Here is a 230,686-nt window from a genome sequence, read left to right as displayed (position 1 = left end):
GTATTCCCCGTTCAGAAATCACAGCAGAAGAAATCCGTTTATTGGAACTGCTTTTTGTTCCTTCCATAAACCCAAATAACCTCAATGCACATCCAGGCTCATCATGGAAAAATTTTTTAGCCGAACCGAATGCACCATTGCCTTTAACGAGCTGGGAGAATGTTCGATTCCTTCATTTCAAGTTGACTCATGCTGATTTTTCCAACTCCGATTTTGAAGGGGCCTTCCTCGCTTTCGTTCCATCTGACGCAGCTATTATTTGGGAAAATGAAACGGCAGGCGTCTTAATTGAACCGGACAAGGATGAACCATTATCAAATAAAGAACTGATCGCCATTACTTCCACACTTGAAAGTGACTTTTATGTAAAGACCCGTATGTTCACCGGGCGATTTCACCCTGTAGATCAAGACCTTCGCCATCACTGGACTCAGGAGAAAAAGTGTTTTGAAGTGGCACAGGTGCATCTCCCGGATATAAAAGTGACTGATTTGGCAGACATCATCCCATACTCATTAATAAATGATCCATCCTTTAAGAATGCAAATTGGTTTATCAATGAAATTCTTGGCAAGACCAAGCAGGATACTGAACTTATCAAAACGGTTAAAACGTATATCGAATGTAACTCCAATGCCACATATGCCGCCAAACAGCTTTATATACATCGGAACAGCTTACAATACCGAATCGATAGATTCTCTGAAAAAACTGGTCTCGATATTAGAAACTTCCGTCATGCCCTTACTGCATACTTGATACTTTTACTCAATGATTAATTTCCAATGTAAACACATTTTTGTGCAATATGCCCATACTTTTTTCAAAACCCATAGCTTAGACTATAGCTAATTGGTACAAGTAATCTAAGAGTTTAAAAGGGGGATTTTTCATGGCAGAGTTAGTGTTAGATCATATATTCAAGATTTATGATAAAAAGGTGACGGCTGTTAAAGACTTCAACCTTCGTGTTGCCGATAAGGAATTCATCGTTTTTGTGGGACCTTCAGGTTGCGGGAAATCAACGACATTAAGGATGATTGCCGGACTGGAAGACATCTCCCAAGGGGATTTATACATAGACGGCAAGCGAGTCAATGATGTCCCCCCTAAAGATCGCGATATTGCGATGGTTTTCCAGAACTATGCCTTATATCCTCATATGTCTGTATTTGACAATATGGCATTCGGATTAAAGCTCAGGAAAACGCCAAAAGCTGAAATCAGGCAAAGAGTAAATGAAGCGGCAAGGATTCTCGGACTTGAAGAGCTGCTAAACAGGAAACCTAAAGCGCTTTCAGGTGGTCAGCGCCAGCGTGTTGCACTTGGCCGTGCAATTGTAAGGGACGCAAAAGTTTTCTTGATGGATGAGCCATTATCCAATCTCGATGCAAAACTGCGGGTTCAAATGCGCGCGGAAATAGCTAAACTGCATAAACGGCTCGACACCACAACGATATATGTCACACATGACCAAACAGAGGCAATGACCATGGCGACACGTCTTGTTGTAATGAAAGATGGTATCATCCAACAGGTCGGTGCTCCAAAGGATGTTTATGAGAAACCAATAAACGTGTTTGTCGGCGGCTTTATCGGATCGCCTGCCATGAACTTCTTTTCCGGAACATTAAAAGAAGGCACAATCAAAATAGGCGAACAAACCCTTGAAATACCTGAATTTAAGATGAAAATGCTACGTGATCAAGGATATGTCGGAAAAGAAGTAATCCTTGGAATCCGTCCGGAAGATTTCCATAATGAAGGAGCTTATTTCACGGAGTCCTCTAACACTACATTCACGACCCAAATTGATGTAGCCGAACTCATGGGCGCGGAGATCATGCTCTACTCCACTTTAGAGGGGCAGGACTTCGTTGCAAGGGTCGATGCCAATAACATTATCCAGGCAGGCGAAAAGATCGAACTTGCCCTCGACATGAATAAAGCGCACTTTTTTGATAAAGGGACCGAACATCGCATTTTAGTTGAAGAAGATGAACAGATGCAGGAAAGCATGAAGTTATCTGCCAATTAAACATGAAAAGACCCATTCATTATGGGTCTTTTTACGTTTATTAAAATAAAGGGCGATTCATTCCTGGACCAATACCACTTCATCATGTCCGCATTCAGGGCATTTCATGAGATGGGGGCATTGCCCTTTTTGAAGGGATTGAGGGTATCCGTCGTTTTCTTTAAGTATGTCGATATCCATATAAGCACTGTAATCATCAGCATAATCCATGAATTTCCCTTTATCCTCAAGTTCGCTGCCGCATTCCGGGCAATCCACATGAATTTTTCTTAGACCGTTGCAAAGCGGGCATATAGACATTGTTTTTCCTCCTGTTCCAGATACTTATGATTTCAGTATTTGTCGATTCCAGTATTTTAACACATGGAAACACCCTCCCTAATGCTAGAGGGAGGGTGTTTCCATCCAATTATTTATTAACCATGTTAGCAGGATCGACCCATGCTTTGAATTCATCTTCCGTCAGGAACTCCAGTTTCAATGCCGCTTCTTTTAACGTGGAGTTGTCCTTGAAGGCAGTTTTGGCGATCTTGGCTGCTTTTTCATAACCGATATGCGGGTTCAATGCTGTTACCAGCATAAGGGAACGCTCTACATTTTCTTTGATCTTATCTTCATTTGCAGTGATGCCAACCGCACAATTATCGTTGAAGGAATGAATGCCTTCCGTCAATAATTTGACCGTTTGCAGGAAGTTATAGATGATGACTGGTTTGAATACATTCAATTCAAAGTTACCTTGGCTTGCTGCAAAGCCAATTGTAGCATCGTTACCCACGATTTGTGTCGCAATCATGGTAAGCGCTTCACTTTGGGTCGGATTGACTTTACCTGGCATGATGGAGCTGCCTGGCTCGTTTTCCGGAATGGCAATTTCTCCGATTCCGCTTCTCGGTCCACTTGCAAGCCATCTGACATCGTTCGCAATTTTCATTAAATCTGCCGCCAATGCTTTCAAAGCACCGTGTGCGTAGACGATTTCGTTATGGCTAGTCAATGCATGGAATTTATTATCAGATGTGACAAAAGGATATCCTGTATCCGCTGCAATTTGTTTGGCAGAAAGTCCCGGGAATTCTTTCTTTGTATTGATTCCGGTTCCTACAGCCGTTCCGCCTAGAGCAAGGTTCAATAGTTTTTGGCTGCTTTCCTCAATCATCGCCAAGTCTTTATCGAGCATCGCTTTCCAACCGGAAATTTCTTGTCCTAATGTTAAGGGTGTAGCATCTTGAAGATGTGTCCGGCCGATTTTCACGACATCCCAAAATTCTTTTTCTTTTGTATCGAATGTATCACGAAGTGCTTTGATGGCAGGAACCAATTTTTCTGCGACTTCCATAAAGGCTGCAATATGCATGGCAGTCGGGAAAGTATCATTTGAGCTTTGTGCCTTGTTAACATCATCATTCGGGTGAAGGATTTCCGATTCACCATTTTCTTTTAACCATTCATTCCCTTTGTTAGCGACCACTTCATTCACATTCATATTACTTTGCGTACCGCTTCCCGTTTGCCAAACTACAAGCGGGAAATGTTCATCAAGCGTACCTTCAAGGATTTCGCCGCAAATCTTGACGATGGCGTTCTTTTTAACTTCGGAAAGATCGCCAAGATCATAGTTCACCTTTGCAGCAGCTTGTTTAACGTATGCAAATGCACGAACCAATTCAATCGGCATTTTTTCGTTACCGATTTTGAAATTGTTACGGCTTCTCTCAGTTTGTGCTCCCCAATATTTATCAGCAGGAACTTTCACTTCACCCATCGTATCACGTTCGATTCTGTATTCCATGTGTTCTCCTCCTAAGTTTGCACTATTCATTGAAAAATTTTTGCATATGAAATGAATAATGTCGGATTATTCTTTCTCTCCATACATTGTACAAACTTTATTATTTTAAAGCAAAAATATCCCGCTGACCCTTTCCATATTTCTGAAAAATCCTAGGCCATTCATATTTAGATGAAAATTTGGATATTCTTTTTTGACACATAAAGTGTAGGCACCGCTAGGCTTCAATTGACCTGGCCATGAACACCAACACATCATCACCCCCAAAATGTCCTTGACAGTGTTTTGTATATATAGTAAATTCAAAAGAAATTGAATAATCTAAACTCTTATCGAGAGAGGTAGAGGGAATGGCCCGATGACACCTCAGCAACCTTCATTTGTTTCAAACCAATGAAAAGGTGCTAATTCCACAAGTTTATGAACTTGGAAGATAAGAAGAATGACTCGTCCCTACTTAATCAAAGTCTTCTTCTTAAAGAAGACTTTTTTTTATTTTATTTAACTCAAAGGAGCAGTGAAAACCATGTATAAACCTGAAACATATCTTGCTCAATTAGGAAATCGCAGTGAAACGGCGACAGGAACAGTCAATCCGCCGGTATACTTTTCAACAGCTTTTCGCCACGAAGGAATCGGTCAATCGACGGGATTCGACTATACAAGGACAGGTAACCCTACCCGCCAGCTATTGGAGCGATCCATCGCCGATCTGGAAAAAGGAGACCAAGGCTATGCCTGCAGTTCAGGAATGGCCGCCATCTCCACTATACTCGCCCTTTTTAAATCCGGGGATGCGTGGATTGTCAGTGAAGATCTTTATGGCGGTACATATCGGCTGTTAGAACAAGGTTTTAAAAAATGGGGATTGCAGTGTGACTATGTAAACACTTGTTGTTTGGAGGATATCGAAAAAGCCATCACTCCTCACACGAAAGCCATCTTCATCGAAACTCCCACTAACCCTCTTATGCAGCAAACGGATATTAGCGCCGTTGCCGCATTGGCTAAACGATATAATTTATTGCTAATCGTTGATAACACTTTTTACACGCCTCTTATTCAACAACCCATCTTGCTTGGAGCTGATATTGTGATCCACAGTGCAACCAAGTATCTCGGTGGTCATAATGATGTGCTCGCCGGACTGATCGTTGCTAGCGGCGCTGAATTATGTGATGCACTTGCCTTCCATCATAATGGCACTGGAGCTGTCTTGAGCCCATTTGATTCTTGGCTGTTGATGCGCGGAATGAAAACCCTGGCATTGCGGATGGAGCGGCATGAAAAGAATGCCAAGATACTTGTAGATTACTTATCGGAGCATGATTGTGTTACGGACGTATTGTATCCAGGCCGAGGCGGCATGATTTCTTTCCGCATCATTGATGAAGCGGCGGTCAACCCATTTTTACAATCGCTCTCATTAATTTCCTTTGCAGAAAGCCTGGGAGGGGTTGAAAGCTTCATCACCTATCCTGCCACACAAACACATGCCGATATACCGCTTGAGGTCAGAACGGCAAACGGTGTTTGTAATCGACTGCTCCGCTTCTCCGTTGGCATCGAGGATAGCGACGATTTGATTGGTGACTTGCAGCAAGCATTCGCACATGTAAAAAGGGAGGCACTACGATGACAGATCATGATTTTAGCTTTGAAACAAAATTACTTCATAATCAACATAAATTCGATCCGGCAACGGGCGGTGTGAGCGTCCCCATCCAGCATGCATCGACTTTCCATCAATCCGATGTCGATCAATTCGGCAAATATGACTACAGCAGAAGCGGGAACCCAACCCGCGAGGCACTTGAAGACATCATTGCCGAACTTGAGGAAGGCACTCACGGCTTTGCCTTTTCATCAGGTATGGCTGCCATTTCAACAGCCTTCCTGCTATTGTCTGCCGGGGATCATATCGTCATTTCCGAAGATGTGTATGGCGGAACGTTCAGGATGGTCACAAGCGTTTTGAACCGTTTCAATATTGAGCATACCTTCGTTGACATGACGGACCTTGAAAGTGTCAAAGCGGCGGTTCAGCCAAATACCAGGGCCATATACATTGAAACGCCTTCAAATCCTTTACTTAAAGTGACCGATATTCAAGCTATATGTGATATCGCAAAAAAAGCCGGTGCCTTAAGCTTTGTTGATAATACATTCTTGACGCCCGCATTGCAAAAACCGCTGAATTTGGGCGCTGATGTTGTCCTTCATAGCGCGACGAAGTTTTTATCCGGACATAGTGATGTGGTAGCTGGGCTTGCGGTCGTGAAAGATCCGGAATTGGCGGCAAGACTCGGTTCGCTTCAAAACTCCTTTGGAGCGGTCCTTGGTGTTCAGGATGCCTGGCTCGTAATGAGAGGCTTGAAAACCTTGTCAGTTAGAATGGAACATTCACAAAAAGGGGCCGAAAAGATTGCAGCCTACTTAAAGGAGCAGCCCTTGGTGAAAAAAGTGTATTATCCCGGCCTAGCCGATCATCCACAGCACGCCATCCAGAAAGGCCAGTCACTCGGAGCAGGGGCGGTCCTTTCATTTGAATTGGAAAGTGAGGAAATCTTCCGTTCCTTCGTGAACACTGTCGAGCTCCCTGTTTTTGCCGTAAGCCTGGGAGCGGTAGAATCCATATTATCCTACCCGGCCAAAATGTCCCATGCGGCCATGCCTGCTGATGAAAGGGAAAAGCGAGGCATCACGAATAGCTTGCTCCGCCTCTCTGTCGGACTGGAAAATCCGGACGATTTAATCAAGGACTTCGAAGCTGCCCTCGTCAATATTGCCAAAGGGGAAGCAATTGCTGCAAAATGATTAAAGTAGTGGGTGCCTCATATTTATGGGCACCTTTTTTATTCCATCAATAAAAGAAGACCATCGATTTCCCGATGGCCTAACTCTCATTTCTTCATATTATATTTATCCAGGAAGCGATCCACCCGTCCGCCTTTTTCAGCAAACTTCTGCTTTCCTGTATAATAAGGGTGCGTATCCGAGCTGATTTCCACTTTTAATAAAGGATATGTTTGGCCGTCTTCCCAAACGATTGTTTCATTGGATGTCTTAGTGGAGCCTGTCAAAAATTTATACCCACTGTTGGTATCCATAAATACCACTTGTTGATAATCGGGATGAATTTCTTGTTTCACTATTATCACCTCATCGTCAGTATAGGTATATCTTAAACGTAATGATTACTATTATCAGCCATTATACTTGAAGGTACCAAAAGTCGGTACCTTCATTATAGTTTAATCTAGATGATCTACCCTTATTCCATTGTGTTCAGCCAGCCATGCCTTTATGCGGACCTGCCTGCAGTTCATACATTTGATAGTACTTCCCTTTCAGTTCCATTAATTCTTCATGTGTACCTTGCTCTGCAATCCGCCCTTTTTCCAGTACAAGAATTTGGTCGGCATTTTTTATCGTGGAAAGCCTATGGGCAATGATGAAGGTCGTTCTCCCTTTTTTCAGCACTTCCATACCCTCCTGGATAATTGCCTCGGTTTCGGTGTCGATGCTTGCTGTCGCTTCATCCAAGATCAATATGGCCGGATTGAATGCAAGGGCACGGGCAAAAGAGATTAGCTGACGCTGTCCGGAAGACAGCGTTCCGCCTTTTTCGATCACGGGCTCGTCAAGCCCTAAAGGAAGATGCTTCAGCACTTTGTCCCCCCCGACATCTCTTAATGCTTTTTCAACCATTTCCCTTGTGATGCCTTTATGATTAAGACTGATATTCGAGGCGATGGTGCCAGTAAATAAATAGGGGTCCTGAAGGACGATCCCCATATGCTCCCTAAGCGTCTGATGGGGGATATCCAATATATTTCTGCCATCGATTTTGATCTGTCCTTCACTACTGTCATAAAAGCGGAATAATAAATTCATTATGGAGCTTTTTCCTGAACCGGTGTGGCCAACTAAAGCAACCGTTTCCCCCTGTTTAGCGGAGAAGGAAATGTCCCTTAACACATATTCTTTATCCTTATAACCAAAAGAAACATTTTCGAATTGTACGTTTCCTTTGTATCTGGATATGTTTTCATCGCTGACTGCCAATCCCTTCTCATCCAATAAGCTGAACGTCCTCTCCCCTGCAACAAGCGCCTGTTCAAGATTAGCGAACTGATTGACGATTCCGTGAAGCGGATGTAGCAGGCGGCTGATCAAATCAACAATTGCATACATCATCCCTAAGGAAATGGCCGAACCCGCTGTAAGGGAAATCCCGCCGAAATACCAGACGAAGGCCATCAGCGCCAAAAGCTTAATGACGCCAATCAAGTTTCCACCCGTCAACGAATTCAAATGGAGCATTTTATTTTGATAGGAAAAATGCTCCCGGTTCAGATTTTCAAAAGATTGCTTCGTCTCCTTTTCACGTCCAAATGCCTGAATGATGCTCATACCAGAAATGGATTCATTAATCATTCCATTAATATCGCTGACCCGTTCCCGAATGATGTGATTATATTTCGAGGCGAATTTACGGTATACCATCGTCCAGATAACGATGATCGGAATAAGTAGAAGGCCAATGGTACCGACTCGTGGATCCAGAATAAACAAAGCAATTAGAACGCCGAAAATATTAATGGTACTCGAGAAGAAGTTGGCGAGCACGGTTACATATAATTCCCGGATCGCTTCCGTATCATTAGTGACCCTGGCTACAATTTTACCCGCTGGCATATTATCAAAATAACGTATCGGCAGACGGGAAATATGCCTAAAAATATCATTTCGCATCTTCTGTATGATTCGGTTCGCCGCTTTCTGTAAATAAAAACTCTGGCCATATTGAAAAATGGAGGAAAGGATGACAAGGCTAAAATAAAAAGCCACAAGCTTAATGATCCGCGGGATTTCCGGTTGATAAAATCCCATCACTTCCTGACTCGTCAATTTCACTGCTTGCGCACGTTGCTCTTTCCCGTCTTTCTTGATGATCAATGATTGGTTCTCCAAGGTTCTGCGCCCATCGATAGGGACAGCTTCATCTACGAAGACAAATTGATTGCCAACCTGCAGAACATGGACTTCCCTGCCTTTCTTCTCACCTTTTGAAAAGTAATCAGCCCGTTTATACCAATTTCCATCATACTTAACTGCATCTTTTCCTTTACCTGCTTCATGCCAGGAAGATTCGATGCCAAGTATATGTGAATCGATGATTTTCTTGGCAACGAAAGGACCCGTTAAATCGGCCGCTACCGAAAGAGCAAGCATGATCAGGGCGCCAATGATCAATTTTTTATAAAGGGCAGCATAATTAAAAAGTTTCTTTACGACCTTCATGCCTTCACCTCCGTTCCTTCGTCAACCTGCTGTCGTTCATATTGCTCGCTATACCAGCCATCATTCAGCAGTAAATCCGCATGAGTCCCCTCTTCGATGATCTTTCCGCTGTCCAATACGATAATCCTGTCCGCGTGCTGAACGGCTGATAAGCGGTGGGTTGTGATGATGGTCGTTTTCCCTGCCCGTTCATTCTGGATATTTTCGATGATCGTCGTTTCCGTTTTTGCATCGACAGCGGATAAGGAATCATCCAATATAAGGATTTCCGGATTTTTGATCAATGCCCTGGCAATCGAGATCCTCTGCTTTTGCCCACCGGACAGAGCGACACCCTTCTCACCGACGAGTGTCTCTAGCCGGTTTGGCAGCATCATTAAATCCTTCTCAAAATCCGCAAGCCGGATGGCTTCAGCCAGTTCACCTTCCGTTGCATCCATTTTACCGAATAAGATATTTTCCCTAACAGTCTTCGAGAATAAAAAATGGTCCTGTGGAACATATCCGATCCATTTACGGATATCTTCAAGGTGCAGTTCCTCCAGCGGCATGCCTGCAAAAGCGATTTCACCTGTTCCTAAAGGATATTCCCGCAGCAATTGCTTCACGAATGTCGTTTTTCCACTACCTGTTTTCCCCACTATCCCCAATGTTTGACCGCGCTCAAGCTGAACGGAAATATCGGATAGATTCACAACCGTTGAGGAAGGGTATGTAAAATGCACGGAATTGAATTGGATATTCCCCGGGTTCGTAATACTCTCCATCCCCATTGAATTCTTCACATCCGCTTCATACGAAAGGGTATCCTGAACACGGTCTAACGAAGCATTTCCCCTTTGCATGACATTGATCAGTTCACCCACCGCGATCATCGGCCAGATTAACATGCCTAGGTACACATTGAACGAAACAAGCCCGCCAAGCGTTATGGCCTGTTGAAACACAAGATAAGCCCCATAGCCCAACCCGATTAAATAGCTGATGCCGATGATAATGCTGATTGTCGGATCAAAGAGGGCGTCGATCCTTGCCACGGCTAGGTTTTTGCCATATACATCCTCGGTCATTTCCTCAAATCGCTTTTCATCTTCCCGTTCCTGGACATAGGCCCGGATAACACGGACACCGGAAATGGATTCCAGGACCTTGTCATTTAAAGTGCCAAAGGCTGCTTGTGCATCCGTAAAACGTTTGTAAATTTTCTTCACGTAAATTTGCATCAGCACTGCCATGATCGGAAGCGGCAGCACCGCCGCAATCGTCAACTGCCAGCTGATCGTGGCTCCCATCATGACCACTACCGTGATGGTGAACAGCACCGCGTCTACGAGGGTCAATATCCCGAAACCAGCTGTGAGGGATATTGCCTTTAAATCATTAGTTGCCCTTGCCATTAAATCTCCTGTACGGTTTTTTTCATAAAAACTTGGCGTCATTTTAAGCAAATGGCCCATAAACCCTGACCTTAGTTTCCGTTCGACCAAGTTTCCGCCGCCGAATAACAGATAACTCCATAAGTAACCAAATAGATAACTGCCGATCAGTACCATGAGCAAATAAATAACGTATTTCATGACCCCTTCCTGCGTCATGCGGCCATTGTTCATATCATCGATGGCATTCCCGACAAGTTTTGGCGGGATAACCTCCAAGATATTCACTAGACATAGAAATAAAATCGCCAAGGTGTAACGCTGCCACTGTTCTTTAAAGAACCAGGACAGTTTTTTAAAAATCGCAAACATGAATTCCCCTCCCTTTTGGTCAAACCTTTCACTCGCTAACCGCTTTCTGGATCTCCCGGCTGCAATAAGATTTCCAATGTCTTTTGTCTCATTTATAGTTCCTCCTATCCTTTATATGGAACGGGTGCTAATGCACCTGGATCCAAAATGCCAAAAAGCCCCCGCCAATTAGCGGAAGCTTTTTTAGATGCGTAATAACACATATAAAAGCGCAGGCCGCGAAAATTCCACAACCTGCGCTTTAAAATCATGAATGGAAGCGAGGAATCCTATGTCTGGAAAGACAAGGTACCAGGGCAGGCGGACGTATGATATTCAATTGTGACATCACTGTGCTTAACTGATTTAGTCATGACGTTCGCCTCCTTTCCCATTGATTAATGGTAATTTTTAACTTATTTTTAAAGATTACTACGTTTGCATATTTTTGTCAATTATGACTTTTCTAGATTATTGATGGATAATCCTTTATTCTAATAAGAATGACGCAACCTAAGGAGGTTCAGCATATGCAATGGAGAAAATATATACTCCTGGCGGTTCCCTTTTTATTATCTGCCATTTTCATCTTATTTGCCGTACCGGTCCAATATAGATTTTTATCCTTCATTCCTGTGTTTCTTTTCTGGATAGTTTATTATATTTTATTGTACCGGGAAAAGAAGAAAAAAAGATGACATCACCTTGGGGGGTTGCAAATGCAACGCCCCTTTCTTGATGGCTATGCATATAATGATCTAAAACATTCGTGGTGAAATGTATGCTTTCCCAATATTTTCAAAAGCTGTTGGGTAAACACCCTGCCAAAACAAAACCCATCATCGATGCTGAAAGATTTGACACGCTAAAATCCCGTTTACAAAAAGAGATCTTTCAGCCTGTTGATGAGTCAAAAGCTTTTTTCCCCGAGGAAGCCGCCCTGATAAAAAGCATTCGAACCGAAACGGCTGCCTTGAACCGGAACAATATCACAAGAACTCAAGCCTATCTTGCCTTTTACAATCGCAATCCAGAGGTTCACTGGGCCTTTTTAGCACATATGGTTTCGAGGAATGGAGGATACCATATGACTGACTTGAAAAGTTCAAACATGACCCATCTACTTGACAGAGCGGAACGGCAGAAATTTTTCCTTTTCCTTGAGCGTGCCAATTCAGCCATATTTGCAGATGCCTTCCCCCAGCTTCTTTTATATGAACATTCTAAACAAAAAGAACTTCCGCTAAGAAGGTATTTACCAGTATTCCGCATTTCAAGATTCATGGCCCCGATTTGGGAATCTTTCATCGAAGAGCCCCATTCACCCCTTTTGACAACGGCCCTTATCATTAATGAACAAAGAATGCTTCAGGAAAGGATATTAAAACGCACCCGTCATGGTGAGATCCTCCGCAGGCTTGATTTTCAGCTTCAGGAATACTTAGGCTTCATGAAAGTGATCTTCCCCTATGCAAACAAGCAAAAAGGACTTCATTCCTTGACAGGACTTACCGTCGAACGCTTTGCCGACCCGAAACAGCGCATTGAAACGGGGAAATTATTATATGGGCTTCTTTTTCAGCATCCAGTGGTTTTTCGCGGAGTCGGCCATTTTACAAAAGAGATTCCCCACACGGGTTCCAGAGAGGATTATTGGGCAAGCATATATACCTCTGATGGATCCACATCAAAAGATGATAAAATCTACAGCCCCACTCTTCATGATGCATGGAAAGATCAACTATTCTTTCCTCCCCATTCCTTTGATTGGTTCACGAATGAAAGCTACATGGAAGATTTACGAAGTTTACCAATCATTAAAAAGGAGGACCTGACCAACGAGGTGCTCGAAAATGTCAAGCAGCTCAAAACCCTTAACGGAATGAAAGCCATTTTCTAGCATGATGCCTCTTACTTTGAATATCCCATCCCCCATTTGGCAAGAATGGTTAGCAAAAAGAATGGGTGAATCAAATGAGGGGCATTGTACTATTGAATCCAAATTACAAAATCGGGGATCTACATACGGAGGAAAGCTTTGCAATCCAAAAGATCGTGACGGACAAGTATATGGAAGAGAATAATATTTCCCCGGTCATACTCAATCCGTATCAAATCCACCCTTATTACACCATCCCGCATGAGCTTCTATCCAATTTACAAAGTAAAAAAACGGGGCAAATCGATTGCCTTGTGCTTCACTCCCTGGAAACCATTGAACGTTTCAACTATATTTATCCTGAAAAATGGCTTGAGCTATGCGGATACTTCAATGGGATTATCACTGTCACGACTCAAACTCCCGTTAGGAAACATGAAGCAAAATAAAATCATGGTACTTAAGTCGCTGTAGTGAATTAGGGTTATAGTCATTAATCGTTCATGTAAAAGAGCTCTTTCCAAGTACCTTGGTTTATGTTCCCCTTTTTTTATGGAGCCCCCCAACCACGCATCCCTACTAATAATTGCCGCTGTACCGCTTCTTCCTCTATTTATCTATTATATCAATTTTCCTAATTATAAGATTACTAGGAATTATATAACTCCAAAACATTCTTTTGGAAATATAGATAAATTTACGGATAAAGCATAGAAAAATAAGTTAATTTTATATATCATTGGAGATAGGAATTTTCTTATTTTTTACTTTTACTAGAAAGGAATGTTAATGATGGCCAAAGAAAAAAAGAAAAAAACCCCAATTCCTTTCCGACTGAACTTTATGTTCTTTTTAATATTCATTTTATTTTCAAGCTTAATAATCCGACTTGGCATCGTCCAAATCGTGTATGGGGACGATTACCTCCGCGAAGTCGACAGAACGGAAAACGATGTGGCCAATACCCCCGTTCCCCGTGGTAAGATGTATGACCGGAACTTGAATCCGGTCGTTGATAATGAGCCGCGTAATGCCATCACCTATACGAAATACCCGAATACGAAAACGGCAGATATGGTGAAGACGGCAGAGGTCCTTGCCACCTTGATAGAAAAAGATACCAAAAAGGTAACCCTGCCGGATAAAAAGGATTTTTGGATTTTAAAACATCCGAAAGAAGCCGAAGCCTTGATCACCAAGGCCGAGAAGAAGAAAGTCATCGAAAAGAAACTGGAGCAAAAAGATTTATACAAACTTCAAATGGAGCGGGTAACCGATGAGAATATCAAGGAATTCTCCAAAGATGAATTGGAAGTGATCGCCATCTTCCGGGAATTCAATAGCGGCTATGCCCTCGCACCGTCGATTGTGAAGAATAAAGATGTCACCACTAAGGAATTCGCCAGGGTCAGCGAACATTTGGATGAAATGCCAGGTGTGGATGTAACGACGGATTGGGAAAGGACCTATAAGTATGACGAGACCCTCCGCTCGGTTCTTGGCAAGGTCTCTTCTTCCGAAGAAGGCATTCCCAGTGAAAATATCGACTATTACCTGGCACGCGACTATACCAGGAATGACCGGGTCGGAAAAAGTTATATTGAAAAACAATATGAAGATGTCCTGCGCGGTCAAAAGACGCGGATTGAAAATGTGCTGAGCAAAGGGGAAGTCATCAAAACGAATACCCTCACTGAAGGGCAAAGCGGAAAGGACTTGGTCCTTACAATTGATATGGAGCTGCAACAGCAGGTTGAAAAAATCCTCGAGAACGAATTGCGTAAAACCAAGGCTAAGGGAAATACCTACTTATTGGATCGTGCCTTCGTCGTTTTAATGGACCCGAATACAGGCGAGGTGCTCACGATGGCAGGCAGGCAATACGGCCGCAACAGTAAAACCGGGTTGACCGAAATGAACGATTTTGCCCTTGGAAACATTACGACCTCGTATACGATGGGATCATCTGTTAAAGGAGCCACTGTCTATACAGGCTTTCAGACAGGAGCCATCGCACCAGGGTCAGCTTTCTTTGACAGAAAACTCCTTTTAGCAGGGGCTAATCCCAAAGGATCTTATAGTGATTTGGGTTATGTAACCGATGTCTCTGCGTTAAAGAAATCGTCGAATGTCTATATGTTCATGACGGCAATCAAAATTGCCGGCGGTCATTATATCCCTCACCGGCCGTTAGGAATCAACCGGGAAGCTTATTCCATCATGCGGAATCATTATGCCCAATTCGGATTGGGTGTCCGTACAGGCATCGACCTGCCAAATGAATCCGTAGGGTTTAAAGGAGTCGATATGTCAACAGACGGATTGCTGCTGGATTTATCGATTGGCCAGTATGATACATATACCCCTATGCAATTGGCACAGTATGTATCGACGATTGCAAATGGCGGAAAAAGGCTTGAGCCCCATATGGTCAGGGAAATCAGGAATCCATCCAACGAACACAATGAATTGGGCAGCGTCTTTAAAACGATGAGTCCTAAAGTGTTAAACGACTTAGGCGGAAAAGACGTTTGGATGCAGCGTGTCCAGGAAGGATTCAGGCAGGTCGCACAGGAGCCAGGCGGGACGGCATATAAATATTTCGGCGGGAAGTCTTACCGTGCGGCAGCAAAAACGGGTACTGCCGAGGCCTTTTATGACGGACCGCGGAGGAATCAATATAGCGCGCCAGTCCCGACTATCAATTTGACGCTTGTAGGTTATGCACCTCACAATAATCCGGAAGTGGCATTTTCTGTCGTCGTGCCATGGGTGTATCAAGGCAAGCCCTCTGATGATATTAACAAACGGATCGGGCGGGACGTAATGGACGCCTACTTTAAATTGAAGGAAAAAAGAGCAAAAGGTGAATCTGATGCAGATAAAGCAGAAGAAAGCACTCAATGATGAATACAAAAAAGGCCTGCTCGTAATCGAGCAGGCCTTTTTATGATGCCCATTTATTCCAGCTTTTGAACGAATTCCTTATAAAGGGCCCTAAGGGCATCTCCCCTGCTGATAATGCCGACGACTTTATCATTTTTGTCCACGACGGGGATTTTCTTGAAATGATGCTTGGAAAGGACCTTTATCAATTCATCTAGCGGATCTTCGGGAGATAGCTTTGTAATCCTTTTATTTTTAATGATTTGTGAGACTTTATCATTCATTTTGGATGTAACCTTTTCATCCAACTCTTCACCGGGAAGAACCGTAATGTAGGTGAAATACCCCATGATGGCTTCCTCTGCAGGTGTCAAGTAACGAAGGATATCCCCGTCCGTCACCATTCCCAATAGCTTATCCTGTTCATCCACAACGGGGACCCCGCCCACTTTATTTTCGATCAAGATCCGCAGAACTTCCTTTAATGTAAAATCAGGACGGGCTACAAAGACTTCCCTTATCATGAAATCCTTAACTAACATAATACCACCCCTTTTTTAAGTTTGTACGTTCTGTATTCATCTCTCCCTATTAATACCCTTACTTACTCTATTTAAAAACCCTTGCCGCCTGAACTGCCTTTTTCCAGCCATTATATAAATCCTTCCGTTCCTGTTCTTCCATCTCGGGTTCGAATTTCTTATCGACCGCCCATAGCTTTGAAATCTCTTCCTGACTTTCCCAATATCCGACAGCGAGCCCAGCCAAATACGCCGCTCCTAACGCTGTCGTTTCACTAATAACAGGTCTTTCGACTGGTACATTCAGGAGGCCGCTTTGGAATTCCATCAAGAAGTTGTTTTTGACAACCCCGCCATCGACCCTTAATGCCTTTAGGTTAATCCCTGAATCACTCTCCATGGCGCTAAGGACATCTTTTGTCTGGTAGGCCAATGCTTCCAATGTTGCCCGGACGAAATGCTCCTTCGATGTCCCCCTTGTCAGTCCGAATACAGCTCCCCTGACATCACTATCCCAATAAGGGGTGCCTAATCCTACAAATGCGGGAACTACATAGACACCATCGGCTGAGGTGACCCGCAAAGCATACTTTTCACTGTCTTTCGGATCATGTAAGAGTTTCAGTCCATCCCTTAACCATTGTATGGCCGAACCTGCGACAAAAATACTTCCTTCCAAGGCATATTCGACTTTTCCATTCAGCCCCCATGCAATCGTGGTCAACAGGCCATGCTCTGATTTCACTGCCTTTTCTCCTGTGTTCATCAGCATGAAGCATCCGGTGCCATACGTATTCTTAGCCATTCCTTTTTCAAAGCATTCTTGGCCGAACAATGCGGCCTGTTGATCTCCCGCCGCTCCGGCAATCGGGATTTCATGCCCAAAGAAATGGTGTGGCGCTGTTTTCCCGTATATCTCCGATGAAGAACGAACGTCAGGGAGCATCGATTGCGGCACTTGCAGGATTTCCAGCAGCTCTTCGTCCCACTTCAGGTCATGAATGTTATACATCAGCGTCCTTGAAGCATTCGAATAGTCTGTTACATGTGATTTACCACCCGAAAGTTTCCATATCAGCCACGTATCGATCGTACCAAACAATAAGTCTCCGTTTTCAGCCTTTTCCCGTGCCCCATCTACATGGTCGAGAATCCATTTCACCTTTGTACCGGAAAAATATGCATCAATCAATAATCCGGTTTTCTGCAAGAATAAGCCATCGAGGCCTTCATCCTTCAATTGCGTACAAATTTCGCTTGTCTGCCGGGATTGCCAGACGATGGCATGATGAATCGGCTGACCTGTTTCCTTGTCCCATACCACGGTCGTCTCCCGTTGATTCGTTATGCCAATTCCAGCGATCTGTTCAGGCCTTACATTCATTTCCGATAGACAGGAAGCGATTACCGATAAGATGGAGCCCCAAATTTCATTGGCGTTATGCTCCACCCATCCTGGATTCGGGAAGTGCTGGGTGAATTCCTTTTGGGCAATATGCAAAACTTCCCCGCTTTTATTAAATAAAATGGCCCTGGAACTTGTCGTTCCCTGGTCCAATGATAGTATGTAAGTCTCCACGGCTGTCTCCTCCTGCACTTAAGAAAAGGTTCATTTCAGCTTAAGTGTCATGCTGTTTTTTCTTTCTACATTTTACTAGATATACCCGTGAAAACAAAAAATATATAAACTACAGCAGAAAACTGAATAATATTGGCAGGTTAAGAGTTTATCTTTTACAATGAAAATAAGAGGATAGGAGGAATGGAAATTGAATAATCATGAAATAGATTTTAAGGTATATGGAGATGACATGCAGTTTGTTGAAGTGGAATTGGACCCTCAGGAAACGGTGATTGCCGAGGCTGGAAGCTTAATGATGATGGAAGATCAAATCAAGATGGAAACCATCTTTGGTGATGGGTCTTCAAATGGTGACAGCGGAATGATGGGTAAGCTATTCGGGGCCGGGAAACGGCTACTTACTGGTGAGAGTCTTTTCATGACGGCTTTTACGAATGAAGGACGAGATAAAAAACACGTTTCATTCGCATCGCCATATCCAGGAAAAATCATCCCGATGGATTTAAGCGAGCTGGGCGGGAAAATCATATGTCAAAAAGACGCATTCCTGGCGGCCGCAAAAGGCGTTTCGGTCGGAATTGAGTTTCAGAGAAAAATAGGGGCAGGCTTCTTTGGCGGTGAAGGCTTCATCATGCAAAAACTAGAAGGAGATGGAATGACCTTCGTTCATGCCGGTGGCACGATCCATAAAAAGGAATTGGCAGCAGGGGAGATTTTACGCGTCGATACAGGATGTTTAGTGGCAATGACTAGCGGGGTAGATTATAATATTGAAACTGTAAAGGGTGTGAAAACCGCTTTGTTCGGCGGCGAAGGTTTATTCTTTGCAACATTAAAAGGACCCGGAACAGTCTGGGTGCAATCTTTGCCATTCAGCCGGCTTGCCAGCCGTGTATTTGCTGCAGCGCCGCAAAATGGAGGATCATCCGAAGAAGGCAGCGTAGCTAGAGGCTTATTCAATTTATTCAACGATAAATAAGAACCGGACCAATGGCTGCCATCCTGGCAGTCATTGATCTCTTTTGAAAAGGATGGGTAGCTACATGCAGCTTGTTAAGTGGTCCTACATGAGACGCTATAATATCAGGGCAATTTTTGATCAATTCCCGAATTCGCCTGTAATTTTCCGAAAAATAAGAGATTACTATTTTGTTTATACCGTTCACTGGACAGCTGCCGATGCCCCTATCGGCATAAAAGAGCTTGAAGAAATGGAACAGCTGCTCAACCGTGAGCTCGGGACTGAACTGCAATATCTCTACCGAAAAAAATGAGTTACTCCTCGTACATCATTTTTCTTGTCATGCCTCCATCGACGATAAGATCCTCACCCGTAACGAAATTATTTTCCGTTGCCGTCAAATAAAGACAGGCCCTTGCAATATCGTCCGGTTTGCCAACCCGATTGGAAAAATGCTGCAGGTGATCTTCATCCCTCAGCGATTCATAATCTCCCGTTTCAATCCACCCCGGTGAAATCGAATTGACCGTAATTTTCTCTTTGCCCAAAGAAGCGGCAAGTGCATGTGTCAGTGCTTTGATCCCTCCTTTGGTTGCTGCATAGGATTCCGAATCAGGCTCAGACATCATCGCTCTGGTTGATGCTATATTGATGATCGCACCTCCCATTTCATTTTTCCGCATCGAATCTGCCGCGGCCCGGGAACAAAGGAAAACACTGCGCAAATTCGTATTCATCATATCGTCCCATTCCTCTATCGTCAGATCGTAAAGCGATTTGAATAATGCCTTTCCTGCATTATTGATTAATATATCAATGGTCTTATATGTTTTTAGAGTTACATCCATCAATTGTTGAATGTCAGCTTCCTTGCGTACATCCGTTTGAACGAACATGGCTTCATGACCCTTACTTTTGAGCTCTTCCACACACAGAAGCCCTTCCCGCTCGTCCAAATCTGCGAGAACGACTGAAGCGCCGCTTTCTGCATATCCCTTTGCCACGCCTCTCCCTATCCCATTCGAAGCACCTGTTACAATCACCGTTTTATTTTTGAAACCCATTATTCCAACCTCACTTTCACAGCCGCTTTTCCCTATCATAATATCCAATCCGCTCCACTTCAAACAATTTTGAGCTATCTAAAAATCCTTTTCTTCATCATCAATAATCGCAGGACCCTTATATTTTTGTAGCTGCCCTAAAGTGATGTATGATAGATGGTAACAACAAGAATGAACCAGAGTGAAAGGCATCCGCTATTATCTTTCTTACAGTGTAAAAATTTATATTGGAGGAATGTAAAAATGGACTTATTAAAAAATGTGTTTTCTTTAGGATTAGGTGCAGCCTCTGCTACAAAAGAGCAAATTGAAAAAGCGGTGGACTCTCTTGTCAAAAAAGGCGATATCAGCAAAGAAGACTCCAAGATCCTTATTAAGCAATGGGTCGAAAAAGGGGAGCAAGCCCAAAAGCAGCTGGACGATTCCGTCAAGGCCAAAGTCAATCAAGCGCTCAATGGCCTAAACTTGGCAACTAAAGAAGAAGTCGAGGAATTGGAGCGCCGTATCGTAATTTTGGAGAAACAGAACCAAAACTTACAACCGTGACAGGAGGTACTTGAATGTTTCGCAAGCGACTGAAACACGCACATCGTTACCAAGAAATCATTAATGCCTTTTTGAAAAATGGGTTTGGTTACTTCATCTATCGCCTGGGATTATCCGAGAGTAAAGCGGGATCGAAACTCCAACCCGATGAAAACCTGAACCTCCGCTCAATCGGAGAGCGGCTGCATACGATATTACAAAGCTTGGGACCTACATTCATTAAACTTGGTCAAATTGCAAGTACGAGGCGTGATTTCGTTCCTGAAGAAATCGTCCGCGAGCTTGAAAAGTTACAGGACCAGGTCACCCCCTTTCCATTTGATAGGGTCCGTAAAATTGTCGAGGCCGAATTGGGTGATTCTTTGGAAAACATTTTCCTTGAATTTAATGAAACCCCACTGGCAACCGCTTCGATTGGACAGGTCCATACTGCTCGGCTTCCATCACTGGAAGTCGTAGCAATCAAAGTGCAGCGGCCAGATATTCTTCCGACTGTGGAAACGGATTTGGAAATTCTCGATGATTTGGCAAGACTTATGGAAGCACGCATATCTTGGGCAAGACGCTACCAAATCAGAAAAATGATTGATGAGTTCGCTAAATCACTCCGCGCAGAACTTGATTATAACTCCGAGGGTCGAAACGGGGAAAGAATAGCCAAGCAATTCATCGATGATCAAGGGTTTAAGGTACCAAGGATTCATTGGGAGTTTTCCACAAAAAGGGTCCTGACAATGGATTTCATTCAGGGAATTAAGATCAATCATTATAAACAGCTTGATGATGAAGGTTATGATCGCCGGCAAATCGCGGAAAGATTAGCGAACTCCATGCTTCATCAAATATTGATCGATGGCTTTTACCACGGTGATCCCCACCCAGGCAATATCATCATATTGCCTGGGAATGTTGTCGCACTCATGGATTTTGGAATGGTGGGACGTCTGGAGGAAGAAACGAAATATCAGTTCGCCTCGCTTGTCATCAATCTGAAACGCGGAAGCACCAATGGATTGATCAAGACGCTTTCAGATATGGGTCTCTTGACGGACGAAATCGATATGGCCCCATTAAGGGGGGATATTGATGAACTGCGAAATAAATATTATGATATCCCATTGAGCCAACTCAGCTTAGGCGGAGCAGTCAATGACCTGTTCACGGTTGCCAATCGTCACCAGGTCCAAATCCCACCCGAATTCACGATGCTCGGCAAGGCTCTGCTTACCATGGAGGCCATTGTCGAAGGATTAGATCCGAATTTCAGCATCATGAAGGCAGCTGAACCTTTTGGAGAAAGGCTTTTTAAAGAGCGCTACAACCCAAAAAACATTGCGAAGAACGCCTGGAATCAATTCATCGAGTCTGCTGAAGCCATTGCCGAACTGCCCAAGGATATCAGGGAAGTGACAGGTATCATTAAAAAAGGGAAATTGCGGCTCGATATCAACATCCCCGAACTTCAAGTTTTTTTACATAAGCTTGATCAAATCTCGAACCGGCTGTCGTTCAGTATCATCCTGCTTGCATTCAGCATAATCATGGTCGGTCTCATTATCGGGTCTGCAATAGGCGGGGAAACCTTGATCCTTTGGAAGATACCGGTTATCGAAATTGGTTTTGTCGTTGCAACCCTGATGTTCTTACTCATGCTCTACACTATTTTCAGATCCGGAAAAATGTAACTCACTTAAAAAGGGATTCAGATTGGTCTCATCCCGAACGTGGAGTAGGAGGCACTGGAAACCATAGCCTAAGAACCAACGGTAAGCCATATTTGTTTCAACATCTTCAATTGTTTTACGCATTGAACGAATTCCGAAGCCATATTGAATGAAAGTCAGTTTAACTAATATAACTGAATCAATACTTGGGTCTTCTACCTTTGAATACATGCCTCCAAATCATAAATGGAAGAGAAGTCAATGGCAGGCTCCATCTTAAGAACTAAGTTGCGCTGGCACCAGTTGATCTAGAGTAATCATTTCAAGTTGATTTCGCTGAATAGAATCATGTTTAGAAAGCATCCTCATCAAGGTTTTAATACTTCTATTTTAAAACAAAAATGACTCTAGGGAAAAGTGATCTACCTAAAAGGTAAGACACAGTTAATTGAAACGGAAGGTATGAGACTCCTGCTTAGAAAAGCCCGTCTAGGGGAGACCCCGCAGGCGAAAGCCGAGGGCCGACCGCCCGCGGAAAAGCGAGTGCCCTACGTTCCAATCAACGTCCAAATTATACAAGCCGTAAAAATAGACAAACTCGATTTTCATCGAGTTTGTCTACATTCAAGGGAATCCCTTTGGAATAGGGGGCTTTTCTTAATTTGATTCATTGGTTATTTATCCGACGTTCATATGAAACGGCATACGCACTATGGCGAAAATGCAAAATCCGGTCTTCCGAGCACTCGATTCCTTCAGGAATATTGGTTGGATCAAACAATAAAGTATCTTTACACACTTCCGATTTTTTGGAGATCATTAAATGCCCTATCGTGATTACCTGTTTATCTTCCGACCAAGCTATAGTCGGATCGTCAGTCGGGTCATTTTCCCCTCCTATTTGGATGTTCAATTTAAAGCCCACCGGTCCTTCTTTAAGCCTCTTTTCCATTTCTTCATCCAGATACTCCGGCGAATGCTCGGCAACCTCCCCTTTTTCTAACATACTACGGCCGGCATCTGGCACCCACTCATACTTGATTGCCTGCCGCCTTCCTTCCTTGTTAATGAAATAGAATGCGTGAATGGAGTAATATTGGCACGTTGAAAAACTGGCTGGAGAACGCATTTCTTTAAGCATTTGCAAGCTTGCCTTGCTTTCAGGGTATTTCCACAGGATTTTTGCAAGCTCTTTCAGAATGGGGAAACCTTCCTTTACAGATTGGAAAAAGCCAGCAATATCAACAAACGCTTGCGGTGTTTTCGCAAAGAATAACGGAATGGTCACAGTAATAAGATCTGACACCTTTCCATTCGGCAAATGAAATTTGACTGCCATGCCCTTTACAGGGGAAATGGCATCAGGATGGCTTGGAATCGGTGAGCTATTTGAAAACCGAATGATCACCGGCACGGCTTCATCCTGAAGATGCGAAGCCACCGTTAATGGGGACGCTTTTCCGTTTGGGGTAAAAACCCCCTCATAAACATATCCCCTTGCATGCACACGACGATAACCAGGATGTGTTCCTGCTACATTTTCAATCACATTTACTGCTTCCCTGGCCAGTTCAGGTTTGTAGTCGTCGGTTCCTTCCATGATACTCACCCCACCTTTTCAGATTATTATCCATTATTACATGTACCCCTTATTCCATTAGCTTATTCTTTCTTGAATCACCGAAAGCATTGATTGCAAAAAAACACCTGGCGCTGCAAACATATGTCATATCTTTATGGACACGTGATTTTATCCTTTAATTCTAGAACCATTCAAAATGACCGGGATCTCTTTTTCTTCCACTATAAAAATACTCATTCCTGTTCCGGCTCCACCTGTGAAAGGATCACATGGGTAACCGTTGCTGCAAAAGGAATGGTCCGATTGATGAATTCCTCCACTTCTTCAAGGCTCCGAGTGTGGATTTTCAGCATAAAGCAAGCCTGCCCGGCAATGCGATAACAAAAGTCAACATTCGGCACCTTGGAGATATACTTTTTGAATTTCTCATATTCCCCATTTTTTATCGTAGCTTCCACGATACACTCAATTGGAAAACCGATCTTTTTATGATCAATCTCGGCAACATACCCTTTAATGATTCCGAACGACTCCATTTGCCGAATCCGATCGGCAACGGTGGGGGCCGAGAGGTTTACTTTCTTTGCCAATTCCCTCATGGAGATTCGGCTATTTAACGTTAATTCGGCAAGGATGCTCTGGTCTTTCTCATCTATTTTCATTTTTAAATTTTTTCCCTTCTTCTCTTTACATTCGTTCATTATTGAATCACATTTCTTTACAAATGGAATTAAAATTCCTGGATTTTTATATTAGGATTATCTCAAAGGAGAGATGTTCATGACAAGAATAAAAAAATCATCACAGGGCTCCAGTCCATTTCAAAGATTATTTCACTCTGAAGAGATTTCGCATAAATGGTCGGATCTCTCAGATTGTATATCTGCAGATGGGAAACTTTCGGAGAAATTGAAGGAAAACGTCAGAAGGGTGCTGGCATACGGTAATGGCTGCTCATACTGCCAGGCAAAAGGGACTCCGCTAAAGCCGGAAGATATGAAAGAAAGCTATGCAATTGCCTTTGCGGAAGTATTTCTCCTGCAACGTGAAAAAACGGAGGAAAAGTTTTTCCAAGTATTGAAGGAAGTGTTCAGTGATGAAGAAATTTCTGAACTATTGGTATTCATTTGTTTTACAACCGCCCAGCAATATTTCGGGGCTTTGATGGATTTAAAATAACACAAAAAAGGAACAGGCCTTCCGCCTCGTTCCTTTCTGTAAAAAACCTACATTCTACCCTTCATTAGTTTGAACGATACCGAACCCCTTTACCAGCATCAGTTGAATGACCGCCTAGGATTTCGCACCATGATCCTCCATTTCATTGATCCTTGGAAGAATGGAGCGGGAAGGCACCGGGGATGTCAAAACCACAGATGTATTCAGATGTCCATAGGGTATTAATCGATCTATCAGTAATCTCATGCTGTCCATATCAGCTAAAGCCGCTTTCAAAAAATATCCAACTGTTCCTGTTACACGGTGGCACTCGATAATGTCTAAATCATTTTTCACTAATTGCTCAAAATCGGAAACAGGAACCTTAAGTTCACTCACCTGAATGAACACAAGTACACCCCTTCCTATTGCCAAAGGGGAAACCCTTGCGCTGAACCCCTCAATGATCCCCTTTTCTTGCAGGCGGTACATTCGTTCGGAGATGCTAGGTCGACTGAGAGCCAATTTCTTCGATAGTTCACTAATCGTAATGCGTCCATCTTTTTGTAAAAGTTCCAGTAAACTGACATCTATTTCATCCATGAAGCAACCGCCTTTCATAATGAAGGAATATAAGCATATATTTCTTTAAAATGTTGTATGGATAGCGAAAAATACGTTCTTTTTTGTATGTAATTTTAACAGTTAATATTCTATCATTAAAATAATCAAATAGAAAAAGAAAATTCAGAACTTTACCAAAGGGAGGAACCTGCATTGACCTTTACGAAAATCCCGGTTCGACAAAACATCGAAAGCATTAGCCCATATGTTTCCGGCAAACCAATTGAAGAAGTGCAACGTGAACTTGGTCTTGAAACGATCGTTAAATTGGCATCCAATGAGAACCCATTCGGTTACTCACCTCTAGCAAAAGAAGCCATGCTTAACGAAATGGAGCAAACCTCCTTTTATCCTGAAGGCATGGCGCCTGCATTAGCTGAAAAACTGGCAAGAAACTTGAATATCAATAAAGATCATATCATTTTGGGCAATGGATCTGATGAAGTGATACGTTTGTTGACACGAACCTATATCCAACAAAATGATGAAGTCATCATGGCTGATGTGACATTTCCACGCTATGAAACGAATGTATTGATTGACGGCGGCACACCTGTAAAGATTCCTCTTTCCAATGGTGTACATGACCTTCAGGGTATGTATGAAGCCATAACAGAAAAAACGAGAATGATATTCGTCTGTAATCCCAATAATCCGACAGGAACGATCGTTCAAAAAGAAAAGTTACGCTCTTTCATCGAGAAGGTGCCGAAGCATATTTTACTGATCGTTGATGAAGCATACTATGAATATGTCGATGATGCAGAATATTTAGAAACCTTACCGCTTCTCAATATGCATTCAAATCTGGTTATCTTACGCACTTTTTCAAAGATTTATGGACTGGCTGCTTTAAGGATTGGATACGGTTTAATGGATGCTTCCATCATACAAGAGCTAGTTAAAGTGAAGGAACCCTTCAATACCAATCGTTTGGCACAGGCTGCGGCATTCGCTTCCCTCGACGACCATCCATTTGTTGAGAATTGTGTTCGTAAGAATGAGGAAGGACGAAGATATTTAGAAAATGAACTAAGCAAAATGGGTTTGACATTCTTCCCTTCACATGCCAACTTCTTGATGGTTAAATTGAACCAGCCAGGCAAGGACATTTTTGAGAAGTTATTAATTCAGGGTGTCATCATCCGTTCAGGTCATTTGCTAGGCTATGAAAATACCATCCGCGTGACAATCGGCACTCCGCTTGAGAACGAGAGATTCATAGCATCCTTACAACATATAATCAAGAAAACATCTGGAGATGACCAATCGAAATGAAGTTGCAGAATATCAGTGATCAGTAATGAAAGATACGACATGGACGCCTTTGCCCATGTCGTATCTTTTATGCAGATTTATTTAGCGATATTTTTTTCTATTATAGGTGTTTCCTGTTTGTCCACTCTTTTAAATTTAAAAATTGAAATCAAGATTAAGGCAGCCAACACAATCAGGCAAGTAATGATACTGATTCGATTCTGATCACTGAATACGAACGTGACACAAATGATGCTTAACGTGATTACGGTAAACAAGGTTATATATGGAAATCCCCACAACTTAAAACTGGGAGCTTTGGGATATGAATTGCGAAGTTTAAGCTGCGCTAAACAGATGCTGATCCATACAAGTGATACTACAAAACCCGGGAATGCCATTAATAGAGTAAATGCCTTGTCCTGTGCAACGAAAGTAATCATGGAGCCGACGACCAATACACCTGCACTTAATAGCAAACTGTACAAGGGAACGCCATTTTTTGATACATAAGAGAACGACTTGGGAGCTTCCCCTTCTGCAGCTAAAGAATGCAGCATTCGGGTACACCCATATATTCCAGAGTTAGCGGCAGATAAGACGGCCGTAATCAAAATGAAATTCATGATATGTGCAGATCCCTGAAAACCTGACATTGACAAAACCTGTACAAACGGACTTGCCTGGTCGCCAATTTCATTCCACGGAATCAAACCGCAGATTACAAGTATCGGTAAGGTGAAGAATAATACAACTCTCCAAATATAGTTTTTAATGACCTTAGGTAAAATGCGTTCTGCATCCTTTGCTTCCGTTACCGTCACCCCTATTAACTCGGAACCGCCATAGGAGAACATGACGATCAGTAATGCCGAAAAGATAGACATCCACCCATTCGGGAAAAATCCTCCATGCCCTGTGAAGTTTTGCAGATAATTAGATCCGCCGCTTGGGATCACACCAAATAAAATACATGCTCCCAATATAATGAATAAGATGATCATTGTAATTTTAATGCCGGCAAACCAAAATTCGAATTCACCATAATTTTTGACATTCATCATGTTAATCCCAATGATGAAGGCCGCACACCCTAAACTTAATATCCATAGCGGGATTGCCGGGAGCCAATACTGCAAAAAGCTTCCTGCCACCACTACCTCAATGACACAAACGGACAGCCACATAAAACAATACATCCAGCCTACGATGAAGGAAAGGCGCTTACCGAATGCTTTCTGAACGAAGCCTTTCATATTCGTATTTGGATAGACAATTGCCATTTCCGCTATGGCACCCATGACTACTAGCAATAACAATCCTGCAAAAATATAAGTGAATATGACTCCTGGCCCTGCTAACGATATGGTTTCGGCACTTCCTTTAAAAATCCCAGTACCTATTGCCCCTCCCATTGCCATCATGCTAATATGCCTCGGCAATAATTTCTTTTGCAATGACCCACCATTTGACTCCATTACATTTGCCTCCTTCATTCCATAATTTTCTCGTATAAATTAAACCCATTTAATCGTTGAATGGCGAATAGATTTGTTATCTCATCAACCGTTATGGTTTAGGAGTGGAAGGATCCAAAGCTTATTGAAAACTCTATACTTCCCAAAGTAAAAATGATATCAATATGCCGATGGTTTTACAAGAGGGAATCATTGCAGGCCAATACGGCCCCTGTTTGGTCAAACGCCGGGACATAATTCCAAATGGAGTGAATTTACTGATAGCCTTGCCTTTCGGGTCTTTGACTCCATTAAGATAAAACATTCTAATCGGGGACTACATTGGTAATCCCCATGAATTTACCTTTTCCTATTTATTTACGATGTGAATTGCATGTCCCAAAACTGCTTCAGCCGCTTCCAGCCACCCCTCGGTCAAGGTCGGATGAGGATGCATGCTGAGGGCTATATCTTCGACCCGAGCCGCCAGCTCAAGGGCAAGGACCCCTTCACCTATAAGGTTGGAAGCATCAGCACCTACCATATGCATCCCAAGCAATATATGACTATTGGCATCCACGATGACTTCTGCAAACCCCTCCGTTTCATTCGTTGCAAGCGCCCTTCCGTTGGCACTGAACGGAAATTTGCCAACCTTTACGCTGTATCCCTGTTGTTCAGCTTCTTCACGGCTTAAACCAACACCAGCTATTTGTGGTTCCGAGAAGATTACATAGGGAACATAAGGCGAGTCAACGGCACTTGGCAGCCCCGCTATCACTTCAGCTGCCACGATTCCCTGTTTGGACGCTCGATGGGCAAGTGCCGGACCAGGCGTAGTATCACCGATGGCAAAGATGTGCGGCACATTTGTACGGCATTCCATATCCACTGCTATATGGCCTTTCTCACCAACCGTCACTCCAGCCCGATTCAGGCCAATTTCTTCCGTGTTAGGAATCCTTCCAATTGTAACCAGTGTCTTTTCGCTCACGACCGCTTCCGTACCCTGTTCTTCCGAGGAAACAAGAAGATGCACTTGACCATCCACTACACTCGCTTTCTCTACCCTCGAGGATGTTTTGATATTGATCCCGAGCTTCTTGGCATTCCGGGTGACGTCCTTTACCAGGTTTTCAGCAACTTGAGGGAGTATGCGATTGGCCATCTCAATGATGGTCACTTTAGTCCCTAACTTTGCAAATGCCATACCCAGCTCGATTCCAATATATCCTCCGCCAATGATCGACAAGCTCGCTGGAACTTCATTCAGCTGCAAAGATGATGTTGAATCCAATATATATTCTCCATCGACTTTTATGAAGGATGGAATGAAAGGCCTGGACCCTGTCGCAATAATTGCCTGTTCAAACTTGTAGGTTTCAAAATCGCCACCGGTTTCAACTCCAATGCGGTCATCAGATAAAAAAGTTGCTTGGCCTTTAACCACCGTCACTCCGTTTTCCTTACACAAATGGGCAATACCATGCCCCAACTGGGATGTGATGCCCCCTTTCCAATCCTGCCAAACCCCCAAGTCCATAGTGGTTCTTTCCTGAGGCAGCCGGATTCCCATTTTCCCTAAATCGTTAAGCCCATGGTATTGATCAGCTGCGTGAATCAATGCTTTTGAAGGTATACAGCCCCGATTAAGGCAGACCCCGCCCAACTTATCCTTTTCAACCAGCACGACCGATTTACCTAACTGGCCGAGACGGATAGCCGCAGCATATCCTCCCGGACCTCCTCCCATGATGACAACATCCGTCTCAACAGCAACTTCCCCTACTACCATTTATCTCATCTCCACAACTAAACGAATTGGATTTTCCAGCAATTCCTTGATTTTATTGGTAAAGTGCACCGCTGTTACCCCATCAATCAAACGATGATCGAAAGAAAGAGACATATTCATCATTAAACGGATAACACCTTCCAAATCGCGAACGACCATGCGATGTTCCATTTTATGCAAGGCTAATATGGCAGCTTCCGGATAGTTAATGATCGGGGTAGCGTGCATCCCTCCGATCGGTCCTACATTGCTGATGGTAAATGTACTGCCTGTGATTTGGTTTATACTCAGCTTCCCTTCACGGGCTTGGGTTGCCAATTGCCTGATTTCATCAGCCAGTTGGAAAATGGTTTTTTGATCGGCATGTTTGATCACAGGAACAATGAGACCCTCTTTTGTATTCGTCGCAATCCCAATATGATAATAATTTTTCAGGATGATTTCATTGGTTCCTTCATCAATTGAAGCATTTAATGTTTTGAACTCCTTTAAAGCGATGACAATGGCTTTAACGAAAAACGGCAAAAAAGTCAATTTTATATCCTTATCATCTGAGTACTCCTTTAATTGACTTTTAAATTCCTTCAATCGGTCCATTTCCAATTCATCTACATGCGTTACATGAGGAATGGTCGAAACGGACTTTACCATATGTTCAGCGATTTTTTTACGAATGCCTTTAAGCGGAATCCGCTCTTCCCGCTCATTTTCCAAACCATTTGCCAGTACCGCATCCTTCATCGGGGCCATCTCTTGACCAGTCTTGTCATCATGCTGTTTGGCATCTTCCCGTGTAATCGAATCATTTTCTTTAAACTGCTTCAGGTCACTTTCGGTAATTCGCCCAGCCGGACCGGAACCTTTAACCTTCTCGATATCAATCTTCATTTCCCTGGCCATTTGACGCACGAATGGGGTTGCCAACGCACGCACTGCCTGATGGTGCTGTTTAGTCGTAATATGCTCCGCATTTACTTTTACATCACAGGATTGCCCGACTTGGTTTTCTTCTTCACTAATGTTTGTATCCGGAACTGGCACATCGTTCTCTTCCTGAATTGTGAATATAGTGGTTCCCACTTCCACGATATCCCCAACGGAAAAAAATATTTCCTTGACCACTCCCGCTGCCGGGGCTGTCAATTCCGCATTAACTTTATCCGTTTGCACCTCAACAATGGGTTGGTCCTGTTTTACCGCATCCCCTTCTTTGATGAGCCATTGGATAATTTCCCCTTCATGCATCCCTTCCCCTACATCAGGAAGTTTAAATTCCATCATGCGTCATCCTCCTTCTCTTTCTCCCTAAATCAATTAAAATGATAACGTTTCGACAATTCCTTGTTTTACACGGTCAACAGTCGGTAAATAATGATCTTCTATTGTAAACGGCGGAACCGGTACATCAAATCCTGTTACACGCTTAATCGGCGCTTTCAGGTAAATAAGAGCTTCATCATTAATGATGGAGATAATTTCCGCACCTAATCCGGCCGTCTTATGGGCTTCATGGACGATCAATGCACGACCTGTCTTTTTAATGGATTGCACGATCGCATCCCTATCTAAAGGGTATAAAGTTCTAAGATCGACCACTTCACACTTCCAGCCTTTTTCTGCTTCAATCTTTTTCGCGGCATTCAATGCCTCCCTTAACATGGCCCCCCATGCAAAAATGGTCAGGTCGCTTCCCTCCTGGACCACTTTTGCCTGACCGATTGGTATTCGGTACATTTCATCGGGAACTTCTTCCTTGAAGGCCCGATACAATTTAGTCGGTTCCAAAAAAATCACTGGATCTGGATCTTCGAGCGCTGAAATGAGCAGCCCTTTTGCGTCATATGGATTACTGGGTGCAACCACCTTTAAACCCGGAGTATGGGCAAAGAAGGTTTCGACACTTTCGGAATGAAGTTCAGGACCCCTGATTCCGGCACCATATGGCGTACGGATTACGAGGGGCACCCCAAATTGCCCACGAGTACGATACCTCATACGGGCAGCATGGGAAATGAGTTGCTCGAACCCCGGATAAATAAAGGCGAGAAACTGGATCTCCACTATGGGCAGCATTCCGTTAAGAGCCAAACCAATGGCAGAGCCGATGATTCCGGATTCAGCTAATGGCGTATCCACAACTCGATCTTTTCCATACTTCTCATAAAGTCCTTCCGTCGCTCGAAAAACCCCGCCATTCACACCAATATCCTCACCCAAGATCATCACGCGATCATCATGATCCAGCATTTGATCCAGCGCTTCCGTAATAGCCTGGAGCATCGTTAAATTTTTGCCCATCATTTCCTCCCGCCTTTCCTTAAGATTTGGTTCAATTCCTGCTTCTGTTCCTTAAGATGCCATGTCTCCTCAGCATATACATGGTTAAACATTTCGAGCGGGTCGGATTTCGGATACGCTTCGGCCCTTTTAAGGTGAGCCTCGATCAGTTCGTTGAATCGCTTTAACACCAATTCTTCCTGCTCTTCATTCCAATGACCCTCTTTATTCAAATACTTTCTAAGGCGTGTAATAGGATCGCGGTTTTCCCTCCAGAACGTTGCAATTTCGTCCTGATCGCGATATATGTTCGGATTGTCTGCAGTAGTATGGGCGCCATAGCGAAAGGTAATGGCTTCGATTAATGTAGGCCCTTCCCCTTTAAGCGCTCTTTCGACAGCCTCCTTTACAGTCATCCATACGGCAAAAATATCATTTCCATCCACCCGCACCCCATGGATGTCATAAGCAGCAGCACGCTGTGATATTGTTTTTGATGCCGATTGCCTTTCAAAAGGGACACTGATTGCGTAGCCATTATTTTGGCAGAAAAAGATTGTCGGGGTTTTATAAACGCCGGCAAAATTCAGTGCTTCATGAAAGTCCCCTTCAGAAGTCGCTCCATCGCCAAAATAGGCGATGCTAACAGTCTTTTCGCCTTTAAGCTTACTTGCCCAAGCCGTTCCAACTGCATGAACCATTTGAGTGGCAATTGGAACACTTGGAGGCAATATCCTTTTTCCTTCTGGACAAATCGAACCATCAAAATGCGCCATCCAGTATAGGAAAACACGGTATAATTCCTGTCCATGAATGATTGCCGCTCCATGATCACGGTATGTGGGAAACATCCAGTCCCCTGCCGACAATGCTAAAGCGCTTCCTGCTTGGGACGCTTCCTGCCCTTCGAAAGGTGCATAAGTCCCTATCCTGCCTTGGCGCTGGAGATTTATTGATTTTCGGTCAAATGTTCTGAGCAGGAGCATGCTCTCATACATCTTTAACATAAGTGATTTATCGATTTTTCCATCAATCGCTTCAATTATTTCCCCTTCAGGAGTCAATACACGAAACATTTCCGGCTCAACTCCGCTTGAATGCGCTTTCATTATTGGGTTTCCCGTCTTTTCCATTTCATTTCTCCCCTTAAGATAGATTTGTTTCGCAAACTTACCTAGGTTTTGAACAGTCATGAAATAACAGCCCAAAATGTTTTTATTGGTCTTTCTTTCTGTGATTAAATGCTGTTTCATAAACTTCATTTCCTTATATAAAAGGATAATACATCCATGTTTTTAATAATATGTTAAATAGAATGAATTTTTTACATATTACCTTTATTTAGAAGATGTTTTCTGATACTTCGCCTTCATTTTGAAAATGAGAACCTTTAATGGGGAATTTCATAATGATTACCTTCAAAATGTGATATGCTCCCGACAGATTTAGAACCTTCATCAAAAAAAAATCCAGCACAAAAAAGACCCATTATATTAAAATATGGGTCTTAGACTGTATAAAAACTCCAAGAAATCAGTTGCCTACGTTTTTTCAACCGACAGTTGATTTCAGAAATCCGCATCCCTTTGCGCCGACTGCCTGCCAAGCGTCTGCGGGGTCTCGGCTAGCCAGTTTTTCGGCAAGAGTGTCGCATATTTTTTCCATCCATTAAGGAGTACAGGGAAAAACATGAAAGATAAACTAGTCTTAAATAGGGTTCGGTATAAGACGAAACTGCAGTTTTTTCAATAACACAAAGTTGATTGGAACGACAGGCGCGAGACTCCTGCGGGAAAAGCGTGGCATGGGAGACCCCGCAGGCGCGCCGAGGAGGCTCCCGTCCGCCCGCGGAAAGCGAGTGCCTGGAGTGGAAATCAACGTTCCCATTTTACAAACCCACAAAAAAGCTGTCGGCAAACAATTATTATCTAGTTTGTAAACAAAAGGGCTCTATCTACAAAGGTGATTGGAACGGAAGGTAAGAGACTCCTGCCTGCGGGAAAAGCGCGTCAAGGGAGAACCTGCGGAAAGCGAGTGCATGAAGTTGAAATCATTACACATACCCTCTTTCAGAAATCCAAAATTAGATCAATGTTACCCTTTTTGCATTTCAGGATGGGGTAGGACCCGCAACGGGAATTGCACCCAAAGGTAGAAAAGGTCTATTTTTCAAATGTTCCTTTAACGACAGCATGGCCATCTTTGACCATCATCTGCCCCATCGCGATAACACTATTTATTTCTAAAGTTCGTTGATTCATCATGATGATATCGGCGTCCTTACCTACCGAAAGCTTTCCCTTTGCAGAAAGCTTTAAAATGTTTGCCGGGTTTTCCGTCACAACTCGTAGGGCATCGGCAATTGCCACTCCCTCCTCGAGGACCGCATCGACAACACAATCATATAACGACATGCATGTACCAATGTTCAAACCGCGCAGGTTACCGCTTCCATCGAAGTCAGGCAGGCTGGCTTGCCCATCTGAAGTTATGGTGATCTGCCCGATTTCAACGCCTTCTTCTAGTGCCATTTTAATTGCTGTACTTGCTTTGACCTCGCCTTCTTCAAGGAATTTCTGGATTGTACTTGTCGTAAAATCTATATACCCCCCTTTTTTTGCATATTCCACCCCTGCATTGAATAAATGCGGATTTCGGTTTATATGTGTAGGGTAGAACTGAGTGATCGGAATTTCCGTTGTCTCGACAACTTCTTCAATTACGTGCAAATGATCTAGACTGTCGCCGACATGAATATTGATGATACCGCTTTTCCCGGATAACAAACCTCCATTACGTGCCTGCGAGGCCAGTTTAGCGAGTTCGGCTGCAGTCGGCTGCGAAGAACGATGATCAGCAATGGCTATTTCGCCAACACCGATAATTTTATCCACAAGAATCAAATCATCCTCGATCTTGCCGGTTAACGTCTTGACTGGAACTTGATATGAACCAGTCTGAACGAAGCAGCTAATTCCTTCTTCTTCAAGCGCTCTCGCTTTAGCGAGCAGTGCAGGCATTGTCCTTGTCGTACCATCTGTGCCGATGACCCCTACCAAAGTCGTTATACCGGCTAAAGTGGCATCTGTTAATTGGATTTCAGGTGTCCTCGTTTTAAAACCCCCTTCCCCGCCTCCGCCGATAATATGTACGTGGGCATCTATAAAACCCGGAGCCACAATTTGACCACTCGCATCAATCACTTTCATTTCAACGAAATTGGCAGGTACATCAATCTGGTCCTCAATGAAGCCAATTTGCTTTCCAACCAAAAGGATATCTTTTTGGCCCATATATTCCGGTCCATAAAGCTCCCCATTTTTAATAAGCGTGAGCATTGTTCATTCCCCCTCCAAAAATTGAAATTTTCAAATAGGTTTCAAAATCTTTCACGCGGGTAAATATACAACATGACCCGCTAACAATTACATAAAAAAGTCCAAAACATACTTGTTCATTTTTAAACGTTGTAGCTGAATTGACATCTTGATTATGCTTTTCCAAAAGTATAAAAACAAAAGGAGTAAACGACATGAATAAAGTGATTTCTTCTGACATTCAAACAAATAAAAGATTATCCATGCGACAAATCATGAACCTATATCAAGTTACAAAAGAATTTAAAGGGAATATATATTTTATCTGCAACCATAAATTGGTCGATGCCAAGAAACTTTCGACTTTCGTATCCTTCGTGCTCATTCTTCAAGAGTGTGCAACGATGAAAGTCATACTTGAAGGCGAGAATGTACACGCCATGCTTGAAAAAGTACAGGCTATTTGTAAAGAAAATGATGAAAGTGCATTTCGTTTCCAATCGAACCAAACCGTAAATATTTAAATGATTCCAACTACGTTTAAAGAGGGTGTATTTATATGAGAACCATTTTAATGGTGATAGGCGCTATCGTCGTAATCGGCATAATAGCAAATCTCATTTTTTAAGAATGATGAAAGACTGTCAATGATTGACAGTCTTTTTTTGTTGATTTGATTTAGAAAGGCTTGATCATGCTCCCGGACCTGGGAATCACCACGGAACCTCCCAGTCCCTCCATTTATTCAAGCCTTCACGTATTTCATTTCCTTTTTCAATCCAATATTGTCTCCTCTTCTCCTCTTCTTCCTTCTCCTGTTGCTCAGCTATAAGTGCCTGTTGTTCTGCTATAAGCGGACCGATATCTTGAGCTTTAAAAGATTGAGCAGCTTGATTCTGTAAGGCTTTCGACATTATTTTTTGAAAGATGAGTGCACTTCCCTGACTGCTGTGTGTCGTTAGATAATGTTTTGCGTCCGTCTTATCATATCCCGCCCAAACAGCACCGACCAGCGAAGGTGAATAACCGATGAACCATTGATCTTTAACCCCTGATACTCCTTCAATGGGAACTTGTGTAGATCCTGTTTTACCTGCTATTTCATAACCGGAAACAGCCGCGTTTTTCGCTGTGCCATATTCCACTGTTCCAAGCAGCATGGCATTCATTTTGTCGACGGCGGCTACAGAGGTCACTTTGGTGCTTTTCTCTTTCCAGGCGGCAACCTCTTTTCCATCGGCATTTTCTATCCTTACAATGGCGTGGGTTTCCATCCGTTCCCCTTCGTTGGCGAAAGCAGAAAAGGCTCCTGCCATCTGCAGCGGGGACACACCTTTTTTCATCCCTCCTAAAGCGATAGACAGGTTTCGATCATCCTTGTCATATGGAATCCCAAACCGCTTAAGTGAATCAAGCCCCCTATCGATGCCAATCTCATTCAATAGCCAAACCGTCGGTACATTCAAGGAATTCATCACCGCTTCATACATGGGGACTTCTCCTTTATATTGACCACTCAGGTTTGTTGGCTCATATTCACCGAAGCTCATTTTTTCATCCTTTAAAGGGTCAGTGATATCATATCCCTCTTCAACAGCCGGCGTGTAAACGACAAGCGGTTTAATGGATGAACCAGGAGACCTTGTCAGTTGGGTTGCCCGGTTATATCCCATGAATTGGTGTTCACCCCTCCCGCCGACAAGTGCTTTTATGCCGCCTGTTTCAGGATCAAGAAGGACAGACCCGCTTTGAACCAGTTCCTCTGTACTCGTTCCAACCGGAAAATTGGCTGCATTCTCATACACGCTTTCTGTAGCCTGCTGCATGGACTGGTCCAGGGTCGTGTAAATTTTATACCCCTTTGAAAGCAGCTCCTCAAGCTTAATTCCATATTTACTCGATGCTTCCGATAAAACATGATCGACATAATAAGGATACTTACCTCTTAATGGATCGGTTTCCTTCTCCCCCATAAGAAGTGTCACCGAATCTTTTTTTGCGGCCGCTTCTTCATCTTTCGTCAAATAACCATGTTCCGCCATTCGCGAAAGAACCAAATCACGCCGCTTCACTGCACCGTCCAAATTCTTGTATGGATCAAGTTTGGATGGCAAGTTAATGACTCCCGCCAGCAAAGCTGCCTCGGCAACGGTCAATTCAGAGACCTCTTTGGAAAAATAAATATTTGCAGCCTTTTTGATTCCCCATGCCCCATGGCCAAAATAAACTTGATTCAGGTACATTTCCAGGATTTCATCTTTTGTATATTGATTTTCAACTTCCTGGGCTAGAAAAAACTCTTCTATCTTCCTCTTCAATGTTCGTTCCGATTCCAGCATCGTGATTTTCACAAGCTGCTGGGTGAGCGTGCTCCCGCCTTCAACGACACTTCCAGCCTTCGCATTTTTAACCAAAGCCCGCATGATCCCTTGATAATCTATGCCGTGATGTTCATAAAAACGGTGATCCTCAATGGAAACCACCGCTTGTTTCATATGTTCCGGTATTTCATCTATCGCGACGCCCTCGGATTTATTTGCCGTGATCGTACTGGCTAGATTCCCATCCAGATCATAGATCCCTGTCGGTTGCTGAAGACTATTTTCAAGATGACTTATATCAGCACCCTGCCTGAAATACAATAGTGAACCGGCGCCTACAACTGCAATCGCCAATATTATAATTAGACCTAATTTCACTAACCCTCTCATTTGTACCCCCAATTTCCCATCTGCGACATGTTTCATTAAAAATATTTTACCCTTTTTGTTAAAGAAAACTCGTCGATTGAATAAAAGGCGCTCTTTTCTTGTAGCACTTTACACGTGAATCGGCATCCTTACCGATGATATCCCTTCATCGTCTGTGCCTGCCAATTAACTTAAGGACCAGTTTTCATCCTACCATTTTAACTATGCTCGTATCTATCCTTTACCCGTAAAAGGCAATCTATATACCGATTAAAGGCGTGAAGCCATTTAAAAGCGGGTATAACACTATTAAGGTCTTATACAGGGGAGAGATGATAGTAATGAAAGACTTAAAACATATTGTCGTCGCTTTTGATGGAAATGAAGAAAGTAAACGGGCCGTCGAATATGGAGCAACATTGAAAAAGGCCTTTCCAAAAGCTGAGTTGACCGTCGTTCATGTCCTAAATGATAAGGTTGAACAGCGTATCATGGGTAACGCCTCCGCGCCGGGGTTCGTGCCCTCTGCCGGATTTTATGTGGATCCAGTCCAGGCACATCCTGTTGTTGAGGTTGACCAGCCAAGAAATCAAAAGGTAAATGACACCCCCTCCGCCCTTGAGAATAGTATTCAGAACGCAGAAAGTAATACGTTGAGATTGTTAAGTGAATGTCAAGTGACGGGAAAATTCGAACTATTGGAAGGATATGCGCCAGATAGCGTATGTGACTTTGCAGCGAGAAATTCAGCTGATCTTATCGTTGTCGGCAATAGCGATAAAAGCGGTTTGGAAAAATTCTTCCTTGGCAGTACAAGTAGTTCCATTGCGAAAAACGCACCATGTTCGGTATTCATTGCAAAATGAAGAATGAACGGTTTCTACCTGAATGGTTCGAGTCATACATTCTCCGAAAAAGGCAGGATTCATATAGAATCCTGCCTTTTTGTTAATAGGATTTTTTCAGTATTACATTTGCAGCAGCCGAAAAACACCGGGTTGCTAATTGCTGCCCAAAACCACATCCTGCTGACTATCAGGTTCAAAATGGCTGAAGCAGAACCGTTCACTCTCAGCCTTTAGGCTCCCCTTGTGGAAGTATTTAATTTTCGATCATCGGTTAGAATATCTATTAGTTTCTTTAAATGCCAATTCAAGAAAAACTGTACATGTCATCGAAACCCACCTTTTTACCATTTCATGTAAACGTTTATCCAACTTCTTTACAGACTTTCAATACACCTGCCGATAACCAAGTTAGAATACGACAATTTTTCTATAGACTCACTAAGGTTTGATTTTATTAAGCCTAATTTACATTGGGGAGGAAATGGACATGGATAAACATTCGATATCAGCTGAAAAAGGCGCCTACATAAGCATTGCCGCTTACATATTCTTGTCTGCTCTTAAATTGTCATTTGGTTATTTCGGTGATTCTAAAGGGCTTTGGGCTGATGGTTTAAATAATACGACCGACATCATCGCTTCCATAGCCGTTTTGATTGGTTTGAAAATTTCAAAGAGACCTCCTGATGATAATCATTCATATGGTCATTTACGGGCGGAAACCGTAGCGTCATTGGTAGCTGCCTTCATCATGATCACTGTGGGCCTTCAGGTTGTATACAGTGCCATTGAATCCTTCTTTCACCAAGATTCAACAACCGTACCCAGTATGCTGACCGGTTATGTCGCTCTATTCTCTGCAATCTTCATGTACGGAATCTACCGTTATAACCTTACATTAAGTAAAAAAATCAACAGCTCTTCCATCTATGCCGTTGCTCAGGATAATCGTTCCGATGCCCTTGTCAGTGTTGGTGCTTTCATTGGAATCATCGGTACTAAGTTGGGAATCCCTTGGCTGGATGCGATAGCTGCAGCAGTCGTTGGGATCATCATATGCAAAACGGCCTGGGATATCTTTCGTGATGCGTCCATCTCTTTAACCGATGGTTTCGACGAGCAGCTCCTGCAAAAGATCGGACAAACCATTATATTGACAGAGGGTGTTAAAGACATGAGTGAAATTAAAGCACGGATGCACGGAAGTGAAATCCTGCTCGAAACTACCGTTCATGTCAACCCTCTTTTGACCGTCATTCAAGGTCATGATATTACAGTTAGAATCGAAGAAAATCTTTTGAAGGAATATAATATCCAGCATGTGATCGTACACATCGAACCATATGCATTTCATAAAAAAGGTAACCGTCATTAACTTTACGTATACCTTTTTTTGTTATTTATTCCTGTAATTACTGTAATAAAACTGTGTCAAAAAAAGGTATTTATTGATTGATTGCCGAATATTTATCCAATTGACACATGTTAAAGGAACAGTAATCTGTTATCATGAAAACAAGTTGTAATTATTTTGATATTTTGTAATTTTATTCAAATAAAGCACTTTCTGGGTCAAAAGTAAATTCATTTTCCTACAGTATGGAGGGCAAAATGGTATCTAATCGAGAAATGACCATTCACTTTTTATCTTCTCAAAAAAACAGTATCATTTCCAAATGGAAAGATGAGTTGCTGCATTTACCGGACGGATATCTGGGGTATTTTAGAGAAGTGGAAAATATTTTTAATTTGCTAATGGAGCAGGTTGCAAAATCGGATACTGACATAGACGATGTACTGAAGGTCGTAGGGGAAAAAATTGCGGCTGATCGCGTTACTAAGCAATTGGATATGGAAAATTTCTTTTCCACTGCAACCATCGGGAGATCCGTCATCATAGAGCACATTTTGAATTCCGGAGCACACAAAGAGGAAATATCGGCTCTAATAAAACGGGTAAACGTTTACTTCGATAAACTCATTCATTTTGCATTATCCCATTATACCGAATTGAAAACGATGGAACTTGAAGAACGCTATCAATTCATAAGCCCAAACCATAAAGACCGTTTGACGCTCCTTGGCCAAATGACCTCAAGCTTTGTCCATGAATTCAGAAATCCACTGACTTCCATCATGGGATTCATACAATTATTACAGGCAGAACAACCTGAGATAAAGTACCTTGATATCATTTCAAAGGAATTGGATCAGCTCAATTACCGGATCACGCAATTTCTTAATATTTCCAAAAAGGAGACTTCAACAACACAACCTGATCTATTTTCCATTGCTCAGCTTGTGAATGAGGTGATCGAATTTTTATATCCCAGCATTTTGGAAGTTAATGCTTCCATTACATGCAATATTGCCGAGGATGCCGTAATTTCGGGTTCTAAAGAAGAATTCCGTCAAGTTTTATTAAATATTATATTAAATGCTCTTGATGTGGTTGCAGGGATGCCTTCCCCATCCATTTACATTTCAGGCTCTGAATCGCCACCAGGCATTCTTACTTTAAATATATCGAATAATGGGCCGAAGATACCTGACGACGTCCTGCCGAATATTTTTGAGCCATTCATCACCACAAAAAAAAGGGGAACGGGATTGGGATTATTCGTCTGTAAAGAAATCGTTTTAAAGCATCAAGGAACATTATCCTGTCACTCTACCGATTTCCTAACGACCTTTTCCATACAATTAAAAACTAAATAATGGATAAATATCCTTTTTTCCTTAGGGTTTTAGTGTGAAATTTTTGACTGATTGACGTCCAGTTACTTATACTAATAGGAAGGTTCCACTACTGATCGAGGTGAATGATCCTATAGATTGAAAATAAAAACCAGATTTCATACAAGATAGCGAATTATTTTTCCATCTAACATTTTATATACTATTTCATTCATTATTGGTTTTGGGAGGTGACTGGGATAATTAAATCGTTCGGCACATCTGGCGATTCAATAAAGTCCCACACTAATTGGACATATTAAGTTTTTTATTTGTCATTATTTTAATTGCTTTAACAGCCTTTTTTGTAGCTTCGGAATTTTCGATCATAAGGGTTCGCAGCTCCAGGATCGATCAACTGATTGAACAAGGAAACAAAAAAGCCATTGCGGCAAAGAAGGTTACATCCGATCTTGATGAATACCTATCCGCGACACAGCTAGGAATTACCGTTACTGCCCTTGGACTGGGGTGGCTAGGACAACCGACCGTCCTCAAATTGGTTGGGCCCTTATTCAATGCCTTGAATATCCCACAAGAAGTTACAAGCATTCTGACATTTGTCATTTCATTTTCCCTGATTACGTTCCTGAATGTGGTTGTAGGTGAATTGGCTCCAAAGACGGTTGCCATCCAAAAGGCTGAGCAAGTGACCTTGGCAATTGCCGGCCCGCTGATTTTTTTCCATAAGATAGCTTTTCCCTTCATCTGGGCCTTGAATCATTCTTCCCGATTCGTTGTCGGATTATTTGGCTTTAAGCCAGCATCCGAAAGCGAAATAGCCCATACTGAAGAAGAATTGCGTTTCATCCTGTCAGATAGCTATAAAAGCGGGGAGATTAACCAGTCGGAATTTAAATATGTAAATAACATCTTTGAATTCGATGATCGAGTTGCCAAGGAAATCATGGTTCCACGGACAGAAATCATGACCATATCCAAGGATGAAACGGTACAGGAATTCGTCGATGTGGCCAAATTGGAAAAATACACTAGATATCCTGTTGTCGAAGGTGATAAAGACCATGTCATCGGCCTAGTGAACTTAAAGGAAGTTTTCTCGGATCTAATCAAGAACCGGGAAATCCATATCAAAGCGATTGAAAATTACGCTCGTCCGATCATTCGGGTAATGGAAAATATACCAATTCACGATTTGCTGTTAAAAATGCAAAAAGAACGCATTCATATGGCTATTTTGATGGATGAATACGGCGGAACTTCCGGACTTGTCACAGTCGAGGATATCCTCGAGGAAATCGTTGGGGAAATTCGTGATGAATTCGATATCGATGAAGTTGCCTCAATCAGGAAAATTAAAGAAGGACATTATATTTTGGACTCTAAACTTCTTGTAAAGGAAGTGAATGATCTCCTTGGCATTCACTTGGAAGAAGATGATGTCGATACTATAGGCGGATGGGTCCTTACTGAAAACTATGATGTGAAGGTAGGGGACATCATGGAAAAAGACGGATTCTGCTTTAAAGTGATTGAAATGGAAGATCACGCCATCCGTTCCATCGAGGTCACAAAAAAGGTCGTACATCTTCCTCTTGAAGAGGATCTTACCCAAGGTTAATGATCAAAAACAGCCACGTAAAAGGTTATTTTACGTGGCTGTTTTTTAACGATTTGTTCATTTATCGGGAAACCGTCCCATTTTTTTGACAGTTACGATTGGAGGTGTGCTCTTTTTTTTCCATAAGATATACAGCATGATGAGGATAAAGGAAAAACCAGCAGCCGGTATTAGATAAGGTTCAGTTATTTCCCGGATTTGCTGCCAATTCTCGCCGAGGATCCTTCCTAAGGTCAGGAACAATATGGTCCAAGGTATGACAGCCGCAACCGTATAAAATATAAACTTCCATACTGACATCCTCGCAATTCCGGCAGGGATGGAAATGGCATGGCGAACAACCGGAATGAATCGAGCCGTAAAAACCACGCCCACGCCATACCGCTTAAACCACTCTTCAGCATGTACAATATGATTTTCTTTAATTAGAATATATTTTCCATATTTCAAGAGAAAGGGCCTTCCTCCATAATACCCCGCCCAATAGAGAAATAATTGTGCCATCGTCCCGCCTGCCACACCGGCAAGAACAGCTCCCCAAAAATTCATTTTCCCCAGGCCGACCACATAACCACCGTATCCAAGAACAAGCTCACTCGGGATGATTTCAACCATCAGCCCCAATAAAATCCCCATATAGCCCATTTCCGCAAACCAATTCAATATCGTCATAATAAGCTGTGATATCATGCTATCGGACTCCCCTTACCGCTAATTTCAAATTGTTTGTCCTTCTATCCTATTCAGCTCATAACGTTCTATTCGATTTTTCATATCCGGTTTCACAATGCACCACATTCAGGATTGCACAAAAAAAGACCAGCTGCTATGTACTCCGGTCTCTTTACATCAATATTCTTTTAGCTCCCCTTTTTGGGAAATTTGAGAAAAAACAGCGGTAGTGAGTAAGGATGAATCATTTTGTGAAACATTAGTGAAAATCTCCTGCCGTGATTTCGTTTTTTCAATATGAATCCCGAGATCTTTATACTTGTTGATTATTTGATTATTCATGCTTACCCTCCTTTTCTGCTGTACCGTTATCCTTTAACTTCCCATTTAACGAAGTAATAAAACCTGTTTAAACGATTCGATCCAAAAAACAATCAATTGACATGAATGGTTTGCAGTTGGTGTTCATGCACTTCGTCTTTTTCAACATGGACCTGGACCTTATAGGTTCCCGCTTCTTCGAAAGATACCTTATTTAGATATGTCCCATTCCCATCTTCTTCAGCTTTGGTGAAATGACTCTCTTCGCTGCCTTCCTTCCACACCTCGAAATTCACATCTGCATTTGTCAGCGGCTTCCCATTCAATTCAACCGTCGCTTCAAAATTCGAACTGTTTCCTGCCTTTACAGGGTTACTTTGAAACCCGATAGATACATCCGTACTAGGATGAACCGATGCACCTTCACTTTCATGTCCTGGAACGACAACTTCCTTTTCAGGCATTATATGAAGGCCTTTAGACGTTACATGGGACACTACAATATATTTGCCTTGTTCCTCAAAAGTATGCATCACTTGATACATGCCACTTCCAGTATTCTTTGCTTCAAGCATTTCCCGTTTATCCTGTCCGGACTTTCTCACTTCAAACAGCACCTCATCAGCTTCATTCACCAACTGGCTTCCCTGTTTCACTGTCGTTTCAAGAATGACTTCTTTTCCAGGCTCCACTTTCCCTTTAATGACAATTGATGCATCCATCGACTCTGGAACAGCACTGTTCACTTCCTTATCCTCAGGCATTTCAGACTCTTGACACCCTGCCAGCATAACTAACAACGCAGTACACATATAAAGTTTTTTCATATGAACTTCCCTTTACTATTTATTAGACTAAAAATCTGTCCTCTTCATATTGCCCATCCTTTCCTTTTTTTAGATTTTTATACATAATTTTACATCAAATGGTTCGCATTACAGTGACTGAAGTCAGCATGCCTACCGCGATGATCGTTAAAAATGAATATAAAAAGATTGAAGTCCCCACAACGCTCAATCCGCAAAGCAGTACACACCCATCAATGAAAAAAATCAGCAGACCTACATTGAGTCCACTTTTCCTGGAAAGGATCTGTGCCAACATATCGGTTCCGCCTGTAGAGGTCCCATACCGAAGCATTAAACCGATTCCAAGTCCAATCAACCCTCCCCCGATTATCGCACTTACATAAATGGGGAGGTTCCATCCTGTGACAGCGTCGGAAAAAATATCGATGCATAAAGAGGAAAAAAGCAAGCCATGCAAGCTGTTCAGGAATAATTTTTTTTCAAAGTACCAAGCATATATATATAATGGAATGCTGCTCAAAATCACACCCAGTCCTGTCGGAAGTCCTATATAGTAATGAAAAATCAGCCCAATCCCTATCATGCCGCCATCCAATAAATGATAAGGTATCAGAAAAAAATTGATTCCCACACCTACAAGCATGCTGCCGGCAATGATCGCTGCCATCCGTTCCATGATTTTCATGGCTGCCACCCCCTTTAATTCTTGCATTTAAAACTTGTCTTGGTTTCTATAGAATATGTTTGTACCATCAAAAAAATAATGAAACTGATCAATTTTTATGAAACGGCCCTTAGTTTTCTGAATATTCTATAATATGTTACAATAAAGTAGAGAAAACAGTCAAAAACAGCTAATTATTAGCTCAAACTGATCCTTTACAAGCAATTTACCGGATTTAAGGTGCCGTAAGCTGTTTGACTGAATGATTAACTCTTTCTATAATGAAAGTATTTAAATTAATTAGATTGAGGTGATTTGATGGGGCATTAAAGAATGTTCGTTGTGACGGACAGGCGCTGCTTTGCGTAACGGATATGTGCATCCTTTTGGAAAATGGCTATACTCCTTCAGACAGAAATTCTTCTATTTCCCGTCTACGCATCGCTAATCGGCATATACTATTATTCTCTTCATCACTAAAAGAAATGGGAGTTCAAGCGGCTGAACATCTATGGCCACAGGCCTTTTTGAAGCAATCCCGGAAATATTCAGCACGGCAAAAAAAATATACTTGTATATTTTAAAAATGTAGGAGGTGTACTCCTTATTCGTCTCGAAGGCGAGTTAAGGGAGACTATTTGGACATAATAAACTTGGTTCTTATTGCCATTTTAATTGCTTTAACAGCATTTTTTGTAGCTACGGAGTTTGCGATTGTTAAAGTGAGAAGCACGAGGGTCGATCAATTAATTGAAGAAGGAACGAGGAATGCCATTTCAGCAAAGAAGGTCATCTCCAACCTGGATGAATACCTCTCAACTTGTCAGCTCGGAATTACAGTTACAGCTCTAGGGCTTGGATTCCTTGGGGAACCGACAGTTGAAAGCATTTTGCACCCACTCTTGAATCAATTGAATCTTCCAAATTCAGCTTCACATGCACTCTCGGTTGCAATTGCCTTTTCTTTCATTACGTTCATACATGTCGTTGTTGGAGAATTGGCACCGAAAACATTGGCGATTCAAAAAGCGGAGCAAGTAACATTATTGGTTTCGAAACCTTTAATTGCCTTTAACAAAGTCATGTATCCATTCATCTGGGTACTGAATGGCTCTGCAAGGACGCTTACAAGAATGCTAGGATTAAAAGCGGTTTCCGAACATGATTTGGCTCATACAGAAGAAGAGCTTCGAATCATTGTTTCCGAAAGCTACAAAAGTGGCGAAATTAACCAATCAGAGTTTAAATATGTGAATAAGATTTTTGAATTCGATGATCGGATCGCAAAAGAAATCATGGTTCCACGTACAGAAATTGCAACGGTATCCAAAGATGATACGATCCAGCAGTTTTTCACCGTAATGGCGGAAGAGAATTTTACGCGATATCCTGTCATTGATGGTGATAAGGATCATGTTATCGGAATGGTCAATATCAAAGAGCTATTCACTGAAATGATAGACAGAAACAATCAGGCAGCGTCAACGATCGACCGATATGTTCGTCCGATCATCCGTGTCATTGACAGTATCCCGATTCACGATTTACTTTTAAAAATGCAAAAGGAACGGATCCACATGGCCATCCTCATGGATGAATACGGCGGTACGTCAGGTTTGGTTACCGTTGAAGATATCCTTGAAGAAATCGTTGGCGATATCCGCGATGAATTCGACCTGGATGAAGTTCCCGATGTCCGCAAATTAAAAGAAGATCACTACATCATCGATGCCAAGGTATTAGTAAGTGAAGTGAATGATTTACTCGGATTGGATATCAATGATGAAGATATTGATACGATGGGCGGATGGATCCTTACAGAGGATTATGAGGCCAAACAAGGTGATATCCTGACTTATGGTCCCTATAACTTCAGGATAAAGGAAATGGAAGATCACCATATTCGTTATATTGAAATATATAAACAAGCAAAAGTCGTAAACGAAGTGAAAGAATTCCCGATCATATCACAAACCGAAATCGTTTCATGATAATAACCCCCGTTCCTAATACAATAGGAGCGGGGGTTATTTTTTTTCAACTGGTACATGAAATAAAATAAATACATATTATATAAAACCTGCTTCATTTAACATTGGATGATTACATGAAGTATAGTTCTACCTTTATTGTTTCATACTGTTAAAAAAGCGATACTTTTTGAAGGAGTGAAGAATCATGAAACTCATAACCATTTGCCAGCACTGCAAAGGGAAAGGGAAAACCCGTTATCTTCAATTCTTTTCCCGGGACTGCAATCATTGCAACGGTCAAGGTAAAGCGGTAAAAGATATGTCAAATTTAAGAAATCAGGCCAAAAACATCTAATAATCTTTCATATTTTGAAGTTGGTTTTAATGACACCTGCCCTCTTTAGCGTATCATAAACAATCAGTATCGAAGGTCCAAGGAAAAGCCCAAGGAAACCAAGCATCTTAAACCCTAAATAAAGACTGACCAACGATGCCAATGGGCTCAACCCCATATTTGCTGAATAGATTTTTGGTTCGATGGTCCTTCTTATGATGGTAATGACCAGGAATAGAATGATGAGGCCAACACCAAGATGATGATTTCCTTGAGCCCAAACGATCGCTGCCCAAGGAACCAGCACAGATCCCGTCCCCAAGATAGGAAGAATGTCCACCACCACTATTAACATTGCCAATGGAATCATATACTTCACATTTAATAACCATAGTCCTCCATAAGCCATGATGAACGTTATTAAACTTAACAGGATTTGTGCCTTTATGAAGCCTACGGCTGCCATACTTAAATCTTGATAAACTAGCGAAATTTTTTGATAGGTGGATGTCTTTAAATAAAGGACTGCCTTTTTTCTTAATTTAGGCAATTCAAGACTGAATAAGAATAAAGCGATTAAGTAAATTAAAAAGTCAATGAAAAATCCAGGAATGAGTGTCACGAACTGGACCATATCCTGAACAAAGCCCTCTGTGAACCCCTCCAGAGCCATGACTCCCTTTTCCATCGTCTGTTCTACCGATTGAATGAGGTTTGTCGGCAAAGTTTGCGAATACCGTTCCCATTGCCTAATGACTGGCAATATAGCCGTCAAATACACTTCACGTATGAAACCGGGAAATTCTTCCGAATAGACAATGACCTTCTTGATTAATACCGAAAAAGAATAATAAGTGATGCTCATAAGCCCGCCTACATATAAAACAAATGAAATCAATACTGCCCAAAAACGATGCAGCTTTGCCATTTCACCAATCATGCGGACCAATCCATCCAAAAGAATGGCGGTGAGCAGCGCTAAAATCAACGCCCATGAATACGGAATGACGATTAATATGACTAGAAGGAGTATTCCCCTCCAAAACCAGCGAAAAAAGACGGCGACATTCACTGAACAAACCCTCCTTGCACCTTCCTGTTCTCCTTATATTTATGAAACGGGGACACATATATTTCGCTTATACGTTTTATTTTCTCAATAAGGGGAAAAAGAGATACAAAGAGATGGAGGGATTCACATTGGATAATAAAGATAAAGAAAAGTATCTTGAGGAGCGTAATGATAAATCCAAGGCCTTCAAGAAAAATCAGGAGAAACAGCTGGAACGTGATCAAGTGGTCATGCCCATTGATGATTTACCAATTGATGAAATTAAATATGAACATCAAGAAGAACGAAATAAAAAAGAAACAAAGCACCGCTCCACCAGCGAGAAGTTTTAAACAAAAACCAGCCACTTTTTAGAGGCTGGTTTTTGTTTGCAGGATATACTGCATTCAGCGCGTTTTATACTTTTACCAATTTCGTCGGCACTTATGGACCATTTCAAAGAGTAATATATTCTTCCCATCATATATTACAAGAAGTAGACTTAAAGGGGGCCGGAAAGTGTATCTATCTTTAATTGATGTACCGGCAGCACCTTCAACTCCTCAGGTATGGTTTCTAACTAAATCTTATAACAAAGTTGATTGGAGCGGGTGTTCGAGACTCCTGCGGAAAAAGCGCGTCCAAGGGAGACCCTGCAGGTGCAAGCCGAGGAGGCTCCCCGGACCGCCCGCGGAAAGCGAGTGCCTGGAACGGAAATAAACGCCCAAATGGACAAACCACAAAAAAACTGTAGATAAACATGAATTCTCGACTTTGTCTCTAGGCTGAAATATATTCCATCATGATTGATGTTCTTCTTGTGATTGTGCAGATGCTTCCCCCTTTGTTGTTTGAGATTTGGGAAGACTGAGCTTTCCCTCAATTCATTCATATTGCCAGAATTTTACCCTTCCCCGCTTTGCTTCCAAAAATAAACATTGACTGAAATAAATGATTCTTTACAATAGACTTTTAAGAATTAAAGAATATAATGGACTGGTCGACCATTATAAAGGAGAATCATATGACGAACCCTACTCAATTATTTCATCAATATTTACAAGTATCGAGATCATTAGTCAGCAAAATGAATGAACAAATTACAGCCCTTGAAATTTACCATAATCAGTGGACAATCCTGAATTACTTAAAGAACTGTGGCTATTCCACAATCCCCGATATTTGCAGTTACCTGGATGTAGACAGTGTGATCATCACACGTTCGGTCAACAGCATGGAACAGAATAATATGATTAAACAAGTTCCTGGTAAAGATGAACAGGAAAAACGAATCGAACTGACCCCCCGGGGCAAAGAGGTACATACAAAATGTCTTAAGATTGCAGAAAAAATCGAAGGAAAGGCCTTGGAAGGCATTACTGAAGAAGAACAGGAAGTATTTTTCCAGACGGTCCTTAAAATCCTCAATAATATAAGAAACTAAAATGGGTAGCTTGTATCATTTTAGAATAAGTGTGAAGCAAGGAGTTTCCTTACTTTCACACCAAGCTATAGCCATGCCTTTTTTAAAAGCCGGATTCCAGCTTCGATTTCCCTTTCGGTTAAACCACCGTACCCAATCAAAATAGTCGGATCTTTCACTTTCTTTGAATGATAAACCGATGTTGGGTGGACTTTAACCCCCACACTGGCAGCCCTTTGGATGAGCTCTGCCTCACTGCTGCCGTTTTTTACGTTTAAAAGAACGTGCAATCCTGACTTTTCACCGATTATGGCTACACGATCATGGAAGCTCGCTTCCATTGCGTTCAGCAGCACCTTATTCTTTTTACGATAAATCGTTCTCATTTTATTCAGATGGCGTTCCCAATGTCCATTTTTCATAAAAAGACAGAGCGTTTCCTGAATCAGTCTGGAAACGGTCTGTTTATATCCGATTAACTTCTGCTGAAATCGGCAAGACAACTCCTTGGGTAACACCATAAATCCCACCCTGATCGATGGGATGAACGACTTTGAAAACGTGCCTAGGTAGACGACCCTTCCATTTGTGTCCAACCCCTGCAACGACGGAATCGGTTTGCCTGCATGTCGGAATTCCCCGTCATAATCATCCTCAATAATATAACCTTTTTTTTCCACCGCCCAATTCAATAATTCCACCCGTCTAGTTATCGGCATGATCATACCGGAAGGAAATTGATGGGAAGGTGTGACATAGGCTACATCCGCTGTACTCTCTTTCAATGAGTCCACACTCATTCCACTTTCATCCAAAGGTATGAATTCCGTAACCGCCCCCTCCAGCCTCAGTACCTCCCTTACCCGATGAAAGCCAGGATCTTCTAACCCAAATACCCGCTCATTTCCAAGTAGTAACCGCAGAAGATGGATGAAATACTGGGTACCTGCCCCAATGATGATTTGATCAGCCCCGCAGCGAACTCCTCTTGATTGGAATAGATAGGATGAAATCTCAGCCCTAAGCCCCCATTCCCCTTGTGGATCACCGCTCATGAACATTTCCCTTTCCTGTAGATACAACGTATTATTCAAGCACTTTTTCCATACGGCATGCGGGAAAGAATCCACGTCCACCCGGCCATGATTGTAATCTATTTCATTTCTTTCATTCACAGGGTCCATTATCCCTTCTGTTACAGGCAATGGCTCATTCAAAGCTGAAATCGGTTCTAAATCGGCTACGTAGTACCCTTTCCTTAATTGACTTTCCACATATCCTTCTGCCATCAACTGCTGATAAGCCGTATCAACTGTATTCAGGCCTATCCCTAAATGCAAGGCCAGTTTTCGTTTAGAAGGCAGTTTCATTCCGGCCTTTATTTCTCCATTCTGGATTTCCTTTATAAAGTATTTATACAATTGCACATATAAAGCTTCTTTGTTCGTTTTATCTAGGGTTAAAGTGATTTCAAACATTTGGTCCTCCTTCAAACTGGTTCCATAAATTATATCAGCATTGGTCCTTATTGCAGAACCAGAATATTTTTATAATGAAGATATCAATCAAGAGGAGGAAACTATGGAGCATTTCGAATTATACCGTAAACACGTGATACTCACCCCGATGATGGAACATCATATCGAACCGCTTTACGCCGCTTCCCTGCCATCTGAAATATGGAAATGGAGTGCAACAAAGATTTTGTCATATGAAGAGGCGATCTCCTATGTAAAGGAAGGCATTCGAGCAAGGGAACAGGAACTTCATCATCCATTTGTCGTTATCGATCGGACAGATGATTCGGTAGTTGGCAGCACGAGCTTAAGGAATATTCACTTTCATAATCAATCGCTGGAAATCGGCGCGACTTGGTATCATCCCGACAAATGGCGAACAGCCATTAACACTGAATGTAAGTACTTGTTATTGCAGCATGCTTTTGAAAAGTGGCAAATGAAACGGGTTGAATTCAGGACGGACGAATGCAACAAAAGATCACGTGCCGCAATAACCAGGCTCGGCGCCCTTGAAGAAGGGATTTTGAGGATGGAGAAAAAGCTGCAAGATGGGAGGATCAGGAATACGGTGGTCTATAGTATTCTCAAGCATGAATGGCCCAGTGTGAAAAGGAATTTGGAAGCTTTTTTAGAAAGGTGAAAATGAGAAAAAGAGTGCCATTGTTTTGCACTCTTTTCTCTTGCTGCTATTTTTCATGTGAGTCTTTACGAATTTCCGATAAAGAATCCTTTTGCCTTTTCGTTGATCGAATGAATATGAAAACACCAATCGCAAATAAAAATGGCATTAGTAAAGCAAAAAGAAGATAAATCATATCACCAAAGAACAAGTTCATTACCCCCTAAGCAATTCGACGCACCCTTTTGTCTGTAAAGCTTTTCCGTCAGACTTGAATGATCCCTGCTTAGTCCAAGCTTTGTGACAAGCGAATCATATCCTGGCACTGAATCCCATTTTCATAAATGGCCTCGGAATAGTTTCTAGTAAAAAAATCCCGATCGACTCCAGTTATTCTAAAACTGCATTTTTGGTAAAGGGCAAGCTGCCCTATCCCCGAATTGCCCGTTCCGATTTCAATCATTTTATATCCCTGTTCCCTTGCATGGCCTATCGCATGTTCAATCAATTGCCTGCCGATTCCTCTTCCATGGTACTGTTCATCGACCGCGATGTTCATTATCTCTATCAGTTCCGGGCCATTTTGCAGTAAAACACAAACGCCGATCATCCGGTTATCACCCATGGCAACAAAGCACTTTCCGCTTCCCAAATATTCCTCGACCAATTTCCTTGAAGGATCTGCCAAAAGCAATAAATGCATCGGGGGTGGCTCATCTAAGAATAATTCTCTTATCTCCATCAGCATCCAAACCCTCCTCAGTTTAATTCATCCATAAGCAGTTCAACCAATTCCGATGCAGGAAGTTCCCTGCTCAACTTATAACCCTGTCCTGCCCACAAAGCCATCAATTCAGGATTGTTCTTTTGTCCGGCTGCTTTTCGCATTTGTTTGGTCATGTGATGGACATAAGGATAGGCGACCGGTGCGACGCTATCATATTCCGTTAAAAAGTGATTCACCAACCCGCGTGCCCTCCGGCCGCTGAAGGCTCGGGTAACAGCAGTCTTAGTAAATCGGGGATTTCCCAGCGCCGCCTTATGAACTGGACTTGCCCCGCTTTCGGGACAGCGAAGGAAAGCGGTACCCAATTGCGCCGCTGTTGCTCCCGCTTCGAGCACGGCTGCGATATCCTTTCCATGCATCAGTCCGCCCGCGGCAATGATCGGTAAGTCCAGCTCAGCCCCTATCATCCGAATCAATACTAAAAGGCCGTAATCATCTTCTGTGCGGTCATCAAAACTGGCCCGGTGCCCCCCTGCTTCAAACCCCTGCACACATAGAACGTCCGCGCCTGCTCCCGCCGCCTTTTTTGCTTCCTGAAGGTTGGTTACCGTCACTGCTATAAGGGAACCGACATCTTGGAGCTCCCTTATTACATCTTCCGTTGGACATCCAAACGTAAAACTGACGACCGCGACCCCAGCCTCCTTCAATACATCTAGTTTATTTCCCCAATCATCGTCATCACTATCGGCTTTTCCAATCTCAGCCCCAACGCTCTCGGCCTCTTTTTCAATCTTTTCACGATAGCCAGATAATATATTTTCATCCGCCGGCTCGTTGCCTGGCACAAATACATTCACGCCAAAAGGGCGTTCAGTCAACTGACGGGTCTGCCCTATCTCGTCCATCATCTCTTCCGCAGTCTTATAGCCAGCTGCGAGAAAGCCCAATCCTCCTGCATTGGATACAGAAGCCGCAAGCTTCGGAGTGGAAGCTCCTCCTGCCATCGGTGCCTGAATGATTGGGTATCTCATTAACTCTTTCAACATTCGATACAACTCCTCTTGATTTTTCTTCATGCCCTTATCATTTTTACGTTTTCTTGGTATAATGATTATCTGTAAGAGAAAAGTGTCTAAATGATCACCCTTTATATCTTGCAAATATAAAACATAGGTGGTAAATAAAAAATGGAAACAAAACCATATAGAGTATTACTTTATTATTTGTATGTACCTATCGAGAATCACGAAGTATTCGCGGCCGAGCATCTTGCGGCATGTAAAGCCCTTGAATTGAAAGGCCGTATCTTGGTGGCTTCAGAAGGTATCAACGGAACGGTTTCAGGTACGATCGAACAAACCGACAAATATATGGACATGATGAAAAGCGATCCCCGCTTTGCCGATATCGTGTTTAAAATAGATGAAGCTGAAGGCCATGCTTTCAAAAAAATGCATGTTCGTCCACGCAATGAGCTTGTAACGCTTCGCTTGGAAGACGACATCAACCCGAACCAGACGACAGGCAAATACTTGAGCCCGAAGGAATTCTTCGAGCAAATGCAAGATGAAAACACCATCGTCCTTGATGCCAGAAATGACTATGAATTTGATTTAGGACATTTCAGGGGAGCAATCAAGCCAGAAATCACGAATTTCCGTGAACTTCCGGAATGGGTACGGGAAAATAAAGAAATGTTCGAAGGCAAAAAAATCCTAACGTATTGCACTGGCGGAATCCGCTGTGAGAAATTCTCCGGCTGGCTTGTCGAAGAAGGCTTTGAAGATGTAAGCCAGCTGCACGGCGGCATCGCAACATACGGGAAGGATCCCGAAGTCCAAGGTGAGCTATGGGATGGCCAAATGTATGTTTTCGATGAAAGGATTGCCGTACCTATCAATCAAAAGGAACATGTAATCGTCGGACGCGATATTTATTCTGGCGAACCTTGTGAACGCTATGTCAATTGCGCTAATCCTGAATGCAACAAGAAAATCCTTTGCAGCGAAGAGAATGAACACAAACATATGCGCAGCTGTACCCATGAATGCCGAGTGCATCCGCGTAATCGCTATGTAGTCGAGCATAACCTTTCTGAAGAAGAAGTGGCTGAGAGATTACAGCTAATCGAAGATTCCATTACGGCAAAATGATTTTAGCAAACCCGAATCAGTGGACATGATCCCTGTTCGGGTTTTTTTATCGATTAAACCTAATCTTATTTTTCTATATTAAACTTATGCCTTGGATTTCATTCCACTGTAAGAATTAACTTTGATCTTTAATGCCATCTGCTTTTACTGCAATATTACTTCCATTCTTACTTCTATATTACAATAGAAAAAACCTTCTTAATACGTAAAAAGAATGGTTTCCGCTTTTAGATTTTAGCGGTCATCAGTCTTACCTACATGAAAAGAGCGATTCCTTTTTAGGGGAATCGCTCTTCATTCATGTTATTTTGCATCTGCACTTACAACAATCCCGCAAGCTTGTCTATCGCCTGCATCACCGGTTTTCAAAGTATCTGCATCCGGTCCTTTTTCTCCATTGGCTTCATAGCGGTCAGGAATATTGGCAAAGTTGTCTGGGTTAGCATGAACGATTACAGCCAGCTCTTCTTTCTTCAGTTGGTCTATTGTCATGTTATCCAATGTTGCCGTATATTTTGCTGTCCCATCTTCTTTTACATATAAAGGGGGCATATCACCTGCGTGTTTAGAATGCGTTTCATCAGTTGGGTTGAAGTGTCCTCCCGCTGTAGTGAAAGGGCCATCCTTGGCATCCGGCTCACATGCTGCGTTCTCGTGAACATGGAATCCATGGTAGCCTGGCTCAAGACCTTCCAAAGCGGTCTCGATCACTACAGAATTCTCTTCAGCGGTAAAGTTCACCGTTCCAAGTGTTTTACCTTCTACATCTTTAACTTCCGCTTTCACCTGCGGATCAACCTCTGTATCTGTTCCTTGTCCCACTGTAGTCATGTCCTCGGCATTATTATCGGCCTGATTTGAATCATCCGCTGAATTGCATCCATACAGTAAAAAGGCAGCACACATAGGCAGTATAAGCTTTTGTTTATAGTTCATGATAACTTCCCTCCACTCTCTTATATGTATCTTCCTCTTATTACTTTCCACTATTATGGAAGAATAAACAGATAGCGGCATAAATAGGAAAATAGATTACACCAATGAGAGTGAACACCTTACTAAATTCACAGACAAGGATATTACACTATAGCTTAATGGGCTCACATTTTTACAAAGTGATGACCCCGAAAGTAATGGCTGCGATCGTCATGATGATGGTTGTCCCAAACGCCCATTTAAACAGGAATTTTTGATGATCCCCAAAATCCACGCCTACAAGGCCAATCAATATGAATGTTGCAGGCACCAATGGCGATAAGGGGAACCCTGCGGTCGAATGACCTAATAATGCCGCCCTTCCGATTTCTACAGGGGCAATGCCGAAGTTCGATGCCGTTTCACTTATGATTGGCAGAATGCCAAAATAATAGGCATCAGGTGAAAAAATGAACCCCATCGGTATGCTCGTCAGCGCTACCACCAGTGGCAAATGTGCCCCGAGCCACTCCGGAATGACAGTTACGATTGAAGCAGCCATCGAGTCCATCATCTTTGTTTCCGTGAATACACCCGTAAAAATCCCAGCTGCGAAAATGAGTGTACAAATCATCACGAAACTATTGGCATGACTTAAAATCCTTTCCTGCTGTTCTTTTGGGTTCGGAAAGTTAACGAATAGTGCAATCGCAAAAGCGGAGGCAAATAAGATTTGGATCGGCAGCACTTCCATCACCAGCAAAACCATCAGTAAAATCGTCAAGAACCAATTAAACCAAAAAAGCCTGGATGTTCCTTGAGGTGCGGTTTCAGCAGCTGCAGCCTGTTCACCCATATCAGGTTGGATGTTCGTCTCCAAGGAGCCGACTCCCAATCTCTCCCTTTCCTTTTTGCCAAGTACGTATGCCGAAAAAAGCGTCCATAAAAGACCGCAAACCATGACCGGAATAAGAGGAATGAATAACTCCGAAACTTCAACCTGAAGGCTCGCGGCCGCCCTGACCAAAGGCCCGCCCCATGGAATCATGTTCATGACGCCAGCGGCCAAACCAACGACACAGGCCAATACGAGCCTGTTCATCCCTAATTTGATATAAAGCGGCAGCATGGCCGAAACAGTGATCATGAATGTAGAAGAACCGTCTCCGTCCAAACCTACCAATATGGTTATAATGGCGGTTGCCATGACAACCTTTAGCGGATCTCCTTTTACAAAACTCAGTATTTTAGCGATCATGGGCTCGAATAAACCAACGTCAATCATTAAACCAAAATACAGAATAGCAAAAACGATCATGACTGCTGTCGGTGTCACCTTTAAAATACCCGCAACCATCATATCTCCCATTTCCGAGGCAAACCCACCAATCAGACCAAAAGCTATTGCCGTGAAGATAAAAGCGACAACCACTGATAACCGCTTCGTGATGACCAAGACCAGAAACGTTAAAATCATACAAAACCCTAAAATCGTCAACATGTTTAAAACTCCTTTAATTGGAAAAATGAATACCTTTTGTTTATTTAATTTTTCTGAAAAATCAGTATTTTCACATTATACCATTTGCCCATTCATTAAAAAACCTGTTAAACAAATTCGTTTAATAAATTAGTTAATTTCTGTATACTATTATTTAGGAACCCGAAGTTTTTTTCGGAGGAAAGAAGTGTTGTATGTAAAATGAACGCTCATAAAATAGCTAAACGGAACCTTTTCATCATGTGGTTCGCCAATTTCTTCATAGGCGGGAGCATGACGATGGTTCTCCCATTCATATCCTTATACATTGGTACATTCGGAGATTATTCGACTCAATATATCCAGCATTGGTCCGGATGGACTTTTGGAATCACTTTCGTGACAGCCTTTTTATTTTCCCCCATTTGGGGACGGATTGGTGACCGGTATGGCAGAAAGAAAATCTTGATTGCCTGCGCCTTTGGGATGGGCCTGTCCATCTTCCTGATGGGATTCGTCGAAAATGTTTGGCAGCTATTCGTCCTAAGGATGTTCACAGGAATATTCACTGGCTTCATTTCCATTTCCCAGGCCTTCATATCAACGCAAACACCAAAAGAAATTGCCGGACGTGTACTGGGAACCTTACAAACGGGAAATATAACCGGTTCCCTTTTCGGACCATTGCTTGGCGGCGTCCTTGCAGACACACTCGGCTATTCAACCGCCTTTAAATTCACCTCCATCACCATTTTCATCTCTGGTCTTCTTGTTTTTGCAACCAAGGAGTACCGAATGGAGCGGCAGGAGGGAACGAAGTCGAGCTATACAAGCAGGGAGGTTCTCTCACATATCTTAAGGAATCCCATCCTGGTGAATGTCATGCTCATCTCCACGCTTGTCCAAGTTGCCCACTTCAGCATCCAGCCCATTCTTTCTTTATACGTTGGTGAGCTGCATGGAACTTCCAATCTTGGTTTTTATTCAGGAATCGCCTTTTCTGCAGCAGGCCTGGGGAATTTATTGATGGCGCGTCACTGGGGCAAGATAGGTGATCGGCATGGACATGTGAAGATACTTGTGCTGCTTCTTTTTCTGACAGCTCTTGTCTACTTGCCCGGTGCCTTCATCAATCATTTTTGGCAGCTTGTCTTTGTACGTTTCATACTAGGCATGGCAATAGGCGGCATCATCCCTGTAAGGATTGCCTACATTCGCCAAGAAGCGCCTGTCGCAATGCAGGGGGAAGTGCTTGGGTATAATACGAGCCTGCGCTTTTTAGGCAATATCATCGGACCCGCAATGGGCGGAATGGTTGCTGGTTTCTACGGATTCTCTGCCGTCTTCATCACGACCAGCACGTTACTCCTCATAGCCGGACTTGTCCTCTATTTCGCGATGTACCGCAATCCGGAGTTGGCCAGATCACATTAATCACATTTTTGGCAAGGAAGCCTGCTTCCATCTGGAAGCAGGCTTTCTCATGTTTAATGCTCATACAGCTGTAGTGCTCGATACTTCTGGAGCCTTTTTATATGGGGAATGATAGAAGAGAAATCAAGGAAAAGAGATTTGAAGGGGTCACGTTCATGCCTATCCGTAAAGTCCACCAACCCTTATGACACACCCACAAACTGATAAGTATTTTTCCAGCACTTCATAACACATCGAACTTTATGTTAAGATTTATTCAGGCAAATTTTATGAAAGTAAAAGACGCAAAGTCACGGGCCTAAACCAACAACTTAGTTGTCACGGCAGCCGGGTTGCCAAGATTTTTCTTGAATGGATCACTTTATAATTAATTTTCTTGCCCCTTTTTAATTTGCCTAAAATTAAAACAAGGAGGGTTATATATGTTCTTTCCAACCATTTATTCAGCTACTACGGATGAGAGACACATAGTTAAAGATAAAAATACTTGTGCATGCGGCACTAGATATAATGCATTCGCAATGTTATCCAGAAGCGACCTTCGAAAGATCAGGTTCAAGCATTATAAAGAAGTAACATGTCCTTTATGTAAATCCAGTATGATTGATGAGGAATTGCCTCTTAACACAAGGACGGTTCATACTCCCAAACTTTGATAGAGCTGGCTTTTCATCCTCACCACTTCCATATATGGTAAAACGGGAAAATATCATTCCGGTAAAAAAACTCTCTTACTTCCTGCCCACATATTTACACAGTTAGAGCACGATCTTTTTTTCATTATATGAATGGTAAAGGTACGGTCACCCTATAGGGCTCGATAAGATATAAATCAAGTAAGCGTAGAATGTCATGAATCGGTTCCAATCGGTGGCGTAAAGCTAGTAGGAAAGGGAAATCCATGTTTTTGATTTTTATTTATGAAATAGATCTCTACCGTTTTACTCCACTCCCCCTTAGCGGGAATTTTACAAAAGCCTATAGGGCCCCTTACGTAAAAATGGACAAGTCATTAACGGAAATCAAATTCGACTGACTTTATTACAAGCATGACCTGTATGCTTTCGCCTACCTCCTTATAATTGACTTCCCTCACATGATAGCTCAATCAACTATTGCACCAATTCTTCTCTCTTAAAGCATTTTTCCTTCGTAAGATAAGAAATGAATAGCCCTCGATTTGTCGTTTATATTATCCATATAGATAGAACAAAGGACTCATGCTATAATTTAGTGCGTTAAAAAAGAAATGAACACACATATATATAAAAAGAAGGAGTGTTTCTTTGAATACATCTGCATACAAAACGGAATGGTTCGGCAACGTTAGAGGAGATGTTCTTTCGGGAATTGTCGTTGCCTTGGCATTGATTCCAGAGGCGATTGCCTTTTCGATCATTGCTGGCGTTGACCCAATGGTTGGTCTATATGCCTCATTCTGCATTGCCATCGTCATATCCTTTGTCGGCGGAAGGCCGGGAATGATATCGGCTGCCACTGGCGCAATGGCACTCGTCATGGTCGACCTTGTTAAAGATCATGGCTTGAACTATTTACTTGCTGCAACCATATTGACTGGTTTGCTGCAAATTTTACTAGGGGTTTTAAAAATCGGGAAATTAATGAAGTTCATTCCGAAGCCAGTCATGACTGGTTTTGTGAATTCTTTAGCCATCTTGATTTTCACGGCACAGCTCACCCATTTCGTGGGCGAAACATGGATCATGTATGTCATGACAGCCGTTTCATTAGCTATCATTTATCTTTTTCCGCTGATCACGAAAGTCATACCTTCACCACTTGTCGCCATCATATTCATGACGATCGTTGCAGTTACCACGGGGGCTACGGTGCGGACGGTTGGGGATATGGGGCAATTGACCGAAGCGCTTCCGATGTTCATGCTTCCAGACATCCCTTTGACCTTCGAAACTTTGGCGATCATTTTCCCTTATTCCATTGCCCTTGCGTTTGTTGGACTGCTTGAATCGTTATTGACGGCTCAAATTGTCGATGAGATGACTGACACGGACAGTAATAAGAATAAGGAAGCCAAAGGCCAGGGGATTGCGAATATCATCGCCGGATGTTTTGGCGGCATGGCAGGATGTGCGATGATCGGCCAATCCGGTATCAACATTAAATCTGGTGGAAGGGGCAGGCTCTCGACATTTGTAGCGGGCGCATTCCTTATGGTATTAATCGTGGTATTGAATGATGTACTTATCAAAATACCGATGGCTGCACTTGTCGCAGTCATGATCATGGTTTCAATCGGGACATTTGACTGGTCTTCCCTAAAGAGGCTCACTAGAGCTCCTAAGTCGGATGCAACCGTGATGATCGTGACGGTCCTCATTGTCCTTTATACACATGACTTATCAAAAGGCGTATTTGCCGGAGTGCTTTTAAGCATGATTTTCTTCTCGGCTAAAATTTCTAAAGTGGCAGTAGAGAAAACGGCAGACATCCAGGCTAAGAAAATCACTTATCGTATCAGCGGACAAATATTTTTCGCTTCTGTCCAGGACTTTGTTTCAAAGTTCGACTTCAAGGAAAAAGCCGATGCAATCATCATCGACTTCTCCCATTCCAAGATCTGGGATGCTTCAGCAGTCGGTGCTGTCGATACGGTTATTCTTAAATATCAGCTCTTGGGAATACCTGTCCAAGTCCAAGGACTCGATGAAGAAAGTTCTACATTGCTTGAAAAACTCGCCACCTCAGAAAGTAAAATATCTTAAAGAAGTAAAATTCTGCTGAATAGAAACTTTTCAAACCGACAAAATAGATAACATGAATCATTTCCTTTTGAAAGGAGCGAAAAGCATGACACCCGAGCAGGATTATACGGCAGCAAATCTGTCACCGGATTTATTGAAGGAACTGAAAAGCTTTGAAAGCAAACTTGGCGAGGAAGCCAATAAAGAATTGATTGTCATCGCCTATGAAAAAGAAAAGGAATCTTTAAATTAAGAAAAAAGACTCAAACACCCTTAATGGGATGGTTGAGTCTTTTTTTGAATGTACAGAAAAAGGGTGCCCAAGTTTTTAACGAGCAACCCTTTTCCTGTATTATTTGCTGAATACGTCGGTTAAGACCGGCACGATTTGTTTTTTACGCGATACAACGCCTTCCAAGACGGCGATGTTATTGTTTAATGAAACGTCATATGCCTTTTCAACCGCATATGCCGCTTTACCAAGAGCCAAGGCAACGGAATCATTAGTCAGGATATCCGTTACGACGAATAGGAACAAGTCCAATTCCTTCACTGCGATGACCGCTTCAATCGCTGCTTCCAATTCTGCTTGCTTAGCAAGGACTTCGTTCGGATCAACGGCATTGACCTGTGCTATTTCCACTTTAGCCATTCCCATGGAGAATTCCTTGGCATCAAGAGTGATGAGCTGGGCAATCGTTTTGTCGCTTAAGTCAGCTCCCGCTTTCAACATTTCCAAGCCATATTTTTCAGCGTCGACTCCTGCAATGGCAGCCAGTTCCATTGCTGCTGCAACGTCCTGCTCCGTGCAAGTCGGGGATTTGAACAATAAAGAATCGGAAATGATGGCAGACAGCATAAGACCTGCGATTGCTTTAGGGACTTCAATGCCGTTTTCTTTATAAATTTTATTTAAGATGGTTGCCGTACAGCCAACTGGTTCTGCACGGTAATATAATGGATCGCTTGTTTCAAAGTTAGCGATACGGTGATGGTCGATAACTTCCAACACACGGACTTGGTCAATATCTTCAGCACTTTGCTGGCGTTCGTTATGATCGACCAGGATTACGCCATCAGCTTCCCCTGCAACTTTTTCCACAAGACGGGGAGCATCGAATTTGAATTGGTCCAATGCATATTGAGTTTCACCATTCACTTCACCCAGACGAACTGGTTCAGCGTTGATACCTAGCTGTTTTTTAAGATCTGCATAAGCGATTGCTGAACAGATTGTGTCTGTATCCGGGTTTTTATGTCCAAAAACTAATACTTTTTCCAAGATTTTATCCCCTTTTTCATAAATATTTTTCCGCGAATCCCCTCAGTGCAATAACGGAGAGCCACCTTTACTAGACACTTTATTTTAACACAAAATCCCGTAAAATCAGCGCTTGATTTATCCATTCCCCCATAAAATCTTTCATTCCCCCACCCTCTTCCATCACTTTGTCAATAGATAAGGGTTGGTTTTTTTCAAATATATTAGTTGAATTATCATCGTATATGGCTTACGATAATATAAGCAGAAATACTAGATATTGATTACATAAACAATTCCAATAACTATATATAGAATTTTTATAATCCAAGGTGCCAGTGATGGCTGAAAAGGGAATCCGGTGTAAACCCGGAACTGTCCCCGCAACTGTAAATGTGACGAAATGAGAAAACCACTGTATAGCTCTCTATACGGGAAGGACTCAAAGTAGGATGATCATGAGTCAGGAGACCTGCCTTGAATTTTTCACGTTTCTTATTCTTCGGGGATTGAGATGATGAAACGATAGTATAACGGCTATTTTTTCATGCCTCATTTATTCTATCGTTTGATCCGCTCAATTCTTTGGGCGGTTTTTTTATTTTAGCGGAAGTTAACAAGGAGGATTATTAATGACTCAAACATATAACTCTACCATAAGTGAAAATGACACAGAAGCGAAATCCATCCAGCTTGAGATGTTATCGAAGGAATTCGAAGGCCGTCTCGATATGGAAAAGTTCAAAAAGCGTTTTACAAAATGGCTTGATCGCAAAAGTGACTCAACCGAAGAACAGGCATCAAAAAAACTGATTCAGCTCGCTCTTGAAGGCGTGGATATCGATGCCCCGGATTGGACTTTCGTTGCTGCAGCAGAACTGTTGAATACAATGTATAGGGATGCACAAGCCAATCGAGGTTATGAAGGCAAGAGTTATGGCCCGTTCTATGAGCTGATCACAGAACTATCCCAGCTATCGGAAGGTCAGCGTTATCCCATTTATAAACCAGAACTGCTATCTTCATATACAAAAGCGGAAATTGAGGAATTGGGATCGGTGATCGACCCGGAAAAAGATAAATTATTCTCTTACATAGGCATCTACTTATTGAATGACCGTTATCTGGCCCGCCCAAAAAAGGACAAGGTCTTCGAACTGCCGCAAGAACGTTTCATGATCATCGCGATGGAAATCATGCGAATGGAAAAAACGGAGCACCGCCTGCAACTGATAAAAGAAGCATACTGGGCCATGTCCAACCTTTATATGACCGTTGCGACTCCTACACTCTCCAATGCAGGTAAAACACATGGACAGTTAAGCTCCTGCTTTATCGACGCAATTGAAGATTCCATCGACGGAATTTACCTATCAAACTACGATGCGGCAAAAGTATCTAAATTCGGCGGCGGTGTCGGTCTTTACGTCGGTAAGGTTCGCTCGCTTGGTTCCGATATCCGCGGTTTCTCTGGAAACAGTTCCGGCACGACGCCCTGGATTCGACTATTCAACCAGACAGCTGTAAGTGTCGATCAATTGGGGCAACGTAAAGGTGCCATCGCGATTTACTTGGATGCCTGGCATAAAGATATCATGAGCTTCCTCGATTTGAAGACTCAAAACGGGGATGACAGATTAAAAGCACATGATATTTTTACAGGTGTATGCATACCGGATTTATTCATGGAGGCTGTACGCGACAGAAAAGAATGGTATCTTTTCGATCCGCATACCGTTAAGCAAACCCTTGGATTTTCACTTGAAGATCTTTATGACGAAAAGAAAGGCGAAGGAAGCTTCAGGAATCATTATGCACTTGCTGTCGAGGCCGCAGAAAATGGCACGCTTCCAAACTATAGCTTTGAAAAAATCAATGCGATGGACATCATGAAAAGCATCATGATTTCTCAATTAGAAGAAGGCGTACCGTATATGTTCTACCGCGATGAAGTGAATCGGAAGAATCCGAATAAACATAAAGGTATGATTTATTGTTCTAACCTTTGCACGGAGATTGCCCAAAACCTAAGCCCTTCGACGATCACGGATGAATATGAAACAGAAGATGGAGATGTTGTTGTGGTTCGTAAAAGCGGCGATTTCGTTGTCTGCAACCTTTCATCCATTAACTTGCCCCGAGCGGTGGGCAGCGATGTTCTGGAAAGATTGATTCCCATTCAGATCCGTATGCTGGACAATGTCATTGATGTGAATAATCTTCCTGTCAAACAAGCATCCATCTCGAACAAACGGTACCGGGCAATTGGTTTAGGAACGTTTGGATGGCATCATTTACTTGCCACACAGAATATTTATTGGGAATCCGATGAGGCTGTTCGCTTTGCAGATGCTTTATACGAAAAGATCGCTTACTTAACTATCAAGGCATCCAACGAACTGGCCAAGGAAAAAGGATCTTACCCATACTTTGAAGGTTCTGATTGGCATACAGGGGACTATTTCGAACTGCGTGACTATACAGATCAAAAATGGCTGGATTTAAAAGCAGACGTGCAGGAGCACGGAACCCGTAATGGCTATTTAATGGCGATTGCCCCCAATTCATCGACAGCCAAAATCGGTAATTCCACGGATGGAATCGATCCTTTGTATGAAATTGAATTTTACGAAGAAAAGAAAAACTTCAAATTCAAGGTGACCGCACCAGGCTTGACGCCAAATACGTATGAATATTATAAAAAGACGCGATTCAATTTGGATCAACTGGAAAGCATCAGGCAAAATGCAGCCCGCCAACGCCATATTGACCAAGCAATCAGCTTTAATCTGTATGTACACAATACAATCAAAGCGAAGGTCCTTTTGGATATCCATTTAACGGCATGGGAAAGCGGGTTGAAATCAACGTATTATGTTCGTTCGACGTCTTCCGAATATGACAATGCCTGCGAAAGCTGTTCAAGTTAACGTCAATCATGACCCAGTAATCTATTCTTAAAGGAGTTTTCACGAATGACCAATCATATAAAAAAAATTCGGATGCTCGAACCGACGCATCCAACAAAGGCAACCGGTGTTTTCAAAGGAGAAGCTTCAGGCTTCCTCCTTTGGAACGATATACAGTATGAAAAATTCTATGATACCTATACACAGCTCATCAATAACTTTTGGAAGCCTTCGAGCGTGAACATGATTCAGGATAAAAAGCAGTGGGGCGAATTGGATGAAGATATCCAGGACGCTTTTCTCGATATCCTTACGATGATTGCTGGAATGGACAGTCTTCAAACGCCAACTTTAGTAGAGATCCTTCGGTACATAAAAGATCCGGCGGCAAAAGCTATCCTGGCCAACATGGCCCAGCAGGAATCGATCCATAATGAGTCTTATTCCTATATCCTTGCTTCCTTGATTCCGGTAGGCAAGCAAAAACAGCTTTTCGACCGCATCAAAGAACATCCTGAAGTGATTAAGCGTAACCAACCGATCGTTGATGCTTATCAAACGTTCGTGGACGATCCCAGCCCTCAGCATTTATTCGAGGCACTGATCCATTCAACGAACCTTGAAGGGATTTATTTCTATTTGGCTTTCGCCTTTTATTATAATCTAGGACGCCAAAATCTAATGACCGGTTCAGCTACGATGATATCCTATATTCATCGCGATGAAATGGTCCATTTCGATTTCATTGGCATGCTCGTTCAAATCTTGATGTATGAATATCCTGAGTTAAATAATGAAGAAAACACGAAGTTCATCTATACAACGATTGAAAAAGCAGTCGAACTCGAAAAGGAATGGTCTGAATATATGCTCGAAGATATCCAAACGAAAGCCGATCTCGATTTGGAAGAATTCAATGAGTACATCGAATATATCGCCAACAAACGGTTACGTATGCTAGGCCTTGAAAATTTGTATAAAGAGTATGGCGAGAACCCGATGCCATGGATCAAAACGTTCGATGATGAATCCATCGGCCTTACCAAAACCGATTTCTTCGAACAGAAGTCAAGGACATACAGTCAAGTAAATGCCAGCAATGGGTTCGATGAGCTGTAAAATCGCCATTGTCTATCATTCTGCCGGCGGCAATACAAAAGCGCTTGCCGAAGCCCTCGCTGCCCTTTTACCTGAGGCTTTCTTATATCGAATGAATGAATTCGATTTACGTACATTGCCGGATTACGATGCCTTGATCGTCGGCACCTATACATGGGGCAATGGGGAGCTTCCCGCTAAATCAGCAGCCTTTTATAAAGAACTGGAACAGTTGCCTATTGCTCGCCTGAAAACGGGAGTCTTCGGCACTGGCGAAACCAATTATAATCATTTTTGTGGGGCGGTCGATCATTTCCGGGATATGTTATTTGCCAAGAGCCAGTTATTGGTGACATTGAAGATAGAACAGATGTATCAAGAATCAGACCTGCACAGACTTCAAAAGTTCGCTTCGCTATTCCAGAACTGACTGAAAGGGGATTGCGTTTTCGCATATCCCCTTTCAGTGTTTTTTTTAAAACTTGGCTCCCTCAATCATAGCAACGGTAAGCATGAAGTATAATGGAGAAAAAAGGAGATGATATCCAATGACTGAGAATATAACCCAGTTCCTTCCTATCCTTTTTATGCTAGTGCTTGTCGCATTCGTTATATTCATCGTGTTTTTCCTGTCAGGGCATTTTAATCGTACTAAACGGATCGAAGAAAAATTGGACAAAGCATTAAAGGAAATCGCCGAAAAAAAGGAAAAATAAAAAGACTCCAAAATCGGAGTCTTTTTTTTATATGCGTTCAATTATTTTTGAACGTTAGCAGCTTGTGGTCCACGAGCGCCTTGCTCGATTTCGAAAGAAACTTCTTGGCCTTCTTCAAGCGTTTTGAAGCCTTCACCTTGGATAGCTGAGAAATGTACGAATACATCGTCTTGGCCTTCAACTTCGATGAAACCGAAACCTTTTTCTGCGTTAAACCATTTTACTTTACCTTGTACCATGATAGTTCCTCCTGTGTTTGGAAAAATCCATTTTATTACTATTTTTGGTTCTGGATAATGTTTCAAGAGGAATCCTATTACAGTAAATCCTTCTATCAAACTTTTCCGAACAAAAATAATTACTCATATTATATCATGGAAAATCCTAAAAAAACAAGATTATCGCCGTAAATCAACCGACAAATTATCCTAAAATTCTACATATTCCTCTTCTTGCTTTGTCGGAAGCCTTCGTCCAATAAGTAGCGCTCCGCCTCAACCGGACTTTCGAAACATTCCTCAAGATTCGACCCTGAATAAACATTCCAAAGCAGGTCTTCCTTTTGAAGTGTAAGCTCTTGCTTTTCAGGGCCAATCCATGCCCCTTCCAACCTAGCGAACTCGTTTTCCTCTTCTTCAATTTCAGCCGGAGGTTCAGATAGGTAATCCACGCTTCTTTGGATCAATTCTTTTAATTCGGCTTCATTATAGTCACGTATATTGATAAACCCTTTACGGTCAGTGTCTTTTTTTCTCATTTGCCCTGCGTAAACGAACCCATTTCCATTGGGATGCAAGTGCTGAACGACGATCTTTTTCTCCTGGACGCTATCTGGATAATGGAAGTTCACACGTCCCAATGAAACGTCTTTTCGCTGTAATTCCGGAAAAGTTTCAATAATGCTCAATTTTTCTTCAAATGTTAACAAATTTCTTCCTCATTTCATTAGTTCATATTGTTTGTCGATTATAACACAGACTGATTAGAAACAATAATCCCCCTCTTCCATTATAATGTAATGAAAAGGAGTGATAGGATTTGATCATGAGAATTCGGGACCTGGAATCAGACTATGGCCAGCAGCTATTTAAACTGCAGAAAGAATCCTATAAGGTGGAAGCAGAAATGATCGGTTTTGCCGATATACCTCCTCTATTGGAAACATATGAACAATTCATACATTGCCATGAAACGTTTTTATGCTATTTAAAGGGTGATGCCTTAGCTGGTGCCATATCTTATACAAAAGAGAATGGCCAATTGCTGATTTGCCGAATGGTCGTCCATCCTGATTATTTTCGGCAGGGTATTGCGGACGCATTGTTGCATGCTCTCCAATTACACGTCGACTGGGAAAAGATATCCGTTTCGACCGGTAAAATGAACCTTCCCGCACGAAACCTTTACGAAAAAAACGGATTCACCCATAAAGAGGACGTAGAAGCGGCACCTCGCTTATTCATAAGCATATACGAAAAACAGCATTCATTTTATGTATGTCACGATAAAAAGCATAATGAATGAAATGACAATGATTACGGCAACCCATAGCCAGGCCAATGTCATATTCCCGGAGTCCATGGCGATATAAATCGCGGTCGGTATGGTTTGTGTCTGTCCGGGAATGTTACCGGCAAACATGAGTGTGGCCCCGAATTCCCCCAACGCACGCGCTGAACTTAAGATGGCACCTGTGACGATCGATTTGACCGCCAATGGGAGGCTTACAAACAGGAATAACCTCCACTCCCCGGCCCCGTCAACCCTTGCTGCATTTTCAATTTCTTCATCTATACCTTCAAAGCCCGTTTTAGCGGATTGGTACATTAGCGGAAAAGCTACCACGGTAGATGCAATGACCGCAGCCCACCACGTGAACATCAGGGGCTGGTCAAAAACCATTTCAATGAATTGTCCCGGCAGTCCATTCTTGCCAAAAATCACGATCAATAAAAACCCAACGACGGACGGCGGCAAAACAAGCGGCAATAATAACGCTGTTTCCAGCAGGACTCTTCCCCTGAATTGCTTTTTAGCCATCATTCGCGCCAGGAAAATTCCTAAAATGAAAACAAGGATACCCGATAGTCCCGCTACTTGTATCGATAGCCTGACTGGTGACCAAAAATCCCCTGTCATGATACTTCTCTCACACCACTATTAAATATCGGCATATGCAGGTCCTTATTCGGTTTCATTACCCAAACCGTTTCTTTTTCATTAAAGGCAGATTCCATTTCATTTTCTCCCTTTCTTTTTAAAATAACATTTAAGTTTATTTTTCTTGACATCTTGCTGACACAAAGGAACGTTAAAGTAAGAGTATCACAAATATAAAAATATTTTCATTCCAATAAACTTGAAAACTTTGAAGGAGTCGATTTTAATGGTAACAATTTATACTACCCCAAGCAGTTTAGCATGTCGTAAAGCAAAAGCTTGGCTTAAGAAGAACGAAATTTCCTTTAATGAACGTAACCTATATTCCCAACCTCTTTCTATAGAAGAAATAAAAGAAATTTTACGTAAAACGGAAGGCGGGACAGATGAAATCATCTCAACCCGTTCCAAAAAATTCAAAAGCCTGAATATCGATATAAATAATATACCACTTAATGATCTTTGCAAGCTTATTCAAGATAACCCGGATTTACTTCGCCGGCCAATCATTTTCGACCATAAGAACTTGCATGCGGGCTATAACGAAGAAGAAATGGGACGCTTCCTTCCAAGGAAGGTCCGTCATGTACAATTATGGCGGGCAATCAGCCAATTAGCTTAATCAGTTAACATTCTGCATAATAAGAGGTTGTCCATTAAATCGGACAACCTCTTATTATATCTTATCCGCTTTCTCTATGATAATCGTGAAGGTGGTGCCTTGTTCATCGCTATCCTTAAGCACAAGATCTCCCTTTTGCGCTTTTGCGAGCATCTTACTGAATGGCAGTCCCAAACCTAGCCCACGTACCTTCAGCTTTTTGTTTTCGCCTCGATAAAATGGTTCGAACACATATAGCTGTTCATGTTTCGGAATCCCCCTCCCGCTGTCCAGAACATCAATGCAGATTCGTTCTTCATCCTTTTCATAAAGATGAATCGCTATTTTCCCTTTGCCGTCAAGTGCATGTCTGGCATTATTCAAAAGGTTAATGACGATTTGCTGCATCCGCAATGAATCAATTTGACCAAAGACCGGTTCATCAGGAACTTTTATCTCCAAAGCGAACGCTTGATCATTATCTTGGGTCACCTGCCAGCGATAGGCGATTTCCTTGATGAATATATTGATATTCTCTTTTTGCACCTGGATTTTAAAAGCGCCTGCCGATATGGCATTATAATTGAGTAAATCCTCTATCATACCTTGTAAACGCTGAGTTTCCTTTAAGGAAATATCGAGGAATTCCTTACTTTGCTCTCCCTTGACGACATCATCCTTAACCGCTTGTATCAGTCCGCTAATGGAAGTGACTGGCGTTTTCAAATCATGGGTTACGCCCGCGAGCAATTCCGCCCGCAACTTCTCCATGACCTTCAATCGATTGGTCATTTCCTTAAATGATTCTATCAGTTCATAAATTTCTTCTTCCTTGATTTCCTCTTCCTCTTTGAAATGGATATCATAGTTGCCTTCACGAACCTGGACAGCGGCGTTAGCTACGTCTTGGATGGGGCGTGAAATCTGCCTGGAAAGAAAATAAATGACTCCCGTACCCAGAATCAGAAGTCCTCCAATCATGATCGCCAACAAGCCATGATCTTGGTTGATTTCCTTCAATGCCCCTTCTTCCTGGGCAATGACCACCCAACCTCTCGTCTCATCATTGAACGTAATGGGGGATTTGACGACATATACTTTGTTATCGGAAATCTTGACCTTCTGGACTAACTCCTTATTTTTCATGATGACGTCCGGGAGTTTATTTTCATCCGGATCGATATACAACTGTGGCATCGTATATATGATGGTGGCATCGGGATCGACGATATAGATGATTGGCTGTTGATTAAGATGGAGGATTTTCTCCCGTTCCTCAACAATTTCCGAAAGGATCGGGCCAACGACAATCTGGCCATTTTCCTTAATAGCGCGATCGGCTGTTTCATCAGCTAAGTATTTAAGAAGGCTGAGCCTATACTCCAAAGCCGTTTTTTCCATCCACCATAAGGAAAAAACAGACAATAATATCAAACCGGAAATCAAGGTCAATACGTATCTCTTTGTCCAATAGCGTTGTAAAGTGGTTCTTTTTTTAGTTTTCATAGACACTCAATTGATACCCCAATCCACGCAATGTTTTTATTTCCCCCTCAGTTACCGGCCATGCATCTATCGCCTTCCTGATACGTTTGATCGCCAGGTCCACCGCACGGTCACTGCCGTCATAATCCATGCCCCACACCTGGTCGAGCAGCTGTTCCCTCGTGAAAATTTGATTAGGGTGCTTAGCGAAAAAAACGAGAAGAGACAAATCACGCGGCGTCAAGTTTATCTCTTTCCCATTCAAATGCACCATATATGACAGATCATCGATGATTAAACTCCCAAACTCGTGTATATGACCATCTTCCGTAATAACCGATGATGATCTTCTTAAAACGGCATGCACCCGGGCCACGACTTCTTCAGCAACGAAGGGTTTGGAGATGTAATCATCCGCACCTGACTTAAATCCCGATAATCTGTAATCGACATCTGTCAGTGCAGTCAACATGATAACCGGACATGTATCGTCCTCCCGAATTTCCTTCAATATATCCCAGCCTTCCTTACCCGGCAGCATGACATCCAGCAGGACAAGGTCTGGCTTCGTTTCTTCAAACACTGGAATGGCCTTTAGCCCATCGTAAACTTGGACTACATCAAAACCTTCCCGCTCCAAATATGCTTTCAATACCATCGATATGGCAATTTCATCTTCTACTACAAGAATTTTCTTCATATATGGATTCCTCCTTCCTGAATTATAGTGGAATTATTTTGTATATGCTAATTATAAAAAAACACCAAGCCTTTTCCCTCAATTTTACCCTTTTAATGTGTCAGGATTATGTTCGCAGTAAAATTAACCGGTGTTTTCACTTCGTAACTTTGTGTAAGTGATCTCGATTCATTTTAACAGGAATGCCGCTATGTGATCGTAAAAATCATACAAAAAACCATGAGCTCCTCATTACACTCTAAAGAGGCTGGCTCTAAACTGAGCCAGCCTTTTCAATTACATGTCTCGTGTGGATTGGGACAGCCCGCTTCCTGCCTTTCCACTTGGATCGTACTATGTTCAATTCCAAACTGATCATGAAGTAGTTTTTGCGCTTCTGCTAAAACTGAATCGTGATTACCGTTCTCATCTATGACAACATGGCAGCTCATTGTCAAAAAACCAGAAGTGATCGTCCAAATATGGAGATCATGGACATCGGATACACCGTCCAATTTTACCAAGGATGCTTTCACTTCATCCATATCGACTTGATCTGGTGTGCCCTCCATCAAGATATGGAAAGAATCCCTCACTACCCTAAAACCGCTGATAATAATTAAAATCGCGACCATGACGCTCGCAATTGGATCTGCAATTCCCCAATCGAAAAAATAAATCAAGAGTGCGGCCGCAATGGCACCCACAGATCCAAGCATATCACCAATGACATGTAAAAAAGCACTTCGCACATTCAGATTGTCTTCCTTATCTCCGCTCATTAAAATCCAGGCGGCAATGACATTAACAAGTAAGCCAATAATTGAAATCATTAGCATTCCCATGCTTTGAACCTCAGGAGGATCCAGGAACCTCTTAATTGCCTCAAAGAAAATGAATACGGATATGACGATCAATGTCAATCCATTCAAGCAAGCAGCAATGATCTCAAACCGTTTATACCCAAACGATTTGGACGATGTCGCTTTCCTTTCCCCCAACCTTATCGCTGTATAACTAAGCCCTAATGCTGCCGCATCGCTAAGCATGTGACCTGCATCCGACAATAAAGCCAGACTATTTGTCAAAAATCCCCCAATGACCTCTACTATCATAAATGTGGAGATTAATAAGAAAGATGCCAACAATGCTTTTTTATTGTTAGAATGGTGGTGTCCGTGCCCATGATCATGGGAGTGACCATGATGATGTCCCATGCCATCCCTCCTCTCGATTTGAAACTTATATATAGTATGGGATAAATCCAGAATGGTTTCAAATGATTCACTTCAGGGATTCACTGGCTGCAAAAAGAGCGATCAAACGGGCAGGAATTGATTTTTTACTAAAAATAAAAATCGGACTTCAACCAATTCAAAGTAAAAAATAAACGCTACAGACATTTCCTGCAGCGTTTTCCCCGTTTATTTTTCCTCTTGCATCGTATCATCGACAATGGCATACAGATCCTTATTAAACAATTCATCATTACAGACAAGACTATGCCGTTCCATCTCTTCCTGCTCTTGAATTACCTGTTCATTTTCCTTCATGACCTACCTCCAGCTTCATATTGTTTGCCTATTAGCGTACCCGCAGGCATGTACCTTTATGCTCAACATTTCCCCAACCTTCATCTTTTATAAACGTCTTAGGCCTGCTGCCCGCCATGGAAGGCACGTATAATGAATTCATGCTCTGGAACTTGTAAGCTTTGGTACGATGACAGGAACGATGTATTATCATAGGCCACTTTTTCAAGCTTTACCTGAATACCCGCATTTTCAATTGAAACAATGGCATAAGGAGCAACTGGTTCACCATTACAGCCAAGAGAACCAGGGTTCAGGAATATCGTTCGGTCATTTTTATAAAAGTGGATAGGATGATGATGTCCGAATCCTATTAAATCGTGATGCTGATCTTTGAAAAGCATTTCCAAGTTATTTAAACTCGGTTCAACGATTTTACTATATGGATTTTGGCTTATGTGCTCATCCAATTTCTTCGGTTCCATGTGATAATGGGTGAAGTAAACGGAGTGATCATTAATGATATGATGTATGGTTCGAGGCAATTTCTCCAATTCATTTATGAATTTCCGCTGCATCCTTTCAGCTATCCATTCATGATGCTCCTTAACATGAATATGTCCGTCCGGATGCGGCTCCCCGTTAATGATGGCCAGGACAGCTTCATCATGATTTCCAGTTATCATCGATAAATCATTTCTTGAAAATAAAAGTTCAAGGACTTCATTTGTATCCGGGCCAATCCCAACCATATCTCCCAAACAATAGACACGATCTATTTCTTCCCTTTGATCAATATCCCTAAGGACGGCTTTTAACGCTGAAGCATTACCATGCACATCCGTTATAATGGCAACTTTCATGACTTAATTCAGCTCCCTTCCTCCACAATCCACATGGTATATTATAACATTCAAAACGAAATCAAAAAAATATTCGGGCTTAATCCCTTGGTTTGCCCACGCCCATTTTTTATGAATAAGCAAACACTTCGGCCTAGAATACATAGTATGAAGTATTCCCGGTAAAGATGTTTTGCTAGGTATGTAATTCATAATATATATGAGGAGGAAATCAAATGGGTGGAAATGGTAACGAATGTTGTGGCGGCGGTTTCGATAACGGATTCGCATTGCTGATCGTATTATTCATCTTGCTGATCATCATTGGATGCAGTTGGGGATTCGGCGGCGGCTTCGGCGGATGCTGCTAATAATGACATAAATCAAAAAGGCGCCTGTTCATGGCGCCTTTTTTGTTATGGATTGACTTTTTAGTTTTTTGTTTTTACTATTCCAAAGAGGTTTTCCCTCTTCAAACTTTTATTACATAATATTAGGAAGGATCTATAAATTTTTAGATGTTTCTTCTAGACATGAACGTTTGGCAAATTAGGTACCTTCCGCACTCAAATCATAAAAGGGGCAGAGAGCCTGCTCAATCCATCCTCCATATGTTTTTTCGCATCTTTCATCATGCCATCAAGTAATTCCTTTACCGTAGGTATATCGTCAATCAATCCGGCAACCTGGCCGCTGTTCATAAAACCATTGGTAACATCCCCGTTCATCGCTCCATTTATATGATGGACTTCAGAGGTCATTTCACGATAATTCACAGGAGACAGACCCTGCTTCTCCAGATCCAGCACTTTCTCGGTATATGGGTCCTTCAATACCCTTCTGACCTGTCCAAATGATCTGCCCAAAATTACTGTATCATTGCCCATCGCTTCAATTAGTTTCTGCTTATATGACGGATGGAACGGTGCTTCTTGTGTAGCAATCAGCCTGGTTCCCAATTGGACGCCTGAAGCTCCCAGCATCAATGCAGCTGCCAACCCCTGCCCATTGCCTATTCCGCCAGCGGCCAAAACGGGAAGCGTCACATGCTTGCTGATTTGCGGAATGAGTGTAAACGTCGTCATTTCCAGGTTCGAGTTGATGCCGGCGGCTTCAAACCCTTCTGCGACCAGCACATCTGCCCCTGCTTCTTGCGCTTTTTGTGCGTGCTTGACCGACGCAACGATGGCAATCACTTTTATATTCTTTTTTTGCAATAGGGGAATGAAAGGGGCAGGATTCCCTGCAGATAAGGAAACTACAGGTATATCATGCTTCAGGACAAGATTCACTAACTCATCTGTATATGGACTAACGTTTATTGGAATGTTCAACGCAAAATTGTTATTGGTTTTATCTTTGGTTTCGAGAATGATGGCTTCTACCTGTTCAGGAGTCATGGTACCGCACCCTATTGTTCCCAGGCCCCCTGCATTGGATACTGCAGCCGCAAGACTTGCATTGCTTATATTCCCCATGCCGCCTTGAATAATTGGATATTTTATCTCAAAAAGTTCACAAATACATTTCACTTTCATCCCTCCCAGTCAATTTAATGTTATACTATATTCATTAGAAAAACAATTCTGACTTTTTAAAAAAGGAGCGAGACTATGATTATTCCGTACAATAATAAAAAACCATCCATTGATGATACCGTTTTCGTGGCACCCGGCGCTCATTTAATCGGTGATGTTTCGATTGGGAAAGACTCGACCATTTGGTTTAATTCCGTACTGCGCGGTGATGAAGATTCAATTACAATAGGAGAAAAATGCAGTATTCAAGATAACTCCACCATTCATTTATTTGAAGGATGCCCGGTTGTCATTGAAGATGAAGTGACGGTCGGTCACAATGTCATCCTGCATGGTTGTAAAATAGGCAAACGATCCATTATTGGTATGGGATCAACGATATTGGATAATGTAGAGATCGGCGAAGAATGCATCGTCGGAGCTAACACATTGATTTCCTCTGGCAAAATCATACCTCCACGTTCACTGGTCATTGGTTCCCCGGGGAAAGTGGTTCGCCGATTGAATGATAAAGATCTTGAATTGATCCAACTTTCCATCGATACATATGTTCAAAAAGGGAAAGACTTCAAGGTGATACTTGATTAATTATTGTAAGGAATTTGAAAAGAGCTTCGGCAAGTCGTCGTTAACGACTGGCCGAAGCTCTTTTTCACTTAATGATGAGTGGATGGTCCTTGGCATCATAGGTTTCATCTTTCCGGCATAAATCATTGTTTTCCTGAAATACGCTTTCAAAGAAACGGCTTGCTGGTTCAGCCAAGACTTGATAATACTGGCTAAATAAAAGAGCAGCATGATTCCCATTCCACTTAGTAGGCAGAAGTTCCTTTGGCAGGCCCGGATCGATGAATAAAAATTTACGGTATTCATGCACCAAGTTCGTTCGTTCCACAAAACAATCTGCATCGGACATTTCACCCCTGCTAATGATGCTTTGATGAACGATGAATTGTTTACTGTATTTCTCGATGAATTCTTCATATTTATTTTCAATCTCTTCTAATTGCCAGCTCTTCTCTACAAGCGATTGGTTTTCTTTTGGACCTTTGTACTCCGAGATGAAAAAATCAACATATTCATCTATGTCATATTTCTCGATCAAGCGATTGATTTGCTTCTCCAAATCATTGGGGGAAATCCAGCAACCACTTGAAAAACTGCCAAACCCGCTCCATAATAATTCTTTGCGGAGATCATCCCGTAATTGCCGCTTATCTTCAGGGATCGTGTACATTAAGATGCGCCATTTACCATCCCATTCATTCGGTTTCATCTTATATATGCGATTGGCCGCTTCATCCATTCTCTGCACACCGCGATCAGTCAAAAAATAATAGCTTTTATTTCCCTGCTTCTCTGACTGAATCCACCCTTGCTTGACCATTCGTGAAACGGCTACACGAACGCCCTGCTCATTATGGCCGAATTCCTTTAACAAACGAATTAAACTGCCTATCCAGATTTTACTTCCATAGTTACGGATATAATCGCCGTATATCGTAAAAATCATGGATTGTGTATTAGTACCTATCTTTCTCACCTCGTCCTAACATTGTTACTATTTTCACACGGGAGACATAATAATTATTATATCTTTTTAAAATGAAAGCGCAATATTATTCACCAGTAAATCGCGCTTTTCTCCGTTCACTAAATGCCTGGAGCGCTTCCGATCTATCTTGAGTCGGAATGGTCAATTCATAGGCTTTTCCTTCTATGGCCATTCCCGTTTGCAAGTCCGTATTCATTCCTTGGTCAATCGCATATTTGGCTTGTTTGACTGCAATCGGCCCATTCTTCATGATATTGGCTGCCAATTCCTCACAGGCTGACATTAGACGATCCCTTGGTACGACCTTCAAAAGGATCCCTAATTGACATGCTTCTTCCGCAGTCAATTTTTTAGCGGTGAAGATCAATTCCTTGGCCTTCATTTCCCCAATCAATCTCGGCAGCCGCTGTGTTCCGCCTGCTCCCGGAATAATGGCCCAACTAGTTTCAGTGAGCCCCAAAGAAACACCTTCCGCAGCAATTGCAAAGTCACATGAAAGCAGCCATTCAAATCCTCCCCCCAATGCATATCCATTGACGGCAGCCATTGTCGGCTGCGGAAGCCCTGCGATACTATTAAAAACATCGCGAATCGCTTTAACGTTCCTTCTCACGTCGGCATCATTCAAAGACTTCCTTTCTTTCAAATCCGCTCCCGCGCTGAATGCTTTTTCCCCTGCACCGGTGAAAATGACGACACGGATATCGCCGTCATAATAAACGGCATCGATGACTTGCTGCAGTTCACAAAGTGTCTCATAGTCGAAGCAGTTCAATACGTCGGGCCGATTCACTGTTATATAGCCGATTTGATTTATCACTTTATAAATAACCTTGGACATGAGTCTCCTCCCTTTTTTGAAAAAATGACCCTTATGCAGATAAAATTAATAAGGGCCATACGCTTAATCATTCTTTATCGATATTTTCTATAATGGCGGATATGCCTTGGCCGACGCCTACACACATCGTCGCAAGGCCATAGCGTACTTTCCGCTTTTTCATTTCGTGGACGAGTGTTGTTAAAATACGCGCCCCGCTTGCACCGAGCGGATGGCCAAAAGCTATTGCCCCGCCGTTGACATTCACTTTCTCCTGATCCAATTTCAATTGGCGGATGCACTCCAAGGATTGGGAAGCGAATGCTTCATTCAATTCCACCAGCCCGATGTCTTCAATCGTCAAACTTGCCCTCTCCAATGCTTTTTTAGTGGCATGAATCGGGCCAAGGCCCATAATGGACGGTTCCAAGCCCGCTACCGCCCCTACAACATATTTGGCCAGAGGCTTCAATCCAAGCTCCCGTGCTTTTTCTGCACTCATCAAAAGCAGTGCCGAGGCTCCATCATTTACACCTGAAGCATTACCGGCGGTTACAGTGCCGCCTTTAAAGATCGGTTTGAGTTTTTCCAGCTTTTCGATGGTCGTGTCAGGACGAGGGTGTTCATCCTTCTCGATAATGACCTCATTCCCTTTTCGATCCGTATATCGAACAGGTACGATTTCATTAATGAAACGCTCATTTTCCACCGCGTTTTTCGCCCTTTTCTGGCTTTGATAAGCGAATTGATCTTGGTCCTCCCTTGAAACAGAAAAACGCAGGGCGACGTTTTCAGCCGTTTGAGGCATGGAATCCGCACCATACATTTCTTTAAGTTTCTCATTCGTGAAACGCCATCCGATCGTTGTATCCTGAAGCTCCATTGAACCCCGCGGAAATTCACTCTCAGGTTTGGCCATGACGTACGGCGCCCTTGTCATGCTTTCAGTACCCCCTGCGATATAAATATCGCCTTCACCGACTGCAATGGAGCGTGCAGCATACATGACGGCATCCAATCCGGATCCACATAAACGATTTATTGTCGTTCCAGCTACATTTACCGGAAGACCAGCTAAGAGGGCGGACATCCGGGCCACGTCGCGATTATCCTCTCCCGCTTGATTTGCATTCCCGAAGATGACATCCTCAATTTGATCAGGCGGCAGCTCTGGATTGCGATCTATCAGCGCCTTGATTACAATTGCGCCGAGGTCATCCGGGCGAACGCTTTTCAATGCGCCTTTATACCTTCCGATTGGTGTTCTCACAGCATCAATGATCACAACATCCTTCATTTCCTCACCAGCTCGCCGTCTTTTGTATAATCGTACACACCTTTACCAGACTTACGGCCGAGCCTGCCAGCTTTAACATACTGTTCAAGGAGGGGAGCCGGGCGGTATTTCTCACCCAGTTTACTATGTAAATATTTTAAATTATTCAAGCGGGCATCCAATCCCACCAAATCACCTAGCTCAAATGGTCCCATTGGGTAATTCAGCCCTAACTTTATTGCCTTATCGATTTCTTCTGGTGTTCCTAAGCCTTCTTGAAGCATAAAGAACGCTTCATTACCTACCAAACAGCTGATCCTGCTTGTAACAAACCCAGGGAATTCATTTATGACCACGGTCTCTTTCCCCATTTTTTCGGCTACCTCTTTTATTATGGCTGCCGTTTCATCGCTTGTTTCAAGACCACGTACAATTTCAACGAGCGGCATTTTTTGTACAGGATTGAAAAAATGCATGGCAATCGTTTTTTCGGGACGCTTTCCATAAGAACCAATTTCCGTCGGACTCATCGTGGAAGTATTGGTTGCAAAGTAACAATCTGCTTTTGCATGGATTTCAATCGTTTCGAAGACTGCCCTCTTGATTTCCGCCTTTTCCGGAACTGCCTCTATGATCAAGTCGGCATATGCCGCTGATTCTTTCAGATTGGCAGAATAGGTAAATCTGCTTTTTGCAGCTGCCGCTTCTTCCTCGGTAATCTTTTGGTAGCGCAAACCCTTTTCAAAAATGGAATCGATTTCGTTTCTAGCACTTTCCAAAGCATCCTGATTTACATCCACTAATACTACATTAAAGCCCCCTATTGCTCCTACATAAGCTATTCCCCTGCCCATGACACCAGATCCGACGACCACTAGATTACTAATCATTCATTCATTCCTCCTTCAAAAATAAATAGGGCTGGCTGTGGGTGAATCAGATAAGCATTCAACCATACCTGAATTACTTTTCCGACATACCGTTCAGCCAGCCGTCTATTTTTTTGTTTTATTGAATTCCAAATGGATTTAAGGGACGGCTTCCATGATAGGAAATGATGCTTTTCGTTTCTGTATAAAGATCAAGTGTCTCAATGCAAAGTTCCCGGCCGAATCCTGACTGTTTATACCCTCCGAAAGGTGTTCCAGGAAATGCGGAGAATGGGCAATTCACCATGACGATTCCCGCTTCTATTTGATTGGCCACTCTAGTCGCACGCCCGCCATCTTTTGTCCAAAGGGCTGAACCCAAACCGAATTCCGTATCATTCGCGAGCCTCACAGCTTCTTTTTCATCTTTGAATTTCATTATGACAACGACCGGCCCGAATATTTCCTCTTTCACTACATCCATTTCATGATTGACATTCGCTATGACCGTCGGCTCATACCAATAACCGTTTTCGAAACCTTCAATGACCGCTGGCTTTCCTCCCGTCAGGATCTTCGCTCCATCAGTAATGGCAGATTGGACATAATTGTCGATGACATCCAATTGCCCTTGATCTATGACTGCACCGATGTGTGTTTCTTTGTCGAGCGGATTGCCCAATTTCAATTTTTTCGTCTTTTCTACGAATCTGGCAACAAACTCATCGTATATGTCTTCGTGAACGTATAAACGGGATCTAGCTTCGCAAGACTGCCCAGTATTATAGAAAATTCCATATAATGATCCATCGATGGCTGCTTCAAGGTCTGCATCTTCAAAAACAATATTAGGGGACTTGCCGCCAAGCTCCAATGTGACCCTTTTTAATGTCTGTGAAGCCTTGCCCATAAGATCTCTGCCGATTGGCGTAGAACCCGTGAAGGCCACCTTATTCACTTTCGGATGCTGAACAAGGTAATTTCCTACGTCCGATCCAGGACCTGGAATGATATTGACCACGCCTGAAGGAACACCTGCTTCTAAACAGATTTCCCCTAAAACAATGGCCGTCAGCGGCGTTAACGAGGCTGGCTTAACGATCACTGAACAGCCGACCGCGATTGCAGGTGCAATTTTCCACGCAGCCATCATCATAGGGTAATTCCATGGGATGATTTGGGCACAAACGCCTACTGGCTCTTTTTCCGTATAGTTATGGAATTGACCAGGCACATTATTCACAGATCCGCGGTGTGCAACTAACGCTCCTGCATAAAACTCGAAATCTTCAATTGCCTGCATGACTTGGCCTTGCGCTGCAGAAATGGATTTGCCGCTGTTCAGGACTTCCAATTCAACCAATTCATTAAAGCGTGAACGCATGATCGCTGCAATTTTGTTCAAAACACGAGACCGTTTGTTAATCGGAGTCCTCTTCCATTTCCCGTTATCAAATGCTTCACGTGCAGCTTGAACAGCCTTTTCTGCATCTTCCTTGGTCGCCTTTGCAACCTTGGCAATGATTTCACCAGTCGCAGGATTGTACGCATCAATCGTGGAACCATCCGTGCTTTCCACTCTTTCTCCATTAATGATCAGATGATAATAATCACGCTTCATTTCCGCTTTTTCAAATGCCGCCTCTTGTACTCTAACCATGTAATCCCACTCCCTTTTCTATATTACTTGCCTATGAATTGAGCTTTCCTTTTTTCAGTGAATGCTGTCACACCTTCTGCATAATCCTTCGTTAAGCCAGCAATGCGCTGACCCTCCGCTTCTTCTTTTAAGTATTCTTCCAATGAAAGATGATAGGACGCCTCTAAGTATCTTTTGATTAATCCGATTGCCTTCGTTGGTTTGTTTGCGATATTCTCTGCAAAGGCTTTCAATTGCTCGTTCCACTCATCCACACCGATCACTTTTGTAGCGAGCCCGATATTTTTCGCCTCGCCAGCCGTAACCTTTTCGCCCAATAAAGATAATTCCAGGGCTTTCGCATGACCAACGATTCGCGAAAGGTAATACAGATTCCCCGAATCAGGAATCAATCCAATATTGACAAAAGCATTTAAAAAACTGGCTTTTTCAGAAACAAGCCGAAAATCGCATGCCAGCGCCAGGCTGAAGCCAGCACCTGCAGCCACCCCATTGACTCCTGCAATGATCGGTTTTTCACAGTTTGCTATTTGCCCCATCATCGGACCGTAATCCTCACGCAGCTTCTGGCCTAAATTCATGCCCTCATCAACATCCGATAAATCCTGCCCCGAACAAAATGCCCTGCCTTCCCCAGTAATGATAATGGCCCGGACTTCATCTGCCCCCGCGGATATTTTGATCGCTTTCTGTATTTCCTTATTCATTTGGGACGTAAAGGCATTTAGTTTATCAGGACGGTTCAAAGTAAGCCAAGCAACTCCATTTTCAACCCTATATTTGATCGTTTCGTACATAGAGCACCCCTTATCCGCCTGTGAATTTTGGCTCCCTTTTTTCAACAAATGCTTTCATTCCTTCTTTTTGGTCCTCTGATGCGAAAAGGATATAGAAATTCTTCCGTTCAAATTGCATGCCCTCATTTAAGGGATAATCAACGGCCTTATTGATAGATTCTTTGATCAGCCTTACAGCTAACGGGGGTTGCTTTGCTATCTTTCTAGCAAAGTCAACCGATTCTTCCATTAACAATTCAGGTGCGACGATCTTATTAATGAAACCGTATTGCAGGGCTGTCTTTGCCTTTATCCTTTCAGCCGTCAATATCCATTCAAGTGCCTTCGTCTTGCCTACCAATTTCGTCAACCTTTGGGTCCCTCCTGCACCAGGCATGACCCCTAGTGTCACTTCAGGAAAGGAAAACTGGGTATCGCTGGCGGCAATCAGGAAATCACAGGATAAAGCAAGTTCAAAACCACCGCCGAATACAAAACTTTTCACCGCACCAATCACAGGCTTCTTGACTAGGCTTATTCGGTCCCAATCGGCAAATTGGTTCGTTAACTCCATACTGATTGGATCATCGTTCACCATCTCGTCAATATCAGCTCCAGCGGAAAATGCTTTTCCATTGCCCGATAGCAAAATCACCTTCACTTGCGGGTCCCGGTCGAATTCTTCCATGGTTGAAACTATTTCCCTAACCATTATCCTGTTAAGGGCATTAAGTTGCTTAGGCCGATTTAAAGAGATATAACCAATTCCATCCGAGATTGACGTTTCGATGAATTGAAGCGCATTCATTTTATTTCTTCACCGATCATCATCGTTACAAGTTTCCCGGCAAAGCCCATTAGGTCTTTCCCTGATGCTTTTCCTTCCGGGGAACGCATTCCTTGTTGCAATGCATCATGGTCTTCATAATACATTTCACAAAGAATGTAGTACTCAGAGTCTTTGCCCATTGGGGTCCCTACAATTTTAGTGACCTCCATTTTTTGAAGACCAGGAATTTTTTCCGTTATCGGACCATGTACATTGAAGTAGTGCTCATCGAATTCTTCCTTGTTTTCAGGTTGTTTATAAAGGGCGATTAGTTTTACCATTTTAGAAAACCTCCATTTTATTAGATTATTTTTATCATCGGTTTCATCGCTTCGAACGGATTTTTGCATGCTTTACAATATAAAATGCTGCGGCAGGCCGTTGGACCGAAGATATTTTCCATCGTGACATATGTCGATTCACAATATGGGCAATCCACATGCCATGATCCATCACTTTTCATTTGTCGAGGAGGAGGGGAGATTCCGAAAACCTTCAATCCAGCTTTCCCCTTTTCCGTAATTCGATCGGATGTCCAGGAAGGGGAACGTAAAAATTCCACACTTACATTTTTTACGGCAGGCAGCTGTTTAAGGGCTGTTTCCACATTTTTTTGAATGATCGACAATGCCGGGCACCCAAGAAAAGTTGGCAGCATTTTTACCGAAACGTCCTGGCCCGAAACCGTCACGTCTTGGACCATCCCTAAATCCAGAATACTTACTGTATCGATTTCGGGATCTTTAACGTCTTCCAGGAGCCTATATATTTCTTCTGTGTTTAACTGTACGGTCGCCATGGTACCCCTCCCCTTTTTATTGATTCACCATGAAGCTGCTTTATCGCTTGCGTATACTTCGCTTAACGTTTCTAGCGCCTTTTCCAAATCTTCCGTATGCTGGCCATTGCGGCCATCACCTCTTGCCATCCCTATTTGAATCGTTGCTGCCAAGCCGACACTTTCAAAAATTGGTGTGATGGCCTCGATCCATTTTTTCTGTAAAACAGCTTCGCCCTCTATCAAGCCGAGCTCCACCATTTCCTCCCCATATTGTCCAAGTGAAAATACGCCAGCAAAATCGGGCATTGTTTTACCGATCGCCGCTTTCATTCTCGAAACCGCTTCCAAGTGACCAGATCCCAGCAATTGGACGAACCAGGTTTTCCAGTGCATCAAATGATAGTAAAGTTCCATCTGTACCTTTTGTGCCACTTCAGCAAGCGGTTCATATGAACATGAATGAAGGGATTGAACCTTAATCGCTTTGGCTTGGGTATAAAAATAATTCCGCACTACCGCAAACGCCCAATCATAATCCGGGTCTTTCATATAATGACCAGGACCATTGACCAATTCGAGAATGATCGCATTGCGCCGTTCCTTGGCGGGACGGTCATGAGCCAGCTTATCCGCATCCCCTTCACCGAGTTCATCAAGTAACTTATAATAAATGGCTGCATGCCCCATCGTGTCTTGGGATATCGAGGCGGATGCAACATCTTCTTCGATATGCGGTGCGAGTCCCAACCATTCTGCACCACGGTATGAATGGATGAAGTCATCGTCTGCCAGTTGAAGCAGCAATTCCTTGATTGCGATGTCCTTCAATGATTCATTCCTCATTTTTCACACCTCCAGCCCAGGACATTATCTCTTTTTCATCGAGCATTCCCTGCTCATACTTCCGCCATTTTTTCTTTAAATACCCGTACCCTTTTGTGGTCCTGTAGTCTTTATTATCGATACGTTGAAGCGTTTTCTTTTCCTCGGCCGTCATTTTCCGTATATTCCGTCTTTTCACGACCCAGATATCATCAACCGCTTCACGTCTCATGAAATTTTCTTGTGCCATCATGATGGCAATATCCTCATTCGGGGCGAGCAGGCTAAAGTGGTATTGAACGGGTGATGATTGCGTTTTACGGCTGAATACTTCAAATTCTTCAAAGTAATTTCCTTGTCTAGTTTCCATATCGTCCTTCCCCCTCCCTTAAATGACCTTTGGAGCCAATGCTTCGCGTACCCATTTATTTTTTTCATAAGAATTTCTTCGAAGACTTAAGCGATCCTGCGAACGGGGACCTTCATTCCTTGCGAACACCTTCAATTTCCCCCAATCGGGTTGTTGGTAAATCCAGTTTTCTGACTCTTTGTCAAACCTAAGCGTTTCATCTGGAATGCTGAAGCCAAGCGAAAGGATCCGCTTCACATATTTGGAAAAAAAAGCTTGTCGAAGTTCTTCATTCGTACTGGTTCTTATTTTGTACTTAATCGTTATATCCTGTTTGGATGTGCCCACTTCATTCTTACTGGGAGGTCCAAAGAAAAGTAATAAAGATTCCCACCAATAATTGATGGAGTCTTGAACCAATTTCCTTTGTTCTTCCGTCCCTTCAGCCAAAGCCATGATTATCGCTTCACCATGCTGCGCGTGAAAAACTTCTTCCGCGCAAATCCTCTGTAATGCCCGGGCATAAGGCCCGTATGAGGCGCCAAGCATGTTCGTCTGGGAAATGATGGCTGCACCATCAACCAGCCAGCCAATCAATCCAGCATCGCCCCATGATTTGGCTTCCATATGGAAAACATTATGAAACTTTAAATCTCCTTTAAACAAATCTCGCATGAGGTCATCCCGTTTTTTACTGTAAGGCTTTAGCAAATCCTCGGCGACGCGAAGCAATAATTGCCCATGCCCCATTTCATCCTGCACCTTTGCCATGATTCCAAGTTTCCTATTTAAAGACGGGGCTTTAGGTACCCATTCCTTTTCTGGAAGCGCCCCCATGATTTCACTGATTCCATGCATAGATATTAATTTGATTAAAGTGCCCCGGTATTCTTCCGGCATCCAATCATCCGCCTCTATCTTTTCTCCCGCTTCGATTCTGGCAATGAATTGATTTAGCTTTTCTTCCCCTGCCATATCATTTAAAAGAACGTTCATCCAAATCACCTCATTTTTCAAATATAACGTTTATATAACGTTATTATATTTTACTGTTATACTTAATGCAAGACTATTCTGTCTTTTTTTAAAATAAAAGGAAATTTTCTGGGTTTCTTTGAATCTTTTAATCCACTAAAACTTTAAAGGGCGAAGTTTCCACTTTGATAGAATCTGTCGGACAACCCTCCACCGCATCACCCAAATCATCAAAGAAACCTTCCGGGACCTCTGCAGTTCCTTCATTTTCATCCAGGATGACAAATGCCACTCCCTCATCATTGTAATCAAAGATTTCAGGTGCAGCGGCACCGCTTGCCCTGCAGGTTTCTTGATCCACAACTGTATATTTTGACAAGAGGCCCTCCTCCTTCTCCATTTCATGATTGGCTCCATCTTCTCTTCCATTAAGAGATAAACCCATATTTAAACACGATTGCATCCGCTTTTATGTATGGCGTTTACTTGTTCGATTTCTTCAGCTCCACTTATTCCAATCGATACTTCAGCTGGAAAGAACTGAACGACAGAATCGTCCGGTTTCAACATCCATATTCATGAGCATGGAATTTACAAACGAATGACTTCATCCTTCCGCTTATCAACGACACGAATCGCTTTTCCTTCTGAACGGGGAATGCTTTTTGGGATGTTGACAACAATATCCATCGTGACAAGACATGCGGATTTCAAATGATGCTGAATCGTTTTCCTTAATCTATCTACATTCCCATGCGTTAAGTCTTCTTCAATCTCTTGGTAGAAACCGCTTTCAATTTCAATGTGCAATTCAACACCATCCATATTTCCCTTCTTAACGAGATGAATCTGATAGTGCGGCACAATTCCCTCCATTTGGAATAACACACGCTCTATTTCAGATGGAAATACATTCACTCCCCTAACTATGATCATATCATCCGTTCTGCCCTTAACACGGGACATTCTGGTTGTCGTACGCCCGCATTTACACGGTTCATGTGTAATTGAGGCGATGTCCCCTGTACGGTAACGAATGATTGGAAGCGCTTCCTTTGTAAGGCTTGTGAATACAAGTTCCCCATCTTCGCCGTCCTCAACCGGTTCAAGCGTGTCCGGGTTAATGACCTCGACAAGAAAATGGTCTTCTGCGATATGCAGTCCATCCTGTGCTTCATGACATTCAATCGCAACTCCCGGCCCCATGATTTCACTCAATCCGTAAATATCGATGGCTTTCAATTTCAGTTTCCTCTCAAGTGTTGCCCTCATTGCCTCCGACCATGGCTCAGCTCCGAAAATCCCGTACTCAAGCCCATTATCAGCAGGATCAATTCCCATCTCTTCCATCTTTTCAGCGATATTCAAAATATAAGTAGGGGTTCCGCAAATGCCTCGCGGTTTAAAGTCATTGATGATCGTAATCTGCCTATCGGTATTCCCCCCTGAAATGGGTACTGTCGCAACTCCTAGCTTTTCTGCTCCACAATGCAAGCCCAGGCCCCCTGTAAACAGACCATATCCATATGCGTTATGGAAAATATCTGACTTGCGGCCTCCTGCAGCTACAATTCCACGTGCGACGATTGTTGCCCAGATTTCCAAATCATTTTTCGTATACCCGACAATTGTAGGCTTTCCGCTCGTTCCGGATGAACCATGAATGCGTGTTACATCCTCCATCGGAACGGCAAATAAACCGAATGGATACTGATCACGAAGCGTCTGTTTTTTTGTAAAGGGAAGCTTTATCACATCGTTTAGAGTTTGAATATCTTCTGGTTCCAGGCCCATCTCCCTAAACTTTTCTCTGTAATAAGGTACATTTTCATAAACATGGCTAATCGTTTTTTTAAGGCGTGCCATTTGTAAACTTTCCATTTCAGCACGCGAAGCCGTTTCAACTTCCGGATTGTACATTTTTTCAGTCCCCCTCAATTTTACTATTGTCCCACCGACATTCATAACAGTAATAAAACGGAGAATAAATTACTGTTATGATTTAGTTCAAGATTAATACGTCATTTCTACGTTGTCAATCATGTTTTTATAATTCAGACAAAATGACTGAATAGACAAAATACTAATTTACTAAATTTTCAGACTATGTTAATTTTAACAATGATATATCATTTTATCAAACACTCGTTTTAAAAACGTACTATATTAAAAGGGGGCTTACTATGGAATCACAGGCTAAAACTGGGCATTCACCATCAGGACATGACAGAGGAAATAAGTATCGTCAATTAATTGAAACGGAAGAATTCAAGGAACTAATCCAAAGGAAAAAAGCTTTCATCGTACCTGTCACTCTCTTCTTTCTTGCTTTTTATTTTGTTCTGCCAATTTTAGCTGCTTATAGCGAAGTGTTGATAGGCGAAGCCTTCTTCCATATTACTTGGGCTTGGGTATACGCACTCCTCCAATTTGCCGTCGTATGGATAGGGGGAATCGTCTATATAAAAAAAGCAGCGAAGTACGACAAGATGTCGAAACAAATCTTGAATAAATATGAGAAGGAGCTTGGCGAATGAGCATTTTATCCCTCACGCTTTTTTTGGGCATCATCTTGTTAACGCTTACTATAACCTATTACTCTTCTAAGAAGACGAAAAATGCCAGTGATTTTTATACGGCCGGCGGCGGATTGACAGCATGGCAGAATGGATTGGCCGTGGCAGGTGACTTTATGTCAGCCGCATCTTTCCTCGGAATTACGGGGGCAATCGCACTTATTGGTTTTGATGGCTTTTACATGAGCATCGGGAACCTTGTTGCCTTTCTTGTCTTATTGTATCTAGTGTCGGAACCACTACGCAATCTAGGTAAGTTTACGCTGGCAGATATGATTTCAGCACGCTTCAAATCAAAAAAAGTGCGAGGGATAGCTGCGGCTAACACACTTGTCATTTCAATCTTTTACATGATTGCCCAACTTGTCGGTGCAGGAGGATTAATTAAACTCTTGCTCGGCATCGATTATTGGCTATCCGTTCTGCTTGTCGGTGTACTGATGACGATTTATGTGATTTTCGGAGGGATGACAGCGACAAGCTGGGTGCAGATCACCAAAGCAGTGCTCTTGCTAGGCGGTTCTGCCGTGTTGACGTTCATCGTATTTTCGCGTTTTAATTTCAACATTTCAGAGATGTTTCATCATGTCCAAACTGCAACACCGCTTGGAAAGGATTTTTTGGATCCAGGAAATAAATACACCGATGGACTCGACATGATTTCATTCAATATGTCGCTTGTCCTTGGAGCAGCCGGCCTTCCGCATTTACTCGTCCGCTTCTTTACAGTAAAGGACGCAGCTACTGCAAGGAAATCCGTCGTATATTCCACATGGTTTATAGGGGTATTTTTCATCATGACGATTTTCCTTGGTTTCGGGGCTGCATCTTTCGTCGGGTTTGAGCGGATCGTCGATGCAAACCCAGCTGGAAACATGGCCGCTCCGCTACTTGCAATAACCATAGGCGGTGAATTTTTATTCGCATTCGTTTCTGCTGTAGCATTTGCCACGATTTTAGCGGTTGTATCAGGCCTTGTTTTAACGTCGGCATCCGCTTTTGCACATGATATATATGGTGAAATCATCAAGGATGGAAATATTACGGGAAAACAGCAAGTACTCGTTGCTCGATTGGCTTCTGTCGGCGTAGCGGTCATTTCGATTCTACTTGCTTTATTCGCACAATCAATGAATGTCGCTTTTCTTTCAGTCCTCGCGCTTGGGATTGCTGCCAGTGCCAATTTACCGATCATCCTTTGCACAATATATTGGAAACGTTTCAACTCAACCGGAGCGATCACAGGAATGTCATTCGGGTTACTCAGCTCCATCATACTGGTCATGCTTAGCCCCAATGTATGGAATCCGGAACCTGGAATGGGGATTTTCACGGGCGATCCCCTCTTCACGATGAGCAACCCGACCATTTTCACCGTGCCGCTCGGCTTTATTGGAGCTTATTTAGGCACAATCTTGTCAAAGGCAAAAGATGAGGAAAACAGGTTTGCTGAAGTACTGTTCAAATCAAACACCGGATCTGGGATAAGTTCAGCAAAAGACCATTAAAAAGGGGGATTTCCATGACCGCACATTTAGATAAGGATATTCACGAATTGCATTACGATCAAATCAAACAAATACTGGTCGACGAACCATATGCTTCTTTTCTAGGAATGAGATTGACGAAACTCGGTCCCGGCACAGCGGAAGCAGAATTGATTCCAAGTGACCACATGCTAAATAGCCACGGAACGGTTCATGGTGCCATTATCTTTTCACTTGCAGATTACGTGTTCGCAGCAGCCAGCAATTCATATGGCAAAGTAGCGGTTGGCGTTTCAAACAACATCAATTTCTTATCAGCTGGCAAACGGGGTGAGACTTTAACTGCCAGAGCTGAAGAGATCAAGAAAAACCATAAACTGGCCTGGTATAAAATAGACGTGTTAAATGAAAGGGAATTGATTGCAACCATGGAAGCGATGGTATTCAGGAAAAATCAATATTTCGTCGACCAAGTTGAATAAGTAACGTTTGAAAGCGGACATGCAATCCATAAGTCCGGTTTCCTCTCCCTTGATTTTCCAGGGATACGTACGAAAAAAAAAGGGGATTCCCGATTGGAATCCCCCTCCCCTATTTTATAACCCTTCTTTTAGTTATTGACCGCAATTCTGGAATCTATCACTATTAACGACTTCCCGCACTCCCGTTCACTTATCCCATCCGTCTGATAAGCGATTTTCCCTCTATGCCTTCCCAATGGCCATGGCCAGGTTACTGAAATGCACATGGACATCCATTAATCAATGAGACCTTTGTGATGCTACCATTTCCTCCTTCTTTCCTACATATACATCAAGCGCAGCCTGCAAAGCCTCTCCCCGATTAACTTGGAACCCCTGGCGCAATAGGACAGCTTCCAAGGAGGCCAATACAAACAGGATGTTTTCTTTCCTGCAACTGAATCCCATAGTCCCTATTCTCCAGATTTTCCCGTGAAGCGGACCAAATGAGGAAGCGATTTCGATGCCAAATTCATTCAACAGCATGTCTCTTACAGCTTCACCATCGATTCCTTTTGGAATTTCAATGCAAGTTACACACGGAAGTTTGTTTTTCCCATCCCCGAATAACATTAGTCCCATTGCCATGATCCCTTCAACGAGAGCAGCTTCGTGGAGTTCATGACGGGCAAAGCGCGTTTCCAGACCTTCTTCGAGCACAAGGCGCAATCCTTCACGTAACGCATAAATCATGGAAGTTGCTTCTGTATGATGATTCAAACGACGCGGTCCCCAATAATCCTGCAGCATGCTTAAATCGAAATAGTTACTGGCGATCGGACGGCTGAGCGAAACCTGTTGGTTGTCTTCATCTGTGGCAATACCACGTTCCACCTTTTTGCGGGACTGGATGATTTCTTCTATTCGCTCATTATACGTAATCGGTGCCATACCAGAAGGAACGGACAAGCATTTTTGTGTCCCTCCTATCAATCCATCAATACACCATTCATCCACCTTAACATCGGTGCCCCCGATGGAGGCAACCGCATCCACAACAAGAAGGACACCCAATTCACGGCAGGCCCGCCCGATTTCCTTCAAAGGCTGCATACAACCAGTGGAGGTTTCCCCATGCACGATTGCTGTTATTTTTGGGGAGACTTTCTTGATTTCCGCAATGACTGCTTGCGGTTCGAACACTTCTCCCCAAGGACATTCCATCGTATGGACTTCAGCTCCGTATCGCTCACAGATTTCCACCAATAAATGACCGAACCTTCCGAATATAGGAACCAGGACCTTATCCCCCGGCTCAATGATGCTGCATAGAATCGCTTCATTACCGGATCTTGAGGTGCCATCTATCGGGAACGCCCATTTATTTTTCGTTTGAAAAACCAAACGCAGCATTTCCATCACTTCATTCATGATAGTGGTGAATGCAGGATCGAATTGCCCTAATATCGGTGTGCTCATCGCCCTTAAAACACGCGGGTCAACTTCGACCGGTCCTGGTGTCATGATCGTTCTCATCGGTACATTCAATTCTGTATATGCCATTTTTACCAACTCCTTCAATAGGCTATTTTATAAAGTATTTCATTCAAAAATCCGATTCCCTGATCCATATCCATCGCAACAGGTTTGACATCCATCGATTGTGAAACCCCAATTTCATTTCCGCTTTCTTTGCCAGGGAATCGAGAGTTGAAAATGTCCTTACAAAACCTTTCAAAAACCTCTTCCTCTCCGATGCCATTCGGAACATTGAATTCGGAAGCCAGACGACAGCATCCTTCCTTTATGAATGGGAGTGGTGCCCGCATGATCACTCTTACCAATGATTTTCACCGTATAAAGGCGGTGACGCCCCATCCTTGTCCGTTTCCATATGGGAACTGGTCAGATTGATTCCACCGGAGGGACCTTCTAAAGCATACACTATCAAAATATGTAGTAAGTTTTTTCCCATCCTCAGCTTTCATTGCCTGCTAGTGCTCATCCTTTCCTTGGAATATAATATCCGGGTCACTCCATTACTCTCTGTTGCCCCGAAAAATGCTAACCCTTCTATCATCGAACGCAACATCATCCTTTTCATCTATTAATTTTTCGTTTTGATTGCCCATCATATCGTTTCCCTTCGCAATAGCCTTTGATGTCATGAACATTCACAAAATTTATCTCATCTATTATTTTACTTGCTTTCGCATTTAACTTCATTGACAATTCTGTTAGTATTTCGATGCTTTTTTGTGCAAAATAACCAACTGAAAGACAACCAATAATGTGTATATATACAGATTTCTATGATCAAAAGAACTTTTGTTATAGTCAGCTCCTCATCATATTGACTAGTATTTTTTGATAAATAAGATACTAGTTCTACTTATGCCGGCCAAATTAACTTTTGATGGACTGGGAACCTAAAAAGATGATGTCTAATCTTGTTACATCTAATTCACATATGTTTTATTTGCTTTTTTTATAAAGAATAAGACCAAAATGGGGAACAAGTAATCGTGATCACTTGTTCCCCATTTTATCGATTAATCACTTATTTTAATCCGAAGCCCCGTATGAATTACTGGTAGAAGTTAAGATATGACACTATGCTGAGCCTCATGAATTTAATAACATTGCATCCTGGTTAGTCTGATGCCCCAGAAATCACTTAATGTTTACACTTATTTTCCTTCGCTTCAATGCGTCGTCGATGCAGGATAGGCTCAGTATACCCACTTGGTTGGTTATAGCCTTGAAACACTAGGTCGCATGCCGCTTGAAACGCCACTGAGCTGTCGTAATTATCCGCGATACATTGATAGGCTGAATCTCCACGGTTTTGTTCATCCACTACTTTAGCCATTCGTTGTAAAGTCTCCAAAACCTGTCCTTTTGTACAAATTCCGTGGTGAAGCCAGTTAGCGATATGCTGACTCGAAATTCTTAGTGTGGCACGGTCTTCCATCAACCCAACATTGTTGATATCTGGTACTTTGGAACAACCAATTCCTTGTTCTACCCAACGTACAACATAACCGAGGATACCTTGAGCATTGTTATCCAGCTCTTGCTGAATTTCTTCCGGACTCCATTCGGGGTTTTGAGCCACCGGGATTTCCAAAATATCATCACGTAAATTTACTGGATTCTTTTTCAACTCATCTTGCACCTTTTTTACATCCACTTGATGATAATGAAGAGCATGCAATGTCGCTGCAGTCGGTGAAGGCACCCATGCTGTATTCGCCCCCGCTTTCAGATGGCCAATCTTTTGCGTTAGCATTTCCGCCATCATATCAGGGATTGCCCACATTCCCTTACCAATTTGAGCTCGACCTTGAAAACCGGTTGCTAGCCCTACATTGACATTCGATTTTTCATAACCTTGTAGCCATTTTGATCCTTTCATGTTATTTTTGAGGATCATAGGTCCAGCTTCCATAGAAGTATGAATTTCGTCTCCCGTTCGATCTAAGAACCCTGTATTAATAAATGCCACCCTTTCTTTAACTTGGCGGATACAAGCTTTCAAGTTCAATGAAGTTCGACGTTCTTCGTCCATAACACCAATTTTCAGTGTATTTCGCTGTAGACCAAGCATGTCTTCCACACGATCAAAGAGCTCATTGGCAAAAGCCACCTCTTCGGATCCATGCATTTTTGGCTTAACGATATAAACTGATCCTTTAGATGAATTTTGATATTTACCATTCCCCAACAAGGAATGTTTGGCAAGTAAACTAGTCATGACTGTATCCATAATCCCTTCAGGAATCTCCTCACCATTTGTATTCAGGACTGCGTTTGTCGTCATTAAATGTCCCACGTTACGGACAAACATAAGTGAACGACCAGGTAAAGAGAATTCTTCTCCATTTGGTGCTCTGTATAAACGATCCGGGTTCATTGTACGTGTCAGCATTTTATTATCCTTTTTGAAAGTTACAGCCAGATCCCCCCTCATAAGACCTAACCAATTTCGATAGACCAGGACTTTATCATCAGCATCCACTGCCGCAACAGAATCCTCACAATCCATAATGGTCGTAAGGGTAGATTCCATTAGAATGTCCTTAACGCCTGCTTTATCTTTTTTACCGATCGGATGACTTCTATCAATCTGAATTTCAAAATGCAACCCATTATTTTTTAATAATATCGCCGATGGATTTCCGTATTCACCTTGATTGCCAACTAGCTTAGATTCCTCTACTAAACTCGTAATTTCTCCATTTCTGAGTGTAACAGCTAATTTCCCATCTACTACTGTATATTTCACAGCGTCTTTATGTGAATGATCCTTTAAAGGAGTTACTTGATCAAGAAAATCCTTTGCAAATGAAATGACTTCTCCACCGCGTACTTCATTGTAGCTCCCTTCTCGGTAGGCTCCTTCTTTTTCGCTAATAACATCTGTACCATATAGGGCATTATAAAGGCTTCCCCACCTTGCATTTGAAGCGTTAATAGCATAACGAGCATTATCAACCGGGACAACTAGCTGCGGACCGGCTTGGAAGGCAATTTCATCATCTACCCCTTCTGTGGTAATATGAAAGTCTTCTCCTTCAGGTTCGAGATAGCCAATTTCTTGTAAAAATGTTTTATATTCAGCAAAGTCCATCTCTTTATTTTCTCTGTGCCATGTATTGATTTTGGTTTGAATTTCATCACGACGAGCCAATAATTTTTTGTTTTTTGGAGACATGTCATGCACCAATTTTTCAAAATCAACCCAAAATTGTTCCTGATTCAGTCCGCTTCCAGGCAGCCCATCTTTATTGATAAATTCAAAAAGTACCGAAGCCACTTGAAGATTACCTACTTTCACATATTCTCCCATGATGTATTCCTCCTCTAAAAATTAGTTTGACTCCCGGCATACGCCGAGATAATTTTCTTAAACCAGGTGATCTCTCCTCCCTTTGAACGGGTTCAATACTTAGTTTGTTTTCGATTTCCAGTTCTCAAATTTATTGTTTTGTTTTCTTATAATCAATTTCAAGTTTATCGTTAGAGATGTCAAATATAGTAAGTATGGTATGGACACCTTTTTTTTCTTCACTCGCAAAATGAAGGCCCATTTTTTAAAAATAATCACTTTGTGTTTCCATTTCCAGGTAGATAGATCGGTTACTGCCCGACCTCCAACTTATTCATTAATTTATTCCAATTAATGAATTTCTCTAAAAAGATCGATATAATGACACCCATAATGAGACCATTTGTAATGAAAGGCTGCAAGAGGACAGGTATACTGCCGAATAATGCTGGCGGGATGTTCATAATGCTAACTCCAACTAGGACCGGTCCTGCTAAACGGAGTATCGTTTCAGAGTTGAATAACGTTCCTTTCAGACTGTTTAATGCGGTCCCGAACAATTGAAGGTATGCGACAAATAAAACAGCGTTACCTATTGTTAATGGTATTGTTCCTAAGAATCTCCCTAATGACGGAATAACTCCAAGGAGAATAAACAAAAATCCGCTTATAATGAATGGCTTTCGTTTGAATAACTTGGTACTTTGTAAAAAACCTATCGTAGATGTAAATGGTGTAAAAGGGACCAAGCCAAAAATCGAAGTGATAAACGCAAAAATACCTGTTACAAAAATAGATCTCCTGTATTGACTATGTTCCACCTTTTCCTTGTAAACATCTGCAACAGCTTGAATAGAAGCGAAAGAATTCGTTAAATTCAGAAGGACAGCAAAAAAGGAAACAAAAATAATACCAATATTCAAGTTTGGAGTTCCAAGGGGAAAGAAAGTGAATGCCATACCTGAAGAGCTAGCCGTCGGAAGATCTGAAGGGAAAATAATTCGATATAATGACCACCCTACGATAATTCCGATCAGAATTGAAAAATTGCCTAGTATTTTCCCTCCTTTAATCCTTAAAAAGCCGACGAAGATGACAATAAAGATTGAAAACAAACTGACAGGGAGATCAATTGTTCCACTTTCGGTTATTTTAAACATACCTTTGAAGAAAATAAAGATGAGCTGAAAGGTCAGTAAAAATATATAAACACTTATCACCATCGGCTTAATTACTTTTTGTATGATATAAATCAGGTTAAATGCCGCTAGCAGTACGGTTACAGCTCCAGCCAGCAAAATACCTGTTGCAATTCCTCCCCCTACGGTTGCAAAATCCAATCCGAGTGCAGATGCAGAGATGCCCATATTTATCATCAGACCCCACATTAGCCCTGAATGGCTGTCCAATAATGGATAACGATGCCCAACCCATGCCTGCAGAATACAGGATATTCCGGTAAAGATAAAGGAGCACCTTATCGTCATTTCAATTGTTTCTGTAGGAAGCTGGAATGCTGCTCCTACAGAAATTGGTACGACAACCGTATTGGCAAAAATAAAAAAAAGCCACTGTAAAGAGGAGAATAATGTTACAGTAACTCCTTGCTGTTTCATCTTAATCATCACCATTTCCGATTTCTGGATTTTAATAAAATCTGTTTGCTAGTTTTTAAGGAAGCCAATCGAAGAAATTACAAAATCATCACTTTTTATAAATAAAAATATAAGCGAAGCGCTGTCTTCATTACAATCGCTTCGCCTTAATCACTTTTTTGTTTTTTAAAAGAAGAAACTTAAATTATTTTGTAATGTTTAATAAACTTAGCATTTTTTTAATATCTTGTTATATCCATAGGCAATGCCCCTGCAGCAAAGCCTACAAACATGAATCGGCTGTTTCCTGTATTTCGCATTCCATGAATTTGATTAGGCTTGGCCAATACTACCATTCCTTTTCTGATCGTGATCTCATTCTCTAGGTCAGGGAAGTATGTTCCTTCCCCCTCAATGCAGACCCAAATATCATCAACATTCGAATGGGAATGTAAATATACTTCCTGCTCAGGTTCAAGACACCAAACTGCCCCAACAGTTTTATCCGTTTCATAGAAATAATTTTTTTGTGGTGCATTAGAATCGAATTTTGCTATTTTATCGATTTCAAAAACTCTTTCCTCTATTATCGACTTTTTGTTCAAAATTACATTCTGGTCCATACCTCAGCACCTCTTTTATATTTAATGGTTTTGAATTACACTTACCGGATCTCCCTAAAATACAATTCTGCCCGCATTAAATCTCTTGAAGTTGTCATCTACTCATTTCTTCTATATGATGTGACCTTTTACAAGGATGCATCACGATTACAATCTTTAGAGTAAACATATGTTAAACTTTCTCTGCCTACCGCATAGGCTGCTTGATGTACATATGGACCCATAAAAATGTAATCTCCTTTCTTTACAGGAACCCACTGATTATCCAGGTTATACATCCCTTCTCCCGAGAGTAAGTAGGCTCCATGTTCTTGCACATGTGTTTCGATGAATGGATGAGATGCAGCAGGATCAAAGGAAAGAATATGAAAATTCATATCAAAATCTATATCAGCAGGCAAAAGATCCTTAAGATGGACATTATGCATATCATCATAAATCCTGAATTCGATGTTGTTCGCATGGTTTGAATGAACCCATGGCCTCCGTCCTTCAAGCGGACGATACTTTTGCTTATATAGGAATAGTTTAGAATCTCCATCCGATTGGTTTTCTAAATACATCTTTGTTCCTGGCGGACAATATAAATAACCGCTTTCATCGAGGACAAACTCTTGTTCACCTGCAGCAGCTTTTATTTTCCCTTCAATAACATAGACAAATGTCTCAACATCTTCTTGTCCACCAAACCCCTCGCTGTTCTTTCCATCCTTTTGCATTGTCACAATGTAATCGACAAAACTTGCTCCAAGCTTTGGAGAACCCAAAATGGAAATGATACAATTCTCAAATCCCGGAATAACATTATTAACCAATCCTTCAGGTGCAATTAACGCATATTTACCGTGCTCAATTATTGATCTGCTTGCTAATAAATCTTTAGGATAACCCATCTTTTAAACTCTCCTTTTAATCGTATTTTATTTGAAATATGTGACTCATGGTGTGCCCATTTCCCGCTATTAATAAACTTATAATTGTAGCTTCTTTTCATATATTATTAGCTTGTGTTAGAAACAATTAAGTCCCTTATTTAAATATTAACCGCTTTCATTTAATTAGTCTTTATGCCTAATTGATAAAAACGTTTTATATTTTTGTTCATTATAGATAAAAGATTTTCTCCAGTCCTTTATGCTTAACAATCCTAGATTTTAATTTTTTCCACAGTGGTAATGCTTCCATTTTCAAAAACAATATCCCCATTGACGATCGTTGTTGTTACTTGCCCTTTGAATGTCCTGCCAACATAAGGCGACTGCTGATGGCGGTAGAACAAATCTTCCTTTTTCAGTTCGAAGCTTTTGTTCAGATTAACTATTGCCAGATCAGCGTCGCTATCAACGGCTATTATCCCTTTATGGGGATAAAGGCCAAATAACTTAGCTGGATTCGTTGATGTTAATTCAACAATTTTCCCCAAAGGAAGATTACGGTTGAAATGCCCCTCTGTCAACATAATATTGAGCGTGGATTGGGCACCGGAAATCCCACCCCAGGCACTGAAAAAGTCATCATTTATTACTTCTTTCATAGAGGAAGGTGCTGGTGAATGGTCGGATGCTATTACGTCAATTTCACCGTTTGCTACAGCTTCCCATAATTGTTCTACTTCTTCATCATCACGCAGTGGAGGGCAGCATTTTGCCAATCCGCCTTTTTCCTCTAAGTCTTTTAATGTCAAAGATAAATAATGAGGGCATGTTTCTACCGTAATATCCAGGCCTCTTTGTTTTGCCTGATTGATGACTTCCACTACTTTGCGGCTGCTCGCATGAACAATATGCAGTTTACACCCTGTAGCTTCTGCATATGAAATTATTCTTCTTACCGCTTCAATTTCGGAAATTATCGGTCTTGATTCGACGAAGTCCTTTGCAGTTGTCTTTTTTTGTCTTTGTTTTTCTTGTGCAAGCTGATCACAAATCACTGTACTTTCAGCATGAACGGCTAAAAGTGAACCAACAGAGGCAATTTCTCTCATCCCTTTAAAAATCGTACTATCATCGACATGATTGAAATCGACAATTCCGCTCGGTGACATAAAAGCTTTAAATCCAATTACTCCATTTTCATCAAGTTCCTTAATATTCTCAATATTTTCCGGTATAAGTCCACCCCAAAAGCGGCAATTGACTACCGACTTTTCTTCGGAGCAAGCTCTCTTTAATGCCAAATATTCTTTATTGATTGTTGGTGGTGTACTGTTCAATGGCATATCAAAATAGGTTGTCACCCCACCTGCCGCTAAACTTCTGCTACCAGTTTGAACACCTTCCCACTCAGTTCTGCCTGGCTCGTTGAAATGAACATGAGTATCAATTAATCCTGGGAGGATGTGCTGCCCCTCAGCATTAATTTCTCTTGTTGCTAAAGCATCAATATTTTTGCCAATAGTCACTTCTTTAATTTTCCCTTCCTTAATTGCAATATCTCCTTGAACAATCGAATCAAACATTACAAGATTTCCATTTCTAATGAGTAAATCATATGTAGCCATAGGTTCATTCCTTTCTATGGGAAATCAAATTTTATAAAAACTTTTAAGGCCAATCCTCTTTTACAGTTGCATAATGAAGAAACGAACATCTTGCTTTGGGCTGTTGGAACGTAAATATTCGGAATGAAATACAACTATTACATTCTGAACATCGTTTTGAGATTTAGTAGATTCCACTTTCTATCAAGCAATTTTGGAAAGAATCGCATCCACCTTTATGAAGACAGGAAGCGAGATGCGCAGCCTTGGCTGTTATCTTGTTTTGTACGGCACCCTCACCAAGGTCGTCAACACTGATCATTTTTTTAAATATTCGGACTCTTTTCCTGGCTATTTCACGTTTCCATCAATTAAGCCCCTTTAACCACATCCTCTCGTTTCTGTTGCGCTTTTTAAACAAAAACAATATAGATGAACGAATGCGAGCATTGTACCTGAGAAAAATGATAGAGCAAATAATAGCTTGAGAGCAGGCAAAAATTGGCGAATTGTATGCGCTCAAAATATAAATATAGTTTCTAAATATAATAAAAAACTTGGGATTTATGGAATGTAAAAAAAATTTTGAAAACAGTTTCATTAACCTTCAATCCTCTATACAATTGATTATAAGCGGATTCATTCACAAAATCATTATGCGATGTAAACAATTTCCATTTAAATTTTTGTCCAAATTTAACAAGATTCGTTTGCTTCCCTTTCTAGTAATAAAAACTGACAAAATGTAGAATTAGAAGGTGTATGATGAAAAAGGTAGAAGATTTATTTATCGTTGATGTGTTTCAAGAAGCCAAAATTATTGCTGGACATGCCGGACTTAAAAGGAAAGTAGAATCAATTGAGATTTCAGAAACACCAGATGCCATCAATTTTTTAGCTAAGAACTCCCTATTATTGACAACAGGATACGCTTTTAAAAACGACCCCCATGCATTATGCAATCTCATTTCCCAAATTAATGAACTTCCATGTGCAGGGATTGCCATTAAACTTAAAAGATTCATTGATGAGATCCCGCAGGATGTAATCGAATTGGCCGATTCATTAGAATTTCCAATTATTCAAATTCCAGAGACATTAACATTAGGTGCGGTTGCTCATCAATTATTAAGCTTTATATGGGATAACCAAATTGAAGAGTTATTCTATGCGATGCATATTCACAAGGAATTTACCAATATGATGATAAAAGGCTACAGTCTGAATTCTTTAATTGAAAATCTTGGCTCCCTATTAAAATGTCCTGTTCTCCTACTTGATCCTATTGGTGATGTGACATCCTTTTCTCATCACTTTCGTACAGGAAATATGAAAATCGTTATGAAAAATGTTCAAGAACAAATTAAACGTGATATAGAAACATACCTAGAGAAAAACCAGCTTACTATCGACATCCAAAATACGGACATTTCTATAAAAATGTTTCGGGTGAAAACAATGCGTCCCTATCCCTATTTTCTATTAATTCTTCACCCTGAGAAGCTTTCATACCCATCTTCACAATTAGCTATAGAACAAGCATCAACAGTCATTTCATTCACGCTGCTTAAAAACGAGGCTATTAGAGAAAACAGTCGTTTGTTAGAAAATAACTTTTTTGCTTCCCTTGTTGATGGAAAGATTTCTAACAAACAAGAAATTATTCATAGGGGAAAACAGCATGGCTTAATCGACAATATGAAATATGTATGCATTGTATGTAAGATTGATGATGATAAACAAAACGCTTTACAAAAAAGTGCAGACATAATGAATAGATTATACGACTATTTATATAAATTTTTACATAAATCATTTTTAAAAATAGATACTAACAACATCGTTTTTATGAAAGATGGATATTTTGTTATTTTGATGCAAGCTCCTCTGAATATTAATGATTCGATTAAAAGCATAATAGAAGAAAGGCTGAAGGAGTTCCAGAATGAGGCTTATTCAAATCTAAAAATTTCGTTGTCGTTTGGAGTTGGTAACTTTTCTAATGACCTTACCTATATCCACCTTACATACGAAGAGGCAGTGGAAGCATGGACAAATGGGGCTGAACTGTTTCAAAATAAATTTATCAACTTTTACGAGACCAAGCAATTAATCGAACTGATTCGGTTAATTCCCGAAAAAGATTTAAAAAAATTTTATGAAAATACTTTACGTTCTTTATCATACCCGAAAAATAAAGATGAAAAAGACTTAGTTAATACCTTATTGGTATATTTGGATAATAATTGCGAACTTGCTATTACATCCAGGAAACTGTTTGTTCACCGTAATACCGTTAAATACCGAATTGCCAAATGTGAGGACATGTTGAATTATTCCGTTCATGATGCAAAAAACTCACTTCATTTACGTATAGCTTTACTCATGAGTTCAATTTTCAGGGGTAATAGTGATTAATAAGCTATTGTAATCACTACTAAAGCAGAAATTGACTGAAGGTAAACTGCTCCACGCAGACAGAGATCAATATAAAGAGTAAATCTCGACTTTATTTTCTGGAAGTGTCTTGGATTATGGAGGAATCCAGGAATTTCAGTGGCTTTTTTAAATTACATTGGATTATTGTCGATACGCATGACTGTTTCATCGAATGAAGGATCTTTGTCCTATAATTGAAATGTATTCATTTTGAAAAAACTCGTGTTCCGATACAGTCGGATCACGAGTTTTTTTGTAAGTTCTCTTTTAGTTGATAGCTAAAACTTATAAGTTCCTCAATATTGTTTTGTGGCTATCTTAATCACTGTAGAGTAAAGGACTCTAGCTCCTGCACCCATATCTTCTACAGTCACGAATTCATCTGGGTGATGACTGAGACCATCTTTACAACGAACGAAAATCATTGCAACATTCGTTACCTCCGCCATAGCCATTGCATCGTGACCAGCACCGCTTACAAGACTGATAGGACTGCCATCCAATTCGCTAATGGACTCCTCGATTACTTTAATCAATTGTTCATCACAGTATACAGGATCAGCCTCCATGACCTGTTCAAAATGAATTTGGAGTCCTCTAGCTTTTGCTACTCTTTCACCTTCAGTTAATATGGCATCAATGGCTTTTTTCTTACGATCCACATTTAAATCACGGATATCCAGCGTTCCTGTTACAAGGCCAGGTATTACATTACTAGCACCCGGACTTACAGTAAGTTTTCCGATGGTCGCCACTAATGGTTCATTTTGGATAGCGATGTTCTCAATGTAGGAAATGAGATCACTAGCTCCTAAAAGCGCATCTTGTCTAAGGGCAACAGGAACTGTCCCTGCATGTCCAGGTTTCCCGATAATTTCAAAATAAAATCTTGTAGCACCAGCAATCCCACGAACTATGCCGACAGGTTCATTCTCCTTCTCAAGCACAGGCCCCTGTTCGATATGAAGTTCCAAATAAGCGAGAAGTTCTTCTGGAGTACGACTAGCGTCTTTAAAAGCATATGGGTCAGCAATACCAATTCCTTTTAACGCTTCAGCAATTGTTATTCCTTGTTCATCTGCTCTTTCTAAATCTTCAGCAGTAAAAGTTCCTGCAATCGCTTTACTACCAAGGAAAGTTGAGTGAAACCTTACTCCTTCCTCATCACAAAAACCTACCACTTCGATTGGATTGTATAATATAATGCCATTATCCTTAAGAGTTTGAACAACTTCTATTCCAGTTATAACTCCTAGAATCCCATCATATTTACCTGCTTCAATCACGCTATCTAAATGTGAACCAATCATTAAAACTGGAGCTGTAGGATCTTTCCCTTCATAACGTCCGATTATATTATTAAGAGCATCTTTTCTTACCGTCATCCCAGCTGCTTTCATCCACTCTTCAACTAGACTTTCTGCTTTTAAACTTTCCACTGTGAAAGGTAGTCTAGTGACGCCAACAGTTGTGGATGAACAAGCAGCAAGTTCTTCGGTTCTAGTGTTGATTCTTATAGCATCAACATCCTTCTGAAGTTTAACCAATCGATCACTTCCCTGCCAATTTAATCTCTAAGTAAAATTTTTGTTATTTAAATCCAGTTACTTAATATGCAAAGTCATATTAACACTTTATTTAGTCTTTGCTCAATAGGAATTCTGCATGATAAGCTAATTAAAAGTTAGATTAAACGGTGACAAGCAAAAGCACTTGTCACCGTTTAATACATATCGTACATATATATATAGGCTAACTAACTAAACGCCCTTTTTTTGAATGTAATAATGACCATGCATCAACGAGAGTACGTTTTGACTGTGCAATTACAATATCAGATGATTCTGTACCGACAGGTTTTACTTCAAAAGCGACTATATTCTTTATACCTTCACCGATGTAACCAATTTCTAATAGAGATCGTAAATACTCCGCTAATTCAGGAACATCAACTTCACTTCCTGGATATCCGAAACGCGGATGCTGATCGCCGTAAGCAGGATCAGAAGTATCTTTAATATAGCAATTTCCGATATGGGCATGGTTAATATAATCACGAGCTAACGTTAATGCATCATGAGACGTTTCACGCTGCATTGGTAAATGACTTAAATCAAGCATTAAACCGAAAGTGGGATCTACTTTACGAACTTCTTTTGCAACTTCAACAGCAAGTTTATTCGAACCGATTAAACATTTCTTATCAGTCTCATCATCAAATGTTTCAAGTGAGAGTACTAAATCACCTTTGGATTTTGCATAATCGCATAATTCTTTGATAGAATTCGTTAGTAATTGTAAGGCAACATCTTGTTGAGTATCTGGTTTAGCCCCACTTAAGAAACCAAGTTTAGCAGCATTTACTTCGTAAGCCTGGTCAATTCCGCCTTTTACTAAATCGATAGCCCTTCTACGCTCAGCTTCATCAAAAGAATTAAGGTTTCCTTTGTTTCTTAATAGAATCGGTTGTGCACCAAATCCTACATTCATTCCACCAGATTGTAAAATTTGAGCAGCTTCTTTACGTTCTTCAGGATTGTTAATAGATGTAATTTCAATTCCAGAGAAAAAATCATCTTGTACAATTTTCTTAATTGTTTCAACAGCTGGGCCATCTCCACCCATTGTTTCCGGATAAGCCATGAAGTGAACAATTCCGACTTTCATAGAATTATGAAGATTTGCTGACATTGTTTCGCCGATTTTTCGGCTTCCCTCCTTTAATGAACCCATTATTTAAGTACAGTCAAGACTGCTTTTCATTACTATATGTTTTTTGAAGCAATAGGTTATATCCCATTGCTTCAAAAAACACTTCCATCAAGAGTGATGATTATTTAGAATAATCAATCTTTTCAGAGTATTTGAAGCCGTTAAGTGCACCGTTATTAGAGAATTCGCATGCGTTCTTAGGATCTGGATCAACTATAACTTCGATTAAATATGGTTTACCTGAGTCAACTGCACGTTGCAGAGCTGGTTTGATATCATCATAATGTGTAACAAGCTCACCACGAACACCCATACCTTCAGCCGTTTTGACAAAGTCGATTCCGCGCTCTTCATTATCACATAATTCATTTTTGTAAATTAAGTCCGTAGAAATTTGACGTCCATTATAGAACCAGTTTTGTTGTTGACGAATTAATCCCATTAATGAGTTATTCATACAGAAAATAATGACCGGAATATCATGCTTTGCAGCTGTAGCAATATCTTGTAATGACATCCCCAAGCTTCCATCACCAAGGATGTTTACACTTTGTCTTTCAGGAAATGCAAGTTTCGCTGCCATTGCTGCACCAAGGCCCCAACCCATTGTCCCCGCACCACCAGTTAATAAGTAAGTTCTTGGTACATACGTTTCAAATAATTGAGAAGACCAGATTTGGCTGATACCGCAGTCATGTGATACGAAGGCATCTCGATCTAAGAATTCACGAAGTTCTCGCAATGCACGTTCTTGTCTGATTGGAAGTGTTGTGTAATCCGTTTTTCGTGCCCATTTCTTACGCTCTTCAGTTAAGTTAACTCTAGTACCTACTTCGGCAGTTGAAGCTACTTGAGCACCAAGTGCTTTATGGGCTTCTGCAAGTTTAACCATGAATGTTTTAACATCAGAAACGATACCTAAAATCGTTGGCACAACTTTACCAATTTCCTTATTATCAAGATTTACGTGGATAATTTTCTTACCGTTTTGTGTGAATACAGAAACATTACCAGTTGAACGATCAGCGAAACGTCCGGCAAGGTTGATTACTAAGTCAGCTTCAACAATTGTTTTGTTACCGAATGGAGTATCAAGCATCGTTCCCATACGTCCAGCGAATAAAGGGTGATCGTTAGGGAAGGTATCCATCCCCATGCCAGAAGTTACTACAGGGATTTGCAGTTCTTCAGCTAACGCTTTCAATTCAATGGTAGCGTTTGCAATGTTGACCCCTCCACCAGATAGTAAGACCGGTCTTTTAGCATCTTTTAATAATTCCAATGTTTTCTCTATATCAGCGTCAGAAGCTTGTGGTAAGTTATCGACTGGAGTAGAACCGATAAGTACATCTAAGTCGACTTCTATTTCAACTTTTTGTTGATCAACTGGTAAATCAAGAAGAACTGGGCCTTTTCTGCCAGTAGTAGCTGTTACCCATGCTTCATGGATAAATTCAGCAGCTTTCGAACCGTCAGTTAAACGGTATGCAGCTTTCGTTACAGGCTTTGCCATTTCAACGATAGGCGCTTCTTGGAATTGCATGGTTCCAATTAAACTATTTTTTTGTTGACCGGTAATGGCTATCATTGGAATGGAATCCATCCATGCACCGTAAAGGCCAGTTAAGAAGTTAGTTCCGCCAGGACCTGATGTGGCAGCACATACGCCTACTTCACCAGTTGCTCTTGAATAACCATCAGCCATGAAAGCACCCGTTTGTTCGTGACGAACAATATATGATTCAATTTTAGTTAATTCTTTTACTGCATCATAGAATGGTAAAATCGCAGCTCCCGGTACACCATAAACATGTTTCACCCCTCTTTTTTCTAAATACAAGGCAATTAACTCAGCAGCTGTCATTTTTTGTTTAGCCATTTATATCTCTCCCTTTTGATCCTTTTTTATATTTTCAAAGATTTGAACAATTGAATCTTTATCCCCAACGTTGCCCGGAAATACGATATAAGGTGTATCTTTGAACTTAGCTTCACTTCCGGTTAACCATACTGGAACACCGGCGATCGCTTGCCCTAAAATTTTTGCATATTTAATATCTAAGCCGTCAGTTGCCACATCACTCGAAGTTATACCACCTTTTGCAATGATGAATTTCGGCTTTACTTTTAGTGAGCGAATAACTTTAACTAAAGAACTTGAAACAGTTTGACTTATCTTTAAGTTTTCTTCCTTATCTTTCGCACTAATTAAATCTCTACTCGTATATACAAGCGTATCGCGATTAGAAGAAATATTTTGATCCACTAATTGACATACTCGTGTTAGCTCTTCAATTCTTGTTTCTTTATTTAGAACTTTCACAACACTCATTTCGATTTGTTCAATCGGGTATTTACTCATTAGTTCCTTAATTTGTTCCGTAGTTTTATTCGTGTGAGAACCTACTATAATAAAGCCACCATTGTTTTGGCTTTCATCATTTGAAACAATCTCATTAGCTGATAAATATGGACGATCCTGAATTCCCGCAATCGATTTTACAATAGATGCTGCAGTTCTAAACAAGAATTGCTTGCCAGAATCAATTGCTTTAAGGACAGCTAATGATACGATGTCCAAATCATAATAAGATTTAGCATTTACTATAATAGGAGTATTATTGTTAGCAGATAGTAAAATCTCATAAACTCTATCAATGCCGCCATTATGAATATCTTCCAGTGAAATGATCAATGCTGACTCTGAAGCTACGCTTCCATTTGTCTTTTCTTCAATCCATTTTGGCAAATTAGCGGTTTTGAAACCGAAAACGGAATCATTCGCAAATTCTGTTTCATTTACTGGGACAAGCTGGCCGTCCACACCTAAATAATGAATATTATCTATGGTGTAACGATGTGCTTCAAAAAAAGCCGGAATGATTAAATGACCTGAAATTTGTACATCAGCAGTTTTTAATAATTCATCTTGGAGCACATTAATTTCAAGTGGATAATGCCCTCTTAATGTTGAGTCACTTCTACTGATAATTGAATAATTGATTCCCATTTCCTTAGTAACGTCAACAATGTTTTGGACAATCTCCCTATTGATGTTTTCCGTCTTTTTTGCATTATAACTTCTTGTGTTTGTTAAAATATAAAGTACACTTCTCTCATCAGATAATCCTTTTTTAATCCAGTCTTTTCCCCAGTCCGTGATGACAAAAATATCATGTACCGTTTGAACACCTGTTGGATCATCATCTAAAACGATAAACTTATGTTTTGTTTGATTTAAATGAGCTTTGATTTCAGCACGAAGGCTGTCATCCGATTTAGAGAAGAGGTCTAAAGTATCCTTTAAACTTAGATATTGGGTTGCGTTTGACAAAAACCCTCCCCCTTTCATTATCTAAAATGTGATTAGCTAGTTACTCTATGCCCTAATAATTCATTTGCAGTAGAAATAATTCGGTGTGCTCTTAATTCAAATAAATCAAGTAATTCATCCATTTTTCCAGAAACCCCAAAACGGTCATTTGTACCGATTCTTCTTAATTTAGCTGGTTGGTTTTCCGATAATACTTCAGCAACAGCACTACCTAATCCACCTATAATTGAATGCTCTTCAACTGTGATGACATGTTTTGTTTTCGCAGCAGATGCAATAATGGCTTCTTTATCAATAGGTTTAATTGTATGGATGTGTAAAAGTTCGGCGCTTACACCTTGCTTTTCCAATTCACCTGCTGCTTTTAGTGATTCATCAAGCATTATCCCAGTACTGATGATTGTAATATCAGATCCTTCACGGTATTTAATTGCTTTACCTATTTTGAATGGTTCTTCTTTTTTGGTAACGATCGGTACTGGTAATTTGCCAACACGGAGGTAAATTGGTCCTTCATGGTAATAAGCAGCTTCTACTGCTTTTTCCATTTCAACCGCATCAGCTGGAACAATTACCGTCATACGTGGAAGTGAGCGCATTAAAGAAATATCTTCAAGCGGTAAATGTGTTGCACCTTCTTGAGCAGCTGATGTACCAGCGTTATGACCGACAATTTTCACATTGTTATTTGAATAACATACTGAAATTCTCATTTGATCAAATGCGCGCCCAGTAAGGAAGTTTGCATAAGCATTGGCAAATGGTACTTTACCCGCCACTGCCATACCGGCTGCGGTACCTACTAAATCACATTCAGAAATACCGATGTTAAAAAAGCGTTCTGGAAATCTATTTTTATATAGATTTGTCATATTCGATTTTGCGCAGTCCGCGTCAAGTACCACTAAATTGTCATGTTTTTCACCAAGTCTAATTAGTGCATCAGCAAAACCTTTACGTGGTGCTTCTTGATTTGCCATCTTAAGCCAACTCCTTTAAAGCGATTTCTAATTGCTCATCATTCGGAGCCATTCCATGCCAATCATGGGTATCTTCCATAAATGAAACTCCCTTGCCTTTAACCGTATGAGCTAGAATTGCAGTAGGTCTTCCTTTAGTGCGTTTAGCTTCTTTATACGCTTCATTAACTGCACGAATATCATGACCATCAATTTCAACAACGTGCCAACCGAAAGCTCTAAATTTATCACCAAGATTTTTTACACCTTTTACATTTTCAACAAAATCATCAAGTTGAATTTTGTTCCAGTCGATAATCGCACAAACGTTATCAAGATTGTAATGTGCAGTTGTCATTGCCGCTTCCCAAACTTGACCTTCTTGTAATTCTCCATCACCTATCATGCAATAGGATCTTCTATTGCTGCCATCCAGTTTTGCAATTAATCCAACACCATTAGCTACCGATAATCCTTGACCAAGTGATCCTGAAGATATGTCTACACCTGGAATATGCTCTCCACATGGATGTCCATGTAACCTACCGTCAACATCCCTGAATGTCATTAATTCTTCAACCGGGAAGAAACCTTTTTCAGCTAATACTGAATAAAATACAGGTGTACAATGCCCCTTAGATAAGAAGAAACAATCTCGGTCTTGCCAATCTGGGTTGTCAGGATCAACATTCATGTGTTCAAAAAATAGGACGGACATTAATTCAGTTGCCGATAAAGAACCACCAGGATGACCACTTCCAGCATGGTTCGTCATTTTAACTATGTGCCGGCGAATCGTTTTCGTTAGATTATTATAAAATTCGCCTTTCTCTTTAGAAAAATCCACTATTTACTCCTCCTTTTAGTCGCACAATAAGCAACGTTGTTTCATTAAATGGTTAAAAAAATAAAAATAAGTAATCTGTTGCTTATTAACTAACCTTGTTTCTTATTTTGATATTATCACCGTTTTTTGAATATTTCAAGTATTTTACCATTAAATTTTTTATAAAACTTTTCGCAGGGCAAAACACCAAAGTTCCTATTCAAAGATAAACTTGATTCAATAAACTTCCACAAAAAAAGAATTGGTCTTATACATTCTTTCAGACTGTAGACAATTTGAACGTTCTCCTCTCCGGGCACTCGCTTTTCCAGCAGAAGTATCGCACCCTCCGTTCCAATCAACTTTGTTTTAACTTTTAGAACCCCTTCTGTCTACAAAAAAAAGAATTGGTCTTAAACCAATTCTTTTTTTTGTAGACAAACTCGATGAAAATCGAGTTTGTCTATTTTTTTGGCTTGTACAATTTGACGTTGATTGGAACGTAAGGCTCGCTTTCCGCGGGCGGTCGGGGAGCCTTACGTTCCAATCAACTTTGTCTTACCTTTTAGGTAGAACACTTTTGCCTAGAGTCATATTTGTTTTAAAATAGAAGTATTAATACTTGAGGTGATGAGGATGCTTCCCAAACATTATTCTATTCAGGGAGATCAACTTGAAATGATTATTTAGATCAACTGGTGCCGGCGAACCATTAGTCGTAAAATGGAGGCTGCCATTGATTTCACTTTCATTTATGACTTGGTGAAAGGTTTGTATTAAGAGGTAGGATGCCTTCAAATGAATTAAATCAAGGATTGGACAAACCATAGAAAGAAGCCTTTTCCACCTGATAAATTTGATAAGGAAGGAAAAATCCCGAACCCCTTTTGTTCACAAAAAAAGAATTGGCATTATACCAATTCTTTTTCACATTATTTAATTATCTGTGTAACCAAGCCTCTTGGAAATCTTTTTACCAATATCCATTATAATTGGTTTAATTTCAGTTAATCTTTCTTCAGTCATTCGGATGCTTGGTCCTGATATACTAATAGCAGCTGTAATTTTCTTACGATTATCAAAAATTGGCGCTGCAATACAGGTGATTCCTTGTTCATTTTCTTCAATTTCCCTACCAATACCTTCATTCCTTATTTTTCCCAATTCTTTAAAAAAGGATTCTTTATCGGTAATCGTTTGTTCAGTATGTTTTGGTAAACCATGCTTGTCAATTATATCTACGATCTCATTTAATGGCAGATGGGCCAAGATTACCTTCCCAACTGCCGTACAATGCATTGGGGCACGTCTCCCTACCTGTGAATGTGTTCTAAGGGTTTCACTTCCCTCAAGTTTTTCAATATAGACTACCTCTCCTTGATCATATACGGTCAAGTGGATCACTTCATTAATATGTGATTCTAACTCTTCCAGAAATGGTTTAGCTTGAGTTCTCAAGTCAATAGATTCAAGCAGCATCGAACTTAATTCTAAATATTTATAGCCTAATCTATATTTTTTAGTTTCAGGATTTTGTTCGATGAATCCATGATCTACAAGAGTACTTAATAATCTGAATATAGAGCTTTTATTTAAATCTAGGTTGGAGGCCAGCTCAGTAACCCCAATCCCTTCTTTACGCTTGCTCACTAATGAAATAATTGTTAACGCCCTATCTACTGACTTAACCATTTATATTAACCCCCGATTAAATCCTATATTACTGATCCTGTTTCTTTATCTTACCACAAGAGCAATCCACAGACATAATACCAGTCAAAAAATAAACCAAAAAAGAAGATATGACGCCATTAAGGGCAACTTAAGTGCCCTTTTGGGTCAACCTTCTTTACATAACTTTATGCTTGTACGAAGCTGCTTTTTGCCGAAATGAACCTCCCAATTGGATGACTTACAATCCCTTTTTCAAAATCAAATACTAGTTGTCCTCTTACGTACGTTTTCGTCACTCGACAGTTAATCTTTCTTCCAACATAAGGGCTTTGTTGATGACGGTAGTACAAATCTTCTAGCTGGATGGTGTATGATTTATTTGGATCAAGAAGAATGATATCAGCATCATAGGAAACTTTAATGCTTCCTTTATTTCTTAAGTTAAATATTTCTGCAGGTTTTGTCGCAATCATCTTTGAAAAATCACTTACAGAAACCCCACGTTTCTTAACAGCCTCGTCAAACATTAAATCAACATTATTTTGGCAGCCACTAATCCCTCCCCACACTTCAAACATATTATTGGTGTTGCTCTGCTTCATTTCTGGAGGACATGGGGAATGGTCTGAGGCCAGGATATCAATTTTCCCTTCCTTAAGAGCTTCCCATAGTTTATCTTGTTCTGTTTTAGTACGAAGCGGCGGGGCGCATTTCGCAACAGGTCCTATCCTTTCAAAGGTTTCCATATCCAACGTGAAATAGTGAGGACACGATTCTATCGTAACCTCTTGGCCTAGTTTACGTGCTTTAAGGATTTCTTCCACAGCCTCTTCACTGCTAATATGAACAAAATGCAATTTGCATCCAGTCTCTTTACCCAATAACAAAGCACGTTTTACAGCATCAACCTCAGTAAAAATGGGGCGGGACTCTACATAATCTCTTGCTGTTGTCTTCCCTTGTTTTTTCTTTTCAATTGCCAGTTTATCGGTAAGCTCTGCATTCTCAGCATGTATAGATAAAATATGCCCCAATTCCGATAGTTTTTTCATACCTTGATATAAAGTAAAATCATCAACATTTTTAAAATCTCCAATTTCCTCACTGCCACATGTTGCCATAAAACATTTGAAAGCCACAACGCCTTCGTTAGAAAGGTCCTCTAAATCTTGGAGATTATCAGGAACTAATCCACCATACAAAGCATAATCAACATACGCCTTATTTTCAGCAGATCTTAATTTTAAATGCAGTGAACTCTTTGTAGTCGTTGCCGGCAAAGCGTTTAATGGCATATCTACAAATGATGTTGTTCCTCCTGCAGCCAGTGCTTGAGTTCCTGTTACAAACCCTTCCCACTCGGTTCTGCCTGGCTCGCAAATATGGACATGGGCATCTATCATCCCAGGCATGACATATTGATGAGCAGCATCTATGATTTCAGCAGATTCTCCGGTTATTTCTTTTGAAATTTCTGCAATCTTACCATGAAGTATACCGATATCTAGTTGTTCCACTGTATTTTCAATTACTACATTTCCGTTCTTTATCACTAAATCAAACTTCATTCTCCCAACTCCTTTTTGCAATTTTCAGTATATTTATATTATACAATTGCCTTGTTCATTTCCTCCTCAGATTGCATCAATCCATTATAAATAGACAGAGAGAATAGCCTCCGGAAACATAGAAATACAAGTCTACTTTTCAAAAATTGTACCCTTTTTGAATTTTGAATCTTTAAATGCAAATTTCATCAAAAGCAAATATGCACTGCCTCCCACAACAACGCCGATAATCCATGCCAGCTCCACTTTCAAACAGGCTGCACCGGCGCCGATTAGCAATGCAAGCACCGCTGCTGGATTATACCCGGCAAATGGACCGTCTTCCTTATACAAATCTGCAACATTCACCTTTTGCTTTCTTAATATATAATATTCGACCAATAATATAGAAACAATCGGTCCTAAAAATGCGGAATATATAAGAATGAAGATTCCAAGACCCTTTGCCGAAGAATCCTGCACAAGAACCCAAGGGAATGAACAAAATGCAAGCAGTCCGGTTATGGTAACTGCAGGTTTATATTTCATTTTTGTAAGCAATGTAATAACATAGGTTGGCGGAATGATATTGGCAACCATGTTTACTGCCACCGCACCCAAAACAATAAATGCGGATACAAAGAGGGTAATATACGAGTTATCCACCACGACCGCAAATGCTTTCACAGGATTGTTGATGCCGGTTGCGGAAGCAAGCATTCCACCGATTGTTAGTGTCAAGCCGTACGCTGTTAAAATAGGAAGAAAGTACAAAAACCCGCGTTTTTTGTCGCTAATACCGGTTTTTAGCTCTCTTGAATAGTCCGCTGCACTTAAAAAGATTGCCGCATAATTCCCCATAAACATCATGATCAATGCAAAGAAAGGTAAGCCCCATGATCCTTCTGCATGAACCCATTTTTCTGCAATAACATCGCTATAGGAGGTTAGTAGAACGCCAAATACATAGAGAAGCGCAAGTACAATAACAATAGACGCAAGCGTTTCCACCCATTTAATGGCATGGAATCCATACAGCGAAAGCCCAATTTGCACCAACTGCAGCACGACAAAGCAAATGGCAACATTATCAAAGGCGCCACCCGTCATAATCTTCACAATTTCATTTAAGGCAGTACCGCCAATCCAACTTTGAAAACCGTACCAAACGATGGCGGGAATACCGCGCATCAGTGATGATATTACGGAACCTTTCAGGCCAAAGGACATTCTAAGCTGTACAACATATGGGATACCCGTTCTGTATCCGAGCCTATCATTTAAAGCAAAAACAGTTGAAATGATACCAATTGCCATGATAGCTGCGGCAAATGTCTGAAAGATGTTTAACGTAGCGATTCCCGCTACAATCATACTGGCTCCAAGCGTCATATTACCTAGATTAACACCGTCACCAACCCACATGAAAATATAGTCTACCGGACTTACCGTCCTACCTTCCTCGGTTTTCGGATTAAGTGATTCATCCACACCCGTATCATGTTGGATCTGCGTTTCTTGTGGAACGTAACTTTCTAAATTTGTAGACATGATACATCCAACCCCTTTTTTATTGTTTGCCGCATTTTAATGCATTGGTTAACAAGTTAGGTCTTAGATGTTTGCCAAGGCTATGTTATGATACAAACTTCCTTCTAAGTGGTCTTTTCCGTTCATCATTCACAGGAATTAAAATGCGAATTTGTTTTGTTAAAAGTACTATTTTCCATCACTCGATGTATTGTCGCGCATTAAGCAACGACGTTTCTTTGATTTCGCAAAAAAAACCACATGACAACACTTTAAATCTGAAAATGCTTTCGAAGGACTGTATCACCTCCTTAAAAACCCTAATGGTAAGCGCTTTCAATAACTGTATATCAAATTACAATTAAAGAAATATATCTGACAAGGAAGAAGAAATCTGTAATTCCTCATTAAAATGAAGATTCGACTCAATTTCACTAAGATGAATGAGAGATAAGCGTTCTGCAAGATCACCATCCTTTTGCTTAATGGCATTAAAAATTTGCATATGATCGTGAGAACCACATGTTTCGATTTTACCTCTTCCATAGATTGCTATAATCACATAAGTTAGGGAAATCAAGTCTTCCAGATATTGATAAAAATACGAATTCCCTGCGATTTCAGCTATTTTCAAATGAAAATCCCCAGAGACTTTTAAAGATTCATAAAAATCCAGACTACCATAAATATGTCGTTCTTCTTCCACCAGAGTCTCTAGTTCTTTTAATTGTTCCTCATTATAGAGTCTGCATGCTCTTCGCACTGCTTCCCCTTCTAAGATTCTCCTCATTTCAAATACTTCTTTTGCTTCTTCAATTGTTGAACAGGAGACAAAGGTACCTTTATGCTCTTTAATTTTCACTAATTTTTCATATTCCAATCTGCGCAGAACATTTCGAACAGGGGTACGGCTTACGCCAAACGATTCAGCAAGATCCTTTTCTATGAGTTGCATATTTGGCCGAAGCTTTTGCTGGATAATAGCTTGCTTGATTTTTTTATAGATATCCATTTCTAAACTATTCACACTTTATACCTCTCCTCAATGAAGAATTCAAAATTGAATGCAGTATTGTATACAATACTGGATAAAAAAATTTGAACTGGATTATTGTACTAAATTTTATATGATTGATCATTTAAATTAAGTTGTTTAAAATGCTTCAATCTGTCTGTTTTCAAGGAACATTGCCAAATCTCAAAAGATCTAGCCGCCCTTCCTGTCCCTCAATAAGCAACATTGTTTCAATAAGTGAGTAAAATATAACATTTTATTCTATATTTCACATTTTTTATACTATCACCACTAATTTAGTTTCTCAACATAAAATTTTAAAATTCAGAATATTTCTCACTCCTTATTAACATAATAAAAATACTATTATAGCAGGATGCAATTTTTTAACTTAAGCCTATTCCTTTAAGGTAATAACAACTTTTGCACCTCACCACCCCATTATTAATAACCCTATAGGAGAAGAGGCTGACCTTATGAAAGGCAGCCTATCTACTGAGAAAAAAAAGATTTTAATGCAGTAACATTTTACTTCTTAGGATTAATGAAAACAATATACGTTCTTTAAACATGGTGTACTTATATCACTTTTTAACTTTTATAAATGATTTAATTGCTTTTATAGCTGCTTCATAGTTCGGATGTTCCGTAATTTCGGGAACGTATTCAACATACTGTACGATATCATTTTCATCTACAACGAATACTGCACGGCATTCTAAACGATGTTCCTTTATATATGTGCCATAAGCTGTTCCAAATGACATCTTAAAATGATCTGAAAGGGTTTGGGCTTGTTCTATTCCTGCTGCTCCACACCATCTTTTTTGTGCAAATGGAAGATCTACACTAATTGTTAACACTTCTACATCATTTCCTAGATTGCTAGCTGATTTGTTAAATTGCCGTGTTTGTGCGTCACATACTCCTGTATCAAGCGAGGGAACACATGAGATAAGGCGGACTTTCCCTTTTGAATCTTCAAGTGTAACTTTTGAGAGATCGTTTGCTAACACTTCAAAATTTGGCGCTTTATCCCCAACACGAATTTCACTCCCAATCAACGTAACTGGATTGCCAGCAAATGTTACTATACTTGATCTTTCTATAGACATATTATTTTTCCTCCTATTACCTTAGCAATTCTTCTAAAAAAAGTTATCTTCAACGATAAGTAGTATAGCCATAAATTATGTGGTTAAAGGGTTTATCCATGTGTCTAAAATATGGGGTACTGTTCAAAGGTTCGTATCATATTACTCCTTAAACATAGTAAGAAGCACTATCACTACTTATTAAAAAGTTTTCAATTTTTTCTTTTACTACGTTCTGAACTGCGTTTTGGACTAAGGTCAATGTTTCAGTCGGTAGTTCCGACCACTCTTTTTCTGTAACATGAATTTCTCGATTAAGAGTTTTTATCATCATATGTTCTAAATCTGTTGCAATATTCACTTTACTGATTCCACCATTAGGAATTTGAATTGCCTTCTTTATCATCTCTGAAGGAGTGCCTGAACCGCCATGTAACACTAAAGGTACAGATGTTAATGCACGAATTTCCATTAAACGATCAATGTCAATTTTTGGATCTTTAACGAGATAAACCCCATGTGAAGTTCCGACAGAAATCGCTAATGCATCAATACAGGTCTCTTCAACAAACTGTTTTGCTTCTTCAGGCTCTGTAAATAGCTCTTCATCAAAGTCGGTTTCAATAAAGTCGGTTGTCCCTATCTTGCCTAATTCAGCTTCTACAGTTACGCCTTTTGAATGTGCATACTCAACAACCCTTTTTGTTATCTCAATATTTTTATTGAATGGTTGCTCTGATGCATCAATCATAACGGATGTAAAACCAACTTCGATGGCTTCTGCAATTACATTGAAATCCTTCGTATGGTCTAAATGTAACACAGCAGGGATCGTAATATTCTCCTCTTGGATCACACGATAAAACTCTCGGCTAAATTCCGCTAAATTAATTCCATATCGTTCCTGCTCCCTCTCAGAAGTTTGAACAATAACCGCAGATTTCTTTTCTTGGGCCGCTCTAAGTATAGGAGCTACCATCTTTGTAGCTCTAGGGGTAAACGAACCGACAGCAAATTGATTTTGCATAGCTACTGCAAGTACCTTTGTTAATGAACTAACATTGTTTGGTTTTAAATTTACTTTCATTCATTCAAACTCCCTTAAAGATGATTTAACTTATTTCGTTCCTCACGCCCTTGAGTTACCTAATAAGCAACATTGTTCCATTTTAATTTTTAAATGCTTTTCTGAAAATCCCTCCCCCTCTTTCTTACCCACTATCTGAAAAAAAGCGTCTGTATTTCAATGTACGAGGATTCGGCATCTGACAGCCTCTTTTCAACAAGGGTTTTCTAAATATAATGCTATTACCACGTAAAAAAACATTCTCAACAAAGATTGAATCCATTTACTTACTGATAAATTGGCAATTCAAATTAGGCTTCCACTATTGTTTCTGAATTTAATGAATCTTCTTTTTCGGTATCATTGCCAATCGTAAGGGCGATGATTGCTGCTACAATGATGGCTGCAATCATTAATATGAAAGATGAATTGTAAGAACCACCGCTGCTTTCAATCATATATCCCATTAAAAACGGAGCGATAAATCCTGCAATTGATCCGAAACAGTTAACAGTGGATGAGCCTGCAGCCATTATTTTCGCAGGCAGTGTGTCAACAACCAGTCCCCAGAATGCTCCTTGAGCTAAGAACATGAAGAATGCTGCAACACATTGATACGTAATGACCATTGCAGTGGAAGAAGCTTGAAGCATTAATAATAATGCCAACCCACCAATTACAGCATTAGGGATGAACACCCATTTTCTTTTTCCTTTTACTTTATCTGACAAGTACCCACCAAGAACAATGGAGACTGTACCTACTAGATACGGTAAGGCACTGAAAATGCCAGTATTCATTAAAGAAAGTCCTCTAACATTTATCAGATAAGATGGTAGCCAAGAAGTGAAGCCCCAGAAAGTAATATCAAAGAAGAACCAAATAAGCGCCATTTGCCATAAAATTGGTTTTCTTAAAAGTTCCTTAAAGGAAACTCCTGATTTCTTTTCTTCTTTTGATTTTTCAGTATTAATGTCTTCTTCTAATTCTGCTAGCTCTTCTTTCGTCATTTTAGGATGATCTTTCGGATTATCTTTGAATCTAAACCAGATATACAGGCCGAGTATAATGCCCGGAATACCCATTACGATAAACACTGTACGCCATCCAAATGCCCCAATAATTGCTGCAGCAGCAATTACAGCAATAGCCGGCCCCAACGTATTAACTGTTGACTGAATTCCTGTAGCTGTCCCGCGTTGCTTACTGGGAAAGTAATTAGCTATTCCTTTGTAAGCAGCACCTGGTAAACATGCCTCACCTAAACCGAATACGAATCGAATGAGTAACATAAGTGGATAAGAAAAAATCAAACCAGTCAATGATGTGAAAATTGACCACCAAACAATCGCAATGCTCATCACACGACGAAAGCCAAATTTATCTGATAACATCCCGCCCGGAATTTGGAACAGTGCATACCCCGCAAAGAAAATACTTAACAGTAACCCTTGAGCTGTTGCCGTAAGATTAAGATCTTCACCAATATATGGCAATGCAATAGTGATTACCATTCGGTCCAGGAAAGAAAACAGCCAACATAACCATAATACGAATAAGACAGTATAACGAACTTTCCATTTAGATTTCTTTTTCAGCTGCAGTTGTTTGTTCATTAAACAAAAACCTCCTGAATGATTTCATTTCCATCATGTAAAGTTGTGCCTTTTCTAAACTAGTTACGGTGTTACAGTAAAAACACGGTACATTACCAACTGATAACCTTTATACAAGCGCTTACATTTCTTCCATTCCACAAAATAAATCATTAACATACATCGCCATAACTTTTACCGGTGCTGTAAACTAATTTTATTACCTATAATTTCCCGTCCAATGAAGCACTTCAAATCAACTTACTCACCCCCTTATAAATAGATTTGAAGAATATTAAAACTGAAGATGTTAAATCAATACTTCCAGTTTCCTAATAAGCAACACTGTTCCTTTCTATAACCAAAAAACTTTGTATAAAAAGAATGATTAGTTATGTCGAACTGTATAACAATCATTGTACTGATTTTTTGTTTTAAGGTACTAGGCAAGAAGGCGTCGCCATAGACTTTATTTCCTAGATAGATTCTTTAGTCCCTTCATTATTGGTTTTCGTTGCTCATTAGGAAACGTGGTTTCAATAAAAAATCAAAATCATCTTATTTATAATATTCTTACCTGAAATGAATTCTAACATGTGCACGAACCACTTTCAAGAAAATTCTGAATTTTGTATTCTTACCCACTAAAGTTTATTACACAGCCTTTCTCTTATACTAGTAATGTAATAGTAATTGATATTTTATTGCTTTGATTTCAGATGAACTTATAAAACACCAACAATTACAGGCTGCCTATTTAAAAAAGGAATCATACCGGCTTTCCCCCTATACACGTCCTCGAACAATAGAAGGTTCTTTCGCAAACATGACCATGAATACGATGAACATATTGATAGTTACCTTTGTCTTTGGGCGAGCTAATAAAGTGCTCAACAACAAATAAAGAGGGTCATCGCGAGTATAAATCGCCAAACATCTGTGCAACATGCCGAGTTATCCTATTAAAAATAAGCGCTAAAAACACATGACAAAACCCCACCTGTTCCCATAGCAACTGGTGGGGTTTCTAACTGGCTTCTACATCTACATCAACCGGGAGGTCCATCTTTGCAATCACGTCCTTTCGTTTAAACGGCTAATTTACTGTATTCATCCAACTGATCTTTAGTTAAATTTTTGATGAAATGGTCAATGTTTATCGACTCGATTTCATACCTTTCACAAATCTTTAAATAACTTTCATAAGCTTTGTCATAAATGTTCATCATCTAGATTCCTCCTTCTGTTATATAACAATAAATTTAACTTATTAATAATATATAACAACCTTGATTTCCCGTCAATGTATTTTTCTGAAAATTCGGTAATAATTTCGTTTCTCTTAGTATTTCCCATATTGTTCTTAGCTAACCGTCTCACTTAACAAAAAAAGTAGTACGCTAAGTGTTAAATACCTCATCTTTTTAAATACTGCTTTTTTTCTCCAAAAGAAAAGAAGCTGATGATCAGCTTCCGGTAATGGCTTTCATTATGGATTTACCTAAACATTAAGGGCTATAAATGTTTCCATTTTTTGATAAATAATGTTAGGTTGAGCAAATATTAAGAGTGTGTAAATTAATTGTTGGAATTAGAAACTAAATATTTATAAATAGTATACTTCATTATAGATTATCGGCTTTGGTCTTTGGATGTTCTAAGAACTAAAATGACATGGATAAACCGTCAATTCAGGTACTTTATACACAATTGAATCTGATGGACTTTTAATAAATGAGGAACGAAACGTCGATGGGAAAATAAGAAAATTATTTATTCGACCACTGAAAAAGGAAATATTTATGGAAGCCGGAAAGCAAGCTTATGAACTTAAATAATAGGAGGAATACTTTAGTGGATCAAAACAAAACAAACAGAAGTTTAAAGTCACTGATTGAAATACTATTAGTTTCAACAAGGCTTGGTTTAACATCATTTGGTGGGCCAATAGCACATTTAGGTTACTTTCATGATGAGTATGTTAGACGACGAAAATGGATGGATGAAAAAAGCTATGCTGATTTAGTTGCTTTGTGTCAATTCTTGCCTGGTCCAGCTAGCAGTCAGGTTGGAATTGGAGTCGGAGTTATGCGGGGTGGTTTCTTCGGTGGAATTTTAGCATTCCTTGGTTTTACACTGCCTTCGGTGATAGCGTTAGTACTATTAGCATCATTTTTAAAAGGAATGGATGTTTCAAATGCAGGCTGGATCCACGGATTAAAAATAGTAGCAGTAGCAGTAGTTGCACACGCCATTTTGGGGATGTCAAAAAATTTAACTCCAGATATAAAGAGAAAGACAATCGCATTAATAGCCTTGGTTGGAACCTTGATTTGGCAGACTGCCTATGTGCAAGTTGGTATTATTATACTGGCCGCATTTATTGGTTTTCTAATTTATAAACAACACGACGAAAGTTATGAATCTAACGTTCATTTCCCGATTTCGCGTGGTATCGGTTTTGTTAGTTTAGCTTTATTTTTTGGATTACTGTTTCTACTTCCAATTTTACGAGAGGTTACTTCATCAAATTGGATTGCTCTGTTTGATAGCTTTTATCGGTCTGGTTCTTTAGTGTTTGGTGGTGGACATGTAGTCTTGCCATTGCTTGAACGTGAATTTGTCCCTACTGGATGGCTAAACAAAGAGGCATTTCTTGCTGGATATGGTGCAACACAAGCTGTACCAGGACCATTATTTACGTTTGCAGCGTACATAGGTGCCGTGATAAATGGCTGGCAAGGCGGCTTAATAGCAACAATTGCTATTTTCTTACCTGCATTTCTTCTTATTTTAGGGACATTGCCATTTTGGGATACATTACGCCGTAATCCTAAAGTAAAAGGGGCATTAATGGGAGTAAATGCAGCAGTTGTAGGCATCTTGATTGCGGCTTTTTATAATCCCATTTGGACCAGCTCCATCTCAGCTCCTATAGACTTTGCTTTTGCTGCCATCTTATTTAGTATGCTTGTGTACTGGAAATTGCCTGCTTGGTTTATAGTGATAATCGGTGCTACTGGAGGCTCACTTATGACGTTAATATGAATCTTTATTCATTTATCGTTTCACCTTTTCACATTGTTCATTCTATATTTTCTATGGAACTAACCTGCACCGTTAGTTCCAAGGCTCCCCTAGTACAACCCTATTATTGAAATAAAATCCCCATTAGTTGCATTAGAAAAAGCTGCGACAATGGAAGCTACAATCTTCATTTAAAGCTACATCTGAACAAAATAACCGCCCCCTTTAAAGGGCGGTCTTCGAGAATTGTGCTAAATTAATCTTTCTATAAAGAAATAATTGGCATTTTAAAAAAGCAGTGTGATGAAACAGAACATCAGGCCAGATTTCAAACTATGCTGCAGATTTTGAATCAGTTTGATAATTTCTTCCTGTTCGAGCTACTTTATTCCAGTCTTTGTTAAAGAAATAAGCAATGCTCCCATACATAACAATATACAAAGTTACAAATCGATAGACAAATATATCAAAAATAATTGTAATAAATAATCGATATCTATCCTTCTTCTGAAACGTAAACCCGTAATGCTTACCCATACCAATTGCCACCAAGTCATACGTTAAACTAAATAAAAAAATGTAAGACAAATAGGTAAATATATAATAAGGAGAGAAAGTAAGAGGGTTTAAGGTACTATTTATCACAAAAATACCTGTCGTAACATAAGTACCGATGGTCCCTACTAGAAAAGATTCTGCTATGTAGAAAAAGGAAACCGGCTTAGTGAAAAACGTTTTCCAAAAAAAGGATCTAAAATGGATAAAACAATCAATAAATGCTTTTTGCCATCGTATGCGTTGCTTGATAAAATCCTTCCAGTTCTCAGGTAATTCTGTATAACAAACAGCTTCCGGTACAAAAACAATCTTCTTTTTTTTCTGTCCCGATATGTACCTATGAATGCGCAGTGTTATATCAATATCTTCTCCTATTGTTGTACGATATCCTCCTACATCAACAAGAGCTTGTTTTGTAAAAATACCAAATGCTCCGGATATGATAGCTAATGCACGAAAGCGTGCAAGAGATACTTTAGTAATATAGAATGCTTTTAGGAAATCCAACATTTGGACACGAACTAGCATATTTGTATGAAGTAAAGACAAGTCTCTCAAAGGATTAGATGTTTTTGTTTGCAAAACGTGCACCATACCACCTGCAGCAACTACATCCTTATCCTCAAATGTGCTGTTAACAATTGATAAGGCCTGTTCTGTCAATATGGTGTCAGCATCTAATGTTACAATCAAACTTTGGCTAGAATATTCAATACCTGCATTTAAGGAATCAGCTTTTCCCCCATTCTTTTTATCTATAACGTAGATATTAGGATAAAGTTTGGATTGATAAAAATTTTCTACTTTCATATGGGAAAGCTTTCTAAGTGCAGATTTTGAACATGGTTTTAACTTTAGAAATTTATGAAAGAGATTCATAGTCTTATCATTTGAACCGTCATTGATATAAATGACCTCAAACTGTGAATAAGATAATGATTTCATACTCTTAATGGAGGTTTCTATAATTCCCTGTTCATTGTAACAAGGGACTAGAATACTAATTCCTTTTTCCTTTTCAAGATTTTGTTTTATCCCTTCGTTTTGTTCACGAAACCAAGGTAAACAATGGAACAAATGAAGTAAAGAAAAAACAATAGATAAACAGAACAAAAATACGATAAAAATACCCAATAAAACAATCCTCCTTAAAAAAGAATAGCAAAATAATATTGCTTTCTCTCAATATAATTCAAGAGGAATCTTGCTTTTTTGAGGGTAAATAAGAAAAACGTATTTCAGGGAAATCTAAAAACACGTAATGGATTCTTTTTTGATACTATTTTAGCGGTACTCCTATAAAAAAATCCCTGTTCGGGAATTATCTTAAAATATAAAAAAGTACACCTATTAGTCATCTATAATAAACTAATAACTCCACCTGAAATTTTTATTTCCTCAGAATTTTTTCTTTGTTTTTATACTTATAAACCTGTTTATTTTAAACTTTGAAAAAACTGCTTGTAAAAACAAAAAAGCTATACCTTTTAAGGCATAGCTCTCAGTAGCAAAAAAGAAATGACAGGTAGTCCCACCTGCTATTTCTTATATATATATTTTGCTATAATCGACTGAACCCTATTATACCTCCATTGTATAATTTATTACGCATTTAAGCAGATTTGTGTTATTCAGGAGCAGTGAGGATGATTTTACCGTCCATGATGGTCATTTCACTTTCGTTTCAGGTATCTCCTCAAGCGGAACCGCAATAGGATCACGGTCGAGGACAACGATATCAGCAAGCTTCCCCACTTCCAATGTCCCTTATTCATGCTCTTAAAATTACCTTTATAAAGTAAACATTAGATTGCAAAGTTAGCAGAAACGGTTATTATTTTACTAATGTCCTCGCCTGAACATAAACAACGTGTCCACCAACAATCGTTCGTTTAAATTTCAGGCGAAGTATACCAAATTTTGAGAAGAAGGATTGCACAGCCTTATTTACGATGTGGTAAGCGTAAAATAAGACAGCAAGCCCTACTTTTAAAAAACAGAATTAGCTTGATGGGTACGGACCTCCCAAGAGAAAACACATGCATTATTTTTTAATGACTATCTAAACAGCGCTTTGTTTGTTCCCTTTTTTGAAGGGGATGGAGTCGGGAGTATTTCTTTTTGTAATATAGGGCTGTATGTATCGACACGACGGTCTCTAAAGAATTGCAGAATTTTTCTAGTCTCTTCTATTTCTTTTAAATCAATTTCTTGGACAATAATTCCTTCTTCCTCATCAAGTGAAGCTAAAATATTCCCGAATGTATCGCTAATGAATGAACCGCCGTAAAAATTCATGTCCTTTTCCTGGCCCACTCGATTTGTCGCAGCAACAAATACACCATTAGAAATGCCATGAGCGGAAATTGCCTTTTCCCAGGATGATCTTGTTGATATCTCGGGATGATCTGGCTCTGAACCAATAGCAGATGGATAGAATAATATTTCTGCACCTTGTAAGCTCAAAATTCGGGCAACTTCTGGATACCACTCATCCCAGCAAATCCCGACTCCTATTTTTCCATAAGCCGTTTCATAGACAGGATATCCAGTATTGCCTGGAACGAAATAATATTTTTCATGATACTGGGGACCATCCGGAATATGATTTTTTCTTGTAATCCCTAAACATTCCCCATCAGCATCAAAAACAGCTGCACTATTAAAATAAATACCAGCACCTGCTCTTTCGTAAAAAGGGACAATCAAGACAATGGCCAATTCCTTAGCCAATTCACCCATTGCGGCCAATGTACCGCTATCTACATCTTCTGCTAAATCATAATTTTTCACACTAACCGTTTGCGGAAAATATTGCGAAGAAAATAATTCCTGCAAGCAAACGATTTGTGCACCTTTATTTACTGTTTCTTTTATTTTCCCTATCGTTTTTTGAATATTTTCCGCAATGAATTCCCCGCAATGAATTTGAATAAGCCCAACCTTCACTTTTGACATTTTCTCACTACCTACCTTTTATCATTTTTTATCTTATACGGTTGTGACGACCTGGTTTTCATATACGATCTTTCCATCCATGATCGTCATCTTCACTTCTGTTTCAAGAATTTCCTCTGTTGATATGCTAAATAAATTTTTATTTAATACTGCGATATCCGCTATCTTCCCTGCTTCCAATGTGCCTAATTCCTTTTCTCTGAAAGACCCGAATGCCGGTGTAGCCGTGTAATACTTTAACGCTTCTGCTAATGTTACTCCTTCCGACTCTTGCCACGCCTTCCCGGTTAAATCTTTTCTCGTGATTGCCTGATAAATGCCCATCATGGGATTTAAGGGCACTACAGGAAAATCTGTACCAAAGGCAATTTTTGCACCAGTATCCACGAGTGTTTTGATAGGATAATAGAGTGGTTGTTGTTTTTCACTGATTCTGGCCGTATATGCCTCACTTTCCATTAATTCAATATGTTTAGGTTGAAATGAGGCGATTACATTTAATTCCTTAAAGCGATGAACATCGTCTGGATGCAATACCTCCACATGTTCAATGACATGTCTGGCATCTCTTTCCCCATTTACGTTTCTCGCTTCTTCAAATGCATCCAGTGCTAAGCGGACAGCACCGTTACCAATAGCATGGAAACGAATTTGAAATTTTTCCTTATCTGCCTTTTTCACTAATTGTTTAATTGTTTCAGCTGGATAGGTGGTCCCGCCTTTTGTTTCGGGACGGTCTTTGTAATGATCCAATAAAAAAGCAGTATGACTAGTCACGACACCATCTATAAATTGTTTTAATCCAGAAAAGGTAAGCTTGTCTGACTGATAATTTTTTTGTAATTCCTTGGCGGCAGCTACATCCATTTTTAACTCCGGTGAAAAGTGAATTCTGGTTGTTAGTAACCCTTCTCTCTCAAATTCCTTAAAAATTTCAAGGTCGTCTAATGGATTCGGAGCAATTTTAGCTCCGTATAAATCATTAACGGATGTGATTCCCAACCTTTTTGTTTCATTAAGAAAATCTTGGAATAGGTTTACACGTTTTTCTTTCGGTAATTTGTATGCATGTTCTGATGCATACCCAATTGCCTGTTCAAATAGAAGGCCTGTCAGTTCCCCATTTTCATCTTTTCCAATTTCTCCATATTCCGGATTTGGGGTATCCTTCGTTAATTGGATCATTTCCATCGCTTTACTATTGATCCATGCGTAATGCACTTCTGCATTGAATAATAAAACGGGACGGTCACAAATATATTTATCCAGTGTCGTTCTATGTGGCAGCACTTTATTCTTCCAATTGGTATGATCCCAGCCAACACCGAATATCCACTCATCATTTGGTCTCGTTTCTGCAAATTCGGCTACTATTTTGGCTGCATCTTCTTCTGAAGCTGCATCATATAATTTGGCACTATCCTTCTGTAAAATGCTTCCCATCATAATGTGCATATGAAAATCATGAAATCCCGGAATGATCAGCCCCTCTTCGAAGTCATACACCTTTGTTTGATCTCCAAGGAATGACATTATATCTTCTTTAGAACCGATTTTAATCATTTTATTATCTTTAATAGCGATAGCTGCCTGTATAGGCTCATCTTGTAATCCAGTAAAAACATGTTGACCAGAAAGAATGATATCTGCATTTACCATTATTATCCTCCTCGATACATAAAGCTTTTATGCTTGAATTTCTTTTTCAATCGCACTATCAATAGAAAGCTCTGGCGGCCGCTTACTAAACATTTTCGTATTTGAAAGCAGCATGATGACACCAATTCCGAACCATCCTAGTCCGAGTAAAAGTGCCTTTGAATCAAGACTGGTCCATAACCAAATTGTGAAACTCGTACCAATAATTGGAAGTATTAGATATTTAAGTGCATTAATTCCTTTTCGCTGTTTTTCTCTAATAAAATAATGGGTGATAACCGAAAGATTGACAAAAGTAAATGCAACAAGCGCCCCAAAGTTAATAAAGGATGAGGCTGTCACTAAATCAACAAATAAAGCAGATAAAGCAAAAATACCCACTAAGATGATGTTGTATGTTGGAGTTTGAAATTTCGGATGAATATGACCAAATATTTTCTTTGGAAGAACTCCATCTCTCCCCATCGCATACAAAAGCCGCGAAACACTTGCATGAGCTGATAAACCGGAAGCCAGCCCCCCGGTAATGTATCCTGCTAGAAAAATAGATTGAAATAAATGACCCCCGATGTACATGGCAATTTCCAAGGAAGCGGAATCTGGATCTTTAAAGGCTTGGAAATTCGGGTAAACAAGGTGACTGATGTATGAGATGGCGACAAACAGACCTCCTCCTATTAATGCGACGAGGAAAATGGCCTTTGGTATCATTTTTTTCGGATTAATGGTCTCCTCCGAAAATGTGGTTACAGCGTCAAATCCTAAAAAAGATAAACATAAAATGGAGGATCCTGCCAATACTAAAGATAGCGGTATATCGCCATTCACGAATGGAGAACTCATGAATAATGTTCCTGAACCCATTCCGTTCAGTAACCCTTTAATCGAGAGGAATGTAAATATAACGATTATTAAGAATTGAAAGGCAACTAATAATAGATTTATTTTTGTTGCTATTTTCACTCCAATTATATTTACAGCGGTGATTAAAAGGACAAAGGCAATTAACCAGACGGAAAAGGGAACGGATGGAAAATACGCGTTTAAGTAAATGGCGATCAATAATCCATTGATCATTGGCAAAAATAAATAGTCCAATAGGATGACCCATCCCACTAAGAATCCAAGGTGAGGATTAAGGGCCTTTTGAGTAAATGTATAAGCAGAACCGGCAACAGGGTAGGCCTTGACCATTTGACCATAACTATAGGCTGTAAACAACATACCTACCAAAGCTATGATATAAGCAGCCGGCACCATCCCTTTCGTTATTTCCGCAACAACCCCATAAGTTGAAAAAACTGTTGTAGGTGCCATATATGCCAATCCAAATAGCACTAAGGGAAATACTGTTAACGAACGTCTTAATTTTGCATTCTCCATGTATCACTCCACCCTTATTCGTGATTAATTAATTTATATGCAAATACCATACCAAGTGGGGATTAATGGTACTTTCCCAATAATTTAAATATACAGATTATTCAGTATATTAGTGGGTTTATGCAATTCTACATCAATTATTTAAAATTGCATAATCAGTCGTCAGGGACATGTTATGGCAACTCATTATTCAAGACTTTTTCTAATTGAACTAGCCGGCCTCGGCGCTCACTATTCGGATATGTAAGAAATATCTATTCATTAAGTCATATATTAAGGGAAAAAAATTAGCTGACAGGGCTGGCGAAAACCCAGCCGCTAATAAAGATACCATCGCTAAAACAACTCCAATAATCAAATATATCTTTAAATGCCATACTGCCTGCAATAGATGCAAATGCAGTAGCTAAGCATAACAATGAAACATAATCTTTTCATATTTTTTACACCCTTTTTTAGTGGGTAATATCCTCAATCCTTAATAGGAATAATCATTGCGGAAGTATGGTACGTTTTAGCCCGAGACTATCCTGAAATTCACAAATTAGTGAATATACATGAAAAAGAATATATACTTGAAGACAGAGAAATTGTTGATACTGCCAAAGTTAGAGCACCATGGAATACTTTTCTGAAAAGTTATAGATTTTGGGCGTTAGGAATGCAATATTTTGTTGTTTTATATATCATTACTTTCTTTTTAGTTTGGTTACCTACCTATCTACTGGAAGATAGACGATTCTCATTAAGTTAAATGGGATTTGCTGCAAGCCTACCTTGGTTAGCAACTGAAATAATCTCTGAGTTTTTGCAGCTTATGGTTGTTAATAAAACCGGTTACTTCATTACTGAATAATATTGAGGAGTGAATAAAGTGAATTATTTGGTATTTCAAATGGATTTAGAAGTTGGGAATCCAGAAGAGAATAGGAAAATCATTGAACGCTGGTTAGAAGCTAACTACAGTGATGATTTGGACGTTGTAGTATTTCCTGAAATGTGGTCTACGGGTTATGCGTTAGAAGAATTGAAAGAAATCTGCAAAGTGGATGGTAATAAATCAATTGAATTTTTACAATCACTAGCTAAGAAGTTTACGGTAAACTTGGTGGGTGGCTCAATTGCCGTACTAGAAGGTCAAGATATCTTTAATCGTGCAGTTATTGTAAATCGAATGGGTGAGATTGTTCATACATATGACAAGATGCACCTTGTTCCGATGTTAGATGAACCCAAGTTTTTAACAGGCGGTCATAATCAAGTGGAAGTATTTGAACTTGAAGGTGTGAAAATGGGGATTATTATTTGTTACGATTTACGATTCCCTGAAATTATTCGGGACTTAGCATTACAAGGTATTCAAGTGTTACATATCGTAGCGGAATGGCCGCTCGCAAGGGAGAAACATTGGAATACGTTACTTCGCGCACGCGCAATTGAGAACCAAATGTATGTTGTTGCATCCAATGTAACGGGAACAAAGTTAGGAGTGGAATTCGCAGGTTGCTCACAAATTGTAGATCCATGGGGAGACATTGTTCAAAAATTAGATCAAGAAGTTGGTGAATTAAAGGCAACTTTAGATTTAGAAAAAGTACCTCAAATAAGAAAAGATGTTCCCATATTCGATTCCAGAGTACCAGAAAAGTATAGAAAGTTATAAAGTAGAAGCTACTCCAGAGATACAATCTAGAGTAGCTTTTTAGGTTTAATTCTTTTGGTATAACAGAGCATAAGTTTAACATGGGAAATTCATATAAGGATATAATTAGATAATTTCTAATACAACTATACTGCCCCGTTAGCCATCCATGAAGCGCAAAAATCAGCGCTTCATGGATGGCGAAGAAGGTCGTTGAACTATGGTGCCTTTGAGCCCATCCGTTAGTCTAACTCCGACGACCACGGTGTACCACCGACTGTCGCGCCCTTTATGGGTAGCACTCATGGGAGATTAATCCTTTTTTGGTCGTCGCGCTAGCCCCTACTTAATTTGCTATGATTGGAGGCTTTTGTTTAACGATTTACCAACCTCAATCAGATCACTCATAAGGCTCAGCCTTTTTTAAAAAGCGTTTTTACTGAGTCTATTTTGTTGTGGTTTTTTCCGGATTTTGAGCTTTTTTAATTTTCATGGGAGTTCATTAAGCAAAAAGGTCACCAAATGGCAGCCCCGGAAAACTGCAGTAATAATATACGTGCAAAATAGCACTTAAAATAAGTGCAAATTATCACCCTAAAGTAACACAATTCCGTTAAGTTATGATATCAACTTTAGTTAAAATAAAAACACCCATTTCTGGGGTGGACATCTCTTGGTCATATGTTCTTTAGTTCTTTAACGAGTTTCTTCTATTTTACTCATTCTCCTATTTTAAGGTAACTACCAGAACGGTCGTTTTACCGGCTACAGATTGTCCACTATAGTGGTACTCTAAATGTGTCACAATGTCTCCATTGGTAATGATCATCGGTGTAATAGTACTTGATGCTTTTTCCTTTACTAGCTCAAGGCTGTAGGTGACCAATATGTCTCCTGCTTTAACTTGGTCACCTTCTGCCACACAAACGGAAAACCCTTCTCCTTTCATGTTAACCGTGTCCAATCCAATATGAATCAATATTTCCAGCCCTTCTGCCGTTTCCAATGCAATGGCATGCTTCGTCGGGAAGACATTGATGACTTTTGCATCAGCCGGCGCCACTACCTTCCCTTCGATAGGAAAGAAAGCAATACCATCTCCCATCATTTTCTGTGAAAAAACTGGATCCGGTACATCTTCAAGCTTTAAAATTTCTCCTTCAATTGGCGATACTAATTTTATTTCCGAAATTTTTGTTTTTTTTCCAAATAAGTTTTTTAACAAGGTAATACCTCCAATTATTTTTAATATTCTGGCTGAACAGCAAATTTCTTAAGCAATCACTTTTTTGATTTATTCTTTTAGCTAGTCTGATTTCGGTCCAAAAATTGCCTAGATGTTATTCCCTACCTCCAAAACGCCTGCAGCTCCAAGGCCTTTTAATAGGTCCTTATCAACTTAGCAAGCCAATCGGTCGGTACTTTTCCGTTTAGGGCAGGCGCCATTATTGATCGATTTGCTGCAGTTGAAAAATCGCTTCTTTGGCCGGAATGGAAGAGATTGCTCCTTTTCCAGTCGTAGTAAGAGCGCCACTAGCGTTTGCAAAGCTTAGGATTTCTTGGTGATGAAGTTCAAGAACTTCTTCCAGATTTCCTTGCCGAACGTCTTTTTCTAACAACTGATACAGCAAGCCTCCGATAAATGCATCCCCAGCCCCTGTTGTATCCTGTACGCCTACGCGATACCCGGTTGATTCGTATTTTTTACCTCTTACATATAATTCGGCACCTTGAGCTCCTTTTGTATAAATTACTGCTTTAACAGCACCAGTAAATAACGAAGAAACTGCTTTTTCTTTGTCAGTAATCCCGGTAATAAACTCAAGCTCTTCATCAGAAATTTTCACAATATGAACCATTGGAACAAACTCTAAAATCGTTTTTCGGCATTCTTCAGGATCAGTCCAAAGCGGAAGGCGGACATTTGGGTCAAAGCTGATGATTCCGCCTTTTGCTTTTACGGAAGTAATGGCTTTCATATGTGCATGCTTCATAGGACTTTCCACTAAATCGACTGAACAGAAGTGGAGGAGATCGCCGTTTGCAAACCAGCTATCGTTAATTTCAGTCTCATGAAGCAGCAAATCTGCAGAAGGATTGCGGTAGAAAGAGAAATCACGTTCACCATTTTCAAGCAAAGATACAAAAGCAAGGCCTGTGTTGGCTTCATTCGTTCTCGTAATTTTATCTATTTTCACGCCGGCTTGCTGCAATTGTTCTAAAAGAAAGTCCCCAAATGAATCCATTCCGAGCTTAGTAATTATCGATGCATTGCCGCCATTTCTGGCAACTGATACAGCAACATTCGCTGGAGCGCCTCCTGGAGCACGCTCGAATTCCATTACATCTTTTAGTGCGATTCCTTTTTGAAGGGGGATAAAATCAATTAATACTTCACCGATTGCATATAAATTTCTCATACCTTACCTCTCGCTTTCATACATAACTCCATTTTTTTGCTTGAAAAGTGGTGCTTCCAGATAATGCAAAGAAACGAATTTCATTTCTGTTTTCACGAGGGAAGATCCGGCTCGTGAATACTTCTTCACCATCATTGATGAAAATCTCAACAGAAGAGGTATCTACAAATAAATGAAACTTAATTTTTTTGGTATTCACAAAGCATTTTCGGATTGTTCCATAAGCTTCTCCAACGGTCTCACCTGAAGAAGAACGGTCTAGAATGACTTTTTTCTCTACAGTATCATATTTAATGACCGTTTTTTCATCATCACCGGCCCTGAATTCAATACCAAATTCAACGGCATCGTTGTTTTCAAATTCACATACCATTTCATAGGATACTCCTTTGAATTCTTCATACATGTTCTTGGTGTTCTTCAAAACACCTTTTACTTCAGTTTCCTGCCTGCGTAGCGCTTGAAGTTCCTGCACTGGCCGCTGAATCAGTTTGCCGTTTCGAACAGATAATTCTCTTGGCAGTGTTAAACAATGCGCCCAGCCATTTTTGTCTGTGGGTAGGTCGATTTCAGGCAAACCCATCCATCCGACAAGGATACGCCTTCCGTCAGGATTAACCATTGTTTGCGGCGCATAAAAATCAAAGCCTCTATCAAGCTCCTGAAAAGAGCCATGTGATAGTGAGTGGGTTATTGTATCTAGCTTGCTGCCAATAACATAACCGGATTGATAAATATTGTGGTAAAGGTCTCCCTTGGGCTCCAAACCTTGTGGAGAAAACATCAGTACACCATAGTTTTGCAGTTCAAAATAATCTGGACATTCCCACATATATCCAAAAGTTCCAAGGTCAGTTTGTAACTCTCCTTCAAAGGTCCAGTTTACTAGATTGGAGGAACGATAAAGGACGACACATCCTGTTTTGTCTTTCCGCTGTGCACCGATTACTGCATAAAAGGTATCATTTTCTCTCCAAACTTTCGGGTCGCGGAAATGATTAGTATATCCTTCTGGTACGTCCCGAATGAATGGATGGGTCAATTTTTCAATTTGTCCCGTTTTCTCCATGATGGCGATACATTGATAGGGATGTCTTTGCCAATTCTCATCACGGGTGTTGCCGGTATAAAATAAATATAGTTTTCCTTCATATTCAATAGCACTTCCCGAATAGGCTCCATGGCTGTCATAATAATCATCCGGTGCTATCCCGATGCCGGCATTTTCCCAAGAAACAAGATCTTTTGATTTTGTATGATACCAATACTTCAACCCATGTACAGGACCAAGTGGAAACCATTGGTAGAATAAATGGTACTCTCCATGATAAAAAGAGAAGCCATTTGGGTCATTAAGTAGGCCGGATAAAGGCTGTATATGAAAGGTTTGTCGCCATGTGCATTCATTTACTCTTGTTTGCAAATTTTGTAGCTCTACCTGATTAACATCTTCAACGCGTCGATAACGCTGTTCTTTTGTCCATCCCATGTGATCAGACTCCTTTAAAAAATCAGAGGGCTGTTCCTTGTTTCGAACAGCCCTTTTCATATTAATAAATTAGGCTGCTTCTTTTCGAGAAAGTGCAGCAACTTTTTTATCTGTCCGTTTTGCTAAACTGAATGTTGCGATAAAGGCAACAGCAAATGAAATAGCCATACCAATTATATAAAAGATAATTGTATCTGTTTTGATGGAAATAATCCCTGGTAAACCTGCAGCGCCAAGTGCAATCGCCTTTACTTTGAAGAAGGTGACGAAAGCAGAAGCCACTCCTGAACCTATAATTGCTCCAATAAATGGATACTTCAGTTTTAAGTTAACACCGAACATTGCAGGTTCTGAAATCCCTAAAAGAGCCGAAATACCCGCTGCAGATGCCGTACCTTTTGTTTTTTTATCTTTCGTAATGAAAGTAACTGCAAGGGTTGCTGCACCTTGAGCAATATTGGACATTGCTGCAATTGCGAAAATAAAAGAGCCCCCAGTTTTTGAAATATCAGAAAGTAATTGTGTTTCTACAGCAATAAAGCTATGATGCATACCTGTGATAACGATTGGTGCGTAAAGAAGTCCAAATATAGCTCCTCCGATAAAACCAGTTCCATCATATAAGAAAATGAGACCGTCTGTTAATAAGTTCCCTGTAGCACGAGTAATCGGTCCTACTACTGTGAACGTTAAGATACCTGTAATAAAAATTGTCAATAATGGTGTTAGAATATTGTCTAGTGCGGAAGGAATGACTTTTCGCAAATACGTTTCTATTTTTGCTAAAATAAAGGAAGCAACAAGTACCGGCAACACAGTGCCTTGATATCCGATTTTTTCAATTTCAAATCCGAGAATATTCCAGACCTGAATCTCACCGCTTACTAAGGCTCCTCCGTATCCCCAACCATTCAATAAGTCAGGGTGAACCATTAGCATTCCAAGTGTAGCACCCAGATAAGGATTTCCGCCAAACCGCTGTGTGGCAGAGAAACCGATTAAGATTGGAAGGAATACAAATGCTGCGTTGGCAAATGTATTAATTAGAGCTGCTAAATCTGCGAATCCCGGGTTAGCTTCGACAATGGATTGCCCTGCGATAAATAAGTCAGGTGCTGTGAGCAAGTTGTTAATTCCCATCAATAGACCGCCGGCAACAATTGCAGGAATAATAGGAACAAAAATATCAGAAAGCATTTTTACAAAGCGCTGAAGCGGATTCATTTTCTTCGAACCAGCATCTTTTACATCTTTCGTCGACATTTCAGTAAGTCCAGTTAGCTTTGAAAACTCTTTGTATACTTCATTAACAGTTCCCGCACCGATAATAATCTGGTATTGTCCTCCAGTTGAATATGTTCCCTTTACTGCATCCATCTCATCTAGTTTTGCTTGATCGACTTTATCTTCATCATGTAAAGCTAAGCGGAGCCGAGTCGCACAGTGTGCTGCAGCTGCCACATTTTCTTTCCCGCCGATTGCCCCCAATATTTCCTGGGATACTTCTTTATAATTCATAATGATCCTCCTTTTAAACGTTTATAAACGCTGGCTTGGAACCGGTTCCGTTTGAATCCAAAAAAATATATGAATATATCAAGCAACGGAACCGGTTCCAGCGTAAACCAAAAAAATATAATATCAACAAGTTGATTCACAGAAACCGGTTACATTTTAGAGAGAAATATTTGGTAACCGATTTCATTTTGATTATAATCGGTGTAGTAAACGATTGTCAACGCTTTCTCTTTCAATAATTTTATATTTTGATAGAGATAATTTTGGTAATTCTTCCCCGTTAACAAGCTTTACGATATTTTTAGCTGCCATTTGTCCTGCTTCTTTGTAGTAAAATTTCGCTGTAGTTATGCCTGGGTGTATCATCTCTGTTACTTCATAACCTCCAAATCCAGTGATCGACAAGTCTTCTGGAACTTTTAAACCTCTTAAATAAGCTGCTTTCAAAGCACCAATCGCTATATTATCAGTTGCACATACGATAATAGAGGGAGTGAATTCCTCAATAATAGAGGGGACATTGATTAATGCATCTGTTATGCTGAAGCTTGTTTCATAATACCTTACTTCACAGTCTGATTTTTCATCTATCGCCCGCTGAAATCCTTTTTTTCGCATGACTCCTACAGCAATATCTTTTCCTGTTACGCCCAAATAAGCAATCTTACGGTGACCTTTTTCCAGCACATGTTTTCCAAGATCATATGCTGCTTCATAATCATTGTGTATGATGCTGTGAATAATTTCATGCTGCTGACCAACCAGTAAAACGGGCAAGTGCAGCTCTTTGAAGGCCTCTAAATGGGCGTCTGTAACTTGGGAAGGAAGCAAAATCATTCCCGCAACCTTTTGCTTAGCCAGTGTGTAAATATTTTCAATTTCCCGATCTAAATCCTGACCGGTATTTGAGATCAGCATTTGATAATTTAGTTCTCTTAATTGTTCATCAATACCAATTAACGTATGAGAAGAAGCATACGAATCAAGTCTCGGTACGATGGTACCGATTATATTAGTTTTCTTTGCTTTTAAACTTTGAGCGAAGGCATTAGGAGCATAGCTGGTTTCATTTATCACACGTTCGATTTTATTTTTCGTTGCCTCACTAACAGAACCATTATTTAGATAACGTGAAACTGTACTCTTAGCAACTCCGGCAAGCTTCGCGATATCAGTAATTGTAACCAAAGCATTCATCTCCGTCTTTATATGGATTTATTTATTATACACCAATATGTTTAGTAAATTAAGAGGTGAATATAGTTGATTATTTAAACAGGAAATTTTACAACGTTATCATTGCAAATTTAAATGTAAACGCATTCACCTTCAAGTAGGAGGTGTAAAATATGGAAACTAGTAATAAATAGAACTAACCATTAAGAGAGAAAAAACCCTTTCTTTTCTATTTAGCTCTCTTCCTAAATGGGTATAGCACTCCATCAACCCAATTACGAAACATTTCGTATACTTCCTGATTCGTTTTAACATTACCAAGGAATACACCCATAAGTTCATTATAATATTATTCTTTATCACTAAATAACGCTTGAAACTCCTTATCATCTGCGAAATCATTAAAAAACAAGTCCATTGAACTGTCTTTTCTTCCCCAAGCAATTGCTTCTTAACAGGATCATAAAGCATGTCCACAATTAAGAATGTTAGTAAAGATGAAAGGGTAAGAAATATTCCTATCGCACGTTTCATCTTTTTCACCTCCTAAAACCGTTAAACTGTATACAATTTAACGTAAAAACGAAATCCTTGTTGAACTCCCTATACATACAAAAGAAAAGGAGCTGCCAGAGCAACTCCTGGTAAGGCATCTGTTAACTCACTATATCATTTATACAAAATATCATCTTTTAGTGAAGCAACTTTAGTCAAAGCTGTATCTATGTCAGCTTCATTCACTCCAAAGTGAGCAAGTGCATCATCAAGATGTTTGACAATGGCATTAAAATGGGCAGGTTGCAGATTCAATCCTTGGTGCGCCTTTGCCATGGATTGTCCAGAATATTGTTTTGGGCCGCCTAATGCAAAACTAATAAATTTTGTCTGATGACTTCGTTGCTTTTCCATATCCGTGTTTTCAAAAAAATGATTAACTGTCTCATCTTTAAGGACCAATTCGGAGTAAAAATAGTCCACAACTTTTGCTATCGCTTCTTCTCCGCCGACTTTTTCATAAAGTGTTTGTTCCATATCCACACTCCTAATTTGTAATTAATAGAAGTATTCTTTGTAGAAAATTTGATTTTATTCCTTATCTTTCAATAATATCTCCTTTTGCTCTAGCACCCTTGCAACTAACCTGTCCCCTTATATTCCGAAAGTGAAGTAAAGAACCGGTTAGTTCATTAGAAAATGATCATTATCCATTTAACCCTCATTATTTCAACTTGTTGCCACTAAGTTGCTGAAAATGCATAATTGATATAGGTAATTTCATTTTTATGTTCAAGCTGTTATTTTCATTTTCAAATTGTAATGTGACAAAATTGTAATCTTACTTCCTGTTACATCTATGGTGGGAAAAGGGATGAATTTTATAGTATGTAACATGAGGAGGAGATTTACGTTGAAAAAAGTATTACAAACTAAAAACTTATCTAAATCCTATGGAAAGTCACAGGTTTTAAAAAATATTGACCTGACCATAACTTGGGGTGAATTTACAGCTATTATGGGGCCTTCCGGTTCTGGAAAAACAACACTGATGAATGTGTTATCGACAATTGATAAATTTTCTGGCGGGGAAGTCTGGCTTGAAGAGCAGGCCTTGTTGGATTTGAACAAAAAAGCATTGCGCACATTTCGCCAAGAACGAATGGGGTTCATCTTTCAAGATTACAACTTACTTGATACTTTAATGATTAAGGAGAACATTCTTCTGCCCCTTTCATTAAGGAAATTTTCTTCGGATGAGATGGAAAGACGGCTGAGACCAGTCATTCAGGCATTGAATATTGAAGAAATTCAGGATAAATACCCTACAGAAGTTTCTGGCGGCTAGAAACAACGGGCCTCATCTGCACGCGCCATTATTACAAACCCTGCGATAGTTTTTGATCTCCTATTCATGAACTGAATGCTAAATGTTTACATGTTCCTTAATATCATTATGCTAATTATTCCAAACTCCTGTCATTGTACAATACATCACTCCAGAATATGGCCCAACTAAAGAAACTTTAGACGCCTCTCCCGAAATCGCCCTTTAGGTATTCCTTTCCTACGCAAAGAACAGTAGATAATAATTTTAAGATAAAAAAGTTACCAGCTTGGCCAAAAAATAAGTATAAGAATGTAATAGATTGGATAAACTAATAAAAAAAGGAGTGGAAGATTATGGAGACTAAACTTAAAGAAGGAACGAAAGAAATGTGGAGCGAAATTAATGCATGTATAACTCGGAAAATCAATGAAAAACATGATTTATCTTTTCAAAAGAAGAGCAATGATAATTATATGAATCTATACATTCAAACAGCCGTCTTACACACGTTATTTGAACTATCAGATGAGTTCAGGAAAATCGAAAGAAAATATAACGGATAGTGATGCTTCCGGAAAGGTCATGCACTAAATTTAACTTAATGGTGGATTAGGATAAAGCTCTTTAAAGGAGCTCTTTAATCCTAATCCACCTTTTCTTTCCAGATTATTATTTACATCATTACCGCTGCCGGCAATTTGATCAGCATAATTACTGTACCATTTGTTTCCCTTCCCTAAAGATCCCTCTTTCTATTCCAACTAGAATCCATGAACCAAATAGAAACCCGACCAGTTTTTAAGGTTGGGGTTTTTCCTGTGTTTTAAGTTTTAGTATAATGCGAATGATCTTAATGGTACGCTAGGTTAAATACTATAATTTGTTGTTTTATCAATCTAAAATCTTGTATATTTAATTGAGTATATTTTATAACTTACTGATGTTTGAAACGAATGATCAGTACAGCTCGGAATAGCTAAAATCATGGAAAATAAATATTTTTTGAAAGTGAGCTGAAAGCTGATGTTGTGGTCACCACTATTCGAAAATGATGTACCTGCAGTTTTTCTTCCTTAACGGCAGAAAACTTGCATCTCCGTTAGGGACTGGAATGTTTAGTTAAAACGGAGGGTACAAAAATGAAAAACACTATATTAGGATCTTTATATTTATCCCTCGCTTCCAGCATTTGGGGCGGGATGTATGTTGTGGTAAAAGTTGTGGTAGACGTTGTTCCGCCGCTTGAATTAGTATTATTTCGATATGTAATTGCGATTTTAGCATTGCTGACAATTGGTTTAATAACAAAACAATCTTGGCGGATTGACAGACGGGACTGGCTTTTGGTTTTCATTATAGGACTTGTTGGGAACACCATTTCCATCGTAACCCAGGAAGTTGGTACACTACTTTCTTCTGCGCAAATGGGAGCCATCATCACTTCAGCAACACCTGCGTTCATGGTGATATTTGCACGCATCATTTTAAAAGAAAAGATCACTTTTAAAAAATCAATTTCTGTTATTTTAGCGACAATCGGTGTCGGTATCATTGTCGGAAATGCCCATATTGGCTCATCTCACCAACTTGGGGGCGTATCACTGCTTATTGCTGCGTTAACTTGGGCCCTTATGTCTGTTCTAATCAAACGTGTACCAGGACAATATTCACAAATTGTTATAACGACCTATGCCGTGCTTGTGGCAATTGTCCTTTTAACACCTTTTACGATTAGTCGATTGGATGAGCTTGATTTTCAAGCCATCATGCATCCATCCATATGGGGCGGCCTTCTATACTTGGGCGTTATTTCAACAGCATGTGCCTTTTTACTGTGGAATCGCGGACTGCAAATGCTGACAGCTTCAAGTGGCGGACTATTTTTCTTTTTACAGCCTATAGTCGGTACTTTTTTAGGTTGGTTAATACTAGGTGAACAAATCGGCTTGTCCTTTTGGATCGGTACAATCTTAATTTTTATCGGTGTGCTATTAGTCATTCGGGAAGAATGACCCACATTAAGTTTATTAGAATTATATATTAAAAAATGTACCTTATAGAGCAGTCACTCTGAAACAGGCTGCCTATAGGGTACTTTTTTAGGTTTAAAAAAGGGGGCTTGCAGAAAAGTTGTTTTTTTGTTTATAATTTCTCCTTCTTATCCCCCTTTAATAAGGCGGAATCCAATAACCCATCGCATTAGAGGGAATAGCATTATACTTGCTTGTTTGTCTAATGTAATCCAAACTTCCTTCCTCAAGGCAAAAAGATACTTTCTTTTGTTTATTTCAACCCATTATATCGAAAATCCCCTAAAATACATTCATTACGTAATTATTATCATAATTTCATGTACATTTCGAAAGAATTTTTGTTATCATTAATTCATAATCTTGGAAATGAATGCTGAATTTTATAACAAAGGAGGAATCGTTTTTGAAAAATCCATATACGGAATTAACGATTGGAATGATGAGAACGGGGATATTAGGATTCGGCGGCGGGCCATCTGTCATCCCGCTCATCCGCCACGAAGCAGTTTCCCGTTATCACTGGCTTGACGATGATGAATTCGGGGACACATTGGCGATTGCCAATACACTCCCAGGACCGATTGCCACGAAGATGGCAGCATATCTTGGTTATAAATTAAAAGGCTGGCCGGGAGCCATCGTAAGTGTGGCCGCTCACGTGTTACCTTCATGCATTGCAATGGTTTTCTTGATTGCGTTCATTAATGTTCTAAGTAATTCGGCAATGATCAGTAATATGATTGCTGCTGTCATGCCGGTTGTCGCTGTCATGCTTGGTCAAATGGCTTATGAGTTTGGCGAAAAGGCGGTAAAAGGGTTAGGAAAGGTGCTCGGAATCACCTTTTTTGCGATTTCCTTTTTGCTTCTGCAGGTCATTTCCCTGCATCCGGGTATCGTCATTATGATGTTTCTTTTATATGGAGCGTTTCATTATAAATTAAAGGATAGATTGAAAAATAAAAAGACTGATAGGAAGGAGGAATCCGCCTAATGGGTATTATTATCCCAATAGGAGTTACTGTTTTTCTAGCGTTTTTCATTGCCAATATTCTTGGTTACGGCGGAGGTCCAGCTTCGATTCCGCTTATGTATGATCAAATCGTCACCCGTTATGGCTGGCTAGATAATACCGAGTTCTCACAAATGCTCGCGTTAGGAAATTCACTCCCTGGACCCATCGCCACGAAAATAGCCGCATATGTCGGATATGATGTATATGGCTGGCCAGGATTTCTAGCTGCATTGGCAGGCACGATCATCCCTTCAGCCGTGGCTTTGATATATCTATTAAAAATCCTGCGAAAATACAAGCAATCGCCTATCGTAAAAGGCATGTCACTACTTGTACAGCCCGTGATCGCGATCATGATGTTATTGCTCACCTGGAATATGGCCGCGGACGCGGTCGGGTCCATCGGCTACATCCATTCAATCTTTATCGCTGGATTGGCCTTCTTGGCTTTAGGTAAATTCAAGATTCACCCTGCATTCGTAATCATTCTTGCCTTTGCGTATGGCGGCTTTATCATCCCGCTCACATAAATAAAAAACTCCGCCTGTATAGGGGGAGTTTTTTATTAAAGCTTCATGCCCATCCGGCTTTTATAACGTTTAATGAGAATTTGGCAATCAACGCTGACAACACCGACGACCGCATACAGTTTCTCATTAAGAAAGCGTTCCATCTCTTGATTATCAGTAAAGATTCCGTGCATATGGAGTTTACTCGGACCGGTCATATGATATAAACTCGTAACAGCCGGTTCACTTTCTAATTGCTGCGCGACCGATTCCAGATATTTTGGCTCAACCTCCACGTTAAAGAATGCCGAAACATGGATGCCGACCTTAGCTGGATTTATGACCGCAGTGAACCTCTCGATCACACCGTTTTCAACTAGATGATTAATCCTCATCTGAACCGCAACTCTGGAAAGCTCCACTTTCTTCGCTAAGTCGGTATATGAAATTCGTGCATCCTCATGTAAAACCGATATGATTTTCTTATCGATCTCATCAACTTTCAAGCTGGGAATCTTAAAGTCCTCCGCCATCTTACGTAACTCCTTTTCAATTTCTTTATTCCATTATCGCAGAGAACACCATCGGATCACAACAATCTTCCTTTTCACTTCTCATAACGCAAGTAATTTTTTCGTATCCCTTTTCAATGAACTCCCTCCTACTTGCCAAGAAATGTCCATCGTTTATGTAATTTTCAAACTTAAGGTAAATCAATTCAACCAGCTGGGTGCAGCCACCAAAAAGATCGATAGACTTAGAACCGGACAAATTGACAACATCGCCTACACCTCCTTGATATCCTAATAGTCTGCAGTCCCCCTCCTTTTCTAAGATTGAAAGGCGGGGGTTTTACAGACCGTATACTGCAGGATAAAAGTTTATGAATACCCAAGGGACACTTCCTCAACCCTTTGATTGAAAGGTCTTTGCGATATTTTTGTATTCCTCTTCATTGAGAATGCCCATTTTTTTGAATAATGCGGAATATGCCATTATTTTTTTCTGCGTACGGTTTGTACAATTCATATGGATCAGCTCCTTTTTTACATAGTATTCATTCACGACAAAATGTTTCCTTAATACAAAACATTTTTATAAACTAAATAAAGAAACGGTCCATTTCACGTTAGAGGTGTACTTAAAATAAGTTCTATATGAATAATTAGTAACAACTTCGAAAAGTGTTATGTCTAATGGTTTCGCGTGGAAACTTATGTTTTTCCACGGTTGCCGCATAGCAATCCTACGTATATGTTTATGGGGAGGAGTGGCTAAATACTACCTGATTCCCCCCTACACAGGACTTAAAAAAAATGACAATTTTGGCCCATTAAACGGATGGTCTCTCTTGCAACAAGTCATCATTCGGATTATCGTTGTTTAATAGATGCGAAGAAATTGAAAAAATCTGCATACTTTCTTCATACTTTTTCGCTAAACTGACTTTATTCAATAAGAAGGTGAATAATCCTGAAAATCTCCTTTAAACTCGGACTATCTATATTTATTTGCATTTTTTTGATGGAAACCGTCTCCATGATTTACTTGCATAATAAAGTGATCCATTCCCGTATCATTCAAGAATTGGAATCACTGAAGGCCCGTGGCAATAGTCATCGTGATGTGTTGGAAATCACGTATTCCGACTCTACCCTTAAGCATATCGGCTTGATGGAATACCATACCGATACAGATGTCGTGATTACTAATACAAAAGGAGATATTCTGATATCTTCCGCACAGGTAAATGGGGGAATGAACAAAATCTTGGCAAAAAACATCTCCCAAGTACCTCGAAAAGGTATGGTCCTCCAATCAAGTTGGAAGGATGAAAGATATATAGCCACCGTTACGCCATTTATCAGTGATAAAGAAAAAAAAGGCTATGTTTATATGTTCAAAGATACTAGAGATGTTGAGGATTTAATCGCACAACTTAATAGGCATTTCCTTTTTGCGACTGCATTGCTCCTTTTATTCATGCTTATCACCATCTATTTTCTATCAAAGGCTTTGACTAGACCGCTTATTTCGATGAAGGAAGCGACAACCAAACTCAGCAAAGGGAATTTTTCAGTGGCTGTGCCGGTACGATCTCATGATGAACTCGGGGAGCTTGCCCAATCCATTCAAAGGTTGGCTAATGAATTGAACTATTTAAAGAAGGAACGCAATGAATTTTTGGCAAGTATCTCCCATGAACTGCGCACGCCGCTAACTTATATCAAGGGATATGCTGATATAACCCGCCGGAAAGATTTGGATGCATCCGAACGAACAAGATACTTAGAGATCATCCATGATGAATCCGAACGATTAAACAGATTATTGGACGAACTATTCAATATGGCTAGAATGGATGTAAATACATTCACCATATCAAAAGAAATCGTCCAGCTCTCTTCATTCCTGCAAAACATTCATGAAAAAGTGTTACCGGCTTTTGCAAATGAAAGAATTCAATTGGATCTGGAATGCAAGGATGATTTATTTATAGCTATAGATCCCTCACGGTTTGAGCAAGTCATTCTTAACCTGTTGGATAATGCGCTGAAGTACTCGAACGAATATACAGTCACCACCATCAAAGCCACTGAATGCAATGGCTGGATTTCCATCTCCATAATCGATCAAGGGGTTGGCATTCCACCTGAAGATGTCCCCCATATCTTTGATCGTTTATATCGTGTCGAGAAATCACGCGCCAGAGATACCGGCGGTTTCGGATTGGGGCTCTCCATCGTCAAGCAATTAGTGGAGATACAAGGTGGAACCATTTCGGTTAAAAGTAACTTGGAGCAAGGAACGTGCTTCACTATCACATTTAAGGAGATAACAAATGAAGACAGTAGTTCTGGTTGATGATGAACAGAGAATGCTTGATCTATTAGAGCTATACATTAAACCTCACGGATATACATGCCTGAAGATGAAATCTGGACATGAAGCCATACAATTCTTAGCGCATGAACATGCTGACATAGTACTTCTTGATGTAATGATGCCTGAGATGGATGGGTGGGAAACGTGCGAAAGGATCCGTGCGTTTTCCAGCATTCCCATAATCATGCTCACAGCCCGGGATGCTGCACAAGATATGGTGAAAGGGTTGAAAAAGGGTGCAGATGATTATATTACGAAACCCTTTCATGAAGATGTTTTACTTGCCAGAATAGAAGCAGTGACGCGGCGGGTGCATAATCAGGATGATTCTTTGACCTTTAGGGGGCTAAAATTAAATGAATCCGCTTATGAAGCACATTATGATATCAAAACAATTCCATTTACACCGAAAGAGTTCTCACTGCTGTGCTTGTTTTTAAAATCCCCAGATCAAGTGTATTCCAGAGACCACCTGCTTTCGACCATATGGGGATTTAAAACGGATACCGAAGATCGGACAATCGATTCCCATATTCGAAATATTAGAGAGAAATTGCGTCATGCCGGTTTTCCAGCAGATCAACATTTGAAAACGGTCTGGGGCATCGGGTATAAATGGAGTACTGTGGTTTGATATGAATTTCATTTCAGAGACATTACTATCCAGCGGCCCTTTCTCCATTGCTGTAAGTTTAGTATTCAATATATTGATCAGCGTGCTTGGTTTTATTCCAAGTGTATTTATCACGGCCGCCAATATCAGCGTATTTGGATTTGAAAAGGGATTGATCCTTTCTTACATGGGAGAAATTGCCGGTGCAGTGGTCAGCTTTTGGTTATATCGTAAGGGCTTTCAAACACTCAAACCCAAGTTCATGAAGAACCGGTGGGTCAAGAAGCTGCAAAAGTCACAAGGGTTTCATTCATTTTGGATGATCCTGATGCTTAGGCTCCTTCCCTTTATACCATCCGGCGCAATCAACCTTACAGCAGCATTAAGCAAGACGGGAATGATGATTTTCTTCCTCGCGACATCCATCGGAAAACTGCCTGCCCTCCTTGTCGAGGCATATTCGGTAACACAGGTATTAAAGGCATCGGACGATATAAGGATTGTTTTGATACTGTTGATTCTCGTAATCTCAGTCGTTTATCATTTTAATAGAAATAAGAAAAAAGAAAGGGAGTAAAGAGCTTCACTATTTTTTTGGTAAATTGAAACGATTCATTTACCATTTTACAAACTCCTTATTTTTTTCAAGAATCGTTAACCCTTTATCTCCAAGGGTTAACGACCAGATCCAGAAGGCGACGAGTTAGCTGTTTACTATATCCCTGTGCTGCGAATGGTATCCAGCCTTTTTTCTGCGCCGCCTTTTCATCAAAATGGCAAAAGAAAGACATCACGATGTATGGGTCGAAATGCTTTCCTTTTTGTTCGTTTATGAAAGATAATGCCCGCTCCACTGACCAGGAGTCTTTATACGGCCTTCTGCTGGTCAATGCATCAAACACATCCACAATGGCTACGATTCAAGCTTCCAATGGGATTTCCTCCCCTTTCAAACGGTGGGGATATCCCGTTCCATCCCATTTTTCATGATGATGGGGGATGATGGTTTCAGCCACTTCCAGGCTGCTGATCACATCATTGTTTATTTCCCTTGAAATCTTATTCAAAAAATCGGATCCCATTAACGGATGCATCTCGATGATTTTTCGTTCATATGGGGATAACGGGCCAGATTTTTATAAAATCCCCTCAGGAATCTCCGCTTTCCTGATATCATGCACAACACTTGAATGGACGATATGATTCATATAGCTTTTAGATAGTTCCAGCTGGCATCTTCGATTATGAACGATAACAAGCTGCTTGGTCAGGTTTTGAACTCTCAATAAATGCGCTTCAATTTGAACCCAATGATGCTGTTCCTGGAATACCCTGCCAATTCGCATGACAGCCTTGATTTCCCTTTCAAAATCTATACCTCCAATAATCTGCTGGATTTCCAACTCTGTCTCTTAGTCACTATTCTCATTGTCACGGCTCACTCCGTTCATGATTTGGAAGATAGGTTAAATGAACTGCACCCGGATGATAAGGTATATAATACCATACAAGTTTTATATACAATAGTTACTAAGCATCGTTTTGTGAGTAAGAGATGGATTAGTTTCTGACTGTAACAGGATCAGCCTTCGCATTCCTTTAAACATATTGCATGACGAAGGGTAAATGGGTTCATTTCTGCGAATGTTACACTTATATAATGAGATAATGCCTATACTATCTTCCTGTTTTCTGGAAAAAAGAATGAATTTATTGTGTTTTAATGGGAAATTCCTTTATAATGCGCATTAGATGATTTTTTAGCATTGAATTCGAGAGGAGACTGAAATATGAAGAAACTATTGTACCCAATCATCATTGGATTATTGGCAGTTGTTCTAACGGCTTGTGGTTCGAACGATGAAGCTGATAAGAAAAATGACGAGAAAGAGACTAAAACAACTGAGAAAGAAACGGCTAAAGCAACTGAGGAACAGCAAAAACAGATGGAAGAAATGCAAAAGAAACTAGACAAGCAAAAGGTTGATGAAAAGAAAACGGTAGCCATCGTCAATGACGAAAAAATTTCAGGTGCGGAATATAATACCGTGTTATCCACCACACAAATGCAGATGCAGCAATTCGGACAAGACCCAACATCCAAGGAGGGCGCCAAACAAATTAAAGAGCAAACGCTCAACTCTTTAGTGGGGCAAAAATTGCTGCTTCAAGCAGCTGATAAAAAGGGCTACACAGCCTCCAAGGCTGAAATTGAAAAGCAACTTGCCGAAATCAAGAAGCAATATGAGAGTGAAGAGAAATTCAAGGCGGCATTGAAACAAGCAGGTCTGAATTCGGAAATGCTGAATGCCCAGATCGCAGAGAACATCCCATATACGAAGTACGTTGAAAAAGAGATTAAAGTAGAAGAAGCAACTGATGAAGAAATCCAAAAGTATTACGACCAGGTTGCGGAGCAAGCTAAAACAAGCGGACAGAAGGTACAGAAACTCGAAGAAATGAAGCCGCAAATCAAGGAACAACTAGAGCAGCAAAAGAAACAAGAAAAGCTTGTGAAGCATGTCGAAGAACTTCAGAAAAATGCTAAGGTCGATATTAAGATTTAATGATGAAAAGAGCTGCCTAATTTGGCAGCTCTTTCTTTATGGTCTTTGGTCCGCCTGCTAACATCCACGCCTTTTCAATTATTTATTCACCAGTTCTAGAGAAACGAGCAATTCTTTCACCTATTTCATCTCGAACACGTTGGAAGGTTGCCCATTTCTCTTCATTTGTTCCTTCCGCTTTTGCCGGGTCATCAAAGCCCCAATGTTCACGTTTAACATGCGATGGTGTCATAGGACATTTGTCAGCCGCATCGCCACATAATGTAACGACAAAATCAGCATTATTCAATATATCTGGGTCAATGATATCCGATGTTTGATTGGAGATGTCCAATCCAACTTCATTCATTGCTTTCACTGCTTTGGGATTTAACCCATGGGCCTCGATTCCTGCACTAAACACTTGCCATTCGTCACCTAAATATTTCTTCCCCCATGCTTCTGCCATTTGGCTTCTGCAAGAATTGCCAGTACATAAAAAGTATAGCGTTTTCTTAGCCATGCGGTTTCTCTCCTTTGTTTGTAAAGTAAGGTTTAATGAATAATTTGCAGCCATATATATAAGCCGGCCAATGTGATGAACAATGTTGGGATGGTTAAGATGATTCCCGTTTTAAAGTAAGTTCCCCATGAGATTTTCACGCCTTTTAATGAAAGAACATGCAGCCACAATAACGTAGCCAAAGAACCAATCGGTGTAATTTTCGGGCCCAAGTCCGAACCGATGACATTTGCATAAATCAAGGCTTCTCTTATTGCTCCAGTTGTATGGGTGTCGGAAATGGCAAGAGCGTCTATCATGACCGTCGGCATGTTATTCATAAGCGATGAAAGAATGGCTGCGATGAATCCCATCCCGACAGTAGCAGCGAATAATCCTTGATCAGCTGTTACTTGTATAAGGTCAGCTAAAATGTTCGTCAATCCAACGTTTCTCAATCCATACACCACGACATACATTCCAATGGAGAAAAACACAATCGCCCATGGTGCGCCCTTTACAACGGTCTTGGTATTTACAGCTGGACTTCGTCTTGCCATAAACAAGAAGAATATGGCGATGACACCTGCAATGATGGATACAGGAATGTTCAAAAATTCACTGATAAAGTAGCCTACCAACAGAATGCCTAAAACAATCCCAGACAGGCGAAACATTTTCACATCCCGTATGGCATCGACTGGCTTCTTCAATTGAGCCATATCATAATTCTTCGGAATGCTCTTTCTGAAGTACAAATATAATACCAGGATGCTTGCTGCTAATGAAAATAGGTTGGGAACGATCATTCTAGATGCGAACTCAATAAATCCGATATCAAAAAAGTCAGCAGAAACAATGTTGACCAGATTACTTACCACAAGCGGTAAGGATGTAGTGTCTGCAATAAACCCACTCGCGATGATAAATGGGAAGATCATTCTCTCTTCTAACTTCAAGTTTCGAACCATCGCCAATACAATCGGAGTTAAAATGAGAGCGGCTCCGTCATTTGCAAAGAACGCAGCGACTAGAGCACCGAGAATGCTCACATACACAAACATCCTTACTCCATTTCCCTTAGCCGCTCTAGCCATATGCAGGGCTGCCCATTCAAAGAAACCAATTTCATCTAAAATCAAAGAAATTATGATAATAGCAATGAACGCCAACGTCGCGTTCCATACAATACCTGTAACAGTAATTACATCGTTGAAGTCAACAACCCCAAATAGTAAGGCAAGTACCGCCCCCCCGCATGCTGACCAGCCGATTGACAATCCCTTGGGTTGCCAGATGACGAATGTCAACGTCAGCAAAAAGATGATACTAGCTAATATAACTGTACCCACTGATGTTCTCCTCCTCGTTAGTCACAACAAATCCGTTTTCCTTGTGCTGTTAATTCTTCTAATTTAAAGTTTTGACTCGGCAAGTCCTTGATGACCGTTTGAATAAATGAGTAATAAGAGGATGATTGGTTTAAAGAGTAGAATATCCATTGTCCCCTTCTCGCTTCATTCACAATTCCGCTATCTTTCAACTTTCGTAAATGTTGGCTTATAGCCGGCTGGCTCATCTCGAATAGATCCACAAATTCACAGACACAGCATTCATGCTCAGACATGATCTTAATCATGGTCAAACGGGTTTTATCGCCTAATAATTTAAGAATGTTTGCCGTGGTTTCTATATCCAACGCGCCATTCATTGCCTTTCATCCCTCCTGGCCCAAATCAAATAAGTATATGCTTATGTGATTATTCAACATTATTGTATAAGCATATTCTTATTTAATCAACCATTAAATATTCAACCATATAATTTCCTTACTTTAATATTCAGCACTTCAAAGAAATTATAAAAGACCAGCCTTGTTTCAGACTGGTCCTTCTATTTCATTCACAACAGGAATTATTTTTCATTTCCAATCTTGCTAGAACGGGGCTGCCACAGCAAGAACGATCGTTTGTTTCAGTTGCAGGAATATCAGAATCGCAGGAATTAGATGCAAGATTCACACTGCAAACTCCTGTTTCAGGCAGTTCCAAGTGTACTTCTTTTGCCCCCTCTACATCCCCTGTGAGATAAGCCACCACGGAACAAATGTAGGTGCCCTTCCGTAAATCTTTAATGAGACAAAAACAAGAAAACTGCCGAGTGACCGGCAGTTTTCAGCTTTATAAATATTTACGGTGAATGCCTTTTCCATCATAGGAAAACAGGACTTCTTTTCCTTCTATGACTGATTCCATATGCACGGAGCGGCCCCAAAGCTGATGGATATATGGCATGACTTTTTCGAGATATTTCAGATCCAGCTCAATATCTTCATACCAATGTTTTAGATAAAGTTCCCCATTACGCATGAAGTCCCCATCGTTAACTGTGATATAAGGGAAACCTCCGTTAACCCTCATGCTCACGAGTTGATCACGAACATGTTCCCATGCCTTATCGACGATTTTATAATCCTTGCCCTGCTTTTGGAATAGGTACATATCCTCCCGCATGACCAGGTCCTTCGTCAAATAATTGCGGAGAAAGGAAATATCCGATTCGATTTCCCTGACCTCGAACATCTTTTCCCGGCCAGATCCTGGCTTGACGCCGAGCCTGATCATTTCTTCGGTCGGATTATCATAGCGTTCTTCAATATCTTCAAGCACTTTCAATCCAAGATAATAAGGATTGATGCTGGTCCGTGAAGGCTGCACGACACCTGCGTTCAGTTTCGCGAATTCAATGGCTTCCCCTGAGGTTAGATCCAATTCACGGATAATGCGCTGATGCCAGTAGGATGCCCAGCCTTCGTTCATGATTTTCGTTTCCAGCTGCGGCCAGAAATACAGCATCTCTTCCCTGATCATCGTCATGATATCCCGCTGCCAATCGGTTAAATCCCTGCTGTACTGTTCTATGAAAAGCATAATATCCTTTTCTGGCCTTGGCGGGAATTTTTTTCTTTTTTTAATGTTGGATTTCTGCGGTTTATCCTTATTATCAAGATTCCATAAATCATCGTATTGTGTGGCTGTCGGTTTTATTTCCTCTTCTTCTTCCTCATCTTCCATCGTCCAGGCAAGCTTCGGTCTCATCAGCGACGGATCGATATGTTCTTCAATGGCTAAAAGTGCATCCAGGAAGGTTTCCACTTCCTTTTTGCCATGCAGGATTTCATATTCACGGATTCTTTCTGCCGTTGCCGACATACTTTCTACCATATCCCTCTTGGTATTATTGAAACGTATATTATTCTTAAAGAAGTCACAATGCGCCAAAACGTGGGCAACAATCAATTTATTTTGTACAAGTGAATTGGAGTCCAGCAGAAAAGCGTAACAAGGATCAGAGTTAATGACCAGTTCATAGATTTTACTTAATCCAAAGTCGTACTGCAGCTTCATTTTATGAAATTGCTTTCCAAAGCTCCAATGAGAAAAACGGGTCGGCATCCCGTAGGCACCAAATGTATAAATGATTTCTGAAGGGCAAATTTCATAGCGCATCGGGTAAAAATCCAACCCGAACCCCGTTGCTATTTCTGTAATTTCACTAATGGCATATTCCAGAGCCTTTTGCTCCGCTTCATTCATCCGATATCCCCCTTGTCTTCCGCCTTTAAACTAATGTATGAAAAAAAGGAGGAAAAATGCCGTGATCATGAGTAAAGGTCCTCGATAACAGAAAAAAAACTCCTCCGTGAAGAAGATGTCAGGCCAAATGTTTCATGCAGTTCTGCACTCAATCCCTTAGATATTAAAATTTTGCTAATTCCGGATTCACAGCCTCTTTTTTCATTTTTGAACGGATCCAGGAAATGATGAGCGCTGCAATGATGACAAAACCTAAGTATCCTGTGATTGGGTATACCGTCCCAACCAATTTAATAAAGCCAACGAAACTTGCAAGGAAGGCGAGAATCCCGACTATAATCACGGATAATTTAAATCGTTTCGTTTCCGCAGACACCAGCCTGGCGGTGAATGCATACAGCATCCCGACAGCTGTATTATAAATCATTCCTAAAAGGATGATTGATAGGATATATCCCAACCATGGAGAAATCTGATTCGCTAAATGAAGGGTAGGCATACCAGAGCCTTCTATGCCCTTCAAGTCGGACATCATCCCCAAATTGATCAAAAATAACAGGATCCCCAATCCGATACCCCCCAGGATTCCTCCCATTCCAGCCTGTTTCTTATTCTTGAAGGTCCCGCCCATTACGGCCAGCATGGCAATTCCGGCAGTCATATTATATGAAACATAAAGTAATGAACCCATCAACCAATTTCCGGTAGCAGCCGTTCCTTTACTTGAAGATGAAATGATTTGATTGAAACTTAGATTGGATGTGAAAAATGAATAACCTGAAATAATGATCATGATAACGAATAAAAACGGTGTGACGGCACTAATGATGGACATTATTTTATTAACATTAAGTAAAAGCGTACCAATCGTGAGCACCGTCATGACGATTGCACCGACCATGCTTGGAATCCCGAATTGCTCCTCAAAAATCGTTCCGGAGCCGGCAATCATGATGACTGTAACGCCAAACAAGAAAAACGTGATGATAATATCGACCACCCTGCCTATAAAGCGGCCGCAAATATGATCGATGATTCTTTTATGGGAACGTGTCTGGAGAGTGCTCCCCAACTGGGTAACTTGCATGCCCAAAAACGCGAATAAAACTGTCGCCACCACAATACCCAATACACTGTAGATTCCAAAACTCGTGAAGAACTGTAACACTTCTTGTCCTGAAGCAAAACCTGCTCCAATGATGATTCCAATATATGCTCCCGCAAGATTTATACTGTTTTTCATATCAAATACCACCTTAATTATATGATTATTCTGACAATTTAAGTTATGAGAATATCTTTCCTTTCTTCATCATCCTTCCGGCTTCAAGGGCAATTGCCCTTGAAGCCGGAAGGTCCTTTAATTCCAACTCTTATTTATTTGTATATCTTTTACTATAGGAAGTGAATTCATCGACCGCTGTGTAATCGACTTCATAGCCAATGCCTGCCGCTTTTGGAACGGTTATGACCCCATCATTCACTGTAACCTCTGGTTGGATGATGTCTTTATGCCAATAATTCGCGGATGCTGCCGTATCACCAGGCATCGTGAAGTTATCAAGTGTTGTCAATGCGATATTATGGGCACGCCCCACACCAGATTCCAACATGCCACCGCACCAAACCGGTACATTCCTTTCTTTACATAATTCATGTATTTTCATTGCTTCCGTTAAACCGCCAACCCTGCCAATCTTAATATTAATGATTTTACAGCTTCCCAATTCAAGGGCTTTTCTAGCATCTTCGACGGAATGTATACTTTCATCCAAGCAAATCGGTGTTTTGATTTCCGCTTGTAATGTGGCATGATCGACAATATCATCCGATGACAAAGGCTGCTCGATCATCATTAAATCAAATTGATCAAGTTGTTTGAGTAATTCAATGTCTTTCAGCCGGTAAGCGGAGTTTGCATCTGCCATGATCGGGATATCGGGATATCGATTGCGCACTTCCTTGATTACGTCTACATCCCAACCTGGTTGAATTTTCATTTTGATTCTTTTATATCCATCCTTCAATCCAGCTTCTATCTTTGCCAGTAATTCAGGTACCGTTTTTTGGATGCCGATACTGATCCCAACATCGATTTTTTCCAGCTCCCCGCCTAAAGCCATACTTAAAGGGATATTCTTTTCTTTTGCGTATAAATCCCAGATGGCTCCCTCGATAGCCGATTTTGCCATATTATTTTTACGGATATGCGAGAACATATTCGATACATCACGAGGATGCTCTATTTCTTTATCCAATATAAGCGGAATCAGGAAATCCTCCAGCATGGTCCAATTGGTTTTTATCGTTTCTTCGTTATACCAAGGTGCTGAAAATGCCACAGATTCAGCCCAGCCTGAAAGTCCCTCTCCATTTTTCACTTCCACAAGAATGAACTCCTTATCCAAAAACGTTCCAAAGCTTGTTGTAAAGGGAGCTACCAAATCCATATTTAAATGACGTAAACGCACTTCCGTTATTTTCATTCCGATTCCCCTCTTATTCTCGTTTTTTTAATAAATAGTTTTGAATGTTTTCACCTTGTTCCCGTTCGATCCCGGCTGCAACATATCCTTTGGCAAAAAGAGCTTTGAATAATTCACCGGTTTTTAACCGCCAATCAATCGCAAGGCGAAGATCAGATTTTTTGATTTGTTGAATATCCGTCGGAATGGGGATGGCGATCACCTCGGCATTGGTTTCCAAATGGTAATCCTTGATGTAAGGAAAGCCTTGGTCATTCATTCCTGTCGTTACGATGTGTATGGCTTTATCAGGAAGCGGAGTCTCTTCCTTTGTTTCCTGCCGTATATTCCATTCCACCATGAATCGATCAGTGGAAAGTCCTTCATTGAGGGTATCCTTCATATTTCCATAACAATCTTCCATATATGTAGAGCAAACAGCTTTTAGCTTACCGATATTCAAGTTTGCATTCACACTTTCCAATGGATCATATGTCCATGTGATCAAGTCGTAGCCCTTTTTAAGTGCTTCTTCTTTTTGTGCAAGTTTAAGCAATCTGCCGTAGCCCTTCTTTTGATATGCCGGATGGATGGCTAACATATGTGAACAAAGATATCCCCTTCCGTCCTTGAATCCCGGGAAACTGTACTGAAACCCGACTAACTGGCCATTGATATAGCCGCCTAATACTAGCCCGCCGTTTTTGACAGCTGTAATCGTCTGATGGATGGGAACGCAATCCATGCCCCATACAAGGGCTTCCAGCCGCTGCACTTCTTGTAGATCCTCTAGTCCGGATAGGGATTTTATGATGAATTCTTCAGTCATGTAAGTGGCCCTCCCCTCCATATTTCTCAAAAGTGAGTATGATGGCTTTGACCAGGATTTCAATTCCCGATAACAAAGCTTCTTTGTTGAATGTCATGTTCGGATGATGGAGCCCTGGTGCCAAATCACAGCCCAATCCAAGCATCGTCGCTTTGAGTTCAGGTCTTTTCAACGTATAAAAATGAAAATCCTCTCCTCCTGTTGTAATGACAGGCGCTACCAAATTTTCTTCTCCAAGCGTATCGGCTATCGCTTCAGACATTATTTCCTGGGCTTGATCGTTCACGGTTGCTGCAGCAACACAGGTTCCCGGTTCGAGTTTCACTTCGACTCCATGGACAATGGCCAAAGATTCTGCAACCTTTTCCACCTTTTTGGTGAGCTCTTTCATCACTGCATTATCCTGTGCCCGTAAATCCAATGAAAAAGTGGCTCTCCCCGGGATGATATTGGAACTTTCGCCGCCAGCAAAAAACTGCGTCATTTTTACGGAATAAGGGATGGACGGATTGAGATGGATTCCATTTAACAAAGTGATGAATGCCGCTCCTATCTCGATGGCATTCTGCCCTTGATGCGGTCTTGCTCCATGCGCATCAGTTCCCGCTATTTCACCTTTAATGAACTGAGCGGCTCCATGCACAATGGCTGGCGCCGCTTGCCCATCTTTCACTTCCTCAACCGGTCTTAGGTGCACTCCATAAAGGAAATCGACATTATCCAATACTTTTTCTTCAATCATCTTCAAGGCGCCCGTACCTTTTTCTTCAGCAGGTTGGAAAATGAATTTCAGCTTGCCTCTTGGACGAAAGCCCATTTCCTTCAATACAAGGAATACTCCCAGTGCCAAGGTCATATGACCATCGTGTCCACAGGAATGATTGGCTTGAAACGTCCCTTGCACCTCCTGCCAAAGTGCATCGATATCCGATCGTAATCCGACCGTGAAATCCCCATCCCCGATTTCGCCTACCACACCTGTACAGTCCTCGAATGTTTTTACCGTACACTGATTCCCCGTTAAAATACTTGAAATGAAAGCTGTCGTATTCACCTCATTCCAACTCGTTTCTGGATTTGCGTGTAAATGGTCAAAAATATCGAGTATACGCGGTCTTAATTTTTCGATAGTTTGTGTGATATCCATTTCTGTCTCCCCCTTACCGGTTTAATGGGCATGTTCACCAACTGATGGATGTTTTATCTCAAAAGAAATAATCGTCTTGATTGAACCCATCATATATAGCTTTTCTTTCTTTGAACCCTTGTTCATCCTTAATCGTTACACCAGCGACTAAACTATTCAATAAAGAGAATAACACTGGTGCCGTATCGATCGTGGAAGTCCTTGGTGTTGAAATAGGCAATAAAATGTCAGTGTATTCCGCAATCGGAGCCAGTTCGGAATCCGTAACCCCAATTACAAATGCACCCGCTTTTTTTGCCATTTCGGTTATTTTCACAGTCTCTTTAACATAGCGGTGAAATGAAACGGCTACAAAAACGGAATTTTCAGTCATTTTATTCAACATTAAAAATATATCATCAGTATCAGGCCGATATAAATGAACCTCTTCCCTAACAAGCCTAAGCGTAAAGGTTAACCAATGTGCTGCCGAAAATGATAAACGGTGTCCGGAAATCAAAACATTGTCAGCTGCCGCCAATTTATCGACTGTTTTGGCGAAATCTTCAGTTGATAAATTTTTCATGGTCTTTTCGATGCTGATGATATCCTGCCCCATCACCTGAGCCATGAAGTTTGGCTGACTCGCGGCTTCAAGTTTTGAAGAATGATATTCATTCAAACTGCTGCTCTCGTATATCAACTGATTTCGAATAAGGTTTTGAAGCTCTGCAAATCCGCTTAACCCCAATGAATAGCAAAAGCGGATGATGGTCGTTTCACTCACCCCAATCTCTTTTCCGAGATTTTGAGCTGAAGTGACTGCAAATGTATGTGAATGCACCAACAAGTATTTTGCTACCTTTTTTTGTCCAGTAGATAAACCAGGGAATACGTCTTTAACTTTTTGCTGTAAATCCATAAAACATCCCCTCTGAAGCAAGATATGAATCCGATACTTTTTATATGACAATATGAAGTATAAACTTCATTAATAATAGTGAGTATTTTATCACGGGACTTTTAATAAAACAATAATATTCTGAATTTTTATAATAAGATGGTGGTAATGTCCTTCAAGCACAAAAAAACAGAGATGGACTCCATGGTTTCAGTTTGGTGAAATAAGATGGGGTTCGGAGTTCGAGGATGGCTTTTCAGTCGGCGGAAAGGGAGCGGAATTCTGCAATCACCTGAACTTTAATAAAAAAACTGCAGGCAAACTGATTTTTCATCGAGTTTGTCTACAGTCTGAAACCACGAAATGAACTCCGTAATTTTCCTTCATTTATTTTTTATGACGCTTTGCGTAGCCACATCGTTTACATAATTCTTCAACTGCACATCTTCTTGAGAAACCATCATACATATTTTTAGCCCGTTCACCATTTAAAATGTCTTCAAGTGATGTTTCGAATATATTTCCAAGCGGTATTTTCCCTTCACTATCCAAACAACAAGGTACGACTGTACCATCCACCAAGATACCTAACTGATCTCTAAGAGCATAGCAGAAAATATTTTCATCGATAATGTCACGGTCCAATTCCGGCCACTCGAATTTTTCGGCCATGTTTATATAAACCCGGTCCCTTAGCTTAATATTATTCTTTTGCTGAAGAGCTTCACTTAAGCGAATGTCCAATGAAAGCTTCTCCTCCAGCATGCTAAGAATATCATCGTTCAGGCCATTACTCGCTTTTAATTCAGCCGTATCCATATTCCATAAACGAATGGCACAGATCACTTCACTTTTTTCATTTGCTTCATTTATAAAATCGGCAATATTACTGACATAAGAGTCAAGACTATTGGTCGTATCGTTTGCCTCAAAGCTATGAAGTGAAATATTCACCTGCCGGAGGGCTTTTTTGGAGAGCAGCTTGTCTTTGACCTTTTGAATCAAAGTACCGTTCGTTGTAATATTAACCTTCAGGTCATTTTCAGCACTGATATCCAGGAATGTACCCAAATTTTTATTTAAAAACGGTTCACCCATCAGATGAAAATAAATATGATCGGTGTGTGGTTTGATTTTCTTGATAACATCCGTAAACCCTTCGGGATCCATGAATTTAAGGGTCCTTTGCAAGCTGGAACTTGGGCAAAAATTACACTTCAAATTACATATATTCGTAATTTCCACATAAACTTTCTTAAACTTTCTCATTTTCTAATACCCCTACAATCAAGCTTATTGTTTCAATCTGATACTAACTATACTGGTTAGCTGCCCATAAATGCAATGAAAACTTCATGGCAGCTGACCGTATTGGAATAACAACGAATCCGATATCCCCTTTTCCGGACAACTTTTAAAAGAAATCAGAAAAAAACATCTTCTCGAGGTGAAGATGTTCGGTAAGATGCCTACCTGGAATTTCGGTTTGTCCTGATCTCACTTTCCTTTTTGCTCCGTAACCTTCAAACTAAGTAATTTTTCATTTTTCAAATCATGTTGTACGGTAACGATGACGTTGAAGTCCTGACCTTTATCCTCGACCAAAAATCTGAAATCGTCTTCGACGAGATTTTTCGCTACAGTTTTTCTGCCTTTATATTCGTAGTCGGTAATCTCAACTTCAGGATAATCTGCCTGTACTACCGCAATCGCAATCTTTCCGTATTTTTCGTAATCGGGTTTTTGGGCCTGTGCTGAAATGGATCCTGCTTGTATGATCAAAAAAATCCCCATTAGCATCACGATGACTTTTTTCAAAATCTTTTCCTCCTCATACTTTCCGCTTAGTATTATTATGTAAAAATGTTCAGTTGTTATGCAGCTGCTCCGCTTCTTTTACAAGCATGATGCCAACTAATCGATTCCTCTTCCATTCCTCAGGAAACACAGTCAACGGCGGATTGGTTTCATCCACTAAATAACTAAGTTCGATCGTCATGCCCGGGCGGCTGAATTCAGTTATGAACCAATCAGTAAATCCGCTTCCTACCGCTTCTTTCTCCGGAAAGGTCAGTTCATACCCCGTCATTTCGGCAGTTTTTTTGGCAATCCCATAATCCCTCACCATATTTTTCCGTTTATTTTTGTAGTGCCAAAAGATTTCCCTTCCTGAGGTATGATAGGAAACAGCAATAAGGGGATCAATCTCCTTCGTGAAATCCGTAAGCGCTTTTACTTCGACTGCTTCCAGTGGTTGTCGGCCTTTATAAAATTGATACGTCGGTTTTGTTTCATGACTCATTACTTCTTTCCATCCAGCCGGATATTGCCTATTCAAATCAATGCCTTTAGCGTTGGCTTTCCACCTGGACCAATTCCTGCTATATCGGTTCATTTTCCATACTGCAGCCTTTTCAAGAACATTTAAATTGGATAAATCTCCTTGCTGGATGCTCACGCCATCTGGATTAAGCATCGGGATGAACCAGATGCTCACTTCATCCAATGATTCCGACGGAAATTCTCCAATAGGTTTGCCCGCTCGATAGGCGGCTGCATACCCTTCAAGCATACGCATTAAAAGTATGGAACTGAGCCATTCCCGTCCATGATGTGATCCCACCAGCAAAATCGTTTTTTTTCCTTTCCCTAACTTTACTGCCTTTATATTTTTCCCCTTTTCAGTTTGTCCGATTATTCGAACGTCCAATTCATACTGCTTTTGGATTCCTTGCAAATCCATTTCCATCTGTTCAGGGGAATACACTTCTGCTGCCAGCGATGGTTCAGGGAAAAAAAGAAGCAGCAATATTCCAATTACCATTATTTTTCTCATGTACTCACCTTTTATTTTTATTCAGGTAAAAAGCAACAACCGCGGTCCAAATACATCGCCACTTATTGTAAGGAAATGTTCTGTCAGATCTGAACAAAATACAAATAGCTCCTTATTAAGGGGGAGAAGAACATGAGGATTGCGGATTATGATCAGGCATTGTTTCACACACACCGTTCTGATTGGGACAGCTTGTTAGTATTGATGGTTCGAACGAAAGATCACTTTCTTTCGAAAAAAATAGAACATTTTTTGCACGCTTACAGGTTTGAGCATGATTATCAAATCGTTCAATCCCAGCTGTATGCACTGCTTCGTTATCTGGATCATGCGGCAGAAAAAACAAGTGATTATTTAAGTGAACTTCCAAGCTAAAATCAACTATAGTTTTTGCAAATCGGGAAAATTTATACAAGAGGATTAATTATCAGGGATATAACTTTGGCTGGTGAAACCCTATAAAAACAAGGAAGGGTCAGGTATTGAATACCTGACCCTCATTTCATCATTTTTTCATTGTAGCATATGCAGTTGCATACATTTTAAGCTCTTCGATCATACCTTCAACAAGTACCGCAGACTCTTCAAATAAACCATCATTTTCGTAATCGAAGCAATGCGGATCCAGAACCAATTGTTTGGCGATCACATTTGCATAAAGGCTTCGACCCACTGTCCTCATGGAATTCAAGGCATTGATCCCGCCTTTTCCTCCCCCGGAGACAGCCAATAGAGCGACAGGTTTATGCGTGAATTGTTCACTGCTTAAAAAATCCAAGGCATTTTTCAAGGCTCCGCTCATGGAACCATGATATTCCGGAGTGGTCAGAATTACGCCATCAGCTTCCTCGATGCTTTTCCGGAGCCCTTGAATCACTTCCAATTGATATTGCTCACCTTCACCTGAATATAAAGGGATTTCGCTATTGCTTAAATCAATAAGTTCCGCTCCGTATTTCTTGGATATGTAGCGTGAGGCAATCCCTGTACGCCCTTGTTTACGTGGTGAACCATTAATGATTACTAATTTCATGAATTAAACCTCCATTATTCCCGATGTTTCCGAGATCAGTCGCCAATACAGTATACCAAATCCGAAACGGAATTTCCTAGAATTTTGATTTTTCATTCAACTAAAAATCAAAAAAAACGAAAGACCGAGGAAGTCTTTCGTTTAGCTTTCATACATTTAAACCAATGCTTCAATCTTGCTCATGAAATCTTCCATGACTCCCGATAACTTGGACTCAGCTTCTTGCATTGATTTGCCTTGGACACCGAAATAGAATTTAATTTTCGGTTCGGTGCCTGAAGGACGCAGACAAACCCATGTACCATCCTCAAGGAAATACTTTAATACATTTGATTTCGGAAGCTCGATCAATTCTTCATCATTTGAAAGTAATGTCCGCTTCTTGCTGCTTTGGTAATCTTCTTCAATGACTACCGGAATGCCAGCTATTCGGGAAGGAGGATTTTGACGGAATTGATTCAATATTCCTTGAATCTGTTTCGCTCCCTCAATGCCCTTTAAAGTCAAAGAACGCAAACCTTCCAAGTAAAAGCCGTACTTTTCAAACACATTCAGCAACCCTTCATATAGTGTCAATCCCTGCTTTTTATAATGGGCACAGACCTCGACAGCAAGCACTGCAGCTTGAATGGCATCCTTGTCACGTGCAAAGTCTTTAATCAGATAACCGTAGCTTTCTTCATATCCGAACAAGAAGCTACTTTCCCCGCTTTCATGATACTGATTTATTTTCTCGGCGATGAACTTAAACCCGGTAAGTACATCAACCGTCTTCAAGCCATATGACTCGGCAATCGTCCGACCGATTTCCGAAGTGACGATGGTTTTTAAGACGACTCCATTTTGGGGAATCTTTCCTTTCTCTTTTTTCTGGGACAGTAAATAGTCCAGGAAAAGTGCACCTGTTTGATTTCCAGTCAGGACAACATATTGACCCATCTCGTTTTTAACGGCAATTCCAAGCCGATCGGCATCTGGGTCCGTTGCTATCAATAAGTCTGCCTCCACCTTGTTTCCAAGCTCAATGGCCATTTCAAATGCAGCTGGTTCCTCTGGATTTGGAGACTGAACTGTCGAAAAATCCGGATCCGGCAATTCCTGCTCCTTAACGATATGCAAATTTTGATACCCTAAGCTTTGCAGTGCTCGCCTGACGGATTTATTTGCCGTTCCATGAAGCGGCGTAAAGACGATTGACACATCTATTTCCTCGGCAAGCTGCGGGTTCTCGGGAACCGTCAGCAGCTCACGATTATAGGCAGCGTCCAATTCCTCACCAATCATTTCGATGAGGCCCTGCCCTTTAAGGACTTCAGCTTCTTCAACCTGAATTTCAAGCTCACTTTCAATGGCATTCACATAGCCGATCACCTGATCCGCTGCTTCCGGCGGCAATTGTGCCCCATCTGACCCATAAACCTTGTAACCATTATATTCAGGCGGATTGTGGCTCGCCGTGATGACGATTCCAGCAAAAGCATTCAGCTCGCGAACCGCAAATGACAATTCTGGAGTTGGACGCAATTCATCGAATAAATAAGCCTTCACCCCAAATGTAGCCAAGGTCTTAGCCGCTTCGAGTGCAAATTCCGGGGACTTATGTCTCGAATCATAAGCAATCACAGCCCCTCTTCCTTTTGCTTCTTCCCCAAACGAAGAGATATATTGAGCCAACCCAACCGTTGCCTTCCTTACAGTATAAAGATTCATCCGGTTCGTTCCCGCTCCGATTTCCCCACGCATTCCGCCTGTTCCAAACTCTAAATTTTTATAAAAGGCATCTTCGAGTTGTGCTTCATCCCGCTGCATTTCCTCAAGGAGGACACGTAATTCCCCATTTAAATTCTGGTACCCTGCCCAAGTAGTGTATAAAGATTTCCAATCCATCTCCAACATCTCCTCCCAAACGCCTTATTTGTAATTATTATGTATCTGCCTTACATATACAAAATTATCATATTTATTCCAATAAATGAAGTAAAGGCTCGAGATGAAAAGAACCTAATCCAGTGTTCTTCACATCACGAGCTGTTTTCTTCCTATTTATTTCCCGCCATCTTTGTAATGCAGATGGTAAATATCATGACGGCGATCTTTCAATTGCTTTACAGTACCGGACTGACGCTCTCGCCTTAAGATCTCCAAATCGACATCGCCAATCAGGACCATCTCAAGGTTCGGGCTGGTTTCCCCGACTATGCCGTCACGTGCAAATTCGAAATCCGAAGGAGAGAAGATTCCCGATTGGGCATATTGGATATCCATATTTTCCGTTTGCGGGAGATTTCCAACCGTTCCGGAAATGACGGTATAAATTTGGTTTTCCACGGCACGGGCCTGGGCACAATAGCGAACTCGCAGGTAGCCTTGCCTGTCTTCTGTACAAAATGGAGTGAATATGATTTTGGCTCCCATGTCGGTAGCAATCCGGGCGAGTTCCGGGAACTCAATATCATAACAAATTTGTATGGCGATCTTACCACAATCCGTATCAAAGACACGAACGCGGTCACCTGCGTTAATACCCCACCATTTTCTTTCATTTGGTGTAATATGAATTTTATATTGCTTTTCAATCGTTCCATCGCGACGGAATAAATAAGCGATATTATAGATATTATCATCATCTTCTTTAACGAAATGGGAACCGCCGATGATATTGACGTTATACCTTACAGCTAAAGTGGTAAATAATTCAATGTACTGCTCCGTGAAATCCGACAGTTTCCTGACAGCCAAGCTTGGGGATCTTTCATTCAAGAAAGACATCAGCTGGGTTGTGAACAATTCCGGGAACACGGCGAAATCTGCATTGGCATCCGAAGCAACGTCGGTGAAATACTCGACTTGGTTAGCGAAGTCATCGAATGAATCGATTTTACGCAGCATGTATTGGACGACGCAAATCCGTACCGGTTCCGATGTTTTATAATAACGTTTTGTTTTCGGCTGATAATCAACGTTATTCCATTCCATGAGCGTAGCATACTTATTGGATTGCAGATCGTCCGGCAAATAATTCGGATTGATCCTCATAAGCGTGAACCCATTTAAAAGCTGGAACGAAAGAACCGGATCATATATTTTGTGCAATTGAACTTCTTTTACATACTCCCTTGGTAAGAGTTCCTCCGCATGTTTATGGTAATTGGGAATCCTGCCCCCGATAATGATGCTTTTTAAATTCAAGTGGGCAACAAGTTCTTTCCTTGAGTCATATAGTCTTTGACCAATTTTCATCCTGCGGAACTCAGGATGGACCATGACTTCGATTCCATATAAATTATAACCGTCCGGATTATGATTCGTGATGTACCCATTATCGGTTACATCATCCCATGTATGGCGGTCATCATATTCGTCAAAATTAATAATGAGGCTGGAACATGAGCCAATCACTTTTCCATCATATTCAGCCACAAACTGCCCTTCTGGAAAAATTGCCAGATGGCTCTCAAGCTGATCTCGCTTCCAGGGAACCATTCCCGGAAAGCAACTCGACTGCAAAGCAATTATTTCATCTATGTCTCCTAGCCTCATATTACGTATTTCCATTATTTTTTCATATTTATGCAGGTCCAAATTAGGCATTTTCCTCAGACTCCTTTAATCTCTTCCATAAGAATTATACCCCTTATTCAAAAATTAAAACAACAGAACCTACCCATTGATTTCAAATAATAACATTCTGAATGTCCGTTAAAAGAATATATATTTTACAGACGCGGTCCTAACATACTATACTTTTCATGAGAGTAAAAAGAGATGGGGAAGAGGAACCATGAACAATACAAAACGCAGTGTGGAAAACTTATTATTTGCAGCCCGGGCTGCTTCCATCATTGCGATGTTTGGAAGCTTATATTTTTCTGAAATTAAGCAATACGAACCTTGTGCACTCTGTTGGTATCAGCGGATCATCATGTATCCTTTTACGATCATATCAGGAATTGCAATCATTCGAAAAGATTATTGGATCAGTTTTTATACCATGATATCGTCCGCTATCGGTGCATTCATTTCCACGTACCATTACTTGATACAAAAGGATTCATTCTTTCCCGACCACACCCTTGCATGAGAAGGGTTCCAGGTACAGGACTATATATAAACGTATTGGTTTCATCACCATCACGTTCTAGCCTTGACTGCATTCGTCATTATTTTTACATCGTATGGACAAGATCCAAGGAGGTTGCAGCTTAATGAAGAAAATGGCTATATTTTTAGTGATAATCGTCGCCCTTTTTGTCCTGCTGAGCGTTTTTACAAACATGAAAAAAGAAGAAAAATCAAAAGGAAATCCATACGGCAAGGATAAGCTTAAACCCGCTACTGTCGATCAGCTGGATGACCCCAATTATCAAAATTTGATTCTTCCTGTAGAGTTGGAGCAGGACCTCCAAGATAGTAAAGACGTGACCGTTTATTTCTATAGTCCTACGAACTCAATCAGTCAAAAGACCACACCAGTCGTGGCACCTTTGGCAGAGAAATTGGGTATTGATCTTGTTCAATTCAATCTTTTGGAGTTTGAACAAGGATGGAGCGACTATGGCATCAAAAAGACCCCGACCATCGTCCACTATAAAAATGGGGAAGAACAAGAACGAATCGTCGGATTTAAAGATGAAGTAACGTTCGAGAAATGGTTCGAGGACCACGATATTAATTAAGGATGAAAAAATGAGCCGGCCCTAACGGAAATGCTTCTCCCGTTATAGCCGGCTCATTTTTTTTACCTTATACTAAATATTGATTCGCCACCTGGATGTCCATCATCTGCATATCATTATTCGCTTCAAGGTTAATACTTGAAAAATGGTCATAATAAAAGGGGAAGAATATTCCGCATTCATTCAATAGAGCGATGTTATGTTGGAACAATTCTTCAGACTTAGGTTCCATCACCCTCTTTTGTTTGTCTAATATCGACATAAGGACTTGAAGACATGTCATTACTTGAAATGCGTCTCTTAATGTTGCCAAGTAAGTAACAGAACTTTGATTGGGCTCTAAAACGCCAATCTCACGAAAATGAAGGATTTCACTTTCCGTAAAGTACTTTGGAAATACAGATTCGTAGAAACGAGACACGAGACTCGCTATTTCTTGCTCTTGTTCTTCCGTTGAAGAAAAGACCGTCTTCACTAAAAAAACCACCTTTTTTCAGATCCGTTAGACCTATCTATTATATGTATATTCTAGGACAAGGGATTTCTTTCCCCATAGAATAACATAAATATTGTAAAAAATATGTGGTAATTTCCACCACTGAAAATCTTAGCAATAGGACCAAGGTTACTTTTATATACCATATCCATAATTATTATAGATTTTTTTCATTCAGGCACAACCAAACGAGTCGAAAGTAGGAGTTAAATTGGAAAATTTCAAAATAACTAACCAACATTTAATAATTGATGTTCTCCAAAGTTGGAATGGATTAACATTGGAAAAGCTTTTCAGGGAGCGTTGGAAGGCCCCGAAAAAATTAGTGCATGAATGGAGGATGAGTAAAGAAGTGTCAATGAACGGGAATTACGTCACCTGGTCAACTATCCTCAATGAAGGAGATACGATCAGCATCCCCTTATTGGATCACGCTGAAAATGAAACAGTTCAAGCCGCAGACTTAGGAATTACCATCTTATATGAAGATGATGTGTTGTTGATAGCCAATAAGCCGGCTGGAATGGAAACCCACCCTTCTCAACCGGGTGATGCACACTCCCTCCTCAATGGAGTCGCACACCATCTTCAAAAAACCAGCCAGACCTGTATGATCAAGCATATTCATAGGCTTGATAAAGATACCACCGGTGCGGTCCTTTTTGCCAAAAACCGCCTCATTGGGTCCATGCTGGATAGAATGTTGGAAGAAAGGGAAATCAAGCGGACTTACCTAGCTTTAGTCGAAGGAAACATTAAAAAGGATGAAGGAGAAATTAAAGAAAAAATTGGACGTGACCGCCACCATGCCACTAGACGAAGGGTTTCCCCTACTGGCCAGACGGCAGTCACCCATTATCGGGTGCTTAACCGTGATTCCAAGAAAAACTTGACCCTCGTCAGCTGCACCCTGGAAAGCGGCCGAACCCACCAGATCAGGGTGCATTTCAGTCATTTGAACCATCCCTTGGCCGGAGATACATTGTATGGCGGAAAAAAGACATTTCCACGTCAAGCCCTGCATGCAAGGAAAATCGAATTCATCCATCCCATTTCAGAAGAAAAAATGTTCGTTGAAGCTCCTTTCATTGATAGACCTGAAATATTCAATCTCAACATTTAAACAGAAATAAAAAACACCGTGCCATTTCGGACGGTGTTCGAGCTTGTCCAAAAGAGATCTAGCTAAATTTCAAAACAAAGTTGATTGGAGAGTATGGTACGAGACTCCTGCGAGAAAACTTGTCCAAGGAAGACCCCGCAGGTGCAAGTGCGCCGAGGAGGCTTCCCGGACCGCCCGCGGAAAACGAGTGCCTGGAGAGGTAATCAACATTTCAATTCTATAAACACACAAAAATACTGTAGGAAAAATCAATTATTTTCAGTTTGTAGTCAAATGGAGCTCTATCTAAAAGGTAAAACAAAGTTGATTGGAGCGTATGGTACGAGACTCCTGCGGGAAATCGTGTCCAGGGGAGACACCGCAGGCGCAAAGCGCCGAGGAGGCTTCCCGGACCGCCCGCGGAAAGCGAGTGCCTGAAGTGGAGATCAACACTTTTTTGCAAACTCAATTAATTTCGAATTTGTGACAGTCTGAACATCGTAACATACCGGACGGTGTTCTTATTTCTTCATTAATATTATCTCAATTGTCGCTCATATTTTTTTCAGCTGACAGATTTTCTGCATGTTGGGTCGAGTTTTTCCGCTACACGGCCGAAATATACACATGTTGGGACGAAATCCGTTCATTTTGGCATAAAAAAATAGCTGGCCACTTGGGCCAGCTTTATTTTTGTATTTATGAAGCTTTTCTCATGCCTTTTAAGATAAGGCTTAATATGAAGACAAATACGATTGCACCAATCAATGCTGGAATTATAGCGAAATCTGCCACTGAAGGTCCCCAGTTCCCAAGAATTAATGAACCTAACCATGCACCAACAAAACCAGCGATAATGTTACCGATAATTCCAAATGGTACGTCACGTCCAACAATCATACCTGCTAACCAACCGATGATACCTCCGATAATTAATGACCATAAAAATCCCATAATATATTTCCTCCTTCAAATTAGTTATTTTTTGATTTTCTGCAGCAGACTCCAAGAAATTAAATCACTTACATATTGTCATGCTTTTTTTCAGTACTTTTAACCTTTACATTCAAATGGTATGATGCCGATTCGCACAATATCTAATGAATGTGAATGTTTAGTTATTGGGTAGTGTTAGCTAGCTATAGCCCTTGAGTAACTGATTGGACAATCCTCGTGTTAGTGAATTTTTTCTTTTTGTTTGCTGCTGTACTCATTATTTTCCCCGTTTAATTAATCTAAAACCTAATTTTTTTTAAAAATATTTGGCAATAAAAACAGGATTATCAGATATATTAAACGGGTATACCATAGGCTTAACTTTGTCACATAGTTAGTATAAGCAGCATCCGTCTCAATTATGTTCATAAAGCAAAAAGAAAAAGGATGCCCCATTATCGGGACACCCTCCTATCATTTGCAGTATTCTTTTTAGAACAAAAGTTCATCGGGATTGCTGCCGAAACGTTCATTTTTGTTCAAGGCATCTATTTGATTCATTTCATTTAAACTCAATGAAAAATCAAATACCTGTGCATTTTCCTTGATACGGGATGGCGTAATCGATTTAGGTATTACAACTAGATCATGTTGCAAATGCCATCTAATCAACACTTGTGCTGGACTTTTCCCGTGCTTCTTTGCTATATGATTAATTGTCGGCTCTTCCAAAAGGTTCCCTCTGCCTAGCGGGCTCCAAGATTCTACCTTTATTTCATGTTTTGCACAGTAATCACGAATTTCGACTTGAGTCAAAAGTGGATGCAATTCAATTTGATTGACGACCGGCTTCACTTCACTGTTTGCAAGTAAATTTTCCAAATGATGAATATGGAAATTACTTACACCGATTGATTTCACCTTTCCATCCTTATAAAGCTTCTCCAAGGCCCTCCAGGTTTCCAGATATTTATCTTTTCCCGGCCAGTGGATCAGGTATAAATCCAAATATTCCAATCCAAGTCGATTTAAACTATCTTCAAATGCCTTGAGCGTCGTATCATATCCTTGCTCGGTATTCCACACTTTGGAGGTTATGAACAATTCTTCACGTGGCACTCCGCATTCCCGAATCGCTTGGCCTACACCTTCTTCATTTTCATAAATGGCCGCTGTATCAATCGCACGATAACCGACTTCGACCGCTTTTTTGACGGACTCAACCGTTTCATTGCCGTTTTTCACTTTAAATACACCGAAACCCAACTGTGGCATTTTAACTCCATTATGTAAGGTGATCGTTTCCCCAATATTCGAAATCATTCCATCATTCCCCCTTACTTTTATTTACCAATTATACATCCCTCCACCTTCTATTTCTAACCATAAGCATTTATAAAGTCCCTTGAGCGAAAACAACACTTAAATACCATTTATATGTATTAAAGGATGCATTTTTTCTTTTTAATCATTCATTAAGTTAAATATTTTGTAAAAAAATGACGAAACATCTATCCTAATAGGTATGTAATTCGTTACAATAGTATAGTTCGACTTTAAACCATGTAAAAAAGAAGGTGCCCTCTTTTAAGAATAATCAAAACTAAAACTCCCATGCTATATATTGAGGAGTGCAAGCTGTCCTGTGCCCATTCATCGGCCATAATCTATATACACTTTACATACTTGAAATCAAGGGAGTCCTCCATGTATGAATAGCATTCTCATCTTAACCGCGCTAATTATTATTTTTGCTTTGGTCTTTGACTTTATCAATGGTTTCCACGATACGGCTAACGCCATCGCTACGGCCGTATCAACCAAAGCACTAAAACCACGTCATGCAATCATCATGGCTGCGGTCATGAATTTATTGGGAGCACTGACCTTTACCGGTGTAGCGCATACCATTACAAAGGATATCGTCGATCCTTTCACATTGAATAATGGTTCTTATGTTATTCTTGCTGCACTAATTTCGGCAATAATATGGAATTTAATCACTTGGTATTTTGGAATTCCAAGCAGTTCCTCCCATGCGATCATTGGTTCAATAGCTGGAGCGGCCATCGTGGCCAGTGGATTCGATGCTATTAAATGGAGTGGATTCACTAAAATTGTACAAGCATTGATCCTATCTCCCATCCTTGCCTTTACGCTTGGATTCATTGTTTACAGTATCTTCAAGGTAGTATTCAAAAATAATAATTTAGGAAAAACCAATACACGATTCAGGAGAATACAAATTGTCACGGCGGCCATCCAGTCTTATACACATGGGACGAATGATGCTCAAAAATCCATGGGTATCATCACGATGGCTTTGATCGCTAACGGATATGCCTCTACCTCTGAAGTTCCTTTCTGGGTACAATTATCTTGCGCAATAGCCATGGCGCTTGGTACATCGATCGGAGGTTGGAAGATCATCAAAACCGTTGGCGGTAAAATCATGAAAATCCGCCCGGTTAATGGTGTGGCTGCCGATATGACTGGAGCAGCGATCATTTTCGGTGCAACCTTCCTGCATATGCCGGTCAGCACGACTCATGTCATTTCTTCTTCAATACTTGGGGTCGGTTCTGCGCACCGCATCAAAGGGGTAAAATGGGGAACCGCAAAAAACATGTTGGTCACTTGGTTCATTACATTGCCAATTTCTGCTTCCTTAGCTGGAGTCATTTACTATTTGATTGCTTTATTTTTATAGAACCTTTTGCCTTTCCATAGTCGGAAAGGCTTTTTTTTTACAAATACCCCCTTATAAATGCAGGTTTTTCCCTTTTTTTAATTTTCCTTGTTTTTTTATGTAAAGTTTTATTAAGATTTTGTAAATTTTCGTCGAAAAACCTTCCCGTATCCTACATGAATTCGTTACAATCAATTTGTTAATACTAAGCGTACGACTAAAGTGCGTAAATTTGCATGACTAATTGGGAGGCTTTAACATGGCTTTTAAATCAAAAAAAGACAAATTCGCTGTAATGCTTTTTAACATCGCTCAAAACCTTAAAGAAGGTGCTGACTATTTCGCGGATTATAAACTCAAAAATATCTCCGATCTAAAAGTATTTTCAGATACGATGAAAGACTATGAGCATAAAGGCGATTCAATGGTTCATAATGTGATCAAAGAGCTGAACAATGCTTTCATCACTCCTATCGAACGGGAGGATATCCTTGAATTAACCATGAGAATGGATGATGTCATAGACGGTTTGGAACACTGTGCGGCATTATTCGAAATGTACTCAATTGTAAATGCTGATGAGTATATGCTTAAGTTTGTGGATGCAATCAAACAGTGTACTTATGAGATTGAAAATGCTGTCGATACACTATCCACTAAAAAATTGCCATTGATACGTGAACATGCAATCAAAATTAAAGATCTTGAATCCGTTTGTGACGGAATCCAACGTCAATCAATCAAAAACTTGTTTACAGTTGAAAAAGATCCAATCAGGATCATTCAATATAAAGAAATTTACGAAAGCCTTGAAGAGATTGCCGATCACTGTCAAGCGGTGGCCAATACACTTGAAACAATCATAATGAAAAACGCCTAAGGAGTACCCCAATAAATGGATACTTTATTAATTATAACAATATTAATCGTTTTCTTTGCTTTAGCATTTGACTTCATCAATGGTTTTCATGATACAGCCAATGCAATAGCGACTGCCGTTTCAACAAAGGCCTTGAAGCCGAGGCATGCCATCATCATGGCAGCCGTCATGAATTTCGTCGGTGCCATGACATTTACTGGAGTGGCGAAGACCATAACGAAGGATATCGTGGATCCGTTCACGCTTCCGAATGGTTCATATGTAATTATGGCTGCTCTACTTGCCGCTATCATATGGAACCTTCTAACCTGGTATTACGGAATACCAAGCAGTTCCTCCCATGCATTGATTGGTTCAATTGCTGGTGCAGCCATTGCTGCAGCGGGATTCGCCGGAATTAAATGGGAAGGTTTCATGAAAATTCTTCAAGCTTTGATCTTCTCCCCGTTAATTGCTTTTGTAATCGGGTTTATCGTATACAGCATCTTTAAAGTTGTCTTTAAAAACAATAACCTGACAAAAACAAACCAAAAATTCCGGACTATACAGATTGCTACTGCAGCACTTCAATCGTATACCCACGGAACGAACGACGCACAAAAAGCGATGGGTATCATCACGATGGCCCTTATTGCAAATGGTTATGCATCAAGTACCGATATCGCCTTCTGGGTTCAGTTCTCCTGTGCTCTCGCAATGGGACTTGGAACTTCCGTCGGCGGATGGAAAATCATTAAAACCGTTGGCGGCAAAATCATGAAAATCCGCCCGGTCAATGGTGTTGCTGCCGATTTAACCGGAGCCTTTATCATTTTCGGCGCGACTGTAATACACATGCCAGTCAGTACAACCCATGTTATTTCGTCTTCAATCCTTGGTGTTGGGTCTGCGCATCGTGTCAAGGGCGTAAAATGGGGAACGGCAAAAAGAATGATCATCACTTGGTTCATTACCATTCCCATCTCGGCAACATTAGCTGGTTTGCTTTATCTTTTAATTAACTTCTTATTCTAAAATAAAATCCCTTCCGGTTTCCATCGGTAGGGATTTTCTGTTTTACAAGGATTTATCTATGCTTATCAATAGGAAATCGTTTAAAATTCAAGGAGAAGGAATTTTTTTAGCGAGGGGCAAAATAAAAATGAAGGAATTCGAAAAAAATAGAGATATTTTTAAAGACCTTTATGGAGATATGATGGAGTTTGCCGATAGAATCAGTTCTGTTTTAGGTTGCCCCATTACAATCGAGGACGGTAACCACCGCTTACTTGCCTATAGCACTCACGATGATACTACGGATCAGGCCCGGATCATGACTATAATCGGAAGACGTGTCCCTGAAAAGGTCATCAACAGTTTATGGAAAGATGGCTTCATCCCTGCGTTATTGAAGGAAGATGCCCCCATTAAAATCGGGGCCATCAATGATGTCGGTCTTGGTAACAGGGTTGCGGTTTCCATCCGGAAAAATAATGAAGTACTTGGATTCATTTGGGCCTTGGAAGTAAATGAACCTTTCACCGAAGAAGATATGAAATTTCTGCAATTCGCTGCCAAGGAGGCAAAGAACCAGTTACAGCAATTGCAATTGAAAAAGAAAAGGAAAGAAGCAGGTCATCAAGAGTTCCTATGGCGCATGTTGACCGGGCACTACCAAGAAGAATCGGAAATAATTGAAAATTACAAGAAATTCTCAATCCATGTTCCAGTGGTTTTTTCCATATTGGTATTCGAATTTCCTAAAGAGATCAATCGAGAAGTGGAGCGCTACATTTCATACATGTTAACGACCACTCAAAAGATAAACAGTTCCTTATTTGCCATTGACCATAACAAGCTCATTCTTTTCGCGGGAGCCAACCAGGAAAACAGCCCTTCTTTCACTTCATCGATTTATGAGTTCATTCCTTTTTTCATTCTGGAGATGAAACGGCGTTTCGGTGTTGAGCATATCCTTGGAACGGCTGGCAATATGTATAAAAACTTAATGGATGTTAAATCAAGTTACGAAGAAGCTCTATACACCCTAAAAATGAAGAATATATTCCCTGATGACATGGCACTCATTTTACATTATGAAGAACTTGGCATGTTTCAAATGATTGAATCACTCGCAGGCAACAAACAGCGTCGTGTTCATCCTTCCATCCTTAAACTTAAAGCATACGATATGAAAAACCAGACGGAATTGCTGCAAACACTCACCGTCTATCTAGAGAAAGACTGCAACCCAAATGAAGCTTCAAAAAATCTTCATATTCATGTAAATACATTGAATTACCGATTAAAAAGAATCTCTGAAGTGGGAAATATTCGATTAAAAGATCCAATTCAAAAAATGTCCCTCTTTCTTAACATTAAACTAAATCAATATGATGAATTTTCCAAAAAAAATTAATGATATATTCCCAGATATGGAATACTAAAAGAAGTGTGGAAAGGTGATCATATGAAATTAGAAACAAAAGAAGAACTTGAAAAAGAATTAACAATCATTGAAAAATGGGAGAAGGATCAGAAAGGACTATGGTTTTGGGAACGGATTGGGCGCATCCCCTTCAAGCTATTGGATAAGTTGACACCGGATTTCATTCAAAAAAAATTGGGTGTCATGCTTGATGAAATCGGCAGCTACATTCAGAATGGCGGAAAATATTTAACGAAAGAAGCCCATATTCTTAGTCAGCTGCAAGCCAAGGTTCCCGAGTTGAATATTAATGACCTGGAAGAGGTTTCAAGCATCCCCCTCCATATTATGGATAGCGTGAGTCAGGATATTAAAACTTCAGGCAGCAAATTGGCAACGGTTCAAGGTGCCACTACCGGGATTGGCGGAATCTTCACCTTGGCCATCGACATCCCACTCCTTCTCGGGATGTCCATCAAAACCCTTCAGGATATCGCCATCACATATGGCTTCAATCCTAGGGACCGCCAAGAACGTATTTTCATCGTCAAATGTCTGCAATTTACAACATCGGATGTTGTCGGCAAAAAGGCTCTATTAAATGAATTGTTGAAAATGAACCAGACTGATTCCCAATCAAAAAGGGAAATAGCATCCGAGCTCCAGGGATGGCGAGAAGTCGTTTATACATACCGCGATCAGTTTGGCTGGAAAAAGCTTTTGCAAATGGTTCCTGTTGCCGGAATAATATTTGGCGCCATTACAAATCGTTCGATGATTGCCGATATCGCCGATACGGGAATCATGCTTTACAAGAAAAGAAGGATTTTAGAGCGCATTCAAGAACCTATTGCAAAGAATTGATTTCAGCTTTACAAAGGTCTTGATCCTCGCAAGTCCATGGTTTTTGAAACTGCGTTTGTGGAATTCCACAAATACACCTTTTTCATTTTTCTGATTTCCACATACTAACTGTTTCTTTTTCCAACTATACTTGTGATACAAATAGTAAAACATATTATTGGAGGGATTAAGATGAGAATAGGAATTCCAAAAGAGATTAAAAACAATGAAAATCGTGTAGCTATCACTCCAGCTGGGGTCGTGGCATTAGTCAATGCAGGACATGAAGTATTAATCGAAATGAACGCAGGTCTAGGAAGCAGTTTCACAAATGAAGCATATCAAGAAGCTGGTGCTGTTATAGTCGAGGACGCTGCTAGCGTTTGGGCAAGTACAGAAATGATCATGAAAGTAAAAGAGCCTATCTCATCTGAATATAAATATTTCAGAAAAGATTTAATCCTTTTCACATATTTACATCTTGCGGCAGAACCGGCACTAGCTCAGGCACTAAAAGAAAGCGGTGTCTTGGCCATTGCTTATGAAACGGTTGCAGTAAACCGCACACTTCCATTATTGACACCAATGAGTGAAGTTGCAGGCCGCATGGCTGCACAAATCGGTGCTCAGTTCCTTGAAAAAAATAACGGCGGTAAAGGAATACTCTTAAGCGGAGTTCCTGGAGTTAAACGCGGTAAAGTCGCTGTAATCGGCGGAGGAATGGTTGGAACGAATGCTGCTAAAATCGCTATTGGTTTAGGCGCAGATGTTACCATTCTTGACTTAAGCCCTGACCGTCTGCGTCAGCTTGATGATATTTTCGGAAATGAACTGACTACACTCATCTCCAACCCTTATAATATTGCAGAAGCAGTCAAAGATGCCGATTTAGTAATTGGTGCCGTATTGATTCCAGGTGCTAAAGCTCCTAAGCTCGTTACTGAAGAAATGGTTAAAACGATGTCTCCAGGTTCAGTCATTGTCGATGTTGCAATCGACCAAGGCGGTATCTTTGAAACTGTCGACCACATAACAACACATGATAACCCTACTTATGTTAAACATGGAGTAGTTCATTATGCAGTGGCGAATATGCCAGGGGCAGTGCCTCAAACTTCTACAGTAGCTTTAACTAACGTAACAGTTCCATTTGCACTTCAAATTGCAAATAAAGGTGCCATCAAAGCGATCCTTGAAAATGATGCTCTTGCAAAAGGCGTCAATGTGGCCAACGGTGAAATCACGTTCGAAGCAGTTGCCACAGACCTCGGCTACAATTACGTAAGTGTTGAAAACGCCTTAAACCCGAATAACATTAACGCTTAATATAAATAAGACTCCAGAATCTTGTCTGGAGTCTTATTTTTTTTGGACTAGGGCCTCGATGAAGCTGAGCTTCTTCGTATGATATCTGGATCAGGCCGGGACATTCCGCATAAGGGTCGAATTATCCTCATATGGGTTGGATTATCTGCTCGGACGGGTGATTTTTCCGAAGATATAAGATATGCCACTTCTTGATCAAGTCTGCCCTTTCCCCGGTTGATGTTCTTACTAATCATACAAAATTGTATATTCCTCTTAATCTATGAAAATCTTTCCTGGATTCATTATTCCTTTCGGATCCAAAGCCTTTTTGATCGTTTTCATCACTTCATAAGCAGCTCCGTGCTCCCTTCGCTGATACTTCGATTTTCCAAGTCCTACCCCATGTTCACCCGTACATGTACCGCCTTTTGTTAATGCATATTCAACGATTTCTTCATTTAACCTCTTCGCTTCTTTAACTTCTTCAGGATTTTTCAAATCAATCATGAACAATACGTGATAATTTCCGTCACCTACATGTCCTACAATCGCACCCTCCACTTTGGATTGTTCGACTTTCTTCCTTGTATCCAGTATGGCATTCGATAATTCATGTAGTGGCACACTTACGTCGGTCACCATCAGCTTTTTTCCGGGTGCACTATGAATGAAAGCGTACGCGAGGTTATGGCGCGCTTCCCATAAGGCGTTCCGTGCTTTTGAATCGGTTTCAAACTGGATATCTCCACAGCCAAAATCATTTACGATTTCCTTGGCAAATTTGACGTCCTGTTCCAGTCCGGCAAAATTCCCATGAAACTCGAGGAATAGAGTTGGTTGGACACCATAGGATTTGTCCATGAATTGATTAACTTTTTTTATGGACTCGGCATCCACCAATTCAATTCGTGCAATCGGGATTCCAGCAAGCATGATCCCATTAACCGCAGATACTGCCTGTTCGACGGTTGGAAATGAGGCTCTTCCGGCCATTGTGACTTCAGGGATTCCATATACCTTCAATGTCAGTTCAGTAAATACACCCAGCGTACCTTCAGAGCCGACAAACAAGCCATTCAAATGAATGCCTGAAGATGATTTTGTCGCTAAGCTTCCGGTATGAATCACTTCACCGTTTGCTAAAACCACTTCCAAATCCCTGACTTGATCGCGCATTATCCCATATTTGACCGAGGTCGTCCCACTTGCATTCGTAGCTGTCATCCCACCCAATGTAGCATCGGCGCCAGGATCGACGGAAAAGAACAAACCGTATTTTTTTAATTCTTTATTAAGTTGCGTCCTTGTCACACCCGGTTGGACCTTAACAAGGAAATCATTTTCCCTGATTTCCAATATTTGATTCATCAAGGACAAATCCAGGGAAATACCCCCTTTGACTGGAACGACATGCCCCTCCAAACTTGATCCTAACCCAAAAGGAATGACTGGTATTTCATGCTCATTCGCATAACCCATGACTGCGCTTACTTCTGCAGTATCCCTTGGATATATGACCATATCCGGTAAATGCGGGGTGTGATATGATTCATCATGGCTGTGCTGTTCCAATAGAGTTTCATTCACCGTTACTTGTTCTTCCGAAAGTATCTTCCTTAATTCTTCTATATAACCTTCCATTATTACAGCCTCCTCTTTTCTCCGAACATTCTGAAAATTGTTCACGAATGAGATTGCCCGTTAATAGGCAATCCATCTTTCTTCATTTACTGAAACCTTTCGTTTTATCCGTGCAGGCCTTCATTGCTTGCAGAATGCTGGATCTTAGCTGATTCTCTTCTAAAGCCGCTAACGCAGAAATCGTTGATCCGCCCGGCGTGCAGACATCATCCTTTAAAGCAGCAGGATGTCTTTCCGTTTCCAGTACCATTTTAGCAGCTCCCATTACAGCTTGTGCTGCCATTCGGTATGCTTGTTTTCGTGGAATGCCATCACGGACCCCTCCATCAGCCAGCGCCTCGATGAACATATAAACATAAGCAGGCGACGAACCGCTGATGGCCGGAACTGCGTCCATCAAATCTTCATGCAGGATTTCCGTTTTACCGAAACTATTCAGCAGTGCAGTCACATCCTCTATATCAGCATCGGTAATTTCATCATTGATGCACATGGCAGTCATGCCTTCACCGACAAGCGAAGGAGTGTTTGGCATCGTCCGGACTACCTTCACTCTTTTTTCGAAGCTGTTCTCAACTAGAGATACAGTGATTCCTGCTGCCATAGTAATGATAACGGTGTCTTCTTTAACATGATTCTTCACTTCTTCAAGCACTTGCTTATGCATGGCAGGTTGGATCCCCAGAAAGAGAAAATCGGCAAAACCGGCAACCTCTTTATTATCCAAAGTACCTCTAACGTTATATTTCGTGGTGATTTTAGTTTTGGTCTCCGCACTCGAAGTACTGACCATTATTCCTTCAGGTGAAATGACCTCTGCATGCAGCATGCCCTCAAGCATTGCCTCACCCATTTTTCCGCATCCAATAAACCCGATTTTTTTATTCATATCTTACACTTCCAATCATAAGTTCATCTATGTTCCCACTTTATTATATCGGATATGATAAATGGAAACACGTTGGAGATATTAAACAGGAAGGATTTGGTGGTTTCTGGTCGAATTACTTAAAGTGATATGGATGAATTTGTATATTCACCTTTACGCACTATAGTCAAGTAATTGAATTCTTTTGCAAAAAAAACGTTGACTAATTGGTCATTAGAGATTTATAATTTTGACCTATTAGTCACAAACGAATAAGAAATACAGTTATAGAAATGGAGAAATGCTATGCAAATGGAAAAAAAAGCGGTCAATACCAAGCTTGTCTTAACAGGATTGATTATAGGAATGTTTTTCAGTTCATTGGAACAGACGATCGTCGGTACGGCCATGCCGACAATTATCGGGGAATTGAATGGTTTCACCATCTTTGCATGGGTAACGACTGCCTATTTAATAGCCTCAACGACTGTTGTACCCATTGTTGGAAAGCTATCTGATTTATATGGCAGGCGTTCCCTTTATCTGCTTGGCACAATCATATTTACGATCGGTTCGTTTTTATGTGCCACAGCCACTTCGATGGAGCAATTGATCATCTACAGAGGTCTGCAGGGAATCGGCGGCGGAATGATCATGCCTTTATCCCAAACAATCATCGGCGATATATTCTCTGCTGAACAAAGAGCCAAATGGCAGGGTGTATTCGGAGCCCTTTTTGGATTAAGTTCTGTCATCGGCCCTTTTCTGGGCGGCCTGATCGTTGACCATATCAGCTGGCATTGGATCTTTTTGATCAATGTACCGACGGGCTTACTATCTGCCATTTTGATTTATGTAGGATTGAAACATGAAGCGATAAGGAAAACTGAGAAAGTGAATATCGATTATCTAGGAATCTTCACTTTGATTCCTGGTATTGTCTTGTTATTGCTTGGCTTGACCTTCGGTGGTGATAAATTCGAATGGTTATCACTGGAATCTATCTTGATTTTCGGCAGCACCATTGTCTTCATTGTCCTATTCATCATTTTTGAAAGAAGAGCGGTCGAACCGATCCTTGATTTATCCCTTTTTAAAAATAGAGTTTTTTCCACCACGAATATTTTAGGATTCCTGCTTGGCCTTGGCATGTTTGGGGCAATCATGTTCGTCCCGCTGTTCATGCAAGGCGTTTTGGGAGTTTCACCAACAAAAGCGGGATCGACCATGACTCCGATGATGATTGGTATGATTCTTTCCAGCATCATTGGCGGGCGGTTACTTTTGAAATTCCGTTTTCGTACCGTGCTTACCTTTGGAATGGCCTTTGCGACGCTTGGCTTTTTCCTAATGAGTATGATGGACGGCAGTACGACTATATTCACTGCGTACTCATTCATGGCCATCCTTGGGATAGGTATGGGGCTTGTCATGCCGACATTGATGATTGCCGTTCAAAACGAATTTCCAAAATCGCAGCTAGGGTCGGTTACAGCTGCTTCAACCTTCTTCCGATCAATAGGTGGAACGATGGGCATCACGATTTTGAATGCTGTCATGAATCACAATCTCCAGCAAAATATGGATGATGCGGTCGTAAGCCAAAAGGACCCTATATTGCATGAGGCACTGAAAGCATTAGCCGATAAAACGGATACGTTATTCAACATCATGCTTTATCCTGAAAACCTTAAAATGCCCGCAGAAGTCAGCAATGTCCTTGTAAAAACGATAGAAAATGCTTGGATCGATGCATTCTCCAGTGTTTTCATCACCGGTATCTTTTTTGTTTCCGCAGGGATATTAGTGGCACTTTCCGTGGGTTCGGGCCGAATCAAAAGAGATCAAGAAACGGAAAAAGAATTAGGCTAAAATATGCTCTGGACCGGCTGATATAATCAGCCGGCCTTTTTCATCCCTTCAATCCTATGTTTCTTTTTCATTGATAAGGGAATTTTACCTATATGAGACTAAATGGGGGATACTATGGACAAGATAAACGATTCAATTTTGCCTGCAGATTTTTATCAGCAGCCCACGCTTGAACTGGCGAAATCCCTTCTTGGCTGCCTGATCGTAAAAGAAACAGCGGATGGAACCGCTTCTGGATTCATTGTTGAAACAGAGGCCTATATTGGACCTGGGGACAGGGCCGCACATAGTTTTAGAAATAGACGGACAAAACGGACGGAAGTGATGTTCGGAAATTCCGGTTTGATCTATACATACGTCATGCACACACATACACTGGTCAATGTCGTAAGCGGCGGACCTGAAAATCCGGAAGCCATTTTAATTCGTGCGATTGAACCGTATTCAGGGCTCGAGTTAATGCATGAAAGACGCGGAATTGCCGATATTCGTAAATGGACCGATGGACCAGGGAAGCTAACAAAGGCACTAGGCATCACCATGGATGATTATGGCCGATCCTTTACCGATCCCCCGCTATATCTGGCTGCCGGAAAAAAGCCTGGCCACATATCCAGCGGTCCCCGCGTCGGAATCGACAACTCCGGGGAAGCAAAGGATTACCCTTGGCGTTTCTGGGTTACCGACAATCCATTTATATCCCGTAAGAACTTAATTAATAAAAGGGGACCAAAATAGTCTCCATGATGTTATTCCCTCTAAGCGAACATTGTAATTCTGTGTATGTTACACAACTTAGAGGGGATTTTGCTTTGTCGGTAAGCATCCCGAAATCCATATCAAGTATCGTATATGAAAGTATTATGAATATAGCTAATGACAGCCCTAGCCTCAAAAGGAACAAGACTTTAATTGAAGTTTAATTTCTGCCAAACTTATACATTAGATTATTCAAGTCCCCTCAATATCTCATAATTCAATTCCCATAATTTCCTTACCCATTCATCTTCCAGCCTATTTCCCCAGTAATAATAAATTGACTTCCTTCTATTACGAACCTAATATAGTTAAGTCAGCAATATGGAAGGTGGTTAATGATGAACGTTCAGGCCCTTTTGCAAATGAATACAATTTTTATTAGTATCCTAATTGAATCCCTTCCCTTCATTTTACTGGGAGTCCTTATATCTGGAATCATCCAAATTTTTGTGTCGGAAGAGATGATTGCAAAAATCATTCCGAAAAATCCAATCTTATCTGTTCTATCCGCAATAGGTGCAGGAGTCTTTTTTCTTGCCTGCGAGTGCGGGATCGTCCCGATCACCCGCCGTTTGATCGCTAAAGGGGTTCCTCTTTCAGCGGCCATTGCCTTTATGCTTTCTGCACCCATTCTCAATCCGATCGTCCTGTTTTCCACCTATATAGCGTTTGGAAATAGCTGGAGCATGGTTTTCTATCGTGGCGGAATTGCATTCGCGGTCGTCCTGATCATTGCATTCATCCTGTCTTTTCAATTTAAGACAAATCAGCTTAAACAGGAACATATCGAACATATACATCACCATAAACTTACATTTAATGACAAAATAACGGGGATGTTCAAACATTCGATTGAAGAGTTCTTTTCTGTTGGAAAATACTTAATCATTGGTGCATTGCTGGCAGCTGCCATTCAAACCTTTTTGAAAACATCCCTATTGCTTGAAATCGGTCAAGGAAAACTATCAGGGAATGCAGTCATGATGGCTTTATCCTATGTCATGTCCTTGTGTTCCCAAGCGGACGCCTTTGTTGCAAGTTCTTTTAGAAGTACCTTCTCTCCCTCTTCACTAGTTGCTTTTCTTGTATTTGGGGCCATGTTTGATATTAAAAATACGATCATGCTTTTAGGTACCTTCAAAACAAAATTCGTTTTATGTTTGATGGCCTATATATTTATTTCCGTCTTAGGCCTAACTTTATTGTTTATTTCTTAAAGAGGGTGTTTTATATGGGAAGATTATTCATATTACTTGGACTTACTTTTTTATTCATGCATTTGCACGCCTCAGGGAATATATCGAAATACATTAATATGGAATATTCATATGTTTCACAGATTGCTATCTATATACTGGCAATATTCACTTTAATGGGATCTTACTTATATTTTAAGGAAGGTAATCAAGAAGAAGGTGTTGATTGTCAGTGCGGACATGATCACTCCCGGGAAAATAAGAAATGGAAAAGGTACCTTACTTTCTTCCTATACTTCATTCCCATTTTAAACGGTCTCTTTTTGCCTGTTGCCACTATGGACTCCAATATTGTAGAAAAAAAAGGTTTTCATTTCCCTGTATATGAAGACTCGGATGAATATAGCCAGCATCAATTCCTGCAGCCGGATACGAGTCTTTATTATGGCAAGGATGACTATTTAACTTTAATGGATAACTCTCTCAAAGGCCTGGTTGATCGTGATAGTCTCCAATTAACAGATGAAAACTATCTAAACGATTTAGAAGCCATCTATTACTCTCCTGGAAAGTTCACTGGCAAGCAAATAACGTTAACCGGATTTTCGTACAATTCAGATGAGCTAGCCAAAAACCAGGTATTCCTGTTTCGTTTTGGGGTCATTCACTGTGTCGCGGACTCTGGGGTATTCGGTATGTTAATCGAATTTCCTGAAGGAATGCATCCTAAAAATGATGAGTGGTATTCCGTGACAGGTGAATTGGAATCCATTTATTATCAGCCATTCAAGAAAACCATTCCCCTGCTCAAAGTATCATCACATAGTAAAATCGCTGAACCGGATGATCCCTATGTTTATAGACAATATTAAAAAATGAATCATGGAAAGGTAAGGATATACCATCCTTACCTTTCTTTTAATCACCTAAACTCCTCCATTTTTATGAAATCTCTTTTTATCCATTTATGCGAAATTACAGTATGGCCCTCTTACACTCCACCTAAATCCCATAAATGCCCATTTCCCTGTAGCAAGATTACCCGAAAAATGACGAAAAAGTTGAATTTTATTTATATGGGTCATGTTTTTTATATTCCATACCTTTATAATATAAATGCTAGATATTTTTTTACCACATCAGGAGGAACTTTCCTAAATGAACAATTCTAAAAACTCTTTCATTCTTGCGGGGACCATTATAGGTACCCTAATCGCCGGCACTTCTGCTTATGCTGGTTCTTATCAAGTTAAATCAGGGGACACCCTAGATAAAATCTCTAAAGCCAATAATACAACTGTCCAGCACTTAAAATCTCAAAACCATTTGACTAGTAACCTTATTTTTCCCGGCCAAGTCTTGAAATTTAATACCCTTAACAACCATACAGATAAAAGTAAAGATAAAACCGAAAAATATGTGGTTAAACTTGGGGATTCTTTATCTAAAATTGCCAATAAATATAATGTATCCGTTAGTGCCCTGCTTAAATTAAACCCTAATATTTCTAGTTCGGACCGGATATATATTGGCCAAACCATCCGGGTTTCCGGACAAACGTCCGGATCCAGCCCTTCGGCTAAAAATAGTTCAAATGCTACATATAAAGTCAAATCCGGGGATACACTGGGCAAAATTGCCAGAGTCAATAATATGACTGTCCAACAATTAATGTCTATGAATCATTTGACTAGCACTCTCATTTTTCCAGGTCAGGTCTTGAAGGTCAATGCCCTTACCAGCAATCCGGATAAAGGTAAAAATACAACAGGCGTTTATGTCGTTAAATTAGGGGATTCCTTATCAACAATCGCTAAAAGATATAACCTTTCCCTTAGTGCCTTACTTAAAATGAACCCTAATATTTCCAATTCAGATCGTATTCGAATCGGCCAAACCATCCGGGTTTCAGGGAAGGCCTCGGCATCTGCAATTAATAAACCGTCCAAATCCAACAAGGCAGATCAAGTTTTGGCAGCTGGCGCTAAATACTTGGGAGCCAAGTATGTTTACGGTGCGAGCACTTCACGCACTGATGTATTTGATTGCTCTTCATTCACATTAAGAGCATTCCAAAGTGCAGGTATTTCCTTGCCTCGAAATTCAGTGGCCCAATCACACGTTGGTAAAGCTGTATCCTCAAAGGCCCTGCAAAAAGGGGATTTAGTATTTTTCGATACCAATAATGATGGAGTAATCAATCATGTAGGAATTTATGCCGGTAACGGTCAAATGCTGAATGCTTCGACATCTAAAGGTGTATCCTACGCTAACATTAACAATTCCTACTGGGGACCAAGCTTTGTGAAGGCAGTCCGAGTCCTAAACTAAATGATGGTGGCAGTAAACGATAAAAAGCAAAAAAGCGTGTTTCAATAAATGATCATACACGCTTTTTTGCTTTTGATAATGTTAACTAGCCGCCAACTGGTGTTATGGCTTATCCCCCTTCTTTTTGAAGCCATCCTAACTCTCGCATTAAAATATGCATATAATTCGTTAAAGTATTAAGTCTTTTTTTATAATTGATTTTACGATTAAAAATACTCAAAACACATTAATGTATTGCAAGGTATACAAAATAAACTAAACCTTCACTAGTAAACCCAAATTTATAATAGATACTCGTAGCAATGATAGACACACCCGTTAAAAATATTTTATATTACCAATACTTACTCTTTATCAATAGGTAGAATAATATATAAAGTTAAGCTAACCTTTTTTATCCTCTCTTTCCTCATACCTGGCGCATTAACCTTGCATTTCCACAATCGCATAATTCAGTTGATTACTGATACGGACTCCTTCAAAGCTTGATAATTCCTTTCGTTGGCCTATTTCATCCTTCTTTTTCCATGAAAGGTTATTTGTCTTTTCCGCATTTCAACCTGCTTTCTATGGACTTTTTCTTCTATAAGATCTATGAACATCTGATTATTGTTGAGATTTTCTTTATTAGACTCTATTAACCGCGTTAATGATACATTTTTACATTTTTACGCATTTTTTGGACCTCCTTCTCTACAGAAATTGCTAGCCGGAAAAAGAATGGTTTTTTCTGCTAAGGAGTAATATTTATCTATTACTTCATTATATTTCCATAATACTCTTAGTTTAAAAATTCTTGGTTTCAATTTTGAAATGACCGTTACCAATATTGGTATTGTCATTCTGGGTATATCCTGTTCACTTTTTCAACTTGCATTCTTGTCCTTGATCGGGCCGTGCAGATATAAGTAAGTACATTATCTACATTTCCAACAAAAAAAGGCCTTCATCACAGAAGACCTTTTCAGAAAGTATACTAATAAGAAGAGTAAGTTTGCCTGAGCTTTTTTCTTTCAAAAACGTTCCAGTCGATTCCAGGAATCCGCTCCCTTTCCGCCGACTGTCTGCCAAGCCTCCTCGACGTACTCCGGGGTCTCGACTAGCCAGTTACTCGGCAGGAGTATCGCAAATTTCTTCCATCCTTTAAGGATTAATGTAAAAAAAACTCAAGGATCAACTCGTCTTAAACTTGGTTCGGGATGAGCCTAGCCTACGGTTTTTTCTTAAATTTGATTCCAGTCGATTCCAGAAATCCGCTCCCTTTTCCGCCGGCTTTCTGCCAATCCACCTCAAAGCAAACGCCTGTGGCGTCTCGGCTAGCCAGTTATTCGGCAGGAGTGTCGCAAATTTCTTCCATCCTTTAAGGATTAATGTAAAAAAACTCAAGGATCAACTCGTCTTAAACTTGGTTCAGGATGAGCCTAGCCTACGTTTTTTTCTTAAATTTGATTTCAGTCGATTCTAGAAATCCGTTCCCTTTCCGCCGGCTTTCTGCCAAGCCACCTCAAAGCAAACGCCTGTGTGTCTCGGCTAGCCAGTTACTCGGCAGGAGTATTTCATAATTTTTCAATCTAGTGAGGTTTCGTAAACAAAACACTAAAGTATATTCTAGTGTTTAATCAGGGGTGATTGCATTTCGACATGGAATTACTTTAGTTTCTCTTGCTCTTCAAGGTACTGCCTTATTTTTTTCAAATAATCCGGTGCATCCATCTGATCTTTCACGACCAGTTCTATAAGGCAAAGTTTATCGGCGTTCATATCTTGGGCATTTGTAATGGCTTCATCCAGTTCACCATTCGTCTCGACTCTTGCGGTGAATGCCTCTTGACCAAATGCTTCAGCCAGTTTTGTATAATTCCACTCTGGTATCTCGTTGTATTTCTGTTTTTCTATATCGACTTTTACGTTTAAGAATTTTTCTATCGTATAGCCGTTATTGTTGAGGATAAACACGATGGGCTTACAGCCGTTCTCCAGCATCGAGCTTATTTCCTGTGCTGTCAGCTGTATCGAGCCGTCCCCGGTAAACAAAAGGACACGCCGGTTTCTATCCGCTATACAAGCACCGAAAGCTGCAGGCGTCGCATAACCAATGCTTTGCCAGCCTCCCTGGGCTATGTAGGTCGCCCCTTTCGGCAATCTGACCTGTGACATGCCATAAGAGAATGTTCCTGTTTCCGTGACCACAATGTCATTTTCCTTCAACATTTGCTGAATTCGAGGATAATAGGATGTCGCTTTCAGTGGTGCAGATGGGTCTTCCACCATTGTGTCAAACGGAAACGAGATGTTTCCGACAGATTCGTTCTGACGGTAGCCAATGTCCTGGAGCGCTTTTAGTATTTCCTCCGCCTTGACATTCATATAGCTGGCTTCCCCCACTTTTAATGTGTCAGGTTGAATTTCCACCATTTTCAACGGGTTAAGCTTTGCTGTACCTTTGGAAGTATTGACGTCTGACCAAACAGTACCAACGGCTATGATCAAATCCGCGTCTTCAACAGTCTCAGTTACATCCTTACTTCCGAAAGCTCCGCCGTATACACCAATATACTGGGGATGACTCTCATCAAACCCGCTTTTCCCCTGCATCAATGAAGCAACTGGAACATTTAACCTCTCAGCGAGCTGCAGTACGGGTTTCTGCAAGTTATAACGAAGTGTTTTCACGTCGACAAGCAGAACGGCTTTATTTACATGTTCTAACATGCCTTTTATATGCTTCACTGCTGACTGCAAAGCATCGACATTCGTTTTTGTCATGTTTTCTGATGTCTTACCGAGAGAAAGCAATGGTTTTTCAACGAGATCGATAGCCACTACCAAATAAACGGGCTTTTTCTTTTCTTTCGCGATTTTGATTGCAGCCGGTATCTCCCTAGCTGCGTTTTCTGGTGTAAGTATTGTTGTATAACCGGTAATATGCTCATAAACCTTACGGAAAACATCAAAATCTCCATCCATTAACGTATGGTGGGCAAGCTCCTTTTCCTGCTGCATCATGGTCTTTGGCGAGCCGACAATATGGATGAGCGGCACATTTTCACTGTACGCTCCAGCGATTGCATTACATGCGCTCATTTCACCGACACCAAAGGTGGTTATCAGTGCCGACATGCCCTTCACCCGGGAATATGCGTCCGCTGCGTATCCAGCATTGAGTTCATTTCGTCCATTAATAAACTCAATCCCATCGTAATCTTCCAAAGTATCTAGCAATGAGAAATTATAGTCTCCAGGCACACCAAAAATCTCTGTAATGCCTTCTGCTTTTAAACAGTCGTATAAATATTGTCCCAAGGTTGTGTTTTCAGCCAAGTCAATCACTCCTTCAATCGATTACTCTCTACTTTATTTATACCCAAACATAAGTAGGTTAACCGTATAAGTATCCATTTGCTTTAATGTGGGTGGCGTCTCTATTACTCTAGTTTTAGCTTTGATGAATGAAGTGAGTGAGACTATCCCAGGCATGATTCTTATAAAAAATGATTCAATTCCAAATCAAAATATCTGAAAATTCTTGATTTCGCTTCTGTTTTTGATTTATATTTGAATCACCGGCACAGTGATAAGGGGGAAAATGATGAGTGATAACAACGTCAAAAGAGTTTTGGAATGCATTATCAACACATCCAATAATAATATTACCGTGACCGATGAAAAAGGATTCATTTTATTCACGAATCCTAACCATTGGTGGATATATGGAATCGAACCAGAACATTACCTTGGAAAGTCCGTTTACCAGCTCGAAACGGAAGGAATCCTTTCACCTTCGATTTCCGCCATGGTATTGAAAGAGAAAACGCCTATCCAGATCATGCAGCAAACGAAGACGGGAAAAATCGTCATGTCGACTGCCTATCCCATCTTTGATGATGATGGTGAATTGATTCGTGTCGTCAGTTATGCCCAAGATCAAACTGAAATCAGGAACCTCCAGGATCAGTACGGTCAATTGGAGAAAAAGATTCAAGAATACCAATCGGAGGTCGAGGAACTAAGGGAACAGGAGGAGTTGATCTATCGCAGCAAGGAAATGCGGCAAATCGCCAAAACGATACACCGTGTTTCCAAAACGGATGCTACAGTCATGCTTCTTGGGGAATCCGGTGTGGGAAAGAGCGTATTCGCCCGCCGGCTGCACAATCAGAGTTACCGCAGCAAAGAGCCATTCATCGAAGTCAACTGCAGTACCATCCCAGAAAGTCTCTTTGAATCCGAAATGTTTGGATATGAAGCAGGATCCTTCACCGGAGCGCAGAAGCAGGGGAAGCAAGGGCTGATCGAACAAGCAGATAACGGAACCTTATTTCTGGATGAAATCGGGGAGCTTCCCCTCGATATGCAAGTGAAGCTATTAAATGTCCTGCAAGAGAAGACCTTTAAAAGAGTGGGAGGAAAAAAAGAGCATAAAATTGATTTCCGGCTTGTGACGGCAACCAATCAAAACCTTGAGGAAATGGTGGAGAAGGGAACATTCAGGCTCGATTTGTATTATCGCTTAAATGTGATTCCCATCCAAATACCGCCGTTACGCGAAAGAAAAGAAGACATTGCCATCTTAATCAATCATAATCTCGAAATCATCAATAAGAAATACAAGGCGGATAAGAAATTGCACCCTTCCACTTACGAAATACTGATTCAGCATAAATGGTCAGGAAACGTGCGTGAATTGGAGAACCTGATTGAACGGCTCATTTTGACCTCGGAAGACTCCATCATTTTCCCAGGCTTTCTCCCCTCCCATTTCCATGGACAAGAATCTTTGGAGAAAATAGATGATACCCTAATGATCGACAATATGATGGTTGATGATAGTGATCTCAATACTGCCCTCGAACAAGTCGAAAAATGGATGTTGATGAAAGCGAGTAAACAATGCAAGTCCACATATGAAATGGCTAAATTCTTAGGTATCAGCCAGCCTTCCGTCGTCAGAAAAATGAAGAAATATAAAGATCATCTGCCCATTAAATAACAGCGGAAAAGAAGAATGTTTCAATGCAGTATCCCCTTTTTTACCGTATAAAAAGGAGACCAGCGTATCGAGGTCTCCTTTTTCTTACTTATTTGACACGCCCGCAGATTCAAATGTTGCCATTTCTTTAATGACCAATGTCGCCGCCTTGAGAATGGGGTATGACAGGGCAGCCCCTGTTCCTTCCCCGATTCTCATTCCCAGGTCGAGGATCGGTTCCTTGCCAAGCAGTTCTATGGCCGCTCTATGACCAGGTTCTGCAGATCGATGTCCAACAAACATATAATCGGCTGCACGTCCGGAAATCAGGTTTGCCAAAACAGCAGCCGTTGTTGTAATGAAACCATCAACAAGAATGGGTATACGGTTATTCGCTGCAGCAAGCATGGCCCCTGCCATACCTGCAATTTCGAATCCACCGATATTCATCAAAATGTTGATTGGATCATCAGGATTAGGATTTCTTAATGAAATCGCTTCTTCAATTATTCTTCGCTTATGTAAAATGCCTTCTGACTTCAATCCTGTTCCCTGCCCCACTAGTGATTCGACGCTTTTCCCGCTTATTATGGAGATGATGGCGGTACTGGATGTCGTATTTCCGATTCCCATTTCACCAAGAATCAGGCAGTTCACCCCACGGGCAATCATTTTCTCTGCACGGTCATACCCAATGTCAAGCGCTTGATTTACTTCTTCCTTTGTCATAGCCTCTTCCTTATAAAAGTTTCTAGTTCCATTACGGACTTTTCTGGAAGTTAACCCCGGTGCTTCGATATCTGCATCGATCCCTATATCGACAATGTCCAAGTAAGCATCTATCGCACGGCTTAATACATTGATAGCTGCACCGTCATTCAGGAAATTAAGTGCCATTTGTTCCGTCACTTCTTTTGGATACGCGGAAATCCCTTCTTCCGTAATTCCATGGTCGGCTGCAAACACGATCACCCCCGGTTTCGAAATGTCCGGAAATGCCTCCCCTGTCATCTTGGCCAGTTCAATTATCCATTCTTCCAGCCGTCCTAAGCTTCCCTGAGGAACCGTCAGCGAATCGACATGTCCTTTAACCTGACGTCCCATTTCTTCATCCAGCATCGGGATGGAAATGGCAGATAAACCATTCTTCATATTAATCCCCCACAATCCAAAATAAAAACCTTAACCATAGGAAAAGGTTCTTATCCATCATCTGCTATAAATACAACTTAGTCCATATATTATCATCCAGGCTTTCATTGAATTCACTGTGGTCGTTTCACTTCGGCACTCCCATTTCATTTAAAGGGTAGATGCGAAATTTCACTTTGCCCACAAGTGATTTTTCAGAAATAAAACCAAATCTTCTTCCATCCCAACTATTCCTTCGATTATCCCCCATGACAAATAAATGACCGACAGGTACCTTGGATTTCCCGAGTAAATCACTTAGGGTGAAATTCTCCGTCAGGTTCTCTTCAGGTGGAATTTCTCCTTTTTTTGTATTCAAATATGGTTCTGTATACTTTTTCCCATTGATATATAAGACATCATCTTTCATTTCGACGCTGTCCCCTGGTAAACCGATCACCCTTTTTATATAATTCTCTTCCGCGTCCGGAGCATAAAATACGACCATATCGAAACGCTCCGGCTTTCCGATTTTAGCTACCACGATCCGGTCATCATTTTCATAAGTCGGCTCCATTGACTCACCTTTTACCGTGACTGGCGTAAATAAAAACTGTTGGCAAATGAACACGATCATTAAAGCGAATAAGATAGCTTTCAACCACGAGAACACTTCACTTTTCATATTCTTCACACGGATTCCCTCCCATCCATTGTCAACGGCTAAACCTACGATAATTGCTGTATTTTGGCTAGCAGCGCCAAAAAGAATTCATTAGCTAATTTGCCGGTCGGTGATTTTTAGAGGAGACATTCCAAAGAAATATCTGGAAAAATTGTAACACATTCATTTATTGCTCGCGAGAATAAATGATTTTTCAGAGTCAATCTCAAACCATGAGAAAAAGGATAGCGATTTTAGCTATCCTTTTTCTTAGTTTGTTCCTCAGAATTTATTCCAAGTCAATATAGTATCGAGTGGCAAACGGACTTTTTCAAAGCCTGCTTTAGTTCCTTTTCCAAGGGAAATCAACATGACAGGTTTGAAGTTTTCCGGTACATTGAACGCATCCACAAATTTGGCTTCATCGAACCCTCCCATTGGGACTGTATCGTATCCTTTTGCTTTTGCAGCCAACATGATCTGCATGGAAACCAAGCCACCGTCAATCATGGCTACGCTTAAAGCCTTCTCAGCGGAAAAGTTGCCGTAATTATGCAGAATAGAGGCTACATATGGCTCTTTGATTTCATTCTTCATGATCCCTTTATTGACTAATTCACCATAAATCCGTTCTGCATTTTTGTAACCTTCTATATCAGCTAAAACGGCAATGACAGCAGATGCATCGACGATTTGTTGTTGGTTATTTGCGATGGGTAGCAATTCTTGTTGGGTTTGCTTATCTTGAATCACAAGGAATCTCCATGGCTGTAAGTTGGAAGAAGACGGCGCTTGAATCGCAATCTCCAGGATTTCACGAATTTCCTCTTCAGTCATCACGTATTCAGCATCGTACTGGCGAACAGATCTCCGTTCTTTTGCTACCGTAATGAAATCCGTATCATTAAGGACTTTCGGCTTTTCAAGCGGTACATTCAATTCTTTAGCTTTATTCAGGTACTCTTCTTTACTCATTATATTTTTTGTCATTGATAATGACCTCCATTTAACTGTAATTATTACAGGAACAGTATATAACGCATACTGTTCTTTTGTCAAATACAGTTTAAGAAAAACGAAACCCTGGCAGTTTCGTTTTTCACATCAGGATTTTGAAAGTAAATCAGCAATCGTCTTTTGTTCCAAGCCTTGTATAATCCAGCTCTCCATCTCGTTTTTCAAGCCGCATAAAGCTTCGCGGGAAGATGGTTGAAAGCATTTTTTAGCATTCACATCAAGAAAGCCTTTTGAAAAAGGTTCGGATTTAATTGCAGAGTATATATCTGCAAGAATGATTTGTTCGGGTTTTTTGGCAAGTGAATATCCCCCATCTCTTCCTTCCTTCGCTTGAATCAGCCCTGCCTTCACTAAATTACTTAATATTTTTCTAAGAAAACCTGACTCCGAATCAAGCTTAACGGCCAATTTATTACTATTGCATAATCCATCATGATCAGCAAGAACAAGCAGGGCTTGTACTGCAAGACTAAACCAAATTATACTGGAAACCTTTTCTGCCATTTCTTTCACCTCTCTCCTCTACTTTAAACTATTTTTCATTGAATATACAACGTTACATCGAACAATCCTGCCTAAAAACCTCCTTATAAAACCATCCATCAGGGAAAGCTTGCAGCCCTTTTTGTTTCATAGCAGCGAAAGTAATGGAGAACACAAAAAGAATGGATATATTAGCATCCCACTTGGCCTATTTTATATAGTCTTACATTAAATGCATTTCACCATCTCCAAAAATAAATTGACAAAATTCTTGTCTTACAAATTATATGTTTTGGAATATGGTAAACTTACTTAATAGAATGGATGAGGAAGTGGATAAATGATGCTGAAAACAATAAATGAACAACTCGATAAAGTCATGCCTTTTATCACGCCGATAAGCGTGATTATTGGGGTATTATTGTCCGAACATCTAATGGATTACACCTTTCTTGTTCCATGGGTATTTGCCTTCATTACATTTTCCGGGAGTTTAGGCTCTAACTTTAAATCTCTGCAACAGGCAGTCACCCACCCTTTACCCGTTTTCATCGTATTGATCATCCTTCATATGCTTATGCCAATTTGGGCTTTTGTCCTCGGTCATTTAGTGTTTCATGGTGATGCTTTCACAATTACCGGCCTAGTCCTCGCTGTAGTGATTCCAACCGGTGTCACCAGTATGATCTGGGTATCCATTTATAAGGGTAATGCCATACTTGCCCTAACCATCATCTTAATCGACACCCTACTCTCGCCATTCATCGTCCCTTACAGCATTTCCTTTTTCGGAGGCGGTTCGATCGAAATGGATTTGGGGTCGATAGTGAAAGGATTAATCGGAATGGTCGTTCTGCCCTCCATGCTTGCCATGTTCTTGAATCAGGCTACAAAAGGAAAGATACAATATTCACTATCTCCCCGATTAGCTCCATTCTCCAAGATAAGCGTTGGAATCGTAGTCATATTGAACAGTTCAAAAATAGCGCCTTTCTTAACCCATTTCGATAAGAAAATAATGATCATGGCCTTTTTGGTTTTGTTCATAGCCGCTTCAGGTTATGCCCTTTCTTGGATGGTCGGTGCATGTTTAAGATGGGAAAAGGCGGATATCTTCACCTTGACATTTACAGGCGGTATGCGAAACATCAGTGCTGGAGCCGTTCTTGCAACCACTTATTTCCCTGCTGCCGTTGCGGTACCCGTTGTACTTGGCATGCTGTTTCAACAAATGCTTGCCTCCTTTTTTGGGTATGTCATGGAAAGACATTTTCATCGTGGTGTGATTGAAGGGCCATCCGCCGAATGATTATTTCCCAAGCATCCTTTTTCCCTTTCAATTACATTCCAATTATAATAGGTAAGTGGAACACATTTACATGATTATCCATTATAAAATCATTGGAGGTATTGGAGATGAAAGTTGTTGCCATAGTGGGAAGTATCCGTAAAGAGTCATACAACCTTAAGCTAGCCAAATATATTCAAACTAAATATAAAGATCGTTTTGATCTCGAAATCTTGAACATTCGGGATTTACCTTTTTATGATCAAGATATTGAAAATGATCCTCCATTGGTTGTAAAAGAATTTAAAAGCAAAGTGGCCGAAGCAGATGCAGTCTTGTGGGTAACACCTGAATACAACGGGACGATTCCAGGAGTATTGGGCAATGCAATTGATTGGTTATCACGTGTCGATAAAGTCTTGATCGGCAAACCATCATGGATCATGGGTGCGTCAATGGGGCAATTAGGGACGGTAAAAGCTCAATTGCATTTGCGTGAAATCTTATTCGCAATAGGCATCTCCTCCCCACTCCTTCCTGGGAATGAAGTATATGTTGGTGCAGTGCATGACAAAATCGATAACGAAGGCAGCCTTATACATGAGCCGACTGTCCAGTTTATCGATACGGTCGTCGATAATTTCATTAGCTGGTATAATCATCATACTCGTTAATGCTTTACACAAGAATCCCAGCAGGCCTGATCCTGCTGGGATTCTTGTGTAAAGCATATAAGAGGAATTAATCAAAACTCATCCTCTACCCGCTTGGAATGAAGGGTATTTTGTCATTCCTCCGTCAGCGAATAGAGTGATGCCCGTTACATAGCTGGACTCAGAAGATGCCAGCCATGCAGCAACCGCGGCAATTTCTTCAGGCTTTCCGATATACCCCATCGGAATCATGCTTTCAAGGTCCTTTTTCTTTTCGGGATCTTCAAGCTTGTCGGCATTTATTGGCGTGGCGATGGCTCCGGGACCAATGCTGTTCACGCGGATCCCTTTTGGTGCATATTCAAGAGCCAGGGTTTCCGTAAGCAGCTTCACCCCGCCCTTGCTAGCTGCATAGTGAACGAATAAAGGCCAGGGAATCATCTCATGTACACTGGACATGTTAATTACATTCCCTTTAATATCGTTCTCGACAAAATACTTGATAGCTTCGCGGCAGCCTAAGAAATTCCCCGTTAAGTTAGTATCGATTACCCTATTCCAGTCGCTTAACGGCATCTCGTGAGATGGAACCGGATTTTCAATCCCTGCATTATTGATGAATATATCGAGTTTCCCGAAATTCTTTATCGCTGATTGAACAAGGTTAATAACATCTTCTTCAACGGTGACATCGCCTTTTACTGCAATGGCTTCCCCGCCATTTGTTTTGATTTCTTCCATTACACTATCCGCTTCCTCTGATTTAGTGCGATAATTAACCACGACCTTTGCCTTTTCCTTAGCAAAGCGAATGGCCATCGCTTTTCCTAAACCAGTGGATGATCCGGTTATGACCACGACCTTACCTTCTAAATCTGTATACATGTAATCACCCTCCAATTAACTTTTTGCCAATCCCAGCATAATCCCAGCTATGATGATCAAGATAATCCCAATTACGATTCCAATTAGTTGGCGCTTCGTTTTCTTTTCACGTAAAATGAAGATCCCCCCAAGAGTTGAGATGACTATGCCCATCTGCGAAAGTGAAAAACTAGTGGCCACTCCCACACGTGGCTGGGAAATGAATAAAAACATGTTCCCTGCAGCCCATATCAATCCCGGAATGATATTGCGAATCGTATATTTGTTAAACGGTTTATGCTTAAAAGTCAATAACAGGCCGCCTATCACCATCCCGATCGCTTGAGGGAACAACGCTGACCACCCATCAACATCAAAAAGACGGGCCACGACCACATAAACCAAATAACCGAATGTCGAGATGAGGAGAATAACAATTCCTTTCTTCAAGTTTCCCGACTTGCCCTCTTTCGATTCTTTATCTTCCAAGGAGGTCAAGACGATTCCTATAATAATGAAGACTAAAGCCAAAACGCCTAAAATAATCGATTTCATTGTAGACCATTCGTTAAAAACTATGACCCCGAATAAAGTGGTTGAAATGAGCTGCAATCCTGTTGATATTGGCATGGTTTTGGAAACTCCCATTAAATCAATGCTCTTAAGCTGATTAGCTTGTCCAACAGCCCAAAACAATCCAGATACGACTCCGACTCCAAACACCAGGAGTGACAATTTAATATCTGCGAAAATATAAACACCAATTGAAAAAATCAAGGCGCCAATCGTTGTACCTAGTGTTTGACTATAGGGTCCACCCCCGAGTTTCACATTAAATAAAACGATGCTTCCCCAGAATAATGCCGGCAAGAGAGCTAATAGTATATCCATCTTCAACCCCCATATATGTAAGTACAAAACTAAGCAGGAAATTTCATTTTGTCTTCTTAATATGTTCGCATTATTTGAATTGACCCTTGGTAATTTTATGAAGTGTTTCCCTTAAAAATTGTTCAACACAAAAGGGCTGCAGACGCAGCCCTTTTTAATGATACTGATTGATGCTATCCACCGTTGATGATGTCGCATGTCCATTTCCGAATCATCAGCGACTTTGAAATAATAACTTTCCCAAACAGCAGTCAATCGGATAATGATGATGGAGAAGGTTTTATATTAACATTAATTAAAGCTTTAAAAGAGGAAGTATCCCCACATCTTACTGCAAATCCTTTTTATTGTCGGGCTTCATAGTTACTGTGAGTAATGAATGTTCATACTCAAATATCGGCAGCGTAAGTTATTGCTGAATTTTTTATAAAGATTAGAAAAAAAGCAAACCTTATGTAGGTCTGCTTCTTTTCTTAGATAATGGAACTTACTTCTTCAAATGATAGGGCACTGTCGCAACAACCACATTTCTTCTATAAAGCAAGTAGGCCTTAATCAGTAAACTTGATTGGTTATGAAGAATATTGTGCCAGCCTTTCTTCGGAATAAATTGGGGGATTATTACCGTAACTTTATAGTTGGATTCCCTCGCTTTATGTTCAACTGTATCTACAAATTTAGTTAATGGCTGAATGATACTTCTGTAATAAGAATTCAGTGTAACTAGCCTTACATCTGGTTGCCACTTCTTCCATTTTTCTTCGAATTTCTTTTCATCTTCTCTTTCAAAAGCGACATAAACGGCAATGACCTGATGTGCAGATAGAGATTTTGCATAATTTAAAGAGTTCTCAACCACATGAGTTATACCGGCCACAGGTACGATAATGATATTTCCTTCAATTGGCAAGATCGGCTCACAAGTTGTAATCCTTAATTGGTCACCAACTGCTTCATAATGCTTTCTGATTCGATGAAAAATTAACAGGATAATAGGTATAAAAATCAAAACAGGCCAAACCTGAGTAAACTTGGTCAAGAAGAATATCATCGTGACGATAAAGCTAATAATGGCACCAATTGAATTAATGGTTAATTTCAACATCCAGCCTTTTGGCTTTTCGCGAATCCATTTAACAATCATCCCGGTCTGGGACAGAGTAAATGGAATGAATACCCCTACGGCATAAAGCGGAATGAGATTTTCTGTATGTCCTTCAAATGAGACTATCAAGATGATGGATGCAAGTCCCAGTATGATTATTCCATTGGAATATCCTAATCGGTCCCCTCTAATTGTAAACGCCCTTGGTATGAATTTATCTTTTGCAAGATTCACCGCAAGCAAGGGGAAAGCGGAATAGCCAGTATTGGCAGCAAGTATCAAGATCAATGCAGTCGTACCTTGAATGAAGAAATACATGAAATTCCGGCCAAAGATCTCTTCAGCAATCTGCGAGACGACCGTTACCTCTGCGCTAGGAACAATGCTTAAATAGTAGGCTAAGAATACGATTCCCGTAAATAATACTGCCAGTAAGGAACCCATAGCTATTAAAGTTTTTGCAGCATTATTCGGTGCTGGATCTTTAAAGTTCGGGATTGCATTGGAAATCGCTTCGACTCCTGTCAATGCGGAGCTTCCTGATGCAAATGCTCTTAGCAGTATAAATAAGCTGATGCCGGCTACCGGAGTCCCGATTGACGCATGCAATTCCGGTGAGACTCCTCCCGTCAGGATCTTGTAAATTCCAACCCCAATCAAGATGAACAGGGCTAAAACGAATAGATACACCGGATAGGCCAAAACAGAGGCCGACTCCGTAACCCCCCGCAGGTTCAGGATTGTAAGCAGAATGACGAAAATGATGGCTATGCCTACATTATATGAATGAAGGCTGGGAAAAGCGGATGTGATGGCATCCGTACCTGCAGAAACACTTACAGCCACAGTTAATATATAATCGACCAATAAGGATCCTCCAGCTATCAGCCCTGGATTGACTCCTAAATTGTTTTTTGAAACCACATAGGCTCCCCCGCCATGAGGATAAGCAAAAATGATTTGTCTATAGGACAAGATCAATGCAGCCAACAGTAACAATACTCCGATGGCGATGGGTATGGAATACCAGAATGCCGCAGCACCGACCGTGATCAGAACGATCAATATTTGCTCCGGCCCATAAGCAACCGAAGACAAAGCATCAGAAGATAATATCGCCAACGCCTTTGTTTTGTTAAGCTTTTGTTCACCAAGTGCATTTGATTTTAAAGGTCTCCCAATCAAGAACCTCTTTATAGAAGATAACATCAAGTATTCACCACCATATTAAATTTATAAGTTTATGTTACCCAGCTGTAGCAAAAAACAAGACAAACAGAAAAATGCCTACAAGTCATAGCTAAATAGACCTGTAGACATCAATTTTTTTGTCTAACAAGCTCCACCTTCCTTCTCATATAACGCTTACGAGGTTAGCTGTCGGATTCGGACCTAAGAGTAGCCCTACCTTGAAAGGATTCACCCCTTGGATTGTAGTAACAATCCCAATACCGGGTCCCCCGCACCATAAGGTTTAAGCGATTTAGAAATATGAAACTGTTGATTATCATACTCCCGTGAAAAGGAAAAGTAAATGAAAATTTTGCACAGAAATATAATTATTTTTTGTATGCGAGGTTTAATTCTTGACTTATTTAACAAAAGTCATGCAAACACATGATTCGATGGTAGGAAAGGAGGAAAGTAAACGTCTGAAAGGAAGATATTCAAGAAGACAATGAACAAAAGATAGATTCCCCAAAAGGAAAAATGAAGTAACGTGATGGATCAAGTAAAACAGATCTGCCCCAGCTTGGATAGTCATTAAATCAGAATTTTCGCTTTCCGATTCCATTTTTTATTCCCGTCCATTCGGGGGCATTATTCCACTGATCTACGCTATTTAGTTCCTTCCTTCTTGAATTGGCCTCAAATTGCTTTTTTTAAAGACAAAGTATTTCTGGCCAAGATAGTTAAGCACTGTATAAAAGATTGTTCCTATCAGAACAGCCAAATTTTGTTGTATGGATAAATGAACGGTTCCTTCCAGTGATTCTGCAATGGCTTGGCCTATAGAATAAGCGGCGGAATAACAAATCAGGATGACGCAAAAGAAACGGGCAACTCCTCGCCGCCATTCTATATCGCTTTTAAAGGTAAAAGTCCTGTTCAAAAGAAAACTCGTTACAGCTCCCGTACCATTGCCGATAAAGGTGGAGATCCAGTAAGATAATTCAAGAGCATTCATGAGAAAAAGCATGATGGAAAGTCCAACCGCTGTATTGACTATTCCAACCAATAAAAAGCGGATAAAGGAGTTAGTTTGTTTTAGATAGTTTTTCAATACTGTTCCGTTCATTTTCTAATTGCTCCCGTTTTTTAAAATCGAGCGGATTAAATAGATCAAGATCAACAATATATTTAGGCCGGCGTTTGGATTCATTATAGATTTTTCCGATATACTCCCCAATCAACCCGACAGCAATCAACTGTAGTCCACCGATCAACCATATGGAGGTGATCAATGAGGTCCAGCCAGTTTCGGTCTGCCCATAAAATTTCAACCATAAAAAGTAAGACCCAAAGAGTAAGCTAATGAAAAAGGAAAGACATCCTAGCCATAATACAAGCCGGATCGGTGTAACTGAAAAGGAAGTAATGCCATCAAGTGCAAAAGCAACCATCTTCTTAAATGGATATTTCGTTTCCCCGGCCAATCTTTCTTTACGGTCATAATAAACAGAGTCCGTCTTAAACCCAATGAGCGGTACAATCCCCCGTAAAAAAAGATTCGTTTCATCAAAGCGTTCCAACTCCATGATCGCCCTTTTGCTCATTAGCCGGAAATCGGCATGATTATAGACAAGGTTAACCCCCATCTTGTTCATTAATTTATAAAAGCCTGTTGCAGATGTTCGTTTAAAGAATGAATCAAGGTCCCTTTTCTGGCGGACACCATATACGATTTCACATCCTTCATTGAATTTACGAATGAATTCCGGGATGACTTGAATATCATCCTGTAAATCTGCATCAATGGAAATCACACAATCTGAGGCTTCCTTGGCTGTAAACAACCCAGCCAGAAGTGCATTTTGATGTCCAGCATTCCGGGAAAGCTTTAGCCCGCGAACATATTCATTATTAATCGTTTCTTTGTAAATGATCCTCCAAGTTTGATCCTTGCTCCCATCATCGACAAACAAAATTTTACTTTGACCGGAAACAACGTTTTCATCGACCAACCCCCTCATCAATCCACAAAGCTGGGAAATCGTTTCCTGCAAAACGCTTTCTTCGTTATAACAAGGTACAACAATCGTTACAATCGGTGAATTCATTCTATTCCCCCCTTTTCACATGACTCTGTATAAATGGATTTTCCATACGCTTCCTTTTTTCGTGAAAACCCTATCCAGCACCAATCCGTTTTCCTTCGCGTTGTTGATTGGGATGGCAGAAAATATATACGTACCGCCTAATCCTTTAAACGCATCCATGTTGAGGTCCAAATTTTCCAGCTCTTTCTTCGAGCCTTTCTTGAACATATAATGCTTCCCAAGCTCATCGGTAAATAGGTAACAACGTCCTCCCCATTCATCAAAATAGATTCTGATGTTTTTATTCTTAGCCAATTCGTTATCAATTATTTGACGAAATTGATGTTTGTAAGAAAGCGGATAAAAATTGTTATAGCTATCGAGCGTGTAAAATCCATTATATTGAGCGATTGCGGGATGCAGCCCAATGCTGGCAACACGATATTCTTCTTGTGGACGGTCAATATGATCTTTTATTTCCTGAAAAAGGCTTTCTGAATAGAACTCTTTAAAAGTTGGCTTTTTATTGTGGCTGATTTCCTCATTGAAACCGATTAAAATCAGTATTTGAACGGCGATGAAAATAGAAAGGGTTTTCTTAGCATAGTCGCTGTATTCCCAAATGATTTTTATTGCAAGGGCAAACCCCAAGTAAATGATCATCGGCCTTAAAAAGTGAAATCTGGCAAAGTTAAAAGTATCCAGAGTGTGAAACCTTTCCGTTAAAGGAAGCCAGCCTTTATAAAACCAAAATGCGTACCACGCTGAGAGCATAACATTCAAGCCGAATAAAAAAACATATACCTTTTCCTGTCTCCACAATTTTTTTGTCAGAATAATATAAAGGGCAAAGACTGTAACCGGCAGAATGATAAGCGCATGTACAGTCATGACATGCGTATGTCCAAGAACGAAATTTTTGAAAGTAAGCTTAATGACCCAATCGAGCGGCAGCCTTGCGTGAAAATATTCATCTCTGCTGTTTGGCTCCGAATCAAAAATGAATGAAGCGACCAAACGATACTCCACCAAACCAAAAATGACGGTCATATAAACGATCGAAAGAAGAAACGTTATATTCCATCCTTTTCCCCTGATTACATCCGTTAGCCAAAGAAAGCCCATTGCAACAAGAAAAAAGAAAAAGCCAAGCACGATGCTTGAATAAAGCGGTAAAAGTGTAAGGACCAAATAATTCTTCCAAGAATGATCCTTGCTGCGGATATTCAAAAAAGCCCAAAGGGCTAAAGGCATCCCAAGTGTACTGAGCATTCCCGATGGCCAAAATGGGGTAAGGGCAAAAGCTAAGGATGTTCCAACCCTAATCCAACCTGATTGTCTTCCTGTAACCAAATGTTCCTTCAATAAGATATACATACCAAAGAATGCAATAAACCTTGTTAATGCCTGGCTTATTGCATAAGCAACCATTGTCGGAAAAAGAGCATGAAGCCACACGATAATACTGAACTCACTGCCAAAAGCATTACGGGGCAGCCCATTCATAATCTGCGGAATTCTGGCGTCAATTGCACCGAATAACTCACCGCTTTCTGAAAGGACTTTATACCAGGCAAGGTTGGAATCCAAATTATCATGTACGCGAATATGCGCATTTTCTCCAAGGATGATTAAGGGGGAAAGATATAAAACAATGATGAGTAAGGCAAAAAGGATTTGTTTTCTCTCTTGATTTTCAATTGGCAAAATATCCACCTCTTGATTAAATTCATATATCCATAATATTTGGCTTCGAAGGTAAATCTATTCTTTTTAAGGGATTTATTTTAACCTATTTTGATATAGGTCAACCAATGACCACATAAAATGCAATAAGCATATAAAAGAACCTTAAAAAGGGGCTGGGCTATGATAAGGAAAGCGGTGATTCCAGCAGCCGGTTTAGGAACACGATTTTTGCCTGCTACGAAAGCTCAACCAAAGGAAATGCTGCCGATTGTCGATAAGCCGACCATTCAATATATTATCGAAGAAGCGGTACAATCAGGGATTACGGATATTATCATCGTTACGGGTAAAAACAAACGTGCCATCGAAGATCATTTCGATAAGTCGATTGAGCTTGAAATGCTTCTGCAAATGAAAGGTCAAAATGATCTGCTTAAGATCGTGGAGAACATTTCCAACATGGTCGATATCCACTATGTAAGGCAAAAGGAACCTTTAGGTCTGGGTCATGCAGTTTTATGTGCCAAAACTTTTATCGGAGACGAACCTTTTGCCGTCCTGTTAGGGGATGATATCGTGGATAGCCAGGTTCCAGCCTTGAAGCAGTTAATGGAACGGTATAACAAGGTTCGAGCGAGCATTATCGGATGTAAGGAAGTGTCACCAGCCGATGTCTCCAAGTATGGGATCGTAAACTTCCAAGAACGATATGAGGATTTATTTCTGGTAAGAAACTTAGTGGAAAAGCCAAAAGTGGAGGATGCACCATCAACACAGGCGATAATTGGCCGATATATTTTATCACCTGCGATTTTTGAAACCCTTGAAAACGTACAGCCTGATCGTAAGGGGGAGATCCAGCTTACCGAAGCTTTAGACCTTTTGTTAGAAAGGGAACCATTATATTCGTATATCATCGAGGGAAATCGTTATGACGTCGGCGATAAATTCGGCTTCCTTCAAGCTTCAATAGATTTCGCCATGAAACGACCTGAACTTCGTGATCAGCTAATAAAATATTTAAGGCAGTTGTTTCCTTAATGAAGTTAATATAGACCATGCCCAATTACCAAAAAGAGGTGATTGGGCCATTTCCACATCGGATTGACCCCTTTGGTTGTAAAATGATCCACTTACCATAATCCTCTAAGTAAAATATAACTGTTTATGCTTCCATAAAATGTTACAGCAGAAAAAGTGGAACAGAGAAAGAATAGTTTTCTATAAGTGAGGTTATGTTGATAACATATCCTTCATGATTGTTCCAAACACACGATATCCAGAAAGGATTGTCACATGCACAATAAAGCAAATAATCCAATAATATCTGATGAATTTTTAGAAAAAGTGGTTAAGGAAATCAATGCACAATTTGGCGGGCCCATCAATGAAAAAAATGATCGTTTCCAACATGGGGGCGATGATGAAAGAAGTTGAATTGAATCCCCCATCATTAATCTAAAGCTCTCATGAAAAACCCTGGCTATATTCATCCAGGGTTTTTTCGCTGTAACTTTATTTCTTCAATAGAATTATCAGCCCTTTCTTTAATGACTTGTCCAAACCAATTTAGCTTATCCTCATACAATGATTACATGTAAGTATTTTAAAGAAAGGGGAAAAACTTCATTGAGCCACGCTGATGATGTCTTCCGCACTTCTCAAATGGTTCCAAAAGGAAGGCTGGTTTCCGGACATACAAAAGAGTTCCAAACAGATCCCATTGGGTTCCTGACCCGATTGTCCAAGGAATATGGGGAAGTCGCTAAATTCCGTTTAGGACCATTCCAAACTGTTTATCACGTTTTAAATCCTGATTTAATCAAACAAATACTTGTAACAAAACAACAATCTTTCGTCAAATCCAAGGACTTCAATCTATTAAAACCGCTTATCGGTGAAGGTCTGCTTACAAGCGAAAAAGACTTTCATATGCGACAGAGAAGGCTTATCCAACCCTCTTTCAAAAAGACTCATATTAGCCAATATGCCAAGGATATGATTGATGTCACAATGGATTATATATCAACTTGGCAACATGATGATGAACGGAGTATAACGAAGGATATGATGAACATCACTCTCGGGATAATCAGCAAGACCATGTTCAGCATGGAATTCAAGGATGGATATGAAATCGTAGGGAAACCTCTGGAAACTGCATTGAGAATAACAGTCAAAAGGATGAGAAAGATTTTCCGTATGCCATTATGGGTACCGACTAAAATCAACCGTGAATATAAAAAGGCGATACAAAGGCTTGATAAAGTGATTTACGGCATTATTGAAAAACGGAAGAACGACACTGTAAAACATGAAGACATGCTAGGGATCTTGATGGACGCCCGTGATGCCGACGACGGGTTAGGCATGACAAGCCATCAGGTCCGTGATGAATTAATGACTATTTTTCTTGCCGGTCATGAAACGACAGCAAATGCTCTTTCCTGGGCACTGTATGCAATTTCGAAGCATCCGGAAATTCAAGCCAAGCTTTTCCATGAAGTCAATAGCATAATCGGTCAACGGACACCCAAGCCTGAAGATTTCATGAAATTACAATACACTCAAAATATCATTCATGAAACACTTCGCTTTTACCCGCCACTGTATATCTTATCCCGTGATGTGACGGAGGATGTCACAATAGGAGGATATCGCTTTAAAAAAGGCGATATGATACTAATAAGTTCTTATGTGATGCAGCATAATCCAGAGTATTTTGATCAACCGGAATCATTTATCCCTGAGCGATTTGAAAATAACTTTATGAAAAGCCTGCCTGCGTTCGCTTACTTTCCATTTGGCGGAGGGCCGCGGGTTTGTATTGGCAATCACTTTGCCATGATGGAAGCGGTGTTTGTCCTGGCCTGCATTGCAAAGCGGTATAGGATAAAGCTTGCACCTGACCACCATGAAGTGACCCCCCTTCCCTCCCTCACACTAAGACCCAAGAATGGACTGCGCATGGTGTTAGAAGAAAGAACTGCAGAAGCCTTTGAACCTGATGCATCCAATTTTTAGTAATAGGAGTCTTTTCCTAATAAATATCGTTGTAATAACTGGCCTATCCTTTTAGAAAGGAGGGATGAAAAAATGTATTTGCTCCATTCACCACGGAAAGGAATCATCCACACTGAATTGCACTATTTAGGAATGGCCTCACAGGTATATACCGGTTATCTGCAATTTTTAAGCGAAATTGAACCGAAACAAGAAACCGAATACCTACAGGCGCCGCTCCCCTTTTCATATGGGAACGGATAGTTTCCCGCTTGTACCTTATATTAAAGAAAAACCGACCTTAAAAGGTCGGTTTTTTGTTATTCTGCAGTATGTTCCATAACCCTGGCCCTCGCAGCCCCCCAAATGCTGGCTGCAACAATCCTGATAGGATAAACTAAGCGACTACGAATATTAAGGACTGAAACTGATTCCATAACTTATTTACTACGAAACAAATGACAGTAATAATGCAATTAAATAGAATTATATTTCTCTCTTTTCAATATGTATTTTAAAGAATGAAGAATTGCCAATTCATCCCTAAAAATTCACCTAGCAGTTTTTTGCTTTGATTCATTTCATAAAATCCAATATTTTTAGATAACCTTTTTCGCCGGTTGGAAATCCATTCCCCTTCACCGGCCTAAATTGACTTTTTTCCGATTCATGATATATTAATATAGCACTTTAGTACGTGAAAGCGTTCAATAATAGAAGAAACTTTTAAGTTTTTACTGATAGACTATTTTATTAAAATTATGAAAGAAAGGCTTGCTTGAATATAATGGAGAAGACTCATCAAGATCTAAAAAAGGGCCTATTGCCGAGGCATGTCCAGTTCATTGCTTTAGCCGGAATGATAGGAACGGGGATTTTTAAGGGGAGTTCCGATACATTAAATATGGCAGGCCCAAGTGTTGTAATAGCCTATTTAATAGGGGGGCTATTGTTATTCATTGTAATGGCCGCATTAGGGGAGATGGCAACCGCTTTTCCTAATATGAACGTACAACATCTCATTAATAAAGCTTTTGGGTTTCAACTATCCTTCATTGTCGGATGGCTCTATTGGTTCAATTGGATTATCGTAATCATTGTAGAAATAGTCGCAGCCGGCAGTTTTCTACAATATTGGTTTCCTACAGTATCATTATGGCTGTTAAGCATACTTTGCGCTTCAGTAATAATAGGAATTAATTTGTTTCAAGTAAAATACTATGGAGAACTCGAATTTTGGTTCGCAGGAATTAAAATAATAACCTTAATTGCTTTTATCATTTTAGGAGCTATGATCATGCTAGGACTCTTTCCTAGTTCGGCTTCATTTTCTAATTACACGGAACATGGTGGTTTTTTCCCCCAAGGAATTGACGGAATGTTAAGTGCACTTTTAGTGGTAATGTTTTCATATGGGGGTGCAGAATTAATTGGTGTAGCCGTCACGGAAACAAAGGATAGTCAGCGAGTCATACCAAAAATCATAAAAGGAACAGTATGGCGGGTGATTCTTTTCTATGTCTTGCCGATACTTATCATTTGCGGAGTAATACCTTGGAACCAAGTAAGCACTGAAGTAAGTCCTTTCGTTCAGGTTTTCAGCTTATCGGGTCTTCCCGGAGCCGCCGATATCATGAATTTCGTTCTTTTAACCGCTGTCTTATCAGCTGCAAATTCAGGTATATACGCTACCTCAAGGACACTGTTCACTCTTTCCCAGAACGGGGAAGCGCCCAAGGCATTTTTAAAAACAACGAAAAAGGGTATCCCGCTAAATGGAATATTTTTAACTACATTATGCATATTGGATGGTGTGTTTTTATCCTATTTGTTTCCCGACCTGATTTTAAGCTACCTTATGGCCATTCCTGGATTCACGGTTTTATTATTGTGGATCAGTATTTGTTCCGCGCAATTGAAACTGCGTAAGCAATACACTGGCAAACCAGGATTCCGGGTAAAATGGTACCCATATACAACTTTATTAGCCATCACGGCTTTAAGCATTATCTTTTTGGCATTTCTCTTTAATAAGCAAAACTTCATCGGGACTACAGTATGTCTTGTCACGTTAGTGATATTCATCCTTCTCTCATTTATTGTCAAACAAAAAAAATAGAAATATTATCCCCCCCTGAATTTTATTAGGGATTTCAGACTGAAAGCAAACTCGATGAAAATCGAGTTTGCCTTCAGTCTTTTTAGTTTTCCACTCAAGAAACTCACTTATCGCGGGCGGTCCGGAAGTCCCCTCGGCACCTTTGCGCCTGCGGGGGCTCCCTACTCGCTTTTCCCGCAGGAGTCTCGAACACCCGCTCCAATCAAATTTGTTTTAAAAGAAATAACACCTTTTGTCTACAAACTAATAACAAAGGAGAATCGGAATAGTCTAACATCGACGATGGAAAGGGAACGGATTTCTGAAATCAACTGCAATTTTTTCAAGAATATACCCATTTTCAACATACATATGTTAAAATAACCAATGAACCAATCATCCTACAAATTCGAGGTGTGTATCTTGACCATATCTAAAACAAATCGCTTATCACTTGTAGAACAGGTGGTTTCCCAAATCGAATCGTTAATCGAATCAGGTGAATGGAAAATAGGAAATCAAATTCCCCCTGAAATGGATTTGATCCAACAGTTCGATGTAAGCAGAAATACATTAAGGGAAGCTGTACGATCACTTGTTTATGCAGGGCTTTTAGTAACGAAACAAGGAAAGGGGACATTCGTAAGGTCATCAAGTGCCTTGGGGGCAGCATTTGAAAGAAGAATCCAGCAGTCAAGTATATTAGAAACGTTAGAGGTCCGTCATGCCCTTGAAAGAGAAGGAGCCCAGTTGGCGGCATTAAGACGTAATCAAGAAGATATAGAACAATTGCGGTTTCATATATCCGCCTGCAGTAGAGCTGCCGAAGCAAAGGATATCAAGGCCTACGAAGAAGCGGATATACAGTTACATAAATCGATTATGGTTTCATCACATAATGATTTATTGATTGATTTGTACGAACATATGGAACACTCCCTGCATGAATCCATCCATCAGATAGTGGTGATGAGTTCTGATGTGAACTTTCATTTGAACATTCATTGCAAACTTGTGGATGCCATCATCGAACAAGATGTGAACCGGGCAATCGAAACAGTTAATGAATACATTGCACAATTCAAAAAATCTTTAGAGTAAGTAAGGAGGAGATTATGGGCATTCATCAAGCGGCAAATCAACTAGAACAAAGAAAAGTGGATATTAAACCCAGATTAGGACTGCTCATCATCGGAATCATTCTTCTTGGGGCAAATCTGAGGGCTCCCTTAACATCGGTTGGACCCCTTGTCACTTCGATCCGTGATAACTTGGGGATTTCCAATACATTATCAGGTTCATTAACGACATTGCCTTTGCTTTCCTTCGCTTTATTATCACCGTTTGCACCTAGGATAGCACGGCGTTTTGGAATGGAGCTTACACTTTTCCTTTCCTTGGTATTATTAACGATCGGAATTGGGATACGCTCAGTTGGCGGAGTGCCGACATTGTTCATAGGCACCATTTTAATCGGGTTAGCCATTGCAATAGGCAACGTTTTGTTACCCAGTCTGATTAAACATAACTTTGCCAGGAACATCGGTTTGATGACAGGAACCTATGCTGTTTCCATGAATTTATGCGGCGCATTAGGTTCTGGGATCAGCATTCCCCTTGCTTCTTCATCCGGATTGGGATGGGCTGGTGCCCTTGGATGTTGGGGGATTTTATCACTTATTACAGTTTTCTTATGGATGCCGCAATTAAGACGGCCATTCAACTCAGGTAAGGATGTACAAACGGCGCAAAAGGATAAAAAGATTAACTTATGGCGTTCTGGTTTAGCCTGGCAAATTACATTCTTCATGGGTTTGCAATCGTTTATTTTCTATACAGTAATTACCTGGATGCCTGAAATCCTGGAGCAAAAAGGCCTGAATGCTGATGAAGCTGGCTGGATGCTTTCCATCATGCAGCTTGCAGTCATTCCCATAACATTCCTTGTGCCAATTTTAGCTGGGCGCTTACAAAGTCAGCGTCTGTTAGTGGTCCCGCCTGTCATCTTCCTTATATCAGGGATATTCGGAATATTATCCGGAAGCACTCTCTTCATCCCAGTATGCATGATATTGATTGGGATTGGAGTCGGAACCATATTCAGTTTATCGATGATGTTCTTTAGTCTTCGAACGCAAAGCACCCATGAAGCGACGGAATTATCAGGAATGGCACAATCATTCGGGTACCTTTTAGCTGCCATTGGACCGGTATTATTCGGATTGCTTCATGACATTACACACAGCTGGACTCTTCCCTTACTGATGTTGGCCGCTATATCGGCACTTATTTTCATTGTTGGAATGCGTGCAGGAAATAATGAATATGTAACGACTCAATAAAGCCAGTAAAGGTATAAAAGGTTCTAAACGGCAATGGCCCCGGTATTGTACCGGGGCCATTTACATACCAGCCACTGATAGCGGTACGACAGGTTCCTATTCCGTGATTTTAATTACCAATAAGTAGAGAGTGGTCTTTGGTTTAAAGTCTTTGGTTTAAATAGAGAAGGAATGTATGGCGTTCTCGCTTCTCGCTTCGGTCATTTCGCGGCTCCCTTATATTTAGTAAAAATTATCAACCTCAAACTCTGTCAGATAAGAAAGTTTCACCTTCTCCAATTGGAGAAAAAGAAATGACCTAGGCTTAGAGGAGGAAAGTTTATTTGCTGCATATTACGGTTCATTATCATTGGGGTAAAGTACAAAGTGGTTCCGATAACTCATTTACATTCTTTGGACCCTCGCTCAATATCCGAATGATGTACATGCGAAAAAGCCATTGCTTAATGTTGGCAATGGCCTTTGTGTATTTCCTTAATACGAAATAAAACCGAATATTCCGAAAAGGGCGTCCGATGTGAACCGTACGCCTTTTTACCTTCAACTATATTGAATTGAAAAAAAAATTACTCTCCACTCTTCCTATTTTAAGCATACTTCTTACTTTCCTCATCTTTAAAAAAGCTCTTCATTGCATGGAAAACATCAGCCTTTTGCTTAAGGATATAGTACCTGAATTTTTCATTATCGATGTTCTTATAAGCTGTCATCAATGTCGAATGGCGATTGTATTGATTGACTTCCCCGTATCCGAACATATTGGAAACCTTCATGAGTTCTTCAACAAGCTTAACGCATCGGACGTTATCGGATGTTAGGTTATCACCATCGGAAAAGTGAAACGGATAGATATTAAACTTCGCAGGGTCATATTTATGATCAATAAGTTCTAATGCTTTTCGGTATACGGACGAACAAATCGTACCGCCGCTTTCCCCTTTTGAAAAGAAATCCTCTTCCGGAACGACTTTCGCTTCTGTATGATGGGCAATGAACTCGATTTCCACGGTTTCATATTTTGTCCGCAAGAAACGGTTCATCCAAAAGAAAAAGCTTCGAGCCATATATTTTTCCCATAACCCCATACTTCCGGAAGTATCCATCATTGCAAGTACAACTGCTTTGGAATCAGGTTTCTGAACCTCATTCCAGGTTTTGAATTTAAAGTCTTCCTTATAAATAGGGTGAAAACCGGGGTGCCCCCTTAAGGCGTTCCGTTTGAAAGCGGATATCATCGTTTTCTTTTTATCGATATTTCCCATTAGGCCTGTCTTGCGGATGTCGTTGAATTCAATATGTTCAAGAGTGTGCTCCGCATGTTCTTTCTTCTGAAGATTAGGGAGTTCCAGTTGACTGAACAGGGCTTCCTCCAATTCCATCATCGACACTTCGGCTTCATAATAATCCTCGCCGGCCTTGTCACCTGCACCTTGACCCTTACCGGCTCCGGCATCGGACGGTGAGCCATCCCTTGCGACTACATCCCCCACTTTACTGTCTCCATCGCCTTGCCCTACATGTTTGTTCTTATCATAGTTATAACGAATTTTGTATTCATCCAAGGAGCGAATGGGGATCTTGATGACATCCCGGCCATTGGACATTACGATGCTTTCTTCTGAAATTAGATCAGGCAAATTATTCTTGATCGCTTCCTGCACCTTTTCCTGATGACGTTGTTGATCATCATAGCCTTTCCGATGGAGGGTCCAATTTTCCTGTGAGATTACATACTGTTGATTATTCTCTTCCGACATTCTCTTCCCCCCTTAAAAATGTTTGCACGCTTTTCATCATTCCTTCATATAATAAGTTAGTGTGGGAATGCCCACATCATTCCGGTTTTCCATTGAAAAATACAGTGCGAAAAAACGGATGAAAAGAAAAGTATTACTCTATCTTATGCAGCGACGCAGGATAATTTACAACAAAATTAATAATGGATGTTTGCCCATGAACTAGACAAGTCCTGACAGGGGCGTTAAAGCCCTTTAAGGTTATTTCTAAATAAGGAATATAACAAAACGAACAGACCTGATGATTTTCAGGTCTGTTCGTTTTTTCATTCATTGGTAATAGGATCGCTTTAAGCCAGAAGTAATGGAGCAGCAAAAGACTTCCAAGGACATTTAAAAAAAGCAATGGAACACAACAAAAAGGGTGTCCCAGCAGTTTTTCTGGACACCCCTTTTACACAGATAGAATGATTCTGGTTGTGGTTGTGGTATTCGTCAATCCTTTTCTTCCTCTATTTCATGTTGAACTGTACCTGGGCGTTTATCCCACTCTTTCAATTCTTCATTCGTCCTTTGGTTTTCCATCTGCTTTCCAAGTTCTTTCATCTCTTCATAATCCTTAGCCATGGAGCTATTTTCAGGTACATGTTCTTTTTTCAGTTCCTCTTTGCTCATTTGCCATCACCTCTACTTATTGATACCCAATATTACCAAATCCGAAACGTAACATATCTAATGGAAATATGGGGTATAGATAAAACATTATGAGCAAATGTAAGGAGGTGCAAGATCTATGCAAACAACTACCCTTTATGTAAAGGAAGCAACGTCAGAAGGCCCTATTTTAAATCTGGAGTCCATACTTTTGAAAACGGAAGGTGTGGAACGTGCGATCATCGATGTTGATGATGGGGAAATTAAAATTGACCATAGCGAAGAAAAACTATCACCGAATCAACTTATTACACTTATTGAACAGTATGGCTTGAATGTAACTAAATAGAAATCAATAGCACCGGGTTTCCTTCATTCAGAAGGGCCTGGTGCTTTGTTGAGTTATAATTTCCCATGCCCACTATAATCACCGTTTTAAAAAGATTCATGATTTCAATAGAAATTCTGGATTTCCTCTAATCCACCTTTCATTCATCCAACCTTCCGTAAACGGTAATAAACCCCTGCCCGATCGGGGGCAGGAGCAAAAAACTATGGATTACCGATTTAACAAGCTGCCCACATAGCGCAGCAAATCATTGGCTGAAGTCGAATTATATCCGTGCTCGTCTATAAGTCTCGTGATGACCTCGTTCACTTTCTTCAGTTGCCTTTCGTCTGGTGTCTTCGTTGAAGTGGTGATCTTAACGACATCCTTCAAATCAGCGAATAGTTTTTTCTGGATCGCTTCCCGTAAACGATCATGGGAATTATAATCAAATCGCTTCCCTTTACGGGCATATGCTGAAATTCGAATCAATATTTCTTCGCGGAATGCTTTTTTTGCATTCTCGGAAATTCCAATTTGCTCTTCTATCGAGCGCATCAATTTTTCATCTGGGTTGATTTCTTCTCCAGTCAATGGATCGCGCAGCCTTGATTTATTGCAGTATGCTTCGACATTATCCAGATAATTATCCATGAGGATTTTTGCCGACTCTTCATATGAATATACAAAAGCTTTTTGCACTTCATTTTTTGCAATGGCATCGTATTCTTTACGTGCCAGTGAAATGAAATTTAAATACCGCTCCCGGAGTTCGTTCGTAATGGACGGATGCTGGTCAAGACCTGCTTTTAATGACATAAGTACATCCAATGCATTAATGGACGGATTCTCCTTACGTATGATCGTAGAGGAAATCCGGTTAATTACGTAACGCGGATCGATTCCGCTCATGCCTTCGTCCTGATATTCTTTTTTCAATTCATTGATGTCTGCGGAATTAAATCCTTCAACATTTTCCCCATCATAAAGCCTCATCTTTTTCACTAAATCGATATCGCCCTTTTTGGGATCTTTCAGGCGGGTCATGATGCTGAAGATTGCCGCCACCCTCAATGTATGCGGGGCTATATGAACATCCGAGACATCACTTTCACGAATCATTTTTTCATAAATCTTCTCTTCCTCGGTAACCTTCAAGTTATATGGAATAGGCATGACAATGATACGGGAATGCAATGCTTCATTTTTCTTGTTGGAAATGAACGCTTTATACTCCGTTTCATTCGTATGAGCCACAATGAGTTCATCTGCACTGATCAATGCAAAACGGCCAGCTTTAAAATTCCCCTCTTGTGTCAATGATAGCAAATGCCATAAGAACTTCTCATCACATTTCAGCATCTCCTGGAACTCCATCATCCCGCGGTTCGCCTTGTTCAGCTCGCCATCAAAGCGATAGGCACGCGGATCTGATTCAGAACCGTATTCGGCAATGGTCGAAAAATCGATGCTGCCCGTCAAATCAGCAATATCCTGTGACTTAGGATCAGAAGGACTGAATGTTCCAATTCCAACACGCTTATCCTCCGAAAGGAAAATACGTTCGACCATAACATCTTCAATCCTGCTTCCATACTCCTGTTCTAATCTCATTACATTCAGCGGCGAAAGATTTCCTTCAATCCTGATGCCATATTCTTCAAAGAAATCATCCCGTAAATACTGCGGGATGAGATGCAGTGGATCTTCATGCATCGGGCATCCTTTTATTGCATAAATCGCACCAGAGTCTTTTAACGAATAACTTTCAAGTCCACGCTTCAGTAAAGAAACGAGTGTGGACTTCCCACCTGACACCGGACCCATGAGAAGCAATATCCGCTTACGGACATCCAGCCGTTTTGCTGCCGGATGGAAATATTCCTCGATGAGCCTTTCCAGTGAATCTTCAAGGCCAAATAACTGACCGCTGAAAAAATTGTATTTCTTTGTCCCATTTACTTCTTCTATCCCTGCATCTCTGATCATGTTGTATACACGTGAATGAGCAGATTGAGCAACTAAAGGCGTTTCTTTCAATATTTCTAAGTACTCTGCGAAGGTGCCTTCCCACTTCAGCTTCTGTTCATCTTCTCTAAATTTTTCAATTTTCTTTAAAATATCCATTAAGGAACCTCCCCCTGTCACTTTCAGAGAATACTTAAATCTATGCTCCAAGTCTGACAAACATGTCAGACTTTAAAAAGTGGACTGGCATTGTTTCGAATCCCCCTTGACTCTCCATGTATCGAAAAGGGCTTAATCATTGAGAATTGATGACAAATATGCTGGCAAGAAAATTTGTGTGCACTCCTGCTAAAAATTAGGGTATACTAAGCCTATACTTAAGTGGGACAATATGGGTAAAGGGAGGTCACAACATGGGCACAGTAATTATCGTTGGAGTTGCTTTAACATTTTTAGCCGCTATCTTCACTGCCGGGTATGACGATAAACCAGGTGTGAAATAAAAAATAACAGCCTTTTCTAAAACTCCAAAAAAAGGGACGGCAAATTAAATTTGCCGTCCCTTTTTTTATTCCTCATCTATATATAAATATAGAAGCACTTTCAAAGTCATTCACGAATGGCTTATTGAGCATGCCAAACGAATAGGCTTCATCATTTATACAGCGTTCTTTTTATCAGTTTGAGCTGAAACGTTGTTCTCCATCGATCTCAAGTCTTCATTTACTTTTTGTCCTTGTTCCAAATATTCCGTTTGGAAACCACTCTTTAATGCCCAACTATAAAACATTAGTGATAAACATGTAATGATGACCATATCCAAACCAAATGGGATTATGTTTAGTCCACCAAACTTTTCACTGCCTAAGTATGAAATGGTCATCATACAGAGTAAGTAAACAACCATCCAAAGCCCTGCTGAAAAGTTTTGGCGGAATCCCTTCCATTTTATTTTTGATTGATAATAGAAATAAACGGGAAGACCAGCCATAATGATAAATAATACTTGACCTGTAAGCGGCCATCTTGCCCAATATAGAACCAAAGAAGCAAAAACAAAGCCCAGTGGTGCAATGATGCTTAATCCTTTTAAACGTAATGGTCTGTACAAGTTCTGACCTGTGCGTCTTAATGTCATTACAGTAACTGGACCTGTAATATAAGAGACTAAAGTCGCAACTGAAATAACCTCTGCCAATACGCCCCAGCCTCTAAACATGAATAAAAATAAGAAAGATACGCCTAGATTAAAAAACATGGCTTGACGCGGGATACCATAAAGAGGATGCAGTTTTCCAAACACGCTTGGTAAATATTTATTCTTTTCCATTCCATAAAGCATTCGTGACGTTGTCGCCGTGTATGTTATTCCTGTTCCCGAAGGAGAAATAAAAGCATCTACGTATAGTAAAATAACCAACCAGTTTATGCCTAAAACAATTGCTAAGTCAGCAAACGGTGAATTGAAATTCAAATGTTGCCATCCATTCACAATCATGGACGGGTCAACGGCTCCAATAAACGCAACCTGTAATAGAACGTAGATGACCGTTGCAATTAAAATGGAGCCAATTACTGCAATTGGGATCGAACGTCCAGGATTCTTTGCCTCACCTGCCATGTTAATTGGACTTTGAAAACCGTTAAATGCAAAGATGATACCAGAAGTTGCTACAGCAGTAAGTACACTTGCCCAACCATTAGGAGCGATACTTCCTGCAGATGTAAAATTGGATGCATGAAACCCGGCAAATAAAAGTGAGCCAATCGTAAGTCCAGGAATAATAACCTTAAAGACTGTAATGAATGAATTAGCTTTCGAAAACAAACTGACTGTCCAGTAATTTAATAAAAAGTAGACGATCAGCAATACTGAGGCAATTGCCAAGCCTCCCCCAGTAAGACTTCCATTTTCTACTAAACCATGTGTCCACCGTGCCCATTCCCATGGCCATGAGCTCATATATTGAACAGAAGCAATCGCTTCAACTGGAATTACGGAAACGATTGCAATCCAGTTTGCCCAGCCTGCAATAAACCCTAAAAAAGAACCATGTGAATACTGCGTGTATTTTACCATTCCCCCAGCTTCAGGAAACATAGACCCTAATTCACTGTAAGATAGTGCGATAAATAAAATAACAACCATCCCGATAATCCAAGAGATAATGGCAGCGGGTCCTGCAATCTGTGCCGCTCTCCAAGCTCCGAATAACCAACCTGAACCAATAATTGACCCGAGTCCCACCATCATTAACGAAAATGTTCCCATCTTTCGCTGCATATTATTCATACATTTTTCACCATGCTTTCTAAAATTATTCTTTACGTTTAAAAGTAACTGGATTAATGATTCGTGTAGTGCGCCCAATTACATCTTAAAGTAATTGCTGCATTTACATCACCTCTTGTAAAAGTTTGAAAATTGATGAGGAAACCTTAAGGATGTCCCCTTATTGCTTCTTTTAATTACACCGGAACCAAACTTTTCTGCATTTCAGAAAATGCTTAAATCCCATTCTTGTGCCATTTGTTTCAATAACAAACTACCTGCTACGCTATTCCCATATTCATCGATGGCTGGTCCATAAATACCAATACCACATCCATCTTGAAAAGGCATTCCGCTTCTGGCACTTGGAGGAACTAGTGCCATAATCCCGCCAGATACTCCGCTTTTGGCCGGCACCCCAATAAAAGCCGCAAATTTCCCCGAAGCATTGTACATACCGCAAGTAAGCATTAATGCTTTGGCCAGCTTAGCCAATTTTTTAGGGATTACTTGTTCTTTACGAACGGGATGGTAACCATCTTGAGCAAGAATCAGTCCAAGCAGGGCTATGTCTTCTGTGGTCACTTCTATGGAACATTGCATGAGGTAAACCTCTAAAGCTTCCTCTACTTCCGATTCCAAATAATTCGTCTCTTTCAAATAGTGAGCCAAAGCTCTATTTCTATGAGAGGTTAACCACTCAGATTGATACACTTCCTCATTGATTGTCGGGCGCTTCCCTAACAAATTTTCAAATAGCTCATAGAGAAATTCCAATTTATTTTGTGAAGAATCCCCTGGGAGAAGCGAAGCTACTGTAATCGCCCCGGCATTTATCATAGGATTGAACGGCTTTCCCGGCTTATGCATTTCTAAACGAATAATTGAATTGAAAGCATCCCCAGTCGGTTCCACATCGACCCTCTCTAACACATAAGAAATGCCGCGACCCAAACATGCGGCTATAAAGCTAAGCACTTTTGAAATACTTTGCAGCGTGAAAGGAACTTCCCAATCCCCTGACTTGATCATTGTTCCACCCGGCTCCAGTATGGTAATGCCCAATTGCGATAAATGTGCATTTCTCAATGCCGGTATATAATTAGCGGTTTGTCCTTCAATAGCAAAGGATCTGTAATATGCTACCCATTCATCTAAGTCGGATTTTCTTTGACTATTAACGTGAATGTCATACTCTTTTGACAATTCTTCAATCACATTCTTCCACCTCTTCAGTTGTTGTATCATTATATTTTCAATATGAGCGTTTTACCGAATACCATTACTAGATTCGATGAAAAAATAATGAATATTCTAAAAATTGTTAAGCGCTTTCAAAAATTTCTTTCTGCTTAATTTTAAATTGGGAACTACATAATCATACAAAAACCTACAAAATCTAAAAAATAAAAAGCCAATAAAAAAACGTGATCATCTCACATGTCCCGTTACCATTTTTTGTGGATAGAAAAACAATTTGGTTTTGCCATAATTGATTATAAGCCGTTCTATTCAGGAAAAAGTAAGCGTTGTATTGAAGCCGATGAAACTGTATACTGATTTTTTAAACAAATTAGGAGGTGACGAGTTGTATCTCAGTACGTTAATGAAAAAAGAGGTCTATGTCCTTGCTTTGATGTTGTTAACTGTGCCATTAGCAGGCGAATTGAGTTTTTATCCTTTCAATGAAACGTTTCGGGTAAGTTTTGGTGTGCCTGCATTTTTCTTCTTTTTACTATTATTACAAAAAACGCCGGCCATATTTTCGGGTATCTTGACAGGAACAATGGTTGTGATATTTCGCATTCTAATCGACTTTTTCATGCAGGATAATTTCTCCTGGATTTCCGCATTTCACGCTCATTATCCTAGTTTTTTCTTTTATTTTACCTATTCCGTTCTATTCTATTTTGCGAAAATCAACCGCTTTCAAAGCCGAACTTTGATTATTGGATTTATTGGTCTCATTATTGAAATATTGTCCGACTCCGTAGAATTAATCTTTCAATATATTGTGTTGGAAACAACGATTACGTTTGGTTCACTAAATGAGATGATCGTGATCGCATTCGGCCACAGTTTTATCGTTTTGAGCTTTTTTAATATGATGAAACTTTATGAAGCACAATCAAGGGAGAGGCAAATCAGAAAACAAAATGAACATATGCTGATGCTCATTTCCAATTTATACGAGGAAACGATCCATTTAAAAAAAACATTAAAAAATGCTGAGAATATTACAAAGAAATCATATGATTTGTATCGCGAATTAAAAGCATTGGAAAAAAGGGAAAAGCAACTTCATGATCTTACAGAGCCATATAGTCAAAAAGCATTACGCATCGCGGGTGAAATGCATGAAGTCAAGAAAGATAATCAGCGGATTTTTGCTGGTCTATCCAAATTGATCTCCAATGAGAGTTTTAAAGATTATATGAATGCTGCTGAACTTTTTTATTTAATTATCCGAATTAATGAAAAATATGCCTTATCATTAGGAAAGGACATTCAATTTGAATACTCATTGGAAGGAAAAAACGATTCACCTTATCATGTATATACCGTGTTATCTCTTTTCAATAATTTAGTCGCCAATGCAGTGGAAGCAATTAAAGAAAAGGGAATCGTCCGTTTAAGTTTGTTTGAAATTAGTGACAATGTAGAATTTAAAGTTGCTGATACCGGACCTGGAATTCCTCAAAAATATCAGACTGTCATATTCAAACCTGGTTTTACATCAAAGTATGATCAGTTCGGGACACCTTCAACAGGGATTGGACTCTCATATGTTAAAGAAGTCGTGAAAGAACTGGGAGGGGATATCCTATTTGAGAATAGTTTTAATGGCGCTGTTTTTTCAATAAAGTTACCAATCCAGAAGTTGATTCAGAAAGGGTGATTCCATGCGTTTTTTTATAACAGATGATGATTGTGCCATACGTTCAAACTTAAGCCAAATTATAGAAAACGAAGATTTAGGTGAAGTGGTGGAGGAAGCGGAAGATGGCAGTCTATTAGAAGGGCATATTTTGAATTTAAAACAAATTGATATATTATTTATTGATTTATTAATGCCCATCCGGGATGGCATTGAGACACTTCGTCATATAAAAAGTACATTTAACGGGAAAATAATAATGATTTCGCAGGTTGAATCCAAGGAGTTGATTGGCGAGGCTTACTCGCTCGGAATTGATTATTATATTACTAAACCAATCAATCGGATTGAGATATTGACAGTCATTCGAAAAGTTATGGAACGCATCCATTTAGAAAGATCGATCACTAATATTCAAGCCTCTTTAAATAGTGTATTGAACTTTGAACAGCCAAAAGTTGATAATTCCAATAGTTTTAATGAAAAAAGTATAAGAGAGGTGGGTGAATTCCTTTTATCGGAATTAGGGGTCGTTGGAGAAAATGGCGCAAAAGATTTAATGGAAATGCTTCAGTATTTATTTATGTATGAACGGACTTTTACTTTTGGAAAGCAATTCCCCACCCTTAAAGAAATCTTTGTAGAAATCACAAAAAAAAAGCTCGGAACAGCAGCTTTGCCGGTTGATATCAATCGGGAAATAAAAGCTGCCGAACAGAGAATACGCAGAACGATTAACCATTCGTTAAATCATTTCGCTTCGCTAGGTTTAACGGATTTTTCGAATCCGAAGTTTGAAAATTACGCTTCCAAATTTTTTGATTTCACAGTCGTTCGCCAAAAGATGAAAGAACTTCAAAATGATTCAAAAATAGTTCTTACACCTACCCGGGTAAATACAAAAAAGTTTATTCAAGTATTTTATTTCGAAGCGAAACGATTGAATCCTGATGAAATAAATAGATATAGATAAAACATGATTAAATACGAAAAATTACGGAAGAACCAAAAAACATAAAATCCCCTGAATGATTTCAAGGGATTTTAACAATATCTTATTTTTTCAACAATAAATACATGAAATAAGGTGCACCGATCAATGCAACCATGATACCTGCAGGAATCCCCTCGGGTTCAATTATATTTCGGCCTATCGTATCGGCAAGCAGCAATAGCCATCCACCGATTAAAATGGCAACCGGAATGAATAGTTGATTTCGAGGTCCTACCAAGGATTTTGCTATATGCGGGGACATAAGTCCAATGAATGCAATTCCGCCTGTAACAGAAACGGCAGCCGCTGCCAGTGCCACAGCCATGATCAGCAGTACGATCCGCTCCTTTTCAATCGATACACCGACCCCAATTGCGACCGGTTCACTTAAACCAAGCAGATTCAAACGATTTGCTTTATATAAGGTGAATGGAATGAGGAAGATTAACCATGGAATGATTGCCCAAATGAAAGGCCAATCCGTGCCCCATATATTTCCTGCCAACCATTTTGCGATGAAATCGACCTTCGCTCGTTCCGCTGACGAAATGAGGACAATCATCAGGCCTGAAAGCGCCATTGAAAAACCTACGCCGATCAACACTAACCGGACGGGTTCAAGTCCACTCTTCCTCTTGTATGAGAGGATATATATTAAACAGGCCGTCAGTAACGCTCCGATAAAACCAACAAGCGGAACCATATAAACAAAAGAACCAGCGTCAAGCGGGAAAAACAGAAAGAATGCGGCAATGGCAACACCTGCTCCTGAGTTGATCCCGATGATTCCGGGATCGGCTAAATCATTACGTGTGATCCCTTGTAGAATGGCTCCCGACAGTGCAAGGGCCATGCCTGCTAAAAGGGTGATGATGATACGCGGTAAGCGGACGGAAAATAATATGAATTCCTCTTTAAACGTCCCTTGCCCGAAGAGCGTTGGAAACAGTCGTCCTATAGAAAGATTGGAATATCCCGAACACGTCCCTATAATGATCGTAATGATGATGAGTGCACTCAATGCACCTATTATCCAACGCTGTTTTTTGACTAAAGCTGACTGGATCATGAAAATGCTTTACCTCCTTTACGCACGATTAGGAGGAAGAAAGGTAAACCTATCATCGCAACAACCGCTACCACAGGTGTTTCATATGGAGAATTGATCGTACGGCCGATCGTATCGGCAAGCAGCATGAAGGTGGCTCCCAAAATCGCAGACATAGGGAGGATGAATCGATAATCCGTACCCACGATAGCCCGAACGATATGTGGGACCATTAACCCGATGAACACCATATTTCCGACAAGCGCAACGGCAGCCCCTGCCAGGAGAATGATGACCACGAAGAGAACCGCCTTTATCTGTGTTGTCTTTTGCCCTAAGCCTACGGCCACTTCTTCACTTAAACTAAGTATGGTGAGCTGTCTGGAAAAGATAAGGGAGATGAGGATGCCTATTAGAATGAACGGAACGATTACACGAAGCTGTTCCCATGAAGTTCCGATATTCCCGCCAGCTGTCCACATCGATACATCTTTTGATACCTTGAAATATATGCCGACCCCTTGGGAAACGGCAAATAGGAATGCAGAGACTGCAGCTCCAGCCAATACGATCCGCAAAGGGGAAAATCCTCCCTTTTTCATCGCACCGATTCCGAAAACCATGGTTGCCCCGACAGCGGAACCTATAAAACACGCAATCATGATCCCTAAATTATTAGCATTTGGAATGAATGCCAAAGTGATGGCAAGACCTGCATTGGCTCCTGCCGTCAATCCAAGCAACCCGGGATCGGCAAGTGGATTTCTGGTCATACCCTGCATGATGGCCCCAGAAACGGCAAGGGCTGCACCCACAAAGATTGCCCCCACTTCACGAGGGAAGCGGATTTCCCGAATGATTGAAATCTTTTCACCGACAGCATTTGATGTCAGTGCTTGCCAGACGTCTTTAACGGTAACATCAGCCGCACCAAATGCCATTGAAATAATGAACATGCCTATAAAGGCGACGATCGCTATGATCAGTTTACTTATAAATGGGATGAAACGTTGATTTTCATTAGTCATCTGTCTCTCTCATCTCTTTTTTTATAGAATAAAAGGAGAGGAATTGGAATCCCTCTCCCTCGCTGTATTATTTTCCAAGAAAACTTTTGGAAAAGAAGTCTAATTGGTAATCTAATGTGATTGGATCATTGAAGTAGAATTTTTTTGCATCAGCTTCATATAGTTTATTGTTTTTAACGGCAGGTATGTTTTTAAACGTGTCAGTTTGTTGGAATGAATTGTCCTGATCTTTGTTATTGCTCAAAATCACATAATCACCGGCATAGTCTTTAAGGACTTCTAATGATAAGGCAAAGTAACCATCTTTCAGCGCCACTTCTTTTACCTTTTCAGGCATCCCCAATTTCATTTCTTGATAAAGTATTTCCGTTCCACGTCCCCAATTATCACCGTATACATAGAACTGTTTGTCAAACTTTTCAAAAACGGAAACGGTAGCATCTTCTCCAATTTTGGCTTTAATTTCATCACCAGTTGTTTTTGCCCGTTTTTTGAAATCATCCACCCATGCTTGAGCTTCTTTTTCTTTATTCAAAAGTTTACCGATTTCTACATGTTGTGTTAAATAATCAACTTTTCCGTATGTATAAGTTACGGTTGGAGCAATTTCCTTTAATTTATCGACATTTTTAATCGTCGATAAACCAATGATTAAATCCGGATTCAACTCGATGATCTTTTCCAGGTTTTCGTCCGTCACTTCTTCCACATCTTTTAACTCTTTAAAATTCGGGTTCATTTTAGACCAGGAATCAACCCCTACAAGGTTAACATCCAAAGCCATTACGTTACCTGCGAAAGATGATAGTACTAATACACGCTGAGGATCTGCGGGAACTTTAACAGGACCATTTTCAGATTGATACGTGATGGTACCTGATTTTTCTTTTTTGGAAGCGGAGCTTTTTTCTTTTTCGGCTGACTCGTTACCACAAGCGCTAATAATTAACACTAACAGCAGTATAAACGGAAACATAATCTTTTTCATTTGTTGTCAAATCTCCTTTTAGTAAGTTGTATGTGCTGCACATTGGTTTGTTCGTTCGTTGATCTCGTCCGATTACCGCATCAATATGGAATACTTCCTTAAGAACTTCATGAGTGATGACTTCTTCACAATCTCCTGCTTTGACTATTTCCCCGTCCTTTAAGGCAATGATATAGTCGGCAAAGCGAGCAGCTTGGTTTAAATCATGAAGAACCATGACAATTGTACGTCCCTGTTCTACATTCAGCCTTTGTAATAATTCCAGAACCTCCAGCTGATGGGCCATATCCAAATAGGTGGTCGGCTCATCAAGGAAGATGATTTCCGTTTCCTGGGCAAGGGCCATCGCAATCCAAACACGCTGGCGCTGACCTCCTGAAAGAGCATCCACGGGACGGAACTTGAAGTCTTTCGTGCCGGTCACTTCAAGTGCCCAATCAATCACATCATAGTCTTTTTGGGTCAGGCGCCCAAAACCTTTTTGATAGGGAAAGCGCCCATATGATACGAGCTCCCCAACCGTCAATCCGCTTGCACTCTCGGGTGTCTGCGGAAGTATGGCCATTTTTCTTGCAAGGATCTTAGTGCTTTCTTTTGAGATATTAACCCCATCTAAAACAACCGTACCTGATTGATTTGGAATGATTCTGGTGATCGCTTTCAAAAGTGTCGATTTCCCACATCCATTTGAACCGATGATCGTTGTGATTTTTTTATCTGGAATTTCCACACTGAGATCTTTTACAATTAAACGTTCACCATAACCAATATTCAAATTCTCTGTATATAGGCGAACCATTTTTTAACCTCCATTTACTGAAAAAAATAGGTAAGTAAAAACTCAAATGAAAATGATTATCATTATCCACTACTTAATTACTATAATTCTATCTAAATATATTGTCAATGGTAATTTCATGGTCATATAAGAAGAATTTCTGACAGGATTTTTGGGGCCGGCCCGTATTACCGACTGACAATGAAAACAGTAAAGATCCCGGAGACGTTTCCGGGATCTTTACTGTTTTCCTCATACTCAGGACTTTGGCAAGAATATTCCTAATAGGCCGTATTTATTAATCAATGTTTCTTAAATCCTTGCTTCTCAACATAATCTTTCATGTACAGCCTGCTTTTCTTTCCAAGCATTCCTGCCATTTGCCCGGTCCATGTGTCTTTTCGTTTACCTTTAGTCCGAAGCTCATAATAACTGGAAATCGTTTCATTATATTCTTCAAGTTGTCCGATGAACTCTTGCTTATCCTCCTGATATCCATTTTCATGATAAATGTTGGACAACGGCAAACGCGGCTTTTTATCCGAGCGGTTTTTCGGATATCCAACCGCTAGAGCGAATAATGGTATAACACGATGCGGTATATTCAAAATCGCAGACACTTCTGGGAGATTATTGCGGATCCCGCCTATATAGCAAATGCCTAGATCCATCGATTCTGCCGCCAATGCTGCATTTTGGGCCGCTAGAGCCGCGTCGATACAGGCAACCATGAATTTCTCGGTACTTTCAATCGATTCGGACAGGTCCGTGTTTTCCATTTCGGAAACCATATCCTGACGATATAAATCGGCGCAAAAGACGAATAGATGTCCATTCTTCTCTACATATGACTGTGGTCCGGCAAGTTCGGCAAGCTTGGCTTTCTTTTCCGGGTCGGTTACCCCTATGATTGAATACGCTTGAATATAACTTGAAGTCGATGCAGCTTGGGCACATTCCACAATCGTATTGATTTGCTCCCCAGACAATAACTTGTCCTCAAAGGAACGAATGGAACGGTGATCTAAAATCTTCTCAATAATGTTATTCAATGCTCCCACCCCTAAAGAATATGTAAAGTATCCATCATCGGGGCTGAAATGCCCCCGATGACAGTATTGATGAAACTCAACCTTTTGTTTTTAAATCCAATTCCCGGTAATTTTGCTGTCTAAGTGCTTCATAAACCAAGATGGCTGCCGTATTCGACAGATTAAGGGAACGTACTTTATCCGTCATTGGAATCCGCAGGCACCGATCCATATTTTCTTGGATCAGATCTTTCGGGAGACCCGTCGTTTCACGGCCAAAAATGAAGAATATCTCACTTTCTTGATCACTGTAATCGAAGCTGGAATGCGGCTGCTCCCCAAATTTCGTCAAGTAATAAAATTCGCCGCCGGCGTTTCTTTCAAAAAACTCTTCTAACGAATCATAATAATGGATCTTTACATTCTCCCAGTAATCGAGCCCGGCCCGTTTGAGCTGTTTGTCATCCGTCGAGAAACCGAGCGGGCGAATGAGATGTAAAGACGTATCCGTCCCTGCACATGTTCTTGCGATATTTCCTGTATTTGCTGGAATCTGTGGTTGATATAAAACTACATGTATTGACACTTCATTTTCACCTCTAGTTTGAACTTCACCTTAATTATAGCATTAAACAAAAAAGACTAAAAACCTATCACCCTCCATCCAAAATCACAAAGAATTTATAAACGATGTTCGGTGTATATCTTGTTGAATCCTCATACGTCCAATATCGGTGACGGCTGTTCATCGTATGTGCATTCACAAGCGGCATCCCGTCCTGATCCTTCACCGTTACAATCAAGTTATGGTCAAACCGTCCGTCCCCTTCGAAATCTATGCAGAGGATATCGCCCAAATTCAATTCCTTGGCCGACTCCACCTGCTTTGTCCTGATGGCATTCCCGGCTTTAAGCAGATGATATAAAGAATGGGCTGTCGTCCATGTATAACTCCAGCTTTTCCCCCTTATCCACCAGCCCTTACTTTTATTTGGCGCCCCCCACATCGGTATTCCCCCTGCATGTAAACATTGTGAAATGTAATTCGTACAATCATCGGTGAATTTATAATAAGCCGGATTGAATTCATTCCACCAACGCTCGGCATATTGAACGGCCTTCATTCGATCATACTTATATGTGAGACGATCTGCGCCTGGATCACATTTTGGCGGTGCCTCTTCGGTTTCAAACCTGGGAATCAACTCATTTTCATCCACTATATACCCATTTCGAAACCGTGCCTCCCTTTCTTCCATTTCTTCTTCTATATAAAATGAATCTTCCTGTTTTAATAAATATTGCAGATGGACATGATAGGTCAGGACTGTATCCCTGTCTTCCTTTCTCTTCGAATGTACCTTGCCTGCCGCATTCACCCGAACAATTTCGGCGGCGCGGTTCCTCAACATTTTCTTCTTCAAATGTAACTTCCTTTCACCCCGTTCCAGATCATCTGTAGTATAAAACTCCACTCTTTCTTGTAAAAGGCG

Annotated in this window: 208 protein-coding genes, 2 pseudogenes and 4 riboswitches (2 of these 214 running past the window's edge); of the genes and pseudogenes, 78 read left to right on the top strand and 132 right to left on the bottom strand. The window is 40.6% G+C overall.

The genetic code is table 11. The annotated features are described in order from the left end of the window. Nucleotides 1-779: the 3' portion of a PucR family transcriptional regulator gene (locus NYE65_RS18040; RefSeq protein ID WP_340861393.1), read on the top strand. The gene continues 106 nt to the left of window position 1, outside the view; 779 of the gene's 885 nt are visible here — the last part of the coding sequence; the start codon falls outside the window, past its left edge; the stop codon is at nucleotides 777-779. A 113-nt stretch (nucleotides 780-892) separates the two neighbouring features. Further along, nucleotides 893-2,038 carry an ABC transporter ATP-binding protein gene (locus tag NYE65_RS18035; RefSeq protein WP_340861392.1) on the top strand — a complete coding sequence of 382 codons (1,146 nt, stop codon included), beginning with the start codon at nucleotides 893-895 and terminating at the stop codon, nucleotides 2,036-2,038. A 57-nt stretch (nucleotides 2,039-2,095) separates the two neighbouring features. Here NYE65_RS18035 and NYE65_RS18030 read toward each other — a convergent pair whose 3' ends face one another. Together NYE65_RS18030 and fumC are read right to left on the bottom strand one after the other, a co-directional pair. Then, nucleotides 2,096-2,338 carry a hypothetical protein gene (locus tag NYE65_RS18030; protein ID WP_034314767.1) on the bottom strand — a complete coding sequence of 81 codons (243 nt, stop codon included), beginning with the start codon at nucleotides 2,336-2,338 and terminating at the stop codon, nucleotides 2,096-2,098. Between the two features lie 109 nt (nucleotides 2,339-2,447). Continuing rightward, nucleotides 2,448-3,830, bottom strand: a complete 1,383-nt coding sequence (gene fumC / locus NYE65_RS18025; RefSeq protein WP_048687419.1) for a class II fumarate hydratase — start codon at nucleotides 3,828-3,830, stop codon at nucleotides 2,448-2,450. A 326-nt stretch (nucleotides 3,831-4,156) separates the two neighbouring features. Beyond that, nucleotides 4,157-4,270: riboswitch (SAM riboswitch) on the top strand. 86 nt (nucleotides 4,271-4,356) lie between these two features. Between fumC and NYE65_RS18020 the strand changes: the two genes are divergently transcribed. Both NYE65_RS18020 and metC read left to right on the top strand, forming a co-directional pair. Further along, nucleotides 4,357-5,469: a methionine biosynthesis PLP-dependent protein gene (locus tag NYE65_RS18020; RefSeq protein ID WP_034314771.1), complete on the top strand. Its 1,113-nt coding sequence runs from the start codon at nucleotides 4,357-4,359 to the stop codon at nucleotides 5,467-5,469. Next, the gene (gene metC / locus NYE65_RS18015; protein ID WP_340861391.1) at nucleotides 5,466-6,647 is read left to right on the top strand and encodes a cystathionine beta-lyase; all 1,182 of its coding nucleotides are present in this window, start codon (nucleotides 5,466-5,468) and stop codon (nucleotides 6,645-6,647) included. The genes NYE65_RS18020 and metC overlap by 4 nt, the downstream gene beginning before the upstream one ends. Before the next feature lie 86 nt (nucleotides 6,648-6,733). Here metC and NYE65_RS18010 read toward each other — a convergent pair whose 3' ends face one another. From NYE65_RS18010 to NYE65_RS18000, 3 genes are all read right to left on the bottom strand, one after another. Further along, a complete protein-coding gene (locus NYE65_RS18010; RefSeq protein WP_034314776.1) occupies nucleotides 6,734-6,982 on the bottom strand; it encodes a type B 50S ribosomal protein L31 in 249 nt (82 codons plus the stop codon). Between the two features lie 136 nt (nucleotides 6,983-7,118). Beyond that, entirely contained in the window at nucleotides 7,119-9,137 is a 2,019-nt protein-coding gene (locus NYE65_RS18005; RefSeq protein ID WP_095678210.1) for an ABC transporter ATP-binding protein, read from the bottom strand. After that, nucleotides 9,134-10,885: an ABC transporter ATP-binding protein gene (locus NYE65_RS18000; RefSeq protein WP_340861390.1), complete on the bottom strand. Its 1,752-nt coding sequence runs from the start codon at nucleotides 10,883-10,885 to the stop codon at nucleotides 9,134-9,136. The genes NYE65_RS18005 and NYE65_RS18000 overlap by 4 nt, the downstream gene beginning before the upstream one ends. Before the next feature lie 509 nt (nucleotides 10,886-11,394). On the opposite strand from NYE65_RS18000, the gene NYE65_RS17995 reads away from it, so the two are divergent. The 4 genes from NYE65_RS17995 (at nucleotide 11,395) to NYE65_RS17980 (ending at nucleotide 15,650) form a co-directional block, all read left to right on the top strand. Beyond that, complete coding sequence (locus tag NYE65_RS17995; RefSeq protein WP_153246154.1) at nucleotides 11,395-11,562, top strand: hypothetical protein; 168 nt, start codon at nucleotides 11,395-11,397, stop codon at nucleotides 11,560-11,562. A gap of 83 nt (nucleotides 11,563-11,645) precedes the next feature. Beyond that, nucleotides 11,646-12,764 (top strand): DUF2515 family protein, encoded by a 1,119-nt coding sequence (locus NYE65_RS17990; RefSeq protein ID WP_340861389.1) that lies wholly within the window; start codon nucleotides 11,646-11,648, stop codon nucleotides 12,762-12,764. A gap of 74 nt (nucleotides 12,765-12,838) precedes the next feature. Next, a complete protein-coding gene (locus NYE65_RS17985) occupies nucleotides 12,839-13,192 on the top strand; it encodes a hypothetical protein (RefSeq protein WP_057275766.1) in 354 nt (117 codons plus the stop codon). 343 nt (nucleotides 13,193-13,535) lie between these two features. Further along, a complete protein-coding gene (locus tag NYE65_RS17980) occupies nucleotides 13,536-15,650 on the top strand; it encodes a peptidoglycan D,D-transpeptidase FtsI family protein (protein ID WP_096339896.1) in 2,115 nt (704 codons plus the stop codon). A 53-nt stretch (nucleotides 15,651-15,703) separates the two neighbouring features. Here NYE65_RS17980 and NYE65_RS17975 read toward each other — a convergent pair whose 3' ends face one another. Together NYE65_RS17975 and glpK are read right to left on the bottom strand one after the other, a co-directional pair. Next, nucleotides 15,704-16,171 carry a CBS domain-containing protein gene (locus NYE65_RS17975; RefSeq protein ID WP_340861388.1) on the bottom strand — a complete coding sequence of 156 codons (468 nt, stop codon included), beginning with the start codon at nucleotides 16,169-16,171 and terminating at the stop codon, nucleotides 15,704-15,706. A gap of 67 nt (nucleotides 16,172-16,238) precedes the next feature. After that, nucleotides 16,239-17,729 (bottom strand): glycerol kinase GlpK, encoded by a 1,491-nt coding sequence (glpK, locus tag NYE65_RS17970; RefSeq protein ID WP_340861387.1) that lies wholly within the window; start codon nucleotides 17,727-17,729, stop codon nucleotides 16,239-16,241. 190 nt (nucleotides 17,730-17,919) lie between these two features. Here glpK and NYE65_RS17965 point away from each other — a divergent pair, with 190 nt between their 5' ends. Together NYE65_RS17965 and NYE65_RS17960 are read left to right on the top strand one after the other, a co-directional pair. Then, the gene (locus NYE65_RS17965) at nucleotides 17,920-18,711 is read left to right on the top strand and encodes a TIGR00266 family protein (protein ID WP_057275762.1); all 792 of its coding nucleotides are present in this window, start codon (nucleotides 17,920-17,922) and stop codon (nucleotides 18,709-18,711) included. Nucleotides 18,712-18,799: 88 nt separating this feature from the next. Then, nucleotides 18,800-19,006, top strand: coding sequence for a hypothetical protein (locus NYE65_RS17960; RefSeq protein ID WP_222620127.1), 207 nt, complete (start codon nucleotides 18,800-18,802; stop codon nucleotides 19,004-19,006). A gap of 1 nt (nucleotide 19,007) precedes the next feature. Here NYE65_RS17960 and NYE65_RS17955 read toward each other — a convergent pair whose 3' ends face one another. Beyond that, nucleotides 19,008-19,757, bottom strand: a complete 750-nt coding sequence (locus NYE65_RS17955) for an SDR family NAD(P)-dependent oxidoreductase (protein WP_340862145.1) — start codon at nucleotides 19,755-19,757, stop codon at nucleotides 19,008-19,010. Nucleotides 19,758-20,000: 243 nt separating this feature from the next. Between NYE65_RS17955 and NYE65_RS17950 the strand changes: the two genes are divergently transcribed. Beyond that, nucleotides 20,001-20,303, top strand: coding sequence for a phasin family protein (locus NYE65_RS17950; RefSeq protein WP_328176108.1), 303 nt, complete (start codon nucleotides 20,001-20,003; stop codon nucleotides 20,301-20,303). A 14-nt stretch (nucleotides 20,304-20,317) separates the two neighbouring features. After that, nucleotides 20,318-21,988 carry an ABC1 kinase family protein gene (locus NYE65_RS17945; protein WP_340861386.1) on the top strand — a complete coding sequence of 557 codons (1,671 nt, stop codon included), beginning with the start codon at nucleotides 20,318-20,320 and terminating at the stop codon, nucleotides 21,986-21,988. On the opposite strand, the pseudogene NYE65_RS17940 reads toward NYE65_RS17945, so the two are convergent. From NYE65_RS17940 to NYE65_RS17930, 3 genes and pseudogenes are all read right to left on the bottom strand, one after another. Beyond that, nucleotides 21,947-22,330: pseudogene (locus NYE65_RS17940) on the bottom strand (transposase). The gene NYE65_RS17945 and the pseudogene NYE65_RS17940 sit on opposite strands and share 42 nt — an antisense overlap. A gap of 304 nt (nucleotides 22,331-22,634) precedes the next feature. Next, nucleotides 22,635-23,567 carry a catalase family peroxidase gene (locus tag NYE65_RS17935; RefSeq protein WP_340861385.1) on the bottom strand — a complete coding sequence of 311 codons (933 nt, stop codon included), beginning with the start codon at nucleotides 23,565-23,567 and terminating at the stop codon, nucleotides 22,635-22,637. A gap of 215 nt (nucleotides 23,568-23,782) precedes the next feature. Further along, nucleotides 23,783-24,211: an Lrp/AsnC family transcriptional regulator gene (locus NYE65_RS17930; RefSeq protein WP_057275759.1), complete on the bottom strand. Its 429-nt coding sequence runs from the start codon at nucleotides 24,209-24,211 to the stop codon at nucleotides 23,783-23,785. 118 nt (nucleotides 24,212-24,329) lie between these two features. Here NYE65_RS17930 and NYE65_RS17925 point away from each other — a divergent pair, with 118 nt between their 5' ends. After that, complete coding sequence (locus NYE65_RS17925) at nucleotides 24,330-24,728, top strand: carboxymuconolactone decarboxylase family protein (protein WP_268590661.1); 399 nt, start codon at nucleotides 24,330-24,332, stop codon at nucleotides 24,726-24,728. A 114-nt stretch (nucleotides 24,729-24,842) separates the two neighbouring features. Here NYE65_RS17925 and NYE65_RS17920 read toward each other — a convergent pair whose 3' ends face one another. After that, entirely contained in the window at nucleotides 24,843-25,310 is a 468-nt protein-coding gene (locus NYE65_RS17920) for an Lrp/AsnC family transcriptional regulator (RefSeq protein WP_034314805.1), read from the bottom strand. A 174-nt stretch (nucleotides 25,311-25,484) separates the two neighbouring features. On the opposite strand from NYE65_RS17920, the gene hisC reads away from it, so the two are divergent. Next, the gene (hisC, locus tag NYE65_RS17915; protein WP_328176109.1) at nucleotides 25,485-26,609 is read left to right on the top strand and encodes a histidinol-phosphate transaminase; all 1,125 of its coding nucleotides are present in this window, start codon (nucleotides 25,485-25,487) and stop codon (nucleotides 26,607-26,609) included. 77 nt (nucleotides 26,610-26,686) lie between these two features. On the opposite strand, the gene NYE65_RS17910 is transcribed toward hisC, so the two are convergent. The 6 genes from NYE65_RS17910 to iadA all read right to left on the bottom strand — a co-directional run bounded on the left by NYE65_RS17910 (nucleotide 26,687) and on the right by iadA (nucleotide 35,455). Beyond that, nucleotides 26,687-28,066 (bottom strand): amino acid permease, encoded by a 1,380-nt coding sequence (locus NYE65_RS17910; RefSeq protein ID WP_063577147.1) that lies wholly within the window; start codon nucleotides 28,064-28,066, stop codon nucleotides 26,687-26,689. A 349-nt stretch (nucleotides 28,067-28,415) separates the two neighbouring features. Then, the gene (gene lpdA, locus NYE65_RS17905) at nucleotides 28,416-29,840 is read right to left on the bottom strand and encodes a dihydrolipoyl dehydrogenase (protein ID WP_063591900.1); all 1,425 of its coding nucleotides are present in this window, start codon (nucleotides 29,838-29,840) and stop codon (nucleotides 28,416-28,418) included. After that, entirely contained in the window at nucleotides 29,841-31,121 is a 1,281-nt protein-coding gene (locus tag NYE65_RS17900; protein WP_340861384.1) for a dihydrolipoamide acetyltransferase family protein, read from the bottom strand. A gap of 33 nt (nucleotides 31,122-31,154) precedes the next feature. Then, nucleotides 31,155-32,138, bottom strand: coding sequence for an alpha-ketoacid dehydrogenase subunit beta (locus NYE65_RS17895; protein WP_057275753.1), 984 nt, complete (start codon nucleotides 32,136-32,138; stop codon nucleotides 31,155-31,157). Continuing rightward, nucleotides 32,138-33,226 carry a pyruvate dehydrogenase (acetyl-transferring) E1 component subunit alpha gene (gene pdhA / locus NYE65_RS17890; RefSeq protein WP_340862144.1) on the bottom strand — a complete coding sequence of 363 codons (1,089 nt, stop codon included), beginning with the start codon at nucleotides 33,224-33,226 and terminating at the stop codon, nucleotides 32,138-32,140. The genes NYE65_RS17895 and pdhA overlap by 1 nt, the downstream gene beginning before the upstream one ends. Nucleotides 33,227-34,279: 1,053 nt before the next feature. Continuing rightward, nucleotides 34,280-35,455, bottom strand: coding sequence for a beta-aspartyl-peptidase (gene iadA / locus NYE65_RS17885; RefSeq protein ID WP_328176115.1), 1,176 nt, complete (start codon nucleotides 35,453-35,455; stop codon nucleotides 34,280-34,282). Between the two features lie 194 nt (nucleotides 35,456-35,649). Between iadA and NYE65_RS17880 the strand changes: the two genes are divergently transcribed. Continuing rightward, a complete protein-coding gene (locus NYE65_RS17880; RefSeq protein WP_034314818.1) occupies nucleotides 35,650-35,958 on the top strand; it encodes a hypothetical protein in 309 nt (102 codons plus the stop codon). Nucleotides 35,959-36,147: 189 nt separating this feature from the next. Here NYE65_RS17880 and NYE65_RS17875 read toward each other — a convergent pair whose 3' ends face one another. Next, nucleotides 36,148-38,145: a transglycosylase domain-containing protein gene (locus tag NYE65_RS17875; protein WP_340861383.1), complete on the bottom strand. Its 1,998-nt coding sequence runs from the start codon at nucleotides 38,143-38,145 to the stop codon at nucleotides 36,148-36,150. A gap of 320 nt (nucleotides 38,146-38,465) precedes the next feature. On the opposite strand from NYE65_RS17875, the gene NYE65_RS17870 reads away from it, so the two are divergent. The 4 genes from NYE65_RS17870 (at nucleotide 38,466) to NYE65_RS17855 (ending at nucleotide 43,290) form a co-directional block, all read left to right on the top strand. Further along, nucleotides 38,466-38,990: a universal stress protein gene (locus tag NYE65_RS17870; protein WP_268590667.1), complete on the top strand. Its 525-nt coding sequence runs from the start codon at nucleotides 38,466-38,468 to the stop codon at nucleotides 38,988-38,990. 469 nt (nucleotides 38,991-39,459) lie between these two features. Continuing rightward, on the top strand, nucleotides 39,460-40,347 hold the full coding sequence (locus tag NYE65_RS17865; RefSeq protein ID WP_328176117.1) for a cation diffusion facilitator family transporter: 888 nt from the start codon (nucleotides 39,460-39,462) through the stop codon (nucleotides 40,345-40,347). Nucleotides 40,348-40,583: 236 nt separating this feature from the next. After that, nucleotides 40,584-41,690, top strand: a complete 1,107-nt coding sequence (locus NYE65_RS17860) for a HAMP domain-containing sensor histidine kinase (protein ID WP_328176118.1) — start codon at nucleotides 40,584-40,586, stop codon at nucleotides 41,688-41,690. Nucleotides 41,691-41,958: 268 nt separating this feature from the next. Then, on the top strand, nucleotides 41,959-43,290 hold the full coding sequence (locus NYE65_RS17855; protein WP_328176119.1) for a hemolysin family protein: 1,332 nt from the start codon (nucleotides 41,959-41,961) through the stop codon (nucleotides 43,288-43,290). 57 nt (nucleotides 43,291-43,347) lie between these two features. Here NYE65_RS17855 and NYE65_RS17850 read toward each other — a convergent pair whose 3' ends face one another. The 4 genes from NYE65_RS17850 to NYE65_RS17835 form a co-directional block, all read right to left on the bottom strand. Next, on the bottom strand, nucleotides 43,348-43,977 hold the full coding sequence (locus NYE65_RS17850) for a DedA family protein (RefSeq protein WP_063592651.1): 630 nt from the start codon (nucleotides 43,975-43,977) through the stop codon (nucleotides 43,348-43,350). A 162-nt stretch (nucleotides 43,978-44,139) separates the two neighbouring features. Further along, entirely contained in the window at nucleotides 44,140-44,304 is a 165-nt protein-coding gene (locus tag NYE65_RS17845; RefSeq protein WP_156319568.1) for a hypothetical protein, read from the bottom strand. Nucleotides 44,305-44,396: 92 nt separating this feature from the next. Continuing rightward, nucleotides 44,397-45,110 carry a FixH family protein gene (locus NYE65_RS17840; protein WP_340861382.1) on the bottom strand — a complete coding sequence of 238 codons (714 nt, stop codon included), beginning with the start codon at nucleotides 45,108-45,110 and terminating at the stop codon, nucleotides 44,397-44,399. 94 nt (nucleotides 45,111-45,204) lie between these two features. After that, entirely contained in the window at nucleotides 45,205-45,777 is a 573-nt protein-coding gene (locus NYE65_RS17835) for a YitT family protein (protein ID WP_222620123.1), read from the bottom strand. Nucleotides 45,778-46,394: 617 nt separating this feature from the next. Here NYE65_RS17835 and NYE65_RS17830 point away from each other — a divergent pair. Continuing rightward, on the top strand, nucleotides 46,395-47,747 hold the full coding sequence (locus NYE65_RS17830; protein WP_328134909.1) for a hemolysin family protein: 1,353 nt from the start codon (nucleotides 46,395-46,397) through the stop codon (nucleotides 47,745-47,747). A gap of 344 nt (nucleotides 47,748-48,091) precedes the next feature. Here NYE65_RS17830 and ytvI read toward each other — a convergent pair whose 3' ends face one another. Further along, nucleotides 48,092-49,135 carry a sporulation integral membrane protein YtvI gene (gene ytvI, locus NYE65_RS17825; RefSeq protein WP_268590669.1) on the bottom strand — a complete coding sequence of 348 codons (1,044 nt, stop codon included), beginning with the start codon at nucleotides 49,133-49,135 and terminating at the stop codon, nucleotides 48,092-48,094. Between the two features lie 128 nt (nucleotides 49,136-49,263). On the opposite strand from ytvI, the gene NYE65_RS17820 reads away from it, so the two are divergent. After that, nucleotides 49,264-49,467, top strand: a complete 204-nt coding sequence (locus NYE65_RS17820) for a hypothetical protein (protein WP_057275739.1) — start codon at nucleotides 49,264-49,266, stop codon at nucleotides 49,465-49,467. A gap of 671 nt (nucleotides 49,468-50,138) precedes the next feature. Then, nucleotides 50,139-50,558 (top strand): MarR family winged helix-turn-helix transcriptional regulator, encoded by a 420-nt coding sequence (locus NYE65_RS17815; protein ID WP_034314851.1) that lies wholly within the window; start codon nucleotides 50,139-50,141, stop codon nucleotides 50,556-50,558. A 65-nt stretch (nucleotides 50,559-50,623) separates the two neighbouring features. On the opposite strand, the gene pdxR is transcribed toward NYE65_RS17815, so the two are convergent. Further along, nucleotides 50,624-52,015 (bottom strand): MocR-like pyridoxine biosynthesis transcription factor PdxR, encoded by a 1,392-nt coding sequence (gene pdxR, locus NYE65_RS17810; RefSeq protein ID WP_340861381.1) that lies wholly within the window; start codon nucleotides 52,013-52,015, stop codon nucleotides 50,624-50,626. A gap of 103 nt (nucleotides 52,016-52,118) precedes the next feature. Between pdxR and NYE65_RS17805 the strand changes: the two genes are divergently transcribed. Next, nucleotides 52,119-52,697 carry a GNAT family N-acetyltransferase gene (locus NYE65_RS17805; protein WP_340861380.1) on the top strand — a complete coding sequence of 193 codons (579 nt, stop codon included), beginning with the start codon at nucleotides 52,119-52,121 and terminating at the stop codon, nucleotides 52,695-52,697. A 46-nt stretch (nucleotides 52,698-52,743) separates the two neighbouring features. Here the strand turns inward: NYE65_RS17805 and NYE65_RS17800 are convergent, their stop codons facing one another. From NYE65_RS17800 to NYE65_RS17790, 3 genes are all read right to left on the bottom strand, one after another. Continuing rightward, nucleotides 52,744-52,887 carry a hypothetical protein gene (locus tag NYE65_RS17800; protein WP_156500373.1) on the bottom strand — a complete coding sequence of 48 codons (144 nt, stop codon included), beginning with the start codon at nucleotides 52,885-52,887 and terminating at the stop codon, nucleotides 52,744-52,746. A gap of 75 nt (nucleotides 52,888-52,962) precedes the next feature. Continuing rightward, the gene (locus tag NYE65_RS17795) at nucleotides 52,963-53,418 is read right to left on the bottom strand and encodes a GNAT family N-acetyltransferase (protein ID WP_340862143.1); all 456 of its coding nucleotides are present in this window, start codon (nucleotides 53,416-53,418) and stop codon (nucleotides 52,963-52,965) included. A 17-nt stretch (nucleotides 53,419-53,435) separates the two neighbouring features. After that, nucleotides 53,436-54,449, bottom strand: a complete 1,014-nt coding sequence (locus NYE65_RS17790; RefSeq protein ID WP_412102247.1) for a nitronate monooxygenase — start codon at nucleotides 54,447-54,449, stop codon at nucleotides 53,436-53,438. A gap of 144 nt (nucleotides 54,450-54,593) precedes the next feature. Between NYE65_RS17790 and trhO the strand changes: the two genes are divergently transcribed. Further along, nucleotides 54,594-55,559, top strand: a complete 966-nt coding sequence (gene trhO / locus NYE65_RS17785) for an oxygen-dependent tRNA uridine(34) hydroxylase TrhO (protein ID WP_262869869.1) — start codon at nucleotides 54,594-54,596, stop codon at nucleotides 55,557-55,559. Nucleotides 55,560-55,862: 303 nt separating this feature from the next. Here the strand turns inward: trhO and NYE65_RS17780 are convergent, their stop codons facing one another. Continuing rightward, nucleotides 55,863-56,495: a superoxide dismutase family protein gene (locus tag NYE65_RS17780; RefSeq protein WP_268590674.1), complete on the bottom strand. Its 633-nt coding sequence runs from the start codon at nucleotides 56,493-56,495 to the stop codon at nucleotides 55,863-55,865. Nucleotides 56,496-56,667: 172 nt separating this feature from the next. Next, complete coding sequence (locus NYE65_RS17775; protein ID WP_412762687.1) at nucleotides 56,668-57,975, bottom strand: CitMHS family transporter; 1,308 nt, start codon at nucleotides 57,973-57,975, stop codon at nucleotides 56,668-56,670. Nucleotides 57,976-58,176: 201 nt separating this feature from the next. Between NYE65_RS17775 and NYE65_RS17770 the strand changes: the two genes are divergently transcribed. The 3 genes from NYE65_RS17770 to NYE65_RS17760 all read left to right on the top strand — a co-directional run bounded on the left by NYE65_RS17770 (nucleotide 58,177) and on the right by NYE65_RS17760 (nucleotide 62,364). Continuing rightward, a complete protein-coding gene (locus NYE65_RS17770; protein WP_340861379.1) occupies nucleotides 58,177-59,388 on the top strand; it encodes an MFS transporter in 1,212 nt (403 codons plus the stop codon). 249 nt (nucleotides 59,389-59,637) lie between these two features. Then, a riboswitch (cyclic di-GMP riboswitch) is annotated at nucleotides 59,638-59,728 on the top strand. A 946-nt stretch (nucleotides 59,729-60,674) separates the two neighbouring features. Further along, nucleotides 60,675-62,132, top strand: coding sequence for a SulP family inorganic anion transporter (locus NYE65_RS17765; protein WP_340861378.1), 1,458 nt, complete (start codon nucleotides 60,675-60,677; stop codon nucleotides 62,130-62,132). Between the two features lie 85 nt (nucleotides 62,133-62,217). Beyond that, nucleotides 62,218-62,364: a hypothetical protein gene (locus NYE65_RS17760; protein WP_340861377.1), complete on the top strand. Its 147-nt coding sequence runs from the start codon at nucleotides 62,218-62,220 to the stop codon at nucleotides 62,362-62,364. Between the two features lie 99 nt (nucleotides 62,365-62,463). On the opposite strand, the gene NYE65_RS17755 is transcribed toward NYE65_RS17760, so the two are convergent. After that, nucleotides 62,464-63,393, bottom strand: coding sequence for a manganese-dependent inorganic pyrophosphatase (locus NYE65_RS17755; RefSeq protein ID WP_034314865.1), 930 nt, complete (start codon nucleotides 63,391-63,393; stop codon nucleotides 62,464-62,466). 292 nt (nucleotides 63,394-63,685) lie between these two features. After that, a riboswitch (cobalamin riboswitch) is annotated at nucleotides 63,686-63,866 on the top strand. Between the two features lie 138 nt (nucleotides 63,867-64,004). Between NYE65_RS17755 and NYE65_RS17750 the strand changes: the two genes are divergently transcribed. From NYE65_RS17750 to NYE65_RS17735, 4 genes are all read left to right on the top strand, one after another. Continuing rightward, nucleotides 64,005-66,302, top strand: a complete 2,298-nt coding sequence (locus NYE65_RS17750; protein ID WP_340861376.1) for a ribonucleoside-diphosphate reductase subunit alpha — start codon at nucleotides 64,005-64,007, stop codon at nucleotides 66,300-66,302. A 45-nt stretch (nucleotides 66,303-66,347) separates the two neighbouring features. Continuing rightward, the gene (locus NYE65_RS17745) at nucleotides 66,348-67,400 is read left to right on the top strand and encodes a ribonucleotide-diphosphate reductase subunit beta (RefSeq protein WP_034314867.1); all 1,053 of its coding nucleotides are present in this window, start codon (nucleotides 66,348-66,350) and stop codon (nucleotides 67,398-67,400) included. Next, nucleotides 67,390-67,809 (top strand): flavodoxin domain-containing protein, encoded by a 420-nt coding sequence (locus tag NYE65_RS17740; protein ID WP_048678039.1) that lies wholly within the window; start codon nucleotides 67,390-67,392, stop codon nucleotides 67,807-67,809. The genes NYE65_RS17745 and NYE65_RS17740 overlap by 11 nt, the downstream gene beginning before the upstream one ends. 118 nt (nucleotides 67,810-67,927) lie before the next feature. After that, complete coding sequence (locus tag NYE65_RS17735) at nucleotides 67,928-68,095, top strand: hypothetical protein (RefSeq protein ID WP_162604450.1); 168 nt, start codon at nucleotides 67,928-67,930, stop codon at nucleotides 68,093-68,095. 41 nt (nucleotides 68,096-68,136) lie between these two features. Here the strand turns inward: NYE65_RS17735 and NYE65_RS17730 are convergent, their stop codons facing one another. Beyond that, nucleotides 68,137-68,334: a cold-shock protein gene (locus NYE65_RS17730; protein WP_028393295.1), complete on the bottom strand. Its 198-nt coding sequence runs from the start codon at nucleotides 68,332-68,334 to the stop codon at nucleotides 68,137-68,139. 197 nt (nucleotides 68,335-68,531) lie between these two features. Further along, on the bottom strand, nucleotides 68,532-69,023 hold the full coding sequence (locus NYE65_RS17725) for a hypothetical protein (protein WP_340861375.1): 492 nt from the start codon (nucleotides 69,021-69,023) through the stop codon (nucleotides 68,532-68,534). A 116-nt stretch (nucleotides 69,024-69,139) separates the two neighbouring features. Here NYE65_RS17725 and NYE65_RS17720 point away from each other — a divergent pair, with 116 nt between their 5' ends. Then, nucleotides 69,140-69,619 carry a GNAT family N-acetyltransferase gene (locus tag NYE65_RS17720; protein ID WP_328176256.1) on the top strand — a complete coding sequence of 160 codons (480 nt, stop codon included), beginning with the start codon at nucleotides 69,140-69,142 and terminating at the stop codon, nucleotides 69,617-69,619. Here NYE65_RS17720 and modB read toward each other — a convergent pair. Next, a complete protein-coding gene (modB, locus tag NYE65_RS17715) occupies nucleotides 69,581-70,234 on the bottom strand; it encodes a molybdate ABC transporter permease subunit (protein ID WP_340861374.1) in 654 nt (217 codons plus the stop codon). The two genes, NYE65_RS17720 and modB, sit on opposite strands and share 39 nt — an antisense overlap. Nucleotides 70,235-70,481: 247 nt before the next feature. Between modB and spx the strand changes: the two genes are divergently transcribed. Then, complete coding sequence (gene spx / locus NYE65_RS17710) at nucleotides 70,482-70,877, top strand: transcriptional regulator Spx (RefSeq protein WP_328176130.1); 396 nt, start codon at nucleotides 70,482-70,484, stop codon at nucleotides 70,875-70,877. A gap of 54 nt (nucleotides 70,878-70,931) precedes the next feature. On the opposite strand, the gene NYE65_RS17705 is transcribed toward spx, so the two are convergent. From NYE65_RS17705 to NYE65_RS17685, 5 genes are all read right to left on the bottom strand, one after another. Beyond that, nucleotides 70,932-72,362, bottom strand: a complete 1,431-nt coding sequence (locus NYE65_RS17705) for a HAMP domain-containing sensor histidine kinase (protein WP_328176257.1) — start codon at nucleotides 72,360-72,362, stop codon at nucleotides 70,932-70,934. Next, nucleotides 72,352-73,041 carry a response regulator transcription factor gene (locus tag NYE65_RS17700; protein WP_340861373.1) on the bottom strand — a complete coding sequence of 230 codons (690 nt, stop codon included), beginning with the start codon at nucleotides 73,039-73,041 and terminating at the stop codon, nucleotides 72,352-72,354. Before NYE65_RS17700 ends, NYE65_RS17705 begins: the two co-directional genes overlap by 11 nt. A 272-nt stretch (nucleotides 73,042-73,313) precedes the next feature. Then, the gene (locus NYE65_RS17695; RefSeq protein ID WP_340861372.1) at nucleotides 73,314-74,237 is read right to left on the bottom strand and encodes a cation diffusion facilitator family transporter; all 924 of its coding nucleotides are present in this window, start codon (nucleotides 74,235-74,237) and stop codon (nucleotides 73,314-73,316) included. A gap of 207 nt (nucleotides 74,238-74,444) precedes the next feature. Next, entirely contained in the window at nucleotides 74,445-74,573 is a 129-nt protein-coding gene (locus NYE65_RS17690) for a hypothetical protein (protein ID WP_255256801.1), read from the bottom strand. Between the two features lie 98 nt (nucleotides 74,574-74,671). Then, nucleotides 74,672-75,415 carry a metallophosphoesterase family protein gene (locus tag NYE65_RS17685; RefSeq protein ID WP_340861371.1) on the bottom strand — a complete coding sequence of 248 codons (744 nt, stop codon included), beginning with the start codon at nucleotides 75,413-75,415 and terminating at the stop codon, nucleotides 74,672-74,674. A gap of 215 nt (nucleotides 75,416-75,630) precedes the next feature. On the opposite strand from NYE65_RS17685, the gene NYE65_RS17680 reads away from it, so the two are divergent. Further along, the gene (locus NYE65_RS17680; protein WP_063577172.1) at nucleotides 75,631-75,765 is read left to right on the top strand and encodes a YjcZ family sporulation protein; all 135 of its coding nucleotides are present in this window, start codon (nucleotides 75,631-75,633) and stop codon (nucleotides 75,763-75,765) included. 195 nt (nucleotides 75,766-75,960) lie between these two features. Here NYE65_RS17680 and NYE65_RS17675 read toward each other — a convergent pair whose 3' ends face one another. Beyond that, nucleotides 75,961-76,926 (bottom strand): NAD(P)H-dependent flavin oxidoreductase, encoded by a 966-nt coding sequence (locus NYE65_RS17675; protein WP_275730885.1) that lies wholly within the window; start codon nucleotides 76,924-76,926, stop codon nucleotides 75,961-75,963. A gap of 81 nt (nucleotides 76,927-77,007) precedes the next feature. Here NYE65_RS17675 and NYE65_RS17670 point away from each other — a divergent pair, with 81 nt between their 5' ends. Next, nucleotides 77,008-77,520, top strand: coding sequence for a gamma carbonic anhydrase family protein (locus NYE65_RS17670; protein WP_328176135.1), 513 nt, complete (start codon nucleotides 77,008-77,010; stop codon nucleotides 77,518-77,520). 64 nt (nucleotides 77,521-77,584) lie between these two features. On the opposite strand, the gene paaX is transcribed toward NYE65_RS17670, so the two are convergent. The 14 genes from paaX to NYE65_RS17600 all read right to left on the bottom strand — a co-directional run bounded on the left by paaX (nucleotide 77,585) and on the right by NYE65_RS17600 (nucleotide 89,564). Next, entirely contained in the window at nucleotides 77,585-78,466 is an 882-nt protein-coding gene (gene paaX, locus NYE65_RS17665) for a phenylacetic acid degradation operon negative regulatory protein PaaX (RefSeq protein ID WP_340862142.1), read from the bottom strand. Nucleotides 78,467-78,551: 85 nt separating this feature from the next. After that, nucleotides 78,552-79,328 carry an enoyl-CoA hydratase-related protein gene (locus NYE65_RS17660; RefSeq protein ID WP_340861370.1) on the bottom strand — a complete coding sequence of 259 codons (777 nt, stop codon included), beginning with the start codon at nucleotides 79,326-79,328 and terminating at the stop codon, nucleotides 78,552-78,554. Nucleotides 79,329-79,395: 67 nt separating this feature from the next. Further along, on the bottom strand, nucleotides 79,396-80,604 hold the full coding sequence (locus NYE65_RS17655) for an acetyl-CoA C-acyltransferase (RefSeq protein ID WP_340861369.1): 1,209 nt from the start codon (nucleotides 80,602-80,604) through the stop codon (nucleotides 79,396-79,398). Next, on the bottom strand, nucleotides 80,601-81,473 hold the full coding sequence (locus tag NYE65_RS17650; RefSeq protein WP_340861368.1) for a 3-hydroxyacyl-CoA dehydrogenase: 873 nt from the start codon (nucleotides 81,471-81,473) through the stop codon (nucleotides 80,601-80,603). Before NYE65_RS17650 ends, NYE65_RS17655 begins: the two co-directional genes overlap by 4 nt. Before the next feature lie 118 nt (nucleotides 81,474-81,591). After that, nucleotides 81,592-83,112, bottom strand: coding sequence for an aldehyde dehydrogenase family protein (locus NYE65_RS17645; RefSeq protein WP_340861367.1), 1,521 nt, complete (start codon nucleotides 83,110-83,112; stop codon nucleotides 81,592-81,594). 23 nt (nucleotides 83,113-83,135) lie between these two features. Continuing rightward, the gene (locus tag NYE65_RS17640; protein ID WP_340861366.1) at nucleotides 83,136-83,909 is read right to left on the bottom strand and encodes an enoyl-CoA hydratase-related protein; all 774 of its coding nucleotides are present in this window, start codon (nucleotides 83,907-83,909) and stop codon (nucleotides 83,136-83,138) included. A 10-nt stretch (nucleotides 83,910-83,919) separates the two neighbouring features. Beyond that, nucleotides 83,920-84,696 (bottom strand): enoyl-CoA hydratase/isomerase family protein, encoded by a 777-nt coding sequence (locus tag NYE65_RS17635; RefSeq protein WP_034314902.1) that lies wholly within the window; start codon nucleotides 84,694-84,696, stop codon nucleotides 83,920-83,922. Next, nucleotides 84,693-84,998, bottom strand: coding sequence for an EthD family reductase (locus NYE65_RS17630; RefSeq protein ID WP_034314904.1), 306 nt, complete (start codon nucleotides 84,996-84,998; stop codon nucleotides 84,693-84,695). Before NYE65_RS17630 ends, NYE65_RS17635 begins: the two co-directional genes overlap by 4 nt. A 20-nt stretch (nucleotides 84,999-85,018) precedes the next feature. Further along, nucleotides 85,019-85,516, bottom strand: coding sequence for a 1,2-phenylacetyl-CoA epoxidase subunit PaaD (gene paaD / locus NYE65_RS17625; protein ID WP_057275714.1), 498 nt, complete (start codon nucleotides 85,514-85,516; stop codon nucleotides 85,019-85,021). Between the two features lie 24 nt (nucleotides 85,517-85,540). After that, entirely contained in the window at nucleotides 85,541-86,341 is an 801-nt protein-coding gene (paaC, locus tag NYE65_RS17620) for a 1,2-phenylacetyl-CoA epoxidase subunit PaaC (RefSeq protein WP_057275713.1), read from the bottom strand. After that, entirely contained in the window at nucleotides 86,331-86,690 is a 360-nt protein-coding gene (paaB, locus tag NYE65_RS17615) for a 1,2-phenylacetyl-CoA epoxidase subunit PaaB (protein WP_034314912.1), read from the bottom strand. Before paaB ends, paaC begins: the two co-directional genes overlap by 11 nt. An 18-nt stretch (nucleotides 86,691-86,708) precedes the next feature. Continuing rightward, nucleotides 86,709-87,665 (bottom strand): 1,2-phenylacetyl-CoA epoxidase subunit PaaA, encoded by a 957-nt coding sequence (gene paaA / locus NYE65_RS17610; protein WP_340861365.1) that lies wholly within the window; start codon nucleotides 87,663-87,665, stop codon nucleotides 86,709-86,711. A 127-nt stretch (nucleotides 87,666-87,792) separates the two neighbouring features. Beyond that, complete coding sequence (locus NYE65_RS17605; RefSeq protein ID WP_340861364.1) at nucleotides 87,793-88,023, bottom strand: ferredoxin; 231 nt, start codon at nucleotides 88,021-88,023, stop codon at nucleotides 87,793-87,795. Nucleotides 88,024-88,235: 212 nt separating this feature from the next. After that, complete coding sequence (locus NYE65_RS17600; RefSeq protein ID WP_340861363.1) at nucleotides 88,236-89,564, bottom strand: phenylacetate--CoA ligase family protein; 1,329 nt, start codon at nucleotides 89,562-89,564, stop codon at nucleotides 88,236-88,238. A 263-nt stretch (nucleotides 89,565-89,827) separates the two neighbouring features. Here NYE65_RS17600 and NYE65_RS17595 point away from each other — a divergent pair, with 263 nt between their 5' ends. From NYE65_RS17595 to NYE65_RS17585, 3 genes are read left to right on the top strand one after another with little or no spacing between them, the layout of a single operon-like run. Then, nucleotides 89,828-90,181, top strand: a complete 354-nt coding sequence (locus NYE65_RS17595; protein WP_340861362.1) for a DUF485 domain-containing protein — start codon at nucleotides 89,828-89,830, stop codon at nucleotides 90,179-90,181. Then, the gene (locus NYE65_RS17590) at nucleotides 90,178-91,728 is read left to right on the top strand and encodes a solute symporter family protein (RefSeq protein ID WP_340861361.1); all 1,551 of its coding nucleotides are present in this window, start codon (nucleotides 90,178-90,180) and stop codon (nucleotides 91,726-91,728) included. The genes NYE65_RS17595 and NYE65_RS17590 overlap by 4 nt, the downstream gene beginning before the upstream one ends. 14 nt (nucleotides 91,729-91,742) lie before the next feature. After that, entirely contained in the window at nucleotides 91,743-92,189 is a 447-nt protein-coding gene (locus NYE65_RS17585) for a PaaI family thioesterase (RefSeq protein WP_328176142.1), read from the top strand. A gap of 279 nt (nucleotides 92,190-92,468) precedes the next feature. Here NYE65_RS17585 and NYE65_RS17580 read toward each other — a convergent pair whose 3' ends face one another. From NYE65_RS17580 to NYE65_RS17550, 7 genes are all read right to left on the bottom strand, one after another. Next, entirely contained in the window at nucleotides 92,469-93,731 is a 1,263-nt protein-coding gene (locus NYE65_RS17580; RefSeq protein WP_340861360.1) for a pyridoxal-phosphate-dependent aminotransferase family protein, read from the bottom strand. Nucleotides 93,732-93,745: 14 nt separating this feature from the next. Continuing rightward, complete coding sequence (locus NYE65_RS17575) at nucleotides 93,746-94,012, bottom strand: hypothetical protein (RefSeq protein ID WP_340861359.1); 267 nt, start codon at nucleotides 94,010-94,012, stop codon at nucleotides 93,746-93,748. A gap of 833 nt (nucleotides 94,013-94,845) precedes the next feature. After that, nucleotides 94,846-97,020, bottom strand: a complete 2,175-nt coding sequence (locus NYE65_RS17570) for a malate synthase G (protein WP_340861358.1) — start codon at nucleotides 97,018-97,020, stop codon at nucleotides 94,846-94,848. A 290-nt stretch (nucleotides 97,021-97,310) separates the two neighbouring features. Continuing rightward, the gene (locus NYE65_RS17565) at nucleotides 97,311-98,615 is read right to left on the bottom strand and encodes a uracil/xanthine transporter (protein ID WP_340861357.1); all 1,305 of its coding nucleotides are present in this window, start codon (nucleotides 98,613-98,615) and stop codon (nucleotides 97,311-97,313) included. A 218-nt stretch (nucleotides 98,616-98,833) separates the two neighbouring features. Then, entirely contained in the window at nucleotides 98,834-99,217 is a 384-nt protein-coding gene (locus NYE65_RS17560) for a cupin domain-containing protein (RefSeq protein ID WP_194719361.1), read from the bottom strand. A gap of 128 nt (nucleotides 99,218-99,345) precedes the next feature. Beyond that, complete coding sequence (gene allE / locus NYE65_RS17555; RefSeq protein ID WP_063577190.1) at nucleotides 99,346-100,110, bottom strand: (S)-ureidoglycine aminohydrolase; 765 nt, start codon at nucleotides 100,108-100,110, stop codon at nucleotides 99,346-99,348. Between the two features lie 254 nt (nucleotides 100,111-100,364). Continuing rightward, a complete protein-coding gene (locus NYE65_RS17550) occupies nucleotides 100,365-101,717 on the bottom strand; it encodes an allantoinase (RefSeq protein ID WP_340861356.1) in 1,353 nt (450 codons plus the stop codon). Between the two features lie 744 nt (nucleotides 101,718-102,461). Here NYE65_RS17550 and NYE65_RS17545 point away from each other — a divergent pair. Then, nucleotides 102,462-104,114, top strand: a complete 1,653-nt coding sequence (locus tag NYE65_RS17545; RefSeq protein WP_063577191.1) for a PucR family transcriptional regulator — start codon at nucleotides 102,462-102,464, stop codon at nucleotides 104,112-104,114. Between the two features lie 317 nt (nucleotides 104,115-104,431). Here the strand turns inward: NYE65_RS17545 and NYE65_RS17540 are convergent, their stop codons facing one another. The 14 genes from NYE65_RS17540 to NYE65_RS17475 form a co-directional block, all read right to left on the bottom strand. Next, nucleotides 104,432-105,682: an allantoate amidohydrolase gene (locus NYE65_RS17540; RefSeq protein WP_340861355.1), complete on the bottom strand. Its 1,251-nt coding sequence runs from the start codon at nucleotides 105,680-105,682 to the stop codon at nucleotides 104,432-104,434. 205 nt (nucleotides 105,683-105,887) lie between these two features. Continuing rightward, entirely contained in the window at nucleotides 105,888-106,778 is an 891-nt protein-coding gene (locus tag NYE65_RS17535) for a sugar phosphate isomerase/epimerase family protein (RefSeq protein ID WP_340861354.1), read from the bottom strand. 190 nt (nucleotides 106,779-106,968) lie between these two features. Continuing rightward, on the bottom strand, nucleotides 106,969-108,726 hold the full coding sequence (locus NYE65_RS17530) for a thiamine pyrophosphate-binding protein (protein ID WP_340861353.1): 1,758 nt from the start codon (nucleotides 108,724-108,726) through the stop codon (nucleotides 106,969-106,971). Beyond that, nucleotides 108,727-110,181: a four-carbon acid sugar kinase family protein gene (locus NYE65_RS17525; RefSeq protein ID WP_328176148.1), complete on the bottom strand. Its 1,455-nt coding sequence runs from the start codon at nucleotides 110,179-110,181 to the stop codon at nucleotides 108,727-108,729. A 32-nt stretch (nucleotides 110,182-110,213) separates the two neighbouring features. Then, nucleotides 110,214-111,161: a transketolase family protein gene (locus tag NYE65_RS17520; RefSeq protein WP_034314953.1), complete on the bottom strand. Its 948-nt coding sequence runs from the start codon at nucleotides 111,159-111,161 to the stop codon at nucleotides 110,214-110,216. A gap of 1 nt (nucleotide 111,162) precedes the next feature. Further along, the gene (locus NYE65_RS17515; protein ID WP_268590694.1) at nucleotides 111,163-111,987 is read right to left on the bottom strand and encodes a transketolase; all 825 of its coding nucleotides are present in this window, start codon (nucleotides 111,985-111,987) and stop codon (nucleotides 111,163-111,165) included. A 915-nt stretch (nucleotides 111,988-112,902) separates the two neighbouring features. After that, nucleotides 112,903-113,658 (bottom strand): IclR family transcriptional regulator, encoded by a 756-nt coding sequence (locus NYE65_RS17510; protein ID WP_340861352.1) that lies wholly within the window; start codon nucleotides 113,656-113,658, stop codon nucleotides 112,903-112,905. A 167-nt stretch (nucleotides 113,659-113,825) separates the two neighbouring features. After that, nucleotides 113,826-115,208, bottom strand: a complete 1,383-nt coding sequence (allB, locus tag NYE65_RS17505) for an allantoinase AllB (protein WP_340861351.1) — start codon at nucleotides 115,206-115,208, stop codon at nucleotides 113,826-113,828. Between the two features lie 132 nt (nucleotides 115,209-115,340). Beyond that, nucleotides 115,341-116,738, bottom strand: coding sequence for an NCS1 family transporter (locus tag NYE65_RS17500; RefSeq protein WP_268590695.1), 1,398 nt, complete (start codon nucleotides 116,736-116,738; stop codon nucleotides 115,341-115,343). A gap of 340 nt (nucleotides 116,739-117,078) precedes the next feature. Further along, entirely contained in the window at nucleotides 117,079-117,744 is a 666-nt protein-coding gene (locus tag NYE65_RS17495; RefSeq protein ID WP_340861350.1) for a GntR family transcriptional regulator, read from the bottom strand. Between the two features lie 572 nt (nucleotides 117,745-118,316). Beyond that, nucleotides 118,317-118,847: a thiol peroxidase gene (tpx, locus tag NYE65_RS17490; RefSeq protein WP_328176152.1), complete on the bottom strand. Its 531-nt coding sequence runs from the start codon at nucleotides 118,845-118,847 to the stop codon at nucleotides 118,317-118,319. Nucleotides 118,848-118,995: 148 nt separating this feature from the next. Then, the gene (locus tag NYE65_RS17485; protein ID WP_340861349.1) at nucleotides 118,996-119,913 is read right to left on the bottom strand and encodes a class II fructose-bisphosphate aldolase; all 918 of its coding nucleotides are present in this window, start codon (nucleotides 119,911-119,913) and stop codon (nucleotides 118,996-118,998) included. A gap of 290 nt (nucleotides 119,914-120,203) precedes the next feature. Then, a complete protein-coding gene (locus NYE65_RS17480; protein WP_328176154.1) occupies nucleotides 120,204-121,508 on the bottom strand; it encodes an MFS transporter in 1,305 nt (434 codons plus the stop codon). Nucleotides 121,509-122,575: 1,067 nt separating this feature from the next. Beyond that, nucleotides 122,576-122,716, bottom strand: a complete 141-nt coding sequence (locus NYE65_RS17475; RefSeq protein WP_153246179.1) for a hypothetical protein — start codon at nucleotides 122,714-122,716, stop codon at nucleotides 122,576-122,578. A gap of 595 nt (nucleotides 122,717-123,311) precedes the next feature. Between NYE65_RS17475 and NYE65_RS17470 the strand changes: the two genes are divergently transcribed. Continuing rightward, complete coding sequence (locus NYE65_RS17470; protein WP_412762688.1) at nucleotides 123,312-124,535, top strand: chromate transporter; 1,224 nt, start codon at nucleotides 123,312-123,314, stop codon at nucleotides 124,533-124,535. Nucleotides 124,536-124,847: 312 nt separating this feature from the next. On the opposite strand, the gene NYE65_RS17465 is transcribed toward NYE65_RS17470, so the two are convergent. From NYE65_RS17465 to NYE65_RS17450, 4 genes are all read right to left on the bottom strand, one after another. Next, nucleotides 124,848-126,206 (bottom strand): glycosyltransferase family 2 protein, encoded by a 1,359-nt coding sequence (locus tag NYE65_RS17465; RefSeq protein ID WP_340861348.1) that lies wholly within the window; start codon nucleotides 126,204-126,206, stop codon nucleotides 124,848-124,850. Nucleotides 126,207-127,130: 924 nt separating this feature from the next. Continuing rightward, complete coding sequence (locus NYE65_RS17460) at nucleotides 127,131-128,030, bottom strand: carbon-nitrogen hydrolase (RefSeq protein WP_340861347.1); 900 nt, start codon at nucleotides 128,028-128,030, stop codon at nucleotides 127,131-127,133. Between the two features lie 33 nt (nucleotides 128,031-128,063). Next, complete coding sequence (locus NYE65_RS17455; protein ID WP_340861346.1) at nucleotides 128,064-129,689, bottom strand: amidohydrolase; 1,626 nt, start codon at nucleotides 129,687-129,689, stop codon at nucleotides 128,064-128,066. 27 nt (nucleotides 129,690-129,716) lie between these two features. After that, complete coding sequence (locus NYE65_RS17450) at nucleotides 129,717-131,072, bottom strand: APC family permease (protein WP_340861345.1); 1,356 nt, start codon at nucleotides 131,070-131,072, stop codon at nucleotides 129,717-129,719. An 874-nt stretch (nucleotides 131,073-131,946) separates the two neighbouring features. Here NYE65_RS17450 and NYE65_RS17445 point away from each other — a divergent pair. Beyond that, nucleotides 131,947-132,735, top strand: coding sequence for a carbon-nitrogen family hydrolase (locus NYE65_RS17445; RefSeq protein WP_098936770.1), 789 nt, complete (start codon nucleotides 131,947-131,949; stop codon nucleotides 132,733-132,735). A gap of 706 nt (nucleotides 132,736-133,441) precedes the next feature. On the opposite strand, the gene NYE65_RS17440 is transcribed toward NYE65_RS17445, so the two are convergent. The 6 genes from NYE65_RS17440 to NYE65_RS17415 all read right to left on the bottom strand — a co-directional run bounded on the left by NYE65_RS17440 (nucleotide 133,442) and on the right by NYE65_RS17415 (nucleotide 140,349). Then, nucleotides 133,442-133,939 carry a PTS sugar transporter subunit IIA gene (locus NYE65_RS17440; RefSeq protein WP_054397421.1) on the bottom strand — a complete coding sequence of 166 codons (498 nt, stop codon included), beginning with the start codon at nucleotides 133,937-133,939 and terminating at the stop codon, nucleotides 133,442-133,444. Nucleotides 133,940-134,159: 220 nt separating this feature from the next. After that, nucleotides 134,160-135,134, bottom strand: a complete 975-nt coding sequence (locus NYE65_RS17435) for a carbohydrate kinase family protein (protein ID WP_328176160.1) — start codon at nucleotides 135,132-135,134, stop codon at nucleotides 134,160-134,162. Between the two features lie 16 nt (nucleotides 135,135-135,150). Beyond that, entirely contained in the window at nucleotides 135,151-136,623 is a 1,473-nt protein-coding gene (locus NYE65_RS17430) for a sucrose-6-phosphate hydrolase (RefSeq protein ID WP_034314995.1), read from the bottom strand. Between the two features lie 69 nt (nucleotides 136,624-136,692). Then, complete coding sequence (locus NYE65_RS17425; RefSeq protein ID WP_340861344.1) at nucleotides 136,693-138,141, bottom strand: sucrose-specific PTS transporter subunit IIBC; 1,449 nt, start codon at nucleotides 138,139-138,141, stop codon at nucleotides 136,693-136,695. Between the two features lie 192 nt (nucleotides 138,142-138,333). Next, on the bottom strand, nucleotides 138,334-139,329 hold the full coding sequence (locus NYE65_RS17420) for a LacI family DNA-binding transcriptional regulator (protein WP_340861343.1): 996 nt from the start codon (nucleotides 139,327-139,329) through the stop codon (nucleotides 138,334-138,336). Nucleotides 139,330-139,986: 657 nt separating this feature from the next. After that, nucleotides 139,987-140,349, bottom strand: coding sequence for a group I truncated hemoglobin (locus tag NYE65_RS17415; protein ID WP_253511130.1), 363 nt, complete (start codon nucleotides 140,347-140,349; stop codon nucleotides 139,987-139,989). Between the two features lie 376 nt (nucleotides 140,350-140,725). On the opposite strand from NYE65_RS17415, the gene NYE65_RS17410 reads away from it, so the two are divergent. The 5 genes from NYE65_RS17410 (at nucleotide 140,726) to NYE65_RS17390 (ending at nucleotide 144,717) form a co-directional block, all read left to right on the top strand. After that, nucleotides 140,726-141,160: an ABC transporter ATP-binding protein gene (locus tag NYE65_RS17410; protein ID WP_340861342.1), complete on the top strand. Its 435-nt coding sequence runs from the start codon at nucleotides 140,726-140,728 to the stop codon at nucleotides 141,158-141,160. 335 nt (nucleotides 141,161-141,495) lie between these two features. Then, complete coding sequence (locus tag NYE65_RS17405; protein WP_096340199.1) at nucleotides 141,496-141,705, top strand: hypothetical protein; 210 nt, start codon at nucleotides 141,496-141,498, stop codon at nucleotides 141,703-141,705. A gap of 576 nt (nucleotides 141,706-142,281) precedes the next feature. After that, nucleotides 142,282-143,154, top strand: a complete 873-nt coding sequence (locus tag NYE65_RS17400) for a DMT family transporter (RefSeq protein ID WP_340861341.1) — start codon at nucleotides 142,282-142,284, stop codon at nucleotides 143,152-143,154. 424 nt (nucleotides 143,155-143,578) lie between these two features. Continuing rightward, complete coding sequence (locus NYE65_RS17395) at nucleotides 143,579-144,166, top strand: chromate transporter (RefSeq protein WP_034315014.1); 588 nt, start codon at nucleotides 143,579-143,581, stop codon at nucleotides 144,164-144,166. Beyond that, nucleotides 144,166-144,717, top strand: coding sequence for a chromate transporter (locus NYE65_RS17390; protein WP_249596930.1), 552 nt, complete (start codon nucleotides 144,166-144,168; stop codon nucleotides 144,715-144,717). Before NYE65_RS17395 ends, NYE65_RS17390 begins: the two co-directional genes overlap by 1 nt. Before the next feature lie 35 nt (nucleotides 144,718-144,752). Here the strand turns inward: NYE65_RS17390 and NYE65_RS17385 are convergent, their stop codons facing one another. After that, complete coding sequence (locus tag NYE65_RS17385) at nucleotides 144,753-145,229, bottom strand: Lrp/AsnC family transcriptional regulator (protein ID WP_034315019.1); 477 nt, start codon at nucleotides 145,227-145,229, stop codon at nucleotides 144,753-144,755. 1,006 nt (nucleotides 145,230-146,235) lie between these two features. Between NYE65_RS17385 and NYE65_RS17380 the strand changes: the two genes are divergently transcribed. From NYE65_RS17380 to NYE65_RS17370, 3 genes are read left to right on the top strand one after another with little or no spacing between them, the layout of a single operon-like run. Continuing rightward, entirely contained in the window at nucleotides 146,236-147,561 is a 1,326-nt protein-coding gene (locus NYE65_RS17380; protein ID WP_340861340.1) for a HAMP domain-containing sensor histidine kinase, read from the top strand. After that, the gene (locus tag NYE65_RS17375) at nucleotides 147,539-148,216 is read left to right on the top strand and encodes a response regulator transcription factor (RefSeq protein ID WP_328176165.1); all 678 of its coding nucleotides are present in this window, start codon (nucleotides 147,539-147,541) and stop codon (nucleotides 148,214-148,216) included. The genes NYE65_RS17380 and NYE65_RS17375 overlap by 23 nt, the downstream gene beginning before the upstream one ends. Before the next feature lies 1 nt (nucleotide 148,217). Then, nucleotides 148,218-148,772: a TVP38/TMEM64 family protein gene (locus NYE65_RS17370; protein WP_340861339.1), complete on the top strand. Its 555-nt coding sequence runs from the start codon at nucleotides 148,218-148,220 to the stop codon at nucleotides 148,770-148,772. Between the two features lie 85 nt (nucleotides 148,773-148,857). Here the strand turns inward: NYE65_RS17370 and NYE65_RS17365 are convergent, their stop codons facing one another. From NYE65_RS17365 to NYE65_RS17355, 3 genes and pseudogenes are all read right to left on the bottom strand, one after another. Further along, nucleotides 148,858-149,085 carry a hypothetical protein gene (locus NYE65_RS17365; RefSeq protein WP_340861338.1) on the bottom strand — a complete coding sequence of 76 codons (228 nt, stop codon included), beginning with the start codon at nucleotides 149,083-149,085 and terminating at the stop codon, nucleotides 148,858-148,860. 30 nt (nucleotides 149,086-149,115) lie between these two features. Next, nucleotides 149,116-149,316 (bottom strand): annotated as a pseudogene (locus NYE65_RS17360) (HD-GYP domain-containing protein); the annotation flags it as partial. Between the two features lie 15 nt (nucleotides 149,317-149,331). Beyond that, entirely contained in the window at nucleotides 149,332-149,598 is a 267-nt protein-coding gene (locus NYE65_RS17355; protein ID WP_340861337.1) for a hypothetical protein, read from the bottom strand. Nucleotides 149,599-149,985: 387 nt separating this feature from the next. Here NYE65_RS17355 and NYE65_RS17350 point away from each other — a divergent pair, with 387 nt between their 5' ends. Next, nucleotides 149,986-150,762 (top strand): SurA N-terminal domain-containing protein, encoded by a 777-nt coding sequence (locus tag NYE65_RS17350; RefSeq protein ID WP_063577215.1) that lies wholly within the window; start codon nucleotides 149,986-149,988, stop codon nucleotides 150,760-150,762. 82 nt (nucleotides 150,763-150,844) lie between these two features. Here NYE65_RS17350 and arsC read toward each other — a convergent pair whose 3' ends face one another. The 12 genes from arsC to NYE65_RS17285 form a co-directional block, all read right to left on the bottom strand. Beyond that, nucleotides 150,845-151,264, bottom strand: a complete 420-nt coding sequence (gene arsC / locus NYE65_RS17345; protein ID WP_340861336.1) for an arsenate reductase (thioredoxin) — start codon at nucleotides 151,262-151,264, stop codon at nucleotides 150,845-150,847. A gap of 32 nt (nucleotides 151,265-151,296) precedes the next feature. Beyond that, the gene (locus NYE65_RS17340) at nucleotides 151,297-152,595 is read right to left on the bottom strand and encodes an arsenic transporter (protein ID WP_095678232.1); all 1,299 of its coding nucleotides are present in this window, start codon (nucleotides 152,593-152,595) and stop codon (nucleotides 151,297-151,299) included. A gap of 17 nt (nucleotides 152,596-152,612) precedes the next feature. After that, a complete protein-coding gene (locus tag NYE65_RS17335) occupies nucleotides 152,613-152,954 on the bottom strand; it encodes an ArsR/SmtB family transcription factor (RefSeq protein ID WP_057275669.1) in 342 nt (113 codons plus the stop codon). Between the two features lie 469 nt (nucleotides 152,955-153,423). Next, complete coding sequence (locus NYE65_RS17325) at nucleotides 153,424-154,839, bottom strand: SpoVR family protein (protein WP_340861335.1); 1,416 nt, start codon at nucleotides 154,837-154,839, stop codon at nucleotides 153,424-153,426. Between the two features lie 163 nt (nucleotides 154,840-155,002). Then, complete coding sequence (locus NYE65_RS17320; RefSeq protein ID WP_340861334.1) at nucleotides 155,003-156,082, bottom strand: YkvI family membrane protein; 1,080 nt, start codon at nucleotides 156,080-156,082, stop codon at nucleotides 155,003-155,005. Between the two features lie 130 nt (nucleotides 156,083-156,212). After that, nucleotides 156,213-157,325, bottom strand: a complete 1,113-nt coding sequence (gene menC / locus NYE65_RS17315; protein WP_340861333.1) for an o-succinylbenzoate synthase — start codon at nucleotides 157,323-157,325, stop codon at nucleotides 156,213-156,215. 13 nt (nucleotides 157,326-157,338) lie between these two features. Beyond that, entirely contained in the window at nucleotides 157,339-158,133 is a 795-nt protein-coding gene (locus tag NYE65_RS17310) for a GNAT family N-acetyltransferase (protein ID WP_340861332.1), read from the bottom strand. Continuing rightward, nucleotides 158,126-159,280 carry a M20 peptidase aminoacylase family protein gene (locus tag NYE65_RS17305; protein ID WP_328176172.1) on the bottom strand — a complete coding sequence of 385 codons (1,155 nt, stop codon included), beginning with the start codon at nucleotides 159,278-159,280 and terminating at the stop codon, nucleotides 158,126-158,128. Before NYE65_RS17305 ends, NYE65_RS17310 begins: the two co-directional genes overlap by 8 nt. A 58-nt stretch (nucleotides 159,281-159,338) precedes the next feature. Further along, complete coding sequence (locus NYE65_RS17300) at nucleotides 159,339-160,181, bottom strand: MurR/RpiR family transcriptional regulator (RefSeq protein WP_340861331.1); 843 nt, start codon at nucleotides 160,179-160,181, stop codon at nucleotides 159,339-159,341. A gap of 366 nt (nucleotides 160,182-160,547) precedes the next feature. Beyond that, nucleotides 160,548-161,429 carry a radical SAM/SPASM domain-containing protein gene (locus NYE65_RS17295; protein WP_034315057.1) on the bottom strand — a complete coding sequence of 294 codons (882 nt, stop codon included), beginning with the start codon at nucleotides 161,427-161,429 and terminating at the stop codon, nucleotides 160,548-160,550. Between the two features lie 228 nt (nucleotides 161,430-161,657). Next, the gene (locus NYE65_RS17290; RefSeq protein WP_340861330.1) at nucleotides 161,658-161,978 is read right to left on the bottom strand and encodes a DUF3889 domain-containing protein; all 321 of its coding nucleotides are present in this window, start codon (nucleotides 161,976-161,978) and stop codon (nucleotides 161,658-161,660) included. Between the two features lie 49 nt (nucleotides 161,979-162,027). Next, nucleotides 162,028-162,996: a M14 family zinc carboxypeptidase gene (locus NYE65_RS17285; protein WP_340861329.1), complete on the bottom strand. Its 969-nt coding sequence runs from the start codon at nucleotides 162,994-162,996 to the stop codon at nucleotides 162,028-162,030. 132 nt (nucleotides 162,997-163,128) lie between these two features. On the opposite strand from NYE65_RS17285, the gene NYE65_RS17280 reads away from it, so the two are divergent. Further along, nucleotides 163,129-163,371 carry a YhdB family protein gene (locus NYE65_RS17280; RefSeq protein WP_048689737.1) on the top strand — a complete coding sequence of 81 codons (243 nt, stop codon included), beginning with the start codon at nucleotides 163,129-163,131 and terminating at the stop codon, nucleotides 163,369-163,371. 130 nt (nucleotides 163,372-163,501) lie between these two features. Here NYE65_RS17280 and NYE65_RS17275 read toward each other — a convergent pair whose 3' ends face one another. The 3 genes from NYE65_RS17275 to NYE65_RS17265 form a co-directional block, all read right to left on the bottom strand. Then, nucleotides 163,502-164,029 (bottom strand): NADPH-dependent FMN reductase, encoded by a 528-nt coding sequence (locus NYE65_RS17275; protein ID WP_053533937.1) that lies wholly within the window; start codon nucleotides 164,027-164,029, stop codon nucleotides 163,502-163,504. 156 nt (nucleotides 164,030-164,185) lie between these two features. Beyond that, a complete protein-coding gene (locus tag NYE65_RS17270; RefSeq protein WP_034315070.1) occupies nucleotides 164,186-165,916 on the bottom strand; it encodes a phospho-sugar mutase in 1,731 nt (576 codons plus the stop codon). A gap of 156 nt (nucleotides 165,917-166,072) precedes the next feature. Further along, on the bottom strand, nucleotides 166,073-167,620 hold the full coding sequence (locus tag NYE65_RS17265; RefSeq protein WP_034315073.1) for a carbon-nitrogen hydrolase family protein: 1,548 nt from the start codon (nucleotides 167,618-167,620) through the stop codon (nucleotides 166,073-166,075). 190 nt (nucleotides 167,621-167,810) lie between these two features. Here NYE65_RS17265 and NYE65_RS17260 point away from each other — a divergent pair, with 190 nt between their 5' ends. Continuing rightward, complete coding sequence (locus NYE65_RS17260) at nucleotides 167,811-168,110, top strand: disulfide oxidoreductase (RefSeq protein ID WP_237752165.1); 300 nt, start codon at nucleotides 167,811-167,813, stop codon at nucleotides 168,108-168,110. 124 nt (nucleotides 168,111-168,234) lie between these two features. Further along, entirely contained in the window at nucleotides 168,235-168,705 is a 471-nt protein-coding gene (locus tag NYE65_RS17255) for a thioredoxin family protein (RefSeq protein ID WP_034315075.1), read from the top strand. 67 nt (nucleotides 168,706-168,772) lie between these two features. On the opposite strand, the gene NYE65_RS17250 is transcribed toward NYE65_RS17255, so the two are convergent. Beyond that, nucleotides 168,773-169,180, bottom strand: coding sequence for a DUF5365 family protein (locus tag NYE65_RS17250; protein ID WP_328176178.1), 408 nt, complete (start codon nucleotides 169,178-169,180; stop codon nucleotides 168,773-168,775). 232 nt (nucleotides 169,181-169,412) lie between these two features. Here NYE65_RS17250 and NYE65_RS17245 point away from each other — a divergent pair, with 232 nt between their 5' ends. Beyond that, nucleotides 169,413-170,324, top strand: coding sequence for an RluA family pseudouridine synthase (locus tag NYE65_RS17245; RefSeq protein ID WP_268590721.1), 912 nt, complete (start codon nucleotides 169,413-169,415; stop codon nucleotides 170,322-170,324). A gap of 678 nt (nucleotides 170,325-171,002) precedes the next feature. Here the strand turns inward: NYE65_RS17245 and NYE65_RS17240 are convergent. Both NYE65_RS17240 and NYE65_RS17235 read right to left on the bottom strand, forming a co-directional pair. After that, on the bottom strand, nucleotides 171,003-171,257 hold the full coding sequence (locus NYE65_RS17240) for a GlsB/YeaQ/YmgE family stress response membrane protein (protein ID WP_170946860.1): 255 nt from the start codon (nucleotides 171,255-171,257) through the stop codon (nucleotides 171,003-171,005). A 474-nt stretch (nucleotides 171,258-171,731) separates the two neighbouring features. Next, nucleotides 171,732-172,562, bottom strand: a complete 831-nt coding sequence (locus NYE65_RS17235; protein WP_230135298.1) for an aldo/keto reductase — start codon at nucleotides 172,560-172,562, stop codon at nucleotides 171,732-171,734. Between the two features lie 388 nt (nucleotides 172,563-172,950). Between NYE65_RS17235 and NYE65_RS17230 the strand changes: the two genes are divergently transcribed. The 6 genes from NYE65_RS17230 (at nucleotide 172,951) to ald (ending at nucleotide 179,384) form a co-directional block, all read left to right on the top strand. After that, complete coding sequence (locus NYE65_RS17230) at nucleotides 172,951-173,949, top strand: inorganic phosphate transporter (RefSeq protein WP_034315084.1); 999 nt, start codon at nucleotides 172,951-172,953, stop codon at nucleotides 173,947-173,949. A 238-nt stretch (nucleotides 173,950-174,187) separates the two neighbouring features. After that, nucleotides 174,188-174,808: a DUF47 domain-containing protein gene (locus NYE65_RS17225; RefSeq protein WP_034315087.1), complete on the top strand. Its 621-nt coding sequence runs from the start codon at nucleotides 174,188-174,190 to the stop codon at nucleotides 174,806-174,808. Nucleotides 174,809-174,823: 15 nt separating this feature from the next. Continuing rightward, entirely contained in the window at nucleotides 174,824-175,822 is a 999-nt protein-coding gene (locus NYE65_RS17220; RefSeq protein ID WP_034315088.1) for an inorganic phosphate transporter, read from the top strand. Nucleotides 175,823-175,949: 127 nt separating this feature from the next. After that, the gene (locus NYE65_RS17215) at nucleotides 175,950-177,206 is read left to right on the top strand and encodes a PucR family transcriptional regulator (protein WP_340861328.1); all 1,257 of its coding nucleotides are present in this window, start codon (nucleotides 175,950-175,952) and stop codon (nucleotides 177,204-177,206) included. A gap of 51 nt (nucleotides 177,207-177,257) precedes the next feature. After that, nucleotides 177,258-178,079 (top strand): EcsC family protein, encoded by an 822-nt coding sequence (locus tag NYE65_RS17210; protein ID WP_340861327.1) that lies wholly within the window; start codon nucleotides 177,258-177,260, stop codon nucleotides 178,077-178,079. A 171-nt stretch (nucleotides 178,080-178,250) separates the two neighbouring features. Beyond that, entirely contained in the window at nucleotides 178,251-179,384 is a 1,134-nt protein-coding gene (gene ald, locus NYE65_RS17205; protein WP_034315093.1) for an alanine dehydrogenase, read from the top strand. 255 nt (nucleotides 179,385-179,639) lie between these two features. Here the strand turns inward: ald and NYE65_RS17200 are convergent, their stop codons facing one another. Together NYE65_RS17200 and proC are read right to left on the bottom strand one after the other, a co-directional pair. After that, nucleotides 179,640-181,007, bottom strand: coding sequence for an FAD-binding oxidoreductase (locus tag NYE65_RS17200; protein ID WP_340861326.1), 1,368 nt, complete (start codon nucleotides 181,005-181,007; stop codon nucleotides 179,640-179,642). Between the two features lie 82 nt (nucleotides 181,008-181,089). Beyond that, nucleotides 181,090-181,896 carry a pyrroline-5-carboxylate reductase gene (proC, locus tag NYE65_RS17195; RefSeq protein ID WP_328176180.1) on the bottom strand — a complete coding sequence of 269 codons (807 nt, stop codon included), beginning with the start codon at nucleotides 181,894-181,896 and terminating at the stop codon, nucleotides 181,090-181,092. 285 nt (nucleotides 181,897-182,181) lie between these two features. Here proC and NYE65_RS17190 point away from each other — a divergent pair, with 285 nt between their 5' ends. The 5 genes from NYE65_RS17190 to NYE65_RS17170 all read left to right on the top strand — a co-directional run bounded on the left by NYE65_RS17190 (nucleotide 182,182) and on the right by NYE65_RS17170 (nucleotide 188,033). Further along, nucleotides 182,182-183,747: an MDR family MFS transporter gene (locus NYE65_RS17190; RefSeq protein ID WP_063591984.1), complete on the top strand. Its 1,566-nt coding sequence runs from the start codon at nucleotides 182,182-182,184 to the stop codon at nucleotides 183,745-183,747. A 114-nt stretch (nucleotides 183,748-183,861) separates the two neighbouring features. Further along, nucleotides 183,862-184,485: a DNA-3-methyladenine glycosylase gene (locus NYE65_RS17185; RefSeq protein WP_340861325.1), complete on the top strand. Its 624-nt coding sequence runs from the start codon at nucleotides 183,862-183,864 to the stop codon at nucleotides 184,483-184,485. Nucleotides 184,486-184,841: 356 nt separating this feature from the next. Beyond that, nucleotides 184,842-185,723, top strand: a complete 882-nt coding sequence (locus NYE65_RS17180; protein ID WP_222620109.1) for a permease — start codon at nucleotides 184,842-184,844, stop codon at nucleotides 185,721-185,723. A 14-nt stretch (nucleotides 185,724-185,737) separates the two neighbouring features. After that, the gene (locus NYE65_RS17175; RefSeq protein ID WP_340861324.1) at nucleotides 185,738-186,574 is read left to right on the top strand and encodes a TIGR03943 family putative permease subunit; all 837 of its coding nucleotides are present in this window, start codon (nucleotides 185,738-185,740) and stop codon (nucleotides 186,572-186,574) included. Between the two features lie 286 nt (nucleotides 186,575-186,860). After that, nucleotides 186,861-188,033 (top strand): C40 family peptidase, encoded by a 1,173-nt coding sequence (locus tag NYE65_RS17170; RefSeq protein ID WP_340861323.1) that lies wholly within the window; start codon nucleotides 186,861-186,863, stop codon nucleotides 188,031-188,033. Nucleotides 188,034-189,680: 1,647 nt separating this feature from the next. On the opposite strand, the gene NYE65_RS17165 is transcribed toward NYE65_RS17170, so the two are convergent. Further along, nucleotides 189,681-191,354, bottom strand: coding sequence for an alpha-keto acid decarboxylase family protein (locus NYE65_RS17165; protein WP_340861322.1), 1,674 nt, complete (start codon nucleotides 191,352-191,354; stop codon nucleotides 189,681-189,683). A gap of 265 nt (nucleotides 191,355-191,619) precedes the next feature. On the opposite strand from NYE65_RS17165, the gene NYE65_RS17160 reads away from it, so the two are divergent. After that, nucleotides 191,620-193,023 carry a sigma-54 interaction domain-containing protein gene (locus tag NYE65_RS17160; RefSeq protein ID WP_340861321.1) on the top strand — a complete coding sequence of 468 codons (1,404 nt, stop codon included), beginning with the start codon at nucleotides 191,620-191,622 and terminating at the stop codon, nucleotides 193,021-193,023. Between the two features lie 84 nt (nucleotides 193,024-193,107). Here the strand turns inward: NYE65_RS17160 and cobT are convergent, their stop codons facing one another. From cobT to NYE65_RS17140, 4 genes are all read right to left on the bottom strand, one after another. Then, entirely contained in the window at nucleotides 193,108-194,154 is a 1,047-nt protein-coding gene (gene cobT / locus NYE65_RS17155) for a nicotinate-nucleotide--dimethylbenzimidazole phosphoribosyltransferase (RefSeq protein WP_098864976.1), read from the bottom strand. A gap of 127 nt (nucleotides 194,155-194,281) precedes the next feature. Further along, nucleotides 194,282-194,818 carry a signal peptidase I gene (gene lepB, locus NYE65_RS17150; protein ID WP_034315582.1) on the bottom strand — a complete coding sequence of 179 codons (537 nt, stop codon included), beginning with the start codon at nucleotides 194,816-194,818 and terminating at the stop codon, nucleotides 194,282-194,284. 261 nt (nucleotides 194,819-195,079) lie between these two features. Beyond that, the gene (locus tag NYE65_RS17145) at nucleotides 195,080-195,787 is read right to left on the bottom strand and encodes a nitroreductase family protein (protein WP_057275637.1); all 708 of its coding nucleotides are present in this window, start codon (nucleotides 195,785-195,787) and stop codon (nucleotides 195,080-195,082) included. 114 nt (nucleotides 195,788-195,901) lie between these two features. After that, nucleotides 195,902-196,318, bottom strand: coding sequence for an RrF2 family transcriptional regulator (locus NYE65_RS17140; protein WP_340861320.1), 417 nt, complete (start codon nucleotides 196,316-196,318; stop codon nucleotides 195,902-195,904). 322 nt (nucleotides 196,319-196,640) lie between these two features. Here NYE65_RS17140 and NYE65_RS17135 point away from each other — a divergent pair, with 322 nt between their 5' ends. Together NYE65_RS17135 and NYE65_RS17130 are read left to right on the top strand one after the other, a co-directional pair. Then, entirely contained in the window at nucleotides 196,641-197,606 is a 966-nt protein-coding gene (locus tag NYE65_RS17135; RefSeq protein WP_340862141.1) for a bile acid:sodium symporter family protein, read from the top strand. 107 nt (nucleotides 197,607-197,713) lie between these two features. After that, a complete protein-coding gene (locus NYE65_RS17130; protein ID WP_340861319.1) occupies nucleotides 197,714-198,259 on the top strand; it encodes an NADPH-dependent FMN reductase in 546 nt (181 codons plus the stop codon). A gap of 78 nt (nucleotides 198,260-198,337) precedes the next feature. Here the strand turns inward: NYE65_RS17130 and NYE65_RS17125 are convergent, their stop codons facing one another. From NYE65_RS17125 to NYE65_RS17100, 6 genes are all read right to left on the bottom strand, one after another. Next, nucleotides 198,338-199,123, bottom strand: a complete 786-nt coding sequence (locus tag NYE65_RS17125) for an SDR family oxidoreductase (protein WP_048689825.1) — start codon at nucleotides 199,121-199,123, stop codon at nucleotides 198,338-198,340. A gap of 15 nt (nucleotides 199,124-199,138) precedes the next feature. Then, complete coding sequence (locus NYE65_RS17120; RefSeq protein ID WP_340861318.1) at nucleotides 199,139-199,993, bottom strand: RhaT/GlcU family sugar-proton symporter; 855 nt, start codon at nucleotides 199,991-199,993, stop codon at nucleotides 199,139-199,141. A 487-nt stretch (nucleotides 199,994-200,480) separates the two neighbouring features. Then, the gene (locus NYE65_RS17115) at nucleotides 200,481-202,307 is read right to left on the bottom strand and encodes an APC family permease (RefSeq protein ID WP_328176188.1); all 1,827 of its coding nucleotides are present in this window, start codon (nucleotides 202,305-202,307) and stop codon (nucleotides 200,481-200,483) included. A gap of 137 nt (nucleotides 202,308-202,444) precedes the next feature. Continuing rightward, nucleotides 202,445-202,589, bottom strand: a riboswitch (cyclic di-AMP (ydaO/yuaA leader). Nucleotides 202,590-202,941: 352 nt separating this feature from the next. Beyond that, nucleotides 202,942-203,397 carry a GtrA family protein gene (locus NYE65_RS17110; RefSeq protein WP_057275632.1) on the bottom strand — a complete coding sequence of 152 codons (456 nt, stop codon included), beginning with the start codon at nucleotides 203,395-203,397 and terminating at the stop codon, nucleotides 202,942-202,944. Continuing rightward, nucleotides 203,357-204,379 (bottom strand): glycosyltransferase family 2 protein, encoded by a 1,023-nt coding sequence (locus NYE65_RS17105; RefSeq protein WP_057275631.1) that lies wholly within the window; start codon nucleotides 204,377-204,379, stop codon nucleotides 203,357-203,359. The genes NYE65_RS17110 and NYE65_RS17105 overlap by 41 nt, the downstream gene beginning before the upstream one ends. Before the next feature lie 15 nt (nucleotides 204,380-204,394). Next, nucleotides 204,395-206,059 carry a DUF6044 family protein gene (locus tag NYE65_RS17100; RefSeq protein ID WP_340862140.1) on the bottom strand — a complete coding sequence of 555 codons (1,665 nt, stop codon included), beginning with the start codon at nucleotides 206,057-206,059 and terminating at the stop codon, nucleotides 204,395-204,397. A gap of 168 nt (nucleotides 206,060-206,227) precedes the next feature. On the opposite strand from NYE65_RS17100, the gene galU reads away from it, so the two are divergent. From galU to NYE65_RS17065, 7 genes are all read left to right on the top strand, one after another. After that, nucleotides 206,228-207,088 (top strand): UTP--glucose-1-phosphate uridylyltransferase GalU, encoded by an 861-nt coding sequence (galU, locus tag NYE65_RS17095; RefSeq protein ID WP_340861317.1) that lies wholly within the window; start codon nucleotides 206,228-206,230, stop codon nucleotides 207,086-207,088. Between the two features lie 255 nt (nucleotides 207,089-207,343). Further along, entirely contained in the window at nucleotides 207,344-207,484 is a 141-nt protein-coding gene (locus NYE65_RS17090) for a hypothetical protein (protein ID WP_191930553.1), read from the top strand. Nucleotides 207,485-207,676: 192 nt separating this feature from the next. Continuing rightward, entirely contained in the window at nucleotides 207,677-209,071 is a 1,395-nt protein-coding gene (locus NYE65_RS17085) for a cytochrome P450 (RefSeq protein ID WP_340861316.1), read from the top strand. A gap of 72 nt (nucleotides 209,072-209,143) precedes the next feature. Beyond that, nucleotides 209,144-209,314: a hypothetical protein gene (locus NYE65_RS17080; RefSeq protein ID WP_153246180.1), complete on the top strand. Its 171-nt coding sequence runs from the start codon at nucleotides 209,144-209,146 to the stop codon at nucleotides 209,312-209,314. Nucleotides 209,315-209,837: 523 nt separating this feature from the next. After that, nucleotides 209,838-211,169: an amino acid permease gene (locus NYE65_RS17075; protein WP_340862139.1), complete on the top strand. Its 1,332-nt coding sequence runs from the start codon at nucleotides 209,838-209,840 to the stop codon at nucleotides 211,167-211,169. Between the two features lie 402 nt (nucleotides 211,170-211,571). Further along, nucleotides 211,572-212,249 carry a FadR/GntR family transcriptional regulator gene (locus tag NYE65_RS17070; protein ID WP_063577249.1) on the top strand — a complete coding sequence of 226 codons (678 nt, stop codon included), beginning with the start codon at nucleotides 211,572-211,574 and terminating at the stop codon, nucleotides 212,247-212,249. 14 nt (nucleotides 212,250-212,263) lie between these two features. Further along, nucleotides 212,264-213,490: a CynX/NimT family MFS transporter gene (locus NYE65_RS17065; protein WP_340861315.1), complete on the top strand. Its 1,227-nt coding sequence runs from the start codon at nucleotides 212,264-212,266 to the stop codon at nucleotides 213,488-213,490. 587 nt (nucleotides 213,491-214,077) lie between these two features. Here the strand turns inward: NYE65_RS17065 and yhbH are convergent. Beyond that, entirely contained in the window at nucleotides 214,078-215,247 is a 1,170-nt protein-coding gene (gene yhbH / locus NYE65_RS17060; RefSeq protein WP_057275627.1) for a sporulation protein YhbH, read from the bottom strand. Nucleotides 215,248-215,721: 474 nt separating this feature from the next. Further along, entirely contained in the window at nucleotides 215,722-215,901 is a 180-nt protein-coding gene (locus NYE65_RS17055) for a hypothetical protein (RefSeq protein WP_034315155.1), read from the bottom strand. A gap of 118 nt (nucleotides 215,902-216,019) precedes the next feature. Here NYE65_RS17055 and NYE65_RS17050 point away from each other — a divergent pair, with 118 nt between their 5' ends. Beyond that, nucleotides 216,020-216,229, top strand: coding sequence for a metal ABC transporter ATPase (locus tag NYE65_RS17050; RefSeq protein WP_034315156.1), 210 nt, complete (start codon nucleotides 216,020-216,022; stop codon nucleotides 216,227-216,229). Between the two features lie 210 nt (nucleotides 216,230-216,439). Here NYE65_RS17050 and NYE65_RS17045 read toward each other — a convergent pair whose 3' ends face one another. From NYE65_RS17045 to NYE65_RS17035, 3 genes are all read right to left on the bottom strand, one after another. Then, nucleotides 216,440-218,335 carry a PrkA family serine protein kinase gene (locus NYE65_RS17045; RefSeq protein WP_328176194.1) on the bottom strand — a complete coding sequence of 632 codons (1,896 nt, stop codon included), beginning with the start codon at nucleotides 218,333-218,335 and terminating at the stop codon, nucleotides 216,440-216,442. Between the two features lie 499 nt (nucleotides 218,336-218,834). Further along, nucleotides 218,835-220,469: an APC family permease gene (locus NYE65_RS17040; protein ID WP_063577250.1), complete on the bottom strand. Its 1,635-nt coding sequence runs from the start codon at nucleotides 220,467-220,469 to the stop codon at nucleotides 218,835-218,837. A 204-nt stretch (nucleotides 220,470-220,673) separates the two neighbouring features. Beyond that, entirely contained in the window at nucleotides 220,674-221,663 is a 990-nt protein-coding gene (locus NYE65_RS17035; RefSeq protein WP_223255834.1) for a glutaminase, read from the bottom strand. A gap of 421 nt (nucleotides 221,664-222,084) precedes the next feature. On the opposite strand from NYE65_RS17035, the gene NYE65_RS17030 reads away from it, so the two are divergent. Together NYE65_RS17030 and NYE65_RS17025 are read left to right on the top strand one after the other, a co-directional pair. After that, nucleotides 222,085-223,347 (top strand): sensor histidine kinase, encoded by a 1,263-nt coding sequence (locus tag NYE65_RS17030; RefSeq protein WP_034315597.1) that lies wholly within the window; start codon nucleotides 222,085-222,087, stop codon nucleotides 223,345-223,347. Nucleotides 223,348-223,351: 4 nt separating this feature from the next. Further along, nucleotides 223,352-224,299, top strand: a complete 948-nt coding sequence (locus NYE65_RS17025; protein ID WP_034315164.1) for a response regulator — start codon at nucleotides 223,352-223,354, stop codon at nucleotides 224,297-224,299. Nucleotides 224,300-224,381: 82 nt separating this feature from the next. Here the strand turns inward: NYE65_RS17025 and NYE65_RS17020 are convergent, their stop codons facing one another. From NYE65_RS17020 to NYE65_RS16990, 7 genes are all read right to left on the bottom strand, one after another. After that, nucleotides 224,382-225,389, bottom strand: a complete 1,008-nt coding sequence (locus NYE65_RS17020; protein WP_340861314.1) for a FecCD family ABC transporter permease — start codon at nucleotides 225,387-225,389, stop codon at nucleotides 224,382-224,384. Continuing rightward, the gene (locus NYE65_RS17015) at nucleotides 225,386-226,396 is read right to left on the bottom strand and encodes a FecCD family ABC transporter permease (RefSeq protein WP_063577251.1); all 1,011 of its coding nucleotides are present in this window, start codon (nucleotides 226,394-226,396) and stop codon (nucleotides 225,386-225,388) included. The genes NYE65_RS17020 and NYE65_RS17015 overlap by 4 nt, the downstream gene beginning before the upstream one ends. A 67-nt stretch (nucleotides 226,397-226,463) precedes the next feature. Beyond that, nucleotides 226,464-227,384, bottom strand: coding sequence for an iron-hydroxamate ABC transporter substrate-binding protein (locus tag NYE65_RS17010; RefSeq protein ID WP_340861313.1), 921 nt, complete (start codon nucleotides 227,382-227,384; stop codon nucleotides 226,464-226,466). Beyond that, the gene (locus tag NYE65_RS17005; protein WP_340861312.1) at nucleotides 227,335-228,183 is read right to left on the bottom strand and encodes an ABC transporter ATP-binding protein; all 849 of its coding nucleotides are present in this window, start codon (nucleotides 228,181-228,183) and stop codon (nucleotides 227,335-227,337) included. Before NYE65_RS17005 ends, NYE65_RS17010 begins: the two co-directional genes overlap by 50 nt. Before the next feature lie 281 nt (nucleotides 228,184-228,464). Then, nucleotides 228,465-229,214 carry an oxygen-insensitive NADPH nitroreductase gene (gene nfsA / locus NYE65_RS17000; protein WP_063577254.1) on the bottom strand — a complete coding sequence of 250 codons (750 nt, stop codon included), beginning with the start codon at nucleotides 229,212-229,214 and terminating at the stop codon, nucleotides 228,465-228,467. 76 nt (nucleotides 229,215-229,290) lie between these two features. Then, complete coding sequence (gene trmL, locus NYE65_RS16995) at nucleotides 229,291-229,779, bottom strand: tRNA (uridine(34)/cytosine(34)/5-carboxymethylaminomethyluridine(34)-2'-O)-methyltransferase TrmL (RefSeq protein ID WP_034315177.1); 489 nt, start codon at nucleotides 229,777-229,779, stop codon at nucleotides 229,291-229,293. A gap of 67 nt (nucleotides 229,780-229,846) precedes the next feature. Next, nucleotides 229,847-230,686 carry the 3' portion of an amidase domain-containing protein gene (locus NYE65_RS16990; RefSeq protein ID WP_445670421.1) on the bottom strand. 18 nt of this gene lie beyond the right edge of the window, so 840 of the gene's 858 nt are visible here — the last part of the coding sequence; its start codon lies off the right edge, out of view; the stop codon is at nucleotides 229,847-229,849.

Source organism: Peribacillus sp. FSL R5-0717 (assembly GCF_038002945.1).
GTDB lineage: Bacteria > Bacillota > Bacilli > Bacillales > DSM-1321 > Peribacillus > Peribacillus frigoritolerans.
This window is presented reverse-complemented; position numbering and strand designations above follow the sequence as displayed.

Coding starts and splice junctions, on each gene's coding strand:
- NYE65_RS18035 (WP_340861392.1), top strand. CDS start 893: ATGGCAGAGTTAGTGTTAGATCATATATTCAAGATTTATGATAAAAAG.
- NYE65_RS18030 (WP_034314767.1), bottom strand. CDS start 2,338: ATGTCTATATGCCCGCTTTGCAACGGTCTAAGAAAAATTCATGTGGAT.
- fumC (WP_048687419.1), bottom strand. CDS start 3,830: ATGGAATACAGAATCGAACGTGATACGATGGGTGAAGTGAAAGTTCCT.
- NYE65_RS18020 (WP_034314771.1), top strand. CDS start 4,357: ATGTATAAACCTGAAACATATCTTGCTCAATTAGGAAATCGCAGTGAA.
- metC (WP_340861391.1), top strand. CDS start 5,466: ATGACAGATCATGATTTTAGCTTTGAAACAAAATTACTTCATAATCAA.
- NYE65_RS18005 (WP_095678210.1), bottom strand. CDS start 9,137: ATGAAGGTCGTAAAGAAACTTTTTAATTATGCTGCCCTTTATAAAAAA.
- NYE65_RS18000 (WP_340861390.1), bottom strand. CDS start 10,885: ATGTTTGCGATTTTTAAAAAACTGTCCTGGTTCTTTAAAGAACAGTGG.
- NYE65_RS17995 (WP_153246154.1), top strand. CDS start 11,395: ATGCAATGGAGAAAATATATACTCCTGGCGGTTCCCTTTTTATTATCT.
- NYE65_RS17990 (WP_340861389.1), top strand. CDS start 11,646: ATGCTTTCCCAATATTTTCAAAAGCTGTTGGGTAAACACCCTGCCAAA.
- NYE65_RS17985 (WP_057275766.1), top strand. CDS start 12,839: ATGAGGGGCATTGTACTATTGAATCCAAATTACAAAATCGGGGATCTA.
- NYE65_RS17980 (WP_096339896.1), top strand. CDS start 13,536: ATGGCCAAAGAAAAAAAGAAAAAAACCCCAATTCCTTTCCGACTGAAC.
- NYE65_RS17975 (WP_340861388.1), bottom strand. CDS start 16,171: ATGTTAGTTAAGGATTTCATGATAAGGGAAGTCTTTGTAGCCCGTCCT.
- NYE65_RS17960 (WP_222620127.1), top strand. CDS start 18,800: ATGAGACGCTATAATATCAGGGCAATTTTTGATCAATTCCCGAATTCG.
- NYE65_RS17955 (WP_340862145.1), bottom strand. CDS start 19,757: ATGGGTTTCAAAAATAAAACGGTGATTGTAACAGGTGCTTCGAATGGG.
- NYE65_RS17950 (WP_328176108.1), top strand. CDS start 20,001: ATGGACTTATTAAAAAATGTGTTTTCTTTAGGATTAGGTGCAGCCTCT.
- NYE65_RS17945 (WP_340861386.1), top strand. CDS start 20,318: ATGTTTCGCAAGCGACTGAAACACGCACATCGTTACCAAGAAATCATT.
- NYE65_RS17935 (WP_340861385.1), bottom strand. CDS start 23,567: ATGGAAGGAACCGACGACTACAAACCTGAACTGGCCAGGGAAGCAGTA.
- NYE65_RS17930 (WP_057275759.1), bottom strand. CDS start 24,211: ATGAAAATAGATGAGAAAGACCAGAGCATCCTTGCCGAATTAACGTTA.
- NYE65_RS17925 (WP_268590661.1), top strand. CDS start 24,330: ATGACAAGAATAAAAAAATCATCACAGGGCTCCAGTCCATTTCAAAGA.
- NYE65_RS17920 (WP_034314805.1), bottom strand. CDS start 25,310: ATGGATGAAATAGATGTCAGTTTACTGGAACTTTTACAAAAAGATGGA.
- NYE65_RS17910 (WP_063577147.1), bottom strand. CDS start 28,066: ATGGAGTCAAATGGTGGGTCATTGCAAAAGAAATTATTGCCGAGGCAT.
- lpdA (WP_063591900.1), bottom strand. CDS start 29,840: ATGGTAGTAGGGGAAGTTGCTGTTGAGACGGATGTTGTCATCATGGGA.
- NYE65_RS17900 (WP_340861384.1), bottom strand. CDS start 31,121: ATGATGGAATTTAAACTTCCTGATGTAGGGGAAGGGATGCATGAAGGG.
- NYE65_RS17895 (WP_057275753.1), bottom strand. CDS start 32,138: ATGGGCAAAAATTTAACGATGCTCCAGGCTATTACGGAAGCGCTGGAT.
- pdhA (WP_340862144.1), bottom strand. CDS start 33,226: ATGAAAGCGCATTCAAGCGGAGTTGAGCCGGAAATGTTTCGTGTATTG.
- iadA (WP_328176115.1), bottom strand. CDS start 35,455: ATGCTCACGCTTATTAAAAATGGGGAGCTTTATGGACCGGAATATATG.
- NYE65_RS17880 (WP_034314818.1), top strand. CDS start 35,650: ATGAATAAAGTGATTTCTTCTGACATTCAAACAAATAAAAGATTATCC.
- NYE65_RS17875 (WP_340861383.1), bottom strand. CDS start 38,145: ATGAGAGGGTTAGTGAAATTAGGTCTAATTATAATATTGGCGATTGCA.
- NYE65_RS17870 (WP_268590667.1), top strand. CDS start 38,466: ATGAAAGACTTAAAACATATTGTCGTCGCTTTTGATGGAAATGAAGAA.
- NYE65_RS17865 (WP_328176117.1), top strand. CDS start 39,460: ATGGATAAACATTCGATATCAGCTGAAAAAGGCGCCTACATAAGCATT.
- NYE65_RS17860 (WP_328176118.1), top strand. CDS start 40,584: ATGGTATCTAATCGAGAAATGACCATTCACTTTTTATCTTCTCAAAAA.
- NYE65_RS17845 (WP_156319568.1), bottom strand. CDS start 44,304: ATGAATAATCAAATAATCAACAAGTATAAAGATCTCGGGATTCATATT.
- NYE65_RS17840 (WP_340861382.1), bottom strand. CDS start 45,110: ATGAAAAAACTTTATATGTGTACTGCGTTGTTAGTTATGCTGGCAGGG.
- NYE65_RS17835 (WP_222620123.1), bottom strand. CDS start 45,777: ATGAAAATCATGGAACGGATGGCAGCGATCATTGCCGGCAGCATGCTT.
- NYE65_RS17815 (WP_034314851.1), top strand. CDS start 50,139: ATGACGAACCCTACTCAATTATTTCATCAATATTTACAAGTATCGAGA.
- pdxR (WP_340861381.1), bottom strand. CDS start 52,015: ATGTTTGAAATCACTTTAACCCTAGATAAAACGAACAAAGAAGCTTTA.
- NYE65_RS17805 (WP_340861380.1), top strand. CDS start 52,119: ATGGAGCATTTCGAATTATACCGTAAACACGTGATACTCACCCCGATG.
- NYE65_RS17795 (WP_340862143.1), bottom strand. CDS start 53,418: ATGGAGATAAGAGAATTATTCTTAGATGAGCCACCCCCGATGCATTTA.
- trhO (WP_262869869.1), top strand. CDS start 54,594: ATGGAAACAAAACCATATAGAGTATTACTTTATTATTTGTATGTACCT.
- NYE65_RS17780 (WP_268590674.1), bottom strand. CDS start 56,495: ATGAACTATAAACAAAAGCTTATACTGCCTATGTGTGCTGCCTTTTTA.
- NYE65_RS17775 (WP_412762687.1), bottom strand. CDS start 57,975: ATGTTGACGATTTTAGGGTTTTGTATGATTTTAACGTTTCTGGTCTTG.
- NYE65_RS17770 (WP_340861379.1), top strand. CDS start 58,177: ATGAACGCTCATAAAATAGCTAAACGGAACCTTTTCATCATGTGGTTC.
- NYE65_RS17760 (WP_340861377.1), top strand. CDS start 62,218: ATGACACCCGAGCAGGATTATACGGCAGCAAATCTGTCACCGGATTTA.
- NYE65_RS17750 (WP_340861376.1), top strand. CDS start 64,005: ATGACTCAAACATATAACTCTACCATAAGTGAAAATGACACAGAAGCG.
- NYE65_RS17745 (WP_034314867.1), top strand. CDS start 66,348: ATGACCAATCATATAAAAAAAATTCGGATGCTCGAACCGACGCATCCA.
- NYE65_RS17740 (WP_048678039.1), top strand. CDS start 67,390: ATGAGCTGTAAAATCGCCATTGTCTATCATTCTGCCGGCGGCAATACA.
- NYE65_RS17735 (WP_162604450.1), top strand. CDS start 67,928: ATGACTGAGAATATAACCCAGTTCCTTCCTATCCTTTTTATGCTAGTG.
- NYE65_RS17730 (WP_028393295.1), bottom strand. CDS start 68,334: ATGGTACAAGGTAAAGTAAAATGGTTTAACGCAGAAAAAGGTTTCGGT.
- NYE65_RS17720 (WP_328176256.1), top strand. CDS start 69,140: ATGAGAATTCGGGACCTGGAATCAGACTATGGCCAGCAGCTATTTAAA.
- modB (WP_340861374.1), bottom strand. CDS start 70,234: ATGACAGGGGATTTTTGGTCACCAGTCAGGCTATCGATACAAGTAGCG.
- spx (WP_328176130.1), top strand. CDS start 70,482: ATGGTAACAATTTATACTACCCCAAGCAGTTTAGCATGTCGTAAAGCA.
- NYE65_RS17705 (WP_328176257.1), bottom strand. CDS start 72,362: ATGAAAACTAAAAAAAGAACCACTTTACAACGCTATTGGACAAAGAGA.
- NYE65_RS17700 (WP_340861373.1), bottom strand. CDS start 73,041: ATGAAGAAAATTCTTGTAGTAGAAGATGAAATTGCCATATCGATGGTA.
- NYE65_RS17695 (WP_340861372.1), bottom strand. CDS start 74,237: ATGGGACATCATCATGGTCACTCCCATGATCATGGGCACGGACACCAC.
- NYE65_RS17690 (WP_255256801.1), bottom strand. CDS start 74,573: ATGAAGGAAAATGAACAGGTAATTCAAGAGCAGGAAGAGATGGAACGG.
- NYE65_RS17685 (WP_340861371.1), bottom strand. CDS start 75,415: ATGAAAGTTGCCATTATAACGGATGTGCATGGTAATGCTTCAGCGTTA.
- NYE65_RS17680 (WP_063577172.1), top strand. CDS start 75,631: ATGGGTGGAAATGGTAACGAATGTTGTGGCGGCGGTTTCGATAACGGA.
- NYE65_RS17670 (WP_328176135.1), top strand. CDS start 77,008: ATGATTATTCCGTACAATAATAAAAAACCATCCATTGATGATACCGTT.
- NYE65_RS17660 (WP_340861370.1), bottom strand. CDS start 79,328: ATGTCCAAGGTTATTTATAAAGTGATAAATCAAATCGGCTATATAACA.
- NYE65_RS17655 (WP_340861369.1), bottom strand. CDS start 80,604: ATGAAGGATGTTGTGATCATTGATGCTGTGAGAACACCAATCGGAAGG.
- NYE65_RS17650 (WP_340861368.1), bottom strand. CDS start 81,473: ATGATTAGTAATCTAGTGGTCGTCGGATCTGGTGTCATGGGCAGGGGA.
- NYE65_RS17645 (WP_340861367.1), bottom strand. CDS start 83,112: ATGGTTAGAGTACAAGAGGCGGCATTTGAAAAAGCGGAAATGAAGCGT.
- NYE65_RS17640 (WP_340861366.1), bottom strand. CDS start 83,909: ATGTACGAAACGATCAAATATAGGGTTGAAAATGGAGTTGCTTGGCTT.
- NYE65_RS17635 (WP_034314902.1), bottom strand. CDS start 84,696: ATGAATGCGCTTCAATTCATCGAAACGTCAATCTCGGATGGAATTGGT.
- NYE65_RS17630 (WP_034314904.1), bottom strand. CDS start 84,998: ATGGTAAAACTAATCGCCCTTTATAAACAACCTGAAAACAAGGAAGAA.
- paaD (WP_057275714.1), bottom strand. CDS start 85,516: ATGGCGACCGTACAGTTAAACACAGAAGAAATATATAGGCTCCTGGAA.
- paaC (WP_057275713.1), bottom strand. CDS start 86,341: ATGAGGAATGAATCATTGAAGGACATCGCAATCAAGGAATTGCTGCTT.
- paaB (WP_034314912.1), bottom strand. CDS start 86,690: ATGGAAACTAGACAAGGAAATTACTTTGAAGAATTTGAAGTATTCAGC.
- paaA (WP_340861365.1), bottom strand. CDS start 87,665: ATGAACGTTCTTTTAAATGATATGGCAGGGGAAGAAAAGCTAAATCAA.
- NYE65_RS17600 (WP_340861363.1), bottom strand. CDS start 89,564: ATGTACAATCCGGAAGTTGAAACGGCTTCGCGTGCTGAAATGGAAAGT.
- NYE65_RS17595 (WP_340861362.1), top strand. CDS start 89,828: ATGGAATCACAGGCTAAAACTGGGCATTCACCATCAGGACATGACAGA.
- NYE65_RS17590 (WP_340861361.1), top strand. CDS start 90,178: ATGAGCATTTTATCCCTCACGCTTTTTTTGGGCATCATCTTGTTAACG.
- NYE65_RS17585 (WP_328176142.1), top strand. CDS start 91,743: ATGACCGCACATTTAGATAAGGATATTCACGAATTGCATTACGATCAA.
- NYE65_RS17580 (WP_340861360.1), bottom strand. CDS start 93,731: ATGGCATATACAGAATTGAATGTACCGATGAGAACGATCATGACACCA.
- NYE65_RS17570 (WP_340861358.1), bottom strand. CDS start 97,020: ATGGGAGAATATGTGAAAGTAGGTAATCTTCAAGTGGCTTCGGTACTT.
- NYE65_RS17565 (WP_340861357.1), bottom strand. CDS start 98,615: ATGAAACAGCAAGGAGTTACTGTAACATTATTCTCCTCTTTACAGTGG.
- NYE65_RS17560 (WP_194719361.1), bottom strand. CDS start 99,217: ATGGACCAGAATGTAATTTTGAACAAAAAGTCGATAATAGAGGAAAGA.
- allE (WP_063577190.1), bottom strand. CDS start 100,110: ATGGGTTATCCTAAAGATTTATTAGCAAGCAGATCAATAATTGAGCAC.
- NYE65_RS17550 (WP_340861356.1), bottom strand. CDS start 101,717: ATGGCTACATATGATTTACTCATTAGAAATGGAAATCTTGTAATGTTT.
- NYE65_RS17545 (WP_063577191.1), top strand. CDS start 102,462: ATGAAAAAGGTAGAAGATTTATTTATCGTTGATGTGTTTCAAGAAGCC.
- NYE65_RS17535 (WP_340861354.1), bottom strand. CDS start 106,778: ATGGCTTATCCGGAAACAATGGGTGGAGATGGCCCAGCTGTTGAAACA.
- NYE65_RS17530 (WP_340861353.1), bottom strand. CDS start 108,726: ATGGCTAAACAAAAAATGACAGCTGCTGAGTTAATTGCCTTGTATTTA.
- NYE65_RS17520 (WP_034314953.1), bottom strand. CDS start 111,161: ATGGCAAATCAAGAAGCACCACGTAAAGGTTTTGCTGATGCACTAATT.
- NYE65_RS17510 (WP_340861352.1), bottom strand. CDS start 113,658: ATGGTTAAGTCAGTAGATAGGGCGTTAACAATTATTTCATTAGTGAGC.
- allB (WP_340861351.1), bottom strand. CDS start 115,208: ATGAAGTTTGATTTAGTGATAAAGAACGGAAATGTAGTAATTGAAAAT.
- NYE65_RS17500 (WP_268590695.1), bottom strand. CDS start 116,738: ATGTCTACAAATTTAGAAAGTTACGTTCCACAAGAAACGCAGATCCAA.
- tpx (WP_328176152.1), bottom strand. CDS start 118,847: ATGTCTATAGAAAGATCAAGTATAGTAACATTTGCTGGCAATCCAGTT.
- NYE65_RS17485 (WP_340861349.1), bottom strand. CDS start 119,913: ATGAAAGTAAATTTAAAACCAAACAATGTTAGTTCATTAACAAAGGTA.
- NYE65_RS17480 (WP_328176154.1), bottom strand. CDS start 121,508: ATGAACAAACAACTGCAGCTGAAAAAGAAATCTAAATGGAAAGTTCGT.
- NYE65_RS17475 (WP_153246179.1), bottom strand. CDS start 122,716: ATGATGAACATTTATGACAAAGCTTATGAAAGTTATTTAAAGATTTGT.
- NYE65_RS17470 (WP_412762688.1), top strand. CDS start 123,312: ATGAACTTAAATAATAGGAGGAATACTTTAGTGGATCAAAACAAAACA.
- NYE65_RS17460 (WP_340861347.1), bottom strand. CDS start 128,030: ATGTCAAAAGTGAAGGTTGGGCTTATTCAAATTCATTGCGGGGAATTC.
- NYE65_RS17455 (WP_340861346.1), bottom strand. CDS start 129,689: ATGGTAAATGCAGATATCATTCTTTCTGGTCAACATGTTTTTACTGGA.
- NYE65_RS17450 (WP_340861345.1), bottom strand. CDS start 131,072: ATGGAGAATGCAAAATTAAGACGTTCGTTAACAGTATTTCCCTTAGTG.
- NYE65_RS17435 (WP_328176160.1), bottom strand. CDS start 135,134: ATGAGAAATTTATATGCAATCGGTGAAGTATTAATTGATTTTATCCCC.
- NYE65_RS17430 (WP_034314995.1), bottom strand. CDS start 136,623: ATGGGATGGACAAAAGAACAGCGTTATCGACGCGTTGAAGATGTTAAT.
- NYE65_RS17425 (WP_340861344.1), bottom strand. CDS start 138,141: ATGAATTATAAAGAAGTATCCCAGGAAATATTGGGGGCAATCGGCGGG.
- NYE65_RS17415 (WP_253511130.1), bottom strand. CDS start 140,349: ATGGAACAAACACTTTATGAAAAAGTCGGCGGAGAAGAAGCGATAGCA.
- NYE65_RS17405 (WP_096340199.1), top strand. CDS start 141,496: ATGGAGACTAAACTTAAAGAAGGAACGAAAGAAATGTGGAGCGAAATT.
- NYE65_RS17400 (WP_340861341.1), top strand. CDS start 142,282: ATGAAAAACACTATATTAGGATCTTTATATTTATCCCTCGCTTCCAGC.
- NYE65_RS17390 (WP_249596930.1), top strand. CDS start 144,166: ATGGGTATTATTATCCCAATAGGAGTTACTGTTTTTCTAGCGTTTTTC.
- NYE65_RS17385 (WP_034315019.1), bottom strand. CDS start 145,229: ATGGCGGAGGACTTTAAGATTCCCAGCTTGAAAGTTGATGAGATCGAT.
- NYE65_RS17380 (WP_340861340.1), top strand. CDS start 146,236: ATGATTTACTTGCATAATAAAGTGATCCATTCCCGTATCATTCAAGAA.
- NYE65_RS17375 (WP_328176165.1), top strand. CDS start 147,539: ATGAAGACAGTAGTTCTGGTTGATGATGAACAGAGAATGCTTGATCTA.
- NYE65_RS17370 (WP_340861339.1), top strand. CDS start 148,218: ATGAATTTCATTTCAGAGACATTACTATCCAGCGGCCCTTTCTCCATT.
- NYE65_RS17350 (WP_063577215.1), top strand. CDS start 149,986: ATGAAGAAACTATTGTACCCAATCATCATTGGATTATTGGCAGTTGTT.
- arsC (WP_340861336.1), bottom strand. CDS start 151,264: ATGGCTAAGAAAACGCTATACTTTTTATGTACTGGCAATTCTTGCAGA.
- NYE65_RS17335 (WP_057275669.1), bottom strand. CDS start 152,954: ATGAATGGCGCGTTGGATATAGAAACCACGGCAAACATTCTTAAATTA.
- NYE65_RS17325 (WP_340861335.1), bottom strand. CDS start 154,839: ATGAATGAAGCGGAGCAAAAGGCTCTGGAATATGCCATTAGTGAAATT.
- NYE65_RS17320 (WP_340861334.1), bottom strand. CDS start 156,082: ATGAAAAACAGTATAAATCTTGCGGGAGCATATATTGGAATCATCATT.
- menC (WP_340861333.1), bottom strand. CDS start 157,325: ATGAAAATAACGGAAGTGCGTTTACGTCATTTAAATATGGATTTGGTA.
- NYE65_RS17310 (WP_340861332.1), bottom strand. CDS start 158,133: ATGACTGAAGAATTCATCATAAAATCCCTATCCGGACTAGAGGATCTA.
- NYE65_RS17305 (WP_328176172.1), bottom strand. CDS start 159,280: ATGGATATCACACAAACTATCGAAAAATTAAGACCGCGTATACTCGAT.
- NYE65_RS17300 (WP_340861331.1), bottom strand. CDS start 160,181: ATGGATTTACAGCAAAAAGTTAAAGACGTATTCCCTGGTTTATCTACT.
- NYE65_RS17295 (WP_034315057.1), bottom strand. CDS start 161,429: ATGAGAAAGTTTAAGAAAGTTTATGTGGAAATTACGAATATATGTAAT.
- NYE65_RS17285 (WP_340861329.1), bottom strand. CDS start 162,996: ATGAGAAAAATAATGGTAATTGGAATATTGCTGCTTCTTTTTTTCCCT.
- NYE65_RS17280 (WP_048689737.1), top strand. CDS start 163,129: ATGAGGATTGCGGATTATGATCAGGCATTGTTTCACACACACCGTTCT.
- NYE65_RS17275 (WP_053533937.1), bottom strand. CDS start 164,029: ATGAAATTAGTAATCATTAATGGTTCACCACGTAAACAAGGGCGTACA.
- NYE65_RS17270 (WP_034315070.1), bottom strand. CDS start 165,916: ATGGATTGGAAATCTTTATACACTACTTGGGCAGGGTACCAGAATTTA.
- NYE65_RS17265 (WP_034315073.1), bottom strand. CDS start 167,620: ATGCCTAATTTGGACCTGCATAAATATGAAAAAATAATGGAAATACGT.
- NYE65_RS17260 (WP_237752165.1), top strand. CDS start 167,811: ATGAACAATACAAAACGCAGTGTGGAAAACTTATTATTTGCAGCCCGG.
- NYE65_RS17255 (WP_034315075.1), top strand. CDS start 168,235: ATGAAGAAAATGGCTATATTTTTAGTGATAATCGTCGCCCTTTTTGTC.
- NYE65_RS17240 (WP_170946860.1), bottom strand. CDS start 171,257: ATGGGATTTTTATGGTCATTAATTATCGGAGGTATCATCGGTTGGTTA.
- NYE65_RS17235 (WP_230135298.1), bottom strand. CDS start 172,562: ATGATTTCGAATATTGGGGAAACGATCACCTTACATAATGGAGTTAAA.
- NYE65_RS17230 (WP_034315084.1), top strand. CDS start 172,951: ATGAATAGCATTCTCATCTTAACCGCGCTAATTATTATTTTTGCTTTG.
- NYE65_RS17225 (WP_034315087.1), top strand. CDS start 174,188: ATGGCTTTTAAATCAAAAAAAGACAAATTCGCTGTAATGCTTTTTAAC.
- NYE65_RS17220 (WP_034315088.1), top strand. CDS start 174,824: ATGGATACTTTATTAATTATAACAATATTAATCGTTTTCTTTGCTTTA.
- NYE65_RS17215 (WP_340861328.1), top strand. CDS start 175,950: ATGAAGGAATTCGAAAAAAATAGAGATATTTTTAAAGACCTTTATGGA.
- NYE65_RS17210 (WP_340861327.1), top strand. CDS start 177,258: ATGAAATTAGAAACAAAAGAAGAACTTGAAAAAGAATTAACAATCATT.
- ald (WP_034315093.1), top strand. CDS start 178,251: ATGAGAATAGGAATTCCAAAAGAGATTAAAAACAATGAAAATCGTGTA.
- NYE65_RS17200 (WP_340861326.1), bottom strand. CDS start 181,007: ATGGAAGGTTATATAGAAGAATTAAGGAAGATACTTTCGGAAGAACAA.
- proC (WP_328176180.1), bottom strand. CDS start 181,896: ATGAATAAAAAAATCGGGTTTATTGGATGCGGAAAAATGGGTGAGGCA.
- NYE65_RS17190 (WP_063591984.1), top strand. CDS start 182,182: ATGCAAATGGAAAAAAAAGCGGTCAATACCAAGCTTGTCTTAACAGGA.
- NYE65_RS17185 (WP_340861325.1), top strand. CDS start 183,862: ATGGACAAGATAAACGATTCAATTTTGCCTGCAGATTTTTATCAGCAG.
- NYE65_RS17180 (WP_222620109.1), top strand. CDS start 184,842: ATGATGAACGTTCAGGCCCTTTTGCAAATGAATACAATTTTTATTAGT.
- NYE65_RS17175 (WP_340861324.1), top strand. CDS start 185,738: ATGGGAAGATTATTCATATTACTTGGACTTACTTTTTTATTCATGCAT.
- NYE65_RS17170 (WP_340861323.1), top strand. CDS start 186,861: ATGAACAATTCTAAAAACTCTTTCATTCTTGCGGGGACCATTATAGGT.
- NYE65_RS17160 (WP_340861321.1), top strand. CDS start 191,620: ATGATGAGTGATAACAACGTCAAAAGAGTTTTGGAATGCATTATCAAC.
- cobT (WP_098864976.1), bottom strand. CDS start 194,154: ATGAAGAATGGTTTATCTGCCATTTCCATCCCGATGCTGGATGAAGAA.
- lepB (WP_034315582.1), bottom strand. CDS start 194,818: ATGAAAAGTGAAGTGTTCTCGTGGTTGAAAGCTATCTTATTCGCTTTA.
- NYE65_RS17145 (WP_057275637.1), bottom strand. CDS start 195,787: ATGACAAAAAATATAATGAGTAAAGAAGAGTACCTGAATAAAGCTAAA.
- NYE65_RS17140 (WP_340861320.1), bottom strand. CDS start 196,318: ATGGCAGAAAAGGTTTCCAGTATAATTTGGTTTAGTCTTGCAGTACAA.
- NYE65_RS17135 (WP_340862141.1), top strand. CDS start 196,641: ATGCTGAAAACAATAAATGAACAACTCGATAAAGTCATGCCTTTTATC.
- NYE65_RS17130 (WP_340861319.1), top strand. CDS start 197,714: ATGAAAGTTGTTGCCATAGTGGGAAGTATCCGTAAAGAGTCATACAAC.
- NYE65_RS17125 (WP_048689825.1), bottom strand. CDS start 199,123: ATGTATACAGATTTAGAAGGTAAGGTCGTGGTCATAACCGGATCATCC.
- NYE65_RS17120 (WP_340861318.1), bottom strand. CDS start 199,993: ATGGATATACTATTAGCTCTCTTGCCGGCATTATTCTGGGGAAGCATC.
- NYE65_RS17115 (WP_328176188.1), bottom strand. CDS start 202,307: ATGTTATCTTCTATAAAGAGGTTCTTGATTGGGAGACCTTTAAAATCA.
- NYE65_RS17110 (WP_057275632.1), bottom strand. CDS start 203,397: ATGAACGGAACAGTATTGAAAAACTATCTAAAACAAACTAACTCCTTT.
- NYE65_RS17105 (WP_057275631.1), bottom strand. CDS start 204,379: ATGAATTCACCGATTGTAACGATTGTTGTACCTTGTTATAACGAAGAA.
- galU (WP_340861317.1), top strand. CDS start 206,228: ATGATAAGGAAAGCGGTGATTCCAGCAGCCGGTTTAGGAACACGATTT.
- NYE65_RS17090 (WP_191930553.1), top strand. CDS start 207,344: ATGCACAATAAAGCAAATAATCCAATAATATCTGATGAATTTTTAGAA.
- NYE65_RS17080 (WP_153246180.1), top strand. CDS start 209,144: ATGTATTTGCTCCATTCACCACGGAAAGGAATCATCCACACTGAATTG.
- NYE65_RS17075 (WP_340862139.1), top strand. CDS start 209,838: ATGGAGAAGACTCATCAAGATCTAAAAAAGGGCCTATTGCCGAGGCAT.
- NYE65_RS17065 (WP_340861315.1), top strand. CDS start 212,264: ATGGGCATTCATCAAGCGGCAAATCAACTAGAACAAAGAAAAGTGGAT.
- yhbH (WP_057275627.1), bottom strand. CDS start 215,247: ATGTCGGAAGAGAATAATCAACAGTATGTAATCTCACAGGAAAATTGG.
- NYE65_RS17055 (WP_034315155.1), bottom strand. CDS start 215,901: ATGAGCAAAGAGGAACTGAAAAAAGAACATGTACCTGAAAATAGCTCC.
- NYE65_RS17050 (WP_034315156.1), top strand. CDS start 216,020: ATGCAAACAACTACCCTTTATGTAAAGGAAGCAACGTCAGAAGGCCCT.
- NYE65_RS17045 (WP_328176194.1), bottom strand. CDS start 218,335: ATGGATATTTTAAAGAAAATTGAAAAATTTAGAGAAGATGAACAGAAG.
- NYE65_RS17040 (WP_063577250.1), bottom strand. CDS start 220,469: ATGAATAATATGCAGCGAAAGATGGGAACATTTTCGTTAATGATGGTG.
- NYE65_RS17030 (WP_034315597.1), top strand. CDS start 222,085: ATGTTGTTAACTGTGCCATTAGCAGGCGAATTGAGTTTTTATCCTTTC.
- NYE65_RS17025 (WP_034315164.1), top strand. CDS start 223,352: ATGCGTTTTTTTATAACAGATGATGATTGTGCCATACGTTCAAACTTA.
- NYE65_RS17020 (WP_340861314.1), bottom strand. CDS start 225,389: ATGATCCAGTCAGCTTTAGTCAAAAAACAGCGTTGGATAATAGGTGCA.
- NYE65_RS17015 (WP_063577251.1), bottom strand. CDS start 226,396: ATGACTAATGAAAATCAACGTTTCATCCCATTTATAAGTAAACTGATC.
- NYE65_RS17010 (WP_340861313.1), bottom strand. CDS start 227,384: ATGAAAAAGATTATGTTTCCGTTTATACTGCTGTTAGTGTTAATTATT.
- NYE65_RS17005 (WP_340861312.1), bottom strand. CDS start 228,183: ATGGTTCGCCTATATACAGAGAATTTGAATATTGGTTATGGTGAACGT.